Source organism: Methylosinus sp. LW3, assembly GCF_000527115.1.
Lineage (GTDB): Bacteria > Pseudomonadota > Alphaproteobacteria > Rhizobiales > Beijerinckiaceae > Methylosinus.
Map to the genome: position 1 here is coordinate 2,301,909 of NZ_AZUO01000001.1, position 228,676 is coordinate 2,530,584.

General features: G+C 64.9%; 202 protein-coding genes, 6 tRNA genes and 2 pseudogenes (2 of these 210 only partly in view). 101 read left to right on the forward strand and 109 right to left on the reverse strand.

All coding sequences use genetic code 11. From position 1 onward, the window contains the following. A protein-coding gene (locus METLW3_RS0111675) for a polysaccharide biosynthesis tyrosine autokinase (RefSeq protein WP_024880094.1) crosses the window boundary here: on the forward strand, positions 1–1,611 show its 3' portion. The gene continues 447 nt to the left of window position 1, outside the view; 1,611 of the gene's 2,058 nt are visible here — the last part of the coding sequence; the start codon falls outside the window, past its left edge; its stop codon occupies positions 1,609–1,611. Positions 1,612–1,665: 54 nt separating this feature from the next. On the opposite strand, the gene METLW3_RS0111680 is transcribed toward METLW3_RS0111675, so the two are convergent. Further along, entirely contained in the window at positions 1,666–2,133 is a 468-nt protein-coding gene (locus METLW3_RS0111680) for a MucR family transcriptional regulator (protein WP_024880095.1), read from the reverse strand. A gap of 276 nt (positions 2,134–2,409) precedes the next feature. Next, positions 2,410–2,484: transfer RNA gene (locus METLW3_RS0111685), tRNA-Val, on the reverse strand. 266 nt (positions 2,485–2,750) lie between these two features. Between METLW3_RS0111685 and METLW3_RS0111690 the strand changes: the two genes are divergently transcribed. The 5 genes from METLW3_RS0111690 (at position 2,751) to METLW3_RS0111720 (ending at position 7,055) form a co-directional block, all read left to right on the forward strand. Continuing rightward, the gene (locus METLW3_RS0111690; RefSeq protein ID WP_024880096.1) at positions 2,751–2,930 is read left to right on the forward strand and encodes a DUF465 domain-containing protein; all 180 of its coding nucleotides are present in this window, start codon (positions 2,751–2,753) and stop codon (positions 2,928–2,930) included. Positions 2,931–3,092: 162 nt separating this feature from the next. Then, the gene (locus METLW3_RS0111695; protein ID WP_024880097.1) at positions 3,093–4,529 is read left to right on the forward strand and encodes a protein adenylyltransferase SelO; all 1,437 of its coding nucleotides are present in this window, start codon (positions 3,093–3,095) and stop codon (positions 4,527–4,529) included. Between the two features lie 10 nt (positions 4,530–4,539). Further along, the gene (locus METLW3_RS0111700; RefSeq protein WP_134188097.1) at positions 4,540–5,133 is read left to right on the forward strand and encodes a hypothetical protein; all 594 of its coding nucleotides are present in this window, start codon (positions 4,540–4,542) and stop codon (positions 5,131–5,133) included. 120 nt (positions 5,134–5,253) lie between these two features. Continuing rightward, a complete protein-coding gene (locus METLW3_RS0111705; protein ID WP_024880099.1) occupies positions 5,254–5,472 on the forward strand; it encodes a DUF465 domain-containing protein in 219 nt (72 codons plus the stop codon). Between the two features lie 404 nt (positions 5,473–5,876). After that, on the forward strand, positions 5,877–7,055 hold the full coding sequence (locus METLW3_RS0111720) for a PepSY-associated TM helix domain-containing protein (protein ID WP_245267320.1): 1,179 nt from the start codon (positions 5,877–5,879) through the stop codon (positions 7,053–7,055). Between the two features lies 1 nt (position 7,056). Here METLW3_RS0111720 and METLW3_RS0111725 read toward each other — a convergent pair whose 3' ends face one another. Together METLW3_RS0111725 and METLW3_RS0111730 are read right to left on the reverse strand one after the other, a co-directional pair. Next, positions 7,057–7,626 carry a hypothetical protein gene (locus METLW3_RS0111725; protein ID WP_024880101.1) on the reverse strand — a complete coding sequence of 190 codons (570 nt, stop codon included), beginning with the start codon at positions 7,624–7,626 and terminating at the stop codon, positions 7,057–7,059. A gap of 38 nt (positions 7,627–7,664) precedes the next feature. Beyond that, on the reverse strand, positions 7,665–8,072 hold the full coding sequence (locus tag METLW3_RS0111730; RefSeq protein WP_024880102.1) for a copper resistance CopC family protein: 408 nt from the start codon (positions 8,070–8,072) through the stop codon (positions 7,665–7,667). A 237-nt stretch (positions 8,073–8,309) separates the two neighbouring features. On the opposite strand from METLW3_RS0111730, the gene METLW3_RS0111735 reads away from it, so the two are divergent. Together METLW3_RS0111735 and METLW3_RS25485 are read left to right on the forward strand one after the other, a co-directional pair. Beyond that, entirely contained in the window at positions 8,310–9,449 is a 1,140-nt protein-coding gene (locus METLW3_RS0111735) for a HupE/UreJ family protein (RefSeq protein WP_245267322.1), read from the forward strand. Between the two features lie 167 nt (positions 9,450–9,616). After that, entirely contained in the window at positions 9,617–10,921 is a 1,305-nt protein-coding gene (locus tag METLW3_RS25485; RefSeq protein WP_024880104.1) for a glycosyltransferase family 2 protein, read from the forward strand. A gap of 232 nt (positions 10,922–11,153) precedes the next feature. Here METLW3_RS25485 and METLW3_RS0111745 read toward each other — a convergent pair. After that, positions 11,154–11,229: transfer RNA gene (locus METLW3_RS0111745), tRNA-Glu, on the reverse strand. A 156-nt stretch (positions 11,230–11,385) separates the two neighbouring features. Between METLW3_RS0111745 and METLW3_RS0111750 the strand changes: the two genes are divergently transcribed. Then, positions 11,386–13,236, forward strand: coding sequence for an ABC-F family ATP-binding cassette domain-containing protein (locus METLW3_RS0111750; protein ID WP_024880105.1), 1,851 nt, complete (start codon positions 11,386–11,388; stop codon positions 13,234–13,236). A gap of 113 nt (positions 13,237–13,349) precedes the next feature. On the opposite strand, the gene METLW3_RS0111755 is transcribed toward METLW3_RS0111750, so the two are convergent. Further along, positions 13,350–13,676 carry a GNAT family N-acetyltransferase gene (locus METLW3_RS0111755; RefSeq protein ID WP_024880106.1) on the reverse strand — a complete coding sequence of 109 codons (327 nt, stop codon included), beginning with the start codon at positions 13,674–13,676 and terminating at the stop codon, positions 13,350–13,352. Between the two features lie 235 nt (positions 13,677–13,911). On the opposite strand from METLW3_RS0111755, the gene METLW3_RS0111760 reads away from it, so the two are divergent. Both METLW3_RS0111760 and METLW3_RS0111765 read left to right on the forward strand, forming a co-directional pair. After that, positions 13,912–15,213, forward strand: a complete 1,302-nt coding sequence (locus tag METLW3_RS0111760; RefSeq protein WP_051465411.1) for a lipoprotein-releasing ABC transporter permease subunit — start codon at positions 13,912–13,914, stop codon at positions 15,211–15,213. Positions 15,214–15,218: 5 nt separating this feature from the next. Further along, positions 15,219–15,896, forward strand: coding sequence for an ABC transporter ATP-binding protein (locus METLW3_RS0111765; RefSeq protein WP_036290929.1), 678 nt, complete (start codon positions 15,219–15,221; stop codon positions 15,894–15,896). 49 nt (positions 15,897–15,945) lie between these two features. On the opposite strand, the gene METLW3_RS0111770 is transcribed toward METLW3_RS0111765, so the two are convergent. Beyond that, positions 15,946–16,515, reverse strand: coding sequence for a hypothetical protein (locus METLW3_RS0111770; RefSeq protein ID WP_024880109.1), 570 nt, complete (start codon positions 16,513–16,515; stop codon positions 15,946–15,948). Positions 16,516–16,971: 456 nt separating this feature from the next. On the opposite strand from METLW3_RS0111770, the gene METLW3_RS0111775 reads away from it, so the two are divergent. Continuing rightward, the gene (locus METLW3_RS0111775; RefSeq protein WP_024880110.1) at positions 16,972–17,724 is read left to right on the forward strand and encodes an enoyl-CoA hydratase; all 753 of its coding nucleotides are present in this window, start codon (positions 16,972–16,974) and stop codon (positions 17,722–17,724) included. 66 nt (positions 17,725–17,790) lie between these two features. On the opposite strand, the gene METLW3_RS0111780 is transcribed toward METLW3_RS0111775, so the two are convergent. The 3 genes from METLW3_RS0111780 to METLW3_RS0111790 form a co-directional block, all read right to left on the reverse strand. Then, positions 17,791–20,094, reverse strand: a complete 2,304-nt coding sequence (locus METLW3_RS0111780) for an EAL domain-containing protein (protein ID WP_024880111.1) — start codon at positions 20,092–20,094, stop codon at positions 17,791–17,793. A gap of 44 nt (positions 20,095–20,138) precedes the next feature. Next, entirely contained in the window at positions 20,139–21,038 is a 900-nt protein-coding gene (locus METLW3_RS0111785) for a crotonase/enoyl-CoA hydratase family protein (RefSeq protein ID WP_024880112.1), read from the reverse strand. A 270-nt stretch (positions 21,039–21,308) separates the two neighbouring features. Next, complete coding sequence (locus tag METLW3_RS0111790; protein ID WP_036309527.1) at positions 21,309–22,664, reverse strand: multicopper oxidase family protein; 1,356 nt, start codon at positions 22,662–22,664, stop codon at positions 21,309–21,311. Positions 22,665–22,956: 292 nt separating this feature from the next. On the opposite strand from METLW3_RS0111790, the gene METLW3_RS0111795 reads away from it, so the two are divergent. The 5 genes from METLW3_RS0111795 (at position 22,957) to METLW3_RS0111815 (ending at position 28,265) form a co-directional block, all read left to right on the forward strand. After that, positions 22,957–23,041: transfer RNA gene (locus METLW3_RS0111795), tRNA-Leu, on the forward strand. 76 nt (positions 23,042–23,117) lie between these two features. Further along, a complete protein-coding gene (gene tig / locus METLW3_RS0111800; RefSeq protein WP_024880114.1) occupies positions 23,118–24,482 on the forward strand; it encodes a trigger factor in 1,365 nt (454 codons plus the stop codon). Between the two features lie 246 nt (positions 24,483–24,728). Continuing rightward, a complete protein-coding gene (locus tag METLW3_RS0111805) occupies positions 24,729–25,364 on the forward strand; it encodes an ATP-dependent Clp protease proteolytic subunit (protein WP_024880115.1) in 636 nt (211 codons plus the stop codon). An 81-nt stretch (positions 25,365–25,445) separates the two neighbouring features. Next, positions 25,446–27,458, forward strand: a complete 2,013-nt coding sequence (locus tag METLW3_RS0111810) for an acetyl/propionyl/methylcrotonyl-CoA carboxylase subunit alpha (protein ID WP_024880116.1) — start codon at positions 25,446–25,448, stop codon at positions 27,456–27,458. 123 nt (positions 27,459–27,581) lie between these two features. Continuing rightward, the gene (locus tag METLW3_RS0111815) at positions 27,582–28,265 is read left to right on the forward strand and encodes an arylesterase (RefSeq protein ID WP_024880117.1); all 684 of its coding nucleotides are present in this window, start codon (positions 27,582–27,584) and stop codon (positions 28,263–28,265) included. 9 nt (positions 28,266–28,274) lie between these two features. On the opposite strand, the gene METLW3_RS0111820 is transcribed toward METLW3_RS0111815, so the two are convergent. Continuing rightward, positions 28,275–29,360 carry a 5-(carboxyamino)imidazole ribonucleotide synthase gene (locus METLW3_RS0111820; RefSeq protein ID WP_024880118.1) on the reverse strand — a complete coding sequence of 362 codons (1,086 nt, stop codon included), beginning with the start codon at positions 29,358–29,360 and terminating at the stop codon, positions 28,275–28,277. After that, positions 29,357–29,830, reverse strand: a complete 474-nt coding sequence (gene purE, locus METLW3_RS0111825; RefSeq protein WP_036291589.1) for a 5-(carboxyamino)imidazole ribonucleotide mutase — start codon at positions 29,828–29,830, stop codon at positions 29,357–29,359. Before purE ends, METLW3_RS0111820 begins: the two co-directional genes overlap by 4 nt. Positions 29,831–30,021: 191 nt before the next feature. Here purE and METLW3_RS0111830 point away from each other — a divergent pair, with 191 nt between their 5' ends. The 3 genes from METLW3_RS0111830 (at position 30,022) to METLW3_RS0111840 (ending at position 31,789) form a co-directional block, all read left to right on the forward strand. Then, entirely contained in the window at positions 30,022–30,678 is a 657-nt protein-coding gene (locus tag METLW3_RS0111830; RefSeq protein WP_024880120.1) for a hypothetical protein, read from the forward strand. Between the two features lie 103 nt (positions 30,679–30,781). Beyond that, entirely contained in the window at positions 30,782–31,336 is a 555-nt protein-coding gene (locus tag METLW3_RS0111835) for a TIGR02281 family clan AA aspartic protease (protein WP_245267323.1), read from the forward strand. A 66-nt stretch (positions 31,337–31,402) separates the two neighbouring features. After that, complete coding sequence (locus tag METLW3_RS0111840; protein WP_024880122.1) at positions 31,403–31,789, forward strand: GtrA family protein; 387 nt, start codon at positions 31,403–31,405, stop codon at positions 31,787–31,789. Between the two features lie 20 nt (positions 31,790–31,809). Here the strand turns inward: METLW3_RS0111840 and METLW3_RS25490 are convergent, their stop codons facing one another. The 3 genes from METLW3_RS25490 to METLW3_RS0111855 all read right to left on the reverse strand — a co-directional run bounded on the left by METLW3_RS25490 (position 31,810) and on the right by METLW3_RS0111855 (position 35,770). After that, entirely contained in the window at positions 31,810–33,282 is a 1,473-nt protein-coding gene (locus tag METLW3_RS25490; RefSeq protein ID WP_024880123.1) for a Hint domain-containing protein, read from the reverse strand. Between the two features lie 199 nt (positions 33,283–33,481). Next, on the reverse strand, positions 33,482–34,303 hold the full coding sequence (locus tag METLW3_RS0111850; RefSeq protein ID WP_024880124.1) for a phosphosulfolactate synthase: 822 nt from the start codon (positions 34,301–34,303) through the stop codon (positions 33,482–33,484). A gap of 72 nt (positions 34,304–34,375) precedes the next feature. Beyond that, on the reverse strand, positions 34,376–35,770 hold the full coding sequence (locus METLW3_RS0111855) for an MmgE/PrpD family protein (protein WP_024880125.1): 1,395 nt from the start codon (positions 35,768–35,770) through the stop codon (positions 34,376–34,378). A 170-nt stretch (positions 35,771–35,940) separates the two neighbouring features. On the opposite strand from METLW3_RS0111855, the gene METLW3_RS0111860 reads away from it, so the two are divergent. After that, a complete protein-coding gene (locus tag METLW3_RS0111860) occupies positions 35,941–36,195 on the forward strand; it encodes a type II toxin-antitoxin system HicA family toxin (protein ID WP_024880126.1) in 255 nt (84 codons plus the stop codon). Further along, a complete protein-coding gene (locus METLW3_RS0111865; protein WP_051465413.1) occupies positions 36,192–36,515 on the forward strand; it encodes a type II toxin-antitoxin system HicB family antitoxin in 324 nt (107 codons plus the stop codon). Before METLW3_RS0111860 ends, METLW3_RS0111865 begins: the two co-directional genes overlap by 4 nt. Positions 36,516–36,527: 12 nt before the next feature. Here METLW3_RS0111865 and hrpB read toward each other — a convergent pair whose 3' ends face one another. From hrpB to METLW3_RS0111885, 4 genes are all read right to left on the reverse strand, one after another. Next, a complete protein-coding gene (gene hrpB, locus METLW3_RS0111870) occupies positions 36,528–38,999 on the reverse strand; it encodes an ATP-dependent helicase HrpB (protein WP_024880128.1) in 2,472 nt (823 codons plus the stop codon). A 90-nt stretch (positions 39,000–39,089) separates the two neighbouring features. Continuing rightward, a complete protein-coding gene (locus tag METLW3_RS0111875) occupies positions 39,090–39,467 on the reverse strand; it encodes a helix-hairpin-helix domain-containing protein (RefSeq protein WP_024880129.1) in 378 nt (125 codons plus the stop codon). Positions 39,468–39,539: 72 nt separating this feature from the next. Continuing rightward, the gene (gene hisN, locus METLW3_RS0111880; protein ID WP_024880130.1) at positions 39,540–40,379 is read right to left on the reverse strand and encodes a histidinol-phosphatase; all 840 of its coding nucleotides are present in this window, start codon (positions 40,377–40,379) and stop codon (positions 39,540–39,542) included. Between the two features lie 21 nt (positions 40,380–40,400). Beyond that, positions 40,401–41,321, reverse strand: coding sequence for an N-formylglutamate amidohydrolase (locus tag METLW3_RS0111885; RefSeq protein ID WP_134188115.1), 921 nt, complete (start codon positions 41,319–41,321; stop codon positions 40,401–40,403). A gap of 215 nt (positions 41,322–41,536) precedes the next feature. Between METLW3_RS0111885 and METLW3_RS0111890 the strand changes: the two genes are divergently transcribed. Next, positions 41,537–41,911, forward strand: coding sequence for a response regulator (locus METLW3_RS0111890; protein ID WP_018265194.1), 375 nt, complete (start codon positions 41,537–41,539; stop codon positions 41,909–41,911). Between the two features lie 127 nt (positions 41,912–42,038). Beyond that, positions 42,039–42,269: a 50S ribosomal protein L31 gene (gene rpmE / locus METLW3_RS0111895; protein ID WP_024880132.1), complete on the forward strand. Its 231-nt coding sequence runs from the start codon at positions 42,039–42,041 to the stop codon at positions 42,267–42,269. A gap of 82 nt (positions 42,270–42,351) precedes the next feature. Here the strand turns inward: rpmE and METLW3_RS0111900 are convergent, their stop codons facing one another. Together METLW3_RS0111900 and METLW3_RS0111905 are read right to left on the reverse strand one after the other, a co-directional pair. After that, positions 42,352–42,891, reverse strand: coding sequence for a DUF1465 family protein (locus METLW3_RS0111900; RefSeq protein ID WP_026598783.1), 540 nt, complete (start codon positions 42,889–42,891; stop codon positions 42,352–42,354). 346 nt (positions 42,892–43,237) lie between these two features. Beyond that, positions 43,238–43,507 carry a hypothetical protein gene (locus METLW3_RS0111905; RefSeq protein WP_134188095.1) on the reverse strand — a complete coding sequence of 90 codons (270 nt, stop codon included), beginning with the start codon at positions 43,505–43,507 and terminating at the stop codon, positions 43,238–43,240. Between the two features lie 235 nt (positions 43,508–43,742). Here METLW3_RS0111905 and METLW3_RS0111910 point away from each other — a divergent pair, with 235 nt between their 5' ends. Together METLW3_RS0111910 and METLW3_RS0111915 are read left to right on the forward strand one after the other, a co-directional pair. Continuing rightward, the gene (locus tag METLW3_RS0111910) at positions 43,743–44,540 is read left to right on the forward strand and encodes an inositol monophosphatase family protein (RefSeq protein ID WP_024880135.1); all 798 of its coding nucleotides are present in this window, start codon (positions 43,743–43,745) and stop codon (positions 44,538–44,540) included. Then, positions 44,537–45,028, forward strand: a complete 492-nt coding sequence (locus METLW3_RS0111915; RefSeq protein WP_024880136.1) for a GNAT family N-acetyltransferase — start codon at positions 44,537–44,539, stop codon at positions 45,026–45,028. Before METLW3_RS0111910 ends, METLW3_RS0111915 begins: the two co-directional genes overlap by 4 nt. A gap of 52 nt (positions 45,029–45,080) precedes the next feature. Here the strand turns inward: METLW3_RS0111915 and pyk are convergent, their stop codons facing one another. Then, on the reverse strand, positions 45,081–46,514 hold the full coding sequence (pyk, locus tag METLW3_RS0111920; RefSeq protein WP_024880137.1) for a pyruvate kinase: 1,434 nt from the start codon (positions 46,512–46,514) through the stop codon (positions 45,081–45,083). A 46-nt stretch (positions 46,515–46,560) separates the two neighbouring features. After that, on the reverse strand, positions 46,561–46,986 hold the full coding sequence (locus tag METLW3_RS0111925) for a DUF1036 domain-containing protein (RefSeq protein ID WP_024880138.1): 426 nt from the start codon (positions 46,984–46,986) through the stop codon (positions 46,561–46,563). Positions 46,987–47,222: 236 nt separating this feature from the next. On the opposite strand from METLW3_RS0111925, the gene METLW3_RS0111930 reads away from it, so the two are divergent. After that, on the forward strand, positions 47,223–49,742 hold the full coding sequence (locus METLW3_RS0111930; RefSeq protein ID WP_157516558.1) for a hypothetical protein: 2,520 nt from the start codon (positions 47,223–47,225) through the stop codon (positions 49,740–49,742). A 110-nt stretch (positions 49,743–49,852) separates the two neighbouring features. On the opposite strand, the gene hemB is transcribed toward METLW3_RS0111930, so the two are convergent. After that, positions 49,853–50,878 carry a porphobilinogen synthase gene (hemB, locus tag METLW3_RS0111935; RefSeq protein WP_024880140.1) on the reverse strand — a complete coding sequence of 342 codons (1,026 nt, stop codon included), beginning with the start codon at positions 50,876–50,878 and terminating at the stop codon, positions 49,853–49,855. Positions 50,879–51,074: 196 nt separating this feature from the next. On the opposite strand from hemB, the gene METLW3_RS0111940 reads away from it, so the two are divergent. Continuing rightward, complete coding sequence (locus METLW3_RS0111940; protein WP_134188093.1) at positions 51,075–51,479, forward strand: hypothetical protein; 405 nt, start codon at positions 51,075–51,077, stop codon at positions 51,477–51,479. A gap of 202 nt (positions 51,480–51,681) precedes the next feature. Here the strand turns inward: METLW3_RS0111940 and METLW3_RS0111945 are convergent, their stop codons facing one another. The 6 genes from METLW3_RS0111945 to gatC form a co-directional block, all read right to left on the reverse strand. Beyond that, positions 51,682–52,047 carry a hypothetical protein gene (locus METLW3_RS0111945; protein WP_024880142.1) on the reverse strand — a complete coding sequence of 122 codons (366 nt, stop codon included), beginning with the start codon at positions 52,045–52,047 and terminating at the stop codon, positions 51,682–51,684. Between the two features lie 661 nt (positions 52,048–52,708). After that, positions 52,709–54,184, reverse strand: a complete 1,476-nt coding sequence (gene gatB / locus METLW3_RS0111960; RefSeq protein WP_024880144.1) for an Asp-tRNA(Asn)/Glu-tRNA(Gln) amidotransferase subunit GatB — start codon at positions 54,182–54,184, stop codon at positions 52,709–52,711. 262 nt (positions 54,185–54,446) lie between these two features. Next, positions 54,447–56,135 carry a hypothetical protein gene (locus tag METLW3_RS28215; RefSeq protein ID WP_198022767.1) on the reverse strand — a complete coding sequence of 563 codons (1,689 nt, stop codon included), beginning with the start codon at positions 56,133–56,135 and terminating at the stop codon, positions 54,447–54,449. 87 nt (positions 56,136–56,222) lie between these two features. Continuing rightward, the gene (locus METLW3_RS0111970; RefSeq protein WP_024880146.1) at positions 56,223–56,573 is read right to left on the reverse strand and encodes a chorismate mutase; all 351 of its coding nucleotides are present in this window, start codon (positions 56,571–56,573) and stop codon (positions 56,223–56,225) included. Further along, the gene (gatA, locus tag METLW3_RS0111975; RefSeq protein WP_024880147.1) at positions 56,570–58,069 is read right to left on the reverse strand and encodes an Asp-tRNA(Asn)/Glu-tRNA(Gln) amidotransferase subunit GatA; all 1,500 of its coding nucleotides are present in this window, start codon (positions 58,067–58,069) and stop codon (positions 56,570–56,572) included. The genes METLW3_RS0111970 and gatA overlap by 4 nt, the downstream gene beginning before the upstream one ends. 75 nt (positions 58,070–58,144) lie before the next feature. Next, positions 58,145–58,432, reverse strand: a complete 288-nt coding sequence (gatC, locus tag METLW3_RS0111980; RefSeq protein WP_024880148.1) for an Asp-tRNA(Asn)/Glu-tRNA(Gln) amidotransferase subunit GatC — start codon at positions 58,430–58,432, stop codon at positions 58,145–58,147. Between the two features lie 137 nt (positions 58,433–58,569). Here gatC and ruvX point away from each other — a divergent pair, with 137 nt between their 5' ends. Next, on the forward strand, positions 58,570–59,052 hold the full coding sequence (gene ruvX / locus METLW3_RS0111985) for a Holliday junction resolvase RuvX (RefSeq protein WP_024880149.1): 483 nt from the start codon (positions 58,570–58,572) through the stop codon (positions 59,050–59,052). Positions 59,053–59,062: 10 nt separating this feature from the next. On the opposite strand, the gene METLW3_RS0111990 is transcribed toward ruvX, so the two are convergent. Then, on the reverse strand, positions 59,063–59,551 hold the full coding sequence (locus METLW3_RS0111990; protein WP_024880150.1) for a hypothetical protein: 489 nt from the start codon (positions 59,549–59,551) through the stop codon (positions 59,063–59,065). Positions 59,552–60,117: 566 nt separating this feature from the next. Between METLW3_RS0111990 and METLW3_RS25495 the strand changes: the two genes are divergently transcribed. Further along, positions 60,118–60,333, forward strand: coding sequence for a hypothetical protein (locus METLW3_RS25495; protein ID WP_245267325.1), 216 nt, complete (start codon positions 60,118–60,120; stop codon positions 60,331–60,333). Positions 60,334–60,342: 9 nt separating this feature from the next. Here the strand turns inward: METLW3_RS25495 and dprA are convergent, their stop codons facing one another. After that, on the reverse strand, positions 60,343–61,587 hold the full coding sequence (gene dprA / locus METLW3_RS0112000) for a DNA-processing protein DprA (protein ID WP_024880152.1): 1,245 nt from the start codon (positions 61,585–61,587) through the stop codon (positions 60,343–60,345). Then, complete coding sequence (gene plsY, locus METLW3_RS0112005; protein ID WP_024880153.1) at positions 61,584–62,180, reverse strand: glycerol-3-phosphate 1-O-acyltransferase PlsY; 597 nt, start codon at positions 62,178–62,180, stop codon at positions 61,584–61,586. Before plsY ends, dprA begins: the two co-directional genes overlap by 4 nt. A gap of 193 nt (positions 62,181–62,373) precedes the next feature. On the opposite strand from plsY, the gene METLW3_RS0112010 reads away from it, so the two are divergent. The 4 genes from METLW3_RS0112010 (at position 62,374) to xth (ending at position 66,927) form a co-directional block, all read left to right on the forward strand. Beyond that, positions 62,374–63,471, forward strand: a complete 1,098-nt coding sequence (locus METLW3_RS0112010) for a helix-turn-helix transcriptional regulator (RefSeq protein WP_024880154.1) — start codon at positions 62,374–62,376, stop codon at positions 63,469–63,471. Between the two features lie 41 nt (positions 63,472–63,512). Beyond that, complete coding sequence (locus tag METLW3_RS0112015; RefSeq protein ID WP_024880155.1) at positions 63,513–64,874, forward strand: WYL domain-containing protein; 1,362 nt, start codon at positions 63,513–63,515, stop codon at positions 64,872–64,874. A gap of 130 nt (positions 64,875–65,004) precedes the next feature. Beyond that, positions 65,005–66,084, forward strand: coding sequence for a TIGR01620 family protein (locus METLW3_RS0112020; RefSeq protein ID WP_024880156.1), 1,080 nt, complete (start codon positions 65,005–65,007; stop codon positions 66,082–66,084). 42 nt (positions 66,085–66,126) lie between these two features. Further along, complete coding sequence (gene xth, locus METLW3_RS0112025; RefSeq protein WP_024880157.1) at positions 66,127–66,927, forward strand: exodeoxyribonuclease III; 801 nt, start codon at positions 66,127–66,129, stop codon at positions 66,925–66,927. Between the two features lie 8 nt (positions 66,928–66,935). Here xth and METLW3_RS0112030 read toward each other — a convergent pair whose 3' ends face one another. Next, entirely contained in the window at positions 66,936–67,454 is a 519-nt protein-coding gene (locus METLW3_RS0112030; protein WP_024880158.1) for a hypothetical protein, read from the reverse strand. A gap of 461 nt (positions 67,455–67,915) precedes the next feature. Between METLW3_RS0112030 and METLW3_RS0112035 the strand changes: the two genes are divergently transcribed. Together METLW3_RS0112035 and METLW3_RS0112040 are read left to right on the forward strand one after the other, a co-directional pair. Further along, a complete protein-coding gene (locus METLW3_RS0112035; protein WP_245267326.1) occupies positions 67,916–68,452 on the forward strand; it encodes a hypothetical protein in 537 nt (178 codons plus the stop codon). 206 nt (positions 68,453–68,658) lie between these two features. Next, the gene (locus tag METLW3_RS0112040; protein WP_024880160.1) at positions 68,659–69,258 is read left to right on the forward strand and encodes a superoxide dismutase; all 600 of its coding nucleotides are present in this window, start codon (positions 68,659–68,661) and stop codon (positions 69,256–69,258) included. A 116-nt stretch (positions 69,259–69,374) separates the two neighbouring features. Here the strand turns inward: METLW3_RS0112040 and METLW3_RS0112045 are convergent, their stop codons facing one another. The 3 genes from METLW3_RS0112045 to METLW3_RS0112055 form a co-directional block, all read right to left on the reverse strand. Continuing rightward, complete coding sequence (locus tag METLW3_RS0112045) at positions 69,375–69,611, reverse strand: DUF1640 domain-containing protein (RefSeq protein ID WP_024880161.1); 237 nt, start codon at positions 69,609–69,611, stop codon at positions 69,375–69,377. An 81-nt stretch (positions 69,612–69,692) separates the two neighbouring features. Next, entirely contained in the window at positions 69,693–69,929 is a 237-nt protein-coding gene (locus METLW3_RS0112050) for a hypothetical protein (protein WP_024880162.1), read from the reverse strand. A gap of 39 nt (positions 69,930–69,968) precedes the next feature. Next, entirely contained in the window at positions 69,969–71,171 is a 1,203-nt protein-coding gene (locus tag METLW3_RS0112055; protein ID WP_024880163.1) for a pyridoxal phosphate-dependent aminotransferase, read from the reverse strand. A 177-nt stretch (positions 71,172–71,348) separates the two neighbouring features. On the opposite strand from METLW3_RS0112055, the gene METLW3_RS0112060 reads away from it, so the two are divergent. Further along, positions 71,349–72,584, forward strand: a complete 1,236-nt coding sequence (locus METLW3_RS0112060) for a glycosyltransferase family 87 protein (RefSeq protein WP_024880164.1) — start codon at positions 71,349–71,351, stop codon at positions 72,582–72,584. A gap of 156 nt (positions 72,585–72,740) precedes the next feature. After that, on the forward strand, positions 72,741–72,986 hold the full coding sequence (locus METLW3_RS0112065; protein ID WP_024880165.1) for a hypothetical protein: 246 nt from the start codon (positions 72,741–72,743) through the stop codon (positions 72,984–72,986). Between the two features lie 61 nt (positions 72,987–73,047). On the opposite strand, the gene METLW3_RS0112070 is transcribed toward METLW3_RS0112065, so the two are convergent. The 9 genes from METLW3_RS0112070 to METLW3_RS0112110 all read right to left on the reverse strand — a co-directional run bounded on the left by METLW3_RS0112070 (position 73,048) and on the right by METLW3_RS0112110 (position 83,760). Further along, positions 73,048–73,653, reverse strand: coding sequence for a copper chaperone PCu(A)C (locus tag METLW3_RS0112070; RefSeq protein WP_024880166.1), 606 nt, complete (start codon positions 73,651–73,653; stop codon positions 73,048–73,050). Between the two features lie 131 nt (positions 73,654–73,784). Then, the gene (locus METLW3_RS0112075) at positions 73,785–75,728 is read right to left on the reverse strand and encodes a c-type cytochrome (RefSeq protein ID WP_024880167.1); all 1,944 of its coding nucleotides are present in this window, start codon (positions 75,726–75,728) and stop codon (positions 73,785–73,787) included. Between the two features lie 91 nt (positions 75,729–75,819). After that, entirely contained in the window at positions 75,820–76,185 is a 366-nt protein-coding gene (locus tag METLW3_RS0112080) for a copper resistance CopC family protein (RefSeq protein WP_024880168.1), read from the reverse strand. A gap of 76 nt (positions 76,186–76,261) precedes the next feature. Then, positions 76,262–76,876, reverse strand: coding sequence for a hypothetical protein (locus METLW3_RS0112085; RefSeq protein WP_024880169.1), 615 nt, complete (start codon positions 76,874–76,876; stop codon positions 76,262–76,264). 391 nt (positions 76,877–77,267) lie between these two features. Then, positions 77,268–78,563 carry a bacterial ammonia monooxygenase, subunit AmoB gene (amoB, locus tag METLW3_RS0112090; protein WP_024880170.1) on the reverse strand — a complete coding sequence of 432 codons (1,296 nt, stop codon included), beginning with the start codon at positions 78,561–78,563 and terminating at the stop codon, positions 77,268–77,270. Positions 78,564–78,726: 163 nt separating this feature from the next. Next, positions 78,727–79,485, reverse strand: a complete 759-nt coding sequence (gene amoA / locus METLW3_RS0112095; RefSeq protein WP_018265152.1) for a bacterial ammonia monooxygenase, subunit AmoA — start codon at positions 79,483–79,485, stop codon at positions 78,727–78,729. A 251-nt stretch (positions 79,486–79,736) separates the two neighbouring features. Next, positions 79,737–80,507, reverse strand: coding sequence for a bacterial ammonia monooxygenase, subunit AmoC (gene amoC / locus METLW3_RS0112100; protein WP_024880171.1), 771 nt, complete (start codon positions 80,505–80,507; stop codon positions 79,737–79,739). Positions 80,508–81,095: 588 nt separating this feature from the next. After that, entirely contained in the window at positions 81,096–82,502 is a 1,407-nt protein-coding gene (acpA, locus tag METLW3_RS0112105; RefSeq protein ID WP_245267327.1) for an acid phosphatase, read from the reverse strand. A 193-nt stretch (positions 82,503–82,695) separates the two neighbouring features. After that, entirely contained in the window at positions 82,696–83,760 is a 1,065-nt protein-coding gene (locus METLW3_RS0112110) for a cytochrome-c peroxidase (protein WP_024880173.1), read from the reverse strand. A gap of 396 nt (positions 83,761–84,156) precedes the next feature. On the opposite strand from METLW3_RS0112110, the gene METLW3_RS0112115 reads away from it, so the two are divergent. Genes METLW3_RS0112115 through METLW3_RS0112130 form a run of 4 tightly spaced genes read left to right on the forward strand, consistent with a single transcriptional unit; the run spans position 84,157 to position 87,108 of the window. Continuing rightward, positions 84,157–85,311: a cytochrome c peroxidase gene (locus tag METLW3_RS0112115; protein ID WP_024880174.1), complete on the forward strand. Its 1,155-nt coding sequence runs from the start codon at positions 84,157–84,159 to the stop codon at positions 85,309–85,311. Between the two features lie 40 nt (positions 85,312–85,351). Next, a complete protein-coding gene (locus tag METLW3_RS0112120; protein WP_024880175.1) occupies positions 85,352–86,425 on the forward strand; it encodes a metallophosphoesterase in 1,074 nt (357 codons plus the stop codon). A 12-nt stretch (positions 86,426–86,437) separates the two neighbouring features. Then, positions 86,438–86,839: a cytochrome c gene (locus tag METLW3_RS0112125; protein ID WP_024880176.1), complete on the forward strand. Its 402-nt coding sequence runs from the start codon at positions 86,438–86,440 to the stop codon at positions 86,837–86,839. An 11-nt stretch (positions 86,840–86,850) separates the two neighbouring features. Then, the gene (locus tag METLW3_RS0112130; protein ID WP_026598809.1) at positions 86,851–87,108 is read left to right on the forward strand and encodes a hypothetical protein; all 258 of its coding nucleotides are present in this window, start codon (positions 86,851–86,853) and stop codon (positions 87,106–87,108) included. A gap of 96 nt (positions 87,109–87,204) precedes the next feature. Here METLW3_RS0112130 and METLW3_RS0112135 read toward each other — a convergent pair whose 3' ends face one another. From METLW3_RS0112135 to METLW3_RS0112155, 5 genes are all read right to left on the reverse strand, one after another. Then, complete coding sequence (locus METLW3_RS0112135; RefSeq protein ID WP_024880178.1) at positions 87,205–87,480, reverse strand: hypothetical protein; 276 nt, start codon at positions 87,478–87,480, stop codon at positions 87,205–87,207. Between the two features lie 125 nt (positions 87,481–87,605). Beyond that, positions 87,606–87,989, reverse strand: coding sequence for a hypothetical protein (locus tag METLW3_RS0112140; RefSeq protein ID WP_024880179.1), 384 nt, complete (start codon positions 87,987–87,989; stop codon positions 87,606–87,608). Positions 87,990–88,056: 67 nt separating this feature from the next. Further along, on the reverse strand, positions 88,057–88,980 hold the full coding sequence (locus METLW3_RS0112145; RefSeq protein WP_024880180.1) for a ketopantoate reductase family protein: 924 nt from the start codon (positions 88,978–88,980) through the stop codon (positions 88,057–88,059). 1 nt (position 88,981) lies between these two features. Continuing rightward, positions 88,982–90,475, reverse strand: coding sequence for an IMP dehydrogenase (gene guaB, locus METLW3_RS0112150; RefSeq protein WP_024880181.1), 1,494 nt, complete (start codon positions 90,473–90,475; stop codon positions 88,982–88,984). 173 nt (positions 90,476–90,648) lie between these two features. Continuing rightward, positions 90,649–92,457 (reverse strand): ABC transporter transmembrane domain-containing protein, encoded by a 1,809-nt coding sequence (locus tag METLW3_RS0112155; protein WP_024880182.1) that lies wholly within the window; start codon positions 92,455–92,457, stop codon positions 90,649–90,651. Between the two features lie 295 nt (positions 92,458–92,752). On the opposite strand from METLW3_RS0112155, the gene METLW3_RS28810 reads away from it, so the two are divergent. Next, positions 92,753–92,923: a hypothetical protein gene (locus tag METLW3_RS28810; protein WP_018265471.1), complete on the forward strand. Its 171-nt coding sequence runs from the start codon at positions 92,753–92,755 to the stop codon at positions 92,921–92,923. 228 nt (positions 92,924–93,151) lie between these two features. Here the strand turns inward: METLW3_RS28810 and METLW3_RS0112165 are convergent, their stop codons facing one another. Then, complete coding sequence (locus METLW3_RS0112165) at positions 93,152–93,868, reverse strand: cell cycle transcriptional regulator TrcR (protein WP_024880183.1); 717 nt, start codon at positions 93,866–93,868, stop codon at positions 93,152–93,154. Between the two features lie 153 nt (positions 93,869–94,021). Beyond that, a complete protein-coding gene (locus METLW3_RS0112170; RefSeq protein WP_024880184.1) occupies positions 94,022–95,089 on the reverse strand; it encodes a hypothetical protein in 1,068 nt (355 codons plus the stop codon). A 308-nt stretch (positions 95,090–95,397) separates the two neighbouring features. Here METLW3_RS0112170 and topA point away from each other — a divergent pair, with 308 nt between their 5' ends. Further along, complete coding sequence (gene topA, locus METLW3_RS0112175) at positions 95,398–98,313, forward strand: type I DNA topoisomerase (RefSeq protein ID WP_024880185.1); 2,916 nt, start codon at positions 95,398–95,400, stop codon at positions 98,311–98,313. Positions 98,314–98,350: 37 nt separating this feature from the next. Here the strand turns inward: topA and METLW3_RS0112180 are convergent, their stop codons facing one another. Next, positions 98,351–100,096, reverse strand: coding sequence for a TadE/TadG family type IV pilus assembly protein (locus METLW3_RS0112180; protein ID WP_024880186.1), 1,746 nt, complete (start codon positions 100,094–100,096; stop codon positions 98,351–98,353). A gap of 243 nt (positions 100,097–100,339) precedes the next feature. Here METLW3_RS0112180 and rnr point away from each other — a divergent pair, with 243 nt between their 5' ends. Together rnr and METLW3_RS0112190 are read left to right on the forward strand one after the other, a co-directional pair. Beyond that, positions 100,340–102,646, forward strand: a complete 2,307-nt coding sequence (gene rnr, locus METLW3_RS0112185; protein WP_024880187.1) for a ribonuclease R — start codon at positions 100,340–100,342, stop codon at positions 102,644–102,646. A gap of 116 nt (positions 102,647–102,762) precedes the next feature. After that, positions 102,763–104,601: a carbon-nitrogen hydrolase family protein gene (locus tag METLW3_RS0112190; RefSeq protein ID WP_245267328.1), complete on the forward strand. Its 1,839-nt coding sequence runs from the start codon at positions 102,763–102,765 to the stop codon at positions 104,599–104,601. Between the two features lie 4 nt (positions 104,602–104,605). Here the strand turns inward: METLW3_RS0112190 and METLW3_RS0112195 are convergent, their stop codons facing one another. Further along, positions 104,606–104,929, reverse strand: coding sequence for a hypothetical protein (locus tag METLW3_RS0112195; RefSeq protein WP_157096031.1), 324 nt, complete (start codon positions 104,927–104,929; stop codon positions 104,606–104,608). A 197-nt stretch (positions 104,930–105,126) separates the two neighbouring features. On the opposite strand from METLW3_RS0112195, the gene rpmG reads away from it, so the two are divergent. The 5 genes from rpmG to METLW3_RS0112220 all read left to right on the forward strand — a co-directional run bounded on the left by rpmG (position 105,127) and on the right by METLW3_RS0112220 (position 108,581). Further along, positions 105,127–105,294 (forward strand): 50S ribosomal protein L33, encoded by a 168-nt coding sequence (gene rpmG, locus METLW3_RS0112200; RefSeq protein WP_003612885.1) that lies wholly within the window; start codon positions 105,127–105,129, stop codon positions 105,292–105,294. A gap of 686 nt (positions 105,295–105,980) precedes the next feature. Beyond that, positions 105,981–106,379: a hypothetical protein gene (locus METLW3_RS0112205; protein ID WP_024880190.1), complete on the forward strand. Its 399-nt coding sequence runs from the start codon at positions 105,981–105,983 to the stop codon at positions 106,377–106,379. Positions 106,380–106,428: 49 nt separating this feature from the next. Further along, positions 106,429–107,175 (forward strand): 3-deoxy-manno-octulosonate cytidylyltransferase, encoded by a 747-nt coding sequence (locus METLW3_RS0112210; protein WP_024880191.1) that lies wholly within the window; start codon positions 106,429–106,431, stop codon positions 107,173–107,175. Next, positions 107,172–108,041, forward strand: coding sequence for a prephenate dehydratase (locus METLW3_RS0112215; RefSeq protein WP_024880192.1), 870 nt, complete (start codon positions 107,172–107,174; stop codon positions 108,039–108,041). Before METLW3_RS0112210 ends, METLW3_RS0112215 begins: the two co-directional genes overlap by 4 nt. Positions 108,042–108,146: 105 nt before the next feature. Then, positions 108,147–108,581 carry an HIT family protein gene (locus METLW3_RS0112220; RefSeq protein WP_024880193.1) on the forward strand — a complete coding sequence of 145 codons (435 nt, stop codon included), beginning with the start codon at positions 108,147–108,149 and terminating at the stop codon, positions 108,579–108,581. A 6-nt stretch (positions 108,582–108,587) separates the two neighbouring features. On the opposite strand, the gene METLW3_RS0112225 is transcribed toward METLW3_RS0112220, so the two are convergent. The 9 genes from METLW3_RS0112225 to METLW3_RS27515 form a co-directional block, all read right to left on the reverse strand. Next, a complete protein-coding gene (locus tag METLW3_RS0112225; protein ID WP_024880194.1) occupies positions 108,588–109,742 on the reverse strand; it encodes an acyltransferase in 1,155 nt (384 codons plus the stop codon). Positions 109,743–109,877: 135 nt separating this feature from the next. Further along, positions 109,878–110,189: a DUF3175 domain-containing protein gene (locus METLW3_RS0112230; protein WP_024880195.1), complete on the reverse strand. Its 312-nt coding sequence runs from the start codon at positions 110,187–110,189 to the stop codon at positions 109,878–109,880. Continuing rightward, entirely contained in the window at positions 110,165–110,608 is a 444-nt protein-coding gene (locus METLW3_RS0112235) for a CBS domain-containing protein (RefSeq protein WP_024880196.1), read from the reverse strand. Before METLW3_RS0112235 ends, METLW3_RS0112230 begins: the two co-directional genes overlap by 25 nt. Before the next feature lie 78 nt (positions 110,609–110,686). Beyond that, positions 110,687–111,952: an MgtC/SapB family protein gene (locus METLW3_RS0112240; protein ID WP_024880197.1), complete on the reverse strand. Its 1,266-nt coding sequence runs from the start codon at positions 111,950–111,952 to the stop codon at positions 110,687–110,689. A 33-nt stretch (positions 111,953–111,985) separates the two neighbouring features. Continuing rightward, positions 111,986–112,876 (reverse strand): non-homologous end-joining DNA ligase, encoded by an 891-nt coding sequence (gene ligD, locus METLW3_RS0112245; protein ID WP_024880198.1) that lies wholly within the window; start codon positions 112,874–112,876, stop codon positions 111,986–111,988. Continuing rightward, entirely contained in the window at positions 112,873–114,474 is a 1,602-nt protein-coding gene (gene ligD / locus METLW3_RS26860) for a non-homologous end-joining DNA ligase (RefSeq protein ID WP_024880199.1), read from the reverse strand. Before ligD (METLW3_RS26860) ends, ligD (METLW3_RS0112245) begins: the two co-directional genes overlap by 4 nt. 18 nt (positions 114,475–114,492) lie before the next feature. Then, positions 114,493–115,398, reverse strand: a complete 906-nt coding sequence (locus tag METLW3_RS0112255) for a Ku protein (protein ID WP_024880200.1) — start codon at positions 115,396–115,398, stop codon at positions 114,493–114,495. Positions 115,399–115,425: 27 nt separating this feature from the next. Continuing rightward, a complete protein-coding gene (locus METLW3_RS0112260) occupies positions 115,426–116,325 on the reverse strand; it encodes a YihY/virulence factor BrkB family protein (RefSeq protein WP_024880201.1) in 900 nt (299 codons plus the stop codon). 131 nt (positions 116,326–116,456) lie between these two features. Continuing rightward, positions 116,457–116,633 (reverse strand): DUF1328 domain-containing protein, encoded by a 177-nt coding sequence (locus METLW3_RS27515; RefSeq protein ID WP_024880202.1) that lies wholly within the window; start codon positions 116,631–116,633, stop codon positions 116,457–116,459. Positions 116,634–116,710: 77 nt separating this feature from the next. Between METLW3_RS27515 and METLW3_RS0112270 the strand changes: the two genes are divergently transcribed. From METLW3_RS0112270 to METLW3_RS0112280, 3 genes are all read left to right on the forward strand, one after another. Then, complete coding sequence (locus METLW3_RS0112270; protein WP_024880203.1) at positions 116,711–117,931, forward strand: NADH-quinone oxidoreductase subunit D; 1,221 nt, start codon at positions 116,711–116,713, stop codon at positions 117,929–117,931. Positions 117,932–117,938: 7 nt separating this feature from the next. Continuing rightward, positions 117,939–118,325, forward strand: coding sequence for a 4a-hydroxytetrahydrobiopterin dehydratase (locus METLW3_RS0112275; protein ID WP_024880204.1), 387 nt, complete (start codon positions 117,939–117,941; stop codon positions 118,323–118,325). Positions 118,326–118,387: 62 nt separating this feature from the next. After that, positions 118,388–118,464: transfer RNA gene (locus tag METLW3_RS0112280), tRNA-Arg, on the forward strand. 32 nt (positions 118,465–118,496) lie between these two features. Here METLW3_RS0112280 and METLW3_RS0112285 read toward each other — a convergent pair. The 3 genes from METLW3_RS0112285 to METLW3_RS0112295 form a co-directional block, all read right to left on the reverse strand. Continuing rightward, complete coding sequence (locus METLW3_RS0112285) at positions 118,497–119,264, reverse strand: glycosyltransferase (RefSeq protein ID WP_084484828.1); 768 nt, start codon at positions 119,262–119,264, stop codon at positions 118,497–118,499. A gap of 163 nt (positions 119,265–119,427) precedes the next feature. Then, positions 119,428–120,144, reverse strand: coding sequence for a hypothetical protein (locus tag METLW3_RS0112290; protein ID WP_157516561.1), 717 nt, complete (start codon positions 120,142–120,144; stop codon positions 119,428–119,430). Positions 120,145–120,213: 69 nt separating this feature from the next. Beyond that, the gene (locus METLW3_RS0112295) at positions 120,214–123,942 is read right to left on the reverse strand and encodes a glycosyltransferase (protein WP_024880207.1); all 3,729 of its coding nucleotides are present in this window, start codon (positions 123,940–123,942) and stop codon (positions 120,214–120,216) included. A gap of 460 nt (positions 123,943–124,402) precedes the next feature. On the opposite strand from METLW3_RS0112295, the pseudogene METLW3_RS25505 reads away from it, so the two are divergent. Continuing rightward, positions 124,403–125,364: pseudogene (locus METLW3_RS25505) on the forward strand (GDP-L-fucose synthase). Positions 125,365–125,459: 95 nt separating this feature from the next. Here the strand turns inward: METLW3_RS25505 and METLW3_RS0112310 are convergent. Next, a complete protein-coding gene (locus tag METLW3_RS0112310; protein ID WP_024880208.1) occupies positions 125,460–126,467 on the reverse strand; it encodes a Tim44 domain-containing protein in 1,008 nt (335 codons plus the stop codon). A 211-nt stretch (positions 126,468–126,678) separates the two neighbouring features. On the opposite strand from METLW3_RS0112310, the gene METLW3_RS0112315 reads away from it, so the two are divergent. The 3 genes from METLW3_RS0112315 to METLW3_RS0112325 all read left to right on the forward strand — a co-directional run bounded on the left by METLW3_RS0112315 (position 126,679) and on the right by METLW3_RS0112325 (position 128,044). Continuing rightward, a complete protein-coding gene (locus METLW3_RS0112315; protein ID WP_051465415.1) occupies positions 126,679–127,194 on the forward strand; it encodes a dihydrofolate reductase in 516 nt (171 codons plus the stop codon). Positions 127,195–127,298: 104 nt separating this feature from the next. Next, positions 127,299–127,375, forward strand: a tRNA-Pro gene (locus METLW3_RS0112320). A gap of 279 nt (positions 127,376–127,654) precedes the next feature. Then, positions 127,655–128,044, forward strand: coding sequence for a hypothetical protein (locus tag METLW3_RS0112325; RefSeq protein WP_024880210.1), 390 nt, complete (start codon positions 127,655–127,657; stop codon positions 128,042–128,044). A gap of 282 nt (positions 128,045–128,326) precedes the next feature. On the opposite strand, the gene METLW3_RS0112335 is transcribed toward METLW3_RS0112325, so the two are convergent. Both METLW3_RS0112335 and METLW3_RS0112340 read right to left on the reverse strand, forming a co-directional pair. Beyond that, positions 128,327–129,169 (reverse strand): hypothetical protein, encoded by an 843-nt coding sequence (locus tag METLW3_RS0112335; RefSeq protein ID WP_024880211.1) that lies wholly within the window; start codon positions 129,167–129,169, stop codon positions 128,327–128,329. 99 nt (positions 129,170–129,268) lie between these two features. Beyond that, positions 129,269–130,087, reverse strand: a complete 819-nt coding sequence (locus METLW3_RS0112340; protein WP_024880212.1) for a hypothetical protein — start codon at positions 130,085–130,087, stop codon at positions 129,269–129,271. A gap of 176 nt (positions 130,088–130,263) precedes the next feature. Between METLW3_RS0112340 and ybgC the strand changes: the two genes are divergently transcribed. The 5 genes from ybgC (at position 130,264) to tolB (ending at position 134,805) form a co-directional block, all read left to right on the forward strand. After that, positions 130,264–130,683 (forward strand): tol-pal system-associated acyl-CoA thioesterase, encoded by a 420-nt coding sequence (gene ybgC / locus METLW3_RS0112345; RefSeq protein ID WP_024880213.1) that lies wholly within the window; start codon positions 130,264–130,266, stop codon positions 130,681–130,683. Positions 130,684–130,931: 248 nt separating this feature from the next. Continuing rightward, positions 130,932–131,669 carry a protein TolQ gene (gene tolQ / locus METLW3_RS0112350; RefSeq protein ID WP_024880214.1) on the forward strand — a complete coding sequence of 246 codons (738 nt, stop codon included), beginning with the start codon at positions 130,932–130,934 and terminating at the stop codon, positions 131,667–131,669. A gap of 15 nt (positions 131,670–131,684) precedes the next feature. Next, the gene (locus tag METLW3_RS0112355; RefSeq protein ID WP_024880215.1) at positions 131,685–132,134 is read left to right on the forward strand and encodes a biopolymer transporter ExbD; all 450 of its coding nucleotides are present in this window, start codon (positions 131,685–131,687) and stop codon (positions 132,132–132,134) included. A 9-nt stretch (positions 132,135–132,143) separates the two neighbouring features. Beyond that, entirely contained in the window at positions 132,144–133,439 is a 1,296-nt protein-coding gene (locus METLW3_RS0112360; protein ID WP_024880216.1) for a hypothetical protein, read from the forward strand. 52 nt (positions 133,440–133,491) lie between these two features. Further along, positions 133,492–134,805, forward strand: a complete 1,314-nt coding sequence (gene tolB / locus METLW3_RS0112365; RefSeq protein ID WP_024880217.1) for a Tol-Pal system beta propeller repeat protein TolB — start codon at positions 133,492–133,494, stop codon at positions 134,803–134,805. A 142-nt stretch (positions 134,806–134,947) separates the two neighbouring features. Here tolB and METLW3_RS0112370 read toward each other — a convergent pair whose 3' ends face one another. From METLW3_RS0112370 to METLW3_RS0112390, 5 genes are read right to left on the reverse strand one after another with little or no spacing between them, the layout of a single operon-like run. Then, positions 134,948–135,979 (reverse strand): biotin-dependent carboxyltransferase family protein, encoded by a 1,032-nt coding sequence (locus METLW3_RS0112370; protein ID WP_024880218.1) that lies wholly within the window; start codon positions 135,977–135,979, stop codon positions 134,948–134,950. Next, complete coding sequence (locus METLW3_RS0112375) at positions 135,976–136,704, reverse strand: allophanate hydrolase subunit 1 (RefSeq protein ID WP_024880219.1); 729 nt, start codon at positions 136,702–136,704, stop codon at positions 135,976–135,978. The genes METLW3_RS0112370 and METLW3_RS0112375 overlap by 4 nt, the downstream gene beginning before the upstream one ends. A gap of 4 nt (positions 136,705–136,708) precedes the next feature. Beyond that, positions 136,709–137,476 carry a 5-oxoprolinase subunit PxpA gene (locus METLW3_RS0112380; protein ID WP_024880220.1) on the reverse strand — a complete coding sequence of 256 codons (768 nt, stop codon included), beginning with the start codon at positions 137,474–137,476 and terminating at the stop codon, positions 136,709–136,711. After that, complete coding sequence (locus tag METLW3_RS0112385) at positions 137,473–137,946, reverse strand: nucleoside deaminase (RefSeq protein WP_024880221.1); 474 nt, start codon at positions 137,944–137,946, stop codon at positions 137,473–137,475. Before METLW3_RS0112385 ends, METLW3_RS0112380 begins: the two co-directional genes overlap by 4 nt. A 38-nt stretch (positions 137,947–137,984) precedes the next feature. Continuing rightward, entirely contained in the window at positions 137,985–140,777 is a 2,793-nt protein-coding gene (locus tag METLW3_RS0112390; protein WP_024880222.1) for a histidine kinase dimerization/phospho-acceptor domain-containing protein, read from the reverse strand. Between the two features lie 303 nt (positions 140,778–141,080). On the opposite strand from METLW3_RS0112390, the gene METLW3_RS0112395 reads away from it, so the two are divergent. Beyond that, positions 141,081–141,440 carry a phasin gene (locus tag METLW3_RS0112395; RefSeq protein WP_024880223.1) on the forward strand — a complete coding sequence of 120 codons (360 nt, stop codon included), beginning with the start codon at positions 141,081–141,083 and terminating at the stop codon, positions 141,438–141,440. Positions 141,441–141,621: 181 nt separating this feature from the next. Continuing rightward, positions 141,622–142,296, forward strand: coding sequence for a phasin family protein (locus tag METLW3_RS26865; protein ID WP_024880224.1), 675 nt, complete (start codon positions 141,622–141,624; stop codon positions 142,294–142,296). A gap of 55 nt (positions 142,297–142,351) precedes the next feature. Here METLW3_RS26865 and METLW3_RS0112405 read toward each other — a convergent pair whose 3' ends face one another. The 3 genes from METLW3_RS0112405 to METLW3_RS0112415 are packed head-to-tail and all read right to left on the reverse strand — an operon-like array spanning position 142,352 to position 144,786. Continuing rightward, the gene (locus METLW3_RS0112405) at positions 142,352–143,194 is read right to left on the reverse strand and encodes a shikimate dehydrogenase (RefSeq protein WP_024880225.1); all 843 of its coding nucleotides are present in this window, start codon (positions 143,192–143,194) and stop codon (positions 142,352–142,354) included. A gap of 35 nt (positions 143,195–143,229) precedes the next feature. Next, a complete protein-coding gene (bioB, locus tag METLW3_RS0112410) occupies positions 143,230–144,216 on the reverse strand; it encodes a biotin synthase BioB (RefSeq protein WP_024880226.1) in 987 nt (328 codons plus the stop codon). Positions 144,217–144,243: 27 nt separating this feature from the next. Then, on the reverse strand, positions 144,244–144,786 hold the full coding sequence (locus tag METLW3_RS0112415) for a hypothetical protein (protein WP_024880227.1): 543 nt from the start codon (positions 144,784–144,786) through the stop codon (positions 144,244–144,246). Positions 144,787–145,154: 368 nt separating this feature from the next. Between METLW3_RS0112415 and ppc the strand changes: the two genes are divergently transcribed. Together ppc and METLW3_RS0112425 are read left to right on the forward strand one after the other, a co-directional pair. Continuing rightward, a complete protein-coding gene (gene ppc, locus METLW3_RS0112420) occupies positions 145,155–147,914 on the forward strand; it encodes a phosphoenolpyruvate carboxylase (RefSeq protein ID WP_024880228.1) in 2,760 nt (919 codons plus the stop codon). An 88-nt stretch (positions 147,915–148,002) separates the two neighbouring features. After that, positions 148,003–151,083: an autotransporter domain-containing protein gene (locus METLW3_RS0112425; RefSeq protein WP_024880229.1), complete on the forward strand. Its 3,081-nt coding sequence runs from the start codon at positions 148,003–148,005 to the stop codon at positions 151,081–151,083. Between the two features lie 16 nt (positions 151,084–151,099). On the opposite strand, the gene METLW3_RS0112430 is transcribed toward METLW3_RS0112425, so the two are convergent. Further along, positions 151,100–152,026 carry a hypothetical protein gene (locus METLW3_RS0112430; protein WP_024880230.1) on the reverse strand — a complete coding sequence of 309 codons (927 nt, stop codon included), beginning with the start codon at positions 152,024–152,026 and terminating at the stop codon, positions 151,100–151,102. A gap of 169 nt (positions 152,027–152,195) precedes the next feature. Continuing rightward, entirely contained in the window at positions 152,196–153,191 is a 996-nt protein-coding gene (gene galE, locus METLW3_RS0112435) for a UDP-glucose 4-epimerase GalE (RefSeq protein ID WP_024880231.1), read from the reverse strand. A gap of 200 nt (positions 153,192–153,391) precedes the next feature. Between galE and METLW3_RS0112440 the strand changes: the two genes are divergently transcribed. Then, positions 153,392–154,276: a UTP--glucose-1-phosphate uridylyltransferase gene (locus tag METLW3_RS0112440; protein ID WP_024880232.1), complete on the forward strand. Its 885-nt coding sequence runs from the start codon at positions 153,392–153,394 to the stop codon at positions 154,274–154,276. A gap of 196 nt (positions 154,277–154,472) precedes the next feature. On the opposite strand, the gene irrA is transcribed toward METLW3_RS0112440, so the two are convergent. Then, on the reverse strand, positions 154,473–154,955 hold the full coding sequence (gene irrA / locus METLW3_RS0112445; RefSeq protein ID WP_024880233.1) for an iron response transcriptional regulator IrrA: 483 nt from the start codon (positions 154,953–154,955) through the stop codon (positions 154,473–154,475). A 186-nt stretch (positions 154,956–155,141) separates the two neighbouring features. On the opposite strand from irrA, the gene METLW3_RS0112450 reads away from it, so the two are divergent. Both METLW3_RS0112450 and METLW3_RS0112460 read left to right on the forward strand, forming a co-directional pair. Then, entirely contained in the window at positions 155,142–156,338 is a 1,197-nt protein-coding gene (locus METLW3_RS0112450) for a lytic murein transglycosylase (protein ID WP_245267329.1), read from the forward strand. Positions 156,339–156,474: 136 nt separating this feature from the next. Then, the gene (locus METLW3_RS0112460) at positions 156,475–157,128 is read left to right on the forward strand and encodes a cyclic nucleotide-binding domain-containing protein (protein WP_024880235.1); all 654 of its coding nucleotides are present in this window, start codon (positions 156,475–156,477) and stop codon (positions 157,126–157,128) included. A 44-nt stretch (positions 157,129–157,172) separates the two neighbouring features. On the opposite strand, the gene METLW3_RS0112465 is transcribed toward METLW3_RS0112460, so the two are convergent. The 6 genes from METLW3_RS0112465 to METLW3_RS0112490 all read right to left on the reverse strand — a co-directional run bounded on the left by METLW3_RS0112465 (position 157,173) and on the right by METLW3_RS0112490 (position 164,399). After that, positions 157,173–157,394, reverse strand: coding sequence for a formate dehydrogenase subunit delta (locus METLW3_RS0112465; protein WP_018265611.1), 222 nt, complete (start codon positions 157,392–157,394; stop codon positions 157,173–157,175). Further along, positions 157,384–158,214 (reverse strand): formate dehydrogenase accessory sulfurtransferase FdhD, encoded by an 831-nt coding sequence (gene fdhD / locus METLW3_RS0112470; protein WP_024880236.1) that lies wholly within the window; start codon positions 158,212–158,214, stop codon positions 157,384–157,386. The genes METLW3_RS0112465 and fdhD overlap by 11 nt, the downstream gene beginning before the upstream one ends. A 222-nt stretch (positions 158,215–158,436) precedes the next feature. Beyond that, positions 158,437–161,313 carry a formate dehydrogenase subunit alpha gene (gene fdhF, locus METLW3_RS0112475; RefSeq protein ID WP_024880237.1) on the reverse strand — a complete coding sequence of 959 codons (2,877 nt, stop codon included), beginning with the start codon at positions 161,311–161,313 and terminating at the stop codon, positions 158,437–158,439. An 11-nt stretch (positions 161,314–161,324) separates the two neighbouring features. Further along, entirely contained in the window at positions 161,325–162,881 is a 1,557-nt protein-coding gene (locus METLW3_RS0112480; RefSeq protein WP_198022797.1) for an NADH-quinone oxidoreductase subunit NuoF, read from the reverse strand. Then, positions 162,875–163,351: a formate dehydrogenase subunit gamma gene (locus tag METLW3_RS0112485; protein ID WP_024880239.1), complete on the reverse strand. Its 477-nt coding sequence runs from the start codon at positions 163,349–163,351 to the stop codon at positions 162,875–162,877. The genes METLW3_RS0112480 and METLW3_RS0112485 overlap by 7 nt, the downstream gene beginning before the upstream one ends. Positions 163,352–163,496: 145 nt before the next feature. Further along, complete coding sequence (locus METLW3_RS0112490; RefSeq protein WP_024880240.1) at positions 163,497–164,399, reverse strand: LysR family transcriptional regulator; 903 nt, start codon at positions 164,397–164,399, stop codon at positions 163,497–163,499. A 228-nt stretch (positions 164,400–164,627) separates the two neighbouring features. On the opposite strand from METLW3_RS0112490, the gene METLW3_RS0112495 reads away from it, so the two are divergent. Further along, a complete protein-coding gene (locus tag METLW3_RS0112495; protein WP_036308872.1) occupies positions 164,628–164,846 on the forward strand; it encodes a hypothetical protein in 219 nt (72 codons plus the stop codon). A gap of 14 nt (positions 164,847–164,860) precedes the next feature. Here METLW3_RS0112495 and METLW3_RS0112500 read toward each other — a convergent pair whose 3' ends face one another. Beyond that, positions 164,861–166,066 (reverse strand): acyltransferase, encoded by a 1,206-nt coding sequence (locus METLW3_RS0112500; RefSeq protein WP_134188085.1) that lies wholly within the window; start codon positions 166,064–166,066, stop codon positions 164,861–164,863. Between the two features lie 182 nt (positions 166,067–166,248). Here METLW3_RS0112500 and proS point away from each other — a divergent pair, with 182 nt between their 5' ends. The 14 genes from proS to METLW3_RS0112570 all read left to right on the forward strand — a co-directional run bounded on the left by proS (position 166,249) and on the right by METLW3_RS0112570 (position 178,854). Then, positions 166,249–167,796 carry a proline--tRNA ligase gene (proS, locus tag METLW3_RS0112505; RefSeq protein WP_024880243.1) on the forward strand — a complete coding sequence of 516 codons (1,548 nt, stop codon included), beginning with the start codon at positions 166,249–166,251 and terminating at the stop codon, positions 167,794–167,796. A gap of 26 nt (positions 167,797–167,822) precedes the next feature. Beyond that, positions 167,823–168,137, forward strand: coding sequence for a hypothetical protein (locus METLW3_RS28220; RefSeq protein WP_024880244.1), 315 nt, complete (start codon positions 167,823–167,825; stop codon positions 168,135–168,137). An 89-nt stretch (positions 168,138–168,226) separates the two neighbouring features. Then, the gene (locus METLW3_RS0112515) at positions 168,227–168,535 is read left to right on the forward strand and encodes a hypothetical protein (RefSeq protein ID WP_024880245.1); all 309 of its coding nucleotides are present in this window, start codon (positions 168,227–168,229) and stop codon (positions 168,533–168,535) included. A 150-nt stretch (positions 168,536–168,685) separates the two neighbouring features. After that, complete coding sequence (locus METLW3_RS0112520) at positions 168,686–169,057, forward strand: energy transducer TonB (protein ID WP_198022768.1); 372 nt, start codon at positions 168,686–168,688, stop codon at positions 169,055–169,057. Between the two features lie 26 nt (positions 169,058–169,083). Next, positions 169,084–169,458: a hypothetical protein gene (locus METLW3_RS0112525; protein ID WP_036308877.1), complete on the forward strand. Its 375-nt coding sequence runs from the start codon at positions 169,084–169,086 to the stop codon at positions 169,456–169,458. Positions 169,459–169,835: 377 nt separating this feature from the next. Further along, entirely contained in the window at positions 169,836–171,335 is a 1,500-nt protein-coding gene (locus METLW3_RS0112530; protein ID WP_084484890.1) for a D-alanyl-D-alanine carboxypeptidase family protein, read from the forward strand. Positions 171,336–171,342: 7 nt separating this feature from the next. Continuing rightward, positions 171,343–172,518, forward strand: a complete 1,176-nt coding sequence (locus tag METLW3_RS0112535) for a GTP-binding protein (protein ID WP_024880249.1) — start codon at positions 171,343–171,345, stop codon at positions 172,516–172,518. Between the two features lie 28 nt (positions 172,519–172,546). Next, positions 172,547–173,125, forward strand: a complete 579-nt coding sequence (locus METLW3_RS0112540) for a pyridoxamine 5'-phosphate oxidase family protein (RefSeq protein WP_024880250.1) — start codon at positions 172,547–172,549, stop codon at positions 173,123–173,125. An 11-nt stretch (positions 173,126–173,136) separates the two neighbouring features. Continuing rightward, complete coding sequence (locus tag METLW3_RS0112545) at positions 173,137–175,002, forward strand: potassium transporter Kup (RefSeq protein WP_024880251.1); 1,866 nt, start codon at positions 173,137–173,139, stop codon at positions 175,000–175,002. A 3-nt stretch (positions 175,003–175,005) separates the two neighbouring features. Further along, the gene (locus METLW3_RS0112550) at positions 175,006–175,758 is read left to right on the forward strand and encodes a ComF family protein (RefSeq protein ID WP_024880252.1); all 753 of its coding nucleotides are present in this window, start codon (positions 175,006–175,008) and stop codon (positions 175,756–175,758) included. A 70-nt stretch (positions 175,759–175,828) separates the two neighbouring features. Beyond that, complete coding sequence (grxC, locus tag METLW3_RS0112555) at positions 175,829–176,101, forward strand: glutaredoxin 3 (RefSeq protein ID WP_024880253.1); 273 nt, start codon at positions 175,829–175,831, stop codon at positions 176,099–176,101. Further along, complete coding sequence (locus METLW3_RS0112560) at positions 176,098–176,538, forward strand: DUF1178 family protein (protein WP_024880254.1); 441 nt, start codon at positions 176,098–176,100, stop codon at positions 176,536–176,538. The genes grxC and METLW3_RS0112560 overlap by 4 nt, the downstream gene beginning before the upstream one ends. Positions 176,539–176,768: 230 nt before the next feature. Continuing rightward, entirely contained in the window at positions 176,769–177,548 is a 780-nt protein-coding gene (amoC, locus tag METLW3_RS0112565; protein WP_024880255.1) for a bacterial ammonia monooxygenase, subunit AmoC, read from the forward strand. A 268-nt stretch (positions 177,549–177,816) separates the two neighbouring features. After that, positions 177,817–178,854 (forward strand): AI-2E family transporter, encoded by a 1,038-nt coding sequence (locus METLW3_RS0112570; RefSeq protein WP_024880256.1) that lies wholly within the window; start codon positions 177,817–177,819, stop codon positions 178,852–178,854. 744 nt (positions 178,855–179,598) lie between these two features. Here METLW3_RS0112570 and METLW3_RS26870 read toward each other — a convergent pair. The 7 genes from METLW3_RS26870 to METLW3_RS0112625 form a co-directional block, all read right to left on the reverse strand. Then, a complete protein-coding gene (locus tag METLW3_RS26870) occupies positions 179,599–180,315 on the reverse strand; it encodes a hypothetical protein (RefSeq protein ID WP_024880258.1) in 717 nt (238 codons plus the stop codon). 86 nt (positions 180,316–180,401) lie between these two features. Next, positions 180,402–181,517 carry a hypothetical protein gene (locus METLW3_RS0112585; RefSeq protein ID WP_024880259.1) on the reverse strand — a complete coding sequence of 372 codons (1,116 nt, stop codon included), beginning with the start codon at positions 181,515–181,517 and terminating at the stop codon, positions 180,402–180,404. Beyond that, positions 181,514–182,566 (reverse strand): adenylosuccinate synthetase, encoded by a 1,053-nt coding sequence (locus tag METLW3_RS0112590; protein WP_084484829.1) that lies wholly within the window; start codon positions 182,564–182,566, stop codon positions 181,514–181,516. The genes METLW3_RS0112585 and METLW3_RS0112590 overlap by 4 nt, the downstream gene beginning before the upstream one ends. Further along, positions 182,551–184,425: a ribonuclease H-like domain-containing protein gene (locus METLW3_RS26875; protein WP_084484830.1), complete on the reverse strand. Its 1,875-nt coding sequence runs from the start codon at positions 184,423–184,425 to the stop codon at positions 182,551–182,553. The genes METLW3_RS0112590 and METLW3_RS26875 overlap by 16 nt, the downstream gene beginning before the upstream one ends. A gap of 542 nt (positions 184,426–184,967) precedes the next feature. Beyond that, positions 184,968–185,789, reverse strand: coding sequence for a 23S rRNA (adenine(2030)-N(6))-methyltransferase RlmJ (gene rlmJ / locus METLW3_RS0112610; protein ID WP_024880262.1), 822 nt, complete (start codon positions 185,787–185,789; stop codon positions 184,968–184,970). Positions 185,790–186,178: 389 nt separating this feature from the next. After that, entirely contained in the window at positions 186,179–186,397 is a 219-nt protein-coding gene (locus METLW3_RS0112620; RefSeq protein WP_024880263.1) for a conjugal transfer protein TraD, read from the reverse strand. Between the two features lies 1 nt (position 186,398). Further along, on the reverse strand, positions 186,399–186,725 hold the full coding sequence (locus METLW3_RS0112625; protein ID WP_024880264.1) for a conjugal transfer protein TraD: 327 nt from the start codon (positions 186,723–186,725) through the stop codon (positions 186,399–186,401). 172 nt (positions 186,726–186,897) lie between these two features. Here METLW3_RS0112625 and traA point away from each other — a divergent pair, with 172 nt between their 5' ends. Next, a complete protein-coding gene (gene traA, locus METLW3_RS0112630) occupies positions 186,898–189,831 on the forward strand; it encodes a Ti-type conjugative transfer relaxase TraA (RefSeq protein ID WP_024880265.1) in 2,934 nt (977 codons plus the stop codon). A gap of 128 nt (positions 189,832–189,959) precedes the next feature. After that, positions 189,960–190,175, forward strand: coding sequence for an AlpA family transcriptional regulator (locus METLW3_RS27520; protein WP_004448212.1), 216 nt, complete (start codon positions 189,960–189,962; stop codon positions 190,173–190,175). A 45-nt stretch (positions 190,176–190,220) separates the two neighbouring features. Here METLW3_RS27520 and METLW3_RS0112640 read toward each other — a convergent pair whose 3' ends face one another. Further along, complete coding sequence (locus tag METLW3_RS0112640; RefSeq protein WP_024880266.1) at positions 190,221–191,408, reverse strand: integrase arm-type DNA-binding domain-containing protein; 1,188 nt, start codon at positions 191,406–191,408, stop codon at positions 190,221–190,223. A gap of 200 nt (positions 191,409–191,608) precedes the next feature. Next, positions 191,609–191,684 (reverse strand) — tRNA-Phe (locus tag METLW3_RS0112645). A 749-nt stretch (positions 191,685–192,433) separates the two neighbouring features. On the opposite strand from METLW3_RS0112645, the gene METLW3_RS0112650 reads away from it, so the two are divergent. From METLW3_RS0112650 to METLW3_RS0112675, 6 genes are read left to right on the forward strand one after another with little or no spacing between them, the layout of a single operon-like run. Continuing rightward, a complete protein-coding gene (locus METLW3_RS0112650) occupies positions 192,434–193,591 on the forward strand; it encodes a glycosyltransferase (protein WP_024880267.1) in 1,158 nt (385 codons plus the stop codon). Further along, positions 193,573–195,753 (forward strand): polysaccharide biosynthesis tyrosine autokinase, encoded by a 2,181-nt coding sequence (locus METLW3_RS0112655; RefSeq protein ID WP_157516562.1) that lies wholly within the window; start codon positions 193,573–193,575, stop codon positions 195,751–195,753. Before METLW3_RS0112650 ends, METLW3_RS0112655 begins: the two co-directional genes overlap by 19 nt. 7 nt (positions 195,754–195,760) lie before the next feature. Continuing rightward, entirely contained in the window at positions 195,761–197,191 is a 1,431-nt protein-coding gene (locus METLW3_RS0112660; protein ID WP_024880269.1) for an O-antigen ligase family protein, read from the forward strand. Continuing rightward, on the forward strand, positions 197,188–198,768 hold the full coding sequence (locus tag METLW3_RS0112665; RefSeq protein WP_024880270.1) for a lipid II flippase MurJ: 1,581 nt from the start codon (positions 197,188–197,190) through the stop codon (positions 198,766–198,768). Before METLW3_RS0112660 ends, METLW3_RS0112665 begins: the two co-directional genes overlap by 4 nt. Continuing rightward, positions 198,765–199,781: a polysaccharide deacetylase family protein gene (locus tag METLW3_RS0112670; RefSeq protein ID WP_024880271.1), complete on the forward strand. Its 1,017-nt coding sequence runs from the start codon at positions 198,765–198,767 to the stop codon at positions 199,779–199,781. The genes METLW3_RS0112665 and METLW3_RS0112670 overlap by 4 nt, the downstream gene beginning before the upstream one ends. Next, positions 199,774–200,931 (forward strand): glycosyltransferase, encoded by a 1,158-nt coding sequence (locus tag METLW3_RS0112675; RefSeq protein WP_024880272.1) that lies wholly within the window; start codon positions 199,774–199,776, stop codon positions 200,929–200,931. Before METLW3_RS0112670 ends, METLW3_RS0112675 begins: the two co-directional genes overlap by 8 nt. Here the strand turns inward: METLW3_RS0112675 and METLW3_RS0112680 are convergent. Continuing rightward, entirely contained in the window at positions 200,921–202,156 is a 1,236-nt protein-coding gene (locus METLW3_RS0112680; protein WP_036291612.1) for a hypothetical protein, read from the reverse strand. The genes METLW3_RS0112675 and METLW3_RS0112680 overlap by 11 nt on opposite strands. A gap of 112 nt (positions 202,157–202,268) precedes the next feature. On the opposite strand from METLW3_RS0112680, the gene METLW3_RS0112685 reads away from it, so the two are divergent. After that, positions 202,269–203,444: a glycosyltransferase family 4 protein gene (locus METLW3_RS0112685; protein WP_024880274.1), complete on the forward strand. Its 1,176-nt coding sequence runs from the start codon at positions 202,269–202,271 to the stop codon at positions 203,442–203,444. 155 nt (positions 203,445–203,599) lie between these two features. Next, positions 203,600–204,733 carry an acyltransferase gene (locus METLW3_RS0112690; protein ID WP_036308892.1) on the forward strand — a complete coding sequence of 378 codons (1,134 nt, stop codon included), beginning with the start codon at positions 203,600–203,602 and terminating at the stop codon, positions 204,731–204,733. 24 nt (positions 204,734–204,757) lie between these two features. On the opposite strand, the gene METLW3_RS0112695 is transcribed toward METLW3_RS0112690, so the two are convergent. The 4 genes from METLW3_RS0112695 to METLW3_RS0112710 form a co-directional block, all read right to left on the reverse strand. Next, positions 204,758–206,005: a glycosyltransferase family 4 protein gene (locus METLW3_RS0112695; RefSeq protein WP_083967327.1), complete on the reverse strand. Its 1,248-nt coding sequence runs from the start codon at positions 206,003–206,005 to the stop codon at positions 204,758–204,760. A 36-nt stretch (positions 206,006–206,041) separates the two neighbouring features. Then, positions 206,042–207,841, reverse strand: coding sequence for a carbamoyltransferase C-terminal domain-containing protein (locus tag METLW3_RS0112700; RefSeq protein WP_024880277.1), 1,800 nt, complete (start codon positions 207,839–207,841; stop codon positions 206,042–206,044). Between the two features lie 586 nt (positions 207,842–208,427). Next, entirely contained in the window at positions 208,428–209,825 is a 1,398-nt protein-coding gene (locus METLW3_RS0112705; RefSeq protein ID WP_024880278.1) for a HAMP domain-containing sensor histidine kinase, read from the reverse strand. Next, entirely contained in the window at positions 209,822–210,502 is a 681-nt protein-coding gene (locus METLW3_RS0112710) for a response regulator transcription factor (RefSeq protein ID WP_024880279.1), read from the reverse strand. Before METLW3_RS0112710 ends, METLW3_RS0112705 begins: the two co-directional genes overlap by 4 nt. A gap of 207 nt (positions 210,503–210,709) precedes the next feature. Between METLW3_RS0112710 and METLW3_RS0112715 the strand changes: the two genes are divergently transcribed. The 3 genes from METLW3_RS0112715 (at position 210,710) to METLW3_RS0112725 (ending at position 214,720) form a co-directional block, all read left to right on the forward strand. Beyond that, entirely contained in the window at positions 210,710–211,084 is a 375-nt protein-coding gene (locus tag METLW3_RS0112715; RefSeq protein ID WP_024880280.1) for a hypothetical protein, read from the forward strand. Positions 211,085–211,163: 79 nt separating this feature from the next. Further along, positions 211,164–213,410, forward strand: coding sequence for a TonB-dependent siderophore receptor (locus METLW3_RS0112720; RefSeq protein WP_024880281.1), 2,247 nt, complete (start codon positions 211,164–211,166; stop codon positions 213,408–213,410). 83 nt (positions 213,411–213,493) lie between these two features. Next, a complete protein-coding gene (locus METLW3_RS0112725; RefSeq protein WP_024880282.1) occupies positions 213,494–214,720 on the forward strand; it encodes a PepSY-associated TM helix domain-containing protein in 1,227 nt (408 codons plus the stop codon). 12 nt (positions 214,721–214,732) lie between these two features. Here the strand turns inward: METLW3_RS0112725 and METLW3_RS0112730 are convergent, their stop codons facing one another. Together METLW3_RS0112730 and METLW3_RS0112735 are read right to left on the reverse strand one after the other, a co-directional pair. Then, positions 214,733–216,076, reverse strand: coding sequence for a sigma-54 dependent transcriptional regulator (locus tag METLW3_RS0112730; RefSeq protein WP_024880283.1), 1,344 nt, complete (start codon positions 216,074–216,076; stop codon positions 214,733–214,735). Continuing rightward, positions 216,073–217,797: a sensor histidine kinase gene (locus METLW3_RS0112735; RefSeq protein ID WP_024880284.1), complete on the reverse strand. Its 1,725-nt coding sequence runs from the start codon at positions 217,795–217,797 to the stop codon at positions 216,073–216,075. The genes METLW3_RS0112730 and METLW3_RS0112735 overlap by 4 nt, the downstream gene beginning before the upstream one ends. A 169-nt stretch (positions 217,798–217,966) precedes the next feature. On the opposite strand from METLW3_RS0112735, the gene METLW3_RS0112740 reads away from it, so the two are divergent. Genes METLW3_RS0112740 through METLW3_RS26880 form a run of 3 tightly spaced genes read left to right on the forward strand, consistent with a single transcriptional unit; the run spans position 217,967 to position 220,684 of the window. Beyond that, complete coding sequence (locus METLW3_RS0112740) at positions 217,967–219,217, forward strand: SDR family oxidoreductase (protein WP_024880285.1); 1,251 nt, start codon at positions 217,967–217,969, stop codon at positions 219,215–219,217. 3 nt (positions 219,218–219,220) lie between these two features. After that, positions 219,221–219,691 (forward strand): DUF2269 domain-containing protein, encoded by a 471-nt coding sequence (locus tag METLW3_RS0112745; protein ID WP_024880286.1) that lies wholly within the window; start codon positions 219,221–219,223, stop codon positions 219,689–219,691. 15 nt (positions 219,692–219,706) lie between these two features. Beyond that, on the forward strand, positions 219,707–220,684 hold the full coding sequence (locus METLW3_RS26880; protein ID WP_245267330.1) for a DCC1-like thiol-disulfide oxidoreductase family protein: 978 nt from the start codon (positions 219,707–219,709) through the stop codon (positions 220,682–220,684). A gap of 154 nt (positions 220,685–220,838) precedes the next feature. On the opposite strand, the gene METLW3_RS0112760 is transcribed toward METLW3_RS26880, so the two are convergent. The 5 genes and pseudogenes from METLW3_RS0112760 to METLW3_RS25535 form a co-directional block, all read right to left on the reverse strand. Continuing rightward, positions 220,839–222,056: a PepSY-associated TM helix domain-containing protein gene (locus tag METLW3_RS0112760; protein WP_024880288.1), complete on the reverse strand. Its 1,218-nt coding sequence runs from the start codon at positions 222,054–222,056 to the stop codon at positions 220,839–220,841. A 2-nt stretch (positions 222,057–222,058) separates the two neighbouring features. Beyond that, the gene (locus tag METLW3_RS0112765; protein ID WP_024880289.1) at positions 222,059–224,278 is read right to left on the reverse strand and encodes a TonB-dependent siderophore receptor; all 2,220 of its coding nucleotides are present in this window, start codon (positions 224,276–224,278) and stop codon (positions 222,059–222,061) included. 868 nt (positions 224,279–225,146) lie between these two features. Next, positions 225,147–225,962, reverse strand: a pseudogene (locus METLW3_RS29075) (substrate-binding domain-containing protein). A 16-nt stretch (positions 225,963–225,978) separates the two neighbouring features. Then, entirely contained in the window at positions 225,979–227,337 is a 1,359-nt protein-coding gene (locus METLW3_RS0112785) for a di-heme oxidoredictase family protein (RefSeq protein ID WP_024880293.1), read from the reverse strand. Continuing rightward, positions 227,334–228,676, reverse strand: partial view of an ABC transporter substrate-binding protein gene (locus METLW3_RS25535; protein ID WP_024880294.1) — the 3' portion only. Its footprint extends 70 nt past the window's final position; only the last 1,343 of its 1,413 coding nucleotides appear in the window; the start codon falls outside the window, past its right edge — the gene reads right to left on this strand; it ends in the stop codon at positions 227,334–227,336. The genes METLW3_RS0112785 and METLW3_RS25535 overlap by 4 nt, the downstream gene beginning before the upstream one ends.

A 228,676-nucleotide genomic window follows, 5' to 3' on the forward strand; every position in this document is an offset into this window, starting at 1 on the left:
GCGCGTCTCGCCGACGCGATCGCCGACGCTTTCGTGGTCGACAGGCTGGACACGCGGCTCGAGGCGGCGCGGCGCGCCTCCGCTTGGCTCGCCGAGCGGCTCGTGGCGCTGCAACGGCAATCGCGCGCATCCGAGGAGGCGCTGGCGCAGTTTCGCGCCGCCGCCGGCCCTTCCACGCCGGCGAAGCAGCAGACCGCCATTGCGCAGCGCGCGGCCGTGGCGCGGGCGGAGACGGCGGAGCGCAAGGCTCGCCTCGAGCTGCTGCAGCGGATCGAGAGCCGTGGCGGCGCCGCCGCCGAGCTGCCGGGCCTCGGCGGAGCGCTCGACGAGCTTCGCCAGCGCGCCGACCAGCTCTCCCGCCGCGAGGCGGAGCTGCGCGCCCGCTACACGGCGGCGCATCCCTCCGTGGTCGCGCTGCGCGCCGAGATCGCCGACACCGCCCGCGCCATGGACGCCGAGCGGCGCCGCCTCGCGGCCGGCGTGCGCCAGGAGCTGGAGCTCGCAGAAAAAAACAGCGAGGCCGCGGATACGGCGCTTCGCGAGATTTCCGAGTCCGAGGATCGCGGCAAGGAGCGGCTCGCCCGGCTCAACGAGCTGGAGCGCGCCGCCGCGGCCGATCGCAAGCTTCTCGATGAGACGATGCGCCGCGCGCGCCTAGTCGAGCAGCAAGCCAAATTCGAGCCGCGCGACGCACGAATCATATCGCCTGCGCTCACGCCGAACGCCCCGTCCTGGCCCGACGCCGAGCAGACGCTGCTGATCGCGCTGGCGCTCGGCGCCCTCTTCGGGCTCGGCGCCGCTTATGCCTGCGAATTGGCGGACACGGGCTTCACGACGATGGCGCAGATCGAGACGACGCTCGGTCTGCCTCTGCTCGGCTCCATTCCCAAAATCGCCTCGAGCGCCCCCGCCCTCGTCGATCTCGTGCGCGCAAAACCTCTGTCGCGCGCCAGCGAGGGGCTCCGCGCGCTGCGCAGCGCCATCGCCATGAGCGATGTGGACGATCCCCCCAAGCTGATTCAGCTCGCCTCCGCCGTCCCCGGCGAAGGAACGACGACGATCGCCGCGGCGATCGCCGCCTCCGCCGCGCAATCGGGCCTGCGCACGCTGCTGATCGACGCCGATCTGCGCCGCCGCGCCGCGTCCAAGCTCTTCCGCGCCGAGCAGAGGCCCGGCCTCGTCGAGCTGCTCATCGGCTCCGCGAGCCCGGGAGCCGCGATCTTCTTCGAAGAGAAGCGGGGACTATGGGTTCTTCCGGCCGGCGGCGAGATACAGGCGCCCGCCGATCTGCTCGCCTCCGAGAAGATGAAAACGCTCATGGCCGCGGTGCGCGGGAGCTTCGATCTCGTCATCGTCGACACGCCGCCGATCGGCCCCGTCGTCGATCCGATTCTCATCGCCGGACTCGTCGATAAGACTGTCGTCGTCATTCGCTGGGCGGCGACGCCGCGCGAAACCGTCGCTCATGCGATCGAGCGGCTTCCCGATCGCGGCAGAATAGCGGGCGTCGCGCTCAATCTGGTGATCGAGGCGAAGGCGCGCAAATATGGCCCCTACGCCTATTCGCCCTATGCGGGCGGAGGCGCCTTCGACGCCTATCACGCCGAGTGAGACGCGCCGGCGGACGAGCTCACCCGCGGCGCGGCTTTCCGTCAGACCTCGCCGTCAGGCCTCGGCGGCGGCCTTGCGCAGCGGCGCGCCGCGCTTCTTCGCGGCGGAAACGGTCTTCGCCGCCGGCTTGCGGCCGAGGCCGAGCGATTTGGCCAGAGCCGAGCGCTGCGCAGCGTAATTGGGCGCGACGATCGGATAATCGCTCTTTAGATCGAATGCGGCGCGATAATCATCCGGCGTCAGCTTGTGCTCGGCCTGAAGATGACGCTTCAAGGATTTGAACGGCTCACCACAACAAAGGCAAGTAATCGCATCCGCTGTGACGGATTTCTTCACCGGAACGGCAGGCCGCCACTGCTTGGCCTCGCCGTCCGTTGCATTCGACGTCTCGGCGTCGGCGCCGCCGAAGGCTTTTTTCACAGCTGCGATGACAGAAGGAAGGTCGAGAGGCGCAACAGTATTATTCGAAAGATAGGAAGAGAGTATCTGCGCGACGAGCGCTTTGTCTTCGGCTTCGGACATGGCCTTTCCCTCCTCGGTCGAATCTTTTTCTATTGGAGCCGATATCGAATTCGAAGGCAATCAGCGACTTCCCTCGGCGACAGATTCGGCTCGAGTAACAAGCTCAATTTCGATGATATAGGCCGCAGAACGTCGAATTGAAATAGAAAGCCCGCCGAATATCGGCGCGGCGAGGCTAGGCAAGGAACGAGACGTCGCGTGACCGACAAAAAATTTCGCCCGATGCGATTTTCGTCATCGGGCGGCGGAATGGATCGAGCGTAGGGTGGATCAGAATGGTGGGCGCGACAGGGATTGAACCTGTGACCCCTACGATGTCAACGTAGTGCTCTCCCGCTGAGCTACGCGCCCCCGGCGCCGTTCGGATGCTTGCTCCGTCCGGCGCGAGTGAAGCCCGTATAATGGCAGTCGGGCCGAGGCGCAAGCGCCCTTCGACAGTTTCCACGCCCTGTCGCAAAACCCCGGCCCCAGCGTCCCCAAGCGTTAAGATTTCCTTCCGCGAACAGCGGCTTTGGGCGAAATAATTCATTGGCCCGCGACGTCTTCGCCCCTTGCAGGCCTTGGAATTCATGTCACACTGGCGTCGTCCTTCTGTCATCAACCAAAGGAGGCGCCGTATGTCGCTACAGACCCATCTCGTCGAGCTCGAACGCCGCCATCAGGCGCTCAAGAAAGAGATCGATCAGGTTCAGCACCATCCCCGATACGACGATTCGAAGCTCCACGAATTGAAGCGCAAGAAGCTTCAGCTCAAGGACGAGATCAACAAGCTGCGGCAAGGCGTCAGCCTGCACTGAACAGCTTGCGAAAGCGGTCTAGCGTCGAGGCGGAGAGATGCTCTCCGCCTTTTTTGTCGCATAGGGCGCCGCAACGCTCGCTTCGGCCCGCGCGGGCGCCCGGCTTGCTTCGGGGCGTCTCTGGTCGCAGAATCTTCTGCCAAAGCGAGAGCCGAGAACCCCATGCCCCCTTCCCCGCGCTATCGCGCCGAGACCCTCCACGCCACGCTCGGCGACGGCTTCTTCGACCGTGTCGAGCCCGCCCGCTTTCCGCAGCATATTCTGCGCTATCGCAATCAGCGCTGGGCGGCGCGCGTCGGTCTGGATACGCTGACGGAAGAGGAATGGATCGCCCATCTCGGCCGTTTCGAGCCCCTGCCCGGCGGCTTTCCGCAGCCGCTGGCGCTGCGCTATCACGGCCATCAGTTCCGCACCTACAATCCGGACATTGGCGACGGCCGCGGCTTTCTGTTCACGCAATTGCGCGACGCCGCGGACGGCCGACTGCTCGATCTCGGCACAAAAGGCTCCGGTCGCACGCCCTGGTCGCGCCAGGGCGACGGCAAGCTCACGTTGAAAGGCGGCATGCGCGAGATTCTCGCCACGGAGATGCTGGAGGCGCAGGGCGTCGACACCTCCAAGAGCTTCAGCCTGATCGAGACCGGCGAGCCGCTCTATCGCGGCGACGAGCCGTCGCCGACGCGCTCCAGCGTGCTGGTGCGGCTCTCCCATTCCCATATTCGGATCGGCACGTTTCAGCGCCTCGCCCATCTCGACGACCAGGAAGCGCTCGGACGGCTCATCGACTATTGCGTCGCCAATTATTTTCCCGAGCTGGCCGGCGAGCCGTCGGAAAGCCGCGCCGGCGCTTTTCTCGAGCGCGTCGGCGCGCGCGTGGCGCGGCTCGGCGCGCGCTATATGGCCGCGGGCTTCGTCCATGGCGTGCTCAACTCGGACAATATCAACGTCACCGGCGAGAGCTTCGACTATGGGCCGTGGCGCTTCGCGCCGCGCTATGATCCGCAATTCACAGCGGCCTATTTCGACGACAGTGGGCTCTATTCCTTCGGCCGCCAGCCGGGCGCGCTCGGCTGGAATCTCACCCGCCTCGCCGAGACCATTCTGCCGCATGTCGGGCTGCAGCGCGCCGAGCAGATTCTCGGCGGCTATCAGGCCGTCCTCCAGCGCGAGTTCCAGCTCGCTCTGCTCGATCGCTTCGGCCTGCTGCCGGCGGACGATCCCGAGCAGGACGCCGCTCTCGCCAAAGGATTGCTGGAGTTTCTCGGCAAGACGCAAGCGCCCTATGAGCAGACATTCTTCGATTGGCGCGGCGGCATGGCGAGCCGCGAACGCGCCGCCGCTAGCCCGGAGGCGGCGGCCTATGACGCGCCGGAATTCCAAGGGCTGCGCGAGGCGCTCGCCGCGCATGAGACATCGCCGGCCGCCAATCTCGACCATCCCTATTTCCGTCGCCCCGTCCCCTGCACTATGCTGATCGAAGAGGTCGAATCGATCTGGGCGCATATCGCCGAGCGTGACGATTGGAGCGCGCTCGCCGAGAAGGTCGCACAGATCGCCTCCATGCGTGAAGCCTATGCGCCGGCGCCTGCCGGGGGATGACGTTCGGAAAATGAAGCGCTCGCTATGCGTCTCTCTGTCTCTCGCTCTTTCGAGCGCCGCCGCCGCCAAAAATCTGCTGATCGACAAAATCCCGCCGAGCGGGGCCTGCTTCTTCCGTCGCTATGACGAAGCGCATTTGCGCGCGCATCCCGGCCAGACCGTCGTCTCCGTGCGGCTGTCGCTGCAGCGCGAGCTCGCCTCCACGGCGGAGGACGCGCGCGATTTGCGCATCGAGCTTCGCCACAAGGGCCATGGCAAGGCTTTTTACGTCGTCGGCGGCTGCGCCTGGAGCGAAGAGGCCAATCGCGACGTCGACGGCGCCCGCCTCATCCGCTCGTTCCGCAAGGACGCCGCCGCCCAATGCATGGCGCGCGGCGGCCTCGGCGGCTCGGCCGAGGAAGGCGGCGAATTTCCCATCGATCTCGCCGAGGATGGCGCTTCTGTCACGCTCTACATGGACGAGGGCGTGAGCGGCTGGCGTGGCCCGGACCAGAGGAAGAAGTCCCTCTATCTCGAGCTGACGCGTCAGAACCGCGTCTTCGAGCTGGAGCGCGTGGACCCCGCCGCCTGCGTGGAACTGGACAAGTCGATCGCGGTCGACTGAGACGGAAATTCGCGAGAAGGCGTCGCCGCCTTCTCATTAGGACTTGAAGATGAACATGATGCGAGGCGATAATCCTCGCGTCACGACTCGCCGCCAAGCGGCGCTCGGGCAGGTTGGCGAATGGTTGATGAGCTGAACGAAGCCGAACGCAATGCGATCCGGCTAGAAGTCGAGCGACTGAAGCTCGAGCACAAAGACCTCGAGGATGCGATCGACGCCCTTCTCGCGGTCGGCGCCGTGGACCAGCTGCAAATTCAGCGGCTGAAGAAACGAAAATTGCTGCTGCGCGATCGCGTTGCGTTTCTGGAAGATCAGCTCACGCCCGACATCATCGCCTGATCCGGGCGAAAGCGGCGCGCTATTTCCACATTCTGAGGCCGACCACAACGGCGAGCGAGACAATGGCGACGATCGCGAGGACCGCCACGAGCCTCACGGTTTCCTTGCTATCCTGGGCGCTCCCCATACGGTCCTCCGCCGTTCTTTTTTCAATTTTGGCGAGCCTATGCCTGTCCAAGAGAGATACAATAAGCCGAGATGCGACGGAACAGCGCACAGGTTCCCACTCGGACCGCATTTCCGCCGCCCGGGGCCTCAATCATCCTATATTACACGTTTAGCGCCCGACGGCCAAAGCATCCCAGCGCCTGCACATGAATTTTCCCCTCGGGATCGCCCGCCGCTCCACCGCGTTGACATGAGCGGCGGAAGACGCTCCCTCGCTCGCGGCGGAGAAGCCGAGCATGAGCAACATCTGGCGACCGGAGGCGCGCATCATGGGGCGGAACGAGCGGGGCCGCAAAATATTTCTGTCTGCCCATCGCTACATCGGTCTTTTCGCCGGCGCAGTTTTCGTCCTCATCGGTCTCAGCGGCAGCCTGCTCGCCTTTCGCGAAGACATAGACGAATGGCTGAACGCCCCGCTCATGCGCGTCGAGCCGCCGACGCCGGCCGTCATGCGTCCGCTCGACGAGATTCTCGCCGCGGCGACCGCGGCCATGCCGGCGGAGGGCCGGCCCGAGCGCATCACTTTGCCGCGCCATGCGAATGCGGCGGCGATCATCGGCTATATGGTCGAGACCGACGATCTCGACAGCTCTTTCCATCAGATCTTCGTCGATCCCTATCGGGCCGAAGTGACCGGCGACCGCTTGCTCGCGCATGGCGACGACGTGCTCGCGCAGCCGCTCGTGCAGATCGTCATGGCTTTTCATTGGACGCTGCTGCTCGGCGTCAATAACGCCTATCTCATCGGCAGTCTGGGCATTGTCATCTTCGTCTCGATCATCCTCGGACTCTATCTCTGGCTCCCGCGCAATGGCGATTGGCGGATGGGCCTGACGATCAAATGGAGCGCGAGCCGCGAGCGCATCGTCTATGACGCGCATCGCAGCGTCGGCGCCTATTTCGCCATTCTACTGCTGGCGACGCTCGCCACCGGAATCGCGATGATCTTCAAGCCGGCGACGCATTCGCTGGCGACGCTGATCTCTCCGGTGCGCCCCGAGCCGGACTTTGGACGATCGACGCCGATCGCCGGCCGCGCGCCGATCGGCCTCGACGAGGCCATCGCCAGCGCGGAAAAAGTTTTCCCGGAGGGACGGCTGCATTGGGTTCTGCTGCCGAGCGGCGACGATGGCGTTTATGTCATCGGCAAGCAGTCGGAAAGCGAGCCCAACCGCACCAAGACATTCCGCAATGTCGGCGTCGATCGCTACAGCGGCCGCGTGCTGCAGACACAGGACCGCGATGATTTCACCGCCGGCGAGAAGCTGCTGGAATGGCTGTTCCCGCTGCATTGCGGCGAGGCCTTCGGCGTTCCCGGCCGCGCGCTGGTCGCGCTGACGGGGCTCGCGCCGCTTATCCTCTATGTGAGCGGGTTCCTGCGATGGCGGCAGAAGCGCCGCGCTCGGCGCAAGTGAATCATTGGCCGACGGAGATCGGCATGGCGATCCTGTCCTCCTCGCTCTTGCCTTCGCCGAAAGCGAGCTCGAGGAGATATTTTCCCTTGTGATCGACAGAGGATTCCAAAGTCACGAAGCCGGCCGGATGCGGCTTGGACGGGACGGAGGTCAAAAGCTCGAGCCCGCCTTTGGCGTCGCTCTTGTAGAAGGCGAGCGCGACCGATTGGCTCCGCACGTCCTTCTCCATCAGCGTGACGGAGAAGATCACCTTGCCGGTGCCCGGCACACGATCGCAATATTCGTCATATTTGCTGAGATCGGTGGTCGGGCCGCCGGCGCTCTTGTCCGAATCCCCGAGGAAATAGGTCGTCAGCCGCGCCGAATAGAAATCGCTGACCTTGAGGCAATTCGCAATTGTGCGATCACCCGCCTTGACCGCCGGCCGATAGAGATGCGCATCCAGAAAATCATTCCAATAGAGGCTGAAGGACGGCCCCCAGAGCGAATAGGTGAAGGCGCCGACATTGCCGGCGGCGATCACCACGACGGCGAGGAACAACATCAGATTCATCCGGCCGTTGGGATTCATCTCGGCGGCTTCCTTTCCCTTGCTGTGCTCGATCAGCGCTATTGAGGCCGCACCTCGAACTCCCAGGCGCCGCTGACGAGATGGCCGTCGGCCGAAAGCGCGCGGTAGCGGACCGTATATTTGCCGGGGCCGAGCGGATTGACGCCGACCGAGACATGGGCCGGATCGGCGCGATCGATCGCGGCGTCGCGCTTGTCGACCCGCTCGCCGGAGGCGGCGATCACCGCCAGCGCCGCGAAAGCGTCCCTTATGCCGGCGTCGTACCAGACATCGACCTTGCCGATGTTTCCAGGCGCGACGCCATCCTGCGCCGGCGAGGTGCGCACGACGATGGCGTGAGCCCATGCGCGTGGCGAGGCGAAACAGACAGCGAGGCCGAGCAGGAGAAGCGCAGCGCAGCGCAGCGGGACAGCGGTTCGACGAGGAGCGGCGGCGGGAAGGATCATGGGTTCCGTTTTGTCGTGCTTGCGTCGATGCTAAGCGCCCTCTCGGGCGTGAGCAAGGCGCTCGCGCCGCCGGCAATTGTGCGGCGCAACGAGCGCGCCGGCCTGCCTCGGCCCTATCCGCTTCGGCCTTGTCATGGCCGGTCTGATATGCACTATCATCTTATCTTGCATACGTCGCCGTGTCGCGAAGCGTCAAGAGAGTTGTCGAGGGAGACGATGGCGAAGGAAATGATGAGAATGACGCCTTCGCCCTTCGCCCTGCTCTTCGCCATTCTCGTCCTGCTCGGCGGCGCCACGGCCGCGAAGGCGCATACGGCGGATATTTCCAGCAGCCGCATCGTCCCGGAAGGGGGCGGCCGCTATCGCCTGGAGGTCGGCTTCCTCGGCGCCGACATCGAGCGCATGTTCGCCGAAAGCAAGCCGAGCGCCGCCGATGTCGATCTCACCGAGCCCGGCGTCATCGAGGCGATGATCGGCAAATTCATCCAGAGCCGCGTCGCCCTGCGGAACGAGGCCGGCGAATCCTGCCCGAGCGAGATCGCCTCGGTGGGCGCGGACCCCGCCAATCCGCGCGATTCCAAGGTCGCGCTGCGCCTCGATTGCAGCGCCGTCGCGGGACAGATCTTCTACGACCCCTATCGGCTGCTCGAGGCGCAGGGACGCCGCGCGAAGCATCTCGTCGGCATAGGCGAGCGCGACGCCGACGAGCGCCTCACCGAGGCGCAGCGGCTCGGCGCGGAGCCGGCGCCCGGCGAGGTGATGGTCTTCCCCGGCGACGCGCCGATCGATCTCTCCAAGCCGCTGCTCACCCCCTGGCAGCTGGCGCCGAAATTCTTCGCCGCCGGGATCGAGCACATAATGACCGGCTACGATCATTTGTGCTTCCTGATAGCGGTGATGCTGTGGGCGACGCGCGTCTGGCCGGTGGTGAAGCTGGTGACGGCCTTCACCGTCTCGCATTCGGTGACGCTCTCGCTGGCGGCGCTCGGCCTCGTCGATCTGCCGAGCCGCTGGGTGGAGATCGCGATCGCGCTGTCGATCATTTATGTCGCGATCGAGAATTTTTTCACCTGCAAGGTGGAAGGCCGCTGGCGCGACACTTTCGTCTTCGGCTTCATCCACGGATTCGGCTTTGCGAGCGGGCTCATCGAGATCGGCGTGCCGCAGCGCGCGCTCGTGCCGGCGCTGGCGAGCTTCAATCTCGGCGTCGAGGCCGGGCAGATCGGCGTGGTGCTGGTCACGCTGCCGCTGCTCTTGGCCTTCGACCGATTTTTCACTCACGGACTGCGCGATCCGCGCCTCGTGCGCGCCGTCTCCGCCGTGATCGCCTGCTTCGGCGCCTATTGGCTGGTGGAGCGCATCCTCGGCGTCGGCTGAGGCGCCCCTCGACCACTGCGCGCATCAAATCCGAAGCGCACCCTTTTCAATACGGTAATATACGTATATAGCGTTACGTAACGGTTTGCTGTGACAGGGCTTACCGCGACAAAATGCATTCCGCGGGAGCGCGGCCGGTGAAGCGTTTTTAGACAGTAGAGCCGATTATGCTAGAAAATTTCACCCAATTTCGAGAGATCGACGATAATGACGTAAATTTCGTCGAGCCGGATCATGGCCGCGCATTCGGCGGCAGGCTGGCCTATGATCTGCCGCTCGTGAGCGTGATCATCACCAATTACAATTACGGTCGCTTCTTGCTCGCGGCGTTCAATTCGGCGCTCGAGCAAACCTATCCGCGCATCGAATGCATCATCGTCGACGACGCCTCGAATGACGAGAGCGATCTCGTCCTTCGCGACATTCGGCTCCGCCATCCGCAAGTCGAGATCATCGCGCATGCCGAAAATCTCGGTCAAACGGCCGCCTTCCGTACCGGCTTCGCCGCGAGCTCCGGCGAATATGTGGTGTTTCTCGACGCCGACGACATGCTCCTCCCGAATTTCGTGGAGACGCATATCTTCGTGCATTTCTCGCTGCGGACGGCGGTCGGCTTCACCTCCGCGGATATGCTGCAATCCACCAATAACGGCGTCGTCCGAACCTCCTGGAGCGCTTTCGGCGAATTCGTCGCGTCGGGACGTGGGCTACGCAAGGAGCGCCTGCGTCCCATCCATCTTTGCGGCGATCTCTGGCCTTTTGCGCGCGCGCCGCTGGACGATGTGGGCTCCCGCGTGCATTTCATCGACGCGCATGAGTGGGGAGACTGGGTCTATGCGCCGACCTCCGGCAATTGCTTCCGGCGCGACGCGCTGAGCCTGCTGCTCGGCGGAAGCTGCTCTATGCAGCTGCGGCTCCATGGCGACACTTATCTCAACAAGGGCGTGCGGCTACTCAGCGGCGTCGCGCTCATCGACGTCCCGCTGACCATCTATCGCATTCACGGCGCAAATGGATTCGCCGGCCACGCCGAGCTCTGCGGAGTTCACAACGCCGATCCGACGAAGGCGTTCAAGGCGGAATATTTCGCCTGGCGCGCGGTCGTCGATCGGCTGATCGACGATGTCGGCGAGCTGGCCGGCCGCCTCGGCGTGGACCGCTATGTCAGCGCGCTGCTGTGCCTGCAGAAATCCCACGTCGCGCACCCGGGCTTCCGGGAATATGAGAACCTCTCGCGCTATATCGAGACGAGATTGACAGCGCAGGCCGACACAATTCGCGCCTGCCTCGGCGCGGACGGATTCGCGGAACTGTCGAGACGTGTGACGCGCGCCCGCAAGCGGCAGATCGGCGCGAAGAGACGCGCCCCGCGCGCCTGGGTGAGACCCATGGCGGAGCTTTGTCTGACCTTCGGACGCTTGCTCGATCTTCCGAGGCTGAGAAAGATCGGCGATCAGCTCTGGCATTTCTGAGGAGCGCATCGCCGAGAGCGGAATATCGACGCGCGAGCCCCGGCGCCCACGCTTGCATCACAGGGCCGACCCGCCTAATCTGTAAGCAAGCCGAAGGTTTCCCGGAACTGGACGCAACAGCGAGACGCCCCGACGCCGGATGTAAGCGCGGGGCGTTTTTCATTTCTCACGGGCGCGGAATAATCGTCGAGCCGCATCGAGCGCTGCAATTGTCTTGTCGATAAGTGCTCACTGGCGCGCCCAACGGGAATCGAACCCGTGTTTTCGCCGTGAAAGGGCGACGTCCTAGGCCTCTAGACGATGGGCGCGGGCTGCGCCGTCCAGAGGGCGGCGCGAAGCGGGCGCAGATATAGAGGGCTGCGCTCGGGCTGACAAGCGTCAAGAAGGCCTCCTCACAAGCTGCGCGCAAGGCTTCGGCGGCGCCGACGTTGCACATCGCCGGCAAAGGTCCTAGAGGCGAGGCCATGCTTTCCATTGACGATCTCACTTACAGGCTCGGCGAGAGGCTGCTCTTCGACAAGGCCTCGGTCTTCGTGCCGCCGCGGACGCGCGCGGGCTTCGTCGGCCGCAACGGCGCCGGCAAGACGACGCTCTTCCGAATCATCTGCGGCGAGATCGCCGGCGAGACCGGAACCATCTCCCTCCCCGCCAAGCTGAAGATAGGGCGCGTCGAGCAGGAGGCCCCGGGTGGGCCGACGGCGCTGGTCGATTTCGTGCTCGCCGCTGACATAGAGCGCGCCGATCTGCTGGAGCGCGCCGAGACCGAGACCGACCCGCATGAGATCGCCGAAATCCAGACGCGCCTCGTCGACATAGACGCCCATGCGGCGCCGGCGCGGGCGGCGGCGATTCTCTCCGGCCTCGGCTTCGACGCCGAGGCGCAGCGGCGCCCGCTCTCGGAATTTTCGGGCGGCTGGCGCATGCGCGTCGCCCTCGCCGCCGTGCTGTTCTCGCAGCCGGAGCTGCTGCTGCTCGACGAGCCGACCAATTATCTCGATCTCGAAGGCACGCTCTGGCTCGTCGATTATCTCGCGCATTATCCGGCCAATGTCGTCGTCATCAGCCATGACCGCGATCTGCTGGACGCGGTGGCGACGCATATTCTGCATCTCGAGCGCGGCAAGCTGACGATCTACAAGGGCAATTACAGCTCCTTCGAGGCGCAGCGGCTGGAGGCGCGCGCGCTCGCCGCCAAGGCAGGCAAAAAGCAGGAGGATCGCCGCCGCGAGCTGCAGGCCTTCGTCGATCGCTTCCGCTACAAGGCGACCAAAGCGCGTCAGGCGCAGTCGCGTCTCAAAATGCTGGAGAAGCTGGGGCCGGTCACGGCGGTCGTCGACGACGAGGTGCTGCCGATCTATCTGCCGTCGCCGGAAAAGCCGCTGTCGCCGCCGATTATCGCTTTCGAGAATGTGAGCGTCGGCTATGGCGAGCGCACCGTGCTGTCGCGCCTGTCGCTCAGCCTCTCCAATGACGATCGCATCGGATTGCTGGGCTCCAACGGAAATGGCAAATCGACCTTCGCCAAGCTGCTGGCTGGGCGGCTCGAGCCCAAGAGCGGCAATATGGTGCGCGCGGCCAAGCTGGAGGCGGGATTTTTCGCTCAGCATCAGGTCGACGATCTCAACGAAAAGGACTCGCCCTACTCCGTCTTCGCCGCGCTGATGCCCGGCGCGCCAGAGGCGCGCATTCGCACGCGGGCCGCGCAGACCGGCTTTTCCGGCGCACGGGCGGACACGAAGGTGGAGCGCCTCTCCGGCGGCGAGAAGGCGCGGCTGATGCTCGGCGTCGCCTCCTTCTACGGGCCGCATCTGCTCATTCTCGACGAGCCGACCAATCATCTCGACATCGACAGCCGCGCCGCGCTGGTCGAGGCGATCAACGCCCATGAGGGCGCGATCGTGCTCGTCTCGCATGATCGCTATTTGCTGGAGGCCTGCGCCGATCGCCTGTGGCTCGTCGAAGGCGGCACGGTGAAGGCCTTCGACGGCGATGTCGACGAATATGCGCGCTATGTTCTGGCGCGCGCCAATGACGACGCCCGCGAGCAGCGCAAGGAGGAGGAGCCGCGCGAGGCACCTCGCCCGGTCAAAGGCAAGCGCGACGCCGGCCAGGCGCGCCGCAAGCTGGCGGCGGCGGAAGAGCGCATGAAAAAGCTCGCCGAGCTATTGGCGCGCGTCGACGCCGCGCTCGCCGATCCGAGCGCCTTTTCCCGCAATCCGCAGGAGGCCAACCGCCTCGCCCAGCAGCGCGCCGATCTCGCCTCGGCGCTCGCCGAGGCGGAAGATCAATGGCTCTCGCTCTCGGAAGAGGAGTAGCGCGTTTCCAGCCGAAGTGGACGCCGGTTCGGCGTTGGGAAACGCGTCGAAGCAAGAGCATAGAATCTTTCTGTGTTTCAATGAAACACAGAAAGATTCTAGAGCCCTGCGCTCTAGGCCGATTTGCGCAGCACGAGATCGGCGAATTCCTGGTGGCGCGCGATATAATCGGCCACGAAGGAGCATTCCGGAACGACCTTCAGCCCACGCGCCCGCGCCCATTGCAGCGCGCCGCGGATCAGCTCCGAGCCGGCGCCTTTGCCGCGCAGCGCCGGCGGAGTCTCGGTATGGGTGAAGACGATGGCGCCGGGCGCCATGCGGTAATAGGCGACGGCCGTTCCGTCTTCGAGATCGAGCTCGAAACGATCGAGCTCGACATTGTCATGCACGGCGCCATGCGCCTTGCGCGGGGCGCTCTTCAGCTGGGCGATCGAACTCATTTCTCGTCTCCTCGATTGCCCACCGCCGATGTCGAGGTGGTGAATGCAGTGCAGCAAATTAAGGGCCAGACGTTAATTTTTCTGGCCTCGGCAGGCTCGGCTCTAGCCCCGCTGTCGGTTTTCCGCCATGCGGGCGACGGCCCGCGTCTTCGCCTTCGATTCGCCTCTCTCACATGGGAAACGCCCATTTCTGTGGCGCGCTTGAAAGGCTCGAGCGGATGGGCACAATGCCGAAATGAGCGAATCTACTTTGTCTACCGTGGTCGAGACCGAGCCGCCGCCGCGCTTGCGCGCCTTCGCGCCCTTCGAATGGATGGTCGCCTTCCGCTATGTGCGGGCGCGGCGCGCCAATGGCTTCGTCTCGGTGATCGCCGGCTTCTCCTTTCTCGGCATCATGCTGGGTGTGGCGACGCTTATCGTCGTCATGTCGGTGATGAACGGCTTTCACCGCGAGCTGATGGACAAGATCGTCGGCATCGACGGCCACGCTTTCGTCCAGGCGGCCGAGCGGCCGCTGAACGATTGGGCCGAGGTCACGGCGCGGCTGCAGCGCCTGCCGGGCGTCAAGCTCGTCGCCCCCATGGTGGAGGGCGCGGCCGGCGTCTCCTCCCCCTATGGGCAGTCGGGCGCGCTGGTGCGCGGCATACGCGAGCAGGACATTCTGCGTCTGCCGGGCCTCGCCGGCAATGTGAAGGACGGGACCTTCCAGGGCTTCGACAGCGCCGGCGGCGTCGCCATCGGCCAGCGCCTCGCCGAGACGCTCGGCGTGCGCGTCGGCGACAATATCAGCATTCTCATCGCCAAGGGCGCATCGACGCCTTTCGGCGTGGCGCCGCGCATAAAAGCCTATCCGGTGACGGCGATCTTCCAGATCGGCATGTCGGAATATGACCGCGTCTTCGTCTACATGCCCTTCGCCGAATCGCAATTGTTCTTCAATCACGAGAATGAGGCGACGGTGATCGAGGTCTTTCTCGACGCGCCGGACGCCGTGGACAAGTTCCGCGCCGACATAGACGCCAATATCGATCGACCGATGATGCTCACCGATTGGCGGCAGCGCAACAAGACCTTCTTCGACACGCTGCAGGTCGAGAGCAATGTGATGTTCATCATATTGACGCTGATCGTGCTGGTGGCGGCGCTCAACATCATCTCCGGCCTCACCATGCTGGTGAAGGACAAATCCTCCGACATCGCCATTCTGCGCACGATGGGCGCGACGCGCGGCGCGGTGCTGCGCATCTTCCTCATCATCGGCGCCTCCATCGGCGTCGTCGGCGACATCGCGGGCTTTCTGCTGGGACTGACGCTCGCCAAAAATCTCGACGCGATCCGGCTGCTGCTCAACAAGCTCATGCACGCCAATCTGTTTCCGGCGGAGCTTTATTTTCTGTCGCGCCTGCCCTCTATCGTCGAGCCGCGCGAGGTGGCGCTCGTCGTCGTCATGACGCTCGTGCTCGCCATTCTCGCCTCCATCTATCCAGCCTGGAAAGCGGCGAGCCTCGATCCGATCGACGCCCTGCGCCACGAGTGAGGCCCATGACAGTTCTCGAGCTTTCCGGCGTCGCCCGCCATTATCGCGAAGGCGATGGGCGGCTGGACATATTGATGGGAGCCGATCTCGCGCTTTCTCCCGGCGAGATGGTGGCGCTGATCGCGCCTTCTGGCGCCGGCAAATCCACTCTGCTCCATATCGCCGGCCTGCTGGAGCGCGCCGATGACGGCGAGGTGCTCATCGCCGGGCTGGCGACCTCCGACATGAGCGATAATGAGCGCACCAGCCTGCGCCGCTCGACGATCGGCTTCGTCTATCAGTTCCACCATCTGCTGCCGGAGTTCACCGCGCTCGAGAATGTGGCGCTGCCGCAGGCGATCAACGGGCTGGATCGCCGCGAGGCGGAGCGGCGCGCTGCGGAATTGCTGGACTATCTGCGGCTCGGCGAGCGCGCGGGGCATTTGCCCTCGCAGCTATCGGGCGGCGAGCAGCAGCGCGTCGCCATCGCCCGCGCGGTCGCCAATGCGCCGCATGTTCTGCTCGCCGACGAGCCGACGGGCAATCTCGATCCGCGCACCGCGCAGCATGTCTTCGCGACCTTGATGACGCTGGCGCGCAATACCGGCCTCGCCGCGCTGGTGGCGACGCATAATCTCGACCTCGCCGATCAGATGGACCGCCGCGTCACGCTCAGCGACGGCCGTCTCGTCGAGCTCGTCTGAAGCGTTCCGGCCGGACACTCGCCCGGCCGGAGCATTGGCGACCGAAAGATCAGGCCGCCTTCTTTTTCTTGTCGAGGAAGCTGTTCTTATACCAGAGGCCGAAGCCGACGAGGCCGAGCGCGGCGAAGAACACGGCGATGATAGTGTTCTTGTCCTCTGTGGTGCCGACAGCGAAGGGAAAGCGCGAAACATATTCGCGTCCATCGTCGGCCTTGGCCTTCACCAAGCCGATGAAATTGCCCTTCTTGGTGAAATTATATTCGAAATTGAGCGTGCCGGTGCGGTATTTCTTCGGCGGCAGATAGACTTCCGTATTCTGCTCGAGATTCTCGTTGTCGTCCGCCTGGCCGACATTGCGCAGAATGCGGATCTCCAGCGCCATGTCGCGCAGCTCGTCCTGCACGGCGTCCAGCACGATGATGGTCGGGCCGACATCGGGAATGTCGTCGCAGAAGACCTCGCGCGACTTCAGCGGCTGATAGCCGGTGAAGTTCATCGTGTCGGGGCCGATCTTCATGATGCACTGGCCGGTGTCGGAGCTCACGCCGCCATGCGCATGGGCCTCGCCGACCAGTCCGGCCGTCGCCATGGCAAGAGCGACCAGAAGTCGAAGATTCATCTTTTCTCTCCCTATCCATGTTCTCGCCGCTTCTCATGAGCGGCTGCAGCACTCTCGCCGACCGTGGCGTCGATGACCGCGATGCGACTCGGCCCCCCCGGCCGATGGTCGCTCCCGGCTTTTAGCACACACTCCCATCGAGATAGGGACGAAGTTTTCGCTCGGAAACGAGCCGGCGCGGAAATGCCGCGGCCCCGCCGCCCGCGGCGCCGCCGCCCGAGCCTCTCCAGCATGTGCTTTGCCGCCGGGCTCCGCACTTTCGGGCAGTGCTTCCATAATTTTAAAATCCGCCAGCGGCAAAAAGTCGCAACCTGCCCAGTCGGCGCGAATCAGGAAACTACGTACGTAAATTTTGCTCTCGGCTATTAACCATGAGCGAAGACGCGGCCGAAATTTCTTTAAAAATTTAAGTAACTCGGTAAGAATTGCGAAACCATTCGAGATAGGAGACGAAACATGAATGCGGTAGTTTCGAAGAACGACATCACGTCCGCTGTCGCCGCCGAGACTTATGTTTCCCCTTCCGACTTTTCGGATCCGCTGGATTTCATCCGTCAGCGCTCGTCGCTGGAGATCCATCGTATGGACGAGCTGGATACGATCTTGGTGAGCAAGCTCGGCTGCGGTTTCGATCGCGACAGCATCGACGGCCTGACCTTGTTGCTGCGCAAAATTTCCGAAGGCCATCTGCCCGGTCTCAAATATCTGGTTTTCGACTTTGCGCACTGTGACGATTCCACGGCCGTCGCCGCGGAAGGCTTCGACGAGCTGGCGTCGGCGACCGCGCGGCTCATCCTCGATGCGCCGGTAATATCGATCGCATGGGCCAGGACCTATCTGAACGGAGCGGATCTGGACTTCGCCCTCTCCTGCTCGATGATGGTGGCCGACCGTTACGCGCGCTTCTCCTTCGAGGCCGATCTCGCTTCGGCGGTCGGCGTCTATGGGGCGCTGGCGCAGAAGCTCGGCTTCGTGAAGGCGGAGCGGCTGATGGAGAATGGCGAGATTCTCACCGCCGAGCAGATGCATGACCTCTGCCTCGTCAAGCATATCGTCGAGAATGGCGAAGGCCTGCTGGGCGCGGAGAGCTATGTGCGGCAATGCGGGCGCCGCTACAACGCCTCCTACAGCATGTTCCGCGCGCAGCGCATCAGCGCCCCGCCGGTGCGCCGGGTGGAGACGACGACCGCCGCGAGCCGGCGGGGCTGACGCAGGATTTGTGGCGAGACGCGATTTCGGCCGGCGCCCGCTGAAGGTGGGCGCCGGGCGCTTCCGTCAGGCGACGACCTTCAGCTTGCCGCCGCGCGCGACGCCGGAAAAGATCTGCGTCAGCTCCGCCTGCGGCTTGGCCATGCTGAACAGAAAGCCCTGCATCAGATGCACATTCTTGGCGAGCAGCAGCGCGCGCTGCTCATGCGTCTCGACGCCCTCCGCGACGAGATCTATGCCGAGTTCGGCGGTCAGCAGCGAGACCGCGCCGACGATCGCCTGCGTCTTGCTGGAGACGCTGAGCTCCGACACGAAGCTGCGATCGAGCTTCACCTTGTCGACCGGAAAACGATTTAGATAGCCGAGGCTGCTGAAGCCGGTTCCGAAATCGTCGAGCGACAGGCGGACGCCGATCGCGCGCAGCCCCGCGATCTTGGCCGCAGCGTCCTCCGTGTCCTGCATGAGCGTGGATTCGGTGATCTCGATCTCGAGCCGGCTCGGCGCCAGCCCGGCGGCGTCGAGCGCGTTGCGGACGCGCTCGATCATGTCCGGCTGCTGAAACTGCCGCGAGGAGAAATTGACCGCGACCCGCGCCGCCGAGGGCCACAGATGCGCGTCGCGACAGGCGCGGCGCAGCACCCATTCGCCGAGCTCGACGATCATCCCCGTCTCTTCGGCGATCGGGATGAAGGAGGAAGGCGGCACATAGCCCAATTGCGGATGGCGCCAGCGCGTCAGCGCCTCGCAGGTAGAAATGGATTGATCGCGCGCGTCGTAGATGGGCTGGTAATGAACCTCGAGCGCCTCGGTCCTGAGCGCCTCGCGCAGCTCGCGCTCGATGCGCCGCTTGCTGACCAGCGCATCCTCCATCGACGTCTCGAACCATATGGCCTGCCGTCGTCCGGCGGCCTTGGAATGATACATTGCGAGATCGCCGCATTTCAGCAGCCCCTCGACGGAAACGGCGTCCCGCGGCGCGATGCAGAGGCCGACGCTGGCGCCGATGACGATCGTATGCCCCTCGACGACATAGGGACGGCCGATCGCCTCTATGACGCGGCGCGCCAGCGCGTCGGCCGGCGGCGTCTCGATCGTCGGATGCATGAGGATGCAGAACTCATCGCCGCCGAAGCGCGCCACCATGTCGACCGAGCGCACGCATTCGCGCAGACGTTCGGCGACCGCGCAGAGGAGCCGGTCGCCGATCGTATGTCCGAGCGTGTCATTGACCTCCTTGAACTGATCGAGATCGATGCACAAAAGCGCGAGACTGAGCCCGCGCTTGCGAATATGCCGCAGATCGCGCTCCAGCCGCTGCTGGAACTGGAAGCGATTGGCGAGACTGGTCAAAGTGTCGAAATGCGCGATTCGCTCGATCTCGCGCGCCGCGCGTCTCTGCTCGGTCACATCCTCGACGACGGTGACGAAGGCGCCGTTGTCGGCCGGCTCGCAGCGAAAATCGAAGATGCGATCGCCGATCTCGCGAGAGAAGACGCTGGTGCGCGGCAGTGTCGAATGCGATTCCCATTGCTCGGCGAAGGCGCGCCATTCGGACTCGGGCATGTCCGCCTTTTCGGCGATCCGTCGCGCCAGCCCGGCGAGCGTCGACGGCGCGCTGCCCTCGTCTATCTGGAAAAATTCGAGCAGGCGGCGATTGACGACGGTCAGCCTCCCGTCGCAATTGCCCATGCAGAGCCCGTGGCTCATGCTGTTCAGCGCCGATTTGAAGCGGCGGCGCTGCATATTGGCGTCACGGCCGTTGCGCAGCGCGGATTCGAGATTTCCATGCAGGAATATCGTCGTCGAGCGCAACGAGACCATGACGAGGACGAATATGGAGGCGAGGCCCCAATAGCGCAGATCGTCGTGCAGCAGCGCCGCGACCGTCAGCGGCGTGCAGAGACCCAGCATTTGCGCATAGACGATTCTGGGACTTCCGGCGTTGCGTCCGGCGAGCATGCCGACGCCGCTCATCATAATGACGATGCCGTAATAGCCCCCGATCTCGTCATGATGCTCGGAGAAGAGGATCGCGACGCTGAGGCCGACCGCGGTCATGAAGCCGACGCCGCCGATCGCATAGCGAATCTCCCACAGCTGCGCGTCGCCGCGACGAACGTCGACCGGCGTCTTGGTGTGGGCATAGAGCACATAGAGCCGGTAGGCGGCGAAGCAGGCCATGATCGCCGTCAGCACGAGATAGACGTCGTGACGCGTCATCAGCCAGGCGCTCACCGGCGCGATCATCCCACCGACGAGTCCCGCGGCGAACGATCCGGGCGTGCCGAACAGCGTCTCGACGAGATCGCGATGTATCTCCTCGCGGATCTCGCTATTCTCGATGTCGCTCGCATTGACGTTCGACGACATGGAACGGTCTTTCCAGTTCGCTGCCGCCAGAGGGCGCAGCATTGTCACGCCGATCTCGGCCGCTGGCCAGAAAGCCGCCCCTGAGCGGCGACCAGCCTCTCCATATGACGCAAGTCCTGCTCGCCGATCGAAAACGAGCAATCCACCCACAGCTCGACGACACGCAGCAGCTCGTCGTGCGTGATCGGAAAGCAGTCGCGCCGCAGATCGGCGAGCGCGCGCCGCCGCAGCCAACGCTCCTCGCCGCCTTCGCACATCCATTCGAGGGCGGTCTCGCGCAGACGGTCATCGGGAGCCAGCACATCGACGACGCCGAGCTCGTGCATCTTCGATCCCGAATGGGCGGCGCCGGTTGCGATGATTTGCTCCGCGAGCGCCGCACCCAAGCGGCGCTTGAGAAAGGTGACGGCGCCCATTCCGGGGAAAGTATTGAAGGCGACCTCTGGAACGCCGAGCTTGGCGCTCTCCTCGGCAATCAGAAAATCGGTCGCCATGGCGCCCTCGAAGCCTCCGCCGAAGCATTGGCCGCGGACGGTCGAGACAGTGACGAGCGGCAGGCCGAAGGCCGATGTGAGACCATACATCACATCGATGCAGACATGAGCGTAAGTCAGCAGGCTGTCCCTGTCCCGCTTGCGGACCGAGGCCGAAAAGATCGCCAGATCGCCGCCCAGGCTGAACACGCCCGGCTTGTTCGAGTTCATGACGAAATAGCGGATCGGCCAGCGCTCGGCATAGGGCGACTGCGCGAGCGCTTTCAGCGATTCGCGCATCTCGACCGCTTCTAGGAGCATGGCGAGACTATAATGATGCGGAGCGCCGACCTTATAGTTCATCCACACCGAACGGCTCTCGGAGTCATAGGCGACTTCGAGATTCTCGAATTCCCAATCAGGAAACTCATTCGGTTTTCGAAGCTTATGCTCCAAGGCTGCCGTCGCCATGGCCACTCCGGGAGTCGATGCCACAAGTCGATCTCGCAAGTCGATGTCAGTACGCCCCGACTGGAGCCCTCGTCGCAAAACTAGCCCGAAATCGATGCGATTACATACTATTATTCGAGCTCGGTTATCGTAGAGTTACCCGGACCGGCGAGAGGTCGCCTAATGCGGCCCCGCGTGGAGCGGGCCATGTCGTGAAGCGACGCGTCATGCGGATATTGCACGCAGCCGCAGCAGCGCGCAACCGCGGGCCAGGATTCGCTGACGCTATCGTCACTTCACCTCGAACCAAGCGGCGAGGCCGGCGGCCTCGTGCTCGAGAATATCGTCATGCACCGCCCATTTGCCGGGGCTGTCGGCGACGAAGGCGACATGCTTGGTCTTGCCCGGCGGCACGACGACGCCATTGCGCCAATAGGGCTCCCAGCCATCGTCGAGATCATGCAGGAGCCGCACGCAATGGCCGTGGACATGCATGACGGCGACGACATCGGAACGATTGACGAAGCCGAGCGTCACCGGCGCGCCGCGCTTCACCTGGAACAAAGGCGGCCCGCCATAGGCCTTGCTCGGCGCGCCATTGATGCGCCAGGGGGCGCCGGGCGCGGCGGGCGGCTCCAATGTCAGATCGACCTTCTTGGCCGCCTGCAGCTTTATCTCTGTGGGCAGCAGCGGATTTTGCGGCAGCGCCGCTATGGGCGGGCGCGACGCCGCCTTTGCGCCGCGGGTGGTGAAGATCGCCAGCTCGCGGTCGGGCTCGTCCATGCCGCGCAGAATCAGCTTGCCGGCGGCGTTCTCGGCCTGCGGCAGATCGAACAGCAATTCGAATCGCGAGCCGGGCGCCGCGGGAATGGTGCGGCGCACAGGCTCGAAGGCGTCGCAGGGCTGGCTGTCCACAGCCACGACGAAGGGCTGAATATTGTCGAAGCCGACGAACATGATTCGCGCATTGGCGAGATTGGCGAGGCGCAGGCGAATGCGCGCGCCCGGCGCGAAATCGCGTCGCGCCGGCGCCGGGGCGCCGTCCACCGCCACCAGCGTTCCGATGCGCCCTGCCCCGGCGGCTGCGGCGGGAGAGGCGAAATCGCCCTCGATCGCGCCATTCTTGTCCAGCCGCCAATCGTCGAGCACGAGCAGAAGATCGGCGTCGGCCTCCAGCGGCTTGGGCTCGTCGACGACGACGAGGCCCTTCAGCCCGCGGCCGCAGAGCTCCGGCGTCGCCCCGAAAACCGACGGCCGATAGCAGAAGAGACCGGCGTCGACCAATTTGCGGCGATAGTCGAATCGCCCGCCCGGCCCGACCTCCGCCTGGGTCAGCGGCGCGACGCCATCCATGGCGTTGTCGCCGCGCATGCCATGCCAATGGATGGAGAGCGGCTTCTCCAAGCCGTTGGTCAGACCGACCGACAGCTCGTCGCCCTGGGCGAAGCGCAGCAGCGGCCCCGGAGCCTTCCCCTCGAATCCCCAAATCTCGGTCGCATGGGCCGGCTCCGGCAGCAGCCGCGCGGTCCCCTTGCGCGCCGCCAACGTTTTCAGGGCGGCGGCCGGCGGCTCGGCGCGGGCGTCCAGAGAGACGAGGGTCGCGGCGACTCCGCGAACAAAGGCGCGGCGTGAGCAGTTGAACGGCATGATGGCTCCGGTTTCTCCTCGCCGCCGCATATGGCCCGAGCGGAGCCCGGCTTTCAACAGGGCGCGACCCCGCATCCCGCAAGTGACATTTTCTTTAGCGCCGGCGGCGCGTCGTGCTATAGACCCCCCGCCCGAGCCGGCGCGTGGCCGCGTCCGCGCGTCGACGCCGGCATTTCGAAGCCGGCGTTTCGATTGTCGCCGCGACGTTTCGACGCCGGATGGCTCGTGGCTTCGGTCCTTTGGCGTTTCACCCGCGAGCCGGCGGCTCGTCGGGCGTTTGCGCGTCGAGGCGGCGGGCGTGGCGGAACTGGTAGACGCGCCGGATTTAGGTTCCGGTGACGCAAGTCGTGGGGGTTCGACTCCCTCCGCCCGCACCATCCGACGCGCGCCGGCGGCAGAGATTTTTTCCCGGCGTACGCCGGACTGGTCGAGATTCGAGAAGGCGAAAACGACATGCAGGTGACGCAGACCCTGTCGCAGGGCTTGAAACACGAGTTCAAAGTGGTGCTTCCGGCCGGCGACCTCGCCGCCAAGCTCGAGTCGCAGCTCGTCGAGCTGCGCGGCAAGGCGCAGATCAAGGGCTTCCGCCCCGGCAAGGCGCCCCTCTCCTATCTCAAGAAGATCTATGGCAAAGGCATAATGGGCGAGGTCCTGCAGGAGGCCGTCAACGAGGCCAATCGCAAGATCGTCGAGGACAATAGCCTGCGCGTCGCCATGGAGCCCCGCCTCGACTTCCCGACCGATCAGGCCGAGGTCGAGAAGGCGCTCGAGGCCGAGGGCGACTTCTCCTATTCCGTCGCCTTCGAGGTGCTGCCGGCGATCGAGCTCGGCGCTTTCGACGACATCGCCATCGAGCGTCCCATCGCCGAGGTCTCGGAGGAGGAGGTCCAGAAGGCGATCTCCGATCTCGCCGAGCGCATCCGCGAGTTCGAGGCGAAAGAAGGCGCCGCCGCCAAGGGCGACCGCGTCACCATCGACTTCACCGGCAAGCTCGACGGCGAGCCCTTCGAGGGCGGCACGGGCGGCGACGTCGATCTGGTTCTCGGCTCGGGCTCCTTCATCCCCGGCTTCGAGGAGCAGCTCGAGGGCGCGGCCAAGGACGAGCAGCGCGTCGTCAAGGTGAAGTTCCCCGAGGATTACGGCGTGCCGACGCTCGCCGGCCGCGACGCCGAGTTCGACGTGACCGTCAAGGGCGTCTTCGGTCCCAAGGAGTTGCCGATCGACGACGCTTTCGCCAGCAAATACAGCTTCGAATCACTCGCCGAGCTGACCTTCGCCGTGCGCGGCAATCTCGAGGCGGATTACGCCAAGGCCTCGCGCGCCAAGCTGAAGCGCTCGCTGCTCGACGCTCTCGACAAGAAATATAGCTTCGAGCTGCCCGAGGGTCTCGTCGCCCAGGAGTTCGACACGATCTGGAACCAGCTCGAGGCAGAGCGCAAGCGCTCCGGCAAGAGCTTCGAGGACGAGAACACGACGGAAGAGGCGGCGCGCGAGGAATATCGCAAGATCGCCGAGCGCCGCGTGCGTCTCGGCCTGGTGCTGGCCGAGATCGGCCAGGGCGCCGGCGTGACGGTCGAGGACAAGGACGTCACCGATGCGCTGGTCGAGCGCGTGCGCGCCTTCCCCGGCCGCGAGAAGCAGGTTTGGGACTTTTACCGCAATAACCCGCAGGCCCTCGCCCAGATTCGCGCCCCCCTCTATGAGGAGCGGGTCGTCGACCATCTGGTCACCAAGATCAGCGTCACCGACAAGTCCGTGACCAAGGAAGAGCTGCTCGCAGCCGAGGAAGACGACGATCTGGCCCAGCCCGCCGCCTGATCCGGCGCGCCGACCCGGGGCCGATTAAGGGCGGCCCCGGGGTTTCCGCCCGCCCCTTTTGCGGTTTGTGTCTGGACGGCTTGCCGCAATATGCTACCAACGAGCCAAAAGCTGGCTCGTGGCTTTCACTCCATGCGGGGGAAGGACGGCGGGTCGAAGAGGCCGCCGCGGAGCCGGGGAGCATAGAGCCCCGCTGCGTGGCGCATCGGTCGCAGGCCAGTCAAATCTAAAAAAGGCGCAAAACAGATGCGTGATCCGATCGACGTCTACAACCAATATCTGATCCCCCAGGTGATCGAGAACACGAGCCGCGGAGAGCGCGGCTTCGATATCTATTCGCGCTTGCTGCGCGAGCGAATCATCTTTCTGACCGGTCAGGTCGAGGACCATATGGCCTCGGTCATCATCGCCCAGCTCCTGTTTCTCGAGGCCGAGAATCCGAAGCGCGAGATTTTTCTCTACATCAACTCGCCGGGCGGCGTCGTGACCTCCGGTCTCGCGATCTACGACACGATGCAATACATCAAGCCCAAGGTGGCGACGCTCTGCATCGGCCAGGCGGCGTCCATGGGCTCGCTGCTGCTCTGCGCCGGCGAGGCCGGCAACCGCATCGCTCTGCCCAACGCCCGCATCATGGTCCATCAGCCTTCGGGCGGCTTCCAGGGCCAGGCCTCGGATATCCTCCGCCATGCGGAGGATATTATGAAGATCAAGCGGCGTCTCAACGAAATCTACGTCAAGCACACCGGCCGGGACTATGACACGATCGACAAGACGCTCGATCGCGATCACTTCATGTCCGCGGAGGAGGCCAAGGAATTCGGCATCGTCGACCGGGTGGAGGTCAGCCATGCCGACGATTCGACCGAGGCCAAGGCCTGACGCAGATCAAATCCCGGCGCGCCCGCTTTTCTCGCTGGTCGAGAATGGCAGGCGCGCCGTTCCGCATGTATCGGGGCGCGCATGTTTCGTAAAATCCTGATCGCCAATCGTGGCGAGATCGCTTGCCGCATCATCAAGACCGCTCGCCGCATGGGCATAAAGACGGTCGCAGTCTATTCCGACGCCGACGCAGACGCGCTTCATGTCGAAATGGCCGACGAGGCCATTCATCTCGGCCCGCCCCCTGCTGCGCAATCCTATTTGCTGATCGACAAGATCGTCGCGGCCTGCAAGGAGACCGGCGCCGAGGCCGTGCATCCGGGCTATGGCTTTCTCTCCGAGCGCGCCGCCTTCGCCAAGGCGCTGGCCGAGGCCGGAATCGTCTTCATCGGCCCCAATCCCCGCGCGATCGAGGCGATGGGCGACAAGATCGAGTCGAAGAAATTCGCCTCCGCCGCCAAGGTGAGTGTCGTTCCCGGCTATCTCGGCGTCATCCAGGACGGCGAAGAGGCGGTCCGCATCGCCAATGAGATCGGCTATCCGGTGATGCTGAAGGCCTCCGCCGGCGGCGGCGGCAAGGGCATGCGCGTCGCCTTCAAGGCCGAGGAAGTGGTCGAGGGCTTCAACCGCGCCCGTTCCGAGGCCGCCTCCTCCTTCGGCGACGACCGCGTCTTCATCGAGAAATTCATCGTCAACCCGCGCCATATCGAGATTCAGGTGCTGGGCGACAAGCATGGCAATGTGATCCACCTCAACGAACGCGAGTGCTCCATTCAGCGCCGCAATCAGAAGGTGATAGAGGAAGCCCCCTCGCCGCTTCTCGACGAGGAGACCCGCGCCGCCATGGGCGCGCAGGCCGTCGCCCTCGCCAAGGCGGTGGATTACGATTCCGCCGGCACGGTGGAGTTTGTCGCCGGCCAGGACAAGAGCTTCTACTTCCTCGAGATGAACACCCGCCTGCAGGTGGAGCATCCGGTCACCGAGCTCATCACCGGCATCGATCTCGTCGAGCAGATGATTCGCGTCGCCGCCGGCGAGCCTTTGTCGCTGCGCCAGGAGAAGGTGACGATCAACGGCTGGGCGGTGGAGAGCCGCATCTACGCCGAGGATCCGACCCGCAACTTCCTGCCCTCCATCGGCCGTCTGGTGAAATACCGCCCGCCGGAGGAGAAGCGCGAGGGTGCGATCACCGTCCGCAATGACACGGGCGTCGCCGAGGGCCGCGAGATTTCGATCCATTACGATCCGATGATCGCCAAGCTCGTCACCCATGGCCCCGACCGCCTCGCCGCGATCGACGCCCAGGGCAGCGCGCTGGATCGCTTCGTGATCGACGGCATTCGCCACAACATCCCCTTCCTCGCCTCGCTGATGCAGCATGAGCGTTGGCGTTCCGGCCAGCTCTCCACCGGCTTCATCGCGGAGGAATATGCGGGCGGTTTCGCCGCCCCGCAGCCGGATGGCGAGGTCGCCCATGTGCTGGCGACGGTGGCCGCGCTGGTCGATCACATCGGCAACGAACGCAAGCGATTGATCAGCGGCCAGCTCGGCCATGGCCGGCCGTTCGAGTTCGAGCGCGAGCGCGTCTGCTCGCTCGGCGAGCTGTCGTTCCACGTCTCGCTGGACACGCAGGGCGAGGCGCTGATCGTCCATTTCGAAGAGGAGGACGGCCGCACGCGCCGCATCTCCTCGCATTGGCGGCCGGGCGATCCCGTCTTCGAGGGGACCATAGACGGCGCCTCCATCTATGTGCAGATTCGGCCGATCCTCAACGGCTTCCAGCTCTCGCACCAGGGCGTGGCGGTGGACGCGCGCGTCTTCACCAAGCGCGAGGCCGAGCTCAACGCGCTGATGCCGAAGAAGAAGAATGTCGGCGTCTCCAAGCATCTGCTGTGCCCCATGCCCGGCCTCGTCAAGACAGTCGACGTCGTCGAGGGCCAGGAGGTGAAGGCCGGCGAGCCGCTCTGCATGGTGGAAGCCATGAAGATGGAGAATGTGCTGCGCGCCGAGCGCGACGTGACGATCAAGAAGATCGCCGCCAAGCCGGGCGACAGCCTCGCCGTCGATGCGGTGATCATGGAGTTCGCCGAGTAACGGCCAAGCCAAAGTATTGAGAAGATTTAAGAGCCCGGCGAATCCGCCGGGCTTTTTTCATGGTCGATCAACGCGCCGCCTCTACCGTCCGCTCGATTTCATTTCAGGCGTTCGAGGTGCAAAATGGCCCGTGAAATTTTCCGCTTCGGAGCCGCTCTCGGAGCCGCGATCGCGCTCGCCGCGTCGATCCATGGCTCGCCCGCGCGGAGCCAGCCGTCCTCCCCATTGAAGCTGCTGATATTGGGCGACAGTCTCAGTTCCGGCCTCGGCGTGCCGGAAGGCTATGGCTTCGGCCCGGCGCTAGCGCGGCGGCTGCGCGCCGACGGCTATCGCAATGTCGATGTCGTCAATGGCTCCATGGCCGGGGACACCACCGCCGACGCCGCCACCCGGCTCGCCTCGACGCCGCAGGATTATGACGCCGACGTCGTCATCGTCGAGCTCGGCGGCAATGATATGCTGACGCAGACCGATCCGGCCGTCGTCGCGCGCAATCTCGATTGGATACTCGACGGCTATAAGAAGCGCGGAACCCGCGTCGTCATCGGCGGCATGCTGTCCAAGCCGGAGCTCGGCTTCGTCTATAATGTGACCTTCGATCAGATCTATCCGAAGCTCGCCGCGCGCTGGGGCGCTTCGCTCTATCCCTTCTTCCTCGCGGGCGCTTTCGGCAATCCGGCGCTGATGCAGGAGGACCATATTCATCCCAATGCGGCCGGCGTCGAGCGCATCGTCGCCGGCATAGCGCCGCTGGTGGAGCGCAATCTGGCCGTGGCGGCCCGACGCAGGGTGGCGGAGGCGCGCTGATACGCCCAATCAGTCTTCCGCGAACACCCGCGTCACATGCCCCATCTTGCGTCCGAGGCGCGTCTCCTTCTTGCCGTAGAGGTGGAGCGAGGCGCCCTCCTCCGCCAGCAGCTCCGGCCACTTGTCGACCTCGTCGCCGATCAGATTGCGCATCTCCACGCGCGCGCCATGGCGGCGCGTCGAGCCGAGCGGCCAACCGGCGACGGCGCGCATATGCTGCTCGAATTGCGAGGTCACGGCGCCGTCCAGCGTCCAATGACCGGAGTTATGCACGCGCGGCGCGATCTCATTGACGACGAGAAGCTCGCCGCCCGTCGTCTCGACGACGAACATCTCCACCGCGATCACGCCGACATAATCGGCCGCCTCGGCGATTTTTCGCGCCATCTCGACGGAAGCCGTCGCAGTCTGCGGCGAAATCCGCGCCGGCGCGACGGTCAGCGCGAGAATATGATGCTCATGGACGTTCTCGCAGACGTCATAGGCGCGAAAGGCGCCGTCCGCGCCGCGCGCCGCCACCACAGAGACCTCGCGCGTGAAGGGCACGAAGCCCTCGAGGACGCAAGGCGCGCGGCCGAGCTGCTCGAAAGCGCCGGCGAGATCGGCGCCCTCGCGCAGCATGATCTGGCCCTTGCCGTCATAGCCGAAGCGCCGCGTCTTCAATATGGCGGGCAGGCCGAGGCGCGACACGGCGGCGGCCAGCATGTCGACGCTCTCGACATTCTCGAAAGGCGCCGTCTCTATGCCGAGGCCGCGAACGAAATTCTTCTCGGTGAGCCGGTCCTGCGTCAGCGCCAGCACGCGCGGATTGGGCCGCACCAGCGAATGCGCCTCGAGAAAAGCCGCCGTCTGCGACGGCACATTCTCGAATTCATATGTGACGACATCGACGGCGGCGGCGAAACCGGCGAGCGCCGTCTCGTCCTCGAAAGCGGCGATGGTGCGCGCGGCGCAGACCTCGAAGGCAGGATCATCCGCCACGGGCGAATAGACATGGGCGCGCAGGCCGAGCCGCGCGCCGGCCTTGGCCAGCATGCGGGCGAGCTGGCCGCCGCCCAATATTCCGATGGTGGAGCCGGGGCGCAGACTGGTCATTTGGTTCCCGCATCGTCGCTCGGCGTCTCGGCGACCTGCTCGGTCTGGCGGCGACGCCAATCCTTCAGCCGCGCGTCGAGTTCGGCGTCGCCGCGCGCGAGAATGGCGGCGGCGAGCAGAGCGGCGTTGATCGCGCCGGCCTTGCCGATGGCCAGAGTGCCGACGGGCACGCCCCCCGGCATCTGCACGATGGAGAGCAGCGAATCCATGCCGGAGAGCGCGGCGCTCTCGATCGGCACGCCGAGCACGGGAAGCGTCGTATGCGCCGCCGTCATGCCGGGCAGATGCGCCGCGCCGCCGGCACCAGCGACGATGACCTCGAATCCCTCCGCCTCGGCGCCTTTGGCGAAGGCGCTGAGCCGGTCCGGCGTGCGGTGGGCGGATATGATGCGCGCCTCATAGCCGACGCCGAGCGCATCGAGCGTCTCGGCGCCATGCCGCATGGTGGCCCAATCGGATTGGGACCCCATGATGATCGCGACAGGCTTCTTGGACTGCGCCACGGCTCTTCCGGCGGGCTGGAGTGCATGAAGCACAGCCCCTTAGCCGAACCGGCGGCGGGGCGCAAGCGCATGTGCGCTTCCGCGCCGGCGCCCCGAATGGCGAAGCCCGCCGGCCTCCGCTATCATCACGCGATATTGCGAGCGGTTTCGGAGGAGAAATGGACATAAAGGGGATGCAGGAGGCGCTCGCGGCGCTGAAGAGCCTGATCGCGACTGTCGGCCTCGTTCTGGCGATCGGCTTCGCCATCGTCAACGCCAATGCGATCGGCGACGGCCTCGCGGCTCTGGCGGATCGCTTCGGCGGGCTGCGCGGCGCGGAGATCGCCGGCGTCAAGCTGGATTTCGGCGAGGCGACGATCGAGCAGCGCGTGCCGCCCATGCTCTTCGAGCGGCTCGACGCCAAGGACCGTCGGCGCGTCGCCCGCGATTTGAACGCGCTGGAGCCGCGCATGGCGCTGCGGCTGCTGCAGGTCGGCCTGCTGGCCAATCTCTGCGAGTTCGACAAGCCGACGACCTCCATGATCGACGATTTCAGCACCGATCATCATCTGCAGGATCGCGGTCTCGCGTCTCTCGTCGAGAATCCGCAGATCAAGGCGAAAGTAATCGCCCAGCAGGCGAAGGCGGGCAAGAAATCCGACATAGGCGAGCCGCGCGCCTGCTACGACATCACGCTGACGGATCATGGCTGGGACGTGCGGACCGCGCTGGTGCATGTGGTGAGCGCCGGCTTCGGCTCGGCGCCGATGGTGCGTGAGCCGACGCCCGAGCAGGAGGTCGCCCAGGAGCAGCGCAGCCTCTCCAAAAAGCGCTGACACGCCCTAGTTTAAGGAAACTCCTTAAGTATTGATCAGGGTCCCCTCGCTACTCTGCCTTCCGTAGCCGGCGGTGTGTCGCCGGCATTAAGGGACCATGTCGATGTCCAGCTCCATCCTCCGCACCGCCATTGGCGGGGCGTTCATCACGCTCGTCGCATCTCAGTCGCTCGTTCATATTCTCACCCAGGTGCAGGCCAAGACCTCGCCCTACCGCCAGCAGGCCGACTATGCCGCTCCGATGCGGGCTTACGCGCCTGTCGCGCCGGCGGCCCCGCTCGCGGCGCCCGGCGAGGCGACCATCGCCGCCGATCGGCTCGGCCAATATTCCGCCAATGTCGAGATCGAAGGCCAGCGCGTCCGCATGCTGGTGGACACGGGCGCGAGCACGGTCGTGCTGTCCTATGAGGACGCCGCCGCGATCGGCTATCTGCCGGCGCCCGCCGATTTCAAATACCCCGCCCAGACCGCCAATGGCGTCACCCGCATGGCGCGCGTGAAGCTGCGCGAGGCGCGGCTCGGCCAAGTGGCGCTGCGCGACGTCGACGCCTATGTCGCCGAGCGCAATGCTCTGGGAGCCAGCCTCCTCGGCATGACCTTCCTGTCGCGCCTGTCCCGCATCGAGGCGGGAGCCGGAAAGCTGGTTCTGCGTCAGTAGGCTTCTGATCTCATCCGCGGGCTCGGCCCTCTCGCGCGGGAGCGGGAAACATGCGATTGTCGGCGCATGTCGCTCCCCCGCCAGCTCTCCGTCTTCGCCCTGGTGGGCGTCGTCGCGACAGCGCTCCATTATGCGGTGCTCGTCGGCCTCGTCGAGCTCGCCGCCTGGACGCCCGTGCCGGGCGCGCTCGCCGGCTATCTATCCGGCGGAGTGGTCTCCTACATCCTCAACCGCCGTCACACTTTCGAGAGCGTGCGGCCGCATGAGGAGACGACATGGCGTTTCGCCCTCGTCGCCTTCGTCGGCTTCTGCCTCACCTATGGCTTCATGCGCCTCTTTGTGGAGAACATGGGGGCGCCCTATCTGCCGGCGCAGATCGTCACCACGGGAATTGTCTTCTTCTGGTCCTTTCTGGGCAATCGCCTGTGGACCTTCCGCGCCGGGCCGGCGTGAGCGGCCCGGCGCCTTTCTCGTCAGGCCGCCTCGCGGCGCTCCACTTCAATGGCGCAGACGTCGCGGCGTGACGGCGGCGGCGCCCATCCGCGCATCTGGTCGCAATTATAGGCGACGACCAGCATGATCTGCGCGCCGTTCAATTGCGAGAACAGAGACCGCGGCAGCGCGAGACCATCGCCCTGCGTCCAGCGCCAGGGGCGATGCTCGCCCGCCTCCTCTGGATGGAAGGATTCGGAGAGCTGCGGATGATCGAGCGAAATTCGCGCGATCTCCCGGCCATCCGTCGCCACCAGGCCGCTCAGAGAGAGGCCGAGGCGGCGCATGTCGGCGCAGAGTCCCGTGTCATCCGCCGGAACAAAGCTCGTCGAAAGCAGCCGAATGTCCTGCGCGTCGTGCGGAAATGAGAATATCGCCGAGCCTTCGGCGCGGATCGGCGAGATCTCCGCCCCATCGACGAGGAGGCGCACGCAGGGATCGAGCTCGCGCCGATAGCCCAATCGCTCCGTCCGGGCCATGAGCTGCTCGCGCACGGCCGCGATCATCGCCGCCGAAGCGAAGGGGCGGCAGAAGTCGGAGTCGAAACGCCGCTCCGACGCCGGCGAGCCTTGGATGTCGAGGAAGAAGCCGCGCTCGCCGGTCGCGCTGTAGCTCTCCGACGGAAGATTTTCGGCGATCAGAATATCGTGGCTCTCGAGCTCGACATGCCAGTAATCGACCGTCTCGACCGGGACGCGCGCGATCGTCGCGCCATTGACGAGGCTCTGCGCATGGATCAGCGCCTCGCCGACGCAATCGACGCAGAGACCATGCCCCGGCGAGACATAGAGATCGCGCGCCGGGCGATTTTCGCCGAAAGCCCCTGCTGCGATGCGCACCGGCCAGGCGTCGCGCGGCGTCGCGCGCGCTGTGCAATCGATCTTGCGATGGCCGATCCACACGATCGGACGCTCGCGCCCTTCTGTCGTAACGACGAGATCGCCGATGCGCAAATTCTCGACGGCGATATCGCCGCGCGTCGTGCGGATCAGCGTGCCGGTGACGAAGCAGGTCACGGTCGCGCTGAAATTGGTCGCGGCGAGCGGGCTCTTCTGGACGCCCGTGTCCTGAAGATAGGCTTGCTGACGCGGATCATAGTAGAGATCGACATTGGGGCCGACATAGCTGCCGTTTCCGCCGGTCTGATTGCCATTGGCGGCGGGATAATCGGTCACGAAATTGAGGCCGTTGTAGTCGACATAGGCGCCGTTCGGGCCATTGCCGCTCGGCCAAAAATGATTGTCCGCGCCCTCGGTCGATCCGCTCGGATCGACGACGCCGGTGACATTGTAGACCGTTCCATTCACGGAATAGGTCCCGCTCGCATTCGTGACAGTGTGCGAGCCGTCGGTATTCAGGGCATCGGAATATGTCAGATTGAGCGTGACGTCGATTTTGGGAGTTCCATCCGCCGCATTGGCGGGAATCGTATAATTTACTGTAGAAGTGCCCATCTTGATCACCTTACGAACCAACACCACAGAAAAACGACTTCAAATCCGAAGCATGGGAGATATCGATCTCGACCTGAACCTCGATTTAATTCGAATAATCGAAATTAACGCTTGATTTGAATCTTTTGATAAACCGCAAGTTGCAATCTATCAATCCGTTGCAACTCGTACGTCGCCTCCGCCGCGCCGCGGCCCCTCCTCACCCGCCGACGTTCTGAATGCGTCCCCAAGTGCTCTTCGTGCCCCATATGCCCTGGCGCAGCGCCTCCAATTGCACGATTTGCGAGTGGTCGACGAATAGATTGACCTCATTGCCGTAATTCTTGACGTACCATTCGAAGACCGGCGGATCGGCGGCCTCGAACATCACTTTCTCGAGCCCGAGACTGTCGATCACGCGCGCGGCGACATCGGTGCGCCAGCGCGTCACATTCTCGGTGATCCCTTCGCTCTCGATCATGATGATGTCGGCGCCGGCGTCGAGCGCGCGCTCGGCCTGCGCGATGAGCCAGGAGACGTCGCGCGTTCCCTCCGCCTCCAATTCCGCCGCCGAAGTGTCGCCGCCGGCGCCGAATTGAATGCCGACCTCGGGCTTGGCCTTCAGCCCCGCCTTCTTCACCATGCGCACCAGCCGCAGCAGGCTGTCGACCGGCAGGCTGACGAAGCCCGCCGATATCTCCACCACATCGAAGCCGAGCGATTTCACCTCTTCTATGTAGCGGTCGATCGCGTCAGGGCCGAAGCGCATCACATTCTCGAGCCAGCCGCCGGTCGAGATATAGGCGCCATGGTCATGCGCGGTCTTGTTGAAGCTCCTCACCGCCTCGGGCGGCATCAGCGCGAAAGAGCCGCCGGCATATTTCACGCCGTCGATCCATGCGCCCATGGTCTCGAAGAGATCGGCGAGATGACGCTTGCCATAGGCGCTGTAATAAGGCCCACGAATTTCGGTGAGCCCGCGCTGGCGCGGCTTGCTGGTGCGCGCGGCGCGCGGAATGAAGGAGAATGTGGTCTCGACCATGGCGTTCACCTAGCGTGCTCGAGTGCGAGCCTGAGGGCTCACGGTCCAACGCAGTCCCTGGACCGCGAGCCTTCAGGCTCGCATTCGTCGCTCCCCCTGCGCCGATCCGCCGATGCGCCCCAGCAGTCCCGTCAGCTCCGCGACGCGCCGCCGGTCGAGCGTCTCGATCACATTGGCGATGGCGTCGCGCTCGATCTCGCTCGTCTTCTCGCGCGTGACGCGATCGAATTTTCGTCGCGCCGCCTCCCAATCGAAGGGATCGGTATAGAAGCCGTGATAATCGTCGCGCGAGCAGGCGAGCAGGCGCCCATCCTCGAGCTCGATCGCGAGCCGCGCCGGCAGAAATTTCGGAAACAGAGCGGTAAGCTCCGGCGAAGCGGCGATCTTCACCTTGCGCAGCAACGTCTGCGCATCATCAGCGAGAATGCGCTGCGGCGCATATTGTTCCGGCTGCACCTCGCCGTCGATGAGCGCGACGGCGAGCATATAGGGAAGGCTGTGATCGGCCTCCTCCTTATTGCGCACGAGACGCTTGTCGCCTTCTTCGCCGCCGCCGATGATCTGAAACGCCACGGCGAAAGTCTCGAGCCGCGCCTCGCGCACAGAAGCCGCCGAAAAGCCCGGCCGCGCGCGAATGTCGAGCGCCGCGTCGATCGCCGATTGCGAATGAATCTCGGCATTGTGCTTCTTGACGATGGTGCGCGTCACGCTCTCCAAATCCTCGCGCGGCCAATCGATTTCGAAATGCCCGGCAATCGTCTCCTCAAAGCCCTTATTGCCTTCAAAAACCTCCGCCGGCCCTGTGATCCCATGCGCGGCGAGCAGCGCCGCATGCGTCGCCGCCATTGCGGTATTGGGATAGGCCAACCCCTTCCAATGCGAGAGCGCGCCGGTGCGCGTCACGCGCAAGGCGTTATTGGCGGTTCCGCTGATGGCGATGGCGTTGGCGATCTTCTCGCGCGAGAGACGCAGCGCTTTGGCGACGCCCGCAGCCGCCGCATAGGCGCCCTGCACCGTGTGATCGAACCCCTTCGCCCGGACCGGCGCGACGTCGCTGAGCCTCGTATGGACCTGATAGGCGACGGCGAGCGCCGCTAAAAATTCCGCGCCGCTGGCGTCGCGCATTTCCGCCGCCGCGAGAACGGCGCCGAGATTATCGGAGGGGTGACAAGTCTCGCCCGGCGCGAGATAGCTGTCCATGAAATCGAGATAGCGCGACAGCGCGCCATTGTAGAAGGCGGCGCGATCGGGCGCGGTCTTGCCTCCGCCGATGAGCGTCGAAATCGGCGCGCCGCCGAGCGCCAGCGTCATCTCGCGGATCGCCTTTATCGGCGCCGCGTCGAGCGCGCCTATGGCGACGCCGATCGTGTCGAGAACGCGGATTTTCAATTGCCGTAGCGCGGCCTCGCTCATCTCCTCGAGCTCCGCCCGATCGACGAATTCCGCGAGCGTCTGAACCTCGGTCATTGGCGAGATTCCTTGCAGGCTGCTTTGCCTGGCAGGCAGCTGTACCTGTCGCTGCGGCTTGCGGAATCAAGCCGTCATGGCACCATGCCCCCACGGCTTCGCCCGCGTCGTCGGCGCGAGCCTCCGCTTGCCCTTCTGGCGGTCGATACCATATTCTGGTATCGACACTTATGAACGCAAAGCATCGGCGCACATTGGAAGCGATCTACGCCCGTCCCGTCCCCCCGGACCTGCGATGGGCGGAGATCGAGAGCCTTCTGATTGCGCTCGGGGCAGAGCGTTACGAGGGGCGCGGCTCTCGCGTCCGGTTCTCGCTCGCCGGCTCCGAGGCGGTTTTTCACCGCCCGCATCCGAGACCCGAAACGGACAAGGGCGCCGTCGCCGCCGTTCGCCGCTTCCTCGAGAGCGCGGGAGTAAAGCCATGATCCTGAAGCATGACGGCTATATCGCCGAAGTGTCCTACGAAGAGGGCGACGCGTCGATGAACGGCGTCGTCGTCAACGCCCGCGCCACGCTTCATTTCGCCGGCCGGGACATTGAGGAGTTGCGCCGAGCCTTCGCCGAGACGATCGCCGATTATCGGGACTGGTGCGAGGAGCGCGGCGTCGAGCCGGACAAGCCTTATTCCGGCACGCTGTCGCTGCGCATCGCTCCCGAGCTTCACAGGCGCATAGCGGAACGAGCGGCCAAGGCCGGCGAGAGCATCAACCAGTTCATCGCCAACCGGCTAGAGGACGTCGCCTGAGCTGGACGCAACTCACGTCCCTCGCGGCTTCGCCCGCGTCGTCGGCGCCGCGCCAGCGGGATCGTCGGGCCAGGGATGGCGCGGATAGCGGCCCTTCATCTCGCGCTTCACCTCGCTCCAGGAGCCAGCCCAAAAGCCCGGCAGATCGCGCGTCGTCTGAATGGGGCGATGCGCCGGCGACAAGAGCTCCAGCGTCAAGGGAACGCGGCCCTTGGCGAGCGTCGGATGCGCAGAGAGGCCGAACAATTCCTGCACGCGCACCGATAAGAGCGGCCCATTGGCGGCAGCATAATCGAGCGCATGGCGCGAGCCGGCGGGCGTCTCAAAAAAGGCGGGCGCCTCGAGGTCGAGCCGCCGCGTCAGCTCATAGGGAAGCAGCGCCGAAAGCGCGGCGCCGAGATCATCGGCCGTTATGGCGGCGACGCTGGCGCGGCCGAGAATGAAAGGCGCGAGCCAATCTTCGACGCTCTGCGCGAGGCCTTCGTCGCTGACATCCGGCCAATCGTCACCCTCGGCGCGGCGCAGGAAAGCGATGCGGTCACGCAATTGCTCCTGCGCCTTGCTCCAAGGCAGACGCGCTACGCCGAGCCCGGCGACGCCGCGCGCGAGAATGGCCGCATTCTCCTCGCTGGCCTCGACCGAGAGATTCTGCTCGGCGAGGCGGATCGCCCCGAGCCTGCGAAAACGCCGTCGCCGCAAGCTCGCGCTCTGCGCATCGAAAATTGTTTCGTCGCGCGTCTCGATGCGATCGGCGGCGATGCGCTCCACCTCTTCGGCCGAGAGCGCGCAAGCGGCGAGAATGCGCGCCTGCGCGGCGCGGCCGGCAGTCTCGGCAATCGCCAGAAAAGACGCCTTGGCGAGAACGTCATGCGGCGGCACGGCGGCGGCGCGGCCATTGGCCATCAGAAACTCGCCGCCCGCGCCGCGCGCTTTGGCGATGCGATCGGGATAGGCCATGGAAATGAGCGCGCCATCGGAGAGATCGGCTTCCGCCTCACGCCGGACGGCGGCTTTCGCCTGCTTGGCCCAGCTCGCCGAAAGCCGCTGCGCATCGCGGGCGCGGCGCGAGCCGTCGGAGCGGAAACGATCGAAGCGGTCCGAGAGATCGCTGGATGTCCCACCCAGCCCGCGCTCGGAGAGCAGCAGAGCGAGATCGGCGGCGCGTTCGGCCTCGCCATGGCGCGCCGCCTCCAAGATCATGCGCGCGAGGCGCGGCGCCAGCGGCAGCGAGCGGATCGCGCGGCCGGTCGCGGTGAGCGCGCCCGTCTCGTCCAGCGCGCCGAGCGCGCGCAGCAGAGCGACGGCCTCCTTCCAGGCCGGCGCCGGCGGCGGATCGAGCCAGGCGAGCTTGCCCGGATCGTCGAGCCCCCAGGAGCGCAGATCGAGCGCGAGGCCCGAGAGATCGGCGGCGAGGATTTCCGGCGCGGCGAAAGCGGGCAGCGAGACGGTCGCGGCCTCTTCCCACAGGCGATAGCAGACGCCCGCCTCCGTGCGCCCCGCCCTGCCCCGCCGCTGATCGACGCTGGCCCGCGCCGCACGCACGGTCTCGAGCCGCGTGAGGCCGAGATCGGGCTCGAAGACCGCGACGCGCGAGAGGCCACTGTCGATGACGACGCGCACCCCTTCGATGGTCAGCGAGGTCTCGGCGATGGAGGTGGCGAGCGTCACCTTGCGGCGTCCCGGCGCAGCGGGCGCGACGGCGAGGTCCTGCTCCTTGCGATCCATCGCGCCGAACAGCGGGGCGATATCGACATCAGCGGGAAGGCGTCGCTCGCCGAGAAAATTGGCGACGCGCTGAATCTCGCCCTGCCCCGGCAGGAAAACCAGAATCGAGCCCTTCTCCTCCGCCAGCGCGCGCGTCACGGCGCGGATCACGGCCTCTTCCAGGCGCTCATTGGAGTCGCGGCCGAGATAGCGCGTCTCCACCGGAAAGGCGCGGCCCTCGCTCTCGACGATTTCCGCGCCGCCCATCAACCCCGCGACGCGCGCGCCGTCGAGCGTCGCCGACATTGCGATGATGCGCAGATCGTCGCGCAGTCCCGCTTGCGCGTCGAGCGCCAGAGCGAGGCCGACATCGGCGTCGAGCGAGCGCTCGTGAAACTCGTCGAAGAGCACGGCGACGACGCTCTCGAGCATGGGATCATCGAGGATCATGCGCGCAAAAACGCCTTCGGTGACGACTTCCACGCGCGTCTTCGCGGAGATTTTCGACTCGAGCCGCATGCGCAGGCCGATCGTCTCGCCGACGGATTCGCGCAGGCTCGCGGCCATGCGCGCGGCGGCGGCGCGCGCGGCGAGACGGCGCGGCTCCAGCAGAATGATCTTGCCGCCTTTCGCCCAATCGGCGTCCAGCAGAGCGAGCGGAATGCGCGTCGTCTTGCCGGCGCCGGGCGGCGCCACAACGACGAGATTGCGCCCGTCGCCGAGCGCCGCCGTCACGCGCGGCAGAACCTCGTCGATCGGCAGCTTGTCGGTAAAAGCGATCAAGGAAGCGTCCGCGCGTCACAGCGTTTTCCGCTCGAACGGACCGTTCGAGCGATCAGAATTCGCTGCAAACCACCGCGCGGGGCGCGCTCACTTCTGCTTGGCGATGATCTTGTCCTTGATCTTCTCATAGACGCCTTTGGGGAGGATGTTCTTCTGATAGAGCTCGTCCTTGCCCTTATAGGGCCTCCCCTTGATGATCGCCACGGAGCGCGCCTCGCCAATGCCGTGCAGCGCGTTCAGTTCTTCCTTCGTCGCGGAGTTTATGTCGAGAAGCTCCACCGGTTTGGGAGCGGCTTCCTTGGCCGGCAGCTCCTTGGAAGGTTCCTGCGCCGGAGCCTCCGGCTGCTGCTTGGCGGGCGCGCTCTTGCCCGCTTTGGCGATGGATGTCGCAGGCGCCTGCGCCAGCGCGGCGGCGGCGAAGGTGGACAGGAAGGCGAGAAGGCAAAGGCGCAAAATATTCCGCATGACGAGACCTCGCATAAGGACGCGCGGAGGGTAGCGTCTCGTCGAAGCGCGGTCGAGCGGCGGAGGCTGCGGTCATCCCGCAGAGAGCGCCCGCATCGCCGCCTCATGCACGCGCTTGTCGCCCGCCGCGATGATCGCGCCGCCCTGCGCGGCCGGGCCGCCGTCCCATGTGGTGACGACGCCACCCGCGCCTTCGACGATCGGGATCAGCGCGACAATGTCATAAGGGTTGAGATTGGTCTCGATGACCAAATCCACATGTCCGGCGGCGAGCGCGCAATAGGCGTAGCAATCGCCCCCATAGCGCGAGAGCCTGGTCTGCGCCTCCACTCTGAAAAAATCATCGCGGAGGCGCTCGTCGATGAGCCTCGGCGAGGTGGTCATCAATGTCGCCTCGGCGAGCGTGGCGCAGGGGCGCGTCTGCAGCTTGCGACGCTCCTCGGTCGGCGCCGGCGGCTGCGCCTTCCAGCTGGGCTCGACATGGTGATGTCGCGCCGGCCCGCGCCAATAGGCGGCCGCGCCATCGCCGGAGAAGCGCTCGCGCGTGAAGGGCTGGTGCATCAGCCCGTAGCAGGGCCGCCCGCGATGCTGGAGGCCGATGAGCGTGCCCCACAGCGGCAGGCCGCAGATGAAGCTCTTGGTGCCGTCGATGGGATCGAGCACCCAGACATATTCGGCGTCGGCGCGGATATTGCCGAATTCCTCGCCGATGATTCCATGGCTCGGAAAAGTCGCCTCGATCAGCCGGCGCATGGCGATCTCGGCGGCCCGATCGGCCTCCGTCACCGGATCGAAGGCGCCGCCCGGGGCTTTGTCCTCCGCCGCGAGGCTGGTGCGGAAGAAGGGCAGAATCGCCTCGCCAGAGGCGTCGGCGAGGCGTTCGACGAATTTCTCGAAATCGACGGCGGTCATTGCCTCTCCGGCGCTGTGGATTTATTCGGCGGCGGCGCGCTGCTCGCGCGGGCCGACGATTTGCGTCAGCAGCCGCACGATCTCGCCGAGCCGGGAGGCCAGCAGATCGAAATCGACGCTGCGACGCAGATCGGCCTCGTTCATATAGAGATTTCGTGAAATCTCGATCTGCACCGCATGCCAGCCGGCGCCCGGCCTGCCGTAATGCTCGGTGATATAGCCGCCGGCATAGGGGCGATTGCGCTGCACATGATAGCCCCATTGCCGCAGCCGCGCCTCTATGGCCTCGACGACGTCGCCCGAGCAGCTCGCGCCGAAACGATCGCCGAGCACGAAATCCGGCTTGCGCTTGTCGCCGCGGCCGGTGGCGCTCTCCTTGGCGACGCTGGAGGGCATGGAATGGCAATCAACCAGCAGAGCGACGCCGAACTTGCGGCGCGCGCGCTCCATCAGCGAGCGCAGAGCGGCGTGGTAGGGCTTGTGCAGGCTCTCGATGCGATGCAGCGCCTCGGCGACGCGCAGCCGGCTGGAATAGATCTCGCGAGCGTCGGCGACGACGCGCGGAATGGTGCCGAGGCCTGCAGCCACACGCAGCGAGCGCGTGTTGGCGAATTCCGGCAGCGCATCCTCGAACATGCGCGGGTCGAGCTCATAGGGCTCGCGATTCACGTCGAGAAAAGCGCGCGGGAAATGCGCCTTGAGCAGCGGCGCGCCGATCGCCGGCGCGAGAGCGAAGAGCTCATGCACATGCGCATCCTCGGACCGGCGCAGATTCCCGATGTCGAGCCGCGAGCTGGCGAGAAAGCTCGCCGGATAGATGTCGCCCGAATGCGGAGACGAGAAGACGAGCGGCGACGAGAGCTCGATGGGCTCGACCAGCTCGAACGGAACATGGAGCTCGGGATCGGCGGGCGTCGGGCTCTCGGCCCGCTCCTCGTCCATCATCGTCGACGCCTCATCGCTCTCACTCTCCTATCGCCCCCTCGAGAGAATATCGCGGATGCGCAGCATAGACTCTTTCAGCGCGCATATTCCCGAAAATTTCAGATCATGCGAAACAAGGGCCAGAATTTCAGAGGCGGGCGTGAGCGGGTCCTTATTTTCACCCGATTTTTACCAAACTGCGCCCTTATGACATAGAACATGCGAGGAGCGATATGACCGACAAGATTGCCGCGAAAATCCTGCTGGCGGAGGACGACACCGACATGCGCCGCTTTCTGGTGCGCGCGCTGCAGACGGCCGGATTCGCCGTCACGTCCTTCGACAACGGGCTCTCCGCCTATGACCAGCTCCGCGTCGAGCCTTTCGAGCTGCTGCTCACCGATATTGTGATGCCGGAGATGGACGGCATAGAGCTGGCGCGCCGCGCGACGGAGCTCGATCCCGACATAAAAGTCATGTTCATCACAGGCTTTGCGGCGGTCGCCCTCAATCCCGACAATCAGGCCCCGCGGCAGGCGAAAATCCTCTCCAAGCCTTTCCACCTCAAGGACCTCGTCAACGAGGTGCAGCGTCTGCTCGCCGCCTGACCAAAATGCGGCGCAACGCGCCTAGAATTGCCGGCGCCGCTCACGCGACCTTGCTCCTTTGCGCGCCATGCGCTATGAGCGCCGCCAAACGCCGGCGTCGGCGCGGCTCTCATTTCGAGGAATGACGATGAAGAAGGAAATCCATCCCGACTATCACACGATCAGGGTCGTGATGACCGACGGGTCGGAGTATTTCACGCGCTCGACCTGGGGCGCCGAGGGCGACACGCTCAACCTCGACATCGACCCCAAGACGCATCCGGCCTGGACCGGCGGCTCTGCTCAGCTGCTCGACCGTGGCGGCCGCCTGTCGCGCTTCAACTCGCGCTTCGGCAATCTGTCCTTCGGCAAGAAGTAAGCGCGTCCCTCACCGGCGCCAAAAAAAGCCGCGCTCGAGAGCGCGGCTTTTTTGGTTTCTCTCGTCTCGGGAACCCGGCGCCTCAGAGGCCCGGGGCGAAAGCGTTGCGCAGCCTCTGCAGCTGGGCCTCGACCGGGCTCTCGGCCTGGTTCTGGCGATAGCCGGCGTCCGAGCCATAGATCAGCTGATCGAGATGCATCACCCGCGCCTGCAAGCGCAGCGAGTGAATGGCGAGATCGCGCAACTTCTGCGGCAGATGCGCGAAAACATCCGGATTGGACGCGAGCTCCTGCTGCGACAGCCGCACCTTGTGCTTGTCGCTGGCGGCCTGCGCTCTCGTGATCTCGCCCTGATTGACCGCCCGCTGCAGCAGCAGCCAGGAAGCGATCTGCATCAGCCGCGTCGTCAGCCGCATGCTCTCGGCCGCATAGGCCAGAGCCTCGGGCCGCGGCAGCGATTTGGCGTCGTCCCGACCATCGCCGTCGAGATAGGCCGCCGCCTCCTCCACCAGCGCCATGCCCTCTCGAAACATGGCCCCGAACGCCTCCGACCCCGCCAGCTTCTCCACGAAGGAGACCGGAGTCTGAATGCTCTCCACCGAATCGGACGCTTGTCCCATCATACGACGCTCTCGAACGCTCGAACGCCGCGCTCGATCCGCGCCGTTCCGATGAGACCTATGTAACGCAAATTTGCGGGGCGCGCCTTATTAGGTTTTGCTTAACCTTAATCTTTGAATCCGTACGTATTACGCCCGAGGTCACGGCTCGCGAGCCGCCTCCGCGCGGGTCCGCGCCCGCCTCTCCCTGCCCGGCCAATGCTGATGCGGCGCATTAGCGACCGGCTTTAAGCAAATGAAATATCGCCTTTTATCGGTCTGCTTTAACCATTGCTCGAAGAATGGCGCAAAATTCCGCCGCCGAGGCGCGTGGAGGCGCAGAATATCCTTCCAGCTAAACCGCTTAGGCTCAGCTCTTGATGTTCCGCTGGAGCTCCATATCGGCGGTGCGCTCGGCGCCGACGACCGAGCGGCCGAGGCCCGCCTTCAGAGCGCCGGCGCAGAGCGCGGCGAGCGCCAGCAGCAGGCCGACGCGCAGCAATTGCCCGCCATCGGGCGCCGCCGGCCGGTTGGAGAACGCGAGCGAGCGACCGTTTTTCGGCGCGGCGTCGCTCCGGCGAAGGGTCACGGCGGGCCGGCCGCCTCTCGTCTCGAGGATTTCCACAGGATCGAACGGCACGGAACTGATCTCCAACGAAGGGGGCCGAGGGCCTCACTCTGGCCAAATGGCGCTTTCGAAACGGTGAAGGCCGCGACCAGCGCCGCCGTCAGGGTTTATCTCCGGTTAACGCCTGAGCGGCGGAGGGCGCGCGAATGCGGGCGGGACGTCAGTGAATGCTTGACGCGCCCGCCGCCGGCCTGTCATTTGAGACCTCGCCCCACCTCCCCCCACACGCGCCATTCTTCAGGACTCCATGATCCGATCCGCATTGATGAACGTCATGACTGCCGCCGCCATAAAGGCCGGGCGCAGCCTGAAGCGCGACTTCGGCGAGGTCGAGAATTTGCAGGTGTCCGTCAAAGGCCCCGGCGATTTCGTCTCCGCCGCCGACCGCCGCGCCGAAAAGGTCGTGTTCGAGGAATTGTCGCGCGCGCGTCCCGGCTATGGCTTCCTCATGGAGGAGAGCGGCGCTGTCGAGGGCAGCGACAGGACCCACACCTGGCACATCGATCCGCTCGACGGCACCTCCAACTTCCTGCACGGCATCCCGATTTTCGCAGTGTCCATCGGGCTCGAGCGGGAGGGCCAGCTGGTCGCCGGCGTTGTCTATAATCCGGCGACCGACGATATGTTCGTCGCCGAGAAGGGCCAGGGCGCCTATCATAACAACAGGCGCATGCGGGTGGCCTCGCGCAAATCGCTCGGCGACTCGCTCATCGCCTGCGGCATCCCCCCGCTCGCAGCGGTGGACCGCCACGCGCTCTTCCAGACGGAGCTGACCGCCGTCATGGCCAAGACCGGCAATATTCGCCGCATGGGCGCCGCCGCGCTCGATCTCGCCGGCGTCGCCGCCGGCCGCTACGACGCCTATTGGGAGCGCGGCATCAAGCCCTGGGATATCGCCGCCGGAATCGTTCTGGTGCGGGAGGCCGGCGGCTTCGTCAGCGATCTCGACGGCGGCGGCGACATGCTGCCCAAGGGCGCGATCTGCGCCGGCAATGAGACGATCCACCGGCTCCTACTCGACACAGTGCGCAAGGCGCGCGCGTGACAGGCGGCCCCCCGATATCCGGCCCGCGTATCGTCGCGCGCCGCGATTCGGACTGGGCCGAGCTCATCGAGCTCTGGGTCGCCGCCTGGCGGCGGACCTATGCGGACATTGATTTCGAGGCGCGCCGCGACTGGCTGAAGAATCACATCATCCAGCTGGAACACGGCGGCGCGCGCACGCTGCTGCTGCTCGAGGGCGCCGGGCGGACGCTCGTCGGCTTCGTCACCGTCGATCCCGCTTCGCATTGGCTCGATCAGCTCTGCGTGCATCCAGAGCGCTTCGGCTCCGGCGCGGCGGAGGCGCTGATCGAGGCGGCGCGCAGCCTCTCGCCCGCGCGGCTGCGGCTCGACGTCAATCAGGACAATAAGCGCGCCGTCGCCTTCTATGAGCGCGAAGGCTTCGTGCGTGTCGGCGAAGGCCGGCCGAGCCTCGCAGGCCGGCCGACGCTGATCATGGAATGGTCGTCGGCCGCCGCGCCGCGATCTTGACCTGAGCGAAGGCCGACCGATCGAACGGGCTTCCGCTCGATCGGCGTACGCTCTAGGCGCCGATCTTCTCGCCGACCAGCGCGAGCCGGACCATATTGGTCGCGCCCGGCGAACCGAAGGGCATGCCGGCGACGATGATGATGCGATCACCCGGCGCGGCGAAGCCCTCGCCCAGCGAATTCACGCTGGCGCGATCGACCATATCCTCCACGTCGCGCGCATCCTGCGTCTCCAGCGCATGGACGCCCCACACCAACGCCAGGCGGCGCGCCGTGTCACGATTGGGCGTCAACGCGAGAATTGGCGGGCGCGGCCGCTCGCGGGCGATGCGCAGCGCCGTGGCGCCGGAGGCCGTCCAGGCGCAAATGGCCATGGAGTCCAGCGTCTCGGCGACGTCGCGCGCGGCGACGGCGATGGCGTCGGCGGCAGTGGGATTGGGCGGCGCATTGCGCTGAGCGTTGAGGATGGAGCGATAGACGCCGTCGCTCTCCACCTCCTCTGCGATGCGGCTCATCGTCGCCACCGCCTCGATCGGGAACTGACCAGCGGCGCTCTCCGCCGAGAGCATGACGGCGTCGGCGCCCTCATAGACAGCAGTGGCGACGTCCGACACTTCGGCGCGGGTGGGGAGCGGGGCCAGAATCATCGATTCCAGCATTTGCGTCGCCACCACCACCGGCTTGCCGAGCCGGCGCGCGGCGCGGGTGATGCGCTTTTGCAGGCTCGGGACCTTCTCGAGCGGCACCTCGACGCCGAGATCGCCGCGCGCCACCATCAGCGCATCGGCGTGCTCGATGATCTCGTCCAGCCGGGCGATGGCCTGCGGCTTCTCGATCTTGGCCATGACCAGCGCGCGCGAGCCGACGACGCGCTTGACCTCGAGCACATCCTCGGCGCGCTGCACGAAGGAAATCGCCACCCAATCGACGCCCTCGATCAGCGCCGCGTCGAGATCGACGCGGTCCTTGGGCGTCATGGAGGTGATCGGAATATCCGTGTCCGGCAGGCTGACGCCCTTGCGGTTGGAGACGCGGCCGCCGATGTCGACGACGGCGCGGGCCATGTCGTCCGAGGTCTCGACCACATGCAGCCGCACCTTGCCGTCGTCGATCAGAATGGCGTCGCCGATCTTCAGCGCCTGCAGAATCTCAGGATGCGGAAGCTGCACGCGGACAGCGTCGCCCGGCGTCGGATCGGCGTCGAGGACGAAATGATCGCCCTTGCGCAGATGCACCGGTCCGTCGGCGAAGGCGCCGATGCGGAGCTTCGGCCCCTGCAGATCGACCAATATGCCGATGGCGCGGCCGGTCTCGGCCTCGATCTCGCGGATCATGCGCACATAGGCGGCGAGCCCGGCATGATCGGTGTGGCTCATATTGATCCGAAACACATCGGCGCCGGCCGTCGACAGGCCGGCCACGACGGTCTTCTCGACGCTCGCGGGACCGAGCGTCGCGATGATCTTCACGCGCCGCAACCTTCTCATTTTGTCGCCCAATCCTCTTTTGTCAGAGCCGCGCGGGCCGTCTTCGTCACTGCGTCGACGACGGCGTCGGATCTGTGAGCTGCACCGTCCAGTTCTTGGCGTCGCGCCCCGTGTCTATCTCGAAGAAGCCCGTGCGGTCGAAGCCGCGCGCGAAGCAGTCCTCGCGCCCGTCGATGCGGAACTCGCGATCGCGCGTGCACATGAACGCCTTGCCCTTCCACTCTCCGCCACGCTCGTCCATGGCATATACGTAGTAGTACTGCGCCGCCAGCGGTCCGCGCAACAGCGTCTCGCAGGCGGAGGAACGCAAATTCCACCACCCTTCCGACAGCCAATTGCGTCCGTCCGTATAGGCCAAGGACACGCTCACTCTGTTCGTCGTGTTGTTGCACAGGCGAAAATCCGCTCGCGCGCCGGATATAACGCAAAGACAACACGAAATAATCACAAAGAGAGTCGTGCGTCCGGGCATGGGCGGAACAGTCGCGAGAGGGTCGAAGAGCGGCGCCGCGGACCGGCGGTCCGAAGCGGCGATACACAGCCAAACCACGGGACGGCCGCTTTGTCCACCCCGACGACGCCTCCTGGCGCGCAATCGGGCCGCGGGCGTGGCCGTCTTGTCACTGTCACGACCTAGCGTAGACTTAAAGACAGGTTTTCCCGCCGGGCCGCGAAGGTCCGGGCATGACCTTTTCAATGGAGAGCATCATGTCGCAATTGCTCGAGACGAAAGCAGAGATTCACGCGGAGGTGACGGCTCCAGCTCCGCAATGGAAGACGGACTTCTATTGGATATTGCGCATTCTCTGGGCCTGCCGCGTGAGCGTCGTCAGCGCCCTCGCCGGCCTTCTCCTCTTCGGCCTCGTCGATCAGGCGCAGAATCTGTTCGCGGATCGCTCCTTCGACGCGCTGCTCTTCGGCGCGCATTATTGGCTCAGCGTCTTCGCCGCGATCTTCCTGGTCTGGGCCTTCCCCGTCCATTACGGCGCGCGCCGCGTGCTCGAGGACGCCGATTCGGCCTGGATGATCCCCTATCTGCTGCGCGTCGAGATGCGCGACAACGACATACGCTCCGTCCGCGACCATGTGCGCCGACGCTTCGGGCATGTCATCTGTTGGACGCCGCGTCTCCTCGGACTAATCCCTTTCGTCGCCGTGGCGCTCGGCCTCTGGGGCGCGCAGGCCTCGATCGAGAACGCCGCCATCCTCCCCGAGGCGACGGCGACGCGCGACCAGATCTATGCGCTGCTGGCGCTCGACGCTGCGACAGCCGCCGCGTTCGTCTATTTTGTAATGAAGCGTCAGCGCATCGCCAAATTCATCGGCGCGAGCATGGATTTGCGCTGGCTGACCTTCGCCTCGCTGCACGCCACGACAGCGGTGTTCGTCTCGGCGCTGATCTGGCCCTTCTTCTTGTCCGACCATGCGCCGCGCGCGCTGCTGGTTCCCTTTCTGCTCGGCAGCCTCGTGCTCGGCGCGAGCTGGCTGGTGCGCAAGGGCTATGAGACCGGTCGCCCGCTGCTGCTGATCGCCATACTCTTCGCGGCCGGGATCACGGCGGCGAACACGCATCTCGACGATGTGCGCGCCCTGCCCGAGGCTTCCGGCGCGCCCTCGAAGGAGGATCGGCAGATCGACATCACCGAGGCGGTGAGAAATTGGAAGGCGGCCAATGGCTGCACCGAGACGGAATGTCCGCCGGCGCTGATCGTCGCGGCCGAAGGCGGCGCCAGCCGCGCGGCCTATATGGCGGCGACGGTCATCGGCCATTTGATCGATCGCGACGACGATCTCCACGATGCGCCGCAGCTGAGCTCGCCTGGCCGGCGAGTCTTCGCCTTCTCTGGCGTCTCCGGCGGCGCCTTCGGCTCGGCGATCTTCCGCGCCGCGCTCGCCGACGCCGCGGAGAAGGACGCGCCGACGCCGCCCTGCGTCAATTCGGCGCGCGTCTGGGTCGGCGCGCATGAGCATCGCGACCCGACGAAGAGCTGGCGCGACTGCCTGCAATTGCTGGTCGCCGGCGATTATCTCTCGCCCGCCTTCGTCGGCCTCGGCTTTCGCGACAATTTCTCGCCGCGCAAATTTTTCTTCGGCGAGGAGAGCTGGATGGAAGATCGCGCCGCTCTGCTCGAGAAATCCTGGGAGCGTCATTACGACTTCGTGACCAACGCCGCCTATAAGAAAGACTATTGGACCGGCGAGCTGATCCAGACCGGCGAGCCCTGCGCGAGCGGCGCCGCGACCGGCATGTGCCGTCGGCTCGGCTATGCGCGCGCGACGCCGGCGGGCAAATGGGCGCCGCTGCTGCTGCTCAACGGCACGTCGGTGGACAGCGGGACGCGCATCATCGGAACCGATCTGATTTCGACGCGCCCCGCCCCCGCGACCAATTCGCGCGCGCCGCTCTATCCCGCCGCCTATGATTTCTTCGAGATGATCTCGACGCCCTGCAAGACGCCGCAGGGCGACATGTGCCCGGCCGCGGCGCAGGGCGACAAGGACGTCGCGGCGCTGCGCGACGGGCCGGACATTCTTCTCTCCACCGCGGCGCTGCTCAGCGCGCGCTTCCCCGTCATCTCGCCCGCGGGAACGCTGCGCGCCAAGGGCGACGGCTCCCATGGCGACCGCGTCGTCGATGGCGGCTATTTCGACAATGCCGGCCTCGCCTCCGCGCTCGATGTGGCGCGCGCGCTGAAGGGCCAGGGCGTCACGCCGCTGATCCTGTGGGTGCAGAATGATCCCGTCGGCGCGCTCACCGACGATACGCTGCCGCCGCGCGCGGCGGGCACGCCGCGGCTGGGCGCGCCGGGGGTGAGCTTCGTCTCCGATCTCTTCGGCCTCGTCGCCGCGCCCGCGAACGCTCTGCTTGCGACGCGCGCCGGCCATGCCGCCGAGCAGGCGGCGCTCGCGCAGCGCAGCCTGCTCGAGATGAACGCCGACACCGACCGCTACGCCGGCGATATGACGGCGAGCTTCTTCCAGATCGGCGTGCGCGTGCAGCCCGTGCTGGTCGCCGATGGCGGCGATGATCCGCTGCTCGACGCGACTTGCGCGCGCTTCAAGGGCCAGACCTTGTCCATGTCCAAAGTCTCGATGAGCTGGTGGCTGTCGCAATCGGTGCAGGCCGATCTCGACGCTCAGCTCTGCGACAAGGCCAATCGCCAGAGCCTGAAGGATCTTCTCACGCGGCTGAAGCAGAAGCTGCCGCTGGTGAAAGCCGAATGGTGACGGGGCTGTCATTGCGAGCGAAGCGAAGCAATCCAGGGCCATAGGGCGGCCCCTGGATCGCTTCGTCGCTTCGTTCCTCGCGATGATGGCCCGGAGCTCTCGCCGCGGCTTCAGCCGCGGCGCAGGAAGGCGGCGGCGCGCGGCGCGTAATAAGTGAGAATGCCCGCGGCGCCCGCGCGCTTGAAAGCGGTGAGGCTCTCCATCATCGCGCGCTCGCCGTCGAGCCAGCCATTGGCGGCGGCGGCCTCGATCATCGCATATTCGCCCGACACCTGATAAGCGAAGGTCGGCGCATGAAAGGCGTCGACGACGCGTCGCACAATATCGAGATAGGGCATGCCCGGCTTGACCATCACCATATCGGCGCCCTGCTCGAGATCGAGCGCCACCTCGCGCAGCGCCTCGTCGCTATTGGCGGGGTCCATCTGATAGGTGCGCTTGTCGCCACGCAGAGTCTTATTGGTGCCGATGGCGTCGCGGAACGGTCCGTAGAAGGCCGAGGCGTATTTGGCGGCGTAGCTCATGATCTGCACATTCTCGAAGCCCTCGGCGTCGAGCGCGGCGCGGATCGCGCCGATGCGCCCGTCCATCATGTCCGAGGGCGCGATGACATCAGCGCCGGCGCGCGCCTGATTGACCGCCTGCGCCGTCAGCACGGCGACGGTCTCGTCATTGACGATCTCATCGCCGACGAGCAGCCCGTCATGACCATGGCTCGTATAGGGATCGAGCGCGACATCGGTGATGATCCCTATGCCCGGAACCGCTTTCTTGATCGCGCGGCAGCCGAGACAGACGAGATTTTCGGGATCGAGCGCGGCCGAGCCATGCGGATCGCGCAGCGCCGGATCAGTATTGGGAAACAGCGCCACCGCCGGCACGCCGAGCGAGGCCGCCTCCTCAATCGCCTCCAGCGCCGTGTCGATCGAATAGCGATAGACGCCCGGCATGGAGGCGATCGGCTCGCAGCGCCCTGCCCCGTCGAGCAGAAACAGCGGCCAGATGAGATCGTCGGCGGAGAGCCTGGTCTCGCGCACGAGGCGGCGCGCCCATTCGCTCTTGCGATTGCGGCGCGGGCGCGCGGTGAGCGCGAGCCGCGCGGAGGCGTCGGCGAATTTGTTTCCGGGAGATTTCATTGGCGCGACCTCCAGCGCAGCCGCGTCACGGAAAACGCGCACGGCGGCGAAGCGTGCGTAGCATGGCGCTCGTCGCAATGGGAAGACTGCGAAACCTCCGAACATTGACGCCCTGCCGCCTTCCGGTCTAGAGCCGTCCTCACGTCCGACGCCGCGCTCTCATCCGCGGATGCGGCGCGACGAGCAATGGGAGCCGATGGCGGAACGCGTGAACTCCGGCGCTCTCTCTTCATCGCGGAGCGCCTTTGCGGCGATCGTCGCCTCGCTTTGCGCGCTCGCGACCGCTGTCGTCGCAGCGCCTCAGCCACAGTCTGCTAGCGAACGTCCGCCGCACGCAGCCGCGCGCCGCGCGACGCGCGCGCCTGCGCCGCCACGACGTCCGCCAGAGCAGCGCGCGCCGCAGCCGCCGGCGGTAGAGACGCCGCCCGCGCCGCCGCAGGAGCTGCCGCCGCTCGACACATCGACGCCGCCGCCCTCGCTGCCGCGCGCCTCGCGCGAGCGCATGCGCCAATGTGCCACACAATGGATGAAGATCCGGCAGGAAGGTCGAACGGCGGGAACGAGCTGGCGCGAGTTCGCGACCAGATGTCTCACCCGTTGATGGCCTGAGGGAGCGGTCTCGCCCGCCGTCGCGGACCTCGCGTCGAGGTCGGCCGGAAAAGCGCGAGAGAAAGAAAGCCGATCAGCAGGAGCAAGGAGCGCGGGCCGAGCCGGCCCGGGCGAGAGAAGTGCTGCGAAACGCGTTCACGATGCGAGGTGGATCGGCTGCGCATGGCGAACGCGTTTCGGCCGCGGGTCTTTCGTCAGACCGCTTCCGAGCTTTCGGGAGCCGGAGGAGTTTCCTTGGCCTTGCGCGGAGCGCGACGCTTGACGGGCGCCTTGCGCACGGCCTTCTTCGTGGCGGTCTTCTTCGTCGCGACGCGCTTCTTCGTGGCGACGCGCTTCTTGGTCGCAACGCGCTTCTTCGTCGCAACGCGCTTCTTCGTCGCCGTCTTGCGCGTGGTCTTGCGGGCGACCTTCTTCGAAGCGGCCTTGCGCGTAGCCTTCTTGGCGGTGGCCTTCTTGGTCGCGGCCTTCTTGGTCGCCGCCTTCTTGGTCGCAGTCTTACGAGCACCCTTCTTCGCGGCCGCCTTTTTCGCAGGCTTACGCTTCGTCGTTGGTTTCGCCATCTTCAGTCCCCTTGATCCATATCGTCGGAATGTCGCTATGACCGACAATAGGCCGCAATAGCGTAACGTGGTTAACCAGTCGTTCAAGTGGCGCTTTCACGAATTGCTCGCGAATGCGATGTCGCATAGCGCGCGACAGCAGCGAATGCGCGCGCCGATGAACGCCGCGACGCATGTCGATGAAGGCGTAAGACGCAGCGCGGAAGACGCATGTCGAAAGCGATCTCGACAGCGCTCGAAAGGCGCGTCGCGCATCGACGACGACGCCTCCTCGAAATGTCCACGCACTCCGCGCGACCGTCGACGAGGCCTTTCAATCTATTGTTTTTCTTCAATGACTAGGAGATGCGAGCAATTGCGCGTAACGCATTCGCGCGACGATGCGCGCATGACGAAGCGCGATTTTGCGCTTTCGTTTCACGCTGTCGCCGACGCTCCGCGCCGATCGCTTCGCATGTCTCGACGCATGCGCGACGACGCCGGCGCCGCCTCTGCGAAGCTCGTCACGCGCGCTCTCGCAGCGCTGCTAACCATGTGAAAAAAAATTGTGCGCAGCGCGCGCGCCGCGTCTCGCGAAAGCCGCGCTGCGGCCATCGCGCGGCGTCGATTCGATCGAATCGACGCCGCCGGTGATTCGAGTTTCGGCTCTGTCGGAAGTGTCTCAGACGCCGAGACGGCTCTTCAGCAACTCATTGACGGCTTGCGGATTGGCCTTGCCGCCGGTCGCTTTCATCACCTGGCCGACGAACCAGCCGAGCATGGTCGGCTTCGCCTTGGCTTGCGCGACCTTGTCGGGATTGGCGGCGATGATCTCGTCGATCGCCTTCTCGATCGCGCCAGTGTCCGTCACCTGCTTCAAGCCGCGCGTCTCGACGATCTCGCGCGGATCGCCGCCTTCCTGCCAGACGATCTCGAACAGATCCTTGCCGATCTTGCCCGAGATGACGCTGGTGGAGATGAGATCGACGATGGCGCCGATCGCCGCAGCGGACACGGGCGAACGCGTAATGTCGAGCCCCTCCTTGTTGAGGCGGCCGAACAGCTCGTTGATCACCCAATTGGCGACGAGCTTGGCGTCGCGGCCTTTCGCCGCCTCCTCGAAGAAGTCCGCGCTCGCGCGCTCGGCGACGAGCACGCCGGCGTCATAGGGCGGCAGGCCGTAATCGGCGACGAAGCGCGCGCGCTTCTCGTCCGGCAGCTCCGGCAGTTCGACCTTCAGCGCGTCGACATAGGCCTGATCGAATTCCAGCGGCAGCAGATCCGGGTCCGGGAAATAGCGATAGTCGTGCGCCTCCTCCTTGGAGCGCATGGAGCGCGTCTCGCCCTTGCCGGGATCGAAGAGGCGCGTCTCCTGAGCGATGACGCCGCCATCCTCGAGAATGCCGATCTGGCGGCGCGCCTCCACCTCCACCGCCTGGCCGATGAAGCGGATGGAGTTGACGTTCTTGATCTCGCAGCGCGTGCCGAAGGGCGCGCCGGGCTTGCGCACGGAGACGTTCACGTCGGCGCGCAGAGAGCCCTGCTCCATATTGCCGTCGCAGGAGCCGATGTAGCGCAGAATGGTGCGCAGCTTGGAGACATAGGCGCGCGCCTCCTCGGCCGAGCGAATGTCCGGCTTGGAGACGATCTCCATCAGCGCGACGCCGGAGCGGTTCAAATCCACATGGCTCTCGGTGGCCGAGAGATCGTGGATGGACTTGCCGGCGTCCTGCTCGAGATGCAGCCGCTCTATGCCGACGGTGATGCGCTCGCTGGGCGTCACATCGACGATGACCTCGCCCTCGCCGACGATCGGATGCTTGTACTGGGAAATCTGATAGCCCTGCGGCAGATCGGGATAGAAATAATTTTTCCGATCGAAGACGGACCGCAGATTGATCTGCGCCTGCAGGCCGAGCCCGGTGCGAATGGCCTGTTTGACGCATTCCTCATTGATGACCGGCAGCATGCCCGGCATGGCGGCGTCGACGAGCGAGACATGGTCGTTGGGCTCGCCGCCATATTCCGCGGAAGCGCCGGAGAAGAGCTTGGCCTTGCTCGTCACCTGGGCGTGTATCTCCATGCCGACGACGACTTCCCAGTCGCCGGTTGCGCCTTTGATGAGCTTCGCGGGATTAGGGGAAACGGCTGCGGTCATGGCGTCCTCGAAGGCTTGCGGCGAGATGCTCGCTGTATGTCGGCGGCGATTATAGCCCAAAGCACCGGCCGCGGAAATTTTCTGCGTCGTCGATCGCAAAGGCATCCGCCCCGCGAAGATTTGCGCCCCGAGGATATCGAGAGCTTCGCCCGCCCCCTAGACGCGTCGCCGCGCCGACGCTCGTCTGCCTGGATTCGCCAAATTTGCCAGAACGCGCCCAATGTTCATCGAGAAATCGGTCATCGTCGGGCGATCTGCCTTGTCAGCCGCATTGAACTATGCGCGCTTCGGCCTCTATCCATTTCAGCAAGCTCGAGAGCTCGCGAGCGCCCTCGGCGTCGGCGAAGGAGGTCGAAAGCGCCTGCAGCCGACGGCGTTCGCCGGCCAGCAAGAGGGTGGCTACTCCGCTCGCGTCACCGGCCGCGAAATCGAAACGCCTCATACGGGGAAGAATGTCGAAGAGCTTTTCGACGATCTCGTCATCATGCGGCAGAGCGATCCGGCAGAGACCGACCATCGCGGGCCCTCGCACGCCCTCATCCTCGAGCAGACGAAGCAACACAGGCTTCGGCGTGTCGGAAACTTCGCCCCAGCGACGAATGACTCCCGGCAAATCGCGTGCTAGAGACGGGTCCGACAAAATTCGTTCGAAGCGCGGCCGATAGATACGGAGCGCCTCGCGTGGCGACTGCTCCAGCACACTGCTCATGACCCGCCGGAAATCACGATCGCCCACGGAAGATGGCGTTTCGAACAGCGAGACGATGTCTGGCAACAAGTCGCGCCAGGCAGACGCATGGCGCCCGACATCGACGGCGCCCAGATCGAATTTAGCTCCATCGAGAAGCGGACGCCGCAGGAGCAGCCGCAAAAAATCCATCTCATCGGGACCAAAGGACGACTGCATCACCACCTTCTCGGCGACTGGACGCACCCGCGCCAGGTCGTCGCGGGAAAGATCATTGTCGTGCTCCGAGGCGCGCGTCAGCACGCGCTTCGCAGCGTCCACTTCGGCGAAGGTGACGGGGCGCTCGGCGAGCGCCGAACTGTCGAAGCTCAGTCCATAGCGGCGGCTCACGATCTCTCGCCAATCCGCTGTTCGACCGCCGGCGAGCCGCGACGTGACGAGCGGTCGATAATCTTTCGTGACAGGGCTTTCCGACGCGAACAAAACATAGAGCGGCGTCGGCGCATAGGCCCCTTGAGTCGCAGTCCGTCGCTCGACGAGTTGAAAACCGTCGCCGATCCGCTCGTCGACTTCCCATGTCTGCGGTGGCGAGACGATCCGCCAGAACGTCGACCTCTCGCTAAAACCCGGCGGGATGAGATCGCGACGAGGATCGAGCCTCAATTTCACATCGGCGCCGTCGACAGCGACCTGTTCCCCGACCAGACACTTGCCATCTACAGAAGCGCTCGCTCCAAACTCCCGCAGGTCTCGATATCGCACGGGACACCGGTCACGCCAGTCGAGCCGGTATCGCCACAAGCCGCCAGTTGCTTCGACGAATACGGATTCGACGCGCGCGCGATACAGCAGGTCCCGACAGAGAATGCTGCAATCCGGCGACCGCGTAACCGGATCATCGGACGGCGCCCACCCGTCCAAGGGAATTTCGAAGCTCTTCGCGCGCAGTGTCGGCTCGCGCGCAAAATCTCCTGCGATCGCTGACGCTTCGAAAGCCTCGAGTTCCTGTCGACCTCGGTAACCGGGGCCGAGAGCCACTGCCGCTTCGCAAAGCACTCCGACAACCAATGCGGCTCGCGGTCGCCGAGAGCGCCATAAATAGGCGGCCGGTCCAGCGCCGAGCGCGTAAAACAACGCAGTGCTCGCGACGAATAGGATGACGCCGGGAACGACAAATATAATAGAGAAAAGCAAGATGATGCGATTGTAACTCACAATCGACAGCGCAAAAAGCGCGCCGACAATGACAAAATAACTCCTCACGATACGCTCCTGACGGCAAATCGAGACGATAAATGAATTAACAAAATGCTTGTTTACACGCAGTATCGGCGCCACGACACCAACGGATCACTCGGATATTTTCGTCGGCGTCCCGTTCTCAGAGGCGTCGGAACCCATCAGTCCAACTTCATAGCCGATCGACCATTCGATCAGCGCGCGCCACAGCGCTTGCCCCAGTTCGACATCGAGCCCCTCGCGCTGCGACGCCGCGGCGACGCGCGCCAGCACTTCGTCGACGCGCTCGGGCACGCGCGCGGGAATGCCGAGCGAGGGTTTCACCGCCGCGGCGCGCTCGATCTGGCGCTGGCGGCGCGCGAGCAGAGCGACGAGCTCGTCGTCGAGCGCGTCTATGGTGGCGCGCACGTCCGACATTTCGTCGCGCGGTTCGAGCTTTGCTGCCTCTGCTCTGCGCGTCATTTCGCCTCTGTCCACCAAGGCCGCGGGAAATCGATCTTCGGCGCCGCGCTCTCCAGCGCCGCGGCGAGCGAGAACAAGGTCGCCTCGTCGAAGGGGCGGCCGATGAGTTGCAGGCCGAGCGGCAATCCGTCGGCGCCGAGGCCGCCCGGCACCGCAATGCCCGGCAGGCCGGCCATGTTCACCGTCACGGTGAAAATGTCGTTCAAATACATCTCGACCGGATCGGCCGCGCCCTTCTCGCCTTGCGCGAAAGCGGTGGAAGGCGTCGCCGGCGTCAGCACGGCATCGACCCCGGCCACGAAAGCCTCGTCGAAATCGCGCTTGATGAGGCTGCGGATTTTTTGCGCGCGCACATAAAAGGCGTCGTAATAGCCATGCGAGAGCACATAAGCGCCGATCATCACGCGGCGGCGCACCTCGGCCCCGAAGCCTTTGGCGCGCGTCTTCTCATACATGTCGGCGATGTCGCGGCCCTTCTCGCGCAGGCCGTAGCGAACGCCGTCATAGCGCGCGAGATTGGAGGAGGCCTCCGCCGGAGCGATGATGTAATAGGCCGGCAGAGCGAAACGCGTGTGCGGCAGAGAAATCTCGACGATCTCGGCGCCCGCGTCGCGCAGCCAGGCGACGCCCTGGTCCCAGAGCGCATTGATCTCGGCGCCGCCGCCAATGCGGTATTCCTTCGGGATGCCGATGCGGCGGCCCTTCACCGAGGCGCCGATCGCGGCCTCATAATCGGGAACCGGCGCATCGACGCTGGTCGTGTCCTTGGAATCATGACCGGCCATGGAGCGCAGCATGATCGCCGCGTCGCGCACCGTGCGCGTGATCGGCCCCGCCTGATCGAGCGAGGAGGCGAAAGCGACAATTCCCCAGCGCGAGCAGCGGCCATAGGTCGGCTTTATGCCGACAGTGCCGGTGAAAGCCGCAGGCTGGCGAATGGAGCCGCCCGTGTCCGTCGCCGTGGCGCCGAGCGCGAGACGCGCCGCGACGGCGGCGGAGGAGCCGCCCGAGGACCCGCCGGGAACGATCTTGGCGTCGTCGAAACCATCGCCCTTCTTGCGCCGCCAGGGCGAGACGACAGGGCCGAAGGCGCTGGTCTCATTGGAGGAGCCCATGGCGAATTCGTCGAGATTGAGCTTGCCCAGCATCAGCGCGCCGTCGCGCCACAGATTGGCGGAGACGGTCGATTCATAAGTGGGCGTGAAATCGTCGAGGATGCGGCTCGCCGCCGTGGTGCGCACGCCTTTGGTGCAATAGAGGTCCTTAATGCCGAGCGGCAGGCCCTCGAGCGGGCGCGCCTCGCCGCGCGCGATGCGCGCATCACTGTCGCGCGCGGCTTCGAGCGCGAGCTCTGGCGTCTCGGTGAGAAAAGCGTTGAGCGCGCGCGCTTTCTCTATCGCCTCTATATGGGCCTTGGTCAGCTCCGTCGCCGACAGCTTCTTCGCAACGAGCGCGTCGCGCGCCTCGGCGAGGGACAAATGCGTAGGATCGGACATGAATGCGTTTCGCTCGTTCGTGTCTTATTCAAAGGCCCGCGTCTGGCGGGCGTCGCTCGTCTTTGCGGAAGGCGTTTATTCCACGACCTTGGGCACGACGAAATAATGGTCGTCCTTTTCCGGCGCATTGGCCAGAATGGCGTCGGCGAAGCCGCCGTCGGTGACGACGTCCTGCCGTTTCTTCATTTGCATGGGCAGAACGGAGGTCAAAGGCTCGACGCCCGCGACATCGACGCTCGACAGCTCGGCGACGAAATCCAATATGGCGTTGAGCTCCGCGCCGAGGCGCTCGACCTCTTGGTCCTCGACGGCGATGCGCGCGAGATGGGCGATGCGGCGGACAGTCGCCTGATCGACGGACATTTTATGGAGCTCCGTTCCGACTTCGTCCCGCGCGCTATACCACTCGCGGCTTCGAGGGCGCAATGCGCGCGTCCGCCCGTGATGCAACGAGCGCGCCGGATTTCCAGAAAGCCGCGCGACGTGCTAGGCGAATAGGCATGACCGCCGGACAAAAGACGCTCGAGGAGCTCGCCGCTCTGCTGCCACAAAAAAGCAGGCTGATCGGGCTCGATGTCGGCACGAAGACCGTAGGGCTCGCGCTGTCGGACGTCGAGCGCCGCCTCGCGACGCCGCTCGAGACGATCCGCCGCGTGAAATTCACCAAGGACGCCGAGCGGCTCGTCGCCTTGATCGCGCAGCACGAAATCGCCGCGCTGATCGTCGGCCTGCCGCTCAACATGGACGGCTCTGAAGGCCCGCGCGCGCAAGCGACGCGGGCCTTCATGCGCAATTTCGACGCGATGCGCCGAACGCCCTACGCCTTCTGGGACGAACGGCTTTCGACGGCCGCCGTCACCAGAGAGCTGCTGGCGCAGGACGTGTCGCGCGCCAAAAGGGCCGAGGTCGTGGACAGAATGGCCGCGGCCTATATTCTGCAAGGCGCCCTAGACAGGCTGGGGCGCCTCGCTACGGGAGGCTAGAACGACCGGCTCACCACCAGCCGCGACGCCCCCAGCCGCCACCCCAGCCGCCGCCCCAGCCGCCGCCGCCGAAGCCGATGTTCAGCGCGCCGCCGAGAAGACCGGCGCCGGCGCCGATGATGCCCGGGCCGCCGCCGCCATAGCCATATCCATAGGAGGGATAGGCGTAGCTGGCCGCGACGACCGGCACGACGACAGCCGTCGCCACCGGAGCCGCGACATAGGCCGTGCGACGCTCATACATCGGATAGTAGGCGGTGCGGCGCTCGATGATGCGACGCACATAGACCGTGCGGTGCTCGATGCGACGCGGCGGGCAGTAATGGGCCGAGCGGCCCGCATGAATGCGACGATAATGGACCTCGTCCGTCGCCGCCGGAAGCGACACGGACGCCACATTCGCCATTCCGACCGGACCGGCCAGAGCGACGCCCGGCGCGGCGATGCCGATCACGGCGCCAGCGGCGCCCAGCAGAGACAACTTCACAACCTTGCTCATACCCAAGCCTCCTCGTGGCTCTCGCCCCCCTTTCCCGCCGCCCGCAGCGGGCGACAGGAACCTTTCGTCACGGCGCGATCCGCGCCGGCGCAGACGTTCATTCAGTGACGGTAGACGCGACGGCGCAGACGACCAGATGCGCCGGGAGGAGCGCGATCGGTGAAGAGAAGCCAACGCACATATCAGTCCCCCAACTCATCGGTCGCTCAACTCGCGCCTCATTGAAAAATTCCCGATCACGCCGTCGCTCCGCTGAGAGAAGCGCGGCCCAGGTGAAGGGGAACTAAGGCGCGCTTACCGGCCGTCCAGACCATCGAGCGTCAAAAAAAACCCTCCGTTAACGCTCCCGCCGCGCCGGAGGGGCCTCGATATGAAAACTTTTAGTTGTATTGCGCCGCTTTGCGAGGGCGTCCGCCTTTGCCTCTAGAGGCATGGCGTTCAAGGCAAAAAATCCTGACGACATAGCTGCGGTCGCGTTGACAAGCTGTCGGCGACGAGGCATTTTACGACTGTAAGTTGAACATCTGAATCGCCGCCGCCATCCAATGCGCCGATGCGAGGAGCCGATGTCGAAGAGCGCAAAAGCAGCCCCCGCCGAGATGGACGCGCAAGAAGCATCGACGGCTTCTCTCGCCGTCTATATCGCGCAAATGGCGGGCGAGCTGGCGACGATGGCGGACCGGTCCGATCTCACCATGCTCGCCTATTTCCTCAATCTGGCGCGCGTCGAGGCCGAGACGAAATCACGTGAGCGCGCCGCCGACTCGCGCGGCCGCGCATAAAGCCTCAAATCAAGCCAGCGAGACGAGATTGGCGCCGTGGCGCGCGAGCCGCCCGGCGAGATCGAGTTCCAGCAGCGCGGCGTTGACCTCGCGCGCAGGGAGACCAGCGGCGCGCACGAGATCGTCGATGGCGACCGGCGCCGGCCCGAGCAGCGCCATGACGCGCGCGAGCGGATCGACCGTCTCCGCCTCTCGCGCCCGCGCGGCGACGATCGGCGCGATCTCCGGCTGCGGCGCGATGGGAGCGGCGCGCTCATGCATGAAATTCGGCGCCCGCTCCTGCAGCGAGAAGAGATCGTCCATCTCTTCCCAGAACGGCTCCTCCTTGGGCGCGCCCTCCCCTTCGCCGAAGAGATCGCCTTGCCTGCCGGCGCCGGCGGCGAGCGCGCGGGTGACATCGTCCGCCCCGGCGCAGAGAGTGGCGCCCTGGCGCAGGAGATCATTGGTTCCTTCGGCGCGCGGATCGAGCGGCGAGCCGGGAACGGCGAACACCTCGCGGCCCTGCTCCATGGCGAAGCGCGCGGTGATGAGCGAGCCGGAGCGGCGCGCCGCCTCCACGACCACGACGCCGCGCGACAGGCCCGAGACGATGCGATTGCGGCGGGGAAAATCGCGCCCGCGCGGCTCCCATTCGAGCGGCATTTCCGTGACCACCGCGCCGCCGCGCGCGATGATCTCCTCGATCAAGGGGCGATGCTCATTGGGATAGGGCCGCGCATGGCCGCCGGCGAGCACGGCTATGGTTCCCGCCGCGAGGCTGGCGCGATGGGCGGAGAGATCGACGCCGCGCGCGAGGCCCGAGACGATGACGTAATTTTCCCGCGCGAGGCCTTGCGCCAGACGCTCCGCAAAGGTGAGCCCCGCTGCAGACGCATTGCGCGAGCCGACGATGGCGACGCAAGGACGCGACAGAATTTCCGCCGAGCCGCGCAGCGCCAACAATGGCGGCGCCGCTTCTATCGCGCGCAGCGGCTGCGGATAATCGGCGTCGCCGAGCGAGACGAAGCGCACGCCGAGCTTCGCCGAGCGCTCCATCTCGGCGCGCACATCGTCCGGCTCGGCGATGCGGATCATGCGCCCATGGGCGGAACGCGCGAGCAGATCGGGAAGCGCCTCCAACGCCGCCTGCGCGCCGCCGAACCTGTTGACGAGCTGGCGAAAGGTGCGCGGCCCGACATTCTCCGAACGAATGAGCCGCAGCCAATGAAAGAGCTGCTCCTCCGTCAAGCGCGTCGCGGAGGAGGAAGCGCTCATGCCTTCTGCCCGATGCGGCTCTCATTGCCGGAGAGCAGGCGGCGAATATTGTCGCGATGCTTCCACCACAGCAGCGCCGCCATGGCCGCGAAGACGATGGCCTCACGGCCATGGCCGCTCGCCGCGAGAACGAGCGGCGAAGCGAGGCTCGCCGCCAGCGCGGACAGCGAGGAGTAGCGGAACAGAGCGGCCATCGACAGCCAGACGGCCGCGAAAGCGAGGCCCGCCGGCCAGCTGATTCCGAACAGCGCGCCCAAAAATGTCGCGACGCCCTTGCCGCCGCGAAAGCGCAGCCAGACAGGCGCGATATGGCCGATAAAGGCGGCCGCCGCAGCGATGACGGCGCCGTCCGGCGCGATCAGCGCGCCGATGAGCGCGGCGGCGACGCCTTTGAGCGCATCGAGCAGCAGAGTCGCAGCGGCGAGATCTTTACGCCCGGTGCGCAGAACATTGGTCGCGCCTATATTGCCGGAGCCGATCGAGCGAATGTCGGTGGTCCCCGCGAGCCGCGTCAGCAGCAGGCCGAAGGGGATCGAGCCGAGCAGATAGCCGACCGCCAGCGCGCCGAGTTCTGGAAAAGAAGAAAACGCCAAGGAGAAAGACCCGCGCCGCGCGGCCGGCGCCTTTCGCCGAACGCGGCGCGCAAACTAGTCGAGGCCGCCGCTCGCCGCAAGCCGAGCCAAAAGCGGCGCCGAAGCGCGAGACGCCGCGCGCTGGCGCGAAAGCTGCTTCGAAACGCGCCGAAGCTTTGTTTCTCATTTCGATACATTCATTTTCGAGCCGACCATGATCAATTTCGAAAGCCTCGTCGAGCTCATCTATCGCGCCGCCACCGATCCAGATCTCTGGCCGCTCGCGATGCATGAGCTGGCCGCCACGGCGGAAGCCGACGGCGGAATCATTCTCACGCGCCGAAGCGACGCCTGGGTCGGCTGGCGACATTCCCCCGCAATGGTCGGCGTCGACGATTATCTGCGGTCGCCGGCCGGCGCGCGCAGCCAGGCGCCGGTTCGACTGCTCGCCGCCGACCATGCGGGCTTCCTCGACGCCGAAACCGTGTTCACGCCGGAGGAATGGCTCGCCGATCCGGTGATGACGCATTGGGGAACGCCCAATGGGTTGCGCCACGCCGCCGCCACGGCCATGCCCATGCCCACGGGGGATTTCGTGGTGGTCCATATCAGCCGTCGCGTCGGCCAGCCGGCCTTCGCGGCCGCCGATATCGCCCGTCTCGACGCGTTTCGTCCGCATCTCGCGCGCGCCGGCTTTCTGGCGGCGCGCTGGCGGCTCGAGCGGCTGCGCGTCGCCACCGAGGCGCTGTCGCTGATCGGCCTCCCTGCAGCCGCTCTCGACTCGCGCGGCCGCGCCCTGGCCGCCAATTCGCTCATCGAGAAGATGACGCCTCATGTCAAATGGCTGCCCGACGACCGCGTCGCTCTCGCCGATTCCGCCGCCAATGGCATGTTGCGGCGCGCGCTCGCCGATGTGTCGAGCCTCGCCGCGACGACGGCGCGCTCCTTTCCCGCCCGCGGCCGCGACGGCGACGCTGCGGTCGTCCATCTCATTCCGATGGCGGGCGAATCGCGCGATCTCTTCGACGGCGGATGCGCGCTTCTGGTGGTCGCGCCCATAGCGCTCCGCCAAGCGCCCGACGCCACGGTGATCCGAGGCCTCTTCGATCTCACCGCCGCCGAGACTTGCGTCGCCGGCGGAATCGTCTCGGGCCTGTCGCTGGAACAGATCGCCCGCCGTCAGGGCACGACGCCCGCGACCGTTCGCAGCCAGCTCAAGAGCGTGTTCGCCAAAACCGGCGTCGGCCGGCAGTCCAGCCTCGTCGCGCTGCTGGCGAGCCAGCTCAAGCCGCCCTATCCGCGGAAAGAATAGAGCCGCGATCCGCTCCCCGTCCCGTGCTAGCTTCGCGGCCCATGTCGCGCGCCGGCCGCCTCTTCGAACTCTTGCAGCTCCTGCGTGGGCGCCGACGCCCGGTCAGCGGCGCCGAGCTCGCACGCGCGGCCGGCGTCTCCTTGCGCACGCTCTATCGCGACATCGCCGCGCTGCAGGCGATGGGCGCGGAGATCGGGGGCGAGCCCGGCGTCGGCTATGTCTTGCGGCCGGGCTTTCTGCTGCCGCCGCTGATGTTCTCGGAAGAAGAGATCGAGGCGCTGGAGCTCGGCGCCAAATGGGTGGCGCAGCGCACCGATGACGGACTTTCGCGCGCGGCGCAGAGCGCGATGGCGAAAATATCCGCCGTTCTCCCGCAGGGACGGTCGCGCGCGCCGGATGATGCGCTGATCGTCGGCCCGCCTTGGTCGCGGGCGCATGTCGCCGAGCTGAAGCTGCTGCGCCGCGCGCTGCGCGAGGAGCGCAAGCTCGCCATCTCCTACGCCGACGGCAAGGGCGCGCGCACGAAACGCGTCGTCTGGCCGGTGGCGCTGGGATTTTTCGAATCCGCCCGCGTGCTCGTCGCCTGGTGCGAGCTGAGAGGCGATTTCCGTCATTTCCGCGCCGATCGCATCGAGGCGGCGGAAATGCTGGAGGAGCGCCCGCCGCGCCGACGCCAGACGCTGCAAAAGGAGTGGCGTCGCTCGATGCTGACAGAATCTGACAGCGTGACGGCTTATGGACGTGTCGCGCCCTCGACCACAAAAGGAAATTCCATGTCTAAGATCGTCTTCTACACCAATCCGCAATCGCGCGGCATGATCGTGCATTGGCTGCTCGAGGAGATCGGCGCGCCCTATTCCATCGAGATCGAGGAGTATGGCACCTCGATCAAATCGCCCGAGTTCCTCGCGATCAATCCAATGGGCAAGGTGCCGGCGATCCGCCACGGCGACAAGGTGGTGACGGAGGCCGCGGCCATCTGCGCCTATCTCGCCGATGCGTTTCCGCAAGCCGGCCTCGCGCCGCCGACGGCCGAGCGCAGCGCCTATTATCGCTGGCTGTTCTTCGCCGCCGGCTGCGTGGAGCCGGCGATGAGCAATCATTCCGTCGGCTGGGACCCGGCCGCGGACAGGCAGCGGAGCTTCGGCTACGGCTCATACGCCGCCGTGCTGGACACTCTGGCGAAAGCGCTGGCGGGACGGCGCTATATCGCCGGCGACGCCTTCAGCGCGGCCGATGTCTATCTCGGCTCGATGATCGGCTTCGGCATGCGCTTCGGCGTGCTGGAGAAGCGGCCGGAGTTCGAAGCCTATTGGGGCGGCCTGGAGAATCGCCCGGCGCGGCTGCGCGCGCTCGAGCAGAACGAGAAGCTCGCCGCGCGGCAGGCCTGGGCGCCGGCCTGAGCCGGGGCGGGACGGCCCCGCCCCCGATGATTTCTGTCGAGAGCTCGGCGCAGGCGGCAATTTTTACGGGCGGAGCGGTTGGCCATGCGCTAGAAAGCTGCGGGGCGAAAGCGCCATCGAAGCGACAGAGATGACGGAACCAGAACGCAGACCGCGCCCGCGCGCCTTCCGCCTCGACGGCGAGCAGATCGTTCCCCCCAAAAGCGCGAAGCCGCTGGAGGCGGAGCGAGTCCAGCCCAGCGTCTTCGAGGCGCAGATCGACGTCTTCGCGCTCGAGGCCGAAGCGGCGCCGCGCGGTTTCGTCGAGGAAGAGAAGGCGATCGAGGCCGCGCAGAAGCGCGGCGTGCTGCGCAGCATGCTGGTCTCCTGGGGCGGATTATTCGTCTCGGCCGTGGCGGGGCTGCTGTCGCTGGCCGGCGGCATGTGGCTCACCAATCTGGTCGAGGATCTCTTCGCGCATTCGGCCATGCTCGGAACTGTCGGGCTCGCGCTCGCCGGCCTGGCGCTCGTCGCCGCCGCGGCGATGCTGGCCAAGGAGATCGCCGCCATCGCGCGGCAAAATCGCATCGCCAAGCTGCATATCGCCCTCGCCGAAGCGCGGCTTCGCGACGACATCAAAGCCGCGCGCGAGCATGTGAAGGAGCTGTGCAAGCTCTATGAGGACCGCCCCGAGACCGGCCGCGCGCGCGCGCTGGTGCTGGAATTCTCGCAGCAGATCATCGACGGGCGCGATCTCGTCGATCTCGCCGAGCGCCATCTCGCGCATCCGCTGGACGCGCAGGCGCGGCGCGAGATCGCCGACGCCTCCAAGCGCGTCTCCATCGTCACCACGGTCAGCCCACGCGCGCTGCTCGACGTGCTGTTCGTCGCCGCGCAGGCGATAAGGCTGATGCGCCGCATCGCCGAAATCTATGGCGGACGGCCGGGAATGCTGGGCTTCTTCAAGCTCGCGCGCTCGGTCGGCGCGCATCTCGCCATCACCGGCGGGCTCGCCATCGGCGATTCGCTGCTGCAGCAGGTGGTCGGCCATGGCATCGCCGCCAAGCTCTCCGCCAAGCTCGGCGAGGGCGTGCTCAACGGTCTATTGACCGCGCGCGTCGGCCTCTCGGCCATGGCGGTCTGCCGGCCCATGCCCTTCAGCGCCGAAAAGCCGCCCGGCGTCGCCGATGTGGCGCCTTTCTTGTTCGGCGACCGCAGCAGCGGCGGCTGACGATATGGCGGCGCGGATTTTCCCTCTCGAGAAGACAAACGGATGAAGATCACCACCTGGAACATCAATTCCGTGCGCCTGCGCATGCCGATCGTCGCGCAATTCTTGAAGGAGCACGCGCCGGACGTCATCTGCCTGCAGGAGACCAAGTGCCGCAACGCCGAATTTCCCTATTCGGATTTTCGCGCGCTCGGCTATGAGCATTTCGCCATCAATGGCCAGAAGGGCTATCACGGCGTCGCCATCGTCTCGAAACAGCCGCTGGAGCTATTAGAGACGCGCGATTTCTGCGAGAAAGGCGACGCGCGCCATGTGTCGGTCGGCGTCCCCAATGGCGGGGCGCCGGTCACGATCCATAATTTCTACGTGCCGGCCGGCGGCGACGAGCCCAATCGCGAGATCAATCCGAAATTCGCCCATAAGCTCGATTTTCTGGACGAGATGGCCGAATGGATCGCGCGCGATCGCGTGACGGACGGCCGCGTCGTGCTGGTCGGCGACCTCAATATCGCGCCGCTGGAGCAGGACGTCTGGAGCCATAAGGCGCTGCTCCAAGTGGTGAGCCACACGCCGATCGAGGTGGAGAAGCTCGGCCGCGTGGTCGAGGCCGGGCGCTGGATCGACACGATGCGCCGCTTCGTGCCCAAGGAGGAGAAGCTCTATACGTGGTGGAGCTATCGCGCCTCGGATTGGGAGAAATCCGACCGCGGCCGCCGGCTCGATCACATTTGGGCGAGCGAGGCGCTCTCCGGCGCGCTCGAGCAGATGCATGTGCTGCGCGAGGCGCGCAATTGGACGCGCCCCTCCGACCATGTGCCGGTGACGATCTCACTGGCGGTCTGAAAACCGAGTCAGGCGTTGACCTGCGCTCGCAGCTCGGAGAGCGAGGCGAAGCGCCGCACGCGGCCCTCGCCGCGAATCTCGACCGAGCCGTCGGAAAACATCACATAGAGCGCGCCGCCATTCTCATAGCGGTCGACCTCGACCGGCTCCGCCTCGACATAGCGCTTGGGCGCATAGGCCTCGAAGCCAGGCGGCGGCGCCATGGCTGTCGGCGGGGCCATCGCCGGCGGCGGCTCCATCTCCGGCGCGAGGGCCGGCTGCGAAATCACGGGCGCCGGCGCGATGCGCGCCGCCTGCGGAGCGAATGTCGCGAGCGCATGGTCGAGACGCGACAGAGCGGCGACGATCGCCAAAGTCACCACGCCGCCCGAGAGAGCCACCGCGCCCGAGATGAACAGGCTCCAGCCGCGCTCGATCTGGATCTTGTCCCAGCCTTCGAACATCGCCGCCACGCCCCAAGTCGTGAGCGCGACGCCGAGCCCCAAGACGCCCCAACGCGTCAGCCGAAAGAACCAGACGCTCCGCATGTTCCGCCTCTTCCTCTCGCATGGCGACCGTGCAACCGGCGACGAGATCACGCGCGAGAATCGTCGCCCGCCATCTGTTAGCACGCCCGCTCGCGGGTCGCGCCGACGGTTTTCGCCAAGCATTCCATGCACGCATTCCGCGCGAGAATTCCGGCGCGAGTGTGGAGAAACGCCGCACGCGCCGTGACCGGCCCCCAAAGATGATATTCAACCCTTTAGAAAACAATATTTCTGCGTCGTAACGTCACATGGAATTCGGTGACGCCGATACAGACATCAATAATGGAGACCAATGTCTCCAGGAGGAAAGTCGGCAACGATCCGCCTATCTCAGGGGAGTCGAAACCATGGATACGCGCTCATCGAGGCGTAATATATTCGCACTGAGCTTTCTATTCGCTTTGGCGACAGCGGGTTCTGCTTTCGCGCATGGCGGGGTAAAGCTCGAGCAGGACGAATGCGTGACGACAGTCGGTCCGGTGAAGGTGCATTTCATCGGCTATCAGCGAAAAGGCGAGCCGGAGGAGTTCTGCGACGACATCGCCCGGACCGGCCCGACGGTGATCGCGCTCACGGCCATCGATTCCGGTCGCCAGCCGGATTCCTACATGGCCCAGAATCGGGAGGCCGCTGCGCCTGCCGGCCCGGCCGTGGATGTACGCGACATCGCCATTGGCGTGCGCATCGTCAAGGACGGAAGCGACGCCGCGGCGCCGGAGTTCTACGCGCCGCCGAAGATTCATAACAACGCCACCATGACCTTCGAGCATGACTTCAAGGAGCCGGGAAATTATGTGGCCATCATCACCGTCGCCGATCGCGACGGGCGTGAGTGGAGTTCGCGCTTTCCCTTCCGCGTCGGCGTGCTCAGCCTGTGGAACACGATCGAATATGTCCTCTACGGGATCGGCTTCCTCGGACTGACCGCCGGTCTGTGGCTGGTGGCCTGGCGGCGCGGAGCGCAGCCGGAGCAGACCGCCCTCCATCAGGCGGAATGACCACAGCCTCGCAGGCGAAATGACCACAGCCCGTCCGATCGAAGATCGGGCGGGCTTTTTTCGCGCCCGGAATGCGCTTGTCGTCCGAGCTTTGCACGAAAATTGTTAGACTGCGGCCGTGCGAGATTGCTTGGAGCCCTGCCGGGTTCTAGGTAGAGGCGAGCGGAGAATGCTGCGCTCGCGAACCCAAGTCAGGAGCAAGGAATATGAGCTTCACCCTTCCCGACCTTCCCTACGCCTATGATGCGCTGCAGCCCTATTTGTCGAAGGAATCCTTCGAGTATCATCACGACAAGCATCATGCGACCTATGTCACCAACGCCAATAATCTGATCAAAGGCACCGAGTTCGAGGGCAAGCCGATCGAGGAGATCATCGTCGCCTCCTACGGCAAGAACGTGCCGATCTTCAACAATGTGGCGCAGATCTACAACCACTCCGAATATTGGAAGTGGCTGAAGCCCAATGGCGGCGGCGCGATTCCCGCCAAGGTCGAGAAGGCGATCGTCGAGTCCTTCGGCTCGGTCGACAAGTTCAAGGAAGAGTTCCAGACCCAGGGTCTCGGCCAGTTCGGCTCGGGCTGGGTGTGGCTCGAGATCAAGGACGGCAAGCTCGCCGTGCGCAAGACCCCGAACGCCGAGAACCCGCTGGTGTTCGGCGCCAAGCCGCTGCTGGTCGCCGATGTGTGGGAGCACGCCTATTACATCGACTACCGCAACCGCCGCGCCGACTTCCTCAAGGCTTTCCTCGAGCATCTCGTGAACTGGGAATATGTCGAGGAGCTCTACGAGGCCGCGACGAAGTAAGACAGTTTCATACGGCGGCGGCGCGATGCGTCGCCGCCGTCAAATTTCGAACAGGCCTCGTTGCCCGCGCCCACCGACAAAGGAAGTCGGCAAGTCTTGCTGGCGAGACCTCAAAATCAATGATTTCCAGGCAGATAACGAATTGCCGCGAGAAGAATGCCGGTCGCGACTACCGTCAGACCTCCGAGCTTGACGGTCATCCGCAGTTCGAGCTCGCGCAAATCCGCTTTTGTAGCAAGCTCTTGGCTCGTCGCCTCAGCAAAGGCCTCGGCCGCTGCTTTCGCCTGCTCATGCGTGAAGCCACCCGCCTCGAGCTTTTCGACGAATTTCAGCGTGTCGAATGCAATGCCCAACAGAGCGCTCCTTTTTCCCGACCACTGGAGCCATAAATAGCGCGGTTCGTGCTTTGTTGCGAGGGGCGCTTTTTGTTCCGGCTATCGCTCGATATTTCTGCGCAGCAGCTCGATAACGTCCGCCACTGTGGCGACCGTCGCCCACTCTGTTCGCGGCGCCCGCATCTTCAACCGTCTTTCGAGGTCGAGGGCCATTGCCGTCGCATCGTCCGAGAGCAATGCGAGATCCTCGATGATCCGACTTGATCGCTCGATCTCGGCGCCGGAAGGCGTCAGCGTTCGGAGGACGACGAGAACCTCGTTCTCGATATCGCGCACGCCGACATTCTCCCGAAACGCCGAGGCGAGACTTTCTCGTCAGACCAAGCTCGCACAGAACCTCTGTATCTTCGTGCAGGCGTCCTCGAGCGTCGCGTTGGACGCCGCATAGGAGACGCGGAAATTCGGTCCCGTGCCGAAGGCTGAGCCCTGCACAACGGCGACGCCTTCCGCCTCCAAGAGAGCGGTGACGAAATCGACGTCGCTTTCGATCACCTTGCCCTCCGGCGTCTTGCGGCCGATCGCCTCCTTGCAGGAGGGAAAGACATAGAAGGCGCCCTCGGGCGACGGGCATTGCAGATATTTCGCCTGACCGAGCATGGAGACGACGAGATCGCGCCGCTCCTGAAACGCCTTGCGGAACACGGCGAGATGATCCTGCGGACCTTCCAGCGCCGCGAGCGCCGCCCATTGCGCGATGGAGCAGGCGCCAGAGGTCTGCTGGCCCTGCAGCATGTCCATCGCCTTGATGAGCGGCGCCGGGCCGGCGGCGAAGCCGATGCGCCAGCCGGTCATCGCATAGGCTTTGGAGACGCCGTTCATCGTCAGCGTGCGGTCGAAGAGGCCGGGCTCGACCTGCGCGATGGTGGCGAATTTGAAATCGCCATAGACGAGATGTTCATAGATGTCGTCGGTGAGAATATGCACCTGCGGATGGCGCAGCAGCACTTCGGCGACTTGGCTGAGCTCGTCATGCGTATAGGCCGCGCCGGACGGGTTGGAGGGCGAGTTCAGCACCAGCCATTTGGTGCGCGGCGTAATGGCGCGCTCGAGGTCCGCCGCCTGCAGCTTGAAGCCATGCTCCATCGTCGTGTCGACGAAGACAGTGGTTCCGCCGCAAATGGCGACCATCTCCGGATAGCTGACCCAATAGGGCGCCGGGACGATCACCTCGTCGCCGGGATTGATCGTCGCCAGAAAGGCGTTGAAGAGGATGTGCTTGCCGCCGGTGGCGACGATGACGTCCGAGGCCTTGTAGTCGAGGCCGTTCTCGCGCTTGAACTTCTTGGCCACCGCCTCGCGCAGCTGCGGAATGCCGAGCACCGGCGGATAGCGCGTCTCGCCGCGGCGGATCGCCTCGACCGCGGCGTCGCAAATATGCGTGGGCGTGTCGAAGTCCGGCTCGCCCACCGAGAGCGAGATGACCTCCCTGCCCTGCGCTTTGAGATCACGCGCCTTCTGCGTCACGGCGATCGTGGCGGAAGGTTTCACGCGTGACAAAGCGTCGGCGATGAAGGCCATTTGGGGAGCTCCTCTGGGCATGTGTGCGGTGCACAATCAGGTCGAAGATAGACGCGGCGGACGTGCGGGGCAATCGAAAATCAGCCCGCCGCCCCCGCGTCGAAACGAAGCGCTTAACCTCTCCTCCGTAGAATTGCGACGCTCGGCTTCACCTCGAGCCGTGGAGAGGCGCGGAACATGTGGGAAAAGCTGCGCAGCGGCGATTGGCTCGACGAAGAGCGTCTGCGCGTCTATCCGGCGATGCTGCTGCTGCTCTCGGTCGGCTGCGTCGCCGCCGTGCTGATGACGGCGCAGGGCCGCTTCGACGCCAATGGCCATCCGCTGGGCACGGATTTCAGCCAAGTGTGGGTCGCCGGCCTCGAGACCTTGCGCGGCCATCCGGAACAGCCCTTTGATCTTGCCCGCCACATCGCCGAGCAGCGCGCCGAATTCGGCGCCGGCAGCGACGTCTATGGCTGGCATTACCCGCCCTATTTCCTCGCGCCGGCGACGGCGCTCGCACATCTTCCCTATCTCGAAGCGCTCGCCGTCTGGCAGATGACGACGCTCGCCCTCTATCTCGTCGCCGTGCTCGCGCTCATGCATGGCGGCGCGGCGCCCCCCGGGCGCGTCGCGCTTCTCGCGCTCGCCTTTCCGGCGACGCTCGTCAATCTCGGCCATGGGCAGAACGGCTTTTTGACCGCGGCCCTGCTCGGCTTCGGCTTTCTGGCGCTGCCGCGCCGGCCGGCGCTCGCCGGCCTCTGCTTCGCGCTGCTCGCCTATAAGCCGCAATTCGCGCTCGCGCTGCCGGTCGCGCTCATCGTCGGCGGCCATTGGCGCGCGCTCGCTTCGGCCGCCGCCTCGCTCCTCGTGATGACGCTCGCCAGCCTCTTCTTCTTCGGCCCAGAAAGCTGGATCGCCTTTGTTCAGAATCTCGACGTCACGCGCGATCTCGTCGTCGAACGCGGCGCGGCCGGCTTTCCGAAAATCCAGAGCGTCTTCGCAGCGGCGCGCCTGCTCGGCGCCGATATAGCGACGGCCTATGCCGCGCAGACTCTGGCCACGGCGACGACTCTCGCCGCGCTCGTCTGGCTGTGGCGCAGCGGCGCCGATTATCGCGCCAAGGCCGCCGGCGCGATCGTCGCGACATTCCTCACGACGCCCTATTGTCTCGACTACGATATGACGGCGCTCGCGCCCGCCTTCGCGCTGCTCGTCTCCTTTGGGCTCGAACGCGGCTTCGGTCCCTATATGAAAAGCGCTCTCACCGCGGCTTTCATCATTCCGCTCGCGGCGCGCCCCGTGGCAACGGCGACGTCTCTGCCTCTCGGCGCGATCACAATGGCCGCATTGTTCGCGATAATTCTGTCAAATTCGCGCGAGGCATGTTTTCGCCACGCAGGCGCCACTGCGTCGCTACGATCGACGGCCTGACGACCACAAAAAATTCATCTCGCGAAAAAAACCGGCGCCCGCTGCTCGAGGCGTGAAACTTTTTGGCCGGCGCCGCCGTTTATCATTCGCCGAGCGATCGTGGGAGCGGTCGCGACGCGTCGGACGTTCGGGGGAGCGTCCCGGAGAGGGTGCGTCATGTCGTTGGTGGATAAGTTCGAAAACCGCATGGAGCCGGCTTTTACGCATAGCTTCGATCCGGAATCGGCGCGGCGTCAATTCAGGGTTTCTCTTTTCCTGGTCGCGGCAATGGCGCTCGCCGCCTTTATCCTGGGCTTCGCTCTGCCGCTCAACGCCCCACGCAGCTCGCCGCCGACGCCCGCCGTCTCCTCCGACGCGAGCGATTTTTCCGGTCGCCTTCTCTCTTTGGATTCGGCCGACTGAGCATAAAGAAGCGCGGCCCGGCAATGGCCGAACCGCGCGTCAGACCTCTACGTCTCCAGGGTCACTTCATATCCATGGACTTGTGATCGTCCTTGTGATCGTGATGGTCGTGGTGGTGCTCTTCAGCGCCGCCGGCCGGAGACGTCGTGCCGCCTTCCGGATGTGCCTTTTCCCATCGCTGCATCGCCTCGGCGTCATGCGCATGCTTGGCGTCGGGCGCATCGACCGCCGCGTCGACCGTCACTTCACCTGCCTTCTCGAAGACGAGAACGAGTTCCATGCCCCAGCCGACGGGGTTGATCTTCTTGACCTCGGCGAGCACGACATGCGCGCCTTCGGGCGAGAGCGTCGTCGTCTTATTGGCCGCGATGGCGATGCCGCCTTCCGCGATGGTGTGCTTGGCGTCGGCGTGCAAGGTAACCTTGCCGACGTTCGGCGATTTCACCGCAATGAGCTTGTCGGCGCCGCCCTTATTGTGGACGAATGCGTAGAAATAGGCAGTGGTCTCGCCGTCCTTGGGCGCGCGCACCCAGGGATGCTCGATCGTCAGCTTGCCGAGCTCATATTCATGAGCCTGCGCCGCGCGCATCGGAGCCAAAACGCCGCACGCCGCGCCGCCCAATAGAGCGCCGCCAGCCGCCAACAGATCACGCCGCTTGATCATCATGTGCGTTCTCCCTTACTTGCCCGACGAAAGCTCGTCGGCTGCATTCGTCGCTCTTTTCTCGGCGAGGCTCTCGCGGCCCCGTTCCGCCGCATCGCGACCATGCGACGAATTGCGCGCAACTCCTTCGCCGCTCAGTGCTGATGCGGCGAGACATAGACGATCGGCTCTTTCGCGGTCAGCGTGATCTGCGCCTTCAGCAGCGAGACCGCGCCGTCGTCGGTCCCGAAATGGCGGAAGCGGGCTCGAACATAGCCGGAGCGATCGATCAGAAAATGACCTTCCGGAATCTCATTGATGACCGGCTCGTCGAGATAATGATTGATGAGAGAATAAGTGAGCTCTGTGGCGTCCGGATGGCTCGGCGTCAGCGCGCTCGGATCATTCGGGCATTCGCCGAAATAATCGGTGACATGATGCGCGCCCATCGCCTTCACCGTCTCGGCGGCGACTTTCAGACTCGCGACACGATCGGCGAAATCCGCATCCTCCGGCTTGCACCGCGCGAAGGAGACGAGCGTCGGCACGCCGCGCAGCTTCTCGAGGTCGTCGATCTCGCCCTTGGGATCGTCCAGCGCGAAATTGGGCGCGACGAGCCAAGGGATGACGCCCTTGGGACTCAGGAAGCGCGACTGGTTGGAATTCGACAGAACGGTGAGAAAATTGATGAGGTCCCAGCGCTCGTCCTCGGTGACCGCATCGCCGAAGGCCGGCATGACGCCGCTCTGTCCGCCATAGGTCAGCCAGTGAAAAATATCGCCGAGCGTATGCGTCGCGACATGCGGCGCGGTGAGATCGGCGGGCGCCACACGCAGACCCTTGGCCATGGGTCCATTGCCCTCGCCGGTGACGCCGTGACAGGCGATGCAATTGGCCTGGAAGGTCTCATAGCCGCGCTTCACCGATGCCGCCGTGTAAGCGATGGGCGGGTCGGTATAGGTCTCGGGATAGGCCTGCACCGACAGTGAGACCGTGCCGCAGACCGCCGCCGCCAGCGCCAGCGCCGAGGTCGAATATTTTCGCCACTCGCGGAGCTGCGGCAAAGGCGTGAGCCCCACGGCCGCGACGAGCGCCGGCCCGAACCAGGCGAGGCCGGCGACGACCGCCAGCGCCGCTCCGGCGACGCCCCATTGCCAAGTGGGATCGATCCAGGGCGTGACCTTGAGGCCCCATGTGCCGGCCCAAGTCACGCGGAAAGGAAGCGGCCAATAGACGTTCGTCTCATGCGCCGCCGGCGTGATGGTGGCGATCCAGCCTGCGATGAACAAAAGGCCGAGCGCGCACGCGCCCTCGATGCCGCCGATCTTGCTGTACCAGGCGAAATCGAAGCCCTTCTTGGAGTCGGCAAGCGTCAGATAGCGCGCGAGCGAGAGAGCGAGCAGCAGCGCTGCGCAGAGCAGAGCCAATTTGACTGTGAGCAGTCGTCCGTAGGGCGTCGCCAGCATGAAGCCGAAGCTGCCGACCGTCTCCCATGCCAGGATGAGGCCGCTGATCAGCACGATCAGCATCGCGCCCTTGGCGATCATCGACCAGCGCTCGGCGAGACGCCAGGCGACCTCCGGCGGCTTTCCGCGGCCGGTGAACATCCAGTAGACGAGGCCGAGCAGGCCGCCGATCCAGGTGAGGCCCGCCAGTGTGTGGAAGGGGAAGCTCAGCTGCGTGTAGATCAGCAGGCTGTCGTCCACCGCATGGCCAGTGACAGACACGACCGCGAGCACGGCGAGCCCGAGCCCGAGCGTCGCGCGATCGAGCCAGAGATTGGAGATCCGCAGGCGCGCCAGCGTCGCGACAGTGAAGACCGCCGCGAGAATCTGCGTCGCCACCCAGGCCTTTCCGATCACCGTGCCGGAAATGAACTGCAGCAGCGCGTCGGCATCGACCGGACGGCCGGCGGGGATGATGGCGCGCGCCGTCGCCACGATGAGGCCGAAGCCGAACAGCAGGCGCAGGACCGCGGCGCCCGCGATCGCTTTTTTGAAGCGCTCGCCGTCCTCCTCTACGAGGCGCGGCAGCAGCAATAGTCCGACGGCGAGAGCGGAAAGAACGCTCTCCACGAAGCGAAGCGTCGCCAATTCCATTGATTTCGACTTCCGTTACGCTCGCGAGCACGGCGCGGCGCCCCGCCGATCGGCGCCGCCCGACATTTTTTAAAGCTGCTCTGAGCCAGACTTAGTGAGCGTCCACCGTGAACTCGTATTTCCCCTCGACGATGTGGCCATCCGAGGAGAGAACGCGATATTTCACGACATATTTGCCCGCCGCCAGATCTGGCGCGTCGAGCGTCAGCTCGCGCGGCTTGTCGGGCGCGCCCTTCGCGCCTTCGACGACGGTCTTGCCATTGGCGTCGAGGATCGCGATCGTCGAATAATTGGGCTCGACGCCGCCGCCGAAGCGCAGCTTCACGAGCTTCGGCGAAGCGGCGACGTGATCCTTCGCCGACGGAGAAGCGTCGACCAGAAAGGAATGAGCGAAGGCCGCGCCGGCGCTCATGCATAGAAATGCCGCCACGAGGCCGGCTCCGAACGTCATCTTCATCGTCGCTCCTCCCATATTATTTGCTTTTCGTATCATGATCTGGTCGGTCGGCCGCATCCGTTCAAGACGGTCGCGTTCACGACGACTTCAGCGCATCAGCAGGATCGGCAGCCTTCGGCTTGGTGTGGCTATGGCGCCAATAAGCGCCGACCATCAGCGCGATCAGCACGACGCCGAGCGCCTGCGGCACGAAGGACCACAGCGTCTGGCCGACCATGAATTTGAACTGCTGGGTCTCTTTCTCGCCATTCGCTCGGGTGAGCGTCACATAGCCGATGAAATGACCCTTTTCGGTGAATTTGTGCTCGAAATTGAAGGTGCCGGTCCTGTAGAGCTTCGGCGGCAGATGAATGATGGTGAGCGGCTCGAGATCCGTATTGGCCGAGATCGGCGTCAGCGGATCGCGAATGATGCGCAGCTCGAGCGGCAGATCGCGAAAATCCGGATTGGCGATATCGAAAGTGAAGATGATCCGGCCGACGATCGGAATATGGTCGCAATATTGATCGCGTGCGCCTTCGGCCTCATAGGCCGTGATGTGGATCATGTCATAGCCGAACATGACCATGCACATATTGTCCATGACCATCGCTTCCGGTCCGTCGCCGCCGGCGCGAGCCGGAGTAGCGGCAAAGGACGCGAAGAACAGCGCAAGCGCCAATAGACACGGTCTCACGGATCGGACGATCATCGCTTTCCTTCCTCCCGACCACGCGCGCCTCTAGGGTCGCCGCGTCGTCTTTTTTTTGCTTCGAGCTTCGAGAGAGCGAGATCGCCTCGCCCTCGCTTGTCCCGATTTTTCTTAGTGCAAAAAGGAATCGATTTGAAATCGCTATTTCGTCGACTTGCCGCAGCCCAGCTCATTCGTGCGAGACCGCCGCCGGAGTGAGACTCTATGGATAAATTCTATGCGTGTTCGGGCGCGGACGCGACAATTTCTCCTGCGTCCAAACGCCGCATATATCGCATTGCGATATAACTGCTGCGTTCTTGCTCCGGGACACGAAGCGCCCGAAGCGCAAAAAGAAACCGGCCGGGCGCGAGGCCCGGCCGGCGATATTTTCAGCCTTCAGAGAGTTCGATCAGGGCATGTCGCCGGCGACGAACTTCGGAATGACCGGGCCGCCGATTTCGGTGGCGTAGCGCTTGCCCGACGGGCCGAAGAAGAACAGCAGACCGCCGATCTGGCTGTCCGTGTCATAGGCGAGGTCGGAGAGACGCTCGATGTCCCAACGCGCGTCCTGCACCTTGATCTCGATCGTCTTCGTCTCACCCGGCGCGATCGGCGTCGGATCCGTCGACAGACCACGGTCCGCCAGCAGATAGTCGGGGAACTCCGGCTTCGTCGTGAACACGTCGGGGTTCAGGAAGCGGAGACCCGCCGCCGTATACTCGCCGAGCTTCAGCGGCTCATCCGTCTTGTTCGTGATCTTCACCTGAACCGTCAGCTCGCGGCCCGGCACCTTGTAGACGCCGCCCTTGAGATCCGCCGTCACGATCTTCGTGCCGACGCCCACAGTGCCTTCCTCGGTGATCGGCGTCAGCGGCTTCTGCAAGCCGGCCTGAAGCGGGATCGTGCGCGGGAAGGTGCTGTTGGTGACAGCGTAGCCGATGATCGTCGCCAGGATCGTCACCGCCAGAACGATAGCGCCGACGCGACGGTCGTCGTCACCGATCTGCTCGTCTTCCTTGCCTTCGCTGACGCGCAGGTAGGAGGCGATGATGCCCTTCTTGAAGAACCAGTAGAGGATCCAGGCCGCAGCCGCGATCATCCACGGGAAGTGCCAAGCATAGATGCGGTCGATGCCGTAGGTCTCGAGGTCCACGGTCGTGCCGTCCAGCAGCGTGACCGGGTCCTTGAAGTCGGCCATGTCGCCCTTGATCTCGATCCACTGGCCGGGTCCGATGATCGGGCCGCCGCCTTCGACGTTGATCTGCGCATGAACGTGCCAACGGCCCGCGCGGCGCGCCTTCAGGTCGATCTGGAACGCATAGTCCTTGCCGACCTCGAGCGACACAGAGCGCGGAGCGAACTGCTCGCCGATGAACTGAGCCGTGCGAACCAGAACCGGACCCGGCTCGCCGGCGTTCAGGAACGACGACTTCGGGTTCGCGACGGCCTGCGGCCAAGCCGAGAACACGTGCACCTTGCCCGAAAGCACCATCGACTCGTTGACGTTCAGCGAGGTCTTCGACCACTTCACGTCATACCAGTTCAGCGTGCGCATGCGCAGGAACGCCTGCTGCGACTTCTCGCCGTGCGCCGACGCCGGAGCGACGGAGCCCATCGTCGCGGCGACCGCAGCCGCCATGCCCAGGCCGAAGAGCCGAGCGACGCGTCCCGTCGCCAGCACGGCCATTCTCTCCAACAGTTTCATGGAACAACCTCCCAAGTTTCTCTTCGCGGACCGGCCCGTCGGGCCGGATGTCCGCTGTCGTCCTTGCCGGAGCGGCTCGCTCCCGGGCTCTCTTGCAGGAGCCCTTCGCAGCCGCCCCTCCTCGCTTTGAGCGATCGCTCGATCCGTCCAGCCTTACGGCCGATCAGATCTTGGTGATCACCTTCGTGGTGGAGTACCACTTACCGACGAACCACCACAGGAAGTAGACGAGCATCGACACGAAGCCCGAGAAGAACGCGGCCACCGGCACGACGTCCTTACCGAAGGTGCGCAGCGTGCCGCGCTCGACCATGCGGATGTATTCCGGCATCGAGGTGCGGACGAAGTGGAGGCCGATCAGATCAGCCAGGGACATCAGCTGACCATGCTGCTCGGTCGCCTGATGGAAGGCGGCGATCGCCGGCCAGTTGTTCGGGTAGAACAGCAGACCCCAGCCCAGGGCGCCGACCACAGCCGTGATCACATAGGAGCCCGACAGCAGCAGGATGATGTCCAGCCACAGGGCCGGAACGACCAGAGCCGACGGGAACACCAGGCTGATCGGGAAGTAGGTCCAGCCCCAGAAGTTCACATAGCGGTTGATCCACTCGCCGATGAGCAGACCCAGAACCGCGAAGGTCGCGCCGAACGGGAGACGGAAGTTCTCCCACAGGAACGCCTGAGCGGCGGCCGCGAAGGTCACGCCCAGGATCGGGATGACGGTCGGCCACATACGACGGTCTTTCCAGTCGACCCAGAAGTCCCAGTCGCCAGCCGTCAGCATGAAGTGAATATGATAGCCGCCCAGCACTGCCAGAAACAGCAGCGTCAGAATCAGCCAATCGGAGGTCTTAACGCATCCCGCCGCTTCCGCGACAGAATGGAAAGGCCCGATTGCCCCCCCGCTCTTCGATGTAGACATCACTCTTCTCCTTGGTGTCTGTCCGCCCGGCGTCTTCGCGCCGGCGTCTCGAGACCTGCCTCCGGCTCTCTCGCGCCGGATTGTCCTTTGGAATTCGCCCCGCCGATCTCCCGCCGATCCCTCTCCGAAACCCCGTCCGAACCGCCGCCGCGCGGCCGTCCGGACGAAGCCTCGTTCCGGGAGCATTCGGAAAAATTCGCCGGAGGCGGCCGTCCGCGACACTGCGCGGGCGGCCGATATTCAGGCCGCTATCAGCCGATCAGCGCCGCAACGCCGTCCTTGCCGAGCAGGCGCTTCACGCCAGCCAGGATCTGCAGGACGACGCCGAACACGCCCAGAGCCATCCAGCCGAAGAACACGAAGCCCCAATGCAGCGGAGCGACGAACAGCTCTTCCATGAACCAGAAGGTGTGGCCCCACTCGTTCAGGCCGACGTTCGGGATGATCATGAACGGACCGATGGCCACGATCAGGAACGCCAGCGAATAGCCGTGCGCGAAGAACGGAATGCGGGTCTTGGCGTAGAAGAACGAGCCCACGCCCATGATCGAGTAGATCGGGTAGCTGAGATAGAACTCGATGATGTGCGACGGGGTGAAGTCCGTGTCGCGAATCACGGTCATGTGCCAGGTGCCGTCCTGCTCCGTGAAGAAGCTGGCGCCCCAGTAGATGGCCACCGAGTAGACCGTCAGCCACTGCAGCAGCACGACGTGACGACGAAGCTCCTCACGCGGAGAAACCGCGTCGACATTGCGGTCGCGGGTCTTCCACAGATAGCCGGCGAGGCCGAGACCGGCGACGAGCTCCAGCGGAATCTCCGTCCACAGCATCGTCAGCCAATACGTCTGGAACTCCGGAGCGAACGAGTCGAGACCCGCGCGCCAGCCGAAGATCTGCTCATAGATACGGATGAACAGGTAGAAAATGTTGAGGACGGCGATGCCGATCCACATGGTCTTCAGGTCCACGATGGCATCTGAGCCGGCGGCTGCGCCGGCCGATGTCTCTGTCGTTACGCTCATCTCAATTCCTCCTAAGTGCTCCCAGGGATTCTCGAAGCGTTTTCGCCGCGTCCCGCCTCCCTGCTCGGCACGCGCCTTCGTCTCCAACGGTTGATTGTCGTCGCTGCGGCCTCGTGCTCGACGAGCCGCTGTCCCGACCTCCCGCTCTCACCGCCCAGCGACCCCTCTCAAAAGGACCCGCCGACGGCATTTTTCTTCTTTGCTCGGAGACGAATTTTCTCGAAACCGCCGCGCGAAACGAAAGCCCCAGACCCCCCGGCGCCTCCCAGCGCCAAAACATCCAAAACGCCCTCGTTCGGCGAGCCGCAACCATTTCCGTTCCGCCTCGTAATGACAATATCCAATGGGGTAGGTCAAAATAATCTATAGAATGGTATGAAGCACACGATCAGGCAGTTTATGCGGCGCCGCACTTTCGGGCGCTCCCACCCGCGGCCTTTGTCGCAGGCGCCCGATGACTCGGCAACAAATCCTTTTAATTCAGTGCTTATAAATTTCGGCAGCGCCCATAGATCAGGCGCCACAGCCTCGGGTAGCCCTCCCCATACGGGCTGTGACAGAATGACTTGAGCCGCGGCGCGGCGCCGGTCAGCGGGCGGCTCTCGTCGGCTCCGGAACCACAGTATCCAACGCATTGCGCAGGTCTGCGGCGCCCATGTCGCGCGCGGTGAGCGGCTCCAATCCGAAGCGCGTCTCGATCGTCGCCAGAATCGACGCGGTGTCATAGGTCGTGTGGTCGACGAATCCCTTTTTCGCGAAGGGCGATAGGATCAGCGTGGGCACGCGCGTTCCGGGGCCGAAGCGGTCGATTTGCGGCGGCGCGACATGATCCCAGGCGCCGCCGTTCTCGTCGGCGGTGACGATGACCAGCATGTCTTTCCAATTCGGGCTGCGCCGCAGCCGCGCGACGACATCGGCGAGATGCGCGTCGCCGGTCTTCAGATCGGCGTAATTGGGATGCTCGTTGAATTTGCCGACCGGCTTGTAGAAGGACACGGCGGGCAGCGTCCCCGCCTCAGCCGCCGCGAAGAAATCGTCGGCGTCTTTCAAATGCTGCTCGCGCGCCGGCGTTCCGGGTGCGAAATTGGCGAAATAGACGAAAGGCTGGTGATGCGTCTGGAAATATTCCGGCGCCTCGCGCTGACGGATTCGTCCAGCCCGCATATCGTTCCAGCCGCCCGCGTACCACGCCCATGAGACGCCCTTTTCGGAGAGGCGATCGCCGATCGTCGGCTGCGTTTGCGGCGGCAGGCCGACGCCAGACGGCGCTTCGAGCGGCGAGAGCGGGGTCGGCGGCTGCATCGTGCTGACCACGAAGCCGTCGCTGGTCACCGGCCCGGATTTTTTGTAGCGCGGCGGGCCGATACGAGCGCTCTTCGGCGAGTCGGCGGCGCGGGCGAGCAGGCCGGTGGCCTCGTCGACCTCGGCGATCAGCGACGGCGGCGCCGATGGAAAGGTCGGCGCGCAGGCGCAGACGAGGAACATGTGATTGACGAAGGAGCCGCCGAAGAAGCCATGGAAGAAATGATCGGCGAGCGTGAACTCCTGCGCGAGGCGCCATTGCGCGAGCGAGCGGCCGTCGTAATAGCCCATCACCAAGCCGCCGGCGCCGGAAATGGCCGCGAAGCGATCCATCTTCCCGCCGTCGATCTGCTCCTTCTCCTGGAAGAAATCATGCGTCAGATCGGGCGTCTTCTCCGCATTGGGCAAAAATGCGTCGATCGCGAAAGGCGCATTGGGAAGAATGGCGGGAAAGCGGGCGTCGACGCCCTTCTCGCCGCGGATCGGCGGCAATTCGCCGAAAGGCTTGCCGTCGATATCGACCTGGGCGAAGCGATCCGCGCCTATGCCGAGCCCGTCGGCGCCGGGATAGAGGCCGAAGACGTTATCGAAGCTGCGGTTTTCCGTGTAGATCACGACAATATGGCCAATGGCGGCGAAAGGGTCCCGCGCCTCCGCCAGCGCGGGGCCGCCGAGGCCGCAGAGCAACGGCAAGACCGACGCTCCGGCGAAAATTCGGGTCGAAATTCGAGCGTGTGTCCAAATTGGTGAGAGATCCATGGCGCGGCTCCAGTCGCAATAGCCTCGCCATAGGCGAGATGGGCGAAGGTAGAATGTCGCGAGCCATAGAAAAAGCCTCCGCGCAGTGATGCGCGGAGGCTCTGGTATCGTTGGCGCGAAAAGCGGCTCAGTGAGCGTGCTTCGCGGCGATCTCCTGCTGCGGCTGAGGCGTCGCATTGGTGCGCCCCGGCAGAACCGGATATTCGACCTTGGGCTGATCGCCGGTCAGAGCGCCGAGGAAGGCGACGATGGCCGTGGTCTCGTCGGGCGCGAGCTCGACGCCGAGCTGCGATTTCGCCATGACATTGACCGCCTCCTCCAGCGTCCACACATGGCCGGTGTGGAAGTAGGGAGCGCGCAGCGCCACATTGCGCAGCGGTGCGACGCGGAAGGAGAAGACGTCAGCCGGGCTCTTGGTGACGTTGAAACGGCCCTTGTCCGCTTCCGGCAGGATCGCCGCAGCCGGCTTCTCCACCGCGCCGAACTGCGTGTAACTGCCGCCGCCGACGTTCACGCCGTCGTGGCAGCCGCTACACCCCTTGTCCATGAAGAGGCGCAGGCCCTTCTTCTGCGTCGCGTCCAGCGCCGCCTCGTCGCCGCCGAGGAATTTGTCGAGGCGCGAGTTGGGCGTCACCAGCGTCGATTCGAAGGCCTCGATCGCCTTGGCGAAATTGTCGAAGTTGGCGGCCTTGTTGTCGCCGGGGAAGGCCTTCTGGAAGGAAGCGACATAGCCCGGAATGCTGTTCAGCGTCGCCTCGACATTGGCGGGCGTGTTGTTCATCTCCACGCCGGCCTGCACCGGACCCTTGGCCTGCGCCTTCAGATCCTCGGCGCGGCCGTCCCAGAACTGGCCGACGTTGAACACGGCGTTGAGAACGGTCGGCGCGCGGCGCGGACCCTTCTGCCAGCCATGGCCGATGGAGGTCGAGCCGGCGTCGACGCCGCCGAGGCTCAGATTATGGCACGAGTTGCAGCTGATGAGCTGGCTCGAGGATATGCGCGGATCGAAGAACAGCTGCTTGCCGAGCTCGATCTTGGCGGGTGTGAGGTCGTTGTTCTTCACGGCCTTGGCGGCCGCCGCCGGGGTGATCGGCTTGAAGACGGCGTTGGCGTCGCTCCGCAGATCGCCCGCGATAGCGGCGAACGGGAACAGCGCCATCACGCTCAGCGTGGCGATGAATGCACGTGACATTTTCCGAGGGCTCCTCCGATTGGGAAACGAGCGTGCGCTGCGAAACAGCCTCGGCCCGAACCGCCGCCCGCCTACCACAAGCTGGGCTCTCGGGCAAAGGCAATAATGCAGGAAATTGCGAGAAATCATGTAATTGCAACTATAACTCTACTATTTTCTCGATTATGTCGCTTTGGCGACATCGTCTCCGTCGCAGTTATTGTTCTCGTCCCCGAACGCGGAAATATTTTTGCGCTGCACAGCTGCAGTTGCTGGCCGAGGCAAAGACAAAAGCCCGCCCCGAGCCATGAGAAGCCTTGCCGATCAGAAAAATTCCAGGCAGGATCATGGCCGTCGCGCCGATGAGAGAAGCGGGTCCATCCGACAGGGCGCGACGAAGACCTCGGGGAGGAAGACATGGCCGTGCGCAAGCGCGCCGCGACACTGCTCGCGGCAATGCTCAGTCTTTCGGGGCTTGGTTTCGCGAGCGTCGGTTCCGCCGAGCCGCTGGGCCTGCCCCCAGTCCCGATCCCACAGGACAATCCGCAGACCAGCGACAAGATCGCGCTCGGCAATCGTCTGTTCCACGATCTACGCTTTTCGTCCGACGGCACGGTCGCCTGCGCGACCTGTCACAAGGACGACCACGCCTTCACCGACAGCCCGTTGCGCACCTCCGAGGGGATTCGCGCCTCCGACGGAATCAGCAAGAAGACCGGCACGCGCAATGCGCCGACGGTCATCAACTCCGCCTATTTCACGACGCTGTTCTGGGACGGACGCTCCGCCTCGCTCGAGGATCAGTCGCAGCATCCCTTCCTCAATCCTGTCGAGATGGGCCTGGCCACGCATGAGCCGATCCTCGCCATAGCGCGCTCCGATCCCTTTTATGTCGTGCTCTTCAAGAAGGCCTTCGGCAAGACCGGCGACGGCGTGACGATGGAGGAGGTGAAGAAGGCCATCGCCGCCTATGAGCGCACGATTATTTCCGGCGATTCGCCCTTCGACCGCTGGCGCTTCGGCAATGAGGAGACCGCGATATCGGAGGCCGCCAAGCGCGGCTTCGAGGTCTTCGTCGGCCAGGGGCGCTGCGTCTCCTGCCATGTGATCGAGCAGAATCAGGCGCTGTTCACCGATAATCGCTTCCACAATATCGGCGTCGGCATCAATCGCGCGCAATTCGACGTGCCTCGTCTCTCGGCGGAATTTCTGACCGCCAAGGCGAAAGGCGCGGACGTCGACAAGGCCGTGCTCACCGACCCCAAGACGTCCGAGCTCGGCCGTTTCGCCGTCACCGATCAGTTCGATGTGATCGGGGCCTTCAAGACGCCGACTCTACGCAATGTCGCAGTGACAGCGCCCTATATGCACGACGGCTCGCTGAAAACTCTGAAGGATGTCGTCAAGCACTATAATAATGGCGGGCGCAGCGAGGGCGATCCGGCGCAGGTGAACGACTATCTCTCCGGCGGCATTCGCCCTCTGAATCTCACCGAGCAGCAGATGGACGATCTCGTCGCCTTCATGGAAACGCTCACCACGCCGGCCTATTTCGGCGCCAAAACGAGATGAGCGCGCCGCGCCACGCGGTCACGATAAGGGAGCCGAGCAGATGAGCGAATTCATCACCAGGCGCAGCGTGCTGGCGGGAGCCGGCGCCGGCGCGGCGCTGACCACTCTGCCGATCAGCATGGTCACGCTCGCCTTCGGCGGCACGCGCGAGGATTTCACCTTCACCTATATTTCCGACGCGCATATTCAGCAGATCAAAGGCGCGAGCTTCGTGCGCAATTGGGATCAGGGGCTGAAGCGCGCCGTCGCCGAGGCCAATCTGGTGAAGCCGGAATCCGATTTCGTCATCTTCGGCGGCGATCTCGCCCAGCTCGGCAAGCGCGAGGAGCTCGACCACGGCGCCGAGATTCTCTCCAAGCTGAAAGGCAAGCTGCACGCCGTCATGGGCGAGCATGATTATTATCTCGACCTCGGCGATTATTGGAGCAAGCTCTACGGTCCGCATTATTACAGCTTCGACCATAAGGGCGTGCATTTCATCGTGCTGAACTCGATTTTGACCAGCGAGCAATGGACCTTCCATCGCTGGCCGACGGCCGAGCAGCGCATGCTGGAGATGGCGGGGCTCGACAATCCCAATGGCTCGCCCTTCATGGTCGGCGACAAGCAGCGCAAATGGCTCGCCAATGATCTCGCCAAGCTGGACAAGAAGACGCCGCTCGTCGTCTTCTCCCATTCGCCACTGCAGAAGATCTACAAGGGCTGGAACTTTTGGACCGACGACGCCGAGGAGGTGCAGGCGCTGCTCGCGCCCTTCGACAGCGTCAACGTCATCTACGGCCATGTTCACCAGATTCAGTACAATCAGATCGGCAACATCAGCTTCAATTCGGTGATGGCCACCGCTTGGCCCTGGCCCTATCCGCAGAGCTATGCGCAAGCCGAGAGCCATCTGCCCGTGCTCACCATTCCGATGAACCGCGCCGATCCTTTCTTCGAGCGCGACGCCACCGGCTGGCAGCTGATCGACATAGGCTCGGGCCGCGTCACCGCGCGCTATCAGCTCTGGGACAATGACCAGCGCACCGTCGCCTTCGATCACAAGGCCGGCCACCCGGTCGATATCGCCTATCAGGAGCCGACGCAGCACCGTCTGCCGCAAACCCATTATTGATCGGAGTTCGCCATGCTTCGCTCGACCTTGCTTCTCGCTTTCGGTCTCGCCGCCTTCGGCGCGACGACAGCGCGCGCCGATGAATTCACCAAGACAGATGTCGAGCGCTATCAGAAGGAGTTCGAGCAGGTGGCGGCCAAGGGCCGCGAATTATGGACGAGCGGCGCGCTCGGGACCAATGGCGTCGCCTGCGCGCAATGCCATCCCAACGCCGCCAACACGCACCCAGAGACCTATCCCAAATTCCAGAAGCAGCTCGGCAAGGTGACGCAGCTCTTCGAGATGGTGAATTGGTGCATTCGCAATCCGCTGCAGGGAGCCAATCTTCCGCCGGACGATCCGCGCATGACGGCGCTCGTCTCCTACATCACTTTCGAGCGGCGCGGCGTGAAGCTCGCGCCCGGCCAGCATTGAGGACAGGCGCCATGCGGAAATCCTTTGCTCTCGCCCTGCCCGCTTTGCTGATCGCCGGCTCGGCCTTGGCCGCCGCGGGCGACCAGCCAGCCGATGCGCAGAACCTCACGGGCGCCTCCGCCCCGGCTCAGGCGGCGGCCGCGCCCTCCCCTTGCGCAGGCTGCGCGGGTCACGATTGCGCCAATTGTCCGATGGCCCTGGCCGCCGCCGTGCAGGCGGCGACCGGAACGGCGCAACCGCCAGCCCCGATCCGCTGCAACGTCGACTGATACGAGTTCGGCAGAAGGTTCGGGGCGTTCCCCCTGCGAGCGGGGGGAAGGAAAGCGGCCAACGCCGCGCAAACCGATCAGATCGTATGAGTCGGGCTATTCGGACGGCGCCGCCGCCATTGCCGCTGCGGCGACGAGGGGAATGCCGAAAAAGCTCTCCTCATCCGAGCCGGCGGCCTTGTGCAGCTCGAAAGCGTCCGTCCAAACCGCCCTCTCCGTGTCATCGGCCGGACGGTAGGTGCATTTGGCTTCGGCATTGCCGGCCTGAAGCCATTTCCTGCTATTGCGCACGAAGCGGTCGAGCGCTTTCTGATCGGTCGGGCGAATAACGCATCTGGGGACGCCATCGACCAGGACGACTTGCGGCAGCATGTCCGATCTCCGACAAAGGGCCGGGTTCCCCGTGAAAGGGCCAGGACCCGTCTGATTGCTTGTCTCAAAATTAGATAGCAATCGACATGCCATACCCAGGCCGGCTCAGCCCAGACGCGCCCCGCTCAGCCGATGAAGTCCTGCACCACATCGCCCAGAATGCGGTTCACATCATCGATGGTGGAGACGTCGTAGCGCGTGGTCTTTTCGCCGGTCGCCTCGTCGTCGCGCTCGAATTTCGGATGGCCGAAGCGGATCGAGGTTCCCTCGATCTCGAAGGGCAGCGGCAGCGGCTCCTTCAGCGGGCGCGAGACGAAGAGCAGGCCCATCACCTTCTGCTCGACGGCGCTCGCCTTCAGCGCCAGCTCGACGCCGAATTTCGCGCCAATATCCTTTTTGATCGAATCGTCGAGGAAGGCGATCCAGCGGAAGAAGCTGTCGAAATTGCGCCGCGCGGCGGCGAGCACCTGTTCTTCCGCCTTGGCGAGGCTCGCGCTCGGATCGCTCATTGTCTCAAATCCCCGGTCTGCGGCGCCTTTCGCCGAAGAGGCCGAGATTTACGCGAAATCCGTGCCGTCAGCCGGCCGCGCGCCGGCTCGCCTCATAGGCCCGCACATGCGTCGCTGCGATCTCCAGCACCGGCGCGGCGACGCCGGCGCGCTGCGCCCGCGCCAGCATGTCGCCGAGAATATGCTCGCCCTCCGTGCGCCCTCCCCGCTCGATGTCACGCAGCATGGAGGCTTTGAGAGCGGAGCCGCGCACGAATAATATAGACAAGAGTTCCGGAAGCTCGGGCGACGGCGTCCAGCCCTCCGCGCGCGCGACGCTCTCGCATTCCGCGAGCAAAAGCCGGATGAGGCGCTCACCCGAGACTGTCTCCAGAATGGTTCCGACGCTCGCGCGCATCAGCGAGGTGATCCCCGCGAGCGTCGCGAGCAGCACGAACTTGTCCCAGAGCCGCCCCTCGATATCGTCGACGAAAGTCGCCGCGACGCAGGTGCGCGCATAAATGGCCTCCAGCGCCGCGAGCCGCTCTTCCGGTCCGCCGTCTCGCGCGCCGAAAATCAAGCGGTTGCGCTCGCCGAAGTGACGCACGACGCCGTCCTCGGCGAGCGTCGCGCTGATCTGGGCCACGCCGCCGAAGACATTCGCCTCGGGAAAGCGCGCCGCGATGCGATCGAGATGCGCAAAGCCGTTAAGTAGCGGCAACACGCCCGTCCGCGGCCCGACGGCGCCGGCGACGGTCTCCAGGGACTCCTCGAGATCATAGGCCTTGCAAGTGAGGATCACGAGATCGAAAGGCGTCAGCGCCTTCGGGTCGAAGACGGCTTTCGCCGCGAGATTCATGTCGCCCAAAGGGCTCTCGACCCGCAGCCCACGTTCGGCGAGGAGCTGCGCCCGCGCTTCCCGCACGAAAAAAGTCACATCCGCGCCCGCCTCGACGAGCCGTCCGCCATAATAGCCGCCGACGGCTCCCGCGCCGAGAACGAGCGCGCGCATGTCAGGCGCCGCCGGTCGGGTAGTTCGGGCTCTCGCGCGTGATCGTCACGTCATGGACATGGCTCTCACGCAGGCCGGCGTTGGTGATGCGCACGAATTCCGCCTTGGTCTGGAACTCGGGAATGGTCGGCGCGCCGACATAGCCCATGGCGGCGCGCAAGCCGCCGGCGAGCTGATAGAGGATCGGCGCGACCGGCCCGCGATACGGCACCCGACCCTCTATGCCCTCCGGCACCAGCTTCAGGCTCTCCTTCACATCCTGCTGGAAATAGCGGGCGGCGGAGCCCGCCTCCATCGCGCCGACGGAGCCCATGCCGCGGTAGGATTTGAAGGAGCGGCCCTGATAGAGGAACACTTCGCCAGGGGCCTCCTCGGCGCCTGCGAGCAGCGAGCCGATCATCACCACCGAGGCGCCGGCGGCGATGGCCTTGGCGAGATCGCCGGAATATTTGACGCCGCCATCGGCGATGACCGGCACGCCGGCTTTGAAGGCCTCCTCGGCGGCGTCCATGATCGCCGTGAGCTGCGGCACGCCGACGCCCGCCACGATTCGCGTCGTGCAGATGGAGCCGGGGCCGATGCCGACCTTCACCGCATCGGCGCCGGCGTCGATCAGCGCCTTGGTCGCCTCGCGCGTCGCAATATTGCCGGCGACGATGGAGACTTTGTTGGAGAATTTCTTGATGCGGGCGACCTGATCGAGCACCGCCTGCGAATGGCCATGAGCCGTGTCGATGACGATGAGATCGACGCCCGCGTCGATCAATTGCAGCGCGCGCTCATAGCCGCGATCGCCGACCGTGGCGGCGGCGGCGACGCGCAGCCGCCCCTCGGCGTCCTTGGCGGCGTGCGGATGCAGCGTCGCCTTCTCTATGTCCTTCACCGTGATGAGGCCGACGCAGTGATAATCCTCGTCGACGACGAGCAATTTCTCGATGCGGTGGTGATGCAGGAGGCGGCGCGCCTCCTCCTGATCGACCCCCTCGCGCACGGTGATGAGCTGCTTGGTCATCAGCTCGGCGACCGGCTCTCGCATATTGTCTGCGAAGCGCACGTCGCGATTGGTGAGAATGCCGACCAGTCTGCCGGGCCTCTCGCCATGGCCGCGCTCGACCACCGGAATGCCGGAAATGCCATAGCGCGCCATCAACGCCAGCGCGTCGGCGAGCGTCTCGTCCGGATAGATGGTGATCGGATCGACCACCATGCCGCTCTCATAGCGCTTGACCTTGCGCACCTCGGCGGCCTGGGCGGCGGGCGTGAGGTTCTGGTGGATGACGCCCAATCCGCCGGCCTGGGCCATGGCGATGGCGAGGCGTGCCTCCGTCACCGTGTCCATGGCCGAGGAGATGATCGGCAGGTTGAGCGTTATGTCGCGCGTCAGCCGGGTCGATATGTCGACCTGCGACGGCATCACCAGCGAATGGCTCGGACGCAGCAACACATCGTCGAAGGTCAGAGCCTCGTGCAACGGCGGTCGTGCGTATGATGTCATGAAGCCAACTCCCTCGGGGGCGCAAAATCCGGCCATGCTCGAGGCCGGACGACGAAGAGACGGCGACTTGGGCCGTCTTCCGGGTTGGCGCGTGCTCATAGCACCAATATGACGGAAGGCAAAATCGGCGCGCGCCGGCGGTGGAAAACTCGATCCGGGCCGGGGAAAAGGCGTCAGGCCATCTCCAGCGCCGCCGCTTCCGCGCCCGTGTCGAATTGCAGCCGCGCCAGCCGCGCATAGAGGCCGCCCGCGGCGACGAGGCTCGCATGAGTCCCCTGCTCCACGATGCGGCCTTCGCTCATCACCAGAATGCGGGTGGCCTCGAGCACTGTGGCCAGCCGATGGGCGATGACGAGCGTGGTGCGGCCGCGCATCACGTCATGCAGCGCCTCTTTCACCAGCGCCTCATTCTCGGCGTCGAGCGCCGAGGTCGCCTCGTCGAGCAGCAGGATCGGCGCATCGGCGAGAATGGCGCGCGCTATGGCGAGGCGCTGGCGTTGGCCGCCGGAGAGCGTGACGCCGCGCTCGCCGATCTCCGTGTCATAGCCCTGCGGCAGCGCCTCGATGAATTGCGCCGCCTGCGCGCGCTTCGCCGCCTCGATGATCGCGCTGCGCGAGACGCCCTCGCGGCCATAGGCGATGTTCTCGGCGACGCTCATGCCGAAGACGATCGGGTCCTGCGGCGCGAGCGCTATGGCGCTGCGCAGCTCGATCGGATCGAGCGCGCGAAGATCGACGCCATCGATCGTGATCGCCCCCCGCGAAACATCGTAGAAGCGCTCGAGCAATTGGAACACGGTCGATTTGCCCGCGCCGGATGGGCCGACGATGGCGATGCGCTCGCCCGGCGCGACGGAAAAGCTCAGCCCATCCAAGGCCGCCCGTCCCGAGCCCGCAGGATAAGAGAAGCCGACATCATCGAAGGCGATGCCGCCGCGAATGGGCTTCGGCAGATGGAGAGGAGCGGAAGGCGCAGCGACGGCGGGCTGGATGGAGAGAATCTCGCCGATGCGGCCGGCCGCGCCGGCGGCGGCGGAAACCTCGCTCCAGACCTGCGACAATTCTCCGAGCGAGCTCGCCGCCAGCACGGCGTAGAGCACGAATTGCGAGAGAACGCCCGTGGTGATGCGGCCCGCCAGCACATCCTGCGCGCCCAGCCACAACATTGCGACGACGCTTCCGAAGGCCAGAAAGATCGTCACCGAAGTGACGATGGCGCGCGTCTGCGTGGCGTCGCGCGCGGCCGTATAGGCGCCTTCCGCGGCGGCGCCGAATCGCTCGGCCGCGACTTGCTGCGCATTGCACGCCTGCATGGTGCGCACGGCCGCGAGATTTTCCGTGGCGTAGGCGCTGGCCGCGGCCAGCCGATCCTGCGCATGGCGCGAGCGTTGTCGCATCACCCGCCCGGAGGCGATGAGCGGCAGGACGATGCAAGGAATCGCCGCAAGCGCGACGCCGGTGAGCTTGGGGCTCGTCAGCACCATCATCACGATCGCGCCGGCGAACATGAAAAGATTGCGCAATGCGATCGACACGGAGGAGCCGAACACGGATTTGAGCTGCGTCGTGTCCGCCGTGAGGCGCGAGGTCAGCTCGCCGGTTTTCGTCCGGTCGTAGAAGCCCGCGTCGAGCGATGTGAGATGGCGAAAGAAATCGTCGCGCAGATCGGCGACGATTCGCTCGCCGAGCGTCATCACCAGATAATAGCGCGTGCCCGAAGCGAGCGCGAGAATCGCGACGACGCCCACCATCGCGCCGAAATAGGCGTTCACGGCGGAAGGGTCGTCGGAGGAGAACCCGTGATCGATCATGCCGCGCACGGCGAGCGGCAGAGTGAGCGTGGAGACCGCCGCCACGCCGAGAGCGATCAGCGCGAGCGCGATTCGACCCTTGTAGCGATAGGCATAGGGAAAAAGCGGCTTCAGCGCGTCGAAGGCGCGCAGCCGCGAGCGAAAGTCGCGTGAAGGGGATTCGGCTGTCATGCGGGCGGATATAAGCGCGCGAGCGAGGACATTCCAAGCCGCATCGCGCCATCCTGCTATTTTTCGGGATTTTGGCCGTTTCGGCAGGCCCCGCGCCAAGCGCTTGATTTGCCTCGAGGAGGAAAAAAGGCCGCAAATTTTTAAAAATCCGCGCTCCGAGCGCGCTGGACAGTCGACAAGGTTATGTTAGGCTCACCATCGTCGAAAAGACATCCCCGCAGAGAGGGGCAAGAGCGTACCCGCCACCGCTCGAACGATAAGGCGGGACGTTCTGGAAACCAGAGGAGTGACATCGATGGCTGAAAAAGACTTCGAGATCAACACTACCGTCTACATCTTCGCGGGCGTCGGCGCCCTTCTGCTCGGCGGCCTCGGCGCTGCTGGCCTCGGCGGCGTCGCAAACACGCTTTCCGCTGCTGTCGTCGGCGCCCTCGCGGGCGGCATTCTCGGCTTCTATTTCAAATAAGCCGAATCGATCGACTTATCCCCCTGATCGGACGCGAAAGCCGGGGGTCTCTGTCCGCGAGCTCCCAGACCAATCGTCCTAATGTAACGCCGGCGACCGCCAGTCGCTGGCGTTACTTTTTTGGCCCCTCCTTCAGAATGCTCATCCGCGAGCCGACTGGGGCTGAACCTGTCGACACATAATCACAAGGCGCCGCCTGCGGTAAATGCGCCAGATTGTCGCGCCCCCTCAATCGTCGAAATCGAGGTTCTTCATCCGGCCGAAGACACGATCGGCGTCGAAATGATCTTCTTCCTCGACGGGCGGCGCGGGCGGGCGCTTGCCGAACACGTCCTCGGTCGTCGTCGGCTCGTGATGGGGCGCGGTCGTGATCTCGGCCGGCTGCAGCGTCTGGCCCTGCTCCTCGAGCGCGACGGGACGGTCCTTGGCGGCGCGATTGACCTCGAAATCGAGATCGATCTGCGAGCACAGGCCCAAAGTCACCGGATCCATCGGCGCGAGAGCGGCGGAATTCCAATGGGTGCGCTCGCGCACCGCCTTCAGCGTGCTCTTGGTGGTGCCGACGAGGCGCATGACCTGTGCGTCCTTCAGCTCGGGATGGTTGCGCACCAGCCAGAGAATGGCGTTGGGCCGGTCCTGGCGGCGCGACAGCGGCGTGTAGCGCGGCCCGCGCTGGCGCTTGACCTCCGGCACCTTGACCTTGGAGACGGACAGCGACAGCCGATGGGCCGGGTCGCGCTCGCCGCGGCCGATCTCCTCGCGGCTGAGCTGGCCAGAAGTGATTGGATCGAGCCCGCGAATGCCGGCGGCGACCTCGCCATCGGCGATTCCCTTCACCTCGAGCGGGTGCAGCTTGCAGAAATCGGCGATCTGGTCGAAGGCGAGCGACGTGTTCTCGACGAGCCAGACGGCGGTCGCCTTGGGCATGAGCGGAGCGGTGCTCATCGATCGATTCTCCTTAAGATGCGCGAGATAAGCCGATCCCGCGCCGCGGGGCCGAAGCCGCGATTTTTACGGATTACCATGCGGGGGATGCTCTCCATATAGACTGGCCGCCGGCGAAGCGCAATCGCCGATACCGCCCGCCTTTGCGCCCCCTCAAACCCCTTCCCGCGCATGGGCGGGCCGCAATCCCCGCACATAATCGGGCAGAGACGCGCCGATCGCCGCGCCGAGCCGCGGCCCATGGCGATGAAACAGCAGGCCGGCGGCGATGACGGCGACGCCTATCCCCGAGAGGGCGAAGGGAAAAAGAATCGAGTCCTTGAACACCTCGGCCGCCAGATGACCGAGATAGAGCGTCACTCCAAAGGCGCCGAACACGGCGTAGGCGCGGCGCATCAGCACCAGCGACAGCAGGAGAAGACCGAGATTGATCGCGCAATAGAGCGCCTTGCCGATCTCGTCGCCGCTGTGCTGCGCGGTCAGCCCGCCCCAAAAGGCGAGAAGCCCGGAAAGATGCAGCCAAAAGGCGAAGTCCCCGCCTCGCCAGCGCTTCAGATCGACGAGCCAGGCGGCGGCGATGACGAGCGCGCCGAAAGCGAGGCTCACATTGGCGCGCTGCTCGAAGGTGAAAGACTCCCGGCCGACCAGCCAAGGCGTCAGATCCATCGACATGAACCACAGCGTGAAGGCGATTATCATGGTGAGGAAAGGAAAAGGAAAAAGCGCCAGCGCCAGCAGCGCCGCGGCGATCGTTCCCAGCTCCATGGGCAGCCAGCTCGCGCGCACCCAGACATAAAAGTCGTGATAGGGGACGGATTCGGTCGGATCATGACCGCCGAGGAGCTGGAGCGCGAAGACGAAGAGCGGCGCCATGGAGACCGCGCATGTCACCAGCAGGCCGGCGGGCGTGCGCAGGCCGCGTCGCCGCCACAGCCAGCCGCCCGCGGCGGCGAAGCCGACGCCATAGGCCAGCGAGGTGATCATCAGCGCGCGCGGACCCCAGAGGCCGAAGGCGGTGGTGCTGAACAGGCTCATCGCGCCCATGACGATGAGCGCGCCCATATACCAGAGCACATTGACGACATCGAAGCGCGGCGCCCCCTCCCCCGCGCTTCCGCGCTCGGCGAGGAAAAGCGCGAGCCGCCGATGGGCGTCGGCGTCTATGACGCCGGCCTCCAGCGCCGCGCCGAGATCGTCGGTGGTGAATTTCGATCGGGCCATGACGAATTCTTTCCGTCCAAGAAAATCATTCGGGGGCCGGACGCGACCTCGGCCGCGCCTTCTCGCGCCCGACTATAGCCGCTCCGCCCCGCATTCGCCCCTGCATAGCGCCTGGAAAGAGACGAAAATGTGCGCTTGCGCATGCCGGAGCCCACGTCTCCGCCGGGAGGGCGAGCCGGATGGCCGTCTCAGCCCCAATTTGACAGGACGCCCCCCTTTTGCCCATGTTCGCGCCCCGACGCGGGCCGGGCTCCCCGGCGAAGCCTAGCGGCGAGCCGCCCGCGACCGGATTTCTGAAGGACTGCTCGATGAACGTCGTCATCGTCGAATCGGCCGCCAAGGCCCAGACGATCAACAAATATCTCGGCCGCGATTTCAATGTCATCGCCTGCTACGGCCATGTGCGCGACCTGCCTCCCAAGGACGGCTCGGTCGATCCGGCCGAAGATTTCGCCATGAAATGGGAGAGCGACGCCAAATCGGCCAAGCGCATTTCCGCCATAGCGGAAGCCGTCAAGAGCGCCGACACGGTCATTCTGGCGACCGATCCGGATCGCGAGGGCGAGGCCATCTCCTGGCATTTGCTCGACATATTGAAGAAGAAGAAGGCGCTCGGCGGCAAGCGCGTCGAGCGCGTCGTCTTCAACGCCGTCACCAAGGACGCGATCAAGCAGGCGATGGCGAATCCGCGCGAGATCGACCAGGCGCTGGTCGACGCCTATCTCGCCCGCCGGGCGCTGGACTATCTCGTCGGCTTCACGCTCTCCCCGGTGCTGTGGCGCAAATTGCCGGGCGCGCGCTCGGCCGGCCGCGTGCAATCGGTGGCGCTGCGCCTCGTCTGCGACCGCGAGCTGGAGATCGAGAAATTCGTCACGCGCGAATATTGGTCGCTGATCGCGCATCTGAAAACCAAGGCCGGCGAGCCTTTCACCGCCCGCCTCTCGGGCGCCGACGGCAAGAAGATCACCCGCCTCGACATAGGCTCCGGCCAGGAGGCCGAGGATTTCAAAAAGGCGCTGGAGAGCGCCGCCTTCACCATTCGCTCGGTGGAGGCCAAGCCCGTCAAGCGGCACCCTTACGCGCCCTTCACCACCTCGACGCTGCAGCAGGAGGCCTCGCGCAAGCTCGGCCTCGCCCCGGCGCAGACCATGCGCATCGCACAGCGCCTCTATGAGGGCGTCGACATAGGCGGCGAGACCGCCGGCCTCATCACCTATATGCGAACCGACGGCGTCGACATGGCGCCGGAGGCCATCGCCTCGGCGCGCAATGTGATCGCCAAGGAATATGGCGATCGCTTCGTGCCGAAGGTTCCGCGCAAATATACGGTTAAGGCCAAGAACGCCCAGGAAGCGCATGAGGCGATCCGCCCGACCGAGCTCTCCCGCCTGCCCAAGCATGTCGCCAAGCATTTGGAGCCGGAGCAGGCCAAGCTCTATGAGCTGATCTGGACGCGCACCATCGCCAGCCAGATGGAATCGGCAGAGCTGGAGCGCACCACTGTCGACATCGACGCCCTCGTCAGCAAGCGGAGCCTCGAGCTGCGCGCCTCTGGCCAGGTGGTTCGCTTTTCGGGCTTTCTCGAGCTCTATCAGGAAGGCCGCGACGACGATCAGGACGAGGACGGCGGCCGCCTGCCGGCGATGCAGCCCGGCGAGCCGGCGACGCGCGAGAAGATCGAGGCCAGCCAGCATTTCACCGAGCCGCCGCCGCGCTTCACGGAGGCCACTCTGGTCAAGCGCATGGAGGAGCTCGGCATCGGCCGCCCCTCCACCTACGCCTCGACTCTGGCCGTGCTGCGCGAGCGCGACTATGTGCGGCTCGACAAGAAGCGCCTCGTGCCGGAGGACAAGGGTCGCATCGTGACGGCCTTTCTGGAGAGCTTCTTCACCCGCTATGTGGAGTTCGACTTCACCGCCGGCCTCGAGGAGAAGCTCGACAAGGTTTCCAATAACGAGATCGACTGGAAAGAGGTGCTGCGCGACTTCTGGGCCGATTTCTCCGGCGCCGTCGACGGCACCAAGGAGCTGCGCACCACTCAGGTGCTCGACAGCCTCAACGATCTGCTCGGGCCGCATATTTTCCCGGCCAAGCCCGACGGCTCCGATCCGCGCGCCTGCCCGGCCTGCAGCGCCGGCCAATTGTCGCTGAAGCTCGGCAAATACGGCGCCTTCATCGGCTGCTCCAACTATCCCGAATGCCGCTTCACCCGCACGCTCTCGCCGCCCACCGGCGAGGCCGCCGAGGGCGCGCGGCCGGGCGTGAAGGTGCTGGGCCAGGACCCGGAGAGCGGCGCCGAGATCACGCTGCGCGGCGGCCGCTTCGGCGACTATGTGCAGGAGGGCGAGGCGACCGAGGATGGCGAGAAGCCCAAGCGCTCCTCCATCCCCAAGAGCATAAAATCCGACGAGCTGACCCTCGAGCAGGCGATCCGGCTGCTGTCGCTGCCGCGCGAGGTGGCCAAGCATCCCGAGAGCGGCGAGCCGATCGTCGCCGGCATCGGCCGCTTCGGGCCTTACGTCCAGCACGGGAAGACCTACGCCAATATCGGCCGCGACGACGATATTCTCTCGATCGGCGGCAATCGCGCCATCGATCTCATCGTCACCAAGGAGAGTGGCGGCGGCGGCTCGCGCTTCGGCCGCGCCTCCGACCCCGGCCGCACGCTCGGCGACCATCCGCAGGGCGGCGCAATCTCGGTGAAGAGCGGGCGCTTCGGACCTTATGTGAATTGGGGCAAGGTCAACGCCACCCTTCCCAAGGGAACCGATCTCGAGAGCCTGACTGTGCAGCAGGCGGTCGATCTTTTGGCCGCCAAGGCGAATGGCGCGCCCTCTGGCGGCGGCCGCGTGCTCGGCGAGCATCCGGAAGGCGGCGCGATCACGCTGCGCGACGGCCGCTATGGGCCTTATGTGAATCTCGGCAAGGTCAACGCCACGCTGCCGAAGAATATGAGCCCGGAAGATGTGACGCTGGATGAGGCGATCCGTCTCATCGAGGAGAAGGGCGGCCCGGTGAAGGCCAAGAAGGCGCCGGCCAAAAAGGCCCCCGCCGCCAAAGCCAAAGCCCCCGCCTCCAAGGCTCCGGCAAAAAAACCCGCCGCCAAGAAGGACATAGAAGAGAGCGACGAGGTTCCCTTCGAGGATTCGAAGCCGGTGAAAAAAGCCGCCGCCGCCAAGGCGCCGGCCAAGAAGCCCACGAAAAAGGCGGCCTCGGGGAAGTGAGCGGGAGGCGGCCGCCGAAAAGGCGGCCGCGCCGACCTCACTGCGTCAGCCGCAGCGAGCCGAGCCCCGTGCCGATCGTCGAGAAGGCGAGGTTGAGGCTCGCCGCGTCGGTCGCTGCGAAATAATGGTCCTTGTTGGTCGCGCAATTCTTCAGCAGCGTCAGGCCTTCGTCGTCGATCGGATCGCTCGGGATCGAGAAGCCGATGGTGAAGATCTCTATGCCCGCCGCCTTGGCGTTGGTGCAGGCCTCGAGCGTCAGCTCGTCCTGCATCTCGCGCGATTTGTCGTGATAATCCGACCAGCTGCCGGAAGCGGCGTTGAGAGCGGTCTGATAATCGACCTTATTCCCCGTGGAGCCGTCGGGGAAACGCTTGTTCTTCGCGCCATTGTAGCTGTAGTAGCCGGCCGCCTCATAGTCGGAGCCAGTGACGGTTCCCGGCGCGCTCGCCCAATTGTTGAAGCCGTCGGTCATGAACACGACCACCTTGTGGTTGTTGGGCGACGAATAGGGGCGTCCGCTGGCGAAAGGCTGGCTGGGCGAGATCGTGCGCCACCCCCACATGAAGCCTTCGTGGAGATTGGTGTTGCCATTGGCGACGAGGTTGCTGATCTTCGACGTCACTGTGGACTGCGTCGAGGTCAGCTGCATGATCGTCTGCGTCGAATAATCGGGGCAATAGCTGTTGGGGCCGTCGCCGCCTCCCGCAGCGGTTGTGACATTGTATTTGCAGACATGCGTGAGCTCGTTCCAGTCGCCACTCGCCACGTCCGAGCAAGTGGTGGTGGTGGTCGTCGTCTTTTTGCCCTTGCCCTTGCTCGTGGTCGTTCGCGTCGTCGTCGTCACCGAGCCATCGTCGTCGAGATAGTCGTTGTCATATCCCGAATCCGGCTCGTCGGGCGCGAGATAGGGAACGAAGAGCGTCTCGGGATCCGAAGGGTTCGGCGTCGTATCGAAGACGTTCAGCGGGTAGACCGGCTGCTCGAAGCATCCGCCCCAATCCCAATACGAATTGATCGCCTTGAGCTTGGTGAAAATGTCGAAGCGGCTGCTGAATCCCGCAGCCGTGGCCGCCGTCTGACCGCCGAAGGCGATCCAATGCTGAGAATTGGCCCCTTTCTTGTCGACCCAAGCGACATTGCGCGTCGATGCGCTGGTCGGATCGACGGCGACGACCGCCGCGGCGAAGGGCGTGATGGCAAATTTCACACGGTTCGGCGCCTTGGTGAACATCGTATTGACGAAGCTGGTCGCGGCGGTCTGCAGCGCTTGAATCTTCGTCGTGCCGCTGGTGCTGCGGGTCATCGAGCCGGAATTGTCGAGCACCAACGAGATCTCGTAAGTGTCGGTCTGGCTGATGCCACCTTGCAGCGCGGCGCAGGAGGTCACCTGCGTCGACATGGAGGCCTGCCCGGTAATATGCATGATGGTGGTCGCCACCTGCGCCTGCGCAGAGATGCAGACCGACAGCCGATCGGTGGCGATGGCCGCCGACGTCACCGTCGCCGTGGCGTTGCGATAATTGGTGGTGAGATAGACCTGCGACTGGCTGCGCGCCTGCTGATCGGTGGTGGAGCTGACGATGCCCTTGGCGACCGCGAGCACGGCCGCGTCCGCCGCCTGCTGCAGCGAGCCGCGCGCCGCGGCGATGCGCCCATAATCGATGCCAGCGCCGATCATCATGACCGCCGGCACGAAGGTAAGTCCAAGTATGATGGCGACATTGCCGCGCCGATCTCGCGCGAAGGACAGCGCCGACCGCCCCGACGTCCTTATTGGCCGCATTTGAAACTCTCGAGGTTGGGGTGGAAATCAGATTAGCTACGCTTACGGCAAATTTCTCATCCGGCTCTAAACCGATCCGAACGATTGCAATTGACGTTCGATAACCTCGAGAAAGCGTAAACGGAGCAGAATGGACGCGGCGGCGCCTCGACGCGCTTTCGGCGACGCGGAGCCCTTTGGAGTGTATATGACGACATGCCGGCGCCGGCCGCCCGGACAATTTCGCGGCCTTCGAGACCGACTTTGACAAAAAAAATCCGCGAGCTCGGCTCGCCTCCCGCCGCCCTTCCCTCCCGCGAGGATATTCTCGCCTTCATCGCGCGAGAGCGCGAGGCGATGAGCCGAGCCGGGCATGCGGGAAAAATCGGCAAGCGCGAGATCGCGCGCGCTTTCGGCGTCAAAGGCGCCGACCGAATCGGGCTGAAGCGCATCTTGGCCGAGCTGGAAGCGGAAGGCGCGGTTGAGCGTCGCGGCAAGAGGCTGGCCAAGCCGGGCGCGCTGCCCGCCGTGGTGCTGGCCGATATCATCGGCCGCGATCATGACGGCGAGCTGATCGCCGCGCCGGCTGAATGGGACTCGGACGAGCTCGGCGCGCCGCCCCGCATCCGCATTTCGGCGCCGCGCCGGCCGAGGCCCGGCGAGCCTTTGCCCGGCGTCGGCGATCGCGCTCTGGTCCGCGCCGAGCCGGACCATGACGCCGGCCCGAATGATCCGCCCTATGCCGGGCGTGTGGTGAAGCTCTTGTCCAAGGCGCGGGCGCGCGTCATCGGCGTGCTGCGCGTCGCCGCCAATGGCGTGGCGCACATAGAGCCGGTCGAAAAGAAGCAGGCCGGCCGCGAGCTGACCATAGCGGCGGAAGATCGCGGCGAGGCCAAGGACGGCGATCTCGTCTCCGTCGATCTCATCGGCAAAACGCGGCTCGGCGCGCCGCGCGCCCGTGTGCGCGAGACGCTCGGCTCGCTCGCCACCGAGAAGGCGATCAGCATGATCGCCCTGCGCGTGCATGGCGTGCCGGACGAGTTCCGCGCCGAGGCGGCAGCCGAGGCCGCCGCCGCTCTGCCCGCGCGGCTCGAATCGCATCGCGAAGATTGGCGTGAGCTGCCGCTCGTCACCATCGATCCGCCCGACGCCAAGGATCACGACGACGCCGTCTTCGCCGAGCCGGACATGGCCGCGGACAATCCAGGCGGGCATATCGTCACCGTCGCCATCGCCGATGTCGCCTACTACGTCCGCCCGCATTCGGCGCTCGACAAGGATGCGCTGGAGCGCGGCAATTCGGTCTATTTCCCCGATCGCGTCGTGCCCATGCTGCCGGAGCGCATCTCCAACGACCTCTGCTCGCTGAAGCCGAACGAAGATCGGCCGGCGCTCGCCGTGCGCATGCGCATCAGCGACAAGGGCCATAAGATCGGCCATACGTTTCATCGCGTGATGATGCGCTCCAAGGCCAAGCTCAATTATGCGCAGGCGCAGGAGGCGCTCGACGGACGCCCGGACGAGATTTGCACGCCGCTGATGAGCGGCGTGCTGGAGCCGCTGTTTCGCGCCTATAAATCGGCGGATCAGGCGCGCGAATTGCGCGCGCCGCTGGAGCTGGAGCTGCCCGAGCGCAAAATCCTGCTGAAGGCGGATGGCACGGTCGATCGTATCGTCGTGCCTCCGCGCCTCTCGACGCACCGCTTGATCGAGGAGTTCATGATCCTCGCCAATGTGGCGGCGGCGGAAGTCCTCGAGGAAAATCGTCAGCAGCTCATCTATCGCGCCCATGACGAGCCCTCGCGCGAGAAAGTGGCGGCGCTCTCGGAGTTTCTCGCGACGATCGGCGTGAAGCTCGCCAAGGGCCAGGTGCTGCGGCCCTCGCATTTCAACGTCATCCTGGCGCGCGTGCGCGGCAAGGAGCATGAGAACATCGTCAATGAGATTATTCTGCGCACGCAGGCGCAGGCCGAATATACAAATGAGAATTACGGCCATTTCGGCCTCAATCTGCGCCGCTACGCGCATTTCACCTCGCCCATTCGCCGCTATGCCGATCTCATCGTCCATCGCGCGCTCATTCGCGCGCTGAATTTCGGCCCCGGCGCCATGCCGGAGGTCTCCGCCGGCGAGCTGGCGGAAGTCGCGGCGCGCATCTCCGGCGCCGAGCGGCGCGCCATGGCGGCGGAGCGCGAGACCATCGATCGGCTCATCGCCGCGCATCTCGCCGAGCAGATCGGCGCGCGTTTTCCCGCGCGCATTTCCGGCGTGACGCGCGCCGGGCTGTTCGTGCGGCTGCTCGACACGGGCGCGGACGGATTCATTCCGGCGGCGACGCTCGGGCGCGAATTCTTCCGCTATGACGAGGCCGGCCATGCGCTGACCAGCGGCTCGGGCGAGAGCTTTCGCCTAGGGGACATCATCGAGGCGCGGCTCGTCGAGGCGACGCCGATCGCCGGCGCCCTGCGCTTCGAGGTGGCGGGCGGCTCGCGCAGAGCGGCGCCGATGAAGAGCGGCCGGCTCTCGGGCCGCGGCCGCGTCGAGCGCGCGAAGCAGAAGCGTCGCAAATGACGCCGCCGGCGCCGTGACGAAAGTTTCGTCTCGAGCGCGGTCGTGAGCCGATAGCGCCCGATATCTCATGCGCAGGACCCGCCGCAGCGGCCGGTTCGCATCCCGCGGAGATGCGCATGTGGTGGAAGAGGCTCGTCGCTATTCTATTCGCCGTCTTCTGCGCGGGAGATCTCGCCGCGCAGACGCCCGCGCATTCCATAAAAGTGGCCGCGGTGGATTTCATCCCCGCCTGGGGCTCGCTCGACGCCAACATACGTCGTCTCGCCGATGCGGCGGAGGAGGTCGCGCGCCAGGGCGTCGGCTTCGCGGTTTTTCCGGAGACGGCGGTCAGCGGCTATTTGTTCAGCGATCCCTCGCAGATCGCGCCCTATCTCGACACCATCCCCGGCGACACGACGAAAGCTCTGCTTCCCGTGCTGGCGAGGACGGGACTGCATATGAGCGTCGGCATAGCCGAGCGCGACGCCGAGACCGGCCTCGCCTATAATACCGCCGTGCTGCTGGGGCCGAAGGGCATAATCGGCAAATATCGCAAGAACGGCCTCAATCCGCAGGATCAAAAAGTCTTCGCGCCCGGCGACACGGGCGTTCCGGTCTTCGACACGCCGATCGGCCGCATCGCGCTGCTGATCTGCTATGACGACACTTATTGGCAATATGCGCGGCTCGCGGCCTTGCGCGGGGCGCAGATCATCGCCTGGCATTCCGTCTCGGATCGCGTGACGCCGGGAACGCCCGCCGCGCAATCCAAGGGCGACCACTCGACCGTCGCCAACGTCCAATATATGAGCGCGCAGAACGGCGTCTTCGTCATCGGCGCGACGCGCAGCGGCGTCGAGACCAATCCGATCACCGGCGGCCAGCTCTATTACAATGGCGGCTCGAGCATTTGGTCGCCGCAAGGCCATAAGCTCGCGCAAGCGCCCGTCGTTCCGCCGCAAGAGCTGCTGCCCGGGCTTCACGGCGTCTATAGCGCGGAGATCGCGCCGAGCGACGCCGATGCGCCCCGCGCCGAGCGCCTCGCCCTGCGCCGGCCGCAGCTCTATGCGCCATGGCTGGCGCTGCACCGCAGCCCTGTCGATCCAAACGCCTCCAAGACGCGACACAAGGCGACGCTGGTCGCGGCGCAATGGCCGGAGGGACCGTCGCTGATGGAGCGGACAAAACCGGCGAAAGGCGCGCTGACGGTCCTTCCCGAGCTCTCGGCTCTTCCCTCGGGCCTTCCGTCCGAGGAGATAAAATCCCGCGCCGAAGAGCGAGACGGCCCGTTCGAGCGCGCCCTCGCCGCGCTCGCCCGCGCGCACAAGGCCTATGTGGCGGGGAGCTATCCCGAGCGGGCCGGCGAGCGCGTCTTTCATACGGTCGCGCTCGCCGGACCGGGCGGCGCCATTCTCGGCCGCTACCGCGCGACGCATCCCGCACCAAGAGGATGGGCGACGCCGGGCGACGAGATCGCCGTCATCGAGACGCCGCTCGGCCGCATCGGCCTCGCCACCGCGGAGGAGCTGGCGACGCCGGAGCTCGGCGCGCTCTATGCCGTGCAGCGGATCGATATTCTCGCCGCCCCGGCCGGCGCGCCCTCCCCGCTGAAGGTCGAGATCGATTCGGCGCTGTTCAGCGTCGCCGACCCGCCGACCGGCCGCGCGGATTTCTTCCCCTATGCCGCCGCGAAGCAGAATCAGCTGTGGCTGGTGAGCGGCGGCCGTCGCGCCGGCGACGCCACGGCGGCAGGAATCTACGGGCCGGAGCCGGTCGTCTCCACACCGACGCTCACCGCCGCGCCGGGCGCTGCGGACGTGCGCCATCAGACGGAGATTCCGGCGGTCGGAACCTGGATCGATCAGAGCCAGCTGATCGCCGGCCAACAGGCGCAATGGTTCGTCCCGCTCGCGCAGCCGCAGGATAGCGCCTGCCTGAAACGCTGGCGCGCGGGCGGCGGCTGTCCGGCGCGGTGACCCATCATTCCGAAAGCCATCCGAAGCGCCCGTCGATGAAGAAAATGTGATGGACGCCCTGTCCGAACAGACGCGTCGGACCGACGCCGACTCGGCCCCGCGCGGTTTCGACGAACACCATCCGATCATCGACCGACTCGGCGCAGTGCATATAGAATCCCGCGCCATGCTCGATGGTCTCGCCAGCGGCCGTCGTCGAATAGCAGCGACTCGCCCAAAGAAGGGCGGGAATGGCGCCGCTGGAATCGGCGCGCCCGACCCCGACCAGCGCGTCGAAGGTTCGGAAGAGCTTGTCCAGCGCTTCGGTCGAAATCGAAATATCGGGCATTTGCGTCTCCGACGCCGAAACTATCGCCGAATATGAACCGAAATGCCCCATAACGAGTGAATTTGGCGAGATCGCGCGCCGCCGCCCGCCTTGACAAAGGCGCCCGCGTCCTTATGGTGCCGGCCAATTCGCCGCCGGGTTCGTGAGGATCGGGACCGGAGCGAGAGTGTCCCCTCACAAGTTCAGGACTGACGGCAATGGCCAAATCCGCCATGATCAAGATCAAGCTTCTGTCGACGGCCGACACAGGCACCTTCTATGTGACGAAGAAGAACGCCCGCACCAAGACCGAGAAGCTCGTGTTCAAGAAATATGATCCCGTCGTGCGCAAGCATGTCGAGTTCAAGGAAACCAAGATCAAGTGAGGCGAGGCGGGCCAGCCCGCCTTCTTCCGCCGCCGGCGACGCGCCGGACCGGCATTCGCCAGCCCCTAGGCGCCTTCGCAACCAAAGGCGCCTGAAACGAAACGAGCCCGGAAACGGATTTCTCCGTTCCGGGCTCGTTTCGTTTCAGGCGGAGAGAAGATTATTCCTCGATCGTCACGCCTGCCGGCTGCGGCCGCCTTCGTTTCCCCCGAAACGAAGGCGGCCGACTGGCGCTGGCTTTAAGGAGGCCACTCCAACCAACGCCAGCCGGCCAACCCCACGGACCCAGGAGATGCGGCGGACCTGAGCACTCCGCAGGGTATTCGAAGTTGTCTGCCGATACGCATCCAACGCAAAAGCACGCCTTGGGTTCTTTATTCTTCTTAGCCCCCGACGCTGCCTGACGCGCACCACGTTTTGGCATGGCTGAGGTTAGCTCAGCTGCATAAAAATGCAACCATCTGGCAAGATTTTCTACAAGTTTCGAAATACGCAGCTGAAAACAGCCCCTTACGAAAGAACCCCCATGTCGCTGAACCGTCACCAGGCGACGCCCGAGCGGAGTTTTCCACGACGCCTTTGCTCGGGATCGAGCTTTGTGGCAAACCCACCCGGCCGGGGGCCTTCCAAAGCCGGGCCATCCGCCGCCAAGCAAGAGCGCCGTCAGCGGCGCGGGAGGAAAATCGATGAAGCTTCGAGGTCTCGGATTGGCGCTGGCCGGCGCGGCGGCGTTGGCGCTCGCCGCCTGCAACGGCGTCCGCGAGCCCAATGACGCCGTCGGCGCCAAGGTGCTGCGCAATCTGCTCTCCAAGCAGGGCGTCAGCGGCAAGCTGATCTCCTTCAAGAAGATCGACGGACGGGCGCTGAAGACGCCGAACACGGAAGCCTATGAGCTGTGGTACGAGGCCGAGGTGCAGTTCCCGGACGCCTATGAGGCCGATTGCTCGGACCGCAGCCGCTGCGCCTATCTCGGCCTCACTCAGAGCCAGAGCTTCCAGAAGGGCGAGGTGCTGAAGGCCGAGGGCACGCTGCATTTCGTGCGCGCCGACAAGGGCTGGGTCGCCGAGGACCAGAACGCCTATTGAGCCGTCCGCGAGAGCGGCGGCGCGACCACGAGGAGAGCCGCCCCTCATGATGGCCCGTCCGCTCGTCGTCATCCCCGCCCGAATGGGCTCCTCCCGCCTGCCGGGCAAGGCGCTGGCGCCGATCGCCGGCCGGCCGATGATCCTCCATGTCCTGGAGAAGGCGCTCGCCGCCGCCATCGGACCGGTCGCGGTAGCGACGGACTCGGAGGAGATCGCACGCGTCGTCTCCGCGGCCGGCGGGCGCGCGGCTCTGACGACAGGCGACCACGCCTGCGGCAGCGACCGCATCGGCGAGGCGCTGGCCGGACTCGATCCGGCGGGCGTGCATGACGTCATCGTCAATCTGCAGGGCGACCAGCCGGACATTGATCCAGAGGCGCTGGCGACCGCTCTGGAGCCGCTGGCGGAGCCTTCGGTCGATATCGCCACGCTCGCGGCCCCGGCTGCGGCAGGCGAGCGCGACGACCCCAATGTCGTTAAGCTGATTGGCGCCGAGATCGCGCCGCGGCGGATGCGCGCGCTCTATTTCACCCGCGCCCCGGCGCCGCATGGCGAGGGGCCGGACTATCATCATATCGGCGTCTACGCTTTTCGCCGGGCGGCGCTGGCGCGCTTCATCGGCCTGCCGCCATCCCCGCTCGAGCTGCGCGAGCGGCTGGAGCAGCTTCGGGCGCTCGAGGCCGGCATGCGGATCGACGCCATGATTCTGGACAAAGCCGCCCGTGGGGTGGATACCAGCGCCGATCTGCAACGACTGCGCGAGGCGCAGGACAAAGACGAACGGAGCCGTCGATGAGCGAGCGGCCGAAAATCGCCTATCAGGGCGAGCCCGGCGCCAATTCGGACATCGCCTGCCGGGACGCCTATCCCGATTGCGAGCCCCTGCCCTGCGCCAGCTTCGAGGACGCTTTCGCGGCAGTGACCGAAGGCGTCGCGGCGCTGGGCATGATCCCGATCGAGAATTCGATCGCCGGGCGCGTGGCGGATATCCATCATTTCCTGCCCAACGCCGGGCTCTACATCATCGGCGAATATTTTCTGCCGATCCATTTTCAGCTGATGGCGCCGCGCGGCGCGACGCGCGAGACGTTGCGCGGCGTCTACAGCCATGTGCATGCGCTCGGCCAGTGCCGCAGGATCATTCGCGAGCTCGGCCTCACCGCCCATACGGCGGGCGACACGGCCGGCGCCGCGCGTGAGGTGGCGGAGTGGAAGGACAAGAGCAAAGCCGCTCTCGCGCCGCGCCTCGCCGCGGACATATATGGGCTCGACATTCTCGCCGAGAATGTCGAGGACGCCGCGCATAACACGACGCGCTTCGTCATTCTGTCCAAGACGTCGAAATGGGCGGCGCCGGGCAATGGCCCGACGATGACCAGCTTCGTCTTCCGCGTGCGCAATGTGCCCGCGGCGCTCTACAAGGCGCTCGGCGGCTTCGCCACCAATGGCGTGAACATGACCAAGCTCGAGAGCTATATGGTCGACGGCGAGTTCGCGGCGACGCGCTTCCTCGCCGATGTCGACGGCCATCCCGAGGAGCCGCCGCTCGCCCGCGCGCTCGACGAGCTGCGCTTCTTCTCCAAGGAGCTGGAGATCATCGGCGTCTATCCGGCGCATCGCTTCCGCCTGGAGAACAAGCGCAGCTTCGAATATGGCGATTAGCGACGCGCAACGTTCGCCGCCGCACGCGGGGAGAGGGAGCGATCGCACGGCTCGATCATCGAGGAAACCGTAGGACAGCAGGACATTTCAGACGGGAGAAGCCCCATGGCCGCAGCCTATGACAATGACAATGTGTTCGCCAAAATCCTGCGCGGGGAGATCCCTGCGCATAAGGTCTATGAGGATGATGTGGCGCTCGCGATCATGGACATCATGCCGCGCGCAGAGGGCCATGTGCTGGTGATCCCCAAGGTTCCGGCGCGCAATCTCCTGGACATCGACCCGGCCGCGCTCGTAGCGCTCATTCCCCGCGTTCAGCATGTCGCCAAGGCGGCCAAGGACGCCTTCGGCGCCGATGGCCTCACCTTGCAGCAGTTCAATGAGAGCGCCGGCGGACAGGTGATCTTCCACCTGCATTTCCACATTCTGCCGCGCTTCGAAGGCGTCGCGCTGCGCCCGCCGGGAACCATGGGCGACGGCGAGAAGCTGAAGGCGCAGGCGGAGAAGATCAGAGCCGCGCTCGGCCCGTTTCCGGGCTGAGCCGCGTTACCCGAGAACCAGAGCGGCGAAGCGCCGGCTCGCCGCGTGGGCGAAGCGCTCGACCGGCGCGAAGAGCATGGCCGCGACGATCGAGAGCAGGATCGTCGCCGCCGAGATCGCCAGAGCGAGCGGCAGAGTGAGCCTATCGCCGACGAGCGTGATCGCCGCGGAGGTCGCCGTCGCGATCACCACATAATGGATGAGATAGAGCGGGAAGGAGATTTTCGCGAGAAAGCACGAGATGGCGCTTTCGCCGAGGAAGTCCGAGAGACCGCGCCAGCGCAGCGCCAGAGCGACGATCGCCACGGCGAGAATTACATGAACATGGGGGACGGCGCCCGCCGTCATCGTCCAAGAGGCGAGCGCATAGAGCGTCGCGGCCGCAATTATTTTCGCGGGCGACGAATCGAGAAGCGCGAGCCGCCCCCGCGCCGGCGCGGTGAGCGCGCCGGTGAGCTTCGCCTTGCCGATCAGCGCGCCGAAGAGAAAAGCCGCGAGATAGGGAAACAGCAGCATCAAAAATGACGCGCCGATGGCGATGGAGCGCTCGGGCCGCTTCATCGCCGGATAGCAGGCGAGCAGCAGGAACAGCGCCAGCGAGCCGACCATCTCCCAAGGCATGGTCCACAGAAATGGCAGCGCCGGCCCCCATTCGGAGGGCTTCGTATAGACGTTGCAGAGCGACCATTTCAGCGCCTGCGCGAAGCTCAGCCCGGTCTCGCCGGCGATGGCGGAAAGCCCCGGCGCAAATTGCGCGGCCTCGCCGAGCCGCGCCAAGCCGAGGCGCTCCGCGACGAGGAGGAGCAGAACCGTCGCGACGATCGGCGTCGTCAGGCGGATGTAGCGGCGCAGCGCCGCCGAGAGAATATACTCGCCGCCGCCGCCCGAGAAGAAAGGCGCGCTGAGCGCAGCGCCGGAGACCACGAAGAAGACGCTGACGTCGAGCGAGCCGTCGATGAGCCCCGCTGTCCAGCCATTGCGCAATATGGGGAAATTCTCGCCGAAGCTCTGCCAGATCGAATGAAAGAGCAGAACGGAGAAAGCCGCCCAGCCGCGCAACCCATCGAGCTCGTGCAGGCGCAGATGCATCGATTGCGCGCGAGAGGGCGCGAATGCGCGACAGGCGAGACTGTCGCCGGCGCCCTCGAGAATATCCGACATAGACTCATTCCAACGCTGTGCATCTTTCGGCAGGTTAGAGACGGCCCCTCGCGCCAGCAATAACTTTGCCATTTCGTGTAATGTTTTACTTAAATGTGTTTAACAGCGCGGACGTGGCGACGATGCGGCGACGTTTCAGGCGCGGCCGAAGAGCTTGCGCAACTCTGTCTTGGCCTTCTCCAATATGCGCCGGCGCTCCGCCGGCAGGCCCCGGCCGGCGCGATTGATGTAGAAATTCAGCATGGACATCGCGGAGCGGAAAGGCGCGCTCTTGCGACGCTCGCTTTTTTCCGCCGAGCGCCTCAACGAGCGCGCTATGGCGCGGGGATCGCCCTGCGTGAAGACATCCGGCTCGAGGTCCAGCGCATTGCTCTTGCGCCCGACCTCGGCCGACCAATAGGCGGATTTGCTTTTCTCGCCGCTCAGGCGGCGCGCGCGCTCTGGCAATGGTGGCCGCCGGGCTGGGAGACGCCGCGCAGCGTCGCGCCGCTGAGGCCGGCGTCGCGATCCATGGCGAGATCGGCGAGAGAAACGATGCCGACGAGGCGCTTGCCGCGATCGAGCACGGGCAGCCGACGCAGCTGCTGCTCGGCCATGTTCTGCGCCACGTCCTCGACGTCGTGATCCTCATAGCAATAGCGAACGTCTCTGGTCATGACGTCGCGAATCTTCGTCTCCGCGCCCTTGCCGGCGGCGATGGCGCGCAAGGCGATGTCACGATCGCTGACCATGCCGACGAGACGATCGTGCTCGCCGACCGGCAAGAGGCCGATGTCGAGATCGGCCATGCGTTTGGCGGCGTCGCAGATCGTCTGATCGGGCTCGACGAGACAGACCTCGCGCGTCATGATGTCCTTGATCTTCATCGTTCGCCTCCGTGTTTTCCCGAGGAAAAGTGGGTTTACACGAGGAAACTTGTGGGGCTGGCGAAGGTTCCGCGCTTTTCAGCGCGCGAGCACCGCGACCGCGAGGCCGCCCGCGAGCGCCAGCACAGAAGCGGCGGCGACGCGAAAGCCGAGGCCGGCGCCCGCGATCCACCATGTCAGCGCCGCTTTGGAGAGCGTGTTGACGGCGACAGCGAGGCCGATCGACGCCGCAGCGACATCGAGCGTGAGCGTCGCACGATCGAGCCGCGCGACGGACAAAGTTATGGCGTCGACATCGACGACGCCCGAGATCGCCGCGACGGCCAACGCGCCGGCCCCGCCCGCCACTCGGGTGGCGAGACGCGCCAGTATCGCGACCAATGTGAGCAGCGCGCCGAATTGTAGCACCGAGCCGAGATCCAGAGGGTTCTGCGACGCATGGCCTGCGTAGGTCGAAGAGGCGACGGCGCGGCGCATGAAGAAAAGCGCGAAGGCGAGCATGACGGCGCCGCCTGCCGCGAAGGGCGGCGCGAGAACGCCGAGGAGCTCGACGTCGATCAGCGCGACGACAGCCAGCACGCGGAGCGCCATTGTGGCGTTGGCGAATAGAGCGCCCGCGGCGAAGAGCGGCGCGCCCTCGCTCTGCTCGCGCGAGAGGCGCGCCATCGTCATCGTCGCCGCGGTGGAGGAGACGAGGCCGCCGGCGATTCCCGTCAGCGCCACGCCGCCGACGCCTCCCGCCGCCTTCATGGCCACATAGCCGAGGAAGTTGATGACCGCTATCAGCACGGTCAGCAGCCAGATCTCATGCGGATTGACCGTGTTCCAGGGATCGACGGCGCGGTCCGGCAGCAGCGGCAGCAGAATGACCGTCATCGCGGCCAGCGTCAGGCCGGAGCGCAACTCCACCCAGCTGAGGCGCCGCAGCCAGCCATGGCTCGCCGATTTCAGCGCCAGCAATCCCGCCGTGGCGACGCCCGCCGCGGCCGCGGCCTCGACATCGCCGACGACGGCGAAAGCGCCGAGCGCGAAAGCCAGCATGGCGGCGACGACCGTGGTCGCGCCGAAGGTCTCGTCATGGACGATCTCGCGATAACGAAACAGGACGATCGCGCCGGCGAAAGCCCCGAAGGCGAGGCCGAGCGACACCGCGCCGCCTATGCCGGTCTGATTGGAGATGGCGCCCCAGACGGCGCCGAGCAGCGCCGCCAGCGCATGGGTGCGAAAGCCAGCGGCGCGCTCGCCCTCCTCATCCTCGCGCGCCTGCCAGCCGCGCTCGAGGCCGATCAAAAGGCCAATCGCCAGCGCCACCGTCAGGCGGCGGAACAATTCGGTCGTCTCCATGCGCCGGCCTTTCCGAATAGCGAAACTGCGAAATTATAGCCGCGCGCCGGCGAATATGCGCAGCGCCGCCGGCGAGACGCCTTGTCGCAGATCGAAATAGCCGGCCCAAGGATCGGCGCGCAGCGCGGCGAGGCGGCGCTCGACCTTGTCGAGGCAATAAAAATCGGCGCGCTCTATGCGGCCGAGCTCGTCCCAGGAGACGGGCGTCGCCACGGAAGGCGTCTCCCGCGCGCGCGGCGAGAAAGGCGCCACCGCGCTCGCGCCGCGATCATTGCGCCGATAGTCGATATAGATGCGGCCATGGCGCCGCGCCTTGGTCGCCATTGCGGTGAAGCGGGCCGGATCATCCGCCGCGAGACGGCTGGCGACGCCTCTGGCGAAACCGGTGAAGGTCGGCCAGTCGAGCGCGTCATCCAGCGGCGCGACGACATGCAGCCCCTTGCCGCCGGTGAGCAGCGCGAAGCTCGCGAGCCCCGCCGCCTCCAGCAAAGCGCGGAAATCGCGCGCGGCGCGCTTCACCTCCTCGAAGGTCACGGAAGGATCGGGATCGAGATCGAAGACGAGACGATCGGGACTCTCCAGCGCATCGAAGCGCACGCCCCAAATATGCAGCTCCAGCGCATCCATCTGCGCCGCGCCTTCGAGGCCGGAGAGATCGTCGAGGAAGAGAAATTCTTCCCGTTCGCCGTCGCTCCCGGCGATGGGCGCGGCTTTGAGTCCCGCGGGCAGGCCGCGCCGATGATGGCGCTGGAAGAAGCAGCCATGCGCCGCGCCATTGGGACAGCGCAGCAGCGACAGCGGCCGCCCGGTGATATGCGGCAGAGCGAAAGGCGCGACCCGGCGCCAATAATCGACCAGCCTCTGCTTGGTGACATGCAGAGCGGCCGGGTAGAGCGGCTTGTCCGGGTTGGTGAGGCGGATCATCGCGGGCCTCGCTTCAGCTCGCGGGGCGATGGATCGAAGGCGGGAGGGCTCACCTCATTCGCCGGCTTGTCCTCGCGCAGGCCGATGAAGGTCGGATGGCGCAGCAGCCCCTCCTTGGTGCGCTCCGTGTAATCGATCTCGACGACGAGCCGCGGCGCCACATAGCGCGCGTGACGCGCGATCTCCGCCGGCACGGCGGCGAAGGGCGAGGACTTGCATGCATGCGCGCGCAGAGCGGCGCCGATCTGCGCGAGATCGCGATCGGAAAAGCCGGCGCCGACACGGCCGCGATAGACCAAGGCGCCATCGACGAATTCGCCGAGCAGCAGAGAGGCGAAGTCGCGGCCCTTCTTCGTCGAAGGACGATAGCCGCCGACGACGAACTCATCGCGGCCGAGGCATTTGACCTTGATCCAGGCGCGCGTGCGCCGCGAGAGATAGGGGCGGTCGACGCGCTTGGAGACGAGACCCTCGAGCCCCAAGCGTCGGCATTCGGCGAGAAAACGCGCGCCGGCGCCGATCACATGGCCGCTGTAGCGTATCGCCGCCGGCGGCTCGGCGAGCAGCGCGGCGAGACGATTCTTGCGTTCGAGCAATGGCGCATTGGAAACATCCTCGCCATCGAGCTCCAGCAGATCGAAGGCGTAGAAGACGAGCGCGCGCGGGCGCTTCTCCAGCATCTTCTGCAGCAGGCCGAAATCGCTGCGGCCACTCTCCTCCAGCGCGACGATCTCGCCATCGATGAGCGCGCTTTTCATCGGCAATTGCGCGGCGGCTTCCGCTATGCCGGGGAATTTCTCAGTCCAATCGAGGCCGGAGCGCGTGTAGACGCGGCACTTGCCGCCCGCCGTCGCGACGAGCGCACGATAGCCGTCGAATTTGATCTCATGCAGCCAGTCCTCGCCGGCGGGCGGCTCGGCGGCCTGCGTCGCGAGCTGCGGCGCGCGGAATTTCGGCAGGCGCGGCGCATGGGTTTCGCCATCGGCGATCTCCGCGAAGCTGCGGCCCGTCGTGACGCTGCGCGTCCATTCGCGCGCCGGATCGAGATCGGCGTCAGCCTGCCCATCCTTCATTTTGACGAGCAGCCAATTTTCTTTCGGCTCCTTGCCCCGGCGCGGCATGCGCAGCAGCGCGAAGCCGCCCCTCAGCCGCTCGCCTTCCAGCGTGAACTCGAGACGTCCGTCGGCGAGGCCGCGATGCGGATCGCCCTTGGGCGTCCAGCGGCCGCGGTCCCACAGCATCACCTCGCCGCCGCCATATTGGCCTTTGGGGATGGCTCCCTCGAAGCTTCCATAATCGAGCGGATGATCCTCCGTGCGCACGGCGAGACGCTTCTCGCTCGGGTCGAGGCTGGGGCCGCGCGTGACGGCCCAGCTCTTCAGCACGCCATCCAGCTCGAGGCGCAGATCGAAATGCAGCCGGCGAGCGCGATGCTTCTGCATGACATAGGCGCCATGCCCTTGCGCGCGCGCGGCGCCTTCCGGCTCGGCGGTGCGGTGAAAATCGCGCTTGTCGCGATAGGCGGAGAGCCGCTCGTCCTTCGCTGCGAGCGGTCTTGCGGCGCGATGAGCCGATGACGAGCGCGCGGATGGACCCAATTTGCGCTCCTCTCGCGGTCACGCGCGCTTCTTGACCGGCCCAGTCTTCGCCGCAGCCTTGGCCGACGCCGTCTTCGCCGCGCTCGCCTTTTTCGCCGGCTCCGCGGCGCGCGCCTTGCCGTGCGCGGGCCGCGGCGCGCTCTCGCCGACGCTGCGCTTCAACGCCTCGATGAGATCGATCACCTTGCCGGGACCGCGACGCTCCTCCTCGCCCGTGGTGACGATCGCCTGTCCTTCGCGCTTGCGCTCGACGAGATCGCGCAGCGCCTCGGCGTAGGAATCCTTGAACGCCTTGGGATCGAAAGGCGCGCTCTTGCGCTCGATCAGCTCGGTCGCCAGCGCCACCATCTCGGCGTCGCTGTCGCCTTCGCCGATCTCGGCGAAATAAGGCTCATAGGAGCGCAGCTCATTGGCGTAGCGCAAGGTCTCGACGAGCAGCCCCTTGCCGAGCGGCGTCACCGCGACAATGCTCTCGCGCCCGCGCATGGTGAGCCGACCGATGCCGATCTTGCCGGCGCGGCGCAACGCCTCGCGGATCACTGCATAGCCTTCGGTCGAGACGTCGCCCTCCGGCGCGAGATAATAGGGCCGGTCGAAATAGCGCGGATCGATCTCCTCGCGCCCGACGAATTGCACCAGCTCGATCGCTTTGCCGCTGTCGAGCTTGATCTCGTCCAGCTCGTCCGGCTCCAGCACGACATAGGAATCGTCGCCGATCTCGAAGCCTTTGACGATATCGGCGGAGTCGATCGGACCGACGCCGGGCGCGACCTTCTCATAGCGCACGCGCTTGCCCGAGGGCTTGTGGATCTGATGCAGCGTCGTCGCCTGGGCGCTCGACGTCGCCGCATAGAGCTCGACGCCGATGGAGACGAGCGAAAGCCGCAGATAGCCTTGCCAATAAGCGCGCGCGCGTGGAGCCATGAGGTGAGACCCTTTGCTGTTCGCGCTTTATCTAGCGCCGCGGCGCGCGCGGACGATGGCGGCGTTGAGCTCGCCGCCATAGATGAAGATGACGCCCGAGAAATAGAGGAAGACGAGCGCGATCATCGCCGAGGCGAGGCCCGCATAGGTCAGCGCATAGCGCTCCGAGAAGGCCGCGAGATAGCGGCCGAAGGCGGCGCCGGCGACGAGCCACAGCAGGAGCGTCGCCAGCACGCCGGGGAGAATATCCAGAAAGCGCCGCCGTCCCGCCGGCAGCCCGGCGTGAATGGCGAAGAGCGTGAGCGCCAGAATGAGCGTCGCGACGCCATAGCGCGCCAGAGTGACCATCTGCTCGAAGGGCGCGAACCAATCGAGATAGCGCGCCGCGGCGTCGGTGATGAGCGGTCCGAGCACGACGAGAACGGAAAGCGCCAGCAGGCCCGCCGCGCTGCCGACCACATAGAAGATCGACTCGAGCCGCAGCAGCCACCAGCTGCGCGTCTCCTGCGCCTCATAGGCGCGATTGAGGCCGATACGCAGGCTCTCGAGGCCGCTGGAGGCGAAATAGACGGCAAAGAGCGCGCCGAAGGTGAGATTGCCGCCCTGGGGCTCCGTCGCGACGCGCTTGATCTCGCGCGCGATCGGCTCCGCAACCTCGGGAGGCCAGGCGTCGAGCAGCAGACGCCCCGCCTCGTCGGCGAGGCTCTTGGAGCCCATGAGGCCGGCGAAGGCCGTCACCACGATGAGGAAGGGAAACAGCGACATCAATGTCGAGAGCGCGATATGGCTGGCTATGGCGAAGCCGTCGCGATCGACGAAATGCAGGAAGGCGTCGAGCGGGACGCGCAGCGGCGCGGGAAGGCGCTCCGCGCGCGGAGCGAGCGGCCCGAGGGCGCGCTGGAAAACGGCTTTCTCGACTTCGTCCACGGCGCCGGCTCCCCGCGCTCATCGCCCGAGGGAATATAGCGCCGCGCGCAATCCGTAGGACAGCAACTTTCGCCGCCGCGGGACGTTGACGCGAGAAGCGGCGGCGACGCTCCGCGCCGCCGCCGACTCCCTCAGACGCCGCGCCGGAGCACGCCGCCGACGAGGGCGATGATGAAGAGCACGACCGCCACCCAGAACAATATGCGCGCGGCGTCGATCGCCGTGCCGGCGACGCCGCCGAAGCCGAAGAAGGCCGCGATCAGCGCGACCACCAGAAAGACGACGGCCCAGCGCAGAAGATCACTCATCTCTTTCTCCCGAAACCGAGGATGATGAGTGATAACGCCGGCGCGCCGATCCGGTTTCCCGCCGAAAGGAGGCGCAGATGAGTCTCGGACAGAGAACGCAGCCCCGCCCCCGGCCCAGCGAGGAGCGCAGCTTCATCCTGAATTTCGGCCCGGTTCATCCGGCCGCGCATGGCGTGCTGCGGCTGGTGCTGGAGCTCGACGGCGAAGTCGTCGTCCACGCCGATCCGCATATCGGCTTTCTGCATCGCGGCACGGAAAAGCTCATAGAGGACAAGACCTATCTGCAGGCCCTGCCCTATTTCGACCGGCTCGATTATGTCGCTCCGATCAATCAGGAGCACGCTTTCTGCCTCGCCGCCGAGCGCCTGCTCGGCCTCGCCGTCCCGCGGCGCGCGCAGCTCGTGCGCGTGCTCTATTGCGAGATCGGACGGCTGCTCTCGCATCTGCTCAACATCACCAGCTGGGCCTCGGATTGCGGCGCGCTGACGCCCAATCTCTGGGGCTTCGAGGAGCGCGAGAAGCTGATGGTCTTCTACGAGCGCGCCTCGGGCGCGCGCATGCACGCCAATTATTTCCGCTTCGGCGGCGTGCATCAGGATTTGCCGCGCGCGCTCATCGACGACATAGAGGCCTTTTGCGATCCCTTCCTCGCGACCTGCGACGATCTCGAGGGATTGCTCACCGACAATCGCATCTTCAAGGCGCGCAATGTCGATATCGGCGCCGTGACGCTCGAGCAGGCCTGGGGCCTCGGCTTTTCCGGCGTGTTCCTGCGCGCTTGCGGCGCGCCATGGGATTTGCGCAAGGCGCAGCCCTATGAATGCTACGAGGAGATGGATTTCGACATTCCGGTCGGACGCCACGGCGATTGCTACGACCGCTATTGCGTGCGCATGGAGGAGATGCGCCAGTCGGTCCGCATCATGCGGCAATGCGTCCAGAAGCTGCGCGCCGCGGACGGCCAGGGAGCCATCGCGGTGCTCGACGGCAAGATCACGCCGCCGCGGCGCGAGGCGATGAAACGCTCGATGGAAGCGACGATCGAGCAGTTCAAGCTCTACAGCGAGGGGATTCATGTGCCCGCCGGCGAGGTCTATGCGGCGGTGGAGGCGCCCAAGGGCGAGTTCGGCGTCTATCTCGTCTCCCATGGGCTGAACAAGCCCTATCGCTGCAAGCTGCGCCCGCCCTCCTTCGCCCATCTCGCGGCGACCGACCGGCTCTCGACCGGCCATATGCTGGCCGATGTCGCCGCCATCATCGGCTCGCTCGACATCGTCTTCGGAGAAATCGACCGCTGAGAAGGAGATGAAAATGCCGACCCTTTCGGAAAAGACGACCCTTGCAGAAAAAACCTGCACGCCCTGCCGCGGCGGCGTTCCGCCGCTCGGGCGCGCCGAGGCCGAGACGCTGCTCGCCGCGGCGCCGGACTGGACGCTGATGGACGAGGCGCGCCGCATCGAGCGCGGCTTTCGCTTCGGCAATTTCCGCGAGGCGGCCGAATTCGTGCGCCAGATCGGCGAATTGGCCGAGGCCGAAGGCCACCACCCGGACATCGCCTTCGGCTGGGGCTATGCGACGATCTCGTTGCAGACGAAGAAGATCGGCGGCCTGCACGAGAACGACGTCATCATGGCGACGAAGATCGACCGCATCTTCGCACGCTGGCAGGGATTGCCGGCGGGCCGCATGTGACCGACCCCTGTGACGCCCCCGCCTTTTCAAACGCCCTGCGCTCTTGTAGATATCGGAGCGAAGTCCCGGTAGCTCAGCAGGATAGAGCAACGGTTTCCTAAACCGTAGGTCAGGGGTTCGAATCCCTTCCGGGACGCCATGAGCGTCTCCCCCTCGCGGGGAAGCAAAAGCTCAAATGCCCTTTTTTTCAGCGAAAATCTTCGCCATCGCGCGAAAGCGTTCGAGGTTATGAGGAATGTATTCCTGGGTATAAAATTCGCGCATATAGCGCTGCAGATCGGGATTGTCATGAACGCGCATAAGGATCCACGCGTAAAAAAGCTCTTTTTCATCCCTGTCGGCATGGGGCCGGAATACGGACAGATGATCGACGACCAAATTGCTCGCCCCCACGATCTCATGGGCGCGACGATCGCCAATCCAGATTTCTTCGTGCAGAAAGCTCTCCCACCGAACGTCGGGCTGCTTCTTGAACAAGCGCACCTGATGCTCGGTCGAGCTCTTGGCCATGCCGCGCAACGTCTCCGGCTCGTAATCGGCCGGAATTTCTCCGATCAGGTTGTGGCGCAGGATCTTGGCGGCGGCGGCGGCGTCGGGCGCCGACTCGAACGAGATCACATCGGCGTCGAGCGGAGCGAGAAGCTCATCCGCATCGATATGGAGCACCCAAGAACGAGTTGCGGCCTGCGTCACCCGGTTGCGCGCATGGGCGAAGCCATTCTCGAACAAATCGCTTCTGGGTTGAACGACGATCTCTGCCCTATCGCCATAGATATCGCGAATGATGTCGATCGTGCGATCGGTCGACCCCATGTCGAGAACATAAATTCGCTGAAAATACGGCGCGAGCCTCAATAAGCACTTTTCCAGGAAAAGCTCCTCATTGAAGACAATCAAGCAGACATCGATTTCTCCCAAATTTACGGTGGTTCTAACCATCTACCGAATGTCCTTCGTCCACTTGCGGAGGAGCGTGAGCCACAGAAGCGGCCACGGCTATCGGCGCCTGAATATCATGGCGCAAACGCGCTGAGAAGAGAACCCTCTCGGCGATGAGACTTCATCGAAGAGTCGGCAGCTTGCTGCAATGCAGCGAACAACCTCACGAAAAATGCCGCTCCTTCATCAAATCCACCTCGAGCCGAGCTTGGAACAGCGTGGTTTCGACGTCGTCGGTGAGCGGCAGGCGGAACTGACCCACGCCGGAAATCGCGCTGCGCGGATATTGATAGAGCAAGGAGCCGCTGTCGGCGTCGCCGCCGCTCGTCGCGGCGATGCGGGGCGCTGATTGCAGTCGGTCGAAGGACGCCTGCATCGCGTCGAATCGACGCAAAGAGTTCTCATGCGTCGCCGTTATATGGCTGAATATATGCTGGAGCCGATCATGCAGCGCCTGCGGGACGTCCGGCGACGGCACTTCCAAAGGCGATCTGTTCGGCTCGAGATCGAAGGGGCCGAACTCATATTCCGGCCGATCGGCGACGCGCAACCGCACCGAGCGCGTCTTCGCGCTGGGCGTGGCGAAAGCGGCGACCTCGCAGTCGAAGCCATGAAGCCCATTGTCGCCGAGCTTTTCGGCGATATCGTCGCGATAGAGATTCGCCTTGGTCCGCTGGACCACCTCGTCGTCGAGCAGGATTTCGAGCACGACCGGCCCTTCGCGCTTGGTGTCGCAAATCCAGCCGCGGACGCGTTTTTGCGTCACCTCATCGACGACGCCGGCGACGCTGCCGCCGAATTTCAGGCTATGCGCAGCGATATCCTTGTCGCGAAAGGTCCGAACGGCGATCTTGCGCCCCAGCCATTCGATCAATGTCATGCCGCCCTCCATAGCTTTCGGCGAATAATTACGGTTTTGCGCGCGACCGTCGAGCCCACGCGACGGCCATCAGAACTGCCGATAGACATGCTCCCCGTCCAGGAACTCGAAAATGCGGCCCGCGCAATCGGCCCAGGACGGCGCCGAGACGCCTTTCGACGGAATAGGCCCGCGCGCGAGCTGCTCGCGCAGGGCCGCGGCGAGCTGCGCGGATGAGCCGGCGGCGAAATATCGCGCATGCTCGCCGCCGAGCTCCTGGAAAACGGGAAGATCGCTGAGCAGCAGCGGCGAGCCGAAATGCGCCGCCTCATAGATCGGCAGGCCGAAGCCTTCCGCGATCGAGGCGACGATGGTCGCCGAAGCGCTCTGATAGAGCCGCGCCATGTCCGCCTCCGGCACGAAGCCGAGATAGAAGAAGCGCTTGCCCTTTTCCTCATGGTTCTCGAAGCGCTGCAGCAGGCTGTCCACGCTCCACCCCGCCTTGCCGACGAAGACCAGCGTCGCATCGACTCCCGAAGCCCATAGCCGCTCGAAGGCGTCGAGCACATAATCGTGCCCCTTGCGCGGCTCGATCGTGCCGACCATCAGAAACAAATTCTCACGTTGCGCCAGATCGGACGTCGCCGCCGAAATCGGCGTGGAGACGTCGACTCTCGAGGAGAAGTCGGCGCCGAGCCGCGCATAGCCGATTCGAAGTCCGGGCCGCGGCGTGACGCCGCTGCCCGTGATCCACTCGATGAGCCCGTCGGCCCCGCTCTGCGAGGTGCAGATCAGGCCGGAGCCTTTCTCCAGCAGCAGCGTCAGCCAATTGGTGACCGAGATTTTGACATGGTCCTCGAACAGCTCGGGATGCTGCAGCGGCAGAATGTCGTGAACGAGGCCGAACGCCTCTCCGCCGATGGCGCCGAGGCGCGCGAGCGGCTCGCGCATCCAATCGGCGAGATGCCAGGTTCCATCGGCCATCAAAATCTTGTCGAAGGGACGAAAATCGAGGGCGCCGAAGCGCATGTCCTCCGCCTCGACGGCGGCGCGGGCGCCGCAGCGCTGCGCGTAATCGTCGGCGAAGATCAGCCCGGCGTCCGTATAGGCGAAAGCCTGCGGCCGCACCTTCGCGTCGCTCCAGCCATAGGCCGCGCGCGTGAGCTCGCGCACGACGCGCTGCACGCCCGTCTCGAGATCGCCTTCCCTTATGTGGGTCACGTCGATCAAGAGGCGCGGCGCGATCTCGGAGCGCTCCTGGCGCACATAGGCGCGGGCGATGTCCTGCACGAGCTCCCGGGTGATCGGAGCGTCGCGGAGCAGACGCGCGATCGTCTTGCTGACGATCTTCGGCCCGCAGGTCTCGGCGCGAGCGGTCATCGCCACGACCGTCTGGACGAAGCGCGCGCCGACCTTGTCCGGGTCCAGCGTCTCGTCGCAATAGCGCAGCGCAGCCTCTCTATAGGTCTGGCGCAGCTGCGGATCGCCGGCCAGCGCATCGAGCGCATCGGCGATGTCCGCGGACGCATAGCCCTCGAGCGCGACGCCCACCTCGGACGGCAGCTCCGCAGAGGACCCCATGCGATTATAGACGAGCGGCGTTCCGCTGGTGAGCAGATCGAGGATCGCCCTCGACGTCTCGCCGCGCGTGAGCGTCCGCAACTGAACGCCGATATCGGCCGCGGCTATGTAGAGGTCGTAATCCTCCTTCTCGACATAGCCGGTGATGTGAATGTCGGACCTGTCGCCGATGGCGCGCAGCACCTCGCGCGCATAGGGCGAATCGTGGTTCGCGCCCCCTTCCAGCTCGCCGACGAGGATCAGCTGCGCCTTGCCCGATTTCGCCGCCGTAGAGCGCGTGAAGGCCTCGATCAGCTCGAGCACGCCCTTCGTGTGAGCGACATGGCCGAGCGACACGATGACGAGCGAATCCGGCGCGATGGCGAGCGTCTCGCGCGCCTGCGCCCTGCTCGGCGTCGTTTCCCGCGGCGGGCGCGCCCTATATTGCGGCAGCACGGCGATTTGTGGAGCGGCGCCCGGGCGAGCGGCGCCCACCAGCACATTGCGAGCGAAGCGCGAGTGAACGATGACGCCGAGGCTGCGATGCGTCGCCGTGGCGCTGCAGGGAAGAGCATCGACGAGCGAGCGCGCCGTGCGGTCGCCGCCCTCGCCGTCGAGCACGATGGCGCGCGCCGGACCTCCATGCTCCTGGATCATGCGACGGATGAAGGCGTCGGGATTGCCGGGGTCATAGGACAAATAGCCGAGATAGGCGTCGTGAATGACGACGACGCCCGGAAAGCTCTCGATATAAGGGAGCATATAGTGGTGAAACGGCGAATTGCCGAGCTGATAGACGATCGCATCGTAGAGATGCGCCTTGAATGGAAATTGCGAGTGATGCCAGATCGGCATGTCGTCGAAATAGGTCTCGACCTCGGCCACATCGTCGACGAAAATCTCGAAGGACGCGAATTTGGAGAGCGCGGGAAGAAACTCCGCGCTGTAATCGGCGATCCCCGACTTCGCCGACGGGAGCGGCGTGAACATGGCGATGCGCGGAACCCGCCCTGCCGCGCTCAGCGTCTTGCGCCCGCGGCGCGCGGCGTAGGTCTCCTCCCAGGCGTCGAGCGCGCGGCGGGCGCTCTTCTCCCAGGTGAAGAGCGCGGCGCGCTCGCGAGAATAGGCGCGCATGCGCTGAAGCTCGCCCTCGCGGGTCAGCGCGCGCACCATTGATTTCGCCATATCCGCCGGCTTGGTCGCGTCGAAACGATAGGCCGGATCGTCCACGATCTCCGTCAGGCTGGAATTGTCGCCGACGAGCACTGGCGCGCCGCAGCGCATCGCTTCGATCACCGGAAGACCCAGCCCCTCATAGAGAGGGGGGAAGACGAAGAGCGAAGCGGCGTTGTAGAGCTCGACGAGCTCGTCATCCGACACGAAGCCCGTCGTCACGACGAGCGGCGCCACGCCGAGACGCGCCGCTTTCTCGCGCAGAGCGAGCGCTTCGGCGCCTTTGATGTCGTAGACGATCAGGAGCTTGTATTTATCCGCCAGCTCCTTGTTGGCGATGGCGAAAGCCTCGAGCGTCCCATCGAGATTCTTGCGGAAGTCCGGCCCACCAACATAGAGGATGAATTTCTGCCCGGGAGCGAAGCGGCGCCAGACGGCCCCGCGATGCGCCTCGGAGGCGGGGAGGATGCGGAAGTGATCCGCGACGCTGCCGAAAATATTGACGACGCACTCCGGCTTCATATGAAAAAGCCGCTCGGCATCCTTCTTCGTCGCATCCGATATGGCCAATCCGACATCGAGCTGCGGGATCAGGCTCGATGTGCGCTTGTACCAGAGGGCGACCGGCCAATCGGTGAGATATTTGTCCGGATAGAGCAGCGGAATGAAATCATAGAGAGTGGCGGATCGAATGATCGGCGGCTTGGGAAAGTCGATGAAAGCCGCCGCCGCGCCATAGACGCTCTCGCCTTCGAAGACGCTCGAGATGTGATAGACATCCGGGCTGACCGTCTCGATGCGATCATTGCGCAGGACATTGGCGACCTGCTCTCGCCTCTGCCGCTCATGCCAATCATATTGCACGCTGGGATAGTCGTGCAAAATCACATTGCCGAGATCGTCGAGCTTCGCGATTTCCGTGATGAGATCCGCGGACTTGTCCAGATAATGCCGGTTGAGCAGAAACATGAAGTCATGCTCGCCGCCGATTCTGACGATTTCTTTTGCGAGAGAGAGAGAATAGCGCCCCATTCCTCGGGATTGCGCCTCGGTCTGACAGCATTGCAGATCAATCAGTATCTTCATCGCGTGACCCTGGCAGCGCACATCCGCCCCGACGTCGAGTGGCGAGCGTGACGCCCGCCTTCTCGCGGCGCGAGCATTTCGGTCGGAAATCAGCGCGGGAGCGGCTCCGAAAACTCGGCTTCGTCGGAAGCATGTCCGCCGGCGCCGCGTAGCCGCCTCTCGGAGGGAGAGTCGACGCCGCGCGAGCGTTCTGTCATCGAAGCAATGTCTCGGTCAAGTCCGGCAAATCGCGCCAACGTCCCATTTCGAGACCGCACGCATGCCGTGCAGCGTCAAAGACTTCGCGCCGCCGCGGAAACAGAACCATTTGCGCGCTCGAATTCTTCGCCTCGGGTCTCGTGAGCTGCGCAGAGACATTCCTGCAATTTCTATTTGCGCCGAGGCCCCGAACTGCCGTAGAAATCCGAGGTTTCTATCACGAGCATTTAAATGGCCACGGTTCCGAGGGGATAATTTAGATATGGCGAACACGCGCAGAGTTTGGGTCGCCGGACATAAAGTATGGTCGGCTCCGCCGTGACGAGACATCTCGAGGCGAGAGGAGAGTCCGTCCTCAAAGCGGACCATTCCGTCGTCGACCTACGTAATCAGATTGCCGTGGAAGTCTGGCTTAAGCAGAATCGACCGGATGCGATCGTCTTTGCCGCGGCGAAAGTCGGCGGCATCTACGCCAATGACACTTATCCGGCAGATTTCATCTATGATAATCTCGCCATTGAGACCAACATCATTCACTCGGCTCATGCGGCGAGCGTGAATCGTCTGGTCTTTCTCGGATCGTCCTGCATCTATCCGAAATTCGCGCCGCAGCCGATCACCGAGGATGCGCTGCTGACAGGCCCGCTGGAGCCCACCAACGAATGGTACGCAATCGCGAAAATCGCCGGCATCAAGCTGTGCCAGGCCTATCGCAAGCAATATGGCCGCAGCTACATCTCCGTCATGCCCTGCAACCTCTACGGGCCGAACGATAATTTCGACCTGCAGACGAGCCATGTCCTGCCCGCCCTGATTCGCAAGTTCCATGAAGCGAAAGTGGCCGGCCGCGACGAGGTCGTCATATGGGGCACCGGGACGCCGCTGCGCGAGTTTCTGCATGTCGATGATCTCGCGCGGGGCGTCGTGTTCTGCCTCGATAATTACGACGGCTATGAGCATATCAATTGCGGCGCCGGCTCCGAGGTGACGATTCGCGAGCTCGCGGAGACGGTGCGGCGCGCCGTCGGCTTTTCGGGCCGCTTGGTCCTCGATTCGACGAAGCCCGATGGAACGCCGCGCAAGCTGATGGATTCGAGCCGGCTTCGCGCGCTCGGTTGGACGCCGCAAATTTCCCTCAAGGACGGCATCGCCGACGCCTATCGATTTTTCCTCGCCAAGGAGAAAGAGGCGGCCGCCGCCCCTGTCCTCGAATCGGTCGGCTGAGGCAAGCGGGCGGCTCGCCCGTCCGACGACGAGCGCCTATAAAAAAAGCGCCCCTTCAAAGGGGCGCTTTTCTTTTCTCGCAGAGGCGGCGAGACTTACGCGGCCTGCTGGATCGCCGAGAGCTTCCAGGCCTGGGGCGCTTCGCCGGCGGGGCGGCGGAAGGTCCACACTTCGGTCGATTGCGTCGGCTGGGCGGCGTCGCCGGAGACGATCTTGCCCGTCGCGCGATCGATGAAGAGATCGATCAGCGAGAAGCGCATCGCCACGGTCGCATATTCGTCCGAGCCCTCGCGCCAGGCCTCGGAGAGATCGCCTTGCAGCAGCTTCACCTCGGAGATGCGGTTGATGACGCCCTCGCGCGCATTGGCGCGAATGTCGTCGGAGAAATAGGAGACCATCTCTGGCATCGCGAGATCATGCAGCCGGCCGATATCCTCCTGGCTATAGGCGGCTTGGGCGTCACCGAGCACGCGCTCGAAGGCGCTGAAATCCTCCGGACGCAGATTCAAAGGCTCGCTCGTCGGGTGACGCGGCGCGGCGCCGCTGCCGAAGCCCGTCCCACCGCCGGTGAAGGCGAAGGCGCCCGGACGCGAGCCGCCCCCGGCGCCGCCCATCGCGCCGGCGAGGCGGCGATTGGCGAACCATTGAAAGGCGAGCCGCGCCAGAAGGGCGATGATCGCGATCTGGACCAGAAGGCCGATGATGGAGGCGAGGCCGCCGAGGCCGCCCATCAGGCCATTGCCCGAGAGAAGGCCGAACAGGCCGGCGCCGAGCAGGCCGCCGGCGAGGCCGCCGAGCAATCCGCGGCCGAAGGAGCCGCCGAGCGGGCTGGCCGCGGGAGCGGCGGCCGGGCGCTGCGGCGCGGCGGGCGAGGGCTGCGCCTGCGGCTGAGGCGCCGGCTGCGGCGCCACGCTGCGCTCCATGGGCGCGGCCGGACGCGGCGCGGTGGTTGTCGCCGCCGGCGGCGTAGAGGTCCGCGAGCCGCGGCTTCCCGAGCTCGCGCCGCCGCCCATTTTGGCCTCGGCGAGCGCCGGGGCGAAGGCGATGAGCAGGGCGAGCGCGAGCGCCGGCAAAGATTTGGAGTTCGATGTCCAAGTCGACATGACTATCCTCGAGCGGTTCGCCCAGAGATGAGGAATCACTCGGGCGCCATCTATATAGGAATGCTCCGACCTTGCGGCAAAGGGCCGCGCGGCGGGAAGGCAGAATCGGTTTCCGCCGCTCATGTAGTCGGAAACTCTTCTAATTTTTCATTTAGAACGAATTTTCTCGAACGTTCGCGTTCGAGCGCAAAGCTCGGTTCGAGGAGGCTCGATGCCCGTGACGCCCAAACTGGTCTTCGTCGCCGCCGTGGCGCGCAATGGCGTCATCGGCGCTCGAGAGCACACGCCCTGGCGGCTGAAGAGCGATCTCGCGCGCTTTCGCGAAATCACCTGGGGCAAGCCGCTGCTCATGGGACGCCGCACATTCGATTCGATCGGCCGCCCACTGCCCGGCCGCGAGACCGTGGCCTTGTCGCGCGACCCGCGATTTCGCCCCGAGGGCGCCCATGCGGCGCGCAGCCCCGAGGAGGCGCTCGGCCTCGCCGCCGAGCTGGCGGACGCCATGCGAGCGGCGGAGATCATCGTCGCCGGCGGCGCGGAGATCTATTCCGCCTTTCTGCCCCAGGCGGATGTGATTCACCTGACCGAGGTGGCGCTGACGGTCGCCGGCGACGCGCTGTTTCCGACGCTCGATCCGGCAGAATGGCGTGAAACAGCGCGCGAGACGCCGCCGCGAACGGCCGAGGACGAGGCGGATTTCCAATATATTCGGCTCGAGCGCCGGTGAGCGGCCGATCGGCTGCAGATAGTGCGCAAACAGCTGTTGCAGGTCGGAGAACCTGAAGCTATAACCCGCTTCGACCAGCGGCGACCGCTTCGCGGACGCCAGATCGGAGTGTAGCGCAGCCTGGTAGCGCACCTCGTTCGGGACGAGGGGGTCGGAGGTTCGAATCCTCTCACTCCGACCAAATTTTCTCTTGACTTCAGTGGCATAGCGCGAGCGCCTCACCGAGGTGCCGCTGAGCGTACGACCGCCTCGCGACGACCATAATGGCGCGTCGAGACCGCCGGGACCGGGAAGCGTGACTTTAGAGCGCCGCAACAATCCTCGGCACGCCGAGCGGGACGGCGGCTGCACGTGCTCGGGAAAATCGCCCAAAGGCGACTAGGCGAATCTCCCGAGACACAAGGAGCGCCTACGGGCGAAAAAGCTTCCTCTGTGCACGTAGAAACTCGAGGAAGCTCGGATGAAAATCCTTCTGATCGGCTCCGCCGCCTGTATCACGGCCCTCATTACGACGGCGTGGTTGATGACATTCGCGAAATGGTTCCCGATAAAGGCCTTCGACAGCTTCATCATCGACTATAAGACGATGATAAGAGCGCATGTCGACTATGCGTTGATGGCGCTGTTCGGCGTCGGATTCTATGGCTCTGGCGTGGAGCTGCCCGTCATTGCTTGCTGGTGTGTGGCGATCGGCGGATTCTCCAATCCGACAGTCTTCACCATCGCGGCTTTCGATCCGAATTTCTGGAGCAAGCCTTTGTGGAGGGGCTATACGGCGCTGAGCTTCGTCGTGTCCTCGGTCGGATTTATCTGGATCGCCTATGCCTTGGCGATGCATGCGATCAGCTAGAGCCAACGCTCCGCGGCAGGACCTTCTCGCGGCCGAGACGCGCTATGGCCTCGGCCCACGCGACGCCGCCGCCGCGAATGTCGCGCCCAGCGAGCCTCATCCGCCGATGTCCAGGGCGATCGGGTGAAGGTTTCCTCATCCTGAGGAGCCGCGAAGCGGCGTCTCGAAGGACGAGGAAACCTTCATGCGCGGCCATCTGGAGCTCCCCATCGCGCTTCGAGACGCGCCCTTCGGGCGCTCCTCAGCATGAGGGGGAGGTTTGCTGGCCTTCACCCGATCGCCCTATCCGCCGATGGTGGCGAGATAGTTTCGCGACAGCGTCGGCAGATCGGCGCGGAACGCCGCCTGAAAGGCGGCGGCGAACCCCTTCCCCTCCTCCAGTCCGCGCAGCAGCTCGGCGAAGCCCGCCTCGTCCTGCGCCTTCAGCCAGGCCACGAACATCGCCGCTTGGCGCAAGGCCAGCCGTTGACGATAGAGGAGATCGAATCGCGCAAAATTGCCGCCACGCTCCTCGGCGAAGGCGATGGAGGAAATATCCCGCCAGACGCCCTGCTCGCTCATGATGAGCGCATGGCCGTCGCGAATGCGCGCCCGCGCCTCCTCCTCGCTCATCTCCTCCGCGCCGGCGCCGCCCGAGATCATGACGGCGAGGCCTTCCACGAACCAGCTCGGCGGACGTTCCGCCCATAGCCCCCGCCAGCCGAAGAAATGCGCATGGGAGAGCTCACGCGTCAGCACCGGCGCCAGCCGCGCGCTCTCGGCGCCGCATAGGATCGGCGAGAGCACGACGCGGCCGAACGAGGCCATCGCCGCAATGCGCGGATCGCCCGTGCCATTGGCCTTGGCGTAATTTTCGTAGGAGCCGTAGACGCCGACAATGGGCGCATGCGCGAAAGGGCGTCCATGCGCGTCCTCGACGCTGCGAATCGCCTCCGGCAGCATGCGGCCGACGATGGTGGCGCAGCCCTCGGCCGCCGGCTCGAAATGCACTGGCGAATCGGCGGCCAGCGCCGGCAACCATCGCGGATCGTTGAAAGCGGCGAGCGCGAAGTTCCACAGGCGCGGGACCCCGCCGAGCACGAGAGTGACGATGACCAGCAAGGTCAGCGAGAAAAAAGGTCTCATGACGAAAAATCCGCGCGGCGCGCCGTCTCTCGACGGCTAAACGCCAAATCGATCGCCGGCGCCAAAAAATATACGCCGGAGCTTATTACAGGAAAGACGTCAGCGCGAGCCGATCGAGACCGGCGTCCAGCCCCCGGCCTCCATCTCCACGGCGAAGGAGACGCCGCGGGCGATGAGCTTGTTGCTGTCGGAAACGCCGGCGATGGGCGCGCGGTCCGATGTCGCGATCTCCGCGATCGGCGCGCCCGCCGGCGCCATCTGGTCCGGCCGCGCCAGCCCGCTGATTCGGCCGGCGACCGGCGCGCGCACCGGCTCCTCGCCGATGAAGCCCAAAATTTCCTCCGCCTCGACGCGCTCGCCGATCGTCTTGCGCGCGGCGAGCGCGCCCTCCGTCATCGCGATCACATCCCAATAGTCGAGCGCCAGACGATCCGCCTCGCGGCGGCTCGGCGGCGCGTCTCCGGAGCGCAGCACGGCGCCCGGATCGAGCCCATCGGTCGCGATGACGAGATCGCAATCCGCGCCGGCGACGAAGCCGGAGCCGACGCCGATCGTCAGCTCGGCCACATTGGCGAGAGAGCGGGCCGGCCGGCCGTCATGGTCGGGCGCCGAGACGATGACGTCCCAGGGCCAGCGCTCCACCACCTCGTCGAAAGGCCGCAGCAGAAGTGGAAGAAATTGCCGCGTCTGCATGCCGCAGAGAAATTCCGTCGGCCGGTCGGCGCGGCGCGCCTCGACGCCGCCCAGAGTGGCGATGCCGTCGAACCAGGCGTCGGCGTAGCACATGCGCCGCCGCAGAGCCCGCGGCGGCCGCTCCTGATGGAGCACAGTCGCATAGCCCTCGCCGATCAGCCGCCTCGCCACCGCCGAGGCCCTTTCCCCGACGCCGCAGACGAGGATGCAAAGCTCTTTGTTCATCGACCCTTCTCAGCCTCGATACGCGCGCGACGTGTCGCTGTGTATCAGAATTACATATTGCAACGCAACCACCTCGCTGCGCCGCAAACCGGAACCGCGCCGCCTCGTGATCGCGAGGGTGCGAGACGTCGCCGGCTGCTGTATAGCAGAGCCTCCAGCGATCCTGCGCGCGCGAAATGACCCATACCCACACACTCGCCGTCCGCGTCTATTACGAGGACACGGATTTCTCCGGCCTCGTCTACCACGCCTCCTATCTGCGCTTCATGGAGCGCGCCCGCACCGAGCTGCTGCGCGATCTCGGCCTCGGCCAGCGCGAGCTGCTGGAGGCGCAGGGCGGCCTGTTCTTCGTCGTGCGCGCCATGACGATCGATTTCCGCAAGCCCGCGCAAATGGACGATCTCCTCACTGTGGAGACGATCGTCCGGGAAGTGTCCGGCGCGTCGTTCGATCTCGATCAGCGCGTGACGCGCGGCGAGGAGATGCTGGTTTCCGCACAAGTGAGGATCGCCGCGGTGGAAGGCGGTCGGCCGCGAAGGCTTCCGACCGAAGTGCGCGAGAAATTCGCCGCGGTCGCCACGCCTCGCGGCGCGTGACCTTTACGGTCCCTTAAGCCTTCCGCTCATATTTTCTGATTGTGCGGCGCATCCAGGACAAAATCTCGGCGGATTCACGCTCCATACCGCTCGGGCTCCACAGCCTTCGGCGCGGCGCTGCGGGAGCGGGCGCGACGTATTTTGCCTCTATCCGCGCCTTTGGTCCCGGCGCGGGCGAGCGCCGAGGACTTCCGCCGCTCGCCGCCAGAGCTTCGCCGCCGACCCCGCGACTTCCGAGGACGACTTTCATGAATCCAGCCGAAATCGCCGCCCCGCTCTCCGGCGCCGCCGCCGAGGTCTCCATCTGGGGCATGTTCTGGGGCGCGCATATCGTCGTCAAGCTGGTGATGGTCGGCCTGCTGCTGGCCTCGGTCTGGTGCTGGGCGATCATCGTCAACAAAGCGCTGCTGTTCTCGCGCACGCGCCGCGCCATGGATCGCTTCGAGGAAGTGTTCTGGTCCGGCTCCTCGCTCGAGGATCTCTACGCCAAGCTGCAGGAGCGCCCGGCCACCGGCATGGGCAGCCTGTTCATCGCCGCCATGCGCGAATGGAAGCGCTCCTTCCAGAACGCCGGCGCCTCCTTCATGGGCCTGCAGGCGCGTATCGACAAAGTGCTGGACGTCTCCATCGCCCGCGAGGTCGAGAAGCTCGAATCCAATCTCCTGGTGCTGGCGACGGTCGCCTCGGCCGGCCCCTTTGTCGGCCTATTCGGCACGGTGTGGGGCATTATGACCTCCTTCCGCTCCATCGCCGCCTCCAAGAACACCTCGCTCGCCGTCGTCGCGCCGGGCATTGCGGAAGCGCTGCTGGCCACCGCCATCGGCCTCTTCGCCGCCATTCCGGCGCTGGTCGCCTATAATAAGCTGCAGGGCGACGTCGCCCGCACCCAGGCGCGGCTCGAGAGCTTCGCCGACGAATTCTCCGCCATTCTGTCGCGCCAGATCGATCAGCACGCCGGACAGTCCGGCCGCGATCGCGCGGCCTGAGCGGGAGAAGCGGAAATGGGCGCCTCGATCGCCGCAGGACGCAAGGGCTCGGGCCGCCGCCGGCGCGGAACGCCGCGCTATGGCGCCATGGCCGAGATCAATATGACGCCCTTCATCGACGTCATGCTGGTGCTGCTGATCATCTTCATGGTCGCGGCGCCATTGCTCGCCACTGGCGTCGCCGTCGATCTGCCGCAGACCAAGGCCGGCCCGCTCAATATCGATCAGAAGCCGCTGGCCATCGCCGTGGACGACAAGGGGCAGATCTTTCTGATGGATCAGCCGATCGAGATCGGCCAGCTGCTCGACCGTCTGAAGGAGACCGCCAAAGCGGGCTTCGACGAGCGCATCTATATGCGCGCCTCCAAGACGGTGAATTACGGCCGCGTCGCCGAGATCATGTCGATGGTGACGAGCGCCGGTTACAAGAAGGTCGCTCTTGTGACCGAAGTGGACAAGAAGTGAGGGGAAGAGTTGAAGCCCTCGCGTTCCGAACCTGGCCTCGTCGTATCGGCCGCCGTCCATGCCGGACTGCTGCTGGCGACGCTCATCGCCTTTTCGGACACGAAGAAATTCGATGACGCGCAAGAGACCGTGCCGGTCGATATCGTCACGGATGCGCAGATCAATCAGGTGATGAAGGGCGAAAAGGCCGCCAAGGAGATCAAGCCCGTCCAGCGCGCCGACAAGATCGCCGAGCAGCACGAGACCAAGCCGCTGCTGCCGCTCGCCGAGGCCAAAAAGGACGTCGCCGCCCCGCCCCCGCCGCTGAAGCCACGGCTCGAGGAGCCGGAGGACAAGCCCGAGGCCCCGCCGCCGCCCAAGCGCGTCGCCGCTCTGCCGCCGACGCCGGAGCCGCCTCTCCGCCCGACCCCGCCGAAGCCCGAGCCCGCCAAAGCCGAGCCGCCGAAGCCGCAGCCGGCCAAGGCGGAGCCTCCCAAGCCCGAGCCGCCGAAACCCGAGCGCGCCAAGCCCGCGCCGACGCCGCCCGAGCGCGAGGAGCCGGAAGAGGCCGAGGTGGTGAAGCCCAAGCCCCCCGTGCGTCCGAAGCCCGAGAAGGAGGCCAAGGAGACGCCGCAGCCGCCCGAGAAACCGAAGCCCAAGGACGAGCCGAAGCCCCGGGACGAGGCCAAGAAAGAAGAGGCCAAAAAGGAGACGGCGAAGCCCAAGGAGACCGCCAAGGAGCCGACCAAGCAATTGAAGGTCGATGAGGTGGCCAAGCTCCTCGAGAAGAAGAAGGCCGCAGAAAAGGGCGCGCCGAGCGACTCCGACGAAAAGAAGAAATCCGACAAGCCGCCGGCCAAGCCGAAATCCGGCGACGAGGCCGCGCCCAAATCGAAATTCGACGCCGCCAATATCGCCAATCTCTTGAGCCATGAGGCTCCGCAACGCCGCGCCGCGACCGGCGCCGATCTGACCAAAACCGCCTCGCTCGGCGCGCCGACGGCGAGCGCGCCGCGCATGTCGCCGACTCTGCAAGCGCAGATCGACGCCTATACGGTCGATCATTATCGCCGCTGCTGGCAGGCGTCGCTGTCGATCAATGCGCAGACCTATGTGCCGCGTGTAGAATTCCGCCTGTCGCGGGAGGGCGCGCTCGAAGGCGCGCCGCGCCTGCTCAACCCCTCCTCCGATCCTGTCGAGCACAGCCGCGGCGAGCAGGCGCTCGGCGCCGTGCGCCGCTGCAGCCCCATGCCGATTCCGGCCGCCTTCGCGCCCTATTACGATTATTGGCGCGTCACGGAATTGGACATGAGGGAGGATATGTAGCGGCTAGCGCTCCACGCCTCCGAAATTCGAAAACGCCCAGGACCTCCATCTCATGACGTTCGACATCACCCGCCGCTCGGCCGCCCATCTTCTCGCCGGCGCGACTCTCTCGCCGCTTCTCGCCGCGCCGGCGCGCGCGGCGCGCGTGCTCGATCTGCGCGCGGGCGGCGGCTTTCAGCCGGTCTCCGTCGCGGTGACGAATTTCTCCGGCGATGAGGCGGCGCGCATAGTGACGAGCGTCATCGTCAATAATTTCAAGCGCTCCGTCTTTCTGCGCCCCATCGAGCCGGGCGCCGTCCCGGAGTCCGCCGGCTCCGAGGCCACGCCCAATCTCGATCTCTTCCGCACGCTCAATGCGCAATATGTCGTCACCGGCCGCTCGCAGCGCAGCCCGGACGGACGGCTCAAGACCGAGTTCCGCCTCTTCGACGTCTCGACCGGCGAGCAGGCCGCGGGCCAGCAATATGTGACCGATTCCGCCAATATGCGCCGCGTCGCGCATCTCGTTTCGGACGCCGTGTTCACGCGCATCACCGGCGAGAAGGGCTTTTTCGACACGCGCGTCGTCTTCGTCGATGAGAGCGGCCCGAAAGAGCACCGCCGCAAGCGTCTCGCCATAATGGATCAGGACGGCGCCAATGTGCGCTATCTGACCCGCGGCGAGGAGCTCGTCGTCACGCCGCGCTTCTCGCCGTCCTCGCAGGACGTCACCTATATGTCCTTCGGCTCCGCCGATCCGAAGGTGCTGCTGCTGAACATAGAGAGCGGCCAGCGCGAGGTGGTCGGCAATTTTCCGGGCATGACCTTCTCGCCGCGCTTCTCGCCGGATGGCCAGAAGATCGTGATGTCGCTGTCGCAGGGCGCCGCCACCAATCTCTATGCGATGGATGTCCGCTCGCGCACGACGACCCGCCTCACCGACACCAACGCCATCGACACCTCGCCCTCCTATTCCCCGAGCGGCGGCGAGATCGTCTTCGAATCCGATCGCGGCGGCTCGCAGCAGATTTACGTGATGGGCGGCGGCGGCGGCAGCGCGCGGCGCATCTCCTTCGGCCAGGGCCATTATTCGACGCCGGTGTGGTCGCCCAAGGGCGATTACATCGCCTTCACCAAGCAATCCTCCGGCTCCTTCGGCATTGGCGTAATGAAGCCGGACGGCTCCGGCGAGCGCATCCTCACCGAAGGTTTTCATAATGAAGGCCCGACCTGGGCGCCGAACGGGCTGTTCCTGATGTTCTTCCGCGATCCGGGCGGCGGCGGCGGCGCCAAGATTTTCATGGTCGATATTTTCGGCCGCTCGGAATTCCCCGTGCCGACGCCGTCCTACGCGTCTGATCCGTCCTGGGGACCGTTGCAGGAGTAGTCTAGCCGCTGGACGCCCCCCTCCCCAGCCCTCCCCCGCTGCGCGGGAGAGGGAGCGGATTCGGCCCTTCACACAAGTTTGCGCAATGCTTGCCGCCTCCCCTCTCCCGCGCAGCGGGGGAGGGTACGGGAGGGGGCGAGCCCTACTCTTTATCCAAAGGCCGATACGCATCGGCGACGCCGCCGATCAAATTGGCGGACAGCAGCAATTCCGTCGAAATCTCCCCGCCCACGGCGCGCAGCCGCACGCCCCGCGCCATCGCCTCGCTCAGCGCCCGCCGCGCCGCAACGGCCTGCTCGATCGATACCGCGGCAAAGGAGAACGCATCCCCCGGCCGCCGCTGCGCAAGACGGCCGATATCGGCGCCGATGACATTGGCGATCTTCGGATAGCCGCCGGTCGGCTGGCGATCGGCCATCAGCACGAGCGGCGCGCCGTCGCCCGGAACCTGGATCGCGCCGAGCGCCACCCCATCCGAAACAATGTCATGGCCCTTGGCGTGGGCGAGGCGCCCGCCTTCCAGCCGATAGGCCATGCGATCGCTGCGCTGCCCGACCCGCCAGCGCGCCGACAGAAATTCGCCGATCGCCTCTTGCGAAAAATAATCCGCCTGCGGTCCGAGCACGGCGTGGATCGGCTCCTCCCCAGAGGCGAGCCAGGGCGCCTCGAGCGCCTGCAATTCTCGCGGCGGCGAGGCGAGATCGGCGAGCGGCAGAACATCGCCGGCGCGCAAGCCCCGCCCCTCGAGCCCGCCCATGAAAGAGCGCGTATGTGTCGCGAGCGAGCCCAGCGTCGGCGGCAGATCGATGCGGCCCGCGATGGCGACATAGCACCACGCCCCGCTCCGCCCCGCGCGAATGGTAAGCCGCGCGCCCGGCTCCAGCGAGAGCGCGCAAGCGAAGGGAAGCGGCGCGCCGTCGAGGCGAATGTCGAATTCGCCGCCGGCGATGGCGAGGCCGATGGTTTCGCCTTCCGCCGTCAGCTCCAATCCGCCGAGCGAGACCTCGATCGTCGCTGCGCCCATAGCGGCGCCCGCCGCGAGATTGGTGGCGGCATAGGCGCGCGCGTCCATCGGCCCGGCCGGCGTGACGCCGAAGCGCAGGCTGCCGCGCCGCCCGGAGTCTTGCAGAGTGACGCCCGGCCCCACCGCGCGGAGGATCAGCCGTGCGCTCATCGCGTCGTCTCGCGCCGCGCGATCATCTCGCCGCGCGCGCTTTTCTCCTCGAGCGCGCGAAATGTCGCTTCGTCGATCGGCTCGAAGCGAAGCGCATCGCCGACCTCGACGAAAAAGGAGGGATCACGTTCGGGTGCGAAAAGGCGCTCGGGCGTGCGGCCGAGGACATACCAGCCGGTCGGCATGGGATCGGCGCCGATGAGCGAGAGGCCGCCGCCGATGAGCACCGCCCCTCGCGGCGTCGGCCCGCGCGGGGAGGCGCGGCGCGGAATTGCGAGCGCCTCCGGCAGGCCGCCGAGATAGCACCAGCCCGGCGCGAAGCCATACATATAGGCGCGAAAATCGGCGCCCGAATGAAGCTCCGCAATGCGCTCGGGCGAAAGCGACAGCGCATCGCCCGCCGCCGCGATATCCTCGCCATGCGGCGGCGCGTAGCAGCACGGAATGATCCAGCGGGCGCTCGGCGCAGCGTTCTCCTGCGGCGCTCTCTCGAGCGCCTCGACATGGGCGACGAGCGCGGCGCGCGTGAGCGCCAGCGGATCGTAATGGATCATCAGCGAGCGATAGGTCGGAACCGTCTCGACGATTCCCGCCAGCGGCGCGGCGCGCAGTGCGGCGTCCAGCGCCAGCACCTCGGCGCTGATCGCAGGATCGACGCTATCGCCGAATTCGACGACCAGCGCCGCCTCGCCGGCGTCGAGACAGCGCGGCGCGACATAGCGCATCGCCTCATGTCTCCGAGGGCGCAAAGGGCAGAAGCTGATAGCCGGCGCGCTCGAGCGCATCGCGCAGACGCCGTGTCATATCGACAGCGTGCGACGTGTCGCCATGCACGCAAATGGAGTCGATCGGCGTCGGCAGACGCTTGCCGCTCTCGGTGACGATCGCCTGCTCGTTCAACATATTGAGCGCGCGCGCCGCGGCCCAATCCGGATCATCGATCACGGCGCCCTTCTGGCCGCGCGGCTTGAGCCGTCCGTCATCGAGATAGGCGCGATCGGCGAACACCTCATGCGCAATCGTGACGCCGGCGTGCTCGGCCGCCGCCACCTGCTCGCTGCAGGCGATGGCCAGCAGAGTGAGGCTGGCGTCGACGGCGCGCGTCGCCCGCGCCACGGCGAGCGCGATCTCCGGCTCGACCTCCGCGACATTGGCGAGCGCGCCATGGCATTTCACATAAGTGAGGCGATGGCCGCTGTAATGCGCGAGCGCCTGCGCCGCGCCGATCTGATAGGCGACGAGACGCTCCACCTCGGCGGCGGAATAGGGAATGCGTCGCCGGCCGAAACCGGCGAGATCGGGAAAGGACACATGCGCGCCAATGGCGACGCCGCGCGCTTTCGCCAGCGTGAAGCAACGCGCCATTATGTCCGGATCGCCGGCGTGATAGCCGCAGGCGACATTGGCGGAGGTCACGAGGTCGAGCATGGCCTCGTCGTCGCCCATGCGCCAGGCTCCGAATCCTTCTCCGAGATCGGCGTTGAGATCGACTGTCACTGTCCCTCGGCTCCCCCGCGCGGCGCGTCCTCGGCGATGTCCTCGTTCCAGATCGACGGATTGGCCGCGATATAGTCTCGCATCAATTCCCGGCAGCGCGCGTCATCGAGCACGATCACCTCGACGCCGTGGTCGCGGAGAAACTGCTCATTGCCGCCGAAATTGCTGTTCTCGCCGATGATGACGCGCGGAATCTTGAACTGCACGATCGTCCCCGCGCACATCATGCAGGGCGAGAGCGTCGTGTAGAGCGTCGTCTCTCGATAGGAGGCGCGGCGTCCGGCGTCGCGCAGGCAATCCATCTCGCCATGCAGAATAGGATCGCCCTGCTGCACACGCCGATTATGGCCGCGGCCGAGCATGCGCGCGCCTTCGGCGAGAACGGAGCCGATCGGCAGGCCGCCCTCGTCGAAGCTCTTCTTCGCCAAGCGAAACGCTTCATCCATGCAGACGATATCCGACGCTCTCATCGAAATCCCCTTTCCGGCGTGGCGCCGGCGGGGCCTCGCTATTCCGCCGCGAGCACTTGCGGCGGCGGAAAGGCGACCTCGATCAGCGTCCCTTGGTTCTTGCGGCTCTTGATCGAGAAGGAGGCGCGATTGGCCTCGATCAGCGCTTTCGTCACCGGCAGGCCGAGGCCCGTGCCGCCGCGCGACGAGCCGATCTGCCGGAAGGGCTCGAGCGCCGTCTCGATCTCATTCTCGGACATGCCGATCCCTGTGTCCTTCACGCGGATCACCACATATCCGGCGTCGGTCAAGGCGCTCGACACGATCACCTGTCCGCCCGCCTCGTTGAACTTCACCGCGTTGGACAGAAGGTTCAGCAATATCTGCCGCAGCGACCTGCCGTCGGCAAGGATGCGCGGCAAGCGCGGCCACAAGGACAGGCGGATCACCACACGGCTACGGTTCGCCTGCGGCTGCATGATCGACACGCATTCGGAGATGACGGCGTTGGCGTCGATCCGCTCGACGTCGAGCTCGAACTTGCCCGCCTCTATCTTGGAGAGATCGAGCAGATCGTTGACGAGGCTCAGCACATGCTCGCCCGATGTGTGTATGTCCTTGAGATATTCCTTGTAACGATCATTGCCGAGCGGGCCGAAGCGCTCCTCCATCATCACCTCGGCGAAGCCGATGATGGCGTTGAGCGGCGTGCGGATCTCATGGCTGACCTTGGCCAGAAAATCGGTCTTGGCGGCGCTGGCGCGCTCGGCCTCACTACGGGCGGCCTCGAGCTCGTCGTCGGAGCTGCGACGGCGGATGACATGGAGAATGACGCAGCGCCTCAGCTCCGGCGGCGGGCCGAGCGGCGCCAGCGTCAGCTGCACCGGGATGACCTGACCATTGCGTCCACGCGCCTGCACCTGCAGCCCATCGCCCAGATCGCGGCTCGTCGGACGACGGAGAAAATCGGCGACCACGCCTTGATCGGCGTCGCAGAACAGCGAGGCGAGGCCAGAGCCGAGCAGCGCGCGCGGCTCGCCGCCGATGAGCCGGCCCAGCGCGGCGTTGACGCTGCGCAGCCTGCCCTCCGCGTCGACCACCACGACGGCGTCGCCCATGGCGTCCAGCGTCGCGCGCAGCTCCTCCGCCTCATGGCGGCGGCTCTCCAGCTCCTTGCGCAAGGCGCCGGCGCGCGCGCTCTCCGGCGCGGCGACGGAAGCCGCGCTGCGCAGCGTGACGAGGGTGGCCGCCAGACCGTCCCATTGGATCGGCTCGAGCCGAACATCGGCCTCCAGCGGCTCGCCGTCGCAGTCGAGCACCTCGACGACCCCGCCCGTGGTTCCGTCCGCAGCAGTCGGCGGGCGTCTGCCGGCGAAGAGCCGCGTCGCGCCGCCATCGCCGGATAGCGCCGCAGCGTCGCCATAGCCGAGATAATCGAGCAGCGTGCGATTGGCGTAGAGCGCCTCTGCCCCGCGCGCGACCATGACGCCTATGGGCAGCCGATCGAGCAGAGCGGCGGCGCGCGCGAGATCGCCCGGAAAGGCGCTATTCTCATTGGAGGGCAGAGGCTCTTGGGACGGCGCGGCCTCGTGGGACGGTTCCTCGAAAGGCTCCGATTCGGGCGCGGGCTCCGCCGAGACGGCGGTCGCCTGCCCCATCGCCTGCTGCCCGGTCGCCTGCTCGATCGTCTCGAACAAATCGCGCACCGAGCCCTTGGCCGGCTTTTGCGCGGCGGAAGCGAGCGCGCGGGCGATTTCGTCGAAAGCGGTGCGTTCGCTCGGCGACAGAGACTCGCCGATGGAGGCTGCGGCCTCCTCGAGGCGAGGCAGCGGCCGCAGCGGCACGATCTTGGCGCCGAGGAGCGCCGGCGTCTGCTCCGTCTCGGCCGGGGCGGTCTGGATCGGGACGGCCTCGGGCAGCGGCTCCAGCGCAGTGGCGGGCTCTTCCGCTGGCGGCGGCGTCAAATCGGGCTCTGGCTCTGGCTCGCGCTCCGGCTCTTGGCGCAGCCGATCCACATGCAGCACGCCATAGCCCTGATAGCCGCCGAAATGACGGCCGTCGTCGAAGACCGGCAGAGCGCCGAGTGTCACAGGAACGCGGGCGCAGCCGCCGTCGAGCGGCCAGTCCAGCTCCACCCCGCTCCAGGAGCGGCGCGAATCGAAGGCGTCGGCGAGGCGTTCATCGGGCGCGAGTCGCAGCCGGCTCGCCAGCTCGAGAAACGGACGTCCGGCAATGTCGCCATTTTCGCGCCCGACCACATCGGCGAGGGCGGCGGTGACATCGAGCACCCGTCCCTCGGCGTCGGAGCGCCAGAGGAAACGTTCCGGCCGCGGCGGACGGGCGGGCGGCGGCTCGATCACAGGCTCGGGAGCTGCGCGGGACTCGGCTACAGCCTCTGGCTCGGCGATCACGGCCTCGGGGACAGGAGCTTCGGCTGGCTGAACCAGCGGAGTCTCATTCGCGGCGGAGCGCATGCCGAGCATTGCGACCAGAAACAGCGGCGCCGAATCCTCGGACGTCAGCCTGCGGCACAGAACCGTCGCCGTCTGCGCGATTGGGCCGAAGGAGAAACGCAGCCGCTCCAGCCGCGGCGCGGCGGCGTGGCTTTCCGCCCCCGCGAGCTCGCGCAGCCGGCGCGCGCCGGGCTCGTCGCCGCCGAACAGCCGGTCGCCGAGCGCGACGAGATCGCCGCCGAAAACGGATATGGCGGATTCATTGGCGTGGATGATCGCCAGCGGCTCGCCCGCGGCGGCGACGATCGGCGCGCCGGACGCCTCGAGCGCGGCGAAGGCCGGATCGGCGCCGATCTGCGTGGCGACCGCCTCGCTCTCGATCCTGTCGTGCTCGCTCATATCGACAGCGCCTCTTCAGACGCGACAAGCGCCGGAAGCGGCGCGGAACAAAACGACGCGGAACGCGCGTCGCGGCCGATCAAGGTGAAGGATCGGTTAAAGGAAACTTAAAGGTTCGTTGCGGCTTGGTCTATGCGGCGCAGGACATTTTAACAAGCTTCGACGATTCATGATGAACGGATGCGCCGCCCCTAGACCACAATTATGTTGCAATGCAACATGAGTTGAGCCATATTCGGCTCGGCCGGCGCCCCTTCTTCGGCCGACGGGCGTTCGAGCCGACCCGACCAGAAGGAAGCATTCGTGAGCGAACCGATCTATCAGATACCGAACGAAGTCCGCGACTTCGCCGAAAAGAGCGTCGAGCAGGCGCGCAAGGCGTTCGAGGGATTCGCCGGAGCCGCGCAAAAGGCGATCGGCTCCGTCGAGACGACGACAGCCACCTTCCAGGTCGGGGCCAAGGATGTGAGCGCCAAGGCGCTCGGCTACGCCGAAGCCAATGTGAATGCGGCTTTCGATCTCGCGCAGAAGCTTCTGCGCGCCAAGGATCCCCAGGAAGTGCTCCAGCTGCAGGCGGAGTATGTGAAGAGCCAGGTCGAGGCGATACAGTCCCAGGCCAAGGATCTCGGCGCTGCGCTGCAAAAAGCGACGACCGGCAAGTGAGTTGCCGACGGCGCCGCGCCGATGACGCGCGGCGCCTCGACGAAACGCGCTGCGGCGCGTCTCGGCGGCGTGAGTAGAGGCAGCGTCGAGTAGAGCGGCGTTTCCGCGGAGCTTTCGAGCGCCGAAGGCGATTCGGGCGCGACACTAACTGCCGACACCAGCACGAAAGGAGCCCGAAGCGATGGCCACCCATACGAGAGGTTCTTCCAAGCGCCCGGCGCCGCCGAAGGAGCCGCCGATTACCCTCAAGGACGCGCTGGACGACGATGAGCACGAGACGGCCCCGCTGGAGGCCGCGTCGCCCGTCGAGATCGACGCCGTCGCCGCCGCTCTGGAAGCCGCCGAGATCGAGGCCGTGACCGCCGCCTTGGAACCCGTCGAGTTGGCGCTGACGCCGGCCGAGCTTGCCATCGAGGTCCCTGCCGAGACCGCGACCGCGCCGGAGCCTGTTTTCGACATAGCGCCGGAGCCGGCGCTCGAGACGGCGGCTGAACCTGTCCTCGAGACAATCGCGGAACCCGCCCTCGAGGTCGTTGCGGAACCGATCGCCCAAGCGCCGATCGCGCCGGTGACCATCGTCGCCGCGACAATCGAGACCGCGCCCGCCAAGGCCGAGCCGCTCGACCCGAGCCTCTGGTCGTTGAAGACATTCGATCTCGTGAATGAGAACGCGACCGCCGTTTTCGATCTGGCGCTGGCCCTCGGCCAAGCGCGATCGGTGAGCGATGCGCTGGAGGCGCAATCGCGCTTCGCGAGCGAGCGCTACTCGACTTTCCTCAAGCGCGCCAATGAGCTGGTGGAATTGTCGAGCCGCTGGTCGCCCTTCCGCTTCGCTGTCTCCGCCTTTGTGGCGTGAGCCCCGCGAAATACTCCTCGCCCGGCCGGATGCGCCGGGCGGAGCGCTCTGATCTCTACAGCGTCGCCTCGATCAGCGCGCGCAGCTCCGGCGTCGCCTCCGGCATGACGCCGAACCAGTCGCGGAACGCCGGCCGCGCCTGATGGATCAGCATGCCGAGCCCATCGACCGCGACATTGCCGCGGGCGCGGGCCGCGGCCAGCAGCGGCGTCTCCAGCGGCGCATAGACGATATCGGAGACGAGCGCTTCCGCCGGCAGGCGATCCAAAGGCAGATCGAGCGGCGGCTCGCCCACCATGCCCTGATTCGTCGTGTTCACCAGCAGGCCGGCGCCGGCGAGGCCGTCGGCGCGTTCTTCCCAGCGATGCGCCGTGACCGGAGCGCCGAAATCCGCTGCGATCTTCTGCGCCCGCTCGAGCGTGCGGTTGAACAGCCGCACCTCGGCCGCGCCGGAATCGATGAGCCCGGCGATGACCGCCCGCGCCGCTCCGCCCGCGCCGATCACCACCGCCGGCCCGGCGTCCGCCCGCCACATGGGCGCGGCGGCGCGCAGCGAGGCGGTGAAGCCGAAACCGTCGTAATTGCGGCCGACGAGCGTCCCGTCCTCCTCCACCACCACGCAATTGACCGCGCCGATGCGCGTCGCGCTCGCGTCGAGAACGTCGACGATGGCGAGCGCCGCCTCCTTATGCGGGATGGTGAGATTGCAGCCCGAGAAATTCAGCGCCGGCAGCGCGCGCAGCGCCGCCTCGAGCCGACCCGGCTCTATGGCGAGCGGCGCATAGGCGCCGGCGAGACCATAGCGGGCGAGCCAGTAATTGTGGATTTTGGGCGAGCGCGAATGCGAGATCGGCCAGCCCATCACGCCGGCAAGGAGAAAGCGGTCCTGCCCATGCATCGGTCTCTCCCCGCTTTTCCTCCCGCCCGCGGCGCCTATTGCTTCGCCGCGCAGGCCCCCTGCCCCTGCGCGGAGAGCGCAGAGAAGAGCGCGGCATCGGCGTCGAGGCCGGGATTGCCGGCCGTCAGAAGCTTCTCGCCATAAAAGATGGAGTTGGCGCCGGCGACGAGGCACAATATCTGCGCCTCGCGCGAGAGGCCGGAGCGGCCGGCCGACAGGCGCACGCGGGATTTCGGCATGAGGATGCGCGTCGTCGCGATCATGCGCACCAGCTCCAGCGAATCCACCGGCGGGCGGCCCTCGAGCGGCGTGCCTTCTATGGCCGCCAGCGCATTGATCGGCACGCTCTCGGGATGCGGATCGAAGGAGGCCAGAACCTGCAGCATATGGGCGCGGTCGCGCACGCTCTCGCCCATGCCGATGATGCCGCCGCAGCACATTTCTATGCCGGCGCGGCGCACTGCGGCGAGCGTCTGCAGTCGATCCTCATAGGTGCGGGTGGTGACGATCTCGCCGTAGAACTCCGGCCCAGTGTCGAGATTATGGTTATAGGCGGTGAGGCCCGCCTCCACGAGACGCTCGGCCTGGCCGTCGTCGAGCATGCCGAGCGTGACGCAGGCCTCCATGCCGAGCGCTCGCACGCCGCGCACCATCTCCAGCACGGAGTCGAAACGCTCGCCCTTGGGCGCCTGGCGCCAGGCTGCGCCCATGCAGAAACGATCCGCCCCGGCCTCCCGCGCGCGCTTGGCGGCGTCCAGAACCTCGTCCACCTGCAGCAGCTCGACGCGGTCGAGCTTGACCTCGCGGTGATGCGCAGATTGCGAGCAATAGGAGCAGTTTTCCGGGCAGCCGCCTGTCTTGATGCTGAGCAGCGCCGCCTTCTGCACGTCATTGGGATCGAAGAAGCGGCTGTGCAGTGCGCTCGCCCGCGCGATCAGCTCGAGCAGAGGGGCGTCGTGGATGGCGACGATCTCCTCCAGCGTCCAATCGTGACGGAGAGTGAAATCGGCGGGAGCGTTCATCGATCGGAGCCTCTCTGCGGCGTGGTTTCAGCGCGACTTTTTGGCGACGCGGCGCTCATTGCGCGTGAGCGGACGTTGCGGCTCATCCTCCTCCCCGCCGGCGGCGGAAGGCGCGGAGGGCCGCGGCTTGCGCTGGAGCTGCGGATCGGCGCCGCGCAGAATGGCATAGACGACATAAGCGGCGACGGCCAGATCGAAACCGGTGAGGCCGAGCGTGAACCACGCCGGCGCGAACTCCGAGCCCGTGCCGAAATAATGGAACTGCAGATGCCAGAAGGGATGCAGAGCGAAGCCGATGGCGAGCCACCAGGGCGAGCCGACGAGGCCCAGCAGCCCGAAGGAGCCGAAAATAGCGAGGCCGGTCATTTCGATGCCGAACCAGGCCTTTGCATTGTCCGAGGCGAAGGCGAAGCCGACATAGAGCGCGGCCGTGGCGATGAGCCCATAGGCCAGCGCGCGGCGGGAGCCCGCCTGCGGATAACGCTCCGACCAGCGCGCGAAAAAGGCGAAAGCCACGCCGATGAGCGCGCCGACGGCGGCGGGAATCAGAATCGAGGACGCGTCTTCCATGGTCGAGCACTCGGATAGGGTTACGGCCGCAGCGAGGTCTATAAGTCGGACGGGCGGAGGCGACAAGGGAGGGAGCGGGATGGCGGGATCGGCGGGAGATGGCGGCGCTGTCGCCCATCAGAGCGATCGGGTGAAGGTTTCCTCATCCTGAGGAGCCGCGCAGCGGCGTCTCGAAGGACGAGGAAACCTTCATGCCCGGCCATCTGAAGCTCCCCCTCGTGCTTCCCTCCTCAGATGAGGGGGAGGATTATTGGCCTTCACCCGATCGCCCCCTCCCCCTCGCCTCGCATCGCCTCCGGTCCAAAATCTGCTATAGCTCGCAGGACCTACCGCGCCCAACAGCGCCCCGCCCAGGATCGACGCCCCATATGCAAGTCGAAACAGACGCCGCCAATTTCAGCTCCTCCGCCCTGCTCGACGATCAGTCGCTGCTCGCCGATATTCGCCTGCTCGGCCGCCTGCTCGGCGACACGGTGCGCGAGCAGGAGGGCGTGGCCGCCTTCGAGCGCATAGAGACGATCCGCCGCCTCTCGGTGGCCGTCAGCCGTAATGGCGACATGGAGGCCGATAACAAGCTCGAGGCGCTGCTGCGCTCGCTCTCGGCGAGCGAGGCGGTGACGGTCATCCGCGCTTTCAGCTATTTCTCGCATCTCGCCAATATCGCCGAGGATCTGCATCCGCTGCAGGGCGACGAGGCCTCCGGCGAGCCGAGCCTCGCCAACACATTCGCCCATTTGCGCAAGGCCTCGATCGGCCCTGGCAAGGTGGCGCAAGTGCTCTCCAATGGCTGGGTCTCGCCCGTGCTCACCGCGCATCCGACCGAGGTGCGGCGCAAGAGCCTGCTCGACGCCGAGCACGCCATCTCCGCTCTGCTGCAAGCGCGCCCCCATGCGCGCAACAAGGCCGAACTCGCCCGCAACGAGCTGCAATTGCGCGCCCGCGTCTCGCAGCTGTGGCAGACGGAGCTGCTGCGGCAGGCGCGGCTCACCGTGCGCGACGAGATCGCCAACACGCTGAGCTATTATCGCAGCACTTTCCTGCGCCAGATTCCGCTGCTCTACGCCGACATCGAAGAGCGCCTCGGCGGCCTGCGCATTCCGCCCTTTCTGCGCATGGGCACTTGGGTCGGCGGCGACCGCGACGGCAATCCCAATGTGCGCGCCGACTCGCTCGCCAATGCGCTGCGCATGCAGGGCGAGACGGCGTTGCGCTTCTACCTCTCCGAGGTGCATGAGCTCGGCGCCGAGCTGTCAATCTCGCGCCGCTACGCCGGTTGCAGCCAGGCGCTGGAGGCGCTCGCCGCGCGCTCGGGCGACGATAATCCGCATCGCGACGACGAGCCCTATCGCCGCGCGCTGATCGGCGTCTACGCCCGCCTCGCCGCGACGCTCGAGGAGCTGACCGGCCAGCAGGCGCAGCGCCATGCGAGGGCGCCCGGCGCGCCCTACTCCGGCCCGCGCGCCTTTCTCGCCGATCTCGAGATCGTCGATGACTCGCTGCGCTGCCATCATAGCGAGGTGATCGCGACGCAGCGCCTCGAGCCGCTGATCCGCGCGGCGGAAGTCTTCGGCTTTCATCTCGCCACCGTGGATTTGCGCCAGAGCTCCGACCGCCATGAGGAGACCATCGCCGCGCTGCTGCGCGAGGCGCGCATCGCGCCCGACTACGCCGCCCTCACGGAAGAGGAGAAGCGCGCGCTGCTGCTGAAGCTGCTCAGCGATCCGCGGCCGGTGCGGCTCGTCGACGCCGCCTATTCGGAGGATGTCGCGAGCGAGCTGGCGATCTTCGAGCGCGCGGCGGAAATGCGCAAGACCTATGGTCACGAGTCGATCCGTCATTACATCGTCAGCCATACGGAGACGGTGAGCGATCTGCTCGAGGTGCTGCTGCTGCAAAAGGAATGCGGCATGATGCGCGGCACGCTCGATCCGCGCGACGCCAATATCGTCGCCGCCGATCTCATCATCGTGCCTTTGTTCGAGACGATCGGCGATCTGCGCAACGCCGCCGTCATCATGCGCGAGTTCTATGCGCTGCCCGGCATCGTCAAGCTCGTCACCAATTCCGGCGCGCAGCAGGACATCATGCTGGGCTATTCCGACAGCAACAAGGACGGCGGCATTCTCGCGAGCATTTGGGAGCTCTATCGCGCCTCCACCGCGCTCGCGGACTTTTTCTCGGGCCTGCCGTCGATCGCCATGCGGCTCTTCCACGGCCGCGGCGGCACTGTGGGGCGCGGCGGCGGACCGAGCTATGACGCCATTCTCGCGCAGCCGCCGGGCACGGTGAATGGACAAATCCGCCTCACCGAGCAAGGCGAGGTGATCGCGGCGAAATACGCCAATCCGCAGATCGGCCGCATCAATCTCGAGCTGCTCGTCGCCGCGACCCTCGAGGCGACGCTGCTCTCGCATAGCAAGGCGCCGCCGCCGGAATTCCTCGAGGTGGCGGAACAGCTGGCGCAATGGGGCATGGACGCCTATCGCGGCCTCGTCTACGAGACGCCCGATTTCGTCGATTATTTCTTCGCCTCGACGCCGATCTCCGAGATCGCCTCGCTCAACATCGGCTCGCGGCCGGCCTCGCGCAAGCCGTCGCGCAAGATCGAGGATTTGCGCGCCATTCCGTGGAGCTTCTCCTGGGGCCAGGCGCGTCTCGCTCTGCCCGGCTGGTATGGCTTCGGCTCGGCGATCGCGCGCTTCCGCGAGGGCGACGACGGCTCCAAGCTCGAGCTGCTGAAGCGCATGTATCGCGAATGGCCCTTCTTCCGCACGCTTCTGTCGAACATCGACATGATCCTGTCGAAGACCGATCTTTCGATCGCGCGTCACTATGCGGGGCTCGTGCAGGATCACGCGCTCGCCGACCGCATTTATGGAGAGATAGAGGCGGAGTGGAGCAGAGCCAATGCTGCGCTCGCCGATCTCACCGGATCGAGCCAGCGACTCGCCGACAATCCGGCGCTGGCGCGCTCGCTGCATCATCGCTTCCCCTACATTGCGCCGCTCAACTATCTGCAGGTGGAGCTCATTCGCCGCTTCCGCGGCGGCCAGACCGGCGACGACATCCGCCAGGGCATTCTCATGTCCATCAACGGCGTCGCGGCCGGCCTGCGCAACACGGGGTGAACAGAAAAGGGCGACATTGCGGCGCTGTCGTCAAAGCGTCATGCGCCGCCGCCATTAGGGGTTCCGATCCAGCTGGAACGGAACTGCAATGTCGCCTCTTCTCTCGCGCGTCAGCCCCCTCGCGCTCTTCGCCTCCCTCTCGTTCTCTTCCGCGGCCGTCGCAGCCGACATAAATGTCCCGGCCAATACGACCGTCTCCGGCCAGAAGACATTCGGTGGGACCGACAAAGTCACCGTGGGCGCCGGGGGCAAGCTCACCTCCTCGGCCAATCCGACGCTGAATCAGACGTCGACCTCGACCGGCGTCTCCATCGACAATTTCGGCACGATCGAATCGACGGGGACAGGAACGCGCGCGATCCGCTTCAACAGCGGAACCGCGATGAGCTTCACGCTGACCAATGAGGCGGGCGCGACGATTCAATCGCAGAATGACGCGCTGCAAGTGGGAACGGCTGTCACGTCGGGAACGATCACCGTCAATAATTACGGGCTGATCCAGGCGACGGGCACGGGCTCCAACAATGGCCAGGCGATCGACTTCGGCAATATCGTCGCCGGCACGGCGTCGATCACCATCAATAATTTCGCGACGGGCGTGCTGCAGACCGCCGACGCCGACGGCATACGCCCCGGCAACAACGCCACGATCAATAATTACGGCCAGATCATCTCCAATAATTTTCAGACCAACAGCGGCGCGGATGGAATCGACTTCCAGACCAGCACGGGCGGAACGGTCAATAATTACGCTGGCGGAATCATCTCCGGCGGACGCCATGGCATCAACATCAGCTATGATTCCGCGGCGAACAAGACGACCTCCTCCATCACCATCACCAATTATGCGGGCGGCCAGATCATCGGCCGCAACGGCTCGGGCGTCGGCTCCGACGTCGGCGGGACGGTGATCAATTACGGTCTCATCTCGGGCGATATCGACAATATCGCCGGCGTCGCCAATGGCGACGGCGATGGCGTCGATATCGATTACATCGGCAACATCACCAATTACGGCACGATCCGCGGCACGGGCGCGAAGGGCGTCGGCTCCGACGGAAAGACCAACACCAGCCAGGGCGTCGCCATCGGCGGCGGCGTCATCGACAATAAGGCTGGCGCGACGATCATTGGTCAGGCGGACGGCATTCTCGTCGACAATAGCTCGGAAGGGCCTGCCTTCGGCGCGGTGACGATCACCAACGCCGGCACGATCCAGGGAACGACGCGCTACGGCGTCTATATCAACAGCACGCAGAACAATACGATCACCAACTCCGGGACCATCACCGGCGGCGGCGGACAGGCGATCGTCTTCGGCTCCGGCGACGACACGCTGAACATTCGCACCGGCTCCGTCATCAATGGAACGGTGGACGGCGGCGCCGGAAACGATCGCATCTCGCTCTCAGGAACGGGAACCTTCGCCGGCGCGATCAATTTCGAGACGCTGAGCGTCGATGACGGCGTGTGGACGCTCACCGGGACGCAGAACTATTCTAGCGGCGTGACGGTCGCGGGCGGCGCGGAGCTGGTCGCCTCCGGCACGATCGGCAATCTCGTCACCATCGCCGCTGGCGGACGCCTCTCGGGCTCCGGCACGCTGGGCGCGCTCGATCTGTCGGGCGCCGTCTCGCCGGGCTCGGGCGCCGGCGCGATCTCCACGCTCACCGTCACCGGCAACGCTACTTTCCGCTCGGGCTCGGTCTATCAGATCGACGCAAACGCCGCCGGCGCGGCGGACAAGATCATCGTCGGCGGAACGGCGGCGCTCGCCGGCTCTGTGCAAGTGACCGCCGCCTCCGGCAATTATGCGCCTTCGACGAGCTATGCGATCGTGCAGGCGGCGGGCGGCGTCAGCGGCTCTTTCGCTTCGGTCTCCACCGATCTCGCCTTTTTGACGCCCTCGCTCTCCTATAACGCCAACAACGCCTATCTGACGCTCTCGCGCAATGGCGTGTTCTTCCAGAGCGTCGCGGCCAATCGCAATCAGCGCGCGGTCGCCGCGGCGCTCGACACGACGCCGACGGCGAGCCCGCTGTTCCTCGCCGTCGTCGGCAAATCGGCGGCCGGCGCGCGCGCGGCCTTCGACGGACTCTCCGGCGAAGGCGTCACCGGCGCGCTGAATGTCGGCCTCGAATCGAACCGCCTGTTCGGCTCGACTCTCGCAGACGCCGGACAATTCTGGCGCTCGGGCGAGACGCGCGACGCCAATGGAATCTCCATTTCCGCGACGACGCCGGCCCTCGGCTATGCGTCTCTGGAATCGAAAAAGGGTCCGATCGCCCCGCGTATGACACAGGAGCCGGCGCGGCTCTGGCGCATGTGGATCTCCGGCTTCGGCCAGAGCGCACGCCTCGGCGGCGACGCTGCGCAAGGCTCGGCGACGCAGCGCACGAGCCTCGGCGGCGGCGCCATCGGTCTCGATGCGGCGGTGCTTCCCAATCTTCTGCTCGGCTTCGCGGGCGGCTATAGCGCCGGCGGAGCCTCGACCGATCAGCGCTCGACTCATGTGGACACGCATGGCTGGCATATCGGCGGCTATGGCGTCTTCACCTTCGACCCCAATTATATCTCCGCCTCGCTCGCCTTCTCCGATTTCGACAATTACTCACGCCGCTCGGTCTTCGGCCTCGGAACGGGCGAGACGGCGAATGCGAATTTCGGGAGCCGCGTGCTGCGCGCGCGCGTCGAGATCGGGCGCGACGTCGATCTGTTCGGCCTGCGCGCTACGCCTTTCGCTGCTGTCGAGACGGCGCATATTTGGACGGATGGATTCACCGAGACGACGGCGGCTTTTCCCGGCTTTGCAGGCCTCAGCGCGCTGACCTTCGCCGCGCGCGAGACGGACTCGCTGCCCCTCTATTTCGGCGCGCGATTCAAGCGCAGCTTCGCGCTCGACAATGGCTGGCGGCTGACGCCCGATCTCTCGCTCGCCTATGTGCATGAATTCGAGCCGACGCGCGCGCTTCTCGCATCCTTCGCCTCGGCCCCCTCGGCGGCTTTCACCATCGCCGGCGCGCGTCCCGACGAGAATTACCTGCAGGTGAAAGGCGGGCTGCGCCTCGATGTGAGCGCTTCGGTCGCGCTCTTCGCCTCCTTCGAGGGCGAATATGGCGGACGCACGCAATCCTATGCGGGACGAGGCGGCCTCAAAGTGGCTTGGTGAGGCCGCCCCTGCTCTTTTACGCGTTCTGCGAAGCGCTCGAGGACTGAGACCCCTGCTGAGCGACGAGATCCTTCAGCAGCGCCTCGACGCTCGATTGCGCGGCGCTGGCGTCGCCGCTCTTGGCGGCGGTGATCAGCGTCTTCAGATCGTCGACGATCGTCGAAGAGGAAGACGAAGAATCGGTCGTCGTCGAGGACGATGACGAGGAATTCGTCGAGGATGTGGACAGGAGCGAAGCGAGATCGCTCTCGAGGCTCGTGGCGGAGCTCTTCTGCGTCGTCGAATCGCCCGATTGCACCGCGTTCAGCAGCGTCGCCAAATCGGAGACGAAGGAGGAAGCGGTCGAATCCGAGCTCTCGGAAGAGGAAGTAGACGCGGAAGAAGACGGCGGCGGCGGGGGCGGAGGCGGCGGCGCCTGCAAATGGCTCTCGATCGTCTTGGCCGTCGATTGCGCGGTCGTCGTGTCGCCCGACTGCACCGCCGAGACCAACGTCTGCAGATCGGAGAGGAAGCCGGATTGGCCGTCCGACGAGGACGATGACGAGCTCGACGAATCCGAGGTCGACGACGATTGCAACAGGCTCTGAAGGCTCGACGCGGCGGTCTTGGCCGCCTCCGTATCGCCGGAGTCGACCGCCTTCAGCAGATTGGCGACCGTCGAGGCGAAGCCCGAATCCGAGGACGAGGAGGAATCGTCGCTGGAGCTGGTCGAGCTGGAATCGCTGGCGAAGAGCAGCGAGGCGAGCTGGCCGGAGCTCGCGCTACGGAAATCGATCGCCGAGCTGGGATCGACCGCGCTGGTCTGCGTCGTGGAGGTGGAGCTGGTCGTCGCCGAAGCGCTCGCGGCGGCCGCCGCTGTCGTGTCGTCGACGTCTTTCGTGGGACGGGAATGATGATGATAGGCGGTTTGAACCGCGCTGGAGGCCAGACTCGATATGGACATTCTGCGTATCCTGGAAGGAGAGCGGACGCGCGCGACTGTCCGCGCGCCGCCTTACGCAAAACTTACCAGCGCCTGCCGTCACGAGGCTATATCGCGCAGAAATACTTGTAAAATCTGGCGCTTTCCTCCCATATCCGAAGAGTATCGGAATATTTCTATAATATATATGCTATGCTCCACTTTCGTTGCGGGCCGCAAGCTTGCGCTCCCAATCCAACGCCTGGCGCACGATCGTCTCGAGATCGTCGTGACGCGGCGTCCAGCCGAGGCGCGAGCGGATGCGATCATTGGCGGCGACGATGGCGGCCGGATCGCCCGGCCGACGGCCGGCGAAATCCACCTTGAAATCGACGCCGGAGACGCGCTTGACCGTTTCGATCACCTCGAGCACGGAAAACCCATGCGCATAGCCGCAATTGCAGACGAGGCTCTCGCCTCCCCCGCGCAAATGACGCAGCGCGTCGAGATGGGCGCGGGCGAGATCGGTGACGTGGATGTAGTCGCGCAGGCAGGTGCCGTCGGGCGTCTGATAATCAGTCCCGAAAACCTGCATGCCGGGACGCAGCCCCAACGCCGCCTGCACCGCCACCTTGATGAGATGCGTCGCCTTGGGCGTCGATTGGCCGGAGCGGCCGCGAGGGTCGGCGCCGGCGACATTGAAGTAGCGCAGCGCTACATAGGAGAGATCATGCGCGCGCGAGACATCCTCGAGCATCCACTCGACCATCAGCTTGGAGCGTCCATAGGGCGAGACCGGCTTCAGGCTCTCGTCCTCCGTCACCGGATTATGCTCGGGATCGCCATAGACGGCCGCGGTCGAGGAGAAGATGAAGCGCTTCACGCCCGCTTCCACCGCCGCCGCCAGCAGAGCCCGCGCTTTCGCCGTATTGTTCAAATAATAGCCGAGAGGATCGGCGACGGACTCGGGGACCACGATCTTGGCCGCGAAATGAATGATCGACTGGACATCATGCCGCGCGAAAATATCGCGCAGCAGCGCCGCGTCGCCAAAATCGCCCACGATGAGCGGAACCTCTTCCGGAACCGCCCAGCGAAACCCCGTGGAGAGATCGTCGAGCACGACGACCTTCTCGCCGGCGTCGAGCAGCTCGAGCGTCATATGGCTTCCAATATAGCCGGCGCCGCCGGTCACGAGAATGGTCATTCCGCTCTCTTCCTGCTGAAGACGTCATCACGGGAAATTAACGGGCAATGGTTAAGGACGAATCCTGGCCCGGCTCGGACTAGGCGTTGGTCTTTCGCCATTGCGGGATATTCTCGGAAAAGCGCTTGCGCCTTTTCCGAAACCCTGCTCGGGCGTCGCGCTCTCGCGCTCGGGTCACACTCGCTCGAAATGGACTAATCATGAGCAAACGCATTCGCAAGGCTGTATTTCCCGTGGCCGGCCTCGGCACGCGCTTCCTCCCGGCGACCAAAGCGGTGCCGAAGGAGATGCTGACCGTCGTCGATCGTCCCGTGCTCCAGCATGTGGTGGACGAGGCGCGCGAGGCCGGCATCGAACATTTCATTTTCGTGACCGGACGCAACAAAGGCGTCATCGAGGATCATTTCGACATCGCCTATGAGCTCGAGGACACGCTGAAGAAGCGCGGCAAGATCAAGGAATATGACGCGCTGATCGCCGATCTGCCTCCCGCCGGCGCCGCCAGCTTCACCCGCCAGCAGGCTCCGCTCGGCCTCGGCCATGCGGTCTGGTGCGCGCGCGAGATCGTCGGCGACGAGCCCTTCGCCGTGCTGCTGCCCGATATGGTGACGCTCGGCAATGGGCCGAAGAAGAGCCGCTGCCTCGCCCAGGCGGTGGAGGCCTATGAGGCCCATGGCGGCAATGTGATCGCGGTGGAGGAAGTGCCGCCGGAGGAGACGCATCAGTACGGCATCGTCTCGGTCGGCAAGGATTTCGGCGCCGCTTTCGAGATCACCGGAATGGTGGAGAAGCCGCCGCGCGGAACCGCGCCGAGCAATCTGATGATCTCGGGCCGCTATATTCTGCAGCCGGAGATTTTCGACATTCTGGCCAAGGGCGAGAAGGGCGCGGGCGGCGAGATTCAGCTCACCGACAGCATGGTGACGCTGAGCGGCTCGCAAGCCTTCCACGGCGTGCGCTTCGACGGCAAGACCTATGACACCGGATCGAAGCTCGGCTTTCTGGCGGCCAATCTCGCCTTCGGCCTGACCCGCCCGGACATCGCCGACGGGCTGAAGGCGGAGATCGCCAAGCTGCTCGGCTGAACGGAAAGGCCCCCGTCTCCCGCAAAGCTTCGCGGGAGAGGGGCCGATTCGGCTCGCCTCGCGAGCGCTGGAGCTGGAGCTGGACAAGACCCGGCGAGGAAAAATCGCTGCGCGGGAGAAGGCATGAAAAAAGCCGCCCAAGCGGCGGCCTTTCTGAAACAATCACACTGAAGAGAGACTGCTCCGGCGAGCCGCCTCAAGCCTTCCGCTTGGGCCGCAGCCGGATGATGACGTCGCAGCCGACAATCTCCATGCCCTCTGGCGGAGCGGGAAGCTTAGCGAATTCGATGGAGCCGTCCACCACGTCGAACATGCGCTTGCTGACCTCATCCATGAAATGGTGATGCGGCGCGGTGCGTGTGTGGAAATAGGTGCGTGGCCCCTGCACGGCGATCTCCCGCAGCAGGCCGACGTCGGCGAATTGGTTGAGCGTGTTGTAGACGGTCGAGAGCGACATTTGCAGGCCGGCCTCGCGCGCTTCGGCGTGGAGCGCCTCGGCGCTCACATGGCGGTCGCCATTGCCATAGAGCAGCTTGCTGAGCGAGATGCGCTGCGAGGTGGGACGAAGGCCGGCCGCCCGCAGCTTGGCCTTCAGCTCATGCTCGTCCTTGATGGGGGCCGCCTTTTTTCCCAGTTGGATCGGCGCACGAAAATTCGTAATCATGGGGTGATGCGTCATTTCCGTTTCGCCTCAGATCCTGTCCTGCTCGCGGCTCCTTGTGGAAGTCGAGACATGCTGATTGAAAACGCAGCGCAGCGAAGTGTCAAACAAAATGGCCAAAAGTGTAAAGATTCCAAAGAATGGCCAAGCTCGCGCGCAATTTTGCGACAAGCTTTCGGCCACGCTCGCGGCAATCGCCGCGATGTGTTCCTATCATTCCCGGTCATTTTCCTACTGTTTGTCCTGACGGCTTTTTTCAGTCCTTGCGCGCTAGCGCAGGAAAGCGCCGCCGGTTCTGATCTCGACCATTTCCTGCAGCAATTATGGCCACGGGCGCGCGACGCCGGCGTCTCGCGCGAGATTTTCGATTCGGCTGTCGCGGGCCTCACGCCTGAGCCCGGATTGCTGCGGCGCCCACAGGCTCAAGCCGAGTTCACCATTTCCATCCCCTCCTATGTCTCCGGCGCGGTCAGCGCAGCGCGTGTGGCCCGGGGCCGCGCGCTCGCCAGCGAGCTCTCCGCGCCGCTGGCGACGATCGAGGAGCGCAGCGGCGTTCCTTCCGAGATCGCTCTCGCCATACTCGGGGTGGAAAGCAATTTCGGTTCCGCGACCGGCGCCGCAGACACGCTGCGCGTGCTGGCGACGCTGGCCTATGCCGGCCACCGGGGAACGATCTTCTCCGATGAGCTCGTCGCCGCGCTGGTCATGCTGCAGAGAGGCGACGTCACCCGCGCGCGGCTGCGCGGCTCCTGGGCCGGCGCTATGGGCCAGCCGCAATTCCTGCCCTCGGCCTATCTGAAATATGCGACCGCCTATAGCGGCGACGCGGCCCCCGACATTTGGACGAACAGGCTCGATTCGCTCGCCTCTGTCGCCAATTTCCTGAAATTCTCCGGCTGGGATCCGCGCCTGCCCTGGGCGGTCGAGGTCGTCCTGCCCAAAAATTTCGACTACGCCGACTTCGATCTCGACTTCGCGCAATGGCGCGCGCTGGGCCTCGCACGGGCCGATGGCGAGGCGCTGCCGGCGAGCGGTCCGGCGAGCCTCTATCTGCCGGCCGGCGCGGCCGGCCCGGCCTTTCTCATCACCGATAATTTCGAGGTGATCCGCAAATACAACACCTCCGACGCCTATGCGCTGTCGATCGGCCTGCTCGCCGACCGCATCGCCGGGCGACGCGCGCCCATCGCCCCTTGGCCGAAGAAGATCGCGGCGCTCTCGACCGCCGATTGCAAGGAGCTGCAGCGCCTGCTCACCACGCGCGGCTTCTATCGCGGCGCCATAGACGGCAAGCTCGGCCGCACCAGCCGCAACGCCGTGCACGCCTTTCAGCTGAGCGAAGGCGTGCAGCCGGCGGATGGATTCGCGACGAAGGAGGTGCTGGAGCGGCTCCGCCGCTGAGCCGCTGCGGCGATATGGGGCGCGAAACGCTGTAGCTGCTGACTTCAGCGTGAGAAATGAGCTATCTGTGGCGCCAAAGAGGCGTCGAGCCGCTCGTCGTCGGCGAGAAAGCCTCCGCTTCCCTGGAGAATCTCGAGTGACGAGCGAGCATATTCTGTATCTGGTGATCGCGGCCTCGTGGATGCAATCGGTGGCGGCTGTGGCTTCCGCCTATTCGAAGACGATGATCCGCTTGCGGATCGCATCCACGATCGCGAATTTTCTCGGCGTCGTCGTCGGCGCTGCTAGCGGGAACATGGCCGTGTTGACCCGCCACGTCATTCTGTTTCCGCTCGACCTCATTCGTCTGCGCGAGATGCGCAAGCTGGTGGCCAGCGTCAAGCGCGCGGCGGATGGCGAGCTGAAGGTCGAATGGCTGAAGCCCTTCATGCATCCATGCAGCGTGAAGGCCGGCGCGCTTTTGTTTCGCAAAGGCGAGGAGGCCGACCGCGCCTATATGCTGATCGAAGGCGAGATCGAGCTTCCAGAGGTGGGAATCCGGCTGCCGCCGGGTACGCTGTTCGGGGAAATGGCGCTGTTCACCGAGGACGGCTTGCGCACGGCCTCAGCGCGCGCGCTCACCGATTGCCGGCTGCTGTCGATCACCTATGAGGAGTTCGAGCAGCTCTATTTCCAGAACCCGCAATTCGGGCTCTATCTCATTCGGCTGATCGTTCGACGCTGTCAGGCGAACACGCAGCAGCTCGAAGCCGTCGCCTGGAATAAAACGACGGAAGATGTCGGCGCCTGAGCCGAAGAGCGCCGAGACGACGCGACGACCCGCGCCGCTCGCCTCTATTTCGCGGCGAGCTTCTGCACTGCCTGCAGCGGCACCTCGTCGAGGCCGGAGCCGCCATGGGCGACATGATCGATGATGCCGGCGCGCATGCGCGGATCCCAGAATTTCTTCAAATGCTCGGCCGTGCCGGCCACCGCGTCGGAATGCCTCTGCGCGGCGAAGAACTTGCCGATCTGATTGGCCATTTTGACGAGCCGGTCGGCCGAATTATGCGACATGGGTAGAGACCTGTTCCAGAATGCGTTCGGGGTGGGTGAAGATTTCGAAGTCACGGCCGCGCACGACCGCCACCAAAGTCATGCCACATTTCTCCGCCGTGCGCACCGCCAGAGCCGTGGGCGCGGAGACTGCGGCGATAATGGGCGCCCCGATGCGGGCGGCCTTTTGAACGAGCTCGACGGAAATGCGGCTCGTCATCAGCACGACGCCCTGCGCTGCGGGAAGCCGCTGACGCGCCAGCGCGCCGGCGAGCTTGTCCAGCGCATTATGGCGGCCGACATCCTCCCGCGCCACCAGCACGTCCGAATCCGGCCCCCAGAAAGCGGCGGCATGAACGGCGCGCGTCTCGCGATTGAGCGTCTGCGCGCCGGGCAAGCGATCCATGGCGGCGATGAGCGCCGATGAGGAGACATGCAGAGCATTGTCGAGAACGGCCAGCGGCCGGCTCGCCTGCTCGAGGCTTTCGATGCCGCAGAGGCCGCAGCCGGTCGGACCGGCCATGGAGCGCCTGCGCGCGGCATAGACCTCCTGCCGTCCGCCAGCGAGCCAGCTGCGCAGCTCTATGCCGGCCTCGGAGGCGACGATCTCGAAATCACCGGCCTCGTCGATCGAATCGATGAGGCCTTCAGTAAGCGCGAAGCCGATGGAGAAATCCTCGAGATCAGCCGGCGTCGCCATCATCACGGCATGCGTGGAGCCGCCATAGGTGAAGGCGATGGGGGTTTCTTCCGGTATGATGCGGGAGCTGTCCGACAAGGCGTCAATGCGCCGCGCGATGCACGGAACACGAATGCTGGCCGCGGGGAGGTCCTCGTTCATCCAGATCTATCTCCAGCGCGCGCCCCTTCTCCAGCTTGCGAGAGAAGGTGGCCCGGCGCAGCCGGGTCGGATGAGGGACCCTGGAAATGACCGGCCAATTTCGACGTTGGCCTGATCAAAACAATCGCAAAACGATGAGCGCCCTCATCCGACCCCGCTTCGCGGGGCCACCTTCTCCCGCCATGCGGGAGAAGGAATCGCGCCCATCGATACCGCCCTGCTCTACTCCGCGGCCGTCGCGATGCGACGGGCGTTCTCGGAGAGCTCGCGATATTGCTCCTGCCACTCGGTCGGACCGTTGGAGGGCGAGATCTGCACCGCCGTCACCTTATATTCGGGGCAATTGGTGGCCCAATCCGAATTATCGGTGGTCACGACATTCGCCTGCGAGAGCGGGTGATGGAAGGTGGTGTAGACGACGCCCGGCGCCACGCGGTCGGTGACCTTGGCGTGCAGCGTGATCTCGCCGGCGCGGCTCGCGATGCGCACCCAATCCCCATCGCGCACGCCACGCAACTCGGCGTCATGCGGATGGATCTCGAGCACGTCCTCCTCGTGCCAACGGCTGTTCTCGGTGCGGCGGGTCTGCGCGCCGACATTGTACTGCGACAGGATGCGGCCCGTCGTCAGCAGCAGCGGGAAGCGCGGCCCGGTCTTCTCGTCGGTAGGGACATATTCGGTGATGACGAACTTGCCCTTGCCGCGGGTGAAGCCCTCGATGTGCATGATCGGCATGCCGTCCGGCGACGCGTCATTGCACGGCCATTGCACCGAGCCGACCTCATCGAGCATCGCATAGGAGACGTTCTTGAAGGTCGGCGTCAGAGCGGCGATCTCATCCATGATCTCGCTCGGATGCGCATAGTTCCAATCGAGGCCGAAGGCCTTGGCGAGCATTTGGGTGATCTCCCAATCGCCATAGCCGTTCTTCGGGCTCATCACCTTGCGGATGCGCTGAATGCGGCGCTCGGCGTTGGTGAAGGTGCCGTCCTTCTCGAGGAAGCTCGCGCCCGGCAGGAACACATGGGCGTAATGCGCGGTCTCGTTCAGGAAGAGATCCTGCACGATGACGCATTCCATCGCCGAGAGAGCGGCCGAGACATGCTTCGTGTCCGGATCGGACTGGAGAATGTCCTCGCCCTGGCAATAGAGCCCCATGAACTCGCCGGCGATCGCCGCATCGAACATGTTCGGGATGCGCAGGCCCGGCTCATTGTCGAGCTCCACGCCCCAGGCCTGCTCGAAGGACTGGCGCACGGCGTCGTTGGAGACGTGGCGATAGCCCGGCAGCTCATGCGGGAAAGAGCCCATGTCGCAGGAGCCCTGCACATTGTTCTGTCCGCGCAGCGGGTTCACGCCGACGCCACGACGGCCGAGATTGCCGGTCGCCATTGCGAGATTGGCGATGGCCATGACGGTCGTCGAGCCCTGGCTGTGCTCGGTGACGCCGAGGCCATAATAGATGGCCGCGCGGCCGCCGGTGGCGTAGAGGCGCGCCGCGGCGCGAATATCCGCCGCCGGAACGCCGGAGAGCTTCTCGACTTCCTCGGGGCTGTTGCGCTCCTCGGAGACGAAGGCCGCCCAATCCTGGAACTCGTCCCAATCGCAACGCGCGCGGACGAAGGCTTCGTTGACGAGGCCCTCTTTCACGATCACATGCGCCAGCGCTGTGACGACGGCGACATTGGTTCCGGGCTTCAGCGCCAGATGATAATCCGAGCTGATATGGGGTGAGCGCACGAGATCGATGCGGCGCGGATCGACGACGATGAGCTTGGCGCCCTCGCGCAGGCGCTTCTTCATGCGCGAGCCGAACACCGGATGCGCGTCGGTCGGATTGGCGCCGATGACGAGGATCACATCGCTGTCGTCGACCGAGTCGAAGTCCTGCGTGCCGGCCGAGGTGCCGAAGGCCTGGTTGAGGCCATAGCCGGTCGGCGAATGGCAGACGCGCGCGCAAGTGTCGGTGTTGTTGTTGCCGAAGCCGGCGCGGGTCAGCTTCTGGACGAGATAGGTCTCCTCATTCGAGCAACGCGAGGAGGTGATCACGCCGACAGAACGCTTGCCGTGCTTCTCGATGATCTTCTTGAAGCGATCGGCGGCGAAGGCGATGGCCTCGTCGAAGGAGACGACCCGCCAGGGATCGGTCGCCTTGTCGCGGATCATCGGCTGGGTGACGCGTTCCTTGTGCAGCGCATAGCCGTAAGCGAAGCGACCCTTGATGCAGCTGTGGCCGTGATTGGCCTTGCCGTCCTTCCAGGGAACCATGCGGACGATCTCCTCGCCGCGCATTTCCGCCTTGAAGGTGCAGCCGACGCCGCAATAGGCGCAGGTGGTGACTTCCGAATGCTCCGGCTGACCGACGGCGATCACCGACTTCTCGGTCAAGGTCGCGGTCGGGCAGGCCTGCACGCAGGCGCCGCAGGAGACGCATTCCGAATCCATGAAGGCTTCGGCCATGCCGGGCGAGACGCGGCTGTCGAAGCCGCGGCCGTCGATCGTCAGCGCGAAAGTGCCTTGAGTCTCCTCGCAGGCGCGGACGCAACGATTGCAGACGATGCATTTCGACGGGTCGTAGGTGAAATAGGGATTGGACTCGTCTTTCGGCATCCAATCGAAATTCGCCTTGCCGTCGACGCGGCTGCGGGCGAACACATGGTTGGAGCCCTCATAGCCGTAGCGCACATCGCGCAGGCCCACGGCGCCCGCCATCGTCTGCAGCTCGCAATCGCCATTGGCGGCGCAAGTCAGACAGTCGAGCGGATGGTCGGAGATATAGAGCTCCATAACGCCGCGGCGGATCGCCTTGAGGCGAGGCGTCTGCGTATGGACGCTCATGCCCGGCAGCACCGGCGTGGTGCAGGAGGCCGGCGTCCCATAGCGGCCGTCGATCTCGACGACGCAGAGACGGCAAGAGCCGAAGGCCTTCAGGCTGTCGGTGGCGCAGAGCTTGGGGATTTCCGTCCCCAGCTCCATGGCGGCGCGCATGATGGACGTGCCTTCCGGCACAGTGACCGATACGCCGTCGATCGTCAGAGTGACTTCTTTCTCTGACTTCGACGCGGGCGTGCCGTAATCGACTTCTTTGACGAGGCTCATGGCTTTGCTCCTCACTCGGCGGCGGCGGGAAGCGTCGCTTTGCGGAAATCTTCCGGATAATGACGAAGGGCGCTCTCGACCGGATATGGGGCGAAACCTCCGAGCGCGCAGAGGGAACCGAATTTCATCGTGTTGCAGAGATCGGACAGCAGCTCGATATTCGCCTCCACATCGACGCCTTCGACGATCTTGTCGATCGTCTCGACGCCGCGGGTGGAGCCGATGCGGCAGGGCGTGCACTTGCCGCAGCTCTCGATCGCGCAGAACTCCATGCCGAAGCGCGCCATCTGCATCATATCGACGGTGTCGTCGAAAACGACGAGGCCGCCATGGCCGATCAGGCTGTCGTGCTTCTGGAACGCCTCATAATCGAAGGGCGTGTCGAACAGCGACGGGGGCACATAGGCGCCGAGCGGGCCGCCGCATTGCACGGCGCGCACCGGGCGACCGGTCAGCGTGCCGCCGCCGATGTCATTGACGATCTCGCCCAGCGTGAGGCCGAAGGGCGTCTCATAGAGACCGCCATATTTCACATTGCCGGCGATCTGCAACGGCATGGTGCCGCGCGAGCGGCCGACGCCGAAAGAGGCGTAAAACTCGCCGCCCTTGGCGAGAATGGCCGGAGCCGTGGCGAGCGTCAGCACATTGTTGACGACCGTGGGGCGCCCCATGAAGCCGACATGCGCCGGCAGCGGCGGCTTGGCGCGCACAATGCCGCGATGGCCCTCGAGGCTCTCGAGCAGCGAGGTCTCCTCGCCACAGACATAGGCGCCGGCGCCGATGCGCAGTTCAATGTCGAAGGCGAAGCCGGAGCCGCGCACATTCTCGCCGAGCCAGCCGGCCTTGCGCGCGGCCTCCAGCGCCTCGGTCAGCACCTCGGCGCATTGCGGATATTCCGCACGCAGATAGATGAAGCCCTTGCTCGCGCCGATGGCGTAGCCGCAGATCGTCATGCCCTCGATGAGGACGAAGGGATCGCCCTCCATCACCATGCGATCGGCGAAAGTGCCCGAATCGCCCTCGTCGGCGTTGGTGACGACATAGCGGCGGTCGGCCGGAGCGTCGGCGACCGTCTTCCATTTGATGCCGGCCGGGAAGCCCGCGCCGCCGCGGCCGCGCAGACCGGACTTGGTGACTTCCTCTATGACCTTGGCCGGGCCGATCTCGAAGGCCTTGGCGAGCCCCTGCCCGCCGCCATGGGCGACGTAATCATCGAGATTCACCGGATCGATGATGCCGACGCGCTCGAAGGTCACGCGCGTCTGCTTGGCCCAGTAGGGATGATCCTCGACCTTGCCGATGGAGAGCGGATGAGCGCCGCCCTTCAGGAAGCCGGCGTCGAACAGCGAGGGAACATCGGCGGGCTTCACATTGCCGTAGCCGATGCGGCCTTCCGGCGTCTCGACCTCGACCAGAGGCTCGAGCCAGAGCAGGCCGCGCGAGCCGTTGCGAATGATCTGAATGGTCTCGCCGCGCGCGGCGGCCTCTTTCTCTATGGCGGCGAGGACGCGCTTGGCGCCGACGGCCAGCGCGGCCATGTCGCGGGGCACATAAATCTTGGTCATGATTTTTGCGCCTCCGACGCCAGCTCGTCCAGAATCCCCCCATCGACGCGGCCGATCGGCTCGCCGTCGTAGAGAGCGCCGGGGCTGTGAGCGCAGAGGCCGAGGCAATAGACCGCCTCGACGGTCAGCGAGCCGTCATTGGCGGTCCCGCCCCATTCGAGCTTGATGCGCTCGAGGAAGTCCTTGGCGATCTTCTCCGACCCCATGGACTGACAGGACTCCGCCCGGCACAGCTTCAGCACATGGCGGCCGGCCGGCGCATGGCGGAAGTCGTGATAGAAAGTGACGACGCCATGCATCTCGGCCCGGGAGATGTTCAGCGATTGCGCCATCTGCGGCACGACAGCCTCGGGCACATAGCCGAATTCTTCCTGGATAGCATGCAAGATAGGCAGGGCAGGACCCTCGAGCCCGAGATGGGCGTCGATGATCTCCTGCGCCCGCGCCTCGTTCCACGGAACAGCGCCAGACATTTCTTCCCCGTTCTTATCGAGCGAGCCCGTTCTTAGAGAGCGGGCCTTTCTGAGCGACAGCCGCCCATTTTAGGTAATTGCCCCAACAGTGCGCCAAAAAGTCGGCGGGATCAATAATCTGGAACGGTTACACGATAGGCGAATCCTATAGATCGCCAACTAGCGGATTCTTTGCGAGCTTCTTCGCCTCGGCGACGAGCGCGGCGACCTGCGGGATGGTCGGCTCGCGCAGCGGAACGACCAATCCGATCTCGTGGACGGCCTCCGGCTCGACGATCGGAATAGAGCGCAATGGGGCGGCGACTCGCAGCGAGTCGACCAGCTTTTCGGGTAGGATGGTGGCCCAACGTCCTGTCTTCACATGGGCGAAGAGCACGATGACCGAATTCGATTCGAGCGCGGGCTCGGGCTCGCCGCCGGCGTCGCGGATCAGCCGCTCGACGATGCGGCGATTCTGCATGTCCGGCGTCAGCAGGCAGAGAGGGATTCGGCCGACATCGGCCCAGGTCACCTTGTCCCGATTGCCGAGCGGATTGTCGGCCGCAGTCAGCAGCCGATAGCGCTCCGAAAAGAGCGGAACGGTCCGCACCCGCCCCAGCGGCTCATTGTCGAGATAGGTGAGGCCGGCGTCGATCTCGAGATTGTCCAGCATGGACAAGATCTCGGTCGAGGAGCTGGTGAGAATGGTGAGGCGCACGCCGGGGTGCTTCTCGCGAAAGGGCGTCGTCAGCGCGGGAATCATGGTCAGCGCCGTGGGGATGGAGGCGATCTTGAGCTGGCCGCCGAGCCCCTCCTTCAGCGTGCGCACCTCCTGCCGCATGGCGCGCGCGTCGGCCACGATGCGCTTGGCCCATTCCAGCACCCGCTCGCCCTCGGCGGTGAGGCTGTGGAAGCGGGAGGAGCGATTGACGAGCAGGACGCCGAGACTGTCCTCGAGCTGCTTGATCCCGGCCGAGAGCGTCGGCTGCGTCACCCCGCAGAGCTCCGCCGCGCGGGAAAAGCTCCGCTCCTTGGCGACAGTGATGAAGAATTCCAGCTTGTCGATCACGTCGCGCCCAAACTCCCTCTTCGCGCCCTCGAAGGACCGAATGGGACGCGCGAGGAACTATATACCTAAAGGCTTGGCGCGGCGAATTCATCGCACGGTCGAAGGATGCGCGCGCGGCCACGGACGAAAGCGCGCCCGGACAGCGGGCCGCGATAGGGAAAAAGGCGGTTGACCTTGTGCGCTGCACAAATCTAAAAAAGGTCGGATAGAAAAAATCGGAGGCCGCGCATGTCGTTGACAAAAGATCACTTGCTTTGGGGCTATCGTCTCATTCTCGACCGCGACCCGGAAAAGGAAGTGAATTTGGACAGCGCGAGCCGTTTCGTGGAGCCTCGCTCATTGCGGGAGCAGCTGATGCTCTCGCCTGAATTTATTCAGAACAATGAGAAATTGATCTTAGAACTCCATTCGAAGCTACAAGCGCTGAAGCCTCTCGCCGGCGGCTGAGCGTCGGCGAAGCTTCATCCGACCACTTTATCCTCCGACGGCGCCGGGGGCGCAGAAGAAAATCGAGCGACGAATGCTCGACCGTAAGCGCTCCCCGGCTTCTCGATCGTGACGAAGATCGTCGCCGTTACCGCCACGACGATAATCGCGACCAATGGCAGAAGCAGCGGCAGGCTGGCCGTGTCCAGCGCCGCGAGCGAGGGCGCGCCGAAGTAGAAGAGAACAAAGAGAACATTGCCATGGAATAAATATATTCCATAAGAGCATTCTCCGAGCGCCAGAAGCGCGCGCCTCCGCAAAAGGCCGAAGATATCGTTGCCGCAGGCGACAGAGGCGAAGAAGAGTCCGAGCAGAAAATCCCATGGCGTCCCATAAGGCTTGGGAGCGCAAGCCAAGGCCGCGAGCAGGCATATCGTGGCCGTGAGCATTCCACCGCGCGAGGACGACCAGATCCGCGCCTCGTCGAGCTTCGCCGCCTCGCTGGCCAGCATCCCCATCGCGAACAAGGGCGGAAACGCGAGCCAATCGAGAGCGACGAAACGCGTCGCCGCCAGACTGCCGATGACGAGCGCCAGCGGAAGCGCCGCAGTCGGCGCCTTGCCGCGGAGAAGGTCATAGGCGATCGCCATCAGCGGAACGCCGAAAAGATAGAACGCCCACTCATATTTCAGCGACCACAGCACATAAGCGTCGATGCGGCCGCTATCGGCATGGCCGAGAAGCGGAGGCTGGCCGAGGGCCGCCACCCATGTGAGCAGCGGCGTGAAAACCGTTTCCGGCCGAATGGAATATTCTTGCGTCCATAGAATAATCAGGCCTGTCGCCACGACGGAAGCGGCGACCAGCGGCGTCAGACGGAAGAAACGGCCGACCCATAACGCTGCTATTCTGGAAATATGAAATCCTTCCAGCGTATTGCGATGGAATAGAAACCCTGTGATCATGAAAAATATCGACACGCTGCCGCCGCCGAGATTTTCAAGAAACAGAATGGTCGGCCGCTCCCAGGTTCCGCCGAGCCGCGTGGCCTGCATCCAGATCACGAAATGATGCATCATCACGGAGAGGGCCAGCAGCCCGCGCAGCCCGTCTATGCGCGAAATCCGCCCGGCCGACGACGGAAGCGGAAAGCCGAGGCGATCGAGGAGGCCGCCCGCCGCAAAGGCGGCGAGATAGGCGAGCCCTATCCCAACGCCGATCATGCCCAATGGATAGACCAACGCGCCCTCCTCGGACCCATGTCCGACGGGGCGGAGTTTCGACCGGAACGCCCGCGCAAGGCAACGCCCCTGCTCGACCCCTGCACCGCGCCGCGGCCGAAAAGCGCGGCCTCGCTCGCCATGACGGCGGGCTTGGGCTATCTCTGCGCTCGAACATCGGAATCGAATCCCCAAGGGCAAAGATGAAACGCGCTCTGTCGGTCACGAGAGAAGAGAATTTCGCGCAATGGTATCAGGCCATCGTCGCCGAGGCCGATATGGCCGAGACGAGCCCGGTGCGCGGCTGCATGATCATCAAGCCCTGGGGCTATGGCGTCTGGGAGCTGATCCAGGGCGCGCTCGACCGGCGCATAAAAGAGACCGGCCACGACAATTGCTATTTCCCGCTGTTCATCCCCATGAGCTTCATCGCTCAGGAGGCGAGCCATGTCGAAGGCTTCGCCAAGGAGATGGCGGTCGTCACCCATCACCGGCTGAAGGCGGTGGACGGCAAGCTCGTCGTCGATCCCGACTCCAAGCTCGAGGAGCCGCTGATCGTGCGGCCGACTTCGGAGACGATCATCGGCGACGCCTTCCGCCGCTGGGTCTCCTCGCATCGCGACCTGCCCGTGCTCATCAATCAATGGGCCAATGTCGTGCGCTGGGAAATGCGCACGCGGCTCTTCTTGCGGACGAGCGAATTCCTCTGGCAGGAGGGCCACACCGCCCATGCCGACGAGGCCGACGCGCGGGAAGAAACCCGCAAAATGCTCGAGGTCTATCGGCAAATCGTCGAGGATGTGCTGGCCGTGCCCGTGGTCGCCGGCGAGAAGCCGGAGAATGAGCGCTTCCCCGGCGCCGTGAACACTTATTCCATCGAGGCGATGATGCAGGACGGCAAGGCGCTGCAGGCCGGCACCTCGCATTATCTCGGAACCAATTTCGCTCACGCGCAGAACATCCGCTTCCAGAGCGCGAGCGGCGAGCTGGAATATTGCCACACGACGAGCTGGGGCGTCTCGACGCGGCTCATCGGCGGCGTGATCATGACCCATGGCGACGATGACGGGCTGCGCCTTCCGCCGGCCATCGCCCCGCGTCAGGTGGTGATCGTGCCCATGCTGCGCGAGAAGCCCGAGGACGCCGAGGTGCTCGCCTTCTGCGACAGGCTGAAAGCCGAGCTGGACGGGGTTTTCGCGCTGGGCGCGCCATTGCGCGCGATCGTCGACAAGAAGCCGGCGCGCGCCGCCAATAAGCGCTGGGACTGGGTGCGCCGCGGCGCGCCGATCATCCTCGAGATCGGCCCACGCGACGCCGCCAATGACGTTGTGACGCTGATCCGCCGCGACCGCCTGCGCGACGGCGACAAGATCGTCTCGACGGCGACGCCCCGCGCGGAATTCGTGGGCGCGGTCCCTGCCCTGCTGGCGGAAATCCAGGCGGCGCTGTTCGCCGAGGCCAAGGCGCGACTCGAGGCGAATATCCGCTCCGATCTGACGCGCTTCGCCGAGATCGCCGATTATTTCGGCAAGGCGGCGGAGGACGACGAGGCCGCGGCGGCCTTCAAGGGCTGGGTGCGCGCGCCCTGGGCGCGGCCGACCGGCGCGGAGCTCGAGGAGGTGGAGACGCGGCTGAAGGCGTTGAAGCTGACGCTGCGCAATATTCCGCTCCAGCAGAGCGCGCCGACGGGCGTTTGTGTCTTCACCGGCCGGCCGGCGGTGGAGGAGATATTGATCGCTCGTGCTTATTAGCGCGGGCGAGCCTCGAATGGCGGCCGATGAGCGCGCCCAGGAAGAGAGCCCTGACCCGGCCGCCGAGCGGCAAGGAACGTGTCGCGCTGCTGAAACGCGCCGATTTTTTGGGTGTCCAAAGCCCGCAAGTCAAAGCGGAATTCCAAAGCCTGCTAGCGCGGCTCGACACCGGTGAAGTTTCGCCCGCCTATCTGTGGGATCACATAGAATTTATAGAACGGCGGGAGAAATTCCGCCGAGCAACGAGCAATTTGGACGAGCCAGCCCGAAAGCTCTTCGAGCAGCATGATGCGGGTGAGATTAGCGGATCAGATCTCTGGTGGCTGCTCGGAGAAGATTAACGATTCGCCCGCAAAGAAACCCCTTCGTCAGCATCGAATTCGCGCCATCTAGAGCCGATTGGACACGACGCCAATCGGAGACCGCAGCAATGGACATTCCGCCTTTCGACCCCGCCATCGCCGCGGGCGTCGCCCTGTCGACCGCCGTGACCGACGCCGTCTATGTGTTCTTCAACGCTGCGGTTTCCGAACGCCGTCGCGTCGCCGCCGCGAGCTGGAGCAGCGTGTGGTATCTCCTCTCCGCTTTCGCGGTCATCAGCTACACGTCCAACTGGGCCTATGTGCTGTTTGCCGCGCTCGGCGCCTGGATCGGCGGGTTTTTGTCGATCACTGCCCTCAATCGCGTCGCCCCACCGCGAGGCGCGCTCGGCGCCGCAAGAAAAGACCGAAACGAATAACAGGAAAACCGGCCAGCGCTCGACGAAATCACTCACCTTATTGACCGCGCTACGCGTTCGGATATTCATAGATCACAAGGCGCGGGCGGCGAATTTCCAGGCGCTATGTTTCGTTCGAGGACCGAATTGATGAAAGCGGCGACGATTTTTATGGCTTGTCTGCTCGCGCTCTCCCAGCCGGTTGTGGCGCAATCGATTTTCGACGGGCTCGGCGGAACGGCAGACCCCGCGCGGGACGCCGCCCAGGTGGAATATGAGCAGTGGAAGAGGACGATCGCCCGTCAGGCCAAAGAGCACACCTCGCGCCTCTGGCTCGGGCATGGGTCTGTGACCGTGCATTTCTGCGTCGACGCCGCCGGCCGAGTGGCCGATGCGAATGTCGTGAAAGCCAGCAATAACGAACAGGCGCTCCTCGCCTTGAGCACGATTTCCTCGCTCAAATTGCCGCCGCCGCCGGCCTCGGCCCGCAAGGCGGCCGGCGGCAAGTGCCACTTATTCTCGCAGAGCTTCTACTATCCATGAGCCCGGCGGACCGGAGGCCACGCATCATGTTTCGAGCAATCATCGTATTTTGTCTGATCGGCGTGTCGCCGGCGGCCTTCGCACAATTTCTTTTCGGCCCCTCGGAGCGGCCGACGCTCGCCGCCTGCATGGCGATCCCGGAAAACAAGGTCTGGATACAGACCGTCACCCAGCAGCTCCGCGAACGCGCGCCGAAGCTGAATCTGGGACGCGGAACAGTGACCATCAAATTCCATGTCGATTTCAGAGGCCGCGTCACCAGAGCCACTTTCTCGAACTACGACAATAACGCCCGAGCGCTGGTCGCGGCGGGCATGATCACCGCGCTGAAGCTGCCGCCGCCGCCCTTCGACATGGACACCGACTGCCGTGATTTCGAGCAGACCTTCAACTTCCATTGACCGCTTCGGCGGGCGGCTCAGCGGACGACGAAACCTCGCGCGCCTATTGGTCGCATCCAGATTGAATTATTACGACCAATATAAGCTTTTCATTCTGCCCAACCAGAATTGGCGGCCCAGCTAGCCGAGCACACGGCGGCCGCAAAATTGCGAAATGGCCGGCCGAGCCTACGCCGGCTCGCCGGAAGTTGGAACGAATTTTGATCGTCCGGGCGTACTAACCGTTGTCCATAACGGCGCTTTTCGGCGTCCCGAAACGGCGCAGAGCGCGTTTACGCCACATTCGGCCCATATTCGGGCCGTCCTTGGAGCGAGACTATGTCTCGAATCGAACGCGCGGCCGCAAAACGGCCGAGGTCGAGGCCGATCGGATGAACATGAGCGTGAAACCGACCCTACGCAGCTTTTTCGTCGCAGCCGCCATTGTCGCAGCGTCGACGGCGTCGGCGGCCCCCTCCGTCGTCATCGATGTCTCCAGCGGGCAGGTTCTGGCGCAGGAGCAGGCGACCCAGAGCTGGTATCCCGCCTCGCTGACCAAGCTGATGACCGTCTATGTGGCGCTGGACGCGGTGCGTTCCGGCCGCATTCAATATGACACGCCGATGATCGTCTCGCCCCGCGCGCTCTCCATGGCGCCGTCGAAAATGGGCTTTCCGGTCGGCTCGGAGGTGACGCTGCGCAATGCGCTGGTCATGCTGATGGTCAAATCCGCCAATGACATAGCCGTCACCATAGCGGAGGGCGTCTCCGGCTCGGTGGAGGCTTTCGCCGATGAGATGAACCGCGCCTCGGCCAAGCTCGGCATGCGCGAGTCCTATTGGGCCAATCCCAACGGTCTGCCGGACGACCGGCAAGTGACCTCGGCGCGCGATCTCGCCATTCTCGGCCGCGCGCTGCTGACGGAATTTCCCGAATCCTCGGGCTTTTTCAACATTGGCGCGATGCAGCTCGGCCGGCAGATCCACCCGACCCATAACGGCCTGCTCGGCCGCTATCCGGGCGCGGACGGCATGAAGACCGGCTTCACCTGCCCCGCCGGCTATAATCTGGTGGCCAGCGCCACCCATGGCGGGCAGAAGCTCATTGCCGTGGTTCTGGGCGCGCCAACGGCGGCCGCCCGCACGGCCAAGGCCGCCTCGCTGCTCGACCGCGCCTTCATGACCGGCTCGCCCTCGGGCTCGGTCGCCTCTTTGCCGACCTTCGGCGTCGGCCAGGCGCCGGACATGCGCGACAGCGTCTGCCGCCATCGCGGCAAGGCCAACGCCGAATATATGGCCGAGGTCGAGGATATGAATGTCGCCATTCCGCGCGAGAACGGCTCGACCGATCAGGTCAACGTCAAGACCATCGCCGCCCTGCCCCGCGCGCGCTTCGAGCCGACGCCGGTGCATCTCGGCCGCGCTCCCGGCTATGAGGGTCCGGTCGCCGGGGTGCGCGATCCTGGCACGCCGGTCGGCTCGCCCTCGACTGTCACCGCCTACGCCCATGAGCCGCCGGCCGCCGCCGCCTCGCCGATAAGCCGCCCGGCGCCAGACGCGCTCTCCATGCGCCATGGACGCAAGGCGGCGGTAAAGGCCGCGCATGCGCCGGCCAAAGAAAAGGCGACCAAGGAAAAGACAGCCAAGGCGAAGACGCCGCCGCAGGAAGCCGCCATCGAGACGGATGCGACGGAAAAGCCCGCGAAGGCGGCGAAGCCCGCGCCCGCCAAGTCTGGTCAGGGCAAGCCCATCCAGGGTAAGAATGTCGCCGCCAAAGCGCCGGCGAAGGCTCCGGCCGCCAAGGCCGCGGCGAAGACGCCGGGCAAGAACGTCTCCGCCAAGAACGACAAGCATGCGATCGGCGATCATGCGCCGCCGCGCCAAGACAATGAGCAATGATTCGACAATGACCGAGCGTTCCGAGCCGCGTCGTCCACCGCCGCCCATTCCGCTGACGATCCTCACCGGCTTTCTCGGCGCCGGCAAGACAACCCTGCTCAATCGCCTGCTCGCCTCGCCCGAGCTCGCCGACACTCTGGTGCTCATCAATGAGTTCGGCGAGGTCGGCATAGATCATCTGCTGGTCGAGAATGTCGAAGGCGACATGATCGTCATGAGCTCGGGCTGCATCTGCTGCTCGATCCGCGGCGATCTCGTCGCCGCGCTCGAGGATGCGCTGCGCAAGCTCGACAATGGCCGCATCCGCCCCTTCCGCCGCGTCGTGCTGGAGACGACCGGGCTCGCCGATCCGGCGCCCATTCTCCACACCATCATGTCGCATCCCTATCTCGCGCTGCGCTATCGGCTGGACGGCGTCGTCTCGCTGGTCGACGCCGTGAATGGCGCCGCGACGCTGGACGCGCATGAGGAGGCGGTGAAGCAGGCCGCCGTCGCCGATCGGCTGATCATCACCAAGACCGACCTTCCCGAGGGCGCCTCCCGGCTCGAGGCGCTCGACCAGCGCCTCGCGCGGCTCAATCCGGCGGCGCGCCGGCTCATCGCCGCGACGGGAGAGGCGAGCCCCGCCGCTCTGCTCGACTGCGGTCTCTATGACGCCTCCGGCAAGATTCCGCAGGTCGCCAAATGGCTGAACGACGAGGCGGTCGCGGCGGCGCATGAGGCGCATCACCATCATCACGATCACCATCATCACGATCATGACCACCACCACGGCCATGCGCATCAGGACGTGAATCGCCACGACGCGCATATTCGCGCCTTCTGCGTCACGAGCGATGCGCCGCTCAGCCCGCAGGCTTTCGACATGTTCGTCGAGATATTGCGGCAGGCGCATGGTCCGCATCTCTTGCGCGTGAAGGGAATCGTCGGCCTCACCGACGATCGCGAGCGGCCCGTGGCCGTGCATGGCGTGCAGCATGTCTTTCATCCGCCGCATCGCCTCGCCGCCTGGCCGGACGCCGATCGGCGCACGCGGCTCGTCTTCATCGTCAAGGATTTGGACCCGTCCTTCGTCGAGAAGCTCTACGCCGCCGTCGCGGGCATACCGGCGCCGGATACGCCGGACGCCGCCGCGCTACAGGATAATCCGCTTGCCCCCAAAAACGCCGGCCTGCTAGGCTGACGCGGGGCCAGCACCGGAATCGCGCGTCATGAGCAAATTCTTCGCATCGATCGAGCCGCAGCATCGCGACTTCATCGAGAAGCAGAGGCTCTTCTTCGTCGCCTCCGCCGCTCCCACCTCGCGCGTAAATGTCTCGCCCAAGAGCGCCGACACGCTGCGCCTTATCGACGAGCGCACGGCCGTCTATATCGATCGCACCGGCAGCGGCAATGAGACGGCCGCGCATATGCGCGCGGACGGGCGCCTCACTTTCATGTTCTGCGCGCTCGAGGGCGCGCCGCTGATCCTGCGCCTCTACGGCCACGGCCGGGCGCTGGCGCGCGGCGGCGAGGATTATGCGCAGCTGCTGCGCTCCGCCTTCGTCGGCGCGGAGCCGCCGGGCGCGCGACAAATGATCCTGCTCGATGTGGAATCGGTGCAGACTTCCTGCGGCTTCGCCGTGCCGCTGTATGATTACGCCGGCGAGCGCGACGGGCTCGACCGCTGGGCCGCCTCCAAGGGTGAAGACGCGCTCGACGCCTATCGCCGCGAGAAGAACCGGCAGAGCATAGACGGACTGCCGACGGGCCTGTTCGAGGACGAAAATCTGGCCGCCGAAGAGGCGTGAGGCAAGTTTTTATGGCGAATTCGACTGCGCACGCCGGCGAGAACGGCGTGAAGGCTCTGACGCTGGGCGCCCTCGGCGTCGTCTTCGGCGACATAGGCACGAGCCCGCTCTATACGATCAAGACAGCGCTCGACTGGTCCGGCGGGCATGTGAGCGCCGAGACGGCGCTCGGCATGTTGTCGCTGATCGTCTGGACATTGATCATCGTCACCTCGGTCAAATATGTCGCCGTCATCATGCGCGCCGACAATGACGGCGAAGGCGGCATACTCGCGCTGATGTCGCTGCTCGGCATGAAGCATGGGCGCCATCCGGCGATCATCGCGATCGGCATGCTGGGCGCGGCGCTGCTGTTCGGCGATGGCGCGATCACGCCGGCGATCTCCGTGCTGAGCGCGCTCGAGGGGCTGAAGGCGCCCCTGCCCGCGCTCGCGCCCTATGTGGTTCCACTCTCCGTCGTCGTGCTCATCGGCCTGTTCGCCTTGCAGCCACAGGGCACTGAGCGCATCTCGCGCCTCTTCGGCCCAGTGATGGCGCTATGGTTCGTCTCGATAGCGATCCTCGGCGCACGCGGCGTAGCCGCGCATCCGAGCGTTCTTGCCGCCGTCGATCCGCGCGTCGGGCTGCATTATCTCTTCACCCATGGCTTCGAGGGCTTTCTGCTGCTCGGCGCCGTGTTTCTCTGCGCCACCGGCGCCGAAGCGCTCTATGCGGATATGGGCCATTTCGGGCGGCGCCCGATTCGCCTCGCCTGGTACGGCCTCGTGCTGCCGTCGCTCGTCCTCGTCTACGCCGGCCAGACGGCGCTGCTCGTCGAGGGCTCCGTGACGGAGAATCCTTTCTTCGACCTCTGCCCCGCGCCGCTGCAATTGCCGCTGGTCGCGCTGGCGACGCTCGCCACCGTCATAGCGAGTCAGGCGATCGTCACCGGCGCTTTCTCCATGGCGCGGCAAGCGATCCAGCTCGGCCTGTCGCCGCGCCTCTCGATCACGCAAACGTCGGCGCACAGCTATGGCCAGATCTATGTCGGCTTCGTCAATTGGACGCTGATGGCGCTGACGCTGGTTCTCACCATCACGTTTCGCTCCTCGGAAAACCTCGCCGCCGCCTTCGGCATCGCAGTCTCGCTGACCATGCTGCTGACGACGGCGCTGATGTTCATCGCCATGCGCTCCATCTGGCGCTGGAGCCTGCCGCTCTCGATCGCCGTCGGCGGAATGTTTCTCGTCGTGGACGTCTCCTTCGTCGCCGCCAATCTCATCAAATTCTTCGAAGGCGGCTGGATTCCTCTCGTCGTCGCCGCCATCCTCTTCTTCCTGATGAGCTGCTGGAGCGAGGGCTTCGAGGCCATGCGCAAGGCGCTCGAGCGCGACACGTTTCCGATCGCCGATTTCGTCGTGAAGTTCCATGGCAAGCCGCGCGTAGATGGCGTCGCCGTCTATCTGACCAGCCGCACCGATGTCGTGCCGGTCGCGCTGCTGCATAATCTCAAGCACAATAAGGTCCTGCATCAGCATATCGTGCTGCTGCATGTGGCCACCGCCAACACGCCGCGCGTCGATCGCGCGCGGCGCGTCGAGACTGTGTCGCTCGACGATCATTTCTACGCGATGGAGCTGAACTACGGCTTCATGGAGCAGCCCAATATTCCCTGCGCCTTGATGCTCGACACCATATCGAGCCCGCTGACATTCAATATGATGAACACCTCCTTCTTCGTCGGCCGGCTCACCGTGACGCCGCTCGGGCGCTCGCGCTGGCGACGGCTGCGGATCCACATCTTCCAATTCATGCACCGCAACGCGCTGCCGGCAACGGAATTCTTCCAAATCCCCTCGGGCCGCGTCGTCGAGCTCGGCGGTCAGGTCGAGGTCTGAGCCATGCTCGGGCGCGCCGCCGGCCTCATCGGCAGCATAGGCGCGCGCCTGCTCGATATCGTCTATCCGCCCGTCTGCCTCGTCTGCCGCAGAGCGGTGGCGAGCCATGGCGCGCTCTGCCCGCGCTGCTGGGGCGAGATGGGCTTTATCGAGCAGCCCTATTGCGAGCGGCTGGGAACGCCCTTCGAGCGCGATTTCGGCCCCGGCATGATCTCGCTGGAGGCCGCCGCCGATCCGCCCGTCTTCACGCGGGCGCGCGCGGTCGTGCGTTATGACAGCGACCGCGCGCGCAGCCTCGCCCACAGACTGAAATATTATGATCGCCTGGAGCTCGCCGAGCCGCTCGGCCGCTGGATGGCGCGCGCTGGCGCCGAGATTCTCTCCGACGCCGATCTGCTGGTTCCCATTCCCCTGCACCGAATGCGCCTGCTGTCGCGGCGCTTCAACCAATCGGCGGCGCTCGCCCATGTGATCGCGCGGGAGAGCGCCGTTCCGGTGGAGGCTCTGGCGCTGGAGCGCGTGAAGCCGACGCCGCCGCAAGTGGGGCTGACGCGCGGCCAGCGCTCAGCGAACATGCAGGGCGCCTTCCGCCTGCGCGAGGAGAAAAAGCCTCAGATCGAAGGCCGCAACATCGTGCTCATCGACGATGTGCTGACCTCTGGCGCGACGGCCAACGCCGCGGCCCGCGTCTTGCTGCGGGCGCGGGCGACGCGCGTCGACGTGCTGGTCTACGCCCGCGTCGTCGGCCAGAGCTGAAGCAAAGGCCTCCGTTGCAGCCATGCGCTGGAAGCGCTTATAAGAGCGCGCGAAAGGTCACGGAACCGTCATGCCGCAGATCGTCATCTACACCACGAGAACCTGCCCCTATTGCCGCGCCGCCAAGCAGCTGCTCGACATAAAAGGCGCCGCATATGAAGAGATCGCCGTCGATGGCGACGCGCAGAAGCGCGCCGAGATGAGCCGGCTGGCCGAGGGCCGGACCACAGTGCCGCAGATTTTCATCGACGGCCGTCCGATCGGCGGCTGCGACGATCTCTATGCTCTGGACGGCGCCGGCGAGCTCGATCCGCTGCTCGCCGCGGGCGAGCCGGCGCCGTGATTCTCTACCGGCTGATCTGCTCGGAAGGACACGAATTCGAAAGCTGGTTTCGCGATAGCGAAGCCTATGACGCGCAGGCCGCTCGAGGCGCGGTCAGCTGCCCCTTCTGTAATTCGACGCAGGTCGCCAAGGCGATCATGGCGCCGAATGTGACCCGCCGCTCGTCCCGAGCGCGTGAGGACGAGACGGGTGTCCCCGCTCTGCTCGACGAGCGCCATGCGGCGCTGCGGGCGATGATCCAGGAGCTGCGCCAAAAGGTCGTCGCCGCGACGGAAGACGTCGGTGACCGCTTCCCGAACGAGGCGCGGCGGATGCAGGATGGCGAGGCCGAGAACCGCCCCATTCGCGGACGCGCCAGCTTCGAGGAAGCCAAGGCGCTGCTCGAGGAGGGCATAGAAATCCTGCCGCTCCCCGGCCCGCCCGACGAAAGCCACTGAGGCGCGCCTCCCCCGCCGACGTCCTTGGCTTCGCGCTCCACAGGCGGAGGCGCTTCCTTTTTTCATATGAGTGACGGCCGCGCTTTCGACGTCGAAAAACGTCGCCGGCACTTGAATTTTCTTCATAGCGCAATGAACAATATGCACTTTGTCTTTGAGAATACTGCTCTTATCCCTTTGAGCGAGGCTTTGCAAAACCGTGATGCGAAGCCAATCTCGAGGAGAGAAACATGAGTCTAACGACAGAAGCAGCCGGAAAAACCGGCGCGGCCGACAGTACAGACGTCGTTATCGTCGATCTGAAGCCTATGTGGATCGCCGCCGGCGGGCTCGTCACCTTCTATCTGTTCATTCGCATCTATGAGCAGATTTACGGATGGCGCGCCGGTCTCGACTCCTTCGCCCCAGAATTCCAGACCTATTGGCTGACGATGCTCTGGACCGAGATTCCGCTGGAGCTGGTCACTGGCCTCGGCCTCGCCGGTTATCTGTGGAAGACGCGCACGCGCGACATGGACGCGCTGAGCACGCGCGAAGAATTGCGGCGCTGGGTCTGCCTCGCGCAATGGCTGGTCGTTTACGGCATAGCGATCTACTTCGGCGCGAGCTTCTTTACTGAACAAGACGGCACTTGGCACATGACGGTGATCCGCGACACCGACTTCACGCCGAGCCATATCATCGAGTTCTATCTGAGCTATCCCATCTACTCGATCGTGGGCGTCGGCTCGTTCTTCTACGCCAAGACCCGGTTGCCCTATTTCTCCAAGGGCTATTCGCTGGCCTTTCTGATCCTGACGATCGGTCCGTTCATGATCATTCCCAATGTCGGGCTGAACGAGTGGGGCCACACCTTCTGGTTCATGGAGGAGCTGTTCGTCGCTCCGCTGCACTGGGGCTTCGTGTTCTTCGGCTGGATGGCGCTCGCCGTGTTCGGCGTGACCGCGCAGATTTTGCTGAACATGAAACGTCTGCTGGGCGAAGACGGCGTGAAGGCGATCATCGACTGACGCGCTCGACGGAACTCGCAAGAGCGAGCCTGCTCTGACTCCATGATGCTCCCAGGGAACCAGAGTGGAAAAGCTGCCGCCCCTCGCTCGAGGGGCGGCAGGATGCGAACCCGCCGCGAGCGATTTTCCGTCACGCGGGGCCGATATGCGGCGCATGGCTATGTGAGGCGCGCTCGCATCCATATATGATTGGCGCGGACCCGAAGCCGCGCGAGATATCCGACTGCTCGGCGCGCGCCGAAAAGCCCGAACGCAGCCGGAGGCCGACATGCAGAATCGACAGATATTCGGCCTCATCCTGCTCGCCGGAATGATCGGGCTCGGCGTCCTCGTCATCAGCCCCTTCTGGGCGCCGCTCGTCTGGGCCGCCATTCTCGCTCATGCCACGGACGCCGCCTATCGCCGCTGCCTTCGCCTCTGCGGACAGCGGCGCAATCTCGCCGCCGCGGTCACGACGATCCTGCTGATCGTCCTCATCGTCGTTCCGGTGTCGGTGCTGCTGATCGATCTGCAGAGCGAGGCGGTCGCCGCCTATCGCGACATCTCGACCAAATATGCGGACGAGCCGCTGGTCCTGCCCAACGCGATCAAGCGCCTCCCGGTGATCGGCCCCACGCTGAACGATCTCGTGAACAATCCGGAATTTCGTAAGCAGCAGATCAACGAATGGCTGGAGCCCTGGATGCGCCAGCTCGCCGGGGTCGTCGGCGCGGTCGGCCGCAGCATTGCGCAATTCGGCGTCATGGCGATCGCGCTGTTCTTCTTCTACCGCGACGGCGACCTCATGCTTGAGCAAATTCGCGTCGGGCTCCGTCGAGTCGTCGGGGAGACGGCGGATCAATATTTCCGAGCCGTCGAGACCACGTCGAATGCGGTCGTGTCGGGCCTGATCATCAGCGCGATGGCGCAGGGCTTCATTGCCGGCGTCGGCTATGCGTTCCTCAGCGCCGGACCGCCCGTTCTGCTCGGCGTGCTGACAGCCCTGGCTGCGCTCATCCCCTTCGTCGGAACAGTGGCGATCTGGGCGCCGCTCGGCGTCTGGCTTCTTCTCACCGATCAGATCGGCGCAGGCCTGGGGCTGCTCGCCTGGGGCGCGCTCATCGTCAACCCGACCGACAATATTCTCAAGCCTCTCCTCATCAGCAACGCGGCCGATATCCCTCTCGTCGTCGTCTTCCTCGGCGTGATGGGCGGCCTGCTCGCCTTCGGCTTCGTCGGACTATTCCTCGGCCCACTGATTCTCGCCGTGCTGCTCGCCATATGGCGGGAATGGCTGGCAGCCGACGCCGCCGAAGCGGGCCGCTGATCTTCGTGGCTGCGACGATGCTCGAAGGCGCAGCGTCTTCCGCCCTTCGCCGTCTTGCCCGGCGTCAGCGCGAGATCGGGATTCGACGTGGTGACGACGATTTTGCTTCCACCTCGCTCCGCCGGCGCATCCACTATCTGCGTCACTCTTCCTTCGAAGGCGCGATCGGGAAATGCGTCGACATTCAAAGAGACATTGTCCCGACCCGCGTCGGACTCTCGATATCGCGTCGATGCGGATTTCGAGCAGCGGATCTCGTCATTCTAGGCCGCAGACCTCCCCATACCGGGAGGCCTCGGGAGCGAGAGCAGCGATGACGAAGCGCGGGCCGGCCGCCGCTCGGAACGGCCTAGCGATGACGTCGCTTCTCGATCATATGGCCGCGATGTCGGCGCAGAACCCCGGTGAGATCGAGATTGGACCGGATTTTCTCCCGAAGCGGCCGCACCGCAGGCCCTGCATGGCATGGCTAGTGCGCGCCAACCCGTTGATTTAACAGGCTCTAGTGCGGGTTTTCGTCGTAGGCGGGAGTGGTGCCAGGGGCGTCATCACAAATTTCATATAACGATCTGAAATTTATTGGACAATTGTCGATGTGGAAAATTTTGGGGCCAACAAAAAGGCCAACAGCCGATTTTTCTATCGAAAACGTCGCCGGGCGTAGTCGGACAAGAGGATCATCGAATTGCGGCACCTAGGTAATCTTAGGCGCGAGATTGCGTCGGTCGATGCTGAGATCGTCGCCTAAGCGAATGCGGATCGGTGAAGGCGCATTTTGTTGTTCTTCCATTTCTCACAGAAATCTCTGGTACGTTCCGCGAGCTCAGCATCTGGGTTGATGACGAAAAAAGTGCGGCAGCTAAAGGCGTTGGCTCTGACGGCCATCGTGGGGCGTCCTATCGCGCGACGCCAGTGGTCGACTTCGGCGTCGTGCCCACCCTTAAAGCGACTGTTGTGATGGTAAACGATCGCTGTGCGGCCTTCGCAGAGCGCGAGCACTTCGTTGAGCGGAATCTGCTTGCCGAAGCTTGGAATCCGCCGACGGCGCTCGTCGTCCGTCGTAAGCCCATTGTCTGGATCCATGAACACGATCTCGGCGCCCTCCATGGCCTTTACCGTGCGCGAGAACCAAGCGGACCTCACTTTGCAACGCTCGATCCCAGACATGCGACCGACGGGCAAGGGCTCAGCGGCGAACAAGGTGCCGGCCTTGAACGCTTGATGGAGTCCGGATACCGCCCTCTCCTTGGATGTGATTTCAGCCATCAGGTCGAACAGGTCGGGGTTCAAAGGTCTCCACTGCTTTGGAGCGCGCAGGTACGCGATGTGACGCCCGTCGGCATTGTGTTCCTCGTCGGGAAATAAGTACCATGCAACGCCGAGCCTTCGGCTCGCGCTCAGATGCTGCAAGAGAGAAATCTTGATATAGTCGCCTATGTCGCCAGCGTACCGATTTTGCATTTTCAGAATCGAGTTCCGGTTTTCTCTTCGCGCTACATGTGGCCCCGGTCTATCGGTCCATGGAGGAATGAGTTGGCATCAGGCCTTCACTTTTTCCCGTCCGACTGCAAGTGCGGCTTCGTCTCCGGGCGAGCCGCCACGGGCAATCGAACATCGGTTGCAGAAGTCTGCCGACGTAGAGTCTCAATCTCAGCCTCTAACGCCTTTAATCGATTCGTCATTTCCTCAATGGTTTTACCGTTGTCTCCCACGCTGCTCTTGAGTTCTCCCATCGACGAGGCGCTGTCCGCAATTTTTCCCCAGACGGCACTCATGTCCGCTCGCCAGCCGAAGAAAATCGTTAAGTAAAGGGCGATAAGCGCGATACCCAGCCCGGCGACCGCGAGCCAACCGATTGTTTGTAATCTGTTCTTTAAGTCCTCTGCAGCCCTCTGAGCTTCTTTGGCATCTGACGCTGCGGTCTGGCTGGCGGCTCGCGCGTTCTCGGCTGCTTTCGATGCATCCACCGCTATGATTGGAATCGAACTGCGGATGCCGACTCGGTTGCCGCCTGCAAAGGGGAGTGCGGCCTTACGAATGAACTTTTCAATATCCCAATGCTCGCGTCCGTCCCTCAAAAGGGGGTCGCTACCCTCGGTGGGCGTGGACGTTGTCTTGGTGAATTCGACCCATATCAAACCTTCTTCAATAGGGATGAGGTAGTCCTCATTTGTGAGATTGTGCAGCGGGATGCACAACTTACCCCAGTAGCCGGGATCGACGAGCGGCCCCGTGCCTAAGAGCAATCCGCGGTGCACGTGCCTGATCTGCAGATTGAAGCGTATGGCGATGTAATCGGGAAGGCGAAATTCGAGGTCGGTTTCGACAAAAACGATACTGTTCGCCCGTACGCATAAAGGATTTGTTGCATCGAAAAAAATGGATACAGGATTGTCAGTCTCTTCAAAAATATAGGCCTTACTGCCGATGCGCCCTTCGTAGGACGCCTTTTTTAATCTCGGCTTTTCCCCACCCTTGTAAAAAGGTGCAATCATGCCCGTCGCAAGGACGTACTTTTCGATATGATCTGCGGACAACAATGAAGGCGGGATGTCGTCGGCAAACGGGTCTTTCGTTCCGCGCCATTGGCGGGCTCGCTCGTCCGCGTCGCGTGAACTCAAAATCTCCTTCTCTTCTCCTGAATTGTTGGCAGGCTGCATCATGACGCCGCCTGATTTGTCGCCAATACAATGCCGTCGCCTGAGAAGCCGTACCAATCGATGCAATGGCCAATCTCCCGCTCAACGCGAGTAATGAATTGCCGAACGGGACCGTCGGGCATTTCGAGCGAATCGCGAGGGCCGATGTAGTCAAGATGATTGAGCACCAGCCGATGAGGCGCATTCGCTGCAAGCGCGCGCCTGACCAGTGCAGCGTCGAATTCACCAACTCGTCGAAGTTTACGGGTAACGGTCGTGTACTCACTCAGGTCCAGCTCGGTTCCCGCTCGTCGAGCGATCTCCGCCCAAGTGGTTTCGCCCGACAGCGGACCGGAATCGCCTGCCACCCTGATTGGATAGCTACGGAGGACCATTGTGATGTCGTCTACATAGCGTGGGCTGACGCCGGCCTCCGCGAGTGCCGCCGCCGCCGTCGTTGATCGGGCGGTAGCCTTTGGCCAGTAGCCTCCGTCCAGTAGCGACAGACCGAAGCCTTGCGAGCCCTCAATGACGATCCTTTGGCCGAGTTCCAGACGAGTGTTGAGCGTGAGGCTGGTATCGACGTCTCTTAGGAAAGGATGCAGCAGCTCATGTTCAAGCGCATGGACCGCCTTCAAGGGGAAGTTCGGCGCGTCACGAGCCGCCAATGCCATGACTGCCGCACCCACGCCCGAGCCGGTCGAGCCGATTGAAGACACAAGTGCCGCCTCGTCCTCCCAGGCTTTGTGCTGCTCGGTGACGACCTGAGCCTTGGGGCTGATCATGATCCTGTCCAGCGGGTAATCCAAAGCCGCGATTTCCTGGAACAGGACGTCAACGTCCAGATACGCCCCTGCAGGGAACACGACGTCGACATTTCGGTCGACGCTGGCGGCCGGCATCTGTCGAAGCGCCCATCGTCGACCTCGACGATCAAAGGCCGTGTGTCCCGAATTAGGTCCTCCGACCCTAATGACCGTTACCGGGCCACGGCTACGGCGCACGATTTCGAGCGCTACCTTCCCCTTGCCTTCAGACCCAAATTGGCCACCGACGACTATGGAGACGGGCATCTTCGGTTCCTTCTATCAGCGGCAAGCTCTGCCGCCCACTGCCCTACCTCTTCTATCGCACCTTCGTTTCGGAACACGCGGTGGGCCAAGGCGCGCATGGAACCGACTTGACTTTCGACATCAGACATCGCCGCCGTTTCGAAGTCACCATCGATCGCTCGTGCTGAATACCGCCGCCGGCGCCGCTCCTCACTGGCATCCACGTACACGTGAACGTAGCCGCCACCGGCGCGCTCCGCAAGAAACCCATGGTCCTCAGGAAAGCGCATGCCATCAACGACGACAGCCAGCGCTCCCCCCACGCGTGCGAGCGTCTGTTCCGCAAGCCATCTCTGTTTGCCAGTTCGATTGATCTCGTTTCCGAGCGCTTGGCGATGGAGCCGGTCTAGGGTTAGACCGCGAGCCTTTAGCTCATCGTCAATGACAACGCTGAAACGCGTATAGGCGAAGCCCTGCTTTTCAAGAGCTCTCGCCAGCGTCGTTTTGCCAGCCGCGATTGGGCCACTGATGCCGATGATAATCGGATGCGTGCCACCGTCCAGCTTTGGAATAATCAAGGGTGGCTCCTCTGCTGTTCCCAGAGCTTCTATAAGTCCGGCCCAATGAAACGACCCCACCAGAGCAGAAGTGATGGCATCGAGTTCGTCGTGGGATGCCTCTTCGAGGTCTGCTGATACCCCGAACTCCTCCAAGCCCAGTTTCAGCCATTCTACCCCGGCGCCTTTTCGAGGTATCCGCATGATGTCCTGCGCCGCGCCTGGATAGCTTTCGATCACCGGCAATCCGCGATTGCGAAGTGCTGTCGCCAGCCGTATGCCGCGGGCCGTCAGCTTCTGCATGCTGGGCAAAAGGCATGGATAGACGTTGACCCCACGCCGCTTCAGCTCCCGCTCGCATTCGCGCATGATGCCGAAACGCTCGCGGCCAGGGTCCGCATCATCGACACTCGTTCGTCCCACTGGGAGACAGAGCGGCGAGTCAATCGAGACAAGGTCAGGTTTGCAGTTCAACGTCTCGGCGAGGAGCTCTTCGTCGGTGAAAATCGTCGCATAGTTGGCGTTCCTTCCATCAAGAAGGCACCAACCGGATCCCCGGGCCTCCGAGCCCGTAAGATCGATTCCCACAATCCGCGCGCTCTCCGCCGGAGTGCCTCCGAGCAATTGGTCGAAGTCCGGAGCGGACGACAGCTCTCTTCGAGCAGCCTCAAATGCGGGGATATCGAGCCACCCGGCTGGTGCGGACCAGTCGCTGAAAGTCACTCGTTCCACGAACAGATCTGGTTCGAACTCGAACCGATCAATGACGTTATCGAAAATCGCGCCCATCGCCGCGATATCAGCCCGGTTATACCGCACCAGAGTGTTCAGGGCAGACGTGTCCCCCCGCAGGTAGCGATGCCAGAGCAGCACGGCTGCGAAGCCGTCGACCTCGGCAATGTCATTGCGTAGTGACAAACCAAGCTGCTTTTCGATAGCCTTTTGTCCGCCGGTCAGGCCTACGCGACGGCAGAGATACATCAAATCGATATGGTTGCTCGGCAACAGCACGTCTGGAAATTCCTGTCGGAGAAATCTCTCGTCAAACCGGATGCCATTGAATGTGACGAGCGCCAGCGCGCCTTGCGCGTCTTTCCTCAACAGTTCATGGCTGTCGCCTTTGACCATTGTCGAAGCGCGACCGCCGATCGACCAGCCAACGACGGTGATTTCATCGTAATGATGACTGAGACCCGTTGTTTCAATGTCAAGAAATAGTATACGATCGGGATGCTGCCTGCATATGGCAAGCTGCTCTCTCAGCCAGGGCGGCAGCACCGGGACAACGGTATTTTTCCTGGTCCGTGGCGTACGGGCCAACATCAGAACCGCTCCAAAATCACGCTCAGGTTTGTCTGCGTTCCAGCCCCACAGACCAACGGCGGCTGCCCATACCACTCAGGCTTCGCCGGCGCCACCCTTCCTTCTTTCGGAACAAAGATTGCCACCTAGTTCTCCGCCCTTTTCCGCTCGTAACGCTAACCTATTCAGATCCTATTGGCGATCTTTGGCGATTTGTTATACAAAGGATTTTTGATGCGCTTGAGACGTGCACGGTGGCCCTGTGAAGCGAAAAAAATCAGAGTACGTGGCCGGGAACTATGTTGTCATCATCGAGTCGATCATCGATGACAGTTCGCAACTCCACGATTATGGGTTCAACCGTTCGACATGGCACCGGGGGGTGAGATTGATGGAGCGCTACGGATCAGACCGCGCTCTGGAACTCATGGATTCCAAGGCAGAACGAGCCTTCGAACGGGGAGACCTAGCCATATGCCACAAGTGGCGTGATCTCATGGGAGTAGTACACGCCATCGTAGCAGATGAGCCGCAGCCTAACGACAGAATTCACTGAACCATAATTAAGGCTTCACGAGGTCGATGGACCAATTACTTAAATGGCATCCGAGAACTACCTTAAGCTCCTGGCAAAGGTGTCGAATTTTGTAGTCGATCGTCCAAGGAGGATTACAGATTACTAAGCCGCTGCCCGCGAGGGCTAGACCGTCTCGCGGGAAGGGGCAGAACTCCGCGCGCAGAACGTTCTTGAAGCCGGCACCAACCGCGGCCGCAGCAATTCGGTCTCCGAAGGAGCCGTCCTTGATTGGGTACCATACGGCAAATATTCCGGTTGCCCATTTGCCAAAGCCTGTTCGAAGCGAATTAGCAATTTGGTCGACGTCATTCCGTTTCTCGAATGGCGGGTCAATGAAGACCAAGCCTCTCCGCTCTTCGGGCGGTAGCAGCGCGCCGACCGCTTCAAATCCGTCCCGTTCATGGACGGAGATTCGCCGATCGCTGCGGTATCGCGCTTTCAATAGCGCCCCGTCCTGCGGGTGCAGTTCACAGACGATAAGGCGGTCGCGCTCTCGCAAGGCCTGCTTAATCAGTTCGGGCGAACCAGGATAGAATCTCAGAGATTTACCGTTAAGCGTTTCAACAATCCTCGAATACATCGGCGCTGACGCAAGTGGCTTGCCGAATACACGGTCAACGCCCGCGCAGCGCTCATTAGTTCGTGTCGCCTCCTCAGAATCGAGGTCATAAACGCCGAGACCTCCATGCGTGTCCAGAACCGAGAACGGCTTCGTCTTTTGCAAAAGATGTTCTAGCAAGAGCGTCAGCACAGCGTGTTTGAACACTTCCGTGTGATTGCCGGCGTGGAAGGCATGTCGGTAATTCACGATAGTAGGCTCTTTCCCTGTTCTTCACTAGCTCTTGGAGGCTGGTCGTGATCTACTGTTAGCTCTGATCCGTTCGATCATCGACACCGCAACCTCCTTGGTAGCGGCAAAGAAGGCCTCGCGTCGACGGCAGTGGCACCGAACATCCTTTCAACAGTGGTGCTCCGTTGACGCGAGAAAAGGAGCGGCGGCGCTTTGATCACGGCGCGAGCAAGCCCTCGTTTACGGCTCTCTCCTCGCCTTGGCGACCCCGATCGATCACGATTAGGCGCTCGAGCATAGGCACGGTCATGCGCCCGCTACTCCCGACAGATTGCGCCGAATCGTCGACCCACGAAACGTTCAAGGCAACTTTCGTCAGGGTGATGAAGGATCAGATCGACCGGATCCTAGCTATTCTCCAACTCCCGCTTCCCTTTCGCGCTCCAGAGCGCCCGCGCATGTGCACCTTGCTCGCTCTGGAGCTTGTCAGCCATCCAGAGGAGCGCGCCGAAAATGGTAGCGCGATCGTCACCAGTCAAGTCGACGAGGCCGGCCTTGACGACGAGGCCGCCGAGTTCGATCAGATGTCGCGTGCGCTTGCGGCGCTCGACCTGCCAGGCGCGCATGTCATGCCGCGCCTGTGCTGTCTGATGACGGTTGCGCGCCACTCTGTTGCGCCGAAGCGCCACCAGTGTCGCGGCCAGGCGCCGACGCAGTTCGTCGCGACCGGCCCTGAAAGTACGCGGCCCCGCGTTTCGCCCATGCCTCCCTCTTTCCGGCATCCTTGGTTTCGGCCAGCACGATCAGTGCGCCCGCCAGTTCTTCCGCGTTCAGCGCGTCGGCTCCAGTCGAAATGACCAGCTCGCCAAGCTGTTGCACCTTGCGGTTTCTGAGGTCTCGCGCCTTGTCTTCGAGCGACTTCAGTTCTGCATCGAAGTCCCGTGGTTTGCGCATCATGTCCTCCACAAGCCGTTGATGGAGAGATGATAGTCGAGCGCCTGCCGGAATGCTGTAAGGTTGCCGGGACAGTTGGGGACGGCCTGGTCCCTCCCGAGAATTTTTCGAGGGAGGGCGCGCTTATACGTCGTTCCGACGTGCGCTTCGCTGTGATGATGTTCGGATCGCGATGGCGATCTATCATCTTCACGTCAAGGTCATCGGCCGCAAATGCGGCTCCAGCGCGGTGGCGTCCGCCGCCTACCGCTCGGCCTCGCGGTTGCGCGACGACCGGCTCGGACGCAGTCATGATTTCTCGGCCAAACGCGGCGTCGTGCATTCCGAGGTGTTGCTGCCGGAGAATGCGCCGGAGGCGTGGAAGGACCGCGAACGACTTTGGAACGAAGTCGAGGCGCTCGAGGTCAGGAGGGATGCGCAGCTCGCCCGCGAAGTCGAATTCGCCCTTCCGCGCGAGATTACGGAGCGCCAAGGCATCGAACTCGCCCGCGATTTCGTGCGGTCCGAATTCGTCGATCGCGGCATGATCGCCGACCTCAATGTGCATTGGGATATGGCCGAGGACGGAATGCTGAAGCCTCACGCGCATGTCATGCTGACCATGCGCTCGGTGGACGAGAATGGCTTCGGTCCGAAGGTGCGGGAGTGGAACCGCACGGAGATGCTCGAACGCTGGCGGGGGCGTTGGGCAGAGCTTGCCAACGAGCGTCTGGCCGAACTCGACATCGACGCGCGCATCGACCATCGCAGCCTGGAAGCTCAGGGCATCGTGCTGGAGCCGCAAAGCCAGATCGGCGCGCCCGCACATCGCATCGAAGGCAAAGGTATCGAGGTCGCCGACCGCGCGGAAATGCATCGCGAGATCGCGCGCGGCAATGGCGAGCGCATCATCGCCGATCCCGCCCTGGCGCTCGATGCCATCACGCATCAGCAATCGACCTTCACACGGCGCGACATGGCGATGTTCGCGCACCGGCACAGCGACGGGAGCGACCAGTTCAATGTGGTGATGGGCGCGATGCGGGAGGCGCCCGATCTCGTCCAATTGGGCAAGGATGGACGGGGCGAGGATCGCTTCACCACCCGCCAGATGATCGAGACCGAGCAGCGCTTGCACCGCGCTGCCGACCTTATGGCTGCGAAGGAGCGCCACGAGGTCGGTGACAGGGACCGTGAAGCGGCGCTGGCGCGCGCGGAAGCGCGCGGTCTTTTCCTTTCGGGAGAGCAGGCCGACGCGCTGGCGCATGTCACGGACGGGCGCGATCTCGGCGTCGTCGTTGGTTACGCCGGAACGGGGAAGAGCGCGATGCTGGGTGTGGCGCGCGAAGCTTGGGAAGCGGCGGGCTACGAGGTGCGAGGCGCGGCGCTGTCCGGCATCGCCGCCGAGAATCTCGAAAGCGGATCGGGCATCTCGTCGCGCACCATCGCCAGCCTGGAACACGGTTGGGGACAGGGCCGCGATGTGCTCACCGCGCGCGATGTTCTGGTAATCGACGAGGCGGGCATGGTCGGCACGCGCCAGTTGGAGCGCGTGCTGTCCCATGCCGCCGAGGCCGGCGCCAAGGTGGCGCTGGTCGGCGATCCGCAACAATTGCAATCCATCGAAGCCGGCGCGGCGTTCCGGTCTATCCACCAACGTCACGGTGGAGCGGAGATCGGCGAGGTGCGCCGCCAGCGGGAGGACTGGCAGCGCGACGCAACGCGCGATTTGGCGACTGGCCGAACCGCCGATGCGCTCCATGCCTATGACAAACATGGCATGGTCCATGCCGCTGCGACACGGGAACAGGCGCGCGACGATCTGATCGACCGTTGGGATCGCGATCGGCAGGCGTCGCCGGGCCGCAGCCGCATCATCCTCACGCACACCAACGACGAGGTGCGCGCCTTGAACGAGGCCGCGCGCGGCAGAATGCGGGAAGCCGGAAATCTCGGCGACGAAGTGCGCCTGGTGGTCGAACGCGGTGAGCGCAGTTTCGCAAGCGGAGATCGCGTCATGTTCCTTCAGAACGAACGCGGCCTCGGCGTCAAGAACGGCACGCTCGGCGCCATCGAACAGGTCAGCACGCAGAGCATGAGCGTGCGCACCGACGACGGTCGTTCCGTTCGTTTTGACCTGAAGGATTACGACCGCATCGACCACGGCTATGCCGCAACCATCCACAAGGCGCAGGGCATGACCGTGGATCGCACCCATGTTCTGGCGACGCCGGGCCTGGACGCCCACGGCGCCTATGTCGCGCTGTCGCGCCACCGCGACCGCATGGCGCTGCATTATGGCCATGACGACTTCGCCAGCCAGGACCGGCTGGCCCGCACCCTGTCACGCGACCGGGCCAAGGATATGGCGTCGGATTACGAGCGGCTCGAGCCGGCGCGCGATTATGCCGAACGGCGCGGGATCACTTTCCGCGCCCGCGTGGCCGAGATCGTGCGCAAGGTCGTGCCCGAGAAGGTGCGCGGCATGTTCGACGGCCTGCGCCTGCCCGCCGGTGGCGGACAGGGGCTGGAGCGGGCAGCGCCGGAAAGGAAGGCAGCGGAAGACCCGGAAGCGGCGCTGCGCCGCGCCCGCACCAAGGCGCTCATCCGCCATGCACGCGCCGTGGATGCGATCTTCGAGATGCGAGAGAGAGGCAGCAAGGCCAACCCGGAGCAGGTGAAGGAATTGCAGGAGGCCCGCAAGGTCTTCGAGGAGGTGCGGCCTTATGGCTCGCACGATGCCGAAGCCGCCTACAAGAAGAACCCGGAACTCGCCTCGGAAGCCGCCACGGGGCGCACCGCCCGCGCCATCCGCGCCCTACAACTCGAAACCGAACTGCGCACCGATCCGCAGCGCCGCGCCGATCGCTTCGTGGAACGCTGGCGGGAGCTCGGCCAGACCAGCCAGCGCCAGTATCAGGCGGCGGACATGTCCGGCTACAAGGCCACGCGATCGGCGATGGGTGACATGGCGCAGAGCCTCGAACGCGATCCGCAGCTCGAGTCGATCCTCGCCGGCCGCAAGCGAGACCTCGGAATCGGGCTCGAATCAGGTCGCCGACTTGGATTGGAGCTCGCCTTCAGTCACGGCATCGACCTTGGCAGAGGCCGGAACATCGGACTTTGACCCCGCCTATTTTCCGCCGCCGGCGCGCCACGCTGCGACGGCGCGCAAAGCCCTCTTGCACAGCGATAAATCCTTGTCCTGTCTGGCTCTGGAACAGTCAGACAAAGCCAGCAGAAGGCAAGGCAGCCGTGCGCCAACCAGACCGTATCATCCGCCTGAGAACCGTCCTCGCCCGAACTGGGCTGTCCCGTTCCACTATTTACCGCAAGATCGCCGAGGGCACCTTCCCCGCACAGATCAAAATCAGCGCCAACGGCGCGGGCTGGCATGAATCCGAAATCGACCGCTGGGTCGCCAACCCCCTTGCATGGCGGCCGGTGGAAGAGGTCGATGACGGTCGGTGAGGCCAGCGCGCTCATACAATAGTGCATGATCGGCGAGATCTTTCGTCACGGCGTTCGTTTGAATTTATCAATGCAGTCTGACCACGCCTGCATCAGTTCGATCCGCTCTTGCCAATAGCTCGCCCGGTTGTAGGCGCGCCGGATTTCGTTCTGATCTTGATGCCCGAGCGCGGCCTCGATCACGTCGGGCCGGAAACCCCGTTCGTTCAATATCGAGCTTGCCGCAGCCCGAAAGCCGTGCGCGGTCATCTCATCCTGCGTAAAGCCCATGCGCCGCAGCGCCGCGTTCATGGCGTTCTCCGACAGGGGGCGGGCATTGGAGCGGATAGAGGGGAACACGAGCGTGCTCCGGGCGACCTCTTTCACCTCGCGCAACACATCGAGCGCCTGTCGCGAGAGCGGCACGTCATGCGGCCGGCGAACCTTGGTGCGGGCGCCGTCGATGCGCCAGATTGCCTCCTCCGCGTCGATTTCCGCCCATGTGGCGCCGCGGACCTCGCCGGGGCGGGCAAACGTCAGCGCGGTGAACTGAAGAGCGCACCGGAGCGTCGGCCAGCCGTCATAGGCGTCTATGGCCACCAGAAGCGCGCCGAGATGCTTCTCGTCGGTGATTGCGGCCCGATGCTGCACCTTCGGCGCCATCAGGGCGCCGCGCAACAGAAGAGTCGGATCGTCCTTGGCCCGCAGCGTAGCGACAGCGAGCCGGAAGACGGTGCCGATCAGGCTACGCAGCCGCCGCGCCGTCTCCCGGCGCCCGCTGCGTTCGATCCGTTGCAGCAACGCGAGGATTTCCGCCGGCGTGATATCCGCGATTGGTCGGGCGCCAAGGTCGGGGCCGGCAAGATCGACGAGCAGCCATCGGTTCTTCGCAACGGTGGACGCGGCGGCGCCCTCGTCCTCGATGCGTTGCAGATATTCCTCGGCAACGCCCCCGAAGGTGTTCGTCGCCGAGATGACAGCGGTCAGTTTCGCAGCCTTCTTGTTGGCCCCAGGATCGACTCCCGAGGCCAACAGCTTCTTGGCTTCGTCGCGCAGCCGCCGCGCCTCGACGAGGGGAACGGAGGGATAGGCGCCGTGGGAGAGCTTCTTCTGCTTACCGCTGAACCTGTATGCCTGGTTCCAGAGCCGCGCGCCGCTCGGCTTCACAAGGAGGTAGAGCCCGCCGCCGTCGGAGAGCTTGTATTCCGACTCCCGGCCCTTGGCGGCGCGGCACGCTGTATCTGTCAGGGGCATTGACGCCTCCCGGCTGTTGGCCTCGGGCCAGCAGATACCAGGGCGAGGCCAACATCAAGGCCAACAAATTCATGAGATCGGGTGATATCCGAAGATGCCGATTGAGACGGGGGAAGGCGTCAAAATCCAAAAAACAACAATCATCTCAATGCGATATGACGCCGGTTGAGACGTCCTTAGATGCCGGGAGATTAGGGGGATGGTGCCCAGGGGCGGAATCGAACCACCGACACTGCGATTTTCAGTCGCATGCTCTACCAACTGAGCTACCTGGGCCTAGGCGCCTCGCGACGCCGAGAGCGGGCTTATAGAAAGCCCCGCCGGCCTTGTCTAGACCCCAAAAGCGTATTTCTCACAAGCTCGCGCGGAAACCGCCTGGCGCAGCCGCCGTGGCCACGGCCCGACACGCACTCACGACCGCGAGAGGGGGCCCACCTCCTCGAGCGGCGCGGGCCGACACCGATCAGCAAGTCGACCTTTGCGGCCGCATGCGCTCGGCGATCCACGTTTCTAGGCTTTCACGCTCGCGAACTTGCCGAGCGCGTCGACGCCGCGAGATCATCATCAACAGATCCGCGCGCCTCATTCGCGTGATCATTTGTCTCGACCAGAGACGTCGGATCGCCGCAGCGCCGGCGAGCGCCGTATGGCGCTGCTCGGACTATAGGCGCTCGCGGAGCGAGAGACCGCCGATCACGCGATCGAAACGCATCACATCGATCGCTCTTCAATCCACGAAGATCGCTCGCTCTTTCGACGTGGAGCGTTTGCACGTTACGCCGCCGAAGATGCTCTTGCCGAAAAGTCGAGCCCTTCCACGTTAACTATGCTTAACAAAAAATTACTTTACGAGAGCGTAAGCGGAATCGTACAAATGCCTGCAGCGAGCGGAGGAGCATTCCACCTCGAGGACCGCCGAAAGGCCTCGCCGACAGTGCATTTATTTAAAGTCGTAATTGGCCCTACCTCGTCGATTGTGATCGCATGGACGAGCGCCCTGGAACCACGAGGGGAAGATTTCTCTGATGCGTGTCGCGGTTGTGCACGACTGGCTCTATGTCTTGGGCGGCGCCGAGCGCGTCCTCGGCGAAATTTTGCAATGCTATCCGCAAGCGCATGTCTTTTCGCTCTTCGATGTTCTCCCCCCCGCAGATCGCGCCATGATCGGCATCGGCCGCGAGACGACGAGCTTTCTGCAAAACGCTCCTTTCGTCGGCACGCATCATCGCTTGTATCTGCCGTTGATGCCATTGGCGATCGAGCAGTTCGATCTCTCCTCCTACGACCTCGTCATCTCCAGCAGCTTCGCCACCGCGAAGGGCGTGCTGACGGGCCCCGATCAGATTCACATTTCCTATGTGCATTCGCCGATGCGATATGCTTGGGACATGCAGCATCAATATTTGCGCAACAATGGCTTCGAGAAAGGGATCAAAGGAGCCGTCGCCCGCATATTGCTTCATTACCTGCGCATCTGGGATACGCGAACGGCGAATGGGCCGGACGTGCTGGTCGCCAATTCGCAATTCGTCGCGCGGCGCATAAAGAAATCATATGGGAGGAAAGCAAAAGTAATCTATCCGCCGGTCTCGCTCGGCCGAGGCGGAGAGGTCTCACGTCAGCCCTATTTCCTCACCGCCAGCCGACTCGTGCCGTATAAGAATGTCGAAGCGATCGTGAGGGCTTTCGCCGAGCTGGAAGATCTTCGGCTGATTGTCGCGGGAGACGGCCCAGAGGCCGCGCGCCTGCGCAAGATCGCAACCGACAATGTCTCCTTCGAAGGCTTCGTCAGCGATGAGCGGCTTCGCTATCTGATGGCCTCCGCGCGCGCTTTTGTTTTCGCCGCCGAGGAGGATTTCGGCATCGTCGTGGTCGAGGCCATGTCGGAAGGAACGCCGGTGCTGGCGCTCGATCGTGGCGGCGCGAGAGAATCGGTGTCCGCGAGGGAGCCGCGTTCGGGAATGTTCTTCGCGAATGCGACGCCGGCGGACATCGCCGATTGCCTACGCAGATTTGTCGCGGAAGAGGATCAGTTTTCCCGCACAGCCTGCCGAAGGCAAGCGCAGAATTTTTCGGCCGAGCGCTTTCGGCGAGAATTCAAAGATCTCGTGGACCGAACGATCGCAGATCGCGAGCGCGGCAAGCAATCGAATTGGACGCCCGCATGGCCTATGACAATCTAGGCGCAACCGTTTCCGATCTGGAGCCGAGGCGCGCGACGAGCTATGCCGCAGACCCGCCGGGACGCGGCCTGCTCGCCGCGCTGTGGCGACGCAAAGTGATATTCGTGGTGATTTTCATCACGATCCTCGGCGCATTCATCGCAGCGCTCCTGGTGCTGCCGGTCCAATATATGGCGACAGGCTCGGTGATCGTCGCCGAGCAGGAGCCCGGCGACAATAATTCTTCCGCCGTTTGGGCGCAGAAGGCCGGCGATCCCGCCGATATGGAGAGTCAGCTTCTCATCATCGGCTCGTCGCGCGTGCTGAAGGCGGCGATCGCCTCGCCGGGCATTCTCGAACTGGCGTTGCAGGATTGCGCCGCGAGCAAAGGGATCGGCGCCTTGCTGGAGAAGCTCGGCCGCCGCTCGGGCTGCGACAAGCTGAGAGAAGACTCCGACGCGCTCGTCGAGTTCGTCCGCACGCGCTATTCCATCGGCAATGTCGGGCGATCGCGCGTCATCGGCATTTCGTACCAATCCACTCGGCCGGAAATAGCGCAGAGGATGGCCAATGCGCTGATCGCCGCCTTCCTCGACGACCAGCGCGCGAACCTGTCGTCCGGGCGCCAGCACGCCGCGGATTGGCTGTGGGCCGAGGTCCATCGGCTCGAGACCGAATTGCGCGACGACGACGGCAAGATTCAAGAATACAAGCGGAAGAAAGGCCTCGCGCGCGGAACCAATGCGCTGATCGATTCCGAACGCCTCACCAGCCTCACACAGCAGCTCTCCACCGCCGAGGCCACGCGCGCGGAGGCGTCGGCGCGGTTGAAGGAGATCACCGCGAACAAGGGAAAGGGCTTGGCCGACTCGCCCGCCGTGCTGGCGAGCCGCAGCGTTTCCGATCTCAAGCAGCAGATCACCATGATCGAGATCCGGCTCGCTTCCGCCCGGACCACGCTCGGCGATCGGCATCCCGCCATGCGCGAGCTGGAGCAGGAGCGCGACATCGCCCAGCGACGGCTCGCCGCCGAGGTCGCCGGCGTCGCCGCCGCGGTGAAACGCAATTACGAAGCCGCCAACTCGCTCGTCGCCTCGCTGAAAGCCAAAGTGGAGGGCGCCAAGACAGAGGTCGGCGACGCAATGATCGACCAGGGCTCCATAGAGACGCTGGTGCATGGCGTCGATATGAAGAGGCGCCAATATTCCGAGCTGTACAAGCGCGCCAGCGAGCTCGATGCGGATCGTCGCGTGCTGAACGGTAGCACGCGCCTCGTGGGCTTGGCCGAGTTCCCCAATCAGCCCTACTTCCCGAAGAAGCTGCCGTTCCTCGCTGCGGGATTGACGCTGGCCACGCTGCTCGGAGCCACGGCGGCGATTTTGCGCGACCGCTTCGACAAGAGCCTGCGCGGCTCGGCCGAGCTGGCGGCTCTCGCCGGCGACGCGCTCTGCGTCGAGCTGCCGCGTTTGGGCAGCGCGCATGGCAGGCTCTTCGGCCTGCTCGAGCGTCGAGATCGCGCCCTGCCTTTGAAGGCTCTCACCAAGCTCGCGGAGAGCGACGAGGCTACGCAACGCGCGCTGTTCGAGATCTATTCGAGCGCGCGCATCGGCGAGGCGAAAGGTTCGAGAATCATCGCCGTGACCTCGCCCGCGCGCGGCGACGGCAAGACATTCCTCACTCTCGCCCTCGCGCATTTCGTGGCGACGATGGGGCATCGCGTGCTGGTCGTCGAATGCGACCGCGCCAATCCCTGCTTCGAATCCGCGCTCGACCTCGAGCACGGCCCGGGTCTGCTCGAGGCGCTGGACGCAACGGCGCCTCTGCGCGACTGCGTGACGGGAACCGCCTCGCGAATGCTCGACGCTCTGCCTCTCGGCGCCTCCGGCAAAGCGGCGCCGCCGCAGATCGGCAAGCGCATCGAGACCGTGGTGAAAGCGACGCGCGACTATGATCTCGTCCTGCTCGACTGCCCGCCAGCGGATGCATTGGACGCGCGCCTTCTGGCTCGTCAGGCGGATTCGATCCTGCTCTGCGCGCGCGCTGGAGGATGCTCTGCGGAGGAAGCGCTCGCGGCGACCGAGGGGCTCACGGCTTCCGGCGGGCGACTGCTCGGCCTCGTCGTCAACATGACGGAGCGCGACGAGGCGCCATTCCAGCAACGCTTTTCGCGTGTAACGGCCTGAGGCGGAGATGGCGAGTCTCGCTGGCGCCAGAACAGAGAACGCGCTCCGTCGCGACGCGGCGCACGGCGCGCGCGACCATTTGATCGGATGCGCCGCAGCGCTCGGCGCATTGCTGATCGCCGGCGCTGTCGGGCCTTTCCTCGGCGCGCCCGCACGCGCGCTCTATGTGCTCGCCTGCGCGGCCGTCGGATGGTGGACATGGCGACGCGGACCCTCGGCTCATGTCGGAGCCGCGCTGCTCCTGTTTCTCTTCACGCCATTCGTGAGGCGGCTTGTCGACGTCCGCCTCGGCTATGACACGAGCAGCCTGATGCTGGTGGGGCCGCTGGCCTGCCTCATGGCGCCTCTTTCCCACATGCTCGGCCTCATGACCTCGGCGGGCCGGATGCGGCGCATGGAGCCTCTGCTCATGGTCATCGCCTGCGTCGTCTATGCGATGATCCTCACCTTGTTCAAAGGCGAATGGATGAGCGCCGCGCGCGACACCGTCAAATGGTTCGCCCCCCTGCTCTACGCCATGCTGCTCGCGGAAACAGCCGACAGGGACGAAATTCTCGCCGCCGTCACCAATGTGTTCGCGATCGCTTTGCCGATCATCGGCGTCTACGGCGTCGTGCAATATGTCGATCCGGCCGTATGGGATCGCTATTGGATGCAGAATGCGCCGATCACCTCCATCGGCCAGCCCGTCCCCTATAGCGTGCGCGTCTTCAGCACGATGAATGCGCCCGCGGGCTTTGCGACCTTCACCGCCGCAGGGCTGCTGCTCGTGTGGTTTCGCAAGAGCGATTGGCTGTCTCAGATCGCCACCGCGCCCGCGGCGCTCGCGCTGTTTCTCTCTCTGTATCGCACCGCCTGGATATCGCTCGTCGCGGCCATGCTGTTCTGCGCCTTGTTCCGCGCGACGCGGGGACGCTCGTTCGTCATGATGTTCGGCCTATGCGCGGCGACCATCGTCGCCTTGATCGCGACGCCCTTCGGCGAGTCGATCAGCGCGAGATTGGCGACCTTCACGGAAGGCAGCCGCGACGGCAGCGCGCGCGAGCGCATCGATCAATATTCCGCTTTATGGAATCTTTCCGACAGCTCGCTGATCGGCGCCGGTTTCACCACGGTCGACACGGGCGTCGCCGGCTCGCAGCCGGTCGACGGAATGATCATCGCCTGCTGGCAGTCGATGGGAATCGTCTTCGGCCTCACTTGCCTCTTCGCGCTGGTGTGGGTCGCTGTCTCGGCGATCATCGACGCGCTGAACGACGGCCGCGCGGAAAGCGTCATGCTCGGCGCATTCGGCGCCTTCTTCCTCGTGCAATTGCCGCTCGCCGGCATAGGCTCGGGCGAGGCCGGCTTTCTCTTCTGGACCTTCATGGCGCTCGCTCTCGCCTCCGTCCCGGCGCCAGGCCTGCGTCACCGCTCCGATTTTCGGCGGCGCGGATGAGCTGGACCCAGCGCCTCCGCTGCGCCGCGCCCCCGGTGAGCCTTCCGAGCACGAGCGCGGCGCCGGCGGCGCGCGCCACGCCGCGCAAGATGGCCGCGCTGCTGATGCTCGGCGCGCTCGCCAGCAAGATTCTCGGCTTCGCGCGCGAGATATTGATGGCGCAAGTGCTGGGCGCATCGCTGCTCGCCGACGGCTACAGAGGCGCCGTCACAGTGATCTTGCTGCCCTTGTGCTTTCTGCAGAATGAGAGCGCGCCGGCCATTCTCATCCCCATGCTGCAACGCGCACAGGCGGAAGGGCGCGCCCCTCGCCTGCTCGCCTCGCTCTGCTGCGCGCTGACGCTCGCCGCCATTGCGGTGATGCTCTGCGTGCAGACGCTCGGCGCATGGTGGATCGATCTGATGCTCGGCGGCTTCACGCCCGAGGGCAAGGCGCTGACGCTGAGCTATGTCGAGATCATGAGCTTCGCCATGCCGGCCTCTGTGCTGGTGAACACGCTGGCGGCGGGCGAGATCGCGCTCGGCAAGACGCGGCTCTCCAATCTGCGCGCCGGCCTTTTGAATCTGTCGATGATCATCGGCCTCGCCCTCTATTCCTTCCTCGGCTGGTTCGGCGCGCTCGCCTGGCCCTTCACTCTCTCCTTCAACGCCTTGGCGCTGTTCGGCCTCTGGTCGCGCTATCGGGAACGCGCGCTGGATCCGAGCGGCGCGCATCCCGCCATGATCTTTGCGGCCGGACGCGAGTTTCTGTGGCGCCTGCGCCCGCTGCTCGCGCTTCCCTTCGCGGAACAGACGCAGGTCTGGATCGAGCGCTTGGCGGCCTCGCGCAACATCACCGGCGCGGTGGCCTCGCTCGACTATTCACGCACGCTCTCGGACACTGCGCTGCTGCTCATCAGCCAGCCGGTCGGGCTCGCCTATATGTCGAGCTATCAGAAAGACGAGAGCCATCGTCAGATCGAAGCGATCACGCGCCTTATCCTCGCGCTCACCGTGCCGGCGTCCGCCTTCGTCTTCGTCTTCGCGTCCGATATCGTGCGGCTGGTGTTTTTCCGCGGCGCCTTCTCGGAGACCGGCCTGCTGCTCGCCAGCGCGACGCTGCGCGGCGTCTCCATCGGCCTATGGGCCTCGACGCTCGGATGGATTCTCCTGCGGCATCTCAACAGCGAGGGCCGCAATGCGCGGGCGACGCTGATCGTCGTCGGCGCCTATCTCGTCAATATCGTCATCAACGCGCTCGGCGCATGGCTGGCGCCGCCGCTCGGCCTCGGCATGCTGCTGATCGGCCTCGGCGAGAGCGCGCGCAGCCTCACATTGCTGGCGGGGACGACATGGGCCTTGCCCAATCGTGGACGGATATTGTCGCTGACATGCGTGGCGGCCGCGCCCGGCGCCGCCATGCTCGCGGCCGGATGGATGATCGAGGCGCAAGCGAACGCCCTCGCGCCGCGGCTCATCGCCGGCGCCGCAGCTTGCGCAGTCTGCACCGCGGCCGGAGCATTCGTGCTGCTGCCGCAGCTGCGTGGCGCGGGCTTTTCGAAGCTGCGAAAATTGCTTGGACCAGGAGAGCGGCCATGAGTCTCGCGTCGAGCTTGACAGACGTCCTGCCGATGGAGGCCGCGCTACGACCTATCGGCGCGCTCCTCGACACGGCGAGGGGCGCGCGCGGCTGTCTTCTCACCTTTCATCGCGCCGCCCCGAGCGCGCTATGGCAACGGCTGCCCAATCGCAATTTCTATCTCGATCTCGCCTATCTCGATCGCCTGCTCGTCTATTTGAAGGCGCAGCGCTGGTCGATCGTGACCATGGAAGAGGCGATAGAGCGCGCAGCCGCAAATCGGCCCGGCGATCGCTTCGTGAATTTTTCCGTCGATGATTGCTACCGAGACACTTTCGAGGAGATCGTCCCTCTGTTCCGCGCGCATGGAGCGCCGGTGACGCTCTTCGTGACCACGGGCATTCCCGATGCGACAATGCCGATGTGGCATGCCGGCCTCGAGGACATCATCCTGAGCAAAGACCGCATTGCTCACGACGGGGAGACAGTAAAAGTCGAGACCGCGCAAGAGAAGCGCGCCGTCTATGCGGCGATCGAGCGGGCCTGGGAAGGCCCCCGCGCCGGCGCGCTCTATTCGGCCTTTTGCGCGGAGAATGGATTCGACGAGGCGCAGCTGCGCGAGAAGCACGCCATCTCCTGGGACATGCTGGAATCGCTGGCGCGCGATCCGCTCGTCGAGATCGGCGCGCATACGGTCGATCATCCGCGCGTCTCGGCGCTCGCCGAAGCGGAGGCGCTCGCCGAGCTCGAAGCCTGCCGTCAGCGCCTGCGCGAACGGCTCGGCCGAGAGGTTCGACATTTCGCCTTTCCCTTCGGCCGCGCGGCCGATGCGGGCGAGCGTGATTTCGAGCTCGCGCGGCGAGCGGGCTTTTCCTCGGCGGCGACGACGCGCAAGGGCGTGATGCGGCGCCGGAGCAATGTATTCAGCCTGCCGCGCAACACGCTGAATGGCGCCGCCAGAAGCCTGGCGATGGCCGAGATGCATTTGACCGGCGTGTCCGGCGTCGTCGCGAGGGTGCTCGGCCGTGTCTGACCTTCGCAGCGCCCCCTCCCCTCTGCGCGTCGTTTCCGTCGCGCATTCCGCCGTCGGCCAGAAAGGCGGACGCCAGCGCTACACGCCCCTGCTCCGCCAGAGCGATCTCGATCTGCATGTCGTCGTGCCGAAAAATTGGCGCGAGTTCGGCCGCTCGCTCATCGGCGAGCCCGCAATCGACCCCGACATGCAGCTACATGTGCTGCCGATCCTGCTCCCGAGCGCGGGTCCGCTGAACTGGTATCTGCATTTCTATCCGCGCCTCCCGCGCCTGCTGCGCAAGGTGCGGCCGCATGTGCTTCATCTTTGGGAAGAGCCTTGGAGCATAGTGGCGCTGCAAGCCGCGCTGACGAAGCAGGATGCGGCGCTCGTGCTCGAGGTCGATCAGAATATACTCAAGACCTTGCCGCCGCCCTTCGAGACCATTCGCCGCTTCGTGCTGAAAAGCTGCGCGCATATTCTCGCGCGCAGCCCGGACGCCGAGGCCGTGGTGAGGGCCGGCGGCTATGAGGGTCCGGTCACGATGATCGGCTATGGCGTGGATCAGGACTGCTTTCGTCCCGACGGAGTCGCGGCGCCGAGTGGCGCGGGATTGCGCATCGGCTATGTCGGCCGTCTCGTCGAGGAGAAGGGGCTCGACGATGTGCTGGATGCGATCGCGCGTGCGGAGGCCAGTGTCAGCCTCGATCTGATCGGCGCCGGCCCGCATGAAGGCAAATTGCGCGCGCGTGTGGAGCGCCTCGGCCTCGGCGAGCGCGTGAGCTTTCGCGATTGGGCGCCGCCGCATGAGGTCGCGCAATTCATGCGCGGGCTCGACGCGCTGATCTTGTTCACGCGCACGACGCCGCGCGTCCGCGAGCAATTCGGCCGCGTCATCATCGAGGCGCAGAGCTGCGGCGTGCCAGTGATCGGCTCCACCGGCGGCGCGATCCCCGATGTGATCGGCGAAGGCGGATGGGTCGCGCCCGAGCGCGACAGCGCGGCGCTCGCGCGCCTGCTCGACGACATCGCCGTCGGAAAATACGATCTGCGCGCGACATCACGCGCTGCGCTGGAGAATGTCGCCGCGCGCTTCACCTATGAAGAGGTCGCGCGCACGCTGCGGCGCGCTTGGCTCGAGGCCCATGATGCGCCGTCGATCAGGGCTTAGGCCGGGGCAGGAAAACCATATAGGTCTCGTCCGGCTTCAGCCCGGCGAAGCGATGCTCCGGTCCCGCCACAGGGACGCGTCGACGCAATCCGTCCCAGCCCCACAGCTCCGCGGTGACGGCCCATGCCGGCAAGGGCACGGTCCATGCGGAGCCGGGCGCGTCGGTCCAGCCCTCGAGATCATGCCAGACCAACAATCGTCCCGTCGGACCTTCCAGCGTCAGCAGCCCCTTCTCGCGATCGATGGAGACGAAATGCATCGAGCCCGCGAGCGCGATCAGATTGCGCAGCACAATGGCGCGCGCCTCCGGCCGCCAAGGAGCGGCGCCGGACGCCATGGCGTAGCTCGGCCCCTCGATCGCGCCAGTGTCGCCGAGGTTCCAGGGCATGGCCAAAACGGTCGCAGGCCTGCGCCCGTCGGCGCCGACCACCGCCATCTCGTCCCAAAAGGCCGTCAGGAACAGCTTGGCGGCGGTCTCCGGCCGCGCCCAGCCTTCGGATTTCGAGATATTATATTCGGTTGCGTAGAAATTAATGTCGCGCGAAAGCCCCATAGCCTTTTTGACGCGATCGAAGCAGCTCTGCGCCGAGAATTGGCGACCGCGAGTCAAAGGAAACCAGCGGAAGTTATAATAAGTGTGCAGATCGACGCCATCGAGGCGACCATCCTCGAGCAGTGGCGCAATGGCCGGGCCATAGCCGCGCAAAGTCGCGTCGCCATGCGAGTTGCAAGTGGCGAAGCCGCCGGGCACGACCTTCAGATCACGATTGACGCTGTGAACGCCATCGGCGAGCCCCTCCAGCGCGCGCCGATATTCCTCGCGCGGAATGGTCGCCTGCACATCCGGCTCGTTGATCGCCGTGAAGATGGTCGCGCCCCATCCGCTCACCTGATTGGCCTTCGCCCACTCGCCGCCGGGCTGAAAGCGCCGCGCATAAGCGACGCCGGCGATGAACCAGTCTCGGTAGGAGCCGATCGGCTGCGGCGGATCGAGAAACTGATAAGAGCCTTCGTATTCCAGCAGAATGACCGGCGTGATTCCGCGCTCATACGCCTCGCGCATTGCGGCGTCGAAATCGCTCGGCGTCGGCTTGCGGTCGAGCGTGCGCCAGCCATAGGAATCCATGCGGCCGAGCGGCGCGCCGACTCCGCGCAGCGCCGCATAGATTTGCGCGGAAGGCGCTCCGTGCAGATGCGTCACCAGATTCCCGCCGCCGATGCGCATCCGCAACGGCGCATCGGCCTCGGAGGCCCTATCCTCGCAAAAGGCGGCCGATGCGACGAATAGCAGCGTCGAGCACGCTATTCTTACGAAGATTCCTGTCATGGACTTACCAATGGGCTCACACAATTCACTCGAAATCGTTCAGGTCGTGCAAGAATTCAGCCGAGACGGCGGCGTCGAGAATGTCGCCTTCGAACTCACGAAAGCCTTCACACGCGCCGGAGCGCGAAACAGCGTCGTGGCCGCGGTCGTCGCGGACGATGGCGACGCGCCCTCCGAAATAGAGCAGATCACGCCATGGCTCTCGCACGTGCCGACGCGCGGCGCCATGCGCCATATCGGCCGGCTTGTCGTCATGCCGATCTTCACGCTCGCCGCGACGCTGGCCCTTCGGCGCCGCGCGCGGACGGCGCAGATCATCAGCCATGGCGACTGCCTGCGCGGCGACATGCTCGTCGTCCACGCCGTGAATGCGGAAAGTCTCCTGCAGAAACGTAAGGCCGGCAATTGGGGCTGGCTTATCAATCCTATGCATTATTGGGTCGCCCTGCGTGACCGATGGATGATCGGCGGGCTCCGCTACCGCAAATACATCGCCGTCTCCGCTCGCGTCCGCGAAGAATTGCAACTGCATTACAATGTCCCCGCCGAGCGAATTCGCGTCATCTACAATGGCATCGATCTCGATCGTTTCCAAGCCTCGGAGGAAGCGCGCGCGCAAATTCGCAGCGAATTCGGAATACCCCGCGACGCGCGGCTGCTGCTGTTCGTCGGACATGAATTTGCGCGCAAGGGACTCGCGCCGCTGATCGAAGCGCTGGCGCTTCTGGACGACCGCTATTGGCTGGCGGTGGTCGGTTCCGACAATCCAGCGCGCTACAGAAAGCTCGCCGCGCAGGCCGAGGGCCGCCTCGTTTTTTGCGGCGCGAGGCGCGACGTCGCCGCCTTTTATGCCGCGGCCGACGCTTTCGTGCTGCCGACCGCCTATGAGACCTTCTCGCTCGTCTGCATGGAGGCGATGGCGGCCGGCCTCCCGGTCTTCGCGACCCGCGTCGGCGGAATCGAAGACTATTTGCGGGACGGCCTGAACGGCTTTGCGATCGAGCGGAACGCCCGGAATATTACGGAAAAATTGCGCTCCGCCTTCGAGGACGAGGCCGGCTTCGCGACATTGCGGGCCGGCGCCCGCGCCACCGCCGAGAGCTTCGGCTGGGACCGCGTCGCGACGAAATATCTAGAATTGTTAGAAGAATTAAAAAAGGAAGCGCTGGCGGAGACAAAGCGATAACTTCGTCGAAAGCCTCCGCACGGCGGAACTACACGAAGAAGCAACAAACATTCCGCATTGCGCGCTCGGAGGACAGTCAAACCTGCAGAATTTGCGCTTGGTAAATCATTCGGCGCGAGCTAGACAACATCGATGGGGAAAGCTGGAACTCGGTTATGCGGAAGTGGTTGAAGCTGAAGCCGCTCATGGCGAAATCGGGGGAGATGCTGCACCTCGACGCGCTTCGCTTCCTCGCCGCGCTCGGAATCGTGTTTCATCACTCCAAAGAGTTCATGCTCTCTTCCGCCGCCAATGAGCGCTCGGATGGCCTGGCTCTATTCGTCGATATGTTTTTCATCATATCTGGATATGTCATATCTTACATGTATTTCGGCCGCATCGACGATCTGAGCTCTTATGGCGGCTTTTTAAAAAAGCGCATCGCGAGACTATTCCCGCTTCATCTGCTGACGCTCATTGTTTCAGCGATCCTATATGCGGGATTTTCGGCGCTGCAATTGCCGAGCCGGCATACCCCTTCCTTCAGCCCGCTGTGCATAGCGGATACGATCCTATTGCTGCATACGATCATCGAATGTGGAAATCGTCAGTATTTCAACGGCGTCAACTGGTCGATCAGCGTCGAGATGATGATGTATATCGGCTTTCCTATCGCCATTATTCTCGCTCGAAGCGCCAGGCAGAGAGACGTTTTCGTCATCGCGACGATCTGCGTCGCAATCATTCTCGGCGCCCTTTACCGATACGGTCTCGATTTCGGCGTTCATGATTGGATCGACACCGACCGTTTTCATCCGCTTCTGCGCGGCGTTTTCGGCTTCGGCATCGGCGTGGCGCTCTTCCGGCTCCGTCATCTCCTCGAGCCGTTCACACCGCCTATCCCCATTCTCGCGGGAGGCCTGCTGGCGATCGTGGCCGCCATGCTCTCGGGACAATCGCCCTTGCTGATCTTGGCTCTGATCATCTTGCTCGTGACGGGCGCCGCAGCGCGCGACCTCTACGCGGCCGCCACGCCCGGCCTGACGCAGATCGCGCCGCTCGGACAGCTCACCTATTCGATCTATATGTGGCACAATTTGTTTATTCTGGTTTTAATAAACATCGTCGGCGACAAGCTGATGAAGGGCAGCGGAATCGCAATCGTCGCGCTGAGCCTCGTCTGCTATGCGTGCATCTTCGCAACGAGCCTTATTTCATTTCATCTATTCGAGGTTCCGATGCGGCGCGCGATCGATGGAATTTCCGTCTTCGGCAAGGCTCGCGCGCAGAAATCGAGCGTCGCGAGCTGAATGCGCGAAAGGCGCGCGCGACCGTCAAGCGGCGCCGACGCCTCTCGCCGGCAAACATTCCAGCAGTCGCTCCCAGAGATCGAGAGCGACGCGCTTGTCGAGCTCTTCCTCGCAGAGCCGGCGCGCCTTCATGCCAATGTCACTGCAACGAGCCGGATCCAGCGCGAGCGCCGAGATCTGCGCTGCCAACTCCTCCCCATCTCCGTGTGGCGCCACGGATCCGAGATCGCTTCGCCTGACGATCTGCGCAATCTCACCGTCCAAATCGCCGATGAAAATCGTCGGACGACCGGCCGCGGCGACGCCATAGAATTTGCTGGGCACGACCGAGCCCTCGAGATCGGGTCGAAGGCACACGAGATGGACATCCGCCGCCGATAGGCTCTCCGAGAGGCGCTCGCGCGGCTGGTAGGGCGCGAATAAAACGCCCTTCAGCCCCTTGGCGCGCAGCTCGCGTCTGAATGCATCGTGAAGCGCGCCCCCGCCCACGAATAGCCATCGAATTGTCGGGGCCTCCGAAGGCCCGCCGCTCAGGCGCTCGATCGCGCCCAGCATAGCGCGATAATCATGCGCGCGCCCGAGATTGCCAGAATAGCCGACGACAAAGGAGCCTTCGAGCCCCCATTCTTTTCGCAGCGGATTGTCTTTTGGCGCGACCGGACGGATCCGCTCGGCGTCCGCCCAGTTCGGAATGACGGCGATGCGATCCGCCGCCACGCCCAGCGACGACAATCGCTCCGCCATTTTTTTACCCACCGCCACATTCATCGCCGCCGCACGCAATGATGCGTTGCGCAGCGCATGAAGCAGGTCGTAGACGAGACCCGGAAGCTGGCGTCTGCCGAGCCCCACGGCCTGGGCCACCTCCGGAAATAGATCCTGTAGCCAATTGACCAGAAGCGCGCCGCGCAAATACGCGATCGGAGCGACGATGACGGACAGTATCGGTGGGTCGGTCTCGGCGATGATAATGTCTCCGGCGCGCGCTAATCGCAAGAGTCGCCACGCGGCGGACAGATAGAAGGTCACATAGTCGATCGCCCGACCGATGAGATCGCCGCGGCCGAAGCGCGACGTCCACACACGAAAAACCTCGACCCCGCGGATGACCTCATGAGCCGGCAAGAGATCGTCTGACGCGTCATATCGCAGCCGCGAGGCGATGACGCGCACATCATGCCCACGCGCGCTCAATCCGAACGCCAGATCGGATAATATCTGGCTCGTCGCCGAATGGTCTGGGTGAAAATAGCGGTTCACGAAAATGAGCATCACGACTCCGAGTGCTGCGGCGCTCGAAGCCGGCGCTCAACCATTTCGACGACGAATGAAGCTGTTCCCCAACGCCAGCACATCCATCTTGGTTCTCAAGAAGCAGTCCAGCGCCTCGTCGGGCCTGCAAACCATGGGCTCGTTCTCGTTGAACGATGTGTTGAGCACCATGGGCACGCCCGTCCGCACCCGGAACGCCTCGATCAATCCCCAATAGCGCGGATTGGTCTCACGGTGAACCGTCTGCAAGCGCCCCGATCCGTCGACATGGGTGATCGCGGGTATCGCCGCACGCTTCTCTTCCCTTATCTGAAACACTTGCATCATGAACGGCACGTCGCCATCCTCCTCGAACCAATGCGCGACGCTCTCTCTCTGAATCGAAGGCGCAAAGGGACGGAAGCTCTCGCGACGCTTGATTTTGAGATTTAGAATGTCCTTCATATCGGCGCGGCGCGGATCGCAAATGATCGAGCGATTGCCGAGCGCGCGCGGTCCCCACTCCATCCGCCCTTGGAACCAGCCGACAACCTCACCCTGCGCTATGGCGTCCGCAGCACGCTCGCACAGCGCGGCTTCGTCTCCGATATGCTCGACGACGCAATCCTGACCGGCGAGCTCCGCCCGGCGCGCGGCGAGCAAAGCCTCGATCGCCTTGTCGTCATAGGTTGGACCGAGATAGGCGTGATCCATCACGCTTCGGCCCGATATCCTATCCCCCTCCAGCGCCGTAGCCGTCGATGCTCCAGACACGATGCCCCCGAGCTCGCTCCAGACCTGCATCGCAGCGCCGATCGCGCCGCCAGCGTCACCTACCGCAGACTGAATATAGACCCGACGGAACGGCGAATTACGCTTGATCTTGCCATTCGCCACCGAATTCATCGCGCAGCCCCCGGCGAGCGTGAGATCGGAATGTCGATATCGTTCATGAAGCTTAGTCAGCAAATGGAAGAAGGCTTCTTCATACATCGCTTGCGCAGAACGCGCGATATTGCGATGGCGCTCCTCCAGCGGCTCGTCCTCGGTCCGCGCCGGTCCCAGCAGATCCTCGAAGGCCGGACTATAGAGCACGCCGACATGAGGCGCGCCGCCAGTCCATTCATACGCGATTTTTTCCTTATGATGGCGGAAATAGCGGAGATCGAGCGCGAAAGCGCCATTGTCCTCGAGCCGAAGAATACGTCGCATCGCGCTCGTGAAAAGGGGTCGGCCATAGGGCGCGAGCCCCATGACCTTATATTCGTCGCCATAGTGCGGAAAGCCGAGATATTGCGTGATCGCCTGGTAGAAGATCCCCAGCGAATGCGGAAAATAGACACGTCCGTCGATCGACACGCCATTTCGATCGCCCATGCCCCAGGCGGCGCTCGAAAAGTCGCCGAACCCATCCACCGATAGAACCACCGCGCGCTCGAAGGGCGAGACCAGAAACGCAGAGGCCGCGTGAGCCACATGATGCTCGATGCGATGAATCTCCCCCTCGAAGGTCGCTCCCGGGAATGCGTTCGCCAATTCCGCCTCGATCGATCGCCGCTTTTTCTGATTGCGGATGCGATCCGCAATGAGCGAAAGATCGGGGCGCGTCTTCAGCGCATAGCCGATCTTACGAAGGAGGCTGGCCTTCGGATCGGAATTCACCGCGATATGCGCCACATCAGCGAGCCTCAGACCACCTTCCTCGAGGCAATAGCGGATGGCCTCCGATGGAAACCCCGCCCAATGCTTGACGCGGCGGAAACGCTCCTCCTCCGCCGCCGCGACAATCGAGCCGTCACGCACGAGACAGGCAGAAGCGTCGCCATGATAGGCGTTGAGCCCGAGTATGGTCGTCACGCTATCCCCTTTCTGACCCACCGCCGAATTCAGTCTCGCCGCCAACCATCCACGCGCCCGTCCGTCGCACCACTGGGAGAGTCGTCTCACAGCAGCCTTTGAAAGCGCGCCCATTGCTGCGTCGCACAGCGGTTGCAGAGGAGATCAAAGGCATTTCCATTTTACCGCACTGTGGGTGAGTTGAAACTCTTACCCGCATCGATCGAGACGCCAATGCTCGTTCGACATGTGCTCACATAGCGCGCCGAGCATCGAGCAATCGATCCGGTCTTGCAAGCGCATAGGAATGGCGACCAAGCTCGATGAGCTGATAACGTCTTGGGGCGTTGCAGCCTGCGAGTTTGAAGTCGACGTGCACGACCCCGCGGATTCGCGTGCTCGGCCACAAAGTGAGGATCGTAGCGCGTCACGCGCGACGCTCTGTCGGCCATATGCAACGAGCGACATCGACCGATCATGGAGACTTCGAGAAAGTGGTTCGCCTCGATAGCCATCGCGACCTCGATCGAGCTTCACAACGGCGTCGCCCCAACCGCCGGCAGCTCGCAAAATCTTGGTGGCGACCCGTTCGCGGAACGGATGAAGCTCATCCCGGCCCTTCGGTCGCATTGGCATGGAGCGGAATCGACGGAAAAGCCATCTTGAAGGTCGCGCCTCCGCCGATCGTATCCTCGATCCAGATGCGGCCGCCATGGGCCGTCATCAGCTCTTTCCCGATCGCCAAGCCGAGGCCGGTTCCGTCCGCGACGGCGCTCTTGCGCCAGAAGGGCTCGAAAACCATGTCCCGATCCTCGGGCGCGACGCCCGCGCCGTGATCGACGACCGATACAGAAGGACCGTCATCGACAATGACGACGATCGCTCCGCCCGAAGGCTCGGCCCGCAACGCATTGTCGATGACATTGGAGACAACGGACTCGATCGCCATGTGATCGCCTCGGATCGTGACGGGCGTGGGGGACGCGATGAAATCGATCTGGCGATTGCTCCGATAGGCGAGGAGAAGCGCGTCGGAGACGATGGCCTGCGTCGTCTCCACGAGGTCGAACCGCTCGAAAGCATCCTCGGCGTGCGCGCCGATGCGGGAGACCGCGAGCAATTGCTCGACGATATTGCGGATGCGGCGGGCATCGCGCTTCAGATCATTCTTCAGCGTCGGCTCCTCCGGCGCGTCGAGCCGCGCGCTCAATATGGCGACCGGAGTGCGAAGCTCATGCGCGGCGTTGGCGGTGAAGCGGCGTAGCGTCATGGCGCCGTCGTCGAGACGGGCCAGCGTCTCATTGGTCGTTCGCACGAGCGGCGCCAGCTCGTCGGGATAATTGCCTTCGGGCAGGCGCTGGTGCAGAGAGTTCAGATCTATGCCCGTCAAGCCTGTTGTGAATTCGCGGATCGGCCGTAGCTCGCGCCGGATCGCGAACCATAAGACAGGGACCGACACCACGAGCGGCGTGACCAGATAATAGATATGACCCCAGGATTGCTTCAGGAACCCGATTACGAGATCGGTCCAATGGCCCTTGAAGCCATAGACGACGACTTGAAGTCGGCCGATCGGCGTTTCATTGGCTTCCATCACGGCGTCGCCATTGGCGCGATCGCGGCCCGGCAGCGTGAATTCGATCCAGTTCGGCTTATAGGGCAGCAGCGCGGCGAAGCTGCCGGCGAGCTCCGGCGACGAGCCGGAAGCGACCAATTCCCTCTCCGGATCGAACACAGCGAAGCGCAGACCGGGATTGCGCTCGATCTCTCGTCGCAGCGCCGCGGACGCCTCGATGCGAACGAAGCCGCTCTCGTCGCGCGTCAATGATGCGATCACCAGCTCGCGCGCGCGCATGACGGCGTAGAATTTCAGCGTGTCGTAATTGAACCCGACGACGCCGTAATGATCGAGGAAGATGCTGACGAACCAGCCGATCGCGAAGGCCGATATCTGCGTGACGACGAGCGTTCGCAGCAGACGGGTCGACAGCGACCAGCGCTTCATCGTCCAGCCGCTTCCGTGAGCATGTAGCCGATGCCGCGCGCGGTCAGGATCGTCACATCGGCGTCGGCCGAGGTGAGGCGCTGCCGCAGACGCGAGACGAGAGTGTCGATCGCATTCGACTGCACATCGTCGCCGGTGCTGAAGACCTCGTCGAGCAGCACATCGCGCGTCACGACGCGGTCGGCGCGCCGGACCAGCGCTTCGAGAAGCGTGAGCTCGCGACGTCGCAATGTGATCGGCCGTCCCTCGATGGCGACGCCCCGCGTCGCCGGATCGAAGGACAGCGCGCCGATGCGGATCGGCGGCAGCGAAGCGCTGCCGGGACGACGCAGGCAGGCGCGCACGCGGGCGATAAGCTCCTCGCCCTGAAAGGGCTTGGTCAGATAATCGTCGGCTCCGGCTTCCAGGCCGGACACTTTGCTGGTGAGCGAATCGAGCGCGGTCAGCATCATCACTCGCGCGCCGGGCCGCATGGCGCGGATGCGCGGGATCAGCTCGGCGCCGTCGCCGTCCGGCAGGCGCCGGTCGAGCAGATTGAGGTCATAGGCGATCTGCCGCGTCGCCTCTTCCGCCTCGCGGATCGACGTCGCATGGTCGATCACGAAGCCCGCGCCTTTGAGCAGGGAGGAGAGGAGCCGCGACATGTCGGGCTCGTCCTCCACCAACAGGATCTTCACTGGACGCCGCTCCAGTCTTGTCTATCCCAGCCCCGCAACGGACGTAGCACGGCCGGATTGTTGCCGTAAAGTCACAGTCAGGCTGAAGATCGCGGCGGGGCAATTTTGACAGACTGGTGATAGGAAGCCTCTCTACCGTTTCGGGAAATCGACAACGGAGACGGGACGACGGTGCAGCGGAAACTCCGAGCGAGGGAAAAAGGCGCGATGCTCGGGACGACGCTGCGCGCGCTCGCCTTCGCCGCGCTCGCCTTCGTCCTGCTGCTGCAGAACATCGTCGCAACGGGGCAGGCCCATGCGCGGCGCGCGGGCGTCGGCGCCCCCGCCGCGACGTCGCTCTCGAAGCTCTGCATGCCGGGCGCCGCCGGCGACGCGCAGCACGCCGATCATAAAGCCGCCTGCGTCCTCTGCTGCGGCGCGCAACAGAGCCCGTCGCCGCCGCCGCGCGAGGCGGCGTCGAACCACCTCGCGCGGCGCATCGCCGTCTTTCTCGATCGCGCGCCCGAGAGCCCGCGCACGCCGTCCGCGCAGAGCGGATGGGCGAGCTCCTGGTCCTCGCGCGCGCCGCCTGCTCGCCCCTGACCGATCGAAGGCGGCCCCGAGCCGCACATCCCCTCGGTTCGCGCGAGCGCGATGCGCCGCGCCAGGAGCTGTGACCATCATGTTTCCCACCACGCTTTCGCGCGGCGTCTCCGCCTGCGCGCTCGGTATCTCACTTCTCTCGTCGGTCGCCTCGGCGCAGGAGGCTTTGCCCGCCATCGACATCGGCAGCGGCTCCAAGCCGACTCGCAGCACGGACGCCGCCGCGACGGATCCCGAAAAGCAGACGGGCTATGCGCGCTCGGCGAGCTTCAGCGCGACGAAGACCAACACGCCCTTCATCGACACTCCGGCCGCCGTCCAGGTCATACCGCATGAGCTGATCGCCGATCAGCAAGGTCTGAACACCATGGAGCTGGTCAAGAACGTCTCCGGCGTGCAGGCGACGGGACGCTATTTCGACTCCTATCTTATTCGCGGCTTCAAGACGGGCTATGGCGAGACCTATCGCAACGGGTTGAAGCTCGAAGCCGTGGTCGGCGGCGAGGAGGTGGCCTTCACCGATCGCGTCGAGGTGGTGAAAGGGCCGAATTCTGTGCTCTACGGCCGCATCGAGCCCGGCGGCTTCGTGAATGTCGTCACCAAGCGTCCGCAGGAGGTTTTCAAGGCCGAGGCGAACGAGCAGTTCGGCAGCTGGGGGCTGTCGCGCACGAGCTTCGACGTGACCGGCCCCGTGGACGAGGCGAAGACCGTCCTCTATCGCCTGATGGGCGTCTATGACCATGCCGATTCCTTCGTGAATTTCGATCATCGCGACAATGGCGCGGTCGCGCTCTTTCTCACCTTCCGGCCGACGCAGAATTTCGAGTTCAATGTCCAGGTCGAGCATTATGAGAAGCGGCAAACGGGGCCATCCGGCGTCGGCGCCATTCCAGTCGATCTCCGCTACGACACGAGCGGAAATGCGCAGGTCATCCCCGGCTACAATGACCGGCCGCTCAATTTGGGACGAAACTTCTCGATCGGCGATCCGGGCCTGTGGAAAAATCAGCCCTATGTCGTCCGCCGAACGCTCATCGGCTACGACTGGACCTATAAGTTCGACGAGAAGTGGAAGATCACCAATCGTCTCCACTATTCTGGAAGCAATGATAGCGCTTACGGCTTCGAGACCTATGGCGGGTTCGACGGAACGACCATCTCCCGCGCCTTCTATGGCGAACGCAATTCCATCCAGATGCTGTCGACCAACCTCGATCTCTCCGGAGAGTTCGAGACCGGACCCATCACCCATCGCCCTCTCGTCGGAATCGACTGGTTCTCGACCGAGAGGAACTCCAATGGCTCGGACAGCTATGGCTATCCGCTCAATATCTATGCGCCGGTCTATGGGGTCTATAATTCGAAACTCGCTTTCGACCGCTACATCACCGGATCGAACATGCTCTGGCGTGCAACCAACAGAGACTTCGGCGTCTATGCGCAGGATCAGATGTCGTTCTTCGACAATCGCATTCACCTGCTGCTCGGCGGACGATGGGACAAAGCGCAAGGCGGCAACCCCAAGGACTATGGCGACGGCTGGGCGAGCTGCTATCCCTTCTGCACGGGATTTCCAGGAAGCAACTATCAGGACAAGCCGAAGCTTTCGCCCCGCGCCGCTGTGCTGTTCAAAGTCACGGATGATCTGTCCATCTACGGCAGCTATGTCCGCTCCTTCGGCTCGAACAATGGCGTCTCGAGAGACGGCTCAGCCTTTCCGCCACAGGAGGGCCTGCAATGGGAAGTGGGCGTCAAGAAATTATGGCTCGACGGCAGAGTGACGACCAGCCTCGCGCTGTTCGATCTGCGCAAGAAGAACCTCCTCCAGCGCGATCCATTCTTCCCCGGCCGCAGCATCGCGATCGGTGAGGTCGCCAGCCGGGGAATCGAGGTCGATATCTCTGGGCAGGTGACTGAAAATCTGAGCGTCATCGCCAGCTACACATTCGATTCCGTCAAGCTCACCAATGACAACAACAACGGAAACGCCGGACATCGCTTCAATGGGGCCGCCCCGAATGTCGGCAACATCTGGGCCAAATGGGACACCGCGCCGCATCAATCCGAAGGTTTCGAGTTCGGCGGCGGGCTCTATGCCTCGGACGAGCGCTACGGCTCTGACGCCAATACGTGGAAGCTGCCCGGCTATGTCCGCTTGGATGCGATGGGCGCCTATCGGACCGAGATCGACGGACACAAGGTGAAGTTCCAATTCAACATCAAGAATCTCACCGACCGCCACTATTTCGAATACAGCGACGGCTCTCAATACGCCTACTACGGCCAGCCGCGCACATTCATGGGCTCGGTCAATTTCCAATGGTGAGAGGCGAGCCTTCGCCATGAAACGCATCGGCGCGCGTCCTGAGCGCGCGCCGAATTTTTCGTCGAACGTCTGGAGCGGCCGCCATGACGCGCGCAATCTTCGTGTTCCTGCATCGCTGGGCGGGACTCGCCATGGCGAGCTTCCTGATCCTGGTCGGAGTCACGGGTAGCATTCTCGTCTTCCTGCCCGAATTGAATCACTGGCTGACGCCGAACCTCTATCCCGGCCGGCAAGACGGAGCGGAGCTCTCCGCCAGCGCGCTGCTGCGCCGCGCCGACGAGCTCACGCCGCAAGCGCGCGCGACGCGAATCTTCTTCGCGGCGCCGGGAACGACGATCGTCTCCTTCGAGGCGAAGCCGGGCGCGCCGGAGGTCGACGCTCTCTATCTCGATCCAGTCAGCGGTGATGCGCTCGGCCGCGTGAAGCAAAAGGGCCTGCCGGAAAGCCTCGGCGATCTCCTGCCCTTCATCGACCGTCTGCATTGGTCGCTTGCGCTCGGCCCTTGGGGTGTGTGGCTGCTCGGCGTCGTCGCGCTCATCTGGACGATCGACTGCTTCATCGCCTTCTATCTCACCCTGCCGGCCAATCTCCTGCGCCGGCGCGGCTTCCTCGCGCGGTGGAAGCCCGCCTGGCTCATCAAGAGCGGCGCCTCCTTCTATCGGCTCAATTTCGATTTGCATCGCGCGAGCGGATTATGGCTGTATCCGCTGCTGCTCGTTCTCGCTTGGTCGGGCGTGTGCTTCGATCTCAATGCCGTCTATCGCGGCGCCATGGGGCTCGTCTTCGATTTCGAGCCGCCGATCTGGAAGCGCGAAGCTCCGCCCGCGCCGGATGGACGCGAGCCGATGCCTTTCGAAGAGGCCGAACGCATCGCACGCGATCTTATCGAGAACCGCGCCGCGCGCGAAGGCTTCACGATCGACCGCCGCGTCGACTTTTCTCTCGATCGCGAGACCGGACTCTATGCCTATGGCGTTCACAGCAGCCGCGACGTCGGCGAGAAATATGGCGGGACGACGATCGCCATCGACGCCTATACGGGCGCCTTGCACGGCTTCCACGCTCCGACCGGCGGCAAGGGCGGCGACACCGCGACCGAATGGCTTGTCGAGCTGCATATGGCCAATGTGTTCGGCCTACCCTATCGCATTCTCGTCTGCGTCGCCGGCGTGGCAATCGCTCTTCTCTCCGTCACCGGCGTGGTCATTTGGTGGAAAAAGCGAGTCGCTCGCCGACGCCACGACAAACGGAGGGAGCCGGACAAAGAGGATGGGACGCGATCGGCCAATAGGTCTACAGCGTCGCTATGAAGTGACGCTGGACTATCGCAACCCCAGCCGCGCCATCATCTTCAACAGCCCGACGCGGGAGACGCCGAGACGGCGGGCCGCAGCGCTATGATTGTGCTCGGTGGCGGCGAGCGCGGCGCCGATCATGCGGCGCTCCAATTTCTCCTGCGCTTCGGGAAGCGTTTCGGCAACAGCTTCCGCCGAAGGCAGAACTCCGCCGCCGCGCGCGAAATTCAAATCCTCGGCGGAAATCGTCGATGATTGCGGATCGGCGAGCGCGGCGGCGCATTCGATCGTCGCTTTCAGCTCGCGGACATTGCCGGGCCAGGACTGCGCGACGAGCCAAGCGAGCGCCTCCTGCGAGAACCGCAATTTGCGCTTCTTCGCCGCTTGGCCGAGAAAATGTGCGGCGAGAAGACCCAAATCTTCGCGCCGCTCGTCCAGCGCCGGCGTGCGAATAACGACTCCGCGCAGGCGATAATAGAGGTCCTCGCGAAAGGCGCCGGAAGCGATCATCGCCTCCAGATCGCGGTGCGTCGCGCTGATGATGCGCGCATCGGCGCGCCGCGCATCGCGCCCGCCGACGGGCGTATAGGTACCTTCTTGCAGGAAGCGCAGCAGCTTCACTTGGCAGGGAAGCGGAGTCTCGCCGATCTCGTCCAAAAACAGCGTGCCGCCGCGCGCTGTCGCGACGAGGCCGGGGCGATCGGCATGGGCGCCGGTGAAGGCGCCTTTGAGATGGCCGAACAATTCGCTCTCGATCAGCTCTGCGGGAATCGCGCCGCAATGGATGGAGACGAAAGGCCCGCGACGCGCGCTCGCCCTGTGCAGCGCATGAGCGACGAGCTCCTTGCCGGAGCCGGTTGGGCCGAGGATCATCACGGGAAGCTCGGCCGGGCCGATGCGGCGGATCATATCCTTCACATGCGCCATGGAAGGGCCATTGCCGATCAGCCCATCGTCGGAACTCGCCTTCTCCGACCGCAGCCGCGCGATCTCGCGCTCCAGCGCCGCTTTGGCGAGCGCGCGCTCGACGCAAAAGCGCAGCAGCTCCGGCTCCACGGGCTTGGCCAGAAAATCCCAGGCGCCGAGCGCGACGGCGCGCAGCGCCAGCTCATGCTCGCTATGCGCCGTCAGCACGACGGTGACGGCGCTCGTAAAATCCGGCAGCAGCGACAGGCCCGCCTCGGGCGTGCGCTCCGGAGGCATGACGAGATCGAGAAGCACGAGATCTGGCCGCGCCTGCGCGAAGGTCTCGCGCGCAGAAGCCGCGTCCTTCGCCGTCACCACATGATAACCTTCGCGCGTCAGAAAGGCGCCGGCGACGCGCGCGAAAGCAGGCTCGTCATCGACGATGAGGATCGTCTCGCCGCTCATCTTTGAAACCTCAAAGTGACGCAGGTGGAGAAGCCCGCGCGCGCGCCGAGCGCGACGGAGCCGCCATGCGCCGCCATGATCTTGGCGACAATGGCGAGGCCGAGCCCCGTGCCTTCGCAGGAACGCGAAACAAAGGGCTGAAACAGACGGTCCTTGATTTCCTCTGGCACGCCGGGGCCGTCATCACAGACATGAATGAGCGTCGCTTCGGGCGTCGTCTCGACGAAGACAGCGACGCGGCCGCCGGCGGCGCGCGCATTGGCGATGAGATTGTCCATCGCTTGGGCGAAACGGAAAGGATCTGCGCGCAAATGCGTGTCGCTCGCGATGTGAATCTCAATGTCGCCGAAAGCGTCGGCGAGGTCGATATCGGCCGGCTCGATCTTCCACGGCTTGGCATAGTCGAGCAATTCGGCGACGAGACGATTCATGCGCCGCGTCTGCTCTATGATCTCGGCGCGCGCTTCGGCCGGCGCGGCGGCGGCGGCCATGTTCACGATGTTGAGCGGATTGCGCAGATCATGCGCAATCGTCGAGGCGAGCATTCCGAGCTCGGCGAGCCGTTCGCTCTCGGCGCGGCTTTTTCGGCGATCGATGTCATCGAGGCTCTGCGTCAGAATATCGGCGTACACAATGGCGAGACGGCGCGCGCCCGGAGGCGAATCCGAAAAGCCGGCAAGCGTCGCCTTCCATTTGTCGCCCGTATCGGAGCAGCGAAGCGCCGGCTCCGGCCCTTCGCTGCAAAGAGTCACATCGACAGACGGACGCATCGCGGCGCGCAAATGCGTGCGCGCGATCTCGATCGCCTCGGCCGTTGTGTCCGCGCCCGCGAGGTCGCCACGCCATTGTGCGATCATCTCGGCGGAAATCTCAGGGCCGGCGTAGACGAGCCGATCCGCGGCGCGCCGGATGGGCTCGCCGAAAGAGAAAGCCAGCGCCATGGCCGCGGCGACAACGAGCCACATGGACACGAAATTCATCGACGGCGCGAGGAAACTCAAAGGCGCCGCGGCGAGCAATCCGGCGACGGCGGCGGCGAGCAGCAGCACGAGCGCATAGGCTGCGGCGCGGCGCGCCCAGACATTGGCGGCCATCAGCTCGTAGCGCAAAATGCCGTAGACGAGCAGCGCTGGATAGAACGGCAGAGCGAGAATGGACCAGGGCGCGACAGCCACGCCGAACAGTGGCGGCGCGAAAGAGACGACGGTCGATAGGCCGACGAGGGACGAGACGAGAACGATCGCAATCTCGCGTCGGCGCTTGCCCTCGGCGCGGCGCAGAGCGAAAGCCATCAGCCCATTGCCATAGGCGGCGAGGCCGATCGCCACGGCGACGCCGAAGATCCCCGCGCCCGCGAAGCGAAAACCGCGCAGGCCCGCGTGTGTTTCGAAAAAATCGCCAGCGCCGAAGAAGAGCAGCGAGAGCGTCGCGCCAGCGCCGAGCGCATGGACGATCGGAAGCGTGCGCGCGCCCTGCCCCGTCAGCCGGATCGCGAAATCGACAGCGAGCGCCGAGCCGAGCGGAGCCAGCGCCATCGACGCCGCGCCGATGCGCTCGGGCAGGATCAAGCCGAGGGCGAAAAGCCCGACGATCACGACGAAGGCCGCGAGCTGCTTCGCGCCCGGCGCCGCGCCGGCTCGAGCCAGGAGAAACGCTGAAAGCGCGACGCTCGACAGGAAGGTCGTCGAGATGGAGAGGGTGAACAGCAGGCTCGGCGTCATCGCCCGACTGTATCCTCAGTTTATAGGCGATTCAATGAAATCTGTCTCTAACGTTTATAGTAGCCCCATTCATATGACATAAAAACAGATAGTTATCCAGTGGCGCCGCCATTGCCCATAGGTCTCCCAAAGGCGAAGCTTTTTCGCCCCATCGCCGAGGAGACCGATCTTGGCCCGCATTCTCATCATCGGCGGCAGCGGATTCATCGGACGGCATATCGCCGGCCGGCTTCGCGACCGCGGCCATCATGTCGTCGCGGCCTCGCGCCGCAAGGTCGATCTCGCGCGCGACGGCGAAGCGCGGCTTCGCGACAAGGTCGCGAGTTTCGAGATCGTCGTCAATTGCGCCGGGCTCGTCCGCGACGACGGCGCAAATAGCATGGACGCCGTCCATGCGGAGGGCGCGTGCAACCTCTTTCGCGCATGCCTCGCCGCGGGCGTCACGCGGCTCGTTCACATCTCGGCGCTCGGCGTCGAGAACGACGGCGAGACGCTCTATCAGCGCAGCAAGGCGGTCGCCGAAGAGCGGCTCGCGGCGCTCGATCCCGAAGGCGCGCGGCTCGATTGGCGCATATTGCGTCCCTCGCTCGTCGTCGGCCGCTGCGGCGCGAGCACGCGCTGGCTGCTCGCCGCCGCCGTCCTGCCCTGGCTGCCGAGCTTCGGCGATGGCGCTTGGCGCTTTCAGCCCGTGCATGTCGGCGATCTCGCCGAAGTCGCGGCGCGTATCGCGGAGGGAGCCCCTTCGCCGCGTCGCCTCGATGTCGTCGGCCCGGAGCCGATGACGACGGATGCGCTGCTCGCGCTCTTGCGCGAATGGCTCGGCCTGAAGCCGACGCGCTTCTTTCGCGTGCCCTATCGGCTCTTTCTGCTCGCGGCGTCGATCGGCGGACGCATCTCGACCGGACCGCTCAATCGCGAGGTGATAAAGCTCCTCTCGCGCGGCAATGTCGCCGATTGCGCGCCGATGACTGCGGCGCTCGGCCGGCCGCCGCGCGCTATTCGCGATGCTCTGGCGCTGGAGCCGGCGTGCGAGGCGGACAGGCGGGCGGCGCGACTGTTCCTCCTGCCTCCCGTGCTGCGCTGGAGCCTCGGCCTGTTGTGGGTCGCGACGGGCCTTCTCTCCATCGGACTCTATCCGCAGGAGAAGAGCTATGCGCTGCTCGCCGAGATCGACGTTCACGGCGCGCTCGCCGAGTTTGCGCTCTATGGCGGCGCGGCGGTCGATCTCCTGCTCGGCGTGCTGCTGCTGCTGCGCTGGCGCCCTGCCCTCGTCGGCGCCGCGCAGCTTTCGACCATGCTCGCCTTCACGATCATCGCGACGCGCCTGCCATCCGATTATTGGCTGCATCCTTTCGCGCCGCTCCTCAAGAATTTGCCGATCGCCGCTGCGATCCTCGTCATGATCGCGTTGGAGTCCTGACCCATGCTCGATCCTCTCACTCTGAAAACAGCGCATATCGTCAGCTCGACGATTTTGTTCGGCACGGGGCTCGGCACCGCCTTTCATGGCCTCGCCGGCAATCTGCGCGGCGATCTGCGCGCCATCGTCGTCGGCAACAGAAATGTCGTGCTCGCCGATTGGCTGTTCACCACGCCCGCCGTCATCGTGCAGCCCGTCACCGGCGTGCTGCTGGCGTTGGATCAAGGCTGGCCGCTCGATACGCCCTGGCTACTCGCGGCGATCGCGCTCTATCTCTTCGTCGGCGCCTGCTGGTTGCCGGTCGTATGGCTGCAAATCCGCATGGCGCGTATCGCCGAGCAATGTCTCGAGAAAGACGCGCCGTTGCCGCCGATCTATGGAACCTACCTCCTCTGGTGGTTCGCGCTCGGCTGGCCGGCCTTCATCGCCATGATCGCGATCTTCTGGCTGATGGTCGCAAAGCCGCAATTTTAAAAAATGGAGATAGACATGACCACTCTGTTCCAAGACCTGCTCGCCGAGCGCTTCGATCTCCTGCCCGCGCCCGTCCGTCGCTTCCACACGCGCGAGCGCGAGATCTTCACCGGCGGTCGCGCGAAAATCTCCGCGCAGGGCCGCGGTCTCGGCGCGGCGATGCTCGCCTTTGTCGCGGGTCTTCCGGCGCCGGGCGAGAATGTCGAGACGCACGTCCGCTTCACGCCGCTCTCTGGAAAGCGGGAATTCTGGCGGCGCGATTTCGCCGGGCGGCGCTATGAGAGCGTCATGCAGGCGGCGCCGGACGGGCGCCTGATCGAGCATTTCGGCCCCTTCGATCTCTATTTCGATCTCACCGCCTCGCCCGCCGGCCTGCGCTGGTCGCTGGCCGAATGGCGCCTCCTGAAAATCCCGCTGCCGCGAGCGACGACGCCGATGATCGAATGTTTCGAGAGCGCCGAGGGCGAGCGCTTCGCCTTCGATATAGACGTCGTCTTTCCGATCGTCGGCCATGTCGTGCATTACAGCGGCTCACTGGCGGAGACGCCGGATGATGCGCCGATCTTCGTCTATGACGGCGTCTGCGCCCTCTGCGACTGGACTGTTCGCTATGTCCTCGCACATGAGATCACGCCGTCGATCCGCTTCGTCGCGATACAATCCGAGGAAGGGCGCGCTTTGGCGCGACAGGCGGATATCGACCCGGATGCGCCTGAGAGCTTCCTCTTCATCGAGAACGGCCGCATCATGAAGGACTCCGAGGCGCTGCTCGCGCTCGCCCGGCAATTGCGCGGACCGGCGCGCGCCGCCCCTCTCGCCCGCCTGCTGCCACGCTTCGTCGCCGATGCGCTCTATCGCCTCGTCGCGCGCAACCGCTATCGCTGGTTCGGTCGGAAAGTCGCCTGCGCGCTCCCAGAGGCCTCGCACCCGACGCGCGACGCTTGCGCATATCCGACGGAGGATCAACCGACCGATCGCTCATCATCCGATTGAAAAACGGATCACCGATTGCGTAGCCGCGGCGCGTCACTCGACGAAATTTGTGACGCCGCTCGCCGACGCCTTCGCGAGCATCACGCGAAATGTCGCGCCGCAATCAGGCGTCGGCTCGAGAGAAATGCGTCCCTCTCGCCTCGTGATGATCGGATCATGAGCGGCCTCCTGCGCCGGAGGCCCGCGCACGCCGCTTCTGCAGCCAGCGCATGAGGCCGGTGATGTAGAGCAGCGCCGGCGCGACGCCGAGCAGAGCGATGACCGCGCGGCCCAGATCGCCGAAGGCCTCGCCGGAATGTAGTGGGAATTGCCATTCGAGGAATTTCTCGCCGGCGGTAAAACGATGCGGATCTTCGATCGCGAGGATTTGGCCGCTGTAGCGATCGACCGCCGCCAGCCGGTGTGGCTCGCTCACATTGACTTCGTCATCGGCGCGCTTGCCGACCACGAAGGCGCCCTCCGGCGCCACCGGCAGCGAGAGGCTCATCACCTTCCCGTCAGGAAACAGCTGGTCCACCGCCGCCACCGCTGCTTCTGCGCCGATCGACGGGCGCCCGTCGGCAGACACGGATTTCGCGTTTTCGAGATGATGCGTATGAACCGGGGAAAAGAAGTCGACGAGCGCGATCATTTGCGCGCTGAAGGTCAGGTAGAGTCCTGAAAATATGATCACCGCGAAGACGGCGAGGACATACACTCCCGTCGTCTTGTGGAGATCGAGAATCAGGCGCTCGGCGCTCGCGCCGCGCTTGATCTGAAGCGCCTGTCGCCATCTGCCATTGCGCGGCCACCAGAGATAGACGCCAGTCGCGAGCGAGACGAGCAGGAAGAGGCCGACGAATCCGACGAAGGTCGCGCCGTTCTCGCCGAGCAGAAGCGCCGAGTGCAGGTGCACGAGCAGCACGGTCAGAGGTTCTGCGAAGTGATTGCCGTCGTCGACGATCAGGCGCGCGCCTTTGACGGCGGCGGTAATCGGATCGACGACGATCTGATATATTTTCGTGCGCCCCGGCTCCCGCGCCGAATAGATGACGTCGAAATAGCCGCCATCGCCTTTGGGAAAATGCATCCAGACCGGTGCGGAGCCCTCAGGCGCGGCGGCCCGGCTCGCCGCGATGATCCGATCCACAGATGCGCGCTCGCCGCCCAGCGCATAGCGCGTCGGCGTGAACAGGTCCTTGTTCAAAAATTCGTCGATCTCGACACGGAAGGCGAGCAGGCTTCCCGAGAGGCCCAGAAGGACGAAGACCGCGCCGGCGACGAAGCCTATGTAGCGATGCGCGGCGAGCCAGAGCGCTCGGCCGAGGACGAGGCCGTTCGCTCCGCCGCTCGTCTGCGGCGCCCGGCTCTTTCGATCGATGTCGTCGGTCATGGTCAGAACTCCGCGCGCAGCGACCCGAGGAAGGTTCTCGGCGCGCCGGGAACGGCGCCCATCCGCCCGCCGCCGCCCTCGTAATAGGTCGTGTCGAGCAGATTGTTGACATTGAGCTGGAACGTCAATTTCGGAGCATGCGGAAGCCAGCCGGCGTCGAGCTTGTAGGACGCCATGACATCGACGCGCGCATGCGCGGGCAGCTCGAAGCTGTTGTCATTGTCGCCGAACGCCTTGTCGACATAGGAGACGCCGCCGCCGACGGTGAGGCCGGCGAGCGCGCCCCACGCCTCGTATTTCGCCCAGAGATTGGCGGTGTTGTGGGGCACGGAATGGAGCCGCTTGCCGGCGGTTCCGCCCCCGTTCACCACATCATGGTCCTTGACGATGCGCGCGTCGAGATGGGTGAAATTGGCGATGACGCTCCAATGCTCGTCGATACGCCCCGTCAAATCGAGCTCGACGCCATTGCTGCGTCCGTCGATGACGCGCACGAAAGGCGTGCCGGAGATCGCCGTGGTCTGGTTTTTCTTGTCTATGTCGAAATAAGCGGCGGTCGCAGTGAGCCGCCCGTCCAGCAGCTCGGCCTTCACGCCGCCCTCGAACTGCGTTCCGATCTGCGGCTGTAGCGGTCGATTATACTGGTCTATGCCATTGCTCGAGCCATAGGAGCGCGTGTAATTGCCATAGACGGAAAGCCAGGAGAATGGGCGGATCAGCACGCCGATCCGCGGGCTGTTCGCGCTGACCGGCACAACGACTCTTCGCGAGTCGACCTCGGCGAAGGATTCGTCGGACCACAATGTCGCGGTGCTCGACTCCGCCCAATCATGACGTCCGCCGAGAAGCAGCTGAATGCGATCGTCCCAGAAGGAGATCTGGTCCTGAGCATAGAGCCCCTTCCATTTCTCCTTGGTGATGGTGCGGTAGGAGGAGCTCAGCGCGTCGACATTGGCGGGAATATTGACCGGATAATAGATGTTGATCGAAGAAATATAGTCGCAGCAATGGCCGTGAGCCTTCAAGTCGAGACTATAATAGTCGAAGCCGGCGAGCACCCGGTGGGTGAGAGGCCCCGTCACCGCCTTTCCCTGGAGGTCGACATTGGTCGAAACGGTCTCTCTGTAGAAAATGGGCTCGGCTGCATTCGGCGTCGGCACCAGCCAGATTCCGCGAAGCGCGTCGCCAGTCGCCTCGTTAGAGAAGGAATCGAGCCAATCTCCGCGCTGCCGATAATCGGCGCGCGTGTGTGAAAAGCGGTTCGTCACGCTCCAGTCATTGTCGATCCGGTATGTCCAATCATAGCCGAACAGCGTCCGTTCCTGAAAATTGGGGTATTTGTCGGCGACATAAGAGTCGAGCAGATAGCGGCTGATCGGAATGCCCGCCGGGCGGAAGCCGAGCGCCGGGATCGGCGACAAATCTCTGAAATAGCCCCGTTGATATTCGCCCTCGACGTTGAGGGTGAATTGCTCGGTCGGCCGCCATGTGATCGACGGCGAGATCAGCAGATTGTCCTGGCCGACATGCGGCTGGAAGCTGTCCTTGGCGAGGTAGGACACATTCATGCGATAGAGGAGCGTCTTGTCTTCCAGCAGCGGCCCCGTGGCGTCGATCGCCGTGCGCGTCAGGCCGAAGCTTCCGACCTGCTGATGCACTGAAAAATAGAGCGTCTCCTGCGGGCGCTTGGTCACGATGTTGATCAGACCACCCGGCTCCACACGTCCATAGAGCATAGCGGCCGGGCCTTTGAGAACCTCGATCGACTGGAGGTTGGTCGTTTCCTGATTGGTGGTGTTCGGCTGCCGCAGCCCGTTGCGGTAGGTCTGGTTGCCGCTGTCGAAGCCGCGGACGATGAGGCCGTCGTAGTAGTTCGAGGAGCCGGCGACGCCGCTGACATTGGTGAAGAGCGCGTCGCGGATGCTGACGGCCTGCCGGTCGTCCATCGTCTCGCGCGGAACGATCTGCACGGAATAGGGCGTCTCCAGGATCGGAATGTTCGTCTTTGTCGAGGAGACCGGCCCGACCTGATTATAGCCCGTCTCGCGCCCTCCCGACCGCGCCGATTTATCGGCCGCGCCGGCCTTTCCAGAGCCGCTTCCGCCGAGCGTCTGTCCGGCGACATCGATGGCCGGGAGAGATTCCTGCCCTCGAGCGGGCAGAGCGAATGCGAGAGCGATCGCGCAGGCGGAAGCGCCGCGCAGCAAATGCGAACGGATCATAGGTGTCGTCTCCTGGCGAGCCCACTATCGGGGCCGGACGGAACATCGGAAATCGCGGCGCACGGCCGCGGTCTGTCGATCAGGAGATTTGTGGCGGAGCGCGAGGCGACCCGAGATGGATGCGCGCTGGCGGGCGAATGACGGCGCGCTCGACGAAGCGCGCCGCGACGCCGCAGCAGCTCGTCGGCGATACCGAATGCGAGACCGCGCTCGCGAGCCTCCCGGCGCCCGGCCCCCCGTCGCTCTCAGAACAGGCGAGACAGCCGATGGGGCAATCATGGGTGTGCCGGCGCCGCTCGCTATCGACGGCGCAACGGTTCTCATTCGCGCCATCCGCGACGCGAGCGCTCACGCGCTCCGGCTCGCTCTTCCCGGCGGCGGACGCCGAGGCCAGGGCCAACGCGGCGAAGAGCCACGCGGCCGCCAAGGCCAACACAGCGCGCGAGAAGCAGCCTCGCCGTCGAAACCACCGCATCATCGAATAGACCCTGGGGGCGCGGTCGCAGCCGCCACCGCTTCGAGGAGTTCGCAGCTCGGCCTCGAGCGCTTCTCTCCCTCGCATGTGAAAGTCTCACCAAGCTCTCACATTTGGGCGCCAGCCGAATTCCTATCTGCTGTGACGGATTTGCAACAGCTCCGACATAGCGGCGGTCGCCATCCGGCGTCAGGCGGGACGACGGCAGGGATGCGGCAGGGATTATGATCCTCGGCTCGGCGAGCCGTTGTCGTCAGGGCGCAATAGTCCGACGACGATCTCGGGCGGAGCCTCGCGCCAAAGGCGCGATAGAGGTTCGACGAGCTTCGATGCAAAAGCGATCGGGCCGGCCGTCGGCTCTTTGTCCTCGGGGAGAGACAATGACGGTCCGGCTCACCGATCGGAGGCGGGCTCCGCGATCGGGACAAAGCCGGCGCGGCGCAAAGCCGCTTGTCCCGAGGGCGACAACAGCGTCAGAAAGAAATCCAGCGCCGCGGCGGAAGCGCGCGGCGACAGAGCGACGCCATATTCGACCGCGACGTCATAGAGCTCCGGAAGCGGAAACGCCCGATATTTGCCGGCCGATTTTTCCGCCATGGGCGTCGCGCCCGAGCAATAGACGAGCAGCAGATCGACTGCGCCCTCGTCGAGCCAATGCGTCAGCGGCTGATTTTGCGGACGTGGCTCAGCGCTTTTCGGCTCGCCGCCGCCGAAGAGGATCTTCGCCTTGCCGGTCAGCGTATCGAAAGCGCCCGGCCGCTTCTCGTCGATGCGACGGAAGAAGGACTAGGCGTAATCGCCGGCGGGGTCCGACTTCGGCGTGGAAGTCCCCGGCCGCACGGCGGGATCGAGCAGAGAATCGACAAGCGTCTCGCGCGTGATCGCCGAATGGGCCTGCACGACGGCGCAGAGCTTGTTGCGCGCCAGCACCACGCTCGGCCGGGCCAGCCCCGTCTCGGTCAATGATCGCGCCTGCGGAAAAGCGGCGGTGGCGTAGACGTCGAAAGCCTCGCCGCCGATGATCCGGTCGCGCAGCGCGCCGGCGGGACCGAAAACCAGCGTCACATGATCGCCGCGGCTCTTCTCGAACTCCGTCGCGACGGCGGTCAGGGCGCCGCGGAGGCTTCCCGCCGCCAGCACGCGAATTTCCTCCGCGCGCGCCGGGACGAGAGCCGCGAGCATGAGAGCGATGGAAGCGAATAGTCTCATCTGGCGGCTCCTTCGCTCACAGTGATCGCAGAAAGGCGATCAGCGCCTCGCGCTCGTCCCTATTCAGCGCGGCATAGGCGGCCTTCGCCGCTTCGCCCTCGCCGCCGTGCCAGAGGATCGCCTCCTCCAGCGTGCGCGCGCGGCCGTCGTGCAGAAGCAGGCTGTGCTCATTGACGATCGGCACGAGTCCGACGCCCCATAAGGGCGCGGTGCGCCATTGCCGGCCGCTGGCGTGGAAATCGGGCCGACCATCGGCGAGCGCTTCGCCCATGTCGTGCAGCAGAAGATCGGTATAGGGCGCGATCGTCTGAGCCGGCAGCGTCTGCGAAAATTTGGGATGCGCCTCCGTCTTCAGGCTCGGGACGTGGCAGACGCCGCATCCGGACGCGAGAAAGAGCGTCTCGCCGCGCGCGACTTGCGGATTATCCGTGTCGCGACGCGGCGGCGGAGCGAGATGCGCATTGAAGAAGTCGATGTCGTCGAGCCGGATGGCGTCCAGCTCGGGCCGGTTCTTCGACTTTGTCGCGGCCCGGCAGGCCGCCTGCTGCTCCGTGCATTGATCCTCGGGGAACAGCGGCGTGGTGACGCCGAGATCGCCGATGAACGCCTCGGCGATCTGCTGCTTCAGATTGGGGCTGTTTGCCTTCCAGCCGAAGCGCCCCGGGACCATTTGGCCGGAAATAACGTCATAGACCTCGTTGACGACGCCATGGACGCCCTGCGCCGGCTGCTCCGCGGCGATACGCGTCATGGTCTCGATCGGCACGGACTCGAGCAAACCGTCGCCGAACACGGCCGGCGCGCCTCGCAACGAAAAGAGCGCATCGTCGAGCGGCCCATAGGCGAGCCCGACGAATTCTATGCGCGGACGGCGCAGCGCCACTATGGAGCCATCGGCGAGCGTCGCCGTGATCGCCTCCCAGGAGAGGGCGGCGCGGCCCTCCCCCGGCACGCCGGGCGCACCCTCCTCATTCAGCTGTCCGCCATAGGCCGGATGCGGCTTGGGCGCGCCATGCGGGCCGTCGCCGGGAACCGAGAGGCGCACCAGAATGGACAGCATGCGTTCGTCCGGCCCGCTCGGCGGCTGGCCGCGACCGTTCTTCTGATGGCAGGCGGCGCAGGAGATGCGGTTGAACAGCGGCCCGAGCCCGGACGCCTCGCCGCCGCCCGGCGGAAAGGACCAGGAGCGCATGAACTCGACGCGGCCGCGATAGAAGGCGTCCTCCGCCGCCGCATCGAGCCCGGCGACGGGATAGCTATAGGCCTCGCGCGGGAACTCTTCGGCGCTCGCCGAGACCAAAGACCCGACGAGAAAAGATCCGATGAGAACAGCCGATGCGACGCGCGCCGCAGGACGAAAAATGCCGCGCCTCACGCCTTGGCCTCGTCCAGCAGCCGGCTCGCCCGCGCTTGATTCTCGCGAAAGGCGGCGCGCCATTTCTCGATGATCGGCTTGGCGGGCTCGGGTATCGTGAGGCCGTTCGGCTGACCGGGAATGACCTGCGCTTGCTCCGGCGGGCCGGCGCTCGCCTGCGGGGCGGGGCTCGCTTCGGGGGAGACGGCGCTCTCCGGCCGGCGGCGCGGGCGGAAGGCGGCGGCGATCGCCTCGTCCTTCCAGAAATCGGCCGCGACCGGAATCTCCTCCAGCGCTCGCCGCGCCTCGGCGACATGAGAGCCGCCGCGTCCAGCCGTCTCCGCCGCATGCACGCGCCGCCACAGGCCGGACAGCAGCTCCTTGTCTTGCACTAGGCCGTTGAACAGCGCCGCCATCGCAGTGGCGCGGCCGCCGCCGTCGTCGGCCGGCTGAAAGGCGAATTGCCCCGCGGCCTGAGCGGCGAAAGGATCGAACTGCGCCGCGCCGAGCGCCGCATAGACTTCGGGCCGCACCGGCAGGCGCGGCAGATCGGTCTTGGGCAGCAGCGACTGCCCCTCGGCCGAGAGAACATAGGAGGCGAAAGCGCGCGCGCCCTCGACATTGGCGGCCTTCTTCAAAAGGCCGATATATCCGGCGTTCACGATCCCGCCATGCTCGGGATAGACGCGCTCCATCGGCTGGCGGAAACGCTGCTCGGCGTTGGGCACGGTGTCGACATGCAGCGCCACCGGCTGGCGGCCGGAGATGACCTCGTCGCGCAGGCCCTTTTGCATCAGCACGGCGTTGCCGGCGATGGCCGAGAGCAGCGCCCAGCCCTTCTCCCAGCCGAAGGATTGCGTCGCGACGCTCAGCAATTGGCTGCCGAAGCGCACGGTCCAAGGGTCGGACATGGCGACCTTGCCGGCGTAGGCCGGGCCGGCCAGCACGGCCCAATCCTCGGGCCATGGAAGGTTTTGCGCTCTTACCGCCTTGCTGTTGACCAAAAAGCCGAAGGCGGTGAGCTGCGAGGCGTGAAAGAGATCGCCCTCCCCCTCCAGCGGCAGCGCGCCGATCGCCGCGGGCAGGCCCTCCTTGGAGAGGCCGAGCGGCTGCATGAAGCCGTCCTTCGCCATATCGGCGAGATGATTATGCGGGGCCGCCTGCCACCAGACATCCGGGCTCGGCGCCGAGGCGTCGCGAAGATGACGCATCGCGTCCGGCGGCATCAGCCAGACGATCTGCACGCGATATTGCGGATAGGCCTTCTCGAAACCTCTCTCGATCAGCGACAGAGTGTCGTCATTGTGATTGGTCATCACGACGACGGGCCGCCGCTCATCGGCAAAAGCCGCGCCCGAAA

Bases quoted from the DNA above. Each gene is read 5' to 3' on its own strand.
- METLW3_RS0111680 (WP_024880095.1), bottom strand. From the start codon at position 2,133: ATGTCCGAAGCCGAAGACAAAGCGCTCGTCGCGCAGATACTCTCTTCC.
- METLW3_RS0111690 (WP_024880096.1), top strand. From the start codon at position 2,751: ATGTCGCTACAGACCCATCTCGTCGAGCTCGAACGCCGCCATCAGGCG.
- METLW3_RS0111695 (WP_024880097.1), top strand. From the start codon at position 3,093: ATGCCCCCTTCCCCGCGCTATCGCGCCGAGACCCTCCACGCCACGCTC.
- METLW3_RS0111700 (WP_134188097.1), top strand. From the start codon at position 4,540: ATGAAGCGCTCGCTATGCGTCTCTCTGTCTCTCGCTCTTTCGAGCGCC.
- METLW3_RS0111705 (WP_024880099.1), top strand. From the start codon at position 5,254: ATGGTTGATGAGCTGAACGAAGCCGAACGCAATGCGATCCGGCTAGAA.
- METLW3_RS0111720 (WP_245267320.1), top strand. From the start codon at position 5,877: ATGAGCAACATCTGGCGACCGGAGGCGCGCATCATGGGGCGGAACGAG.
- METLW3_RS0111725 (WP_024880101.1), bottom strand. From the start codon at position 7,626: ATGAATCCCAACGGCCGGATGAATCTGATGTTGTTCCTCGCCGTCGTG.
- METLW3_RS0111730 (WP_024880102.1), bottom strand. From the start codon at position 8,072: ATGATCCTTCCCGCCGCCGCTCCTCGTCGAACCGCTGTCCCGCTGCGC.
- METLW3_RS0111735 (WP_245267322.1), top strand. From the start codon at position 8,310: ATGACGCCTTCGCCCTTCGCCCTGCTCTTCGCCATTCTCGTCCTGCTC.
- METLW3_RS25485 (WP_024880104.1), top strand. From the start codon at position 9,617: ATGCTAGAAAATTTCACCCAATTTCGAGAGATCGACGATAATGACGTA.
- METLW3_RS0111750 (WP_024880105.1), top strand. From the start codon at position 11,386: ATGCTTTCCATTGACGATCTCACTTACAGGCTCGGCGAGAGGCTGCTC.
- METLW3_RS0111755 (WP_024880106.1), bottom strand. From the start codon at position 13,676: ATGAGTTCGATCGCCCAGCTGAAGAGCGCCCCGCGCAAGGCGCATGGC.
- METLW3_RS0111760 (WP_051465411.1), top strand. From the start codon at position 13,912: ATGAGCGAATCTACTTTGTCTACCGTGGTCGAGACCGAGCCGCCGCCG.
- METLW3_RS0111765 (WP_036290929.1), top strand. From the start codon at position 15,219: ATGACAGTTCTCGAGCTTTCCGGCGTCGCCCGCCATTATCGCGAAGGC.
- METLW3_RS0111770 (WP_024880109.1), bottom strand. From the start codon at position 16,515: ATGAATCTTCGACTTCTGGTCGCTCTTGCCATGGCGACGGCCGGACTG.
- METLW3_RS0111775 (WP_024880110.1), top strand. From the start codon at position 16,972: ATGAATGCGGTAGTTTCGAAGAACGACATCACGTCCGCTGTCGCCGCC.
- METLW3_RS0111780 (WP_024880111.1), bottom strand. From the start codon at position 20,094: ATGTCGTCGAACGTCAATGCGAGCGACATCGAGAATAGCGAGATCCGC.
- METLW3_RS0111785 (WP_024880112.1), bottom strand. From the start codon at position 21,038: ATGGCGACGGCAGCCTTGGAGCATAAGCTTCGAAAACCGAATGAGTTT.
- METLW3_RS0111790 (WP_036309527.1), bottom strand. From the start codon at position 22,664: ATGCCGTTCAACTGCTCACGCCGCGCCTTTGTTCGCGGAGTCGCCGCG.
- tig (WP_024880114.1), top strand. From the start codon at position 23,118: ATGCAGGTGACGCAGACCCTGTCGCAGGGCTTGAAACACGAGTTCAAA.
- METLW3_RS0111805 (WP_024880115.1), top strand. From the start codon at position 24,729: ATGCGTGATCCGATCGACGTCTACAACCAATATCTGATCCCCCAGGTG.
- METLW3_RS0111810 (WP_024880116.1), top strand. From the start codon at position 25,446: ATGTTTCGTAAAATCCTGATCGCCAATCGTGGCGAGATCGCTTGCCGC.
- METLW3_RS0111815 (WP_024880117.1), top strand. From the start codon at position 27,582: ATGGCCCGTGAAATTTTCCGCTTCGGAGCCGCTCTCGGAGCCGCGATC.
- METLW3_RS0111820 (WP_024880118.1), bottom strand. From the start codon at position 29,360: ATGACCAGTCTGCGCCCCGGCTCCACCATCGGAATATTGGGCGGCGGC.
- purE (WP_036291589.1), bottom strand. From the start codon at position 29,830: ATGGGGTCCCAATCCGATTGGGCCACCATGCGGCATGGCGCCGAGACG.
- METLW3_RS0111830 (WP_024880120.1), top strand. From the start codon at position 30,022: ATGGACATAAAGGGGATGCAGGAGGCGCTCGCGGCGCTGAAGAGCCTG.
- METLW3_RS0111835 (WP_245267323.1), top strand. From the start codon at position 30,782: ATGTCCAGCTCCATCCTCCGCACCGCCATTGGCGGGGCGTTCATCACG.
- METLW3_RS0111840 (WP_024880122.1), top strand. From the start codon at position 31,403: ATGTCGCTCCCCCGCCAGCTCTCCGTCTTCGCCCTGGTGGGCGTCGTC.
- METLW3_RS25490 (WP_024880123.1), bottom strand. From the start codon at position 33,282: ATGGGCACTTCTACAGTAAATTATACGATTCCCGCCAATGCGGCGGAT.
- METLW3_RS0111850 (WP_024880124.1), bottom strand. From the start codon at position 34,303: ATGGTCGAGACCACATTCTCCTTCATTCCGCGCGCCGCGCGCACCAGC.
- METLW3_RS0111855 (WP_024880125.1), bottom strand. From the start codon at position 35,770: ATGACCGAGGTTCAGACGCTCGCGGAATTCGTCGATCGGGCGGAGCTC.
- METLW3_RS0111860 (WP_024880126.1), top strand. From the start codon at position 35,941: ATGAACGCAAAGCATCGGCGCACATTGGAAGCGATCTACGCCCGTCCC.
- METLW3_RS0111865 (WP_051465413.1), top strand. From the start codon at position 36,192: ATGATCCTGAAGCATGACGGCTATATCGCCGAAGTGTCCTACGAAGAG.
- METLW3_RS0111875 (WP_024880129.1), bottom strand. From the start codon at position 39,467: ATGCGGAATATTTTGCGCCTTTGCCTTCTCGCCTTCCTGTCCACCTTC.
- hisN (WP_024880130.1), bottom strand. From the start codon at position 40,379: ATGACCGCCGTCGATTTCGAGAAATTCGTCGAACGCCTCGCCGACGCC.
- METLW3_RS0111885 (WP_134188115.1), bottom strand. From the start codon at position 41,321: ATGGACGAGGAGCGGGCCGAGAGCCCGACGCCCGCCGATCCCGAGCTC.
- METLW3_RS0111890 (WP_018265194.1), top strand. From the start codon at position 41,537: ATGACCGACAAGATTGCCGCGAAAATCCTGCTGGCGGAGGACGACACC.
- rpmE (WP_024880132.1), top strand. From the start codon at position 42,039: ATGAAGAAGGAAATCCATCCCGACTATCACACGATCAGGGTCGTGATG.
- METLW3_RS0111900 (WP_026598783.1), bottom strand. From the start codon at position 42,891: ATGATGGGACAAGCGTCCGATTCGGTGGAGAGCATTCAGACTCCGGTC.
- METLW3_RS0111910 (WP_024880135.1), top strand. From the start codon at position 43,743: ATGATCCGATCCGCATTGATGAACGTCATGACTGCCGCCGCCATAAAG.
- pyk (WP_024880137.1), bottom strand. From the start codon at position 46,514: ATGAGAAGGTTGCGGCGCGTGAAGATCATCGCGACGCTCGGTCCCGCG.
- METLW3_RS0111925 (WP_024880138.1), bottom strand. From the start codon at position 46,986: ATGCCCGGACGCACGACTCTCTTTGTGATTATTTCGTGTTGTCTTTGC.
- METLW3_RS0111930 (WP_157516558.1), top strand. From the start codon at position 47,223: ATGTCGCAATTGCTCGAGACGAAAGCAGAGATTCACGCGGAGGTGACG.
- hemB (WP_024880140.1), bottom strand. From the start codon at position 50,878: ATGAAATCTCCCGGAAACAAATTCGCCGACGCCTCCGCGCGGCTCGCG.
- METLW3_RS0111940 (WP_134188093.1), top strand. From the start codon at position 51,075: ATGGCGGAACGCGTGAACTCCGGCGCTCTCTCTTCATCGCGGAGCGCC.
- METLW3_RS0111945 (WP_024880142.1), bottom strand. From the start codon at position 52,047: ATGGCGAAACCAACGACGAAGCGTAAGCCTGCGAAAAAGGCGGCCGCG.
- gatB (WP_024880144.1), bottom strand. From the start codon at position 54,184: ATGACCGCAGCCGTTTCCCCTAATCCCGCGAAGCTCATCAAAGGCGCA.
- METLW3_RS0111970 (WP_024880146.1), bottom strand. From the start codon at position 56,573: ATGACGCGCAGAGCAGAGGCAGCAAAGCTCGAACCGCGCGACGAAATG.
- gatA (WP_024880147.1), bottom strand. From the start codon at position 58,069: ATGTCCGATCCTACGCATTTGTCCCTCGCCGAGGCGCGCGACGCGCTC.
- gatC (WP_024880148.1), bottom strand. From the start codon at position 58,432: ATGTCCGTCGATCAGGCGACTGTCCGCCGCATCGCCCATCTCGCGCGC.
- ruvX (WP_024880149.1), top strand. From the start codon at position 58,570: ATGACCGCCGGACAAAAGACGCTCGAGGAGCTCGCCGCTCTGCTGCCA.
- METLW3_RS0111990 (WP_024880150.1), bottom strand. From the start codon at position 59,551: ATGAGCAAGGTTGTGAAGTTGTCTCTGCTGGGCGCCGCTGGCGCCGTG.
- METLW3_RS25495 (WP_245267325.1), top strand. From the start codon at position 60,118: ATGTCGAAGAGCGCAAAAGCAGCCCCCGCCGAGATGGACGCGCAAGAA.
- dprA (WP_024880152.1), bottom strand. From the start codon at position 61,587: ATGAGCGCTTCCTCCTCCGCGACGCGCTTGACGGAGGAGCAGCTCTTT.
- METLW3_RS0112010 (WP_024880154.1), top strand. From the start codon at position 62,374: ATGATCAATTTCGAAAGCCTCGTCGAGCTCATCTATCGCGCCGCCACC.
- METLW3_RS0112015 (WP_024880155.1), top strand. From the start codon at position 63,513: ATGTCGCGCGCCGGCCGCCTCTTCGAACTCTTGCAGCTCCTGCGTGGG.
- METLW3_RS0112020 (WP_024880156.1), top strand. From the start codon at position 65,005: ATGACGGAACCAGAACGCAGACCGCGCCCGCGCGCCTTCCGCCTCGAC.
- xth (WP_024880157.1), top strand. From the start codon at position 66,127: ATGAAGATCACCACCTGGAACATCAATTCCGTGCGCCTGCGCATGCCG.
- METLW3_RS0112030 (WP_024880158.1), bottom strand. From the start codon at position 67,454: ATGCGGAGCGTCTGGTTCTTTCGGCTGACGCGTTGGGGCGTCTTGGGG.
- METLW3_RS0112040 (WP_024880160.1), top strand. From the start codon at position 68,659: ATGAGCTTCACCCTTCCCGACCTTCCCTACGCCTATGATGCGCTGCAG.
- METLW3_RS0112055 (WP_024880163.1), bottom strand. From the start codon at position 71,171: ATGGCCTTCATCGCCGACGCTTTGTCACGCGTGAAACCTTCCGCCACG.
- METLW3_RS0112060 (WP_024880164.1), top strand. From the start codon at position 71,349: ATGTGGGAAAAGCTGCGCAGCGGCGATTGGCTCGACGAAGAGCGTCTG.
- METLW3_RS0112065 (WP_024880165.1), top strand. From the start codon at position 72,741: ATGTCGTTGGTGGATAAGTTCGAAAACCGCATGGAGCCGGCTTTTACG.
- METLW3_RS0112070 (WP_024880166.1), bottom strand. From the start codon at position 73,653: ATGATGATCAAGCGGCGTGATCTGTTGGCGGCTGGCGGCGCTCTATTG.
- METLW3_RS0112075 (WP_024880167.1), bottom strand. From the start codon at position 75,728: ATGGAATTGGCGACGCTTCGCTTCGTGGAGAGCGTTCTTTCCGCTCTC.
- METLW3_RS0112080 (WP_024880168.1), bottom strand. From the start codon at position 76,185: ATGAAGATGACGTTCGGAGCCGGCCTCGTGGCGGCATTTCTATGCATG.
- METLW3_RS0112085 (WP_024880169.1), bottom strand. From the start codon at position 76,876: ATGATCGTCCGATCCGTGAGACCGTGTCTATTGGCGCTTGCGCTGTTC.
- amoB (WP_024880170.1), bottom strand. From the start codon at position 78,563: ATGAAACTGTTGGAGAGAATGGCCGTGCTGGCGACGGGACGCGTCGCT.
- amoA (WP_018265152.1), bottom strand. From the start codon at position 79,485: ATGTCTACATCGAAGAGCGGGGGGGCAATCGGGCCTTTCCATTCTGTC.
- amoC (WP_024880171.1), bottom strand. From the start codon at position 80,507: ATGAGCGTAACGACAGAGACATCGGCCGGCGCAGCCGCCGGCTCAGAT.
- METLW3_RS0112110 (WP_024880173.1), bottom strand. From the start codon at position 83,760: ATGTCACGTGCATTCATCGCCACGCTGAGCGTGATGGCGCTGTTCCCG.
- METLW3_RS0112115 (WP_024880174.1), top strand. From the start codon at position 84,157: ATGGCCGTGCGCAAGCGCGCCGCGACACTGCTCGCGGCAATGCTCAGT.
- METLW3_RS0112120 (WP_024880175.1), top strand. From the start codon at position 85,352: ATGAGCGAATTCATCACCAGGCGCAGCGTGCTGGCGGGAGCCGGCGCC.
- METLW3_RS0112125 (WP_024880176.1), top strand. From the start codon at position 86,438: ATGCTTCGCTCGACCTTGCTTCTCGCTTTCGGTCTCGCCGCCTTCGGC.
- METLW3_RS0112130 (WP_026598809.1), top strand. From the start codon at position 86,851: ATGCGGAAATCCTTTGCTCTCGCCCTGCCCGCTTTGCTGATCGCCGGC.
- METLW3_RS0112135 (WP_024880178.1), bottom strand. From the start codon at position 87,480: ATGCTGCCGCAAGTCGTCCTGGTCGATGGCGTCCCCAGATGCGTTATT.
- METLW3_RS0112140 (WP_024880179.1), bottom strand. From the start codon at position 87,989: ATGAGCGATCCGAGCGCGAGCCTCGCCAAGGCGGAAGAACAGGTGCTC.
- METLW3_RS0112145 (WP_024880180.1), bottom strand. From the start codon at position 88,980: ATGCGCGCGCTCGTTCTCGGCGCGGGAGCCGTCGGCGGCTATTATGGC.
- guaB (WP_024880181.1), bottom strand. From the start codon at position 90,475: ATGACATCATACGCACGACCGCCGTTGCACGAGGCTCTGACCTTCGAC.
- METLW3_RS0112155 (WP_024880182.1), bottom strand. From the start codon at position 92,457: ATGACAGCCGAATCCCCTTCACGCGACTTTCGCTCGCGGCTGCGCGCC.
- METLW3_RS28810 (WP_018265471.1), top strand. From the start codon at position 92,753: ATGGCTGAAAAAGACTTCGAGATCAACACTACCGTCTACATCTTCGCG.
- METLW3_RS0112165 (WP_024880183.1), bottom strand. From the start codon at position 93,868: ATGAGCACCGCTCCGCTCATGCCCAAGGCGACCGCCGTCTGGCTCGTC.
- METLW3_RS0112170 (WP_024880184.1), bottom strand. From the start codon at position 95,089: ATGGCCCGATCGAAATTCACCACCGACGATCTCGGCGCGGCGCTGGAG.
- topA (WP_024880185.1), top strand. From the start codon at position 95,398: ATGAACGTCGTCATCGTCGAATCGGCCGCCAAGGCCCAGACGATCAAC.
- METLW3_RS0112180 (WP_024880186.1), bottom strand. From the start codon at position 100,096: ATGCGGCCAATAAGGACGTCGGGGCGGTCGGCGCTGTCCTTCGCGCGA.
- METLW3_RS0112190 (WP_245267328.1), top strand. From the start codon at position 102,763: ATGTGGTGGAAGAGGCTCGTCGCTATTCTATTCGCCGTCTTCTGCGCG.
- METLW3_RS0112195 (WP_157096031.1), bottom strand. From the start codon at position 104,929: ATGCCCGATATTTCGATTTCGACCGAAGCGCTGGACAAGCTCTTCCGA.
- rpmG (WP_003612885.1), top strand. From the start codon at position 105,127: ATGGCCAAATCCGCCATGATCAAGATCAAGCTTCTGTCGACGGCCGAC.
- METLW3_RS0112205 (WP_024880190.1), top strand. From the start codon at position 105,981: ATGAAGCTTCGAGGTCTCGGATTGGCGCTGGCCGGCGCGGCGGCGTTG.
- METLW3_RS0112210 (WP_024880191.1), top strand. From the start codon at position 106,429: ATGGCCCGTCCGCTCGTCGTCATCCCCGCCCGAATGGGCTCCTCCCGC.
- METLW3_RS0112215 (WP_024880192.1), top strand. From the start codon at position 107,172: ATGAGCGAGCGGCCGAAAATCGCCTATCAGGGCGAGCCCGGCGCCAAT.
- METLW3_RS0112220 (WP_024880193.1), top strand. From the start codon at position 108,147: ATGGCCGCAGCCTATGACAATGACAATGTGTTCGCCAAAATCCTGCGC.
- METLW3_RS0112225 (WP_024880194.1), bottom strand. From the start codon at position 109,742: ATGTCGGATATTCTCGAGGGCGCCGGCGACAGTCTCGCCTGTCGCGCA.
- METLW3_RS0112235 (WP_024880196.1), bottom strand. From the start codon at position 110,608: ATGAAGATCAAGGACATCATGACGCGCGAGGTCTGTCTCGTCGAGCCC.
- METLW3_RS0112240 (WP_024880197.1), bottom strand. From the start codon at position 111,952: ATGGAGACGACCGAATTGTTCCGCCGCCTGACGGTGGCGCTGGCGATT.
- ligD (WP_024880198.1), bottom strand. From the start codon at position 112,876: ATGATCCGCCTCACCAACCCGGACAAGCCGCTCTACCCGGCCGCTCTG.
- METLW3_RS0112255 (WP_024880200.1), bottom strand. From the start codon at position 115,398: ATGGCTCCACGCGCGCGCGCTTATTGGCAAGGCTATCTGCGGCTTTCG.
- METLW3_RS27515 (WP_024880202.1), bottom strand. From the start codon at position 116,633: ATGAGTGATCTTCTGCGCTGGGCCGTCGTCTTTCTGGTGGTCGCGCTG.
- METLW3_RS0112270 (WP_024880203.1), top strand. From the start codon at position 116,711: ATGAGTCTCGGACAGAGAACGCAGCCCCGCCCCCGGCCCAGCGAGGAG.
- METLW3_RS0112275 (WP_024880204.1), top strand. From the start codon at position 117,939: ATGAAAATGCCGACCCTTTCGGAAAAGACGACCCTTGCAGAAAAAACC.
- METLW3_RS0112285 (WP_084484828.1), bottom strand. From the start codon at position 119,264: ATGGTTAGAACCACCGTAAATTTGGGAGAAATCGATGTCTGCTTGATT.
- METLW3_RS0112290 (WP_157516561.1), bottom strand. From the start codon at position 120,144: ATGACATTGATCGAATGGCTGGGGCGCAAGATCGCCGTTCGGACCTTT.
- METLW3_RS0112295 (WP_024880207.1), bottom strand. From the start codon at position 123,942: ATGAAGATACTGATTGATCTGCAATGCTGTCAGACCGAGGCGCAATCC.
- METLW3_RS0112310 (WP_024880208.1), bottom strand. From the start codon at position 126,467: ATGTCGACTTGGACATCGAACTCCAAATCTTTGCCGGCGCTCGCGCTC.
- METLW3_RS0112315 (WP_051465415.1), top strand. From the start codon at position 126,679: ATGCCCGTGACGCCCAAACTGGTCTTCGTCGCCGCCGTGGCGCGCAAT.
- METLW3_RS0112325 (WP_024880210.1), top strand. From the start codon at position 127,655: ATGAAAATCCTTCTGATCGGCTCCGCCGCCTGTATCACGGCCCTCATT.
- METLW3_RS0112335 (WP_024880211.1), bottom strand. From the start codon at position 129,169: ATGAGACCTTTTTTCTCGCTGACCTTGCTGGTCATCGTCACTCTCGTG.
- METLW3_RS0112340 (WP_024880212.1), bottom strand. From the start codon at position 130,087: ATGAACAAAGAGCTTTGCATCCTCGTCTGCGGCGTCGGGGAAAGGGCC.
- ybgC (WP_024880213.1), top strand. From the start codon at position 130,264: ATGACCCATACCCACACACTCGCCGTCCGCGTCTATTACGAGGACACG.
- tolQ (WP_024880214.1), top strand. From the start codon at position 130,932: ATGAATCCAGCCGAAATCGCCGCCCCGCTCTCCGGCGCCGCCGCCGAG.
- METLW3_RS0112355 (WP_024880215.1), top strand. From the start codon at position 131,685: ATGGGCGCCTCGATCGCCGCAGGACGCAAGGGCTCGGGCCGCCGCCGG.
- tolB (WP_024880217.1), top strand. From the start codon at position 133,492: ATGACGTTCGACATCACCCGCCGCTCGGCCGCCCATCTTCTCGCCGGC.
- METLW3_RS0112370 (WP_024880218.1), bottom strand. From the start codon at position 135,979: ATGAGCGCACGGCTGATCCTCCGCGCGGTGGGGCCGGGCGTCACTCTG.
- METLW3_RS0112375 (WP_024880219.1), bottom strand. From the start codon at position 136,704: ATGCGCTATGTCGCGCCGCGCTGTCTCGACGCCGGCGAGGCGGCGCTG.
- METLW3_RS0112385 (WP_024880221.1), bottom strand. From the start codon at position 137,946: ATGAGAGCGTCGGATATCGTCTGCATGGATGAAGCGTTTCGCTTGGCG.
- METLW3_RS0112390 (WP_024880222.1), bottom strand. From the start codon at position 140,777: ATGAGCGAGCACGACAGGATCGAGAGCGAGGCGGTCGCCACGCAGATC.
- METLW3_RS26865 (WP_024880224.1), top strand. From the start codon at position 141,622: ATGGCCACCCATACGAGAGGTTCTTCCAAGCGCCCGGCGCCGCCGAAG.
- METLW3_RS0112405 (WP_024880225.1), bottom strand. From the start codon at position 143,194: ATGCATGGGCAGGACCGCTTTCTCCTTGCCGGCGTGATGGGCTGGCCG.
- bioB (WP_024880226.1), bottom strand. From the start codon at position 144,216: ATGAACGCTCCCGCCGATTTCACTCTCCGTCACGATTGGACGCTGGAG.
- METLW3_RS0112415 (WP_024880227.1), bottom strand. From the start codon at position 144,786: ATGGAAGACGCGTCCTCGATTCTGATTCCCGCCGCCGTCGGCGCGCTC.
- ppc (WP_024880228.1), top strand. From the start codon at position 145,155: ATGCAAGTCGAAACAGACGCCGCCAATTTCAGCTCCTCCGCCCTGCTC.
- METLW3_RS0112425 (WP_024880229.1), top strand. From the start codon at position 148,003: ATGTCGCCTCTTCTCTCGCGCGTCAGCCCCCTCGCGCTCTTCGCCTCC.
- METLW3_RS0112430 (WP_024880230.1), bottom strand. From the start codon at position 152,026: ATGTCCATATCGAGTCTGGCCTCCAGCGCGGTTCAAACCGCCTATCAT.
- galE (WP_024880231.1), bottom strand. From the start codon at position 153,191: ATGACCATTCTCGTGACCGGCGGCGCCGGCTATATTGGAAGCCATATG.
- METLW3_RS0112440 (WP_024880232.1), top strand. From the start codon at position 153,392: ATGAGCAAACGCATTCGCAAGGCTGTATTTCCCGTGGCCGGCCTCGGC.
- irrA (WP_024880233.1), bottom strand. From the start codon at position 154,955: ATGACGCATCACCCCATGATTACGAATTTTCGTGCGCCGATCCAACTG.
- METLW3_RS0112465 (WP_018265611.1), bottom strand. From the start codon at position 157,394: ATGTCGCATAATTCGGCCGACCGGCTCGTCAAAATGGCCAATCAGATC.
- fdhD (WP_024880236.1), bottom strand. From the start codon at position 158,214: ATGAACGAGGACCTCCCCGCGGCCAGCATTCGTGTTCCGTGCATCGCG.
- fdhF (WP_024880237.1), bottom strand. From the start codon at position 161,313: ATGAGCCTCGTCAAAGAAGTCGATTACGGCACGCCCGCGTCGAAGTCA.
- METLW3_RS0112485 (WP_024880239.1), bottom strand. From the start codon at position 163,351: ATGTCTGGCGCTGTTCCGTGGAACGAGGCGCGGGCGCAGGAGATCATC.
- METLW3_RS0112495 (WP_036308872.1), top strand. From the start codon at position 164,628: ATGTCGTTGACAAAAGATCACTTGCTTTGGGGCTATCGTCTCATTCTC.
- proS (WP_024880243.1), top strand. From the start codon at position 166,249: ATGAAACGCGCTCTGTCGGTCACGAGAGAAGAGAATTTCGCGCAATGG.
- METLW3_RS28220 (WP_024880244.1), top strand. From the start codon at position 167,823: ATGAGCGCGCCCAGGAAGAGAGCCCTGACCCGGCCGCCGAGCGGCAAG.
- METLW3_RS0112515 (WP_024880245.1), top strand. From the start codon at position 168,227: ATGGACATTCCGCCTTTCGACCCCGCCATCGCCGCGGGCGTCGCCCTG.
- METLW3_RS0112520 (WP_198022768.1), top strand. From the start codon at position 168,686: ATGGCTTGTCTGCTCGCGCTCTCCCAGCCGGTTGTGGCGCAATCGATT.
- METLW3_RS0112525 (WP_036308877.1), top strand. From the start codon at position 169,084: ATGTTTCGAGCAATCATCGTATTTTGTCTGATCGGCGTGTCGCCGGCG.
- METLW3_RS0112530 (WP_084484890.1), top strand. From the start codon at position 169,836: ATGAGCGTGAAACCGACCCTACGCAGCTTTTTCGTCGCAGCCGCCATT.
- METLW3_RS0112535 (WP_024880249.1), top strand. From the start codon at position 171,343: ATGACCGAGCGTTCCGAGCCGCGTCGTCCACCGCCGCCCATTCCGCTG.
- METLW3_RS0112540 (WP_024880250.1), top strand. From the start codon at position 172,547: ATGAGCAAATTCTTCGCATCGATCGAGCCGCAGCATCGCGACTTCATC.
- METLW3_RS0112545 (WP_024880251.1), top strand. From the start codon at position 173,137: ATGGCGAATTCGACTGCGCACGCCGGCGAGAACGGCGTGAAGGCTCTG.
- METLW3_RS0112550 (WP_024880252.1), top strand. From the start codon at position 175,006: ATGCTCGGGCGCGCCGCCGGCCTCATCGGCAGCATAGGCGCGCGCCTG.
- grxC (WP_024880253.1), top strand. From the start codon at position 175,829: ATGCCGCAGATCGTCATCTACACCACGAGAACCTGCCCCTATTGCCGC.
- amoC (WP_024880255.1), top strand. From the start codon at position 176,769: ATGAGTCTAACGACAGAAGCAGCCGGAAAAACCGGCGCGGCCGACAGT.
- METLW3_RS0112570 (WP_024880256.1), top strand. From the start codon at position 177,817: ATGCAGAATCGACAGATATTCGGCCTCATCCTGCTCGCCGGAATGATC.
- METLW3_RS26870 (WP_024880258.1), bottom strand. From the start codon at position 180,315: ATGCAAAATCGGTACGCTGGCGACATAGGCGACTATATCAAGATTTCT.
- METLW3_RS0112585 (WP_024880259.1), bottom strand. From the start codon at position 181,517: ATGATGCAGCCTGCCAACAATTCAGGAGAAGAGAAGGAGATTTTGAGT.
- METLW3_RS0112590 (WP_084484829.1), bottom strand. From the start codon at position 182,566: ATGCCCGTCTCCATAGTCGTCGGTGGCCAATTTGGGTCTGAAGGCAAG.
- METLW3_RS26875 (WP_084484830.1), bottom strand. From the start codon at position 184,425: ATGTTGGCCCGTACGCCACGGACCAGGAAAAATACCGTTGTCCCGGTG.
- METLW3_RS0112620 (WP_024880263.1), bottom strand. From the start codon at position 186,397: ATGCGCGCCTGGCAGGTCGAGCGCCGCAAGCGCACGCGACATCTGATC.
- METLW3_RS0112625 (WP_024880264.1), bottom strand. From the start codon at position 186,725: ATGCGCAAACCACGGGACTTCGATGCAGAACTGAAGTCGCTCGAAGAC.
- traA (WP_024880265.1), top strand. From the start codon at position 186,898: ATGGCGATCTATCATCTTCACGTCAAGGTCATCGGCCGCAAATGCGGC.
- METLW3_RS0112640 (WP_024880266.1), bottom strand. From the start codon at position 191,408: ATGCCCCTGACAGATACAGCGTGCCGCGCCGCCAAGGGCCGGGAGTCG.
- METLW3_RS0112650 (WP_024880267.1), top strand. From the start codon at position 192,434: ATGCGTGTCGCGGTTGTGCACGACTGGCTCTATGTCTTGGGCGGCGCC.
- METLW3_RS0112655 (WP_157516562.1), top strand. From the start codon at position 193,573: ATGGCCTATGACAATCTAGGCGCAACCGTTTCCGATCTGGAGCCGAGG.
- METLW3_RS0112660 (WP_024880269.1), top strand. From the start codon at position 195,761: ATGGCGAGTCTCGCTGGCGCCAGAACAGAGAACGCGCTCCGTCGCGAC.
- METLW3_RS0112665 (WP_024880270.1), top strand. From the start codon at position 197,188: ATGAGCTGGACCCAGCGCCTCCGCTGCGCCGCGCCCCCGGTGAGCCTT.
- METLW3_RS0112670 (WP_024880271.1), top strand. From the start codon at position 198,765: ATGAGTCTCGCGTCGAGCTTGACAGACGTCCTGCCGATGGAGGCCGCG.
- METLW3_RS0112680 (WP_036291612.1), bottom strand. From the start codon at position 202,156: ATGCGCATCGGCGGCGGGAATCTGGTGACGCATCTGCACGGAGCGCCT.
- METLW3_RS0112685 (WP_024880274.1), top strand. From the start codon at position 202,269: ATGGGCTCACACAATTCACTCGAAATCGTTCAGGTCGTGCAAGAATTC.
- METLW3_RS0112690 (WP_036308892.1), top strand. From the start codon at position 203,600: ATGCGGAAGTGGTTGAAGCTGAAGCCGCTCATGGCGAAATCGGGGGAG.
- METLW3_RS0112695 (WP_083967327.1), bottom strand. From the start codon at position 206,005: ATGCTCATTTTCGTGAACCGCTATTTTCACCCAGACCATTCGGCGACG.
- METLW3_RS0112705 (WP_024880278.1), bottom strand. From the start codon at position 209,825: ATGAAGCGCTGGTCGCTGTCGACCCGTCTGCTGCGAACGCTCGTCGTC.
- METLW3_RS0112715 (WP_024880280.1), top strand. From the start codon at position 210,710: ATGCTCGGGACGACGCTGCGCGCGCTCGCCTTCGCCGCGCTCGCCTTC.
- METLW3_RS0112720 (WP_024880281.1), top strand. From the start codon at position 211,164: ATGTTTCCCACCACGCTTTCGCGCGGCGTCTCCGCCTGCGCGCTCGGT.
- METLW3_RS0112725 (WP_024880282.1), top strand. From the start codon at position 213,494: ATGACGCGCGCAATCTTCGTGTTCCTGCATCGCTGGGCGGGACTCGCC.
- METLW3_RS0112730 (WP_024880283.1), bottom strand. From the start codon at position 216,076: ATGAGCGGCGAGACGATCCTCATCGTCGATGACGAGCCTGCTTTCGCG.
- METLW3_RS0112735 (WP_024880284.1), bottom strand. From the start codon at position 217,797: ATGACGCCGAGCCTGCTGTTCACCCTCTCCATCTCGACGACCTTCCTG.
- METLW3_RS0112745 (WP_024880286.1), top strand. From the start codon at position 219,221: ATGCTCGATCCTCTCACTCTGAAAACAGCGCATATCGTCAGCTCGACG.
- METLW3_RS26880 (WP_245267330.1), top strand. From the start codon at position 219,707: ATGACCACTCTGTTCCAAGACCTGCTCGCCGAGCGCTTCGATCTCCTG.
- METLW3_RS0112760 (WP_024880288.1), bottom strand. From the start codon at position 222,056: ATGACCGACGACATCGATCGAAAGAGCCGGGCGCCGCAGACGAGCGGC.
- METLW3_RS0112765 (WP_024880289.1), bottom strand. From the start codon at position 224,278: ATGATCCGTTCGCATTTGCTGCGCGGCGCTTCCGCCTGCGCGATCGCT.